The sequence below is a fragment of the Xanthobacter albus genome, from assembly GCF_043194895.2.
In the GTDB taxonomy this organism is placed as follows: domain Bacteria; phylum Pseudomonadota; class Alphaproteobacteria; order Rhizobiales; family Xanthobacteraceae; genus Xanthobacter.
In genome coordinates this window covers 2,100,659-2,329,361 of the sequence record NZ_CM195532.1, presented here as the reverse complement: position 1 = coordinate 2,329,361, position 228,703 = coordinate 2,100,659, and the positions used below count along the sequence as shown (strand labels likewise).

Below are 228,703 nucleotides of genomic sequence, written 5' to 3'. Positions count from 1 at the left end.
CATGCAGCGCCATGAGGGCGGCTACTACATCCGCCTTTCGGTGGTGAACAAGCCCGGCACCGCGGCCACCATCGCCCGCCGCATGGCGGACGAGGGCATCTCGCTGGAATCCATCGTGCAGCGCCGCCCCGACGGCGCGCAGGGCGAGCGCGCCCAGGGCACGGCGCGGGTGATCCTCATCACCTACGCCACTTCGGAGGCGGCCGTGCGGCGCGCCATCGCCGCCATCGAGGCGGATGGCGTGGTGAGCTCGCTCCCGCAGGTGATCCGCATCGAGAAGGACTGAGGCGAGAGGTTTCGAATCATGTGCGCCGCTCCCCTGGCCCAGAGAATGCCCCAGACACTGGACCGCCGCCTCGCCCTCGATCTGGCCCAGATCACCGAGCGCAGCGCCGTGGCCGCCGCCCGGCTGCGCGGCCGTGGCGACGAGCAGGCCGCCGACCTCGCGGCCATGGCCGCCTGCCACCGCGAGATGAAGGGCCTGCCGGTGAACGGCACCCTCGTCATCGGCGAAGGCGTGAAGGATGAGGTCGAGCTGCTGTTCGTTGGCGAGACGTTCGGCACCGGCGGCGAGAAGGTGGACCTGGCGGTGGATGCGCTCGAAGGCACCACCCTGTGCGCCAAGAACATGGAGGGCTCCATCTCGGTGCTCGCCATCGCCGAGGCGGATTCGCTGCTGAAGGTGCCGCCGGTCTACATGGAGAAGCTCGCCATCGGGCCCGGCTATCCGGAGGGCATCGTCTCGCTCTCGCAGGCGCCGGAGGAGAACGTGCGCGCGCTGGCGGAGGCCAAGGGCGTGCCGCCCTCGGAGATCACCGCCCTCATCCTGGACCGCCCCCGCCACGCCCCGCTCATCGAGGCGGTGCGCAGGACCGGCGCGGCCATCAAGCTCATCACCGACGGCGACGTGGCCGGCATCATCCACACCACCAATCCGGAAGAGAGCGGGGTGGACATCTACCTCGGCCTCGGCGGCGCGGCGGAAGGAGTGCTGGCGGCGGCGGCGCTGCGCTGCATCGGCGGGCAGATGCAGGGCCGCCTCGTCATCGACAGCGAGAGGAAGCGCGAGCAGGCCAAGGCGCTCGGCATCCGCGACGGCTCCAAGATCTACCAGCTTGAGGAGATGGTGCGGGGCGACTGCATCGTCTCCGCCACCGGCATCACCGACGGCGCGCTGCTGAAGGGCGTGCGCTTCGGCCGCGAGGTGATCGAGACCGACACCGTGGTGCTGCGCGCCGCCACCGGCACCGTGCGCCGCATCACCACCCAGCACCGCGATTTCCGCAAGTTCCGCATCGAGGCGTAGGCCCCCCGCGCGGCTGTCTTTTCCCTGATACGGGAAGGGTGTAGAGAGCTTCGCCCCAGGGTGCCCGCACCGGTCGCGGGCGATGAGGCGAGGAGAGCAAGATGGCGGAAGCAAAGGCAAGGATCGCGGTTCTCGGCGCCTCCGGCTACACCGGTTCCGAGCTGGTGCGCCTGCTGCTGCGCCACCCGCGGGTCGAAATCGTCGCCCTCACAGCCGACCGCAAGGCCGGCATGTCCATGGCCGACGTCTTCCCCCAGTTCGCGCCCTTCCCCCTGCCCACGCTCGTGACCATCGACGCGGTGGACTTCACCGCCGTGGACCTCGTGTTCTGCGCCCTGCCCCACGGCACCACGCAGGAGGTCATCCGCAAGGTGCTGGCGGCCTCGCCGACGGTGAAGGTGGTGGACCTCTCCGCCGACTTCCGGCTGACGGATCCCGGCGCCTACGAGCAGTGGTACGGCCACCCCCACGCCGCCCTGGAGCTGCAGCAGGAGGCGGTGTTCGGCCTCGTCGAGATCTATCGCGAGGAGATCCGCAAGGCGCGGCTGGTGGCCAATCCCGGCTGCCACACCACCACTTCCATCCTGCCGGTGGTGCCGCTGCTGGAAGCCGGCGCCATCGACCCCGAGACCATCGTGATCGATTCCAAGACCGGCATGTCCGGCGCCGGGCGCTCCGCCAAGGAGGCGATGCTGTTCTCCGAGGTTTCGGAGGGCATCCACGCCTATTCGGTGGGCTCGCACCGCCACATGGCCGAGCTGGACCAGGAATATACCAAGGCCGCCGGCCGCCCGGTGGCACCCATGTTCGTGCCGGTGCTGGCGCCCATGAACCGGGGCATCTACGCCACCATCTACGTGCGCACCACCGGCGCCACCGCGCAGGACCTGCACAATCTCATCGCCACCTATTACAAGGGCGAGGGCTTCGTGCACGTGCTCCCGTTCGGGGCGGTGCCGCAGTCGCGCCACGTGCGCGGCTCCAACATGGTGTTCATCGGCGTGGTGGCGGATCGCGTGCCCGGCCGCGCCGTCATCCTGTCCACGCTGGACAACCTGGTGAAGGGCGCCTCCGGCCAGGCGGTGCAGAACATGAATCTGGTGCTCGGCTTCCCGGAAGCCATGGGCCTGGAGCAGATCGCCCTGATGCCCTGACCCGGCGGCCCCGCCGGCTTCGGCCTTCGACGACCGCCTCGGCCCCGCCGTGGCGGTCGTTTTCGTAAGGGAAGCTCGTCTGCGGAGATATCGTTCCGTTACGGCATGGTTACCAAATCGTAAATATCGTGGTGGATATCAACCTGGAACGAGTCGCCGCCTCGATTATGGCAGGATAGCTTCCCCATGCCTGTGCATGCACAGGCATTTCGACTCGACGTTCCCTCCATTCGTGCCTTTTGGATTCAACGCCGATGAGCTTCATCATCTGCCTAGCGGCGCTCTTCTTCCTGATGTTCGTGGCCTACCGCGGCTTCAGCGTCATCCTGTTCGCGCCGGTCGCCGCCCTCGGCGCGGTGCTTTTGACCGATCCCGGCGCGGTTCCCGTCGTCTTTTCCGGCCTGTTCATGGAAAAGATGGTGGGCTTCATCAAGCTCTACTTCCCCGTGTTCCTGCTGGGCGCGGTGTTCGGCAAGCTCATCGAGCTGTCGGGCTTCTCGCGCTCCATCGTCTCGGCCATCGTGAAGCTGCTGGGGCCCTCGCGCGCCATCCTGTCCATCGTGCTGGTGGGCGCGCTGCTCACCTATGGCGGCGTTTCGCTGTTCGTGGTGGTGTTCGCGGTCTATCCGTTCGGCGCGGAAATGTTCCGCCAGGTGGGCATTCCCAAGCGCCTGCTGCCGGCGGTGGTGGCGCTCGGCGCCTTCTCCTTCACCATGGACACCCTGCCGGGCACCCCGCAGATCCAGAACATCATCCCCACCACCTTCTTCAAGACCACCGCCTACGCCGCGCCGATCCTCGGCTTCGTGGGCACGGCCTTCATCCTGGTGGTCGGCCTCTCCTACCTGGAGTTCCGCCGCAAGCAGGCGCAGAAGAAGGGCGAGGGCTACGGCACCGGCCACCTCAACGAGGTGGTGGTGGACGAGAGCGTGCCGCTGGTCTCGCCCCTGCTCGCCCTCTCCCCGCTGGTGGTGGTGGGCATCGCCAACCTGATCTTCGCCCGCCTCATCCCCACCTGGTTCGAGCCCACGGCCAGCGCCACGCTGGTGCCCGGCGCGGCGGCGGTGAGCGTGCCCACGGCCACCTGGGCGGCCATCTGGGCGGTGCAGGCGGCGCTGCTCCTGGGCATCGTCACGGTGACCGTCCTCGGCTTCAAGGCCATCGCCGGCAAGTTCTCCGGCGGCTCCAAGGATGCCGTGGGCGGCGCCCTGCTCGCCAGCCTGAACACCGCCACCGAATACGGCTTCGGCGCGGTGATCGCGGCCCTGCCGGGCTTCCTGGTCATCAAGTCGGCCCTGTCGGCGATCCCCCATCCGCTCATCAACGAGGCGATCACCGTCACCACCCTGGCCGGCATCACCGGCTCGGCGTCGGGCGGCCTCTCGATCGCGCTCGCGGCCATGTCGGAGCAGTTCATCGCCCAGGCCCACGCCTACGGCATCCCGCTGGAGGTGATGAGCCGCGTGGCCTCCATGGCCTCCGGCGGCATGGACACCCTGCCCCACAACGGCGCGGTCATCACCCTGCTCGCGGTGACCGGGCTCACGCACCGCCAGTCCTATGGCGATATCTTCGCCATCACCCTCATCAAGACGGCGGCGGTGTTCTTCGTCATCGCCTTCTACTGGCTCACGGGCCTTTACTGAGACCATCGGCGCCGGTCCCCGGCCGGCGCCGAGCGCCTTTCGCGCACCCCGCCCGGGCCTTGCCAAGGCCCATGGCGAGACCCAGCAGAGACCCCCGCGCGCCAGCCGGTGCGCGGGGGTTTTTCATTTGGGAGCGCGGCTTCAGCGCCTCCCGCCGCCCTTCCCGGCCTCCGCTTCCGGAGGCAGGGAGAAGATTTCGGCGGCCGCCACCAGCGGCGGCACCATCAGCGCCCACATGCCCAGCAGCAGGTACAGGAAAGCCGCCATGCCGCAGCCGCCGACGAAGGCGGCGAAATTGGCGCTGAAGCGGACCAGGCGCTCGCGGGTGGCGGGGCGGTCGGTTTCCGGATGGGGGCGCCACAGGGCCATGGCATCCACCAGGATCTGGGTGATGGTGCCGGTGACCATGGTGGAGGGCGGCAGGTCCTTCAGATGGGTGCGGTGCAGGGCGTTCTGCAGCGCCATGGCGCTCACCAGGGTCATGGCGGTCATCAGCGCGCTCGGCGCATCGGGATCGAGGAACGGCCCGAGGGTGATCGCCACCAGGGCCGCATGGGCCAGCAGCACCAGCTTCATGGCCATGAGGATGCGGAAGTCGCTGTGGCCGCGCATCGCCATGGCCCTGCCCAGCAGGTGCGCCGCCGCCACCACCGCCGCGAACACCGGAATGGCGATGACCTTCCCGATGTCAGGCGCGCGGCCCTCGGCCACCGCGGCGGAGAAGGTGACGATGTTTCCCGTCACATGGGCGGTGAAGAGCCCGCCCAGGGCCACGAAGCCCGCCGTATCCACGAAGCCCGCATTGAAGCACAGCAATATCGGCAACACCCGGCGCACGCGAACCCCCGCAGAATCGACGCACCGGCGCGGATAATGCCCCGCCGGCGCCATGGCCGCACCGCCATATGCCGCCGCCCGCGTCCGCTGCCGAGCGCGGCCTCAGCCCCCCATCTCGGCCACATCCTTGATGCGCAGGGAGACCCGCGTCTCGCCCTGCCAGGTGTCGGGCTCCAGCGTGCCCGCCACGTGCAGCGGGCGCCCGCGCGCCGCCAGCAGGGCGCGGCCCAGCGGCTCCTCCGCCACGCGGAACGCCACCGCCCGCAGGCCCGATCCGTCGCCCGCCATGAGCCGCGCCCGCACGTGGCCGGCGCCGAAGCTCTCCACATAAGCGAGCTTGTGGTTGGGGAAGGCGAACACCGGCTCGGCATTGCCTGCGCCGAAGGGCCCGGCGCGGGCGATGGTCTCGGCCAGCGCCGGGGTGGCGGCGGCGGCAGTCAGGGCGCCATCCACCGTCAATGCGCCCTCGGCGCGGGCGCGCTCCACATCGGCGGAGAGCTTCGTCTCCAGATGGGCGCGCAGATCGCCGAGGCGGGCGCGCTCCACGGTGAGGCCGGCCGCCATGGCGTGGCCGCCGCCCTTCACCAGCAGCCCCTTCTCCACCGCCTCGCGCACAGCGCGGCCGAGGTCCACCCCCGGCACCGAGCGGCCGGAGCCGGTGCCCGTCGCCCCGTTGAGGGCGATGGCGAAGGCCGGGCGCTGGAAGCGCTCCTTGAGCCGCGAGGCGACGAGGCCCACCACGCCGGGGTGCCAGCCCTCGCCGCTCACCACCACCACCGGCCCCTCGTCGTTGAGGCCGAGGGCCGCCTGGGCCTCCGCCTCGGCGGCCGCGACGATGGCCCGCTCCACCTCCTGCCGCTCGGTGTTGAGGCGGTCCAGCTCGGCGGCGATGGTCTTCGCCTCCATGGGATCGGGGCTGAGCAGCAGGCGCGCGCCCAGGGCGGCATCGCCGATGCGCCCGCCGGCATTGATGCGCGGACCCAGGATGAAACCCAGGTGATAGGGTCGCGGCGGCCCGTCGAGCCGCGCCACGTCCATCAGCGCGGTGAGGCCCACCCGGCTGCGCCGCCTGAGGGTGATGAGCCCCTTGGTGACGAAGGCGCGGTTGAGCCCCTTCAGGGGCACCACGTCCGCCACCGTCGCCAGGGCCACGAGGTCCAGCGCCTCCAGCAGGTCCGGCGCCGGCCGCGCGGTGCCGAAATGGCCCTTCTGCCGCAGCGCCCGCACCAGCCCCACGGCAGTGATGAAGGTGAGCCCCGCCGCGCACACATGGCCGAGGCCGGAGAGGTCGTCCTCCCGGTTGGGATTGACGATGGCATGAGCGGGCGGCAGCGCCTCGCTCGCCTGGTGGTGGTCGATCACCACCACGTCCATGCCGAGGCGCCGGGCGGCGGCCAGCGGCTCGGCGGAGGTGGTGCCGCAATCCACCGTCACCAGCAGCGTCACGCCCTCGGCGGCCAGCGCCTCGATGGCCGGCACGTTGGGGCCGTAGCCTTCGTAGATGCGATCCGGGATGTGGAAGCGGGGGTCGAGCCCCGCCGCCCGCAGTACTCCCACCAGCAGCGCCGTGGAGCAGGCGCCGTCCACGTCATAGTCGCCGAACACGGCCACGCTCTCGCCGCGCATGGCGGCATGGGCGAGGCGCTCCACGGCGGGGGCCATGTCCGTCAGGGTATCGGGATCGGGCAGCAGGGTGCGGATGGCGGGGTCGAGATAGGTCTCCACCTCCTCCAGCGCCACGCCGCGCCCGGCGAGCACGCGGGCGAGCAACTCGCTCACGCCATAGCGCTGGGCCATGGCGAGCGCGGTCTGCGCGCCGCGCGCGTCGAGCCGCTCCCGCCAGGCGCGGCCGGTGGCGGAGTGCGACACATTGAGGAAGGGGCGATTCGTCAGGGCGATGCTCACGCCGGCATGAAGCCAGAGCGGAAAGGCCGCGTCGAGGCACCCGCGCGCAGGGCCTCCATGCGGCCGCGTCCAACCCCGCCCGCTCAGAGCGCGTGCGTCACCAGCAGCATCGCGAGCGCCGCCGCGGCGGCGACGCCGGTGGCGGCGGAAAAGCGCGCGGTGAAGGCGCGCGTGCCCCCGGCGGCGGCGAACGCGACCCGCCCCACCCCGTTCATGCCCAGCGCGATCAGGATGCACAGGGCCGCGCCCTCCATGGAAAGGCCGTTTCCGGCGAGACGCGTGGCGTTCAGCGAGGGCACGTCCACGTCCACGAGGCCGGCGACCGCGCTCACCGCATAGAGGCTGTCCGGCCCCACCGCCTTCAGCAGGAAGCCGCTGACGGCGGAGACGACACCGAACAGGGCGGCGAACGCCGCGAGGGGGGCGATGTCGATGGGGTTGCCGAGCCGGGCCTCCCCCCGCGCGCCCGCGCCCCGGCGCATCATGAGCAGGCCGCAGATGCCGAAGCCGGCGGCGGCGGCCAGGGCCGGCGGGCCGAGATGAAGCAGCAGCTCCGGCCGCACCAGCAGGCAGATGGCCAGCACGCGGAGCACCGAGACCATGGCCGCCAGCGCCGCGCCCCCCGCCAGCAGGCCCGCGGGCTCGCCGCCGCTGGCGCGCCGGGCAAAGGCGATGGTGACCGCCGTGGAGGACACCATGGCGCCCCCGAGCGCGGAGAAAAGGATGCCCTTCTCCGGCCCCGCCACCTTCACCGCCACATAGCCGGCGAACGAGATAGTGGCCGTAAGCACCATGAACAGCCAGATCTGGCGCGGATTGATGCTGTCGAAGGGGTCGATGGTCCGGTCCGGCAGCAGGGGCAGCACGATGACGGTCATCACCAGCAGCAGCAGGGCCGAGCGCAGCTCCGGCCAGGTGAGGTGCCGCACCATGCGGTGGAGCATCTCCCGCTCGGCGAGCAGGGCCGTGACGGCGATGGCGCCGGCGGCCGCCGCCTCCGTATCGCCCACCACCGCCAGCGCGCCGAGGGCGAACACCAGGATGGCGGCGACGATGCCGGTAATGGAATAGTCGTCGTCGCGCACCATCTCGCGATACTTGAAGGCGGCAAACAATGCGCTGGCGGCGAGCCCGGCCATGATCAGCAGCGCCGGGCTCGCCAGCGCCTGGGAAAGGGCGGCACTGACGCCGCCGAGGAGCCCGATCAAGGCGAAGGTGCGGATGCCGGCGGTGCGGCTGCCCTCCTCCTCCTTGCGCTCGCGCCACCCGCGCTCCACGCCCACCAGGAGGCCGATGGCGAGGGAGACCGCGAGGTGAAAGATCAGATGGTCCATGATGCTCCGGGCCGCTCGGGCGGGACTGCCGCTTCCGCTGATCCTAGCCGAACCGGCGGCCGAGGTCCGCCATGCGGTCGCGGCCTCCTGGCGCCATGGCTGCGCCGCTGCCCGCGCGCGGCGCGTTTCTATTTTGTTCCCGTCAGGCGCAAGCTCTGCCATCATCTGGCCAGCGATGGTCGCGCCGGAACACGATTCGCGTGCGCGGTCCCCTGCCCTCTGCTATCGACGGCCCATGTCCGATACCGACGATCTCTTCGGCTCCGCCTCCCGCTCCCGCGCTGCTGCCAAGGCGCCGGCGCGGGGCAAGGCTGCCGCCGTTCCCACCATGGCCTCCGACTACACCGCCGCCCACATCGAGGTGCTGGAAGGGCTGGAGCCGGTACGCCGGCGGCCGGGCATGTACATCGGCGGCACGGATGCCAAGGCGCTGCACCACCTGTTCGCCGAGGTGGTGGACAATTCCATGGACGAGGCGGTGGCGGGCCACGCCTCCTTCATCGAGGTGCACCTGGGCACCGACGGCTACCTCACCGTGACCGACAATGGGCGCGGCATCCCGGTGGAGGACCACCCCAAGTTTCCCGGCAAGTCCGCGCTGGAGGTCATCATGACCACCCTGCACGCGGGCGGAAAATTCGACAGCAAGGTCTATGAGACCTCCGGCGGCCTCCACGGCGTGGGCGTCTCGGTGGTGAACGCCCTCTCCGACCACCTGGAGGTGGAGGTGGCGCGCGAGCAGACCCTCTACCGCCAGCGCTTCTCCAAGGGCCTTCCCGAGGGGCCGGTGGAGAAGGTGGGCCGCATCACCAACCGGCGCGGCACGCGGGTGCGCTTCCACCCCGACCCCGAGATCTTCGGCCCCGCGCTGCGCTTCGAGCCGGCGCGCGTGTTCCGCATGGCGCGCTCGAAGGCCTACCTGTTCGGCGGAGTCGAGATCCGCTGGTCGTGCGACCCGGAGCTTCTCAAGGGCGTCGAGGGCGTGCCGGAGAAGATGGTGTTCCGCTTCCCCGGCGGCCTGCGCGACTATCTCGCCGCCGATCTCGAAGGCCACACCCTGGTGCATCCGGACCTCTTCTCTGGCCGCATCCAGAAGCCGGGCGGCCATGGCTCGGTGGAGTGGGCGGTGGCCTGGGTGGCCGATGGCGACGGGGGCATCGCCTCCTACTGCAACACCATTCCCACGCCCGATGGCGGCACCCACGAGAACGGGCTCCGGGCGGCCCTGCTGAAGGGCCTGAAGGACCATGCCGAGCGCTCCGGCCAGGGCAAGCGCGGCGCCGTCATCACCGGCGATGACGTGACCACCGGCTGCGCCGCCATGCTCTCCGTGTTCGTGCGCGAGCCGGAATTCCAGGGCCAGACCAAGGACCGGCTGGCCACCACGGAAGCCGCGCGTATCGTGGAAAGCGCCCTGCGCGACCCCTTCGACCACTGGCTCGCAGCCAACCCCAACCAGGCGAGCCGGCTGCTCGAGCATGTCATCGACCGGGCGGAGGAGCGCCTGCGCCGCAAGCAGGAGCGCGAGATCTCCCGCAAGACGGCGGTGCGCAAGCTGCGCCTGCCGGGCAAGCTCGCCGACTGCTCCAACACCGAGGCGGCCGGCTCCGAGCTGTTCATCGTGGAGGGCGATTCGGCCGGCGGCTCCGCCAAGCAGGCGCGCGACCGCAAGACCCAGGCCGTGCTGCCCCTGCGCGGCAAGATCCTCAACGTGGCGAGCGCGGGGCGCGACAAGCTGGCCCAGAACCAGCAGATCTCGGACCTCACCCAGGCGCTGGGCTGCGGCACCGGATCGACCTACCGCGACGCGGACCTGCGCTACGAGAAGGTCATCATCATGACCGACGCGGACGTGGACGGCGCCCACATCGCGTCCCTGCTCGTCACGTATTTCTTCCGGCAGATGCCGCACCTCATCGAGGAAGGGCACCTCTATCTCGCGGTGCCGCCGCTCTACCGCATCACGCAGGGGGCGAAGACCCTCTATGCGCGTGACGACGCCCACAAGGAAAAGCTGCTGAAGAAGGAGTTCACCGCCAAGGGCAAGGTGGAGGTGGGCCGCTTCAAGGGCCTCGGCGAGATGATGCCGGCCCAGCTCAAGGAAACCACCATGGACCCGAGGACGCGCACCCTCCAGCGCGTCAGCATCCAGGATGCCGAGCGCGCCGCCACCGCCGACATCGTGGAGCGGCTGATGGGCAACAAGCCGGAGGCGCGCTTCATCTTCATCTCCGAGCACGCCGCCTTCGCGGACGAGGATCTGCTCGACATCTGATACCGGCAGTCCCGGACCCTGGCCCGGCGCCGGGCGGGGCTCCAGCGCCGCGCAGGCTTGGCGCAGGGGTCCGCGGGAGACCCGCGCCCGCCCCAGGCATGACGGGCGGGGCAGCCGCCCGCCGCCTCAGCCCGGCTTGCCGCTCCCCCGCGGCGCCAGGCGCGAGGCGGGATAGGCGAGCGCGATCAGCACCGCGCCGGCCATGAGGAACACCGGCTCCACTCCGGCGCGCGCGGCGGCCTGCGCCATCACCAAGGCGCCCAGCGCCTGGCCGATGAAGAAGGACGAGGCGAACAGCGCCACCGCCGAGCCGCGCGCCTCCGGCGCCAGCTCCGTGGCGAGGATTTGCAACACGTTGTGCAGCATGTAGAAGGTGAAGCCGCCGAGGGCGAACAGGCCCGCCACCACCATGAGCTGCGGCACCAGGGCGGAGGCGATGAACAACAGGCCGAGGCTCACCCCGCCCACGCCCATCATGCCGCCGAGGCCGAGGGTGCGCACCAGCAGCGGCACCGCGAGGCTGTAGAAGGCGCCGCCGATGGCGAAGGCCGCCAGCACCAGCCCTGCCTCCACCGCATCGCCCAGGCCATGGGCCACCATCAGCGGCGCCACCATGGGGAACACCCCGAAGGAGAAGGCGCCCTCGATGGCCACCACCGCGTAGACCTTGATGGAGAGGGGGTTGCGCAGCACCGTGCCGTAGCGGGCGAGGGAGGCGCCGAAGGAGAGCGGCTCGCGCGCCTTCAGCTCCTTGATGCCGAGGAAAGTCGCGAGGGCCGCCGCGCCGGCGATGACGCTCGCCGTGGCGAACACCTCCCGCCACCCCACCCATGCGGCGATGAAGCCCGAGGCGGCGGAGCCCAGGAGTTGCCCCAGCACCAGCGCCAGCAGGATGCGGCTGAGCGCCACGGGGCGCCTGTCGAAGCTCACCCGGTCCCCGACCATGGCCAGCACCACCGGGATGATGCCGCCGGCGAAGGCGCCCGAGAACACCCGCGCGGCCAGCAGCATCTGGTGGCCGGTTGCCAGCGCCGAGGCGGCGAGCCCGAGCGTCAGCAGCACCAGATTGAACCGCACGAGCCGCACCTTGCCCACCGCATCGCCGATGGGGCCGAACACGAGCTGCATGGTGGCATAGGGCAAAGTGAAGGCGCTCGCCAGCATGGCCACCTGCTGCAGCGTCACGTTCAGATCGGCCGCGAGGATGTTGAGCATGGGGTCCACGGCACGCATGGAAAACGTGCTCGCGAAGGTGGCGAGGCCGAGAACGAGCAGGAAGGGCATGAACAGAACCAGGGCGGGACAGGAGCGGAATACAGCCCTCCTCCAACATGGCGAGCAGGTCAATACGCCGCATGCGGGCAATGCCCCGCCCCCGCGCTGCCCTGACGAAGCGGTAAGGCTGACGTACGCATTGACACGGCGCTTGTTTTTCATATGGTGCTAACCGTCGTCCGAGTTATGTCGAATCCAAGCGCGCCGACCGACGACCACTCGTCTGAGCCCGTACGGCACGGGACGTTCGATCAGCGGCGCGCCGCCGCATCCAAAAGATGCAATGTCATTTTCCGAACTCGGCCTGAGCGAGAAGGTTCTCGCGGCTGTCGCCGACACGGGCTATACGCAGCCCACACCCATTCAGGCCCAGGCCATTCCGCATGTGCTGGCGCACCGAGATGTGCTCGGTATCGCGCAGACCGGAACCGGCAAGACCGCGGCCTTCACCCTCCCCATGCTGACGCTGCTGGAGCAGGGGCGCGCCCGGGCACGCATGCCCCGCACCCTGATTCTGGAGCCGACGCGCGAGCTTGCCGCCCAGGTCGAAGAGAACTTCGTCCGCTACGGCAAGAACCACAAGCTGAACGTGGCGCTGCTCATCGGCGGCGTCTCGTTCGGCGACCAGGACTCAAAGCTCCTGCGCGGCGTTGACGTGCTCATCGCCACCCCCGGCCGCCTGCTCGACCACGTGGAGCGTGGCCGGCTGCTGCTGTCCGGCATCGAGGTACTCGTCATCGACGAGGCCGACCGCATGCTGGACATGGGCTTCATCCCGGACATCGAGCGCATCTGCAAGCTCGTGCCCTTCACCCGGCAGACGCTGTTCTTCTCGGCCACCATGCCGCCGGAGATCCAGCGCCTGGTGGACCAGTTCCTGTCGAACCCGGCTCGGATCGAGGTGGCCAAGCCCTCCTCCACCGCCGCCACGGTGGCGCAGCTTCTGGTGGCCTCCGGGCGGGAGGACTGGGAGAAGCGCGACGTGCTGCGGGGCCTGATCCGCGACAGCGAAAACCTGCAGAACGGCATCATCTTCTGTAATCGCAAGCGGGATGTGGCGGTGCTGCACCGCTCGCTGCAGAAGCATGGCTTCAATGCCGTGTGCCTGCATGGCGACATGGACCAGCACGCCCGCATCAAGGCCCTGGACCAGTTCCGCAACGGCGAGGCCACCCTGCTGGTGGCCTCCGACGTCGCGGCGCGAGGCCTCGACATCCCCGCGGTGAGTCACGTCTTCAACTATGACGTGCCCCACCATGCGGAGGACTATGTGCACCGCATCGGCCGCACCGGCCGCGCCGGGCGCTCCGGCACCGCCTACACGCTGGTGACCCACGCCGACGTCAAGTCCCTCGCCGCCATCGAGAAGCTCATCGGCAATGCCATTCCCTGGCACGGCGCCCCCCTGGGCGAGGCCCCGCCGCGGGAGAAGGAGCGGAAGGACGGCCGCGAGCGCGAGGGTGGCCGCCTGCGCGGCAAGCGCAAGGTGGAGAGGGAGGGCAGCGGCGAAGGCCGCCGCGAGCGCGAGAAGGAGCCCCGCAAGGAGCAGCCGCGCGCCGAGGCCCCGGCCCGTGCCGAGGAGCAGCCCCGTGCCGAGCGTCCCCGTCGCCCGCAGCGCGAGGAGGCTGCCGAGGCCCGCCCCGTCCGCCGCGAGCGTGCGCCGGTGAACGAGCCGGCCGACATGTCCCACCTGCCCGCCTTCCTGCTCCGCCCCGTGCGGGTGAAGGCGAGCTGAGAACTGCCGCGCCCCCGGTGCCTCCTCTCCCATGGGGCAGGCGGCGCCGTTTCGGGGCGCGTCGGCATTTGCCGTGGTTTGCATGTCCCCTGGCCCTCTGCGTGGCGCATGCCCGCGCCTCGGCGGACGAGGCGGCCATGCCGGCCACGGCCATCCTGCAAACCGCCGCGCCACCGCTGTCCGTCCTTTCCATGGAAACCTTCGGCGAGCATGAGGTCGCCAACGGGCCCTTGCGCGGCACGCTGGCCCTGCCCCGCGGCCGGACACAAGCCCCTCTCGCCCTCATCCTCGCCGGCTCCGGGCCAATGGACCGGGATGGCAACCTGCCCCAAGCCCGCAATGACAGCCTGAAGCTCCTCGCCCACGGGCTCGCCGCCCGCGGCATCGCCACCTTGCGCATCGACAAGCGCGGCGTCGCCGCGAGCGCCGCCGGCGCCCCGCGCGAGGCGGAGCTACGCTTCGACACCTATGTGGACGATGCCCTGTCCTGGCTCAAATTGCTCACGGCGCAGGCGCGCGCCGCCGGCCTCTCCCCTGCGCCGGTGTTCCTGATCGGCCACAGCGAGGGCGCGCTGGTCGCGACCCTCGCGGCGCAGCGCCGGACGGTGGATGGGCTGATCCTCATCGCCGGCGCGGGACAGCCCGCCTGCGCGATCATCGCCCGCCAGCTCGCGGATGCCGGCGTGTCCGAGACGCTGCGGACGCGATCGGGCGGCATCTGTGCCGCTCTCGAGCAAGGACAGCCGGCCGCCGACGTGCCACCGGAACTTCTCGCCCTCTACCGTTCGGGCATCCAGCCCTATCTGATGTCCTGGCTGCCGCTCGACCCTGCCAGCGCGCTCGCCAAAGTCCCCGCCCCTACGCTCGTGGTGCAGGGCACGAGCGATCTCCAGGTCTCCTTGGCGGATGCCGAGCGCCTCGCCGCCGCCCGTCCCGGCACGCGCCTCGTCTCCATTTCCGGCATGAACCATGTGCTGAAAACCGCCCCGACGGAGCGCGACAAGAACCTCGCCACCTACATGAATCCCGCCCTGCCCCTGGCCCCGGCGCTCATCCCCGCCCTTGCGGACTTCATTTCCACACGGTGACGGGTTCGGATCGCTCACTCTTTTGGATGGCCGAAGACGGATAATAGCCGTGTCACCCGCGCCGGAGGCGTCCTCTGGGGAGAGAGCTGGCAAGCCCCGATGTCTCGCGCGCCGGGCGTCCAGCGGGCCACGGTGCAGGACTGGCGGCAGGACCACACTTCCCCGCGGCCCGGCGTCTACATGGACCTCCTGCGCCTCGCGGAGGAGCGGAGGGCGGAGCTTGACGATCTCATGGACCGCCCTCACACACCATATCGCCGCGCGGTGACGGCCCGCGCCCTCACGCGGTTGGAGCAACCCGGCGGCGGGGCGCGCCCCCGGCAGCGCGTGCGATGCTCCGCGCGGCCTTCTGCGATGCGGCCGCGCGCGCCACATCCAGCGCCCTGTGCGCGAGGGCGGCGAGGTCATCGGCGTCGTCCAGCGCCGTGTCGGGCGCGCGCCAGAAGCTCGCGATGGTGCGCGGACCGGTCTTTGCCACATAGCCGAACGGGGCCGAGCCGCGCTCCGCGAGATCGGCGGCGAAGGCGGCATCGGCCTTCAGGTAGAGAAGGCCGCCCGCCTCCAGGGCGAACATCACCCCATCGGCATAGATGCCCGCGCCGCCGAACATGCGCCGCAGGCGCACCGGCCCGAAGGCGCTGAACAGGTCGCAGATGGTTTCCGGGTCCATGCCGATGTGTCCGTGCCGCGCGGCCCGAGGGCCGCACCGAAGCGTATCCGGCGCATGCCAGTCACCGGATGCGCTTCAACTCAATGCCCTCTGGCAATTCCGAATGCAAAACGGCTGCGCGCCGTTGCTCGAATGGCCTCAGCCGCCGAGATTGCGCAGCTCGTTGAGCAGGAAGTTGCCCACGCGCTTGCCGCGGTTGCGGAACGCCAGCATGGGCGTGTTGTCCACGAAATAGGTATGGAGAATGGTGTCGCGCGTGCGCACCTCGGGCCCCAGCTTGTCCACCGAGTGCCAGGTGTCCGGGCCCACGGCGAAGGCGTAGCCGGTGTTGGGCGCGAAGCGCATGCGCTGGGCAAGTTCGAAGCCGCCGTCGGCCCGCCGCCGGTCGAAGCGCGTGCCCACATGGGCGATGCTCTCGTCTTCCGGCAGGTAGAACTGGATGGTGATGCCCTTCCACTTGGTGTCCGTGTGGGGCGGGATCTCATAGCCAGCGACATCGCGCGTGAGCATGGGCACCGGGAACAGGCCGGTCTCCATGTATTGCGGGCCGAAGCGGCGGCTGAGGCCGGGCTCAAGCCGCCGCTTGAACGCCTCCTTCACCTCATCCGCGCACAGCGCCTCGCCCACCAGGGCCCACACGCTGCGCTTCTCGGACGGAAGGTGGCGGATGTATTCGGGGTAGAGGTCGATCTTCACCCGCGTGGCCGAGCCGTCGGCCATGATGTTCACATTGTTGCGGCCCTTGAGCGCGCGATAATCGCTTCCCTCGGGCATGGCGGCGCGCATGGCGCCGTAAAGCTCCTGCGGAAAGATGCCCGAAAGCTCGAGGTGCCAGAAGGGCTCCTCCACCAGCGGCGCGCGCTCTACGGCATCGACGATGTGGGCCACCACGGCGGTGATGGGCGGCAGGGCGGATGTCATAAGCGGATCTCCAGCGATGGCGGGGCGGCCGGGCACGGGGCGTCGCCACCCATCCGGCGGCGGAAGCCCGACCTCCCTCTTGAGTTCAATCATACCTCCAACACCCACCGCTGCGAAATGGGTGCGAAGCGACCATACAAGCGGAGGACGCATTGGCAATCCCGCCTCCCGCGAAAAGACGCCTGGCGCCGCCGCCGAGCGAGAGCACGGCCGGGTTGCCAAAGGAGGCGCACAGCCCGCACTCTCGCAGGCCGCGCCCGCGCGCCACGGTGATTCCTTGATGTCGTCCCGCTCGTTCCAGTTCCTCCATGCCGCCGACCTGCACCTCGACAGCCCCCTGCGCGGCCTCGCCCGCCGCGGGCCGGAGGCCGCGGCCTTCACCGGCGCCTCCCGGCGCGCGCTGGACAACCTCGTCTCGGCGGCGCTGGCGCGGCAGGTGGACTTCGTGGTCATCGCCGGAGACATCTACGACGGCGACTGGAAGGACTTCTCCACCGGCCACGCCTTCGTGCGGCAGATGGGCCGGCTGGCGCGGGAGAACATCCCGGTGTTCATCCTGCGCGGCAACCACGATGCCGCCTCGGTCATCAGCCGCGAGCTGCCGCTGCCGCAGAACGTGCGCGGCTTCTCGGTGGAGGCGGCCGAGACCGTGACGCTGCCGGAGCTGAAGGTCGCCCTGCACGGGCGCGGCTTCGCCCAGCGCCATGTGGCGCAGAACCTCGCCCTCGGCTACCCGGCGGCCGTGCCGGGGCATTTCAACATCGGCGTGCTGCATACCTCCCTCACGGGACGGGAGGGACACGAAGTGTATGCCCCCTGCACGGTGGCGGACCTGGAACGGGCGGGATACGATTATTGGGCGCTCGGCCACATCCACCAGCGCGAGGTGGTGAGCGAGCGCCCCGCCATCGTCTTTCCCGGCAACCTGCAGGGTCGCCACGCGCGCGAAACCGGGCCCAAGGGCGCCACCCTGGTGCGGGTGGCGGACGGGCGCATCGCCGCGCTCGACGCCCTGACCCTCGACGCCGCCCGCTTCGACGCCGTTGACATCGACCTTTCCGGCGCGGCCACGCGGGAGGACATGCTGGACCGCGCGCGGGCCGCCCTCACCGAAGCGGTGGAACGCGCCGACGGCCGCCCGCTGGCCGTGCGCCTCGCCTTCACCGGCAGCACCCCGCTGGCGGCCGCCCTGCGCGCTGAACCGGCGCAACTGCACGAGGATATGGCTGCGGTGGCCGCCGAGGCCGGAGACCGGCTGCTCATCGAGAAGGTCTCGGTGCGGCTGGAAGGTCCCCCACCCCGGCCCGCGCCCCTGCTTGGGGACTTCAGCGACATCCTGGCCGAAGTGGCGGCCGATGCCGGCCTGCGCGACGACATCGGCGAGGCCCTGCGCAAGCTGCGCGATCGCGCGCCCAAGGCGGGGCTGAAGGCCCTCGGCCATGACGGCGCGGACCTCGATCTGCTGATCGAAGAGGCGGTTGCGGAGGCGCGGGAGATGATCCTGGCGCGGCTTTCCGATGGCGAAGGGGACGCGTCATGAGATTCCTCAGCCTCGGCCTCGACCGCTACGGCCACTTCACCGACCGCCGGCTCGATTTCGACCCCGCCGCCCGCGTGGTGGTGGTGCTGGGCGCCAACGAGGCGGGCAAGACCACCGCCCTTGCCGCCGCCTGCGACGTGCTGTTCGGCATCGAGGAACGCTCGCGCTTCAGCTTCCTGCACGATTACAAGTCCATGCGCCTCTCGGCCACCATCGCCGGCGCGGACGGGCGCCCCCTCTCCTTCGCCCGGTTGAAGCGCAGGCAGGCGACCCTGGTGGACCCGCAGACCGACGCCCCGCTGCCAGACGACATGCTCGTCCCCTTCCTCGGCGCCCACGACCGGGACGCCTTCCTCGCCATCTTCGGGCTCGACCAGGCGCGCCTGCGCGAGGGCGGCGCCAAGCTGCTCGCGGGTGGCGGCGACCTCGCCGACACGCTGGTGGCGGCAGCGCCCGGCCTCGGCCGGGTGGCGGCGCTGCGCGACGAGATGAAGGCGGAGGCGGCGGCCCTGTTCAACCCCGCCCGCGCGGTGGCCGCCCTCCCCTTCTATGCGGCGGTGACGCGCTACAAGGAGGCCGACAAGGTCCGCCAGGACAGCGAGCTGCGCGGCGAGGCCGTGGCCCGGCTGCGCGCCGATGCGGAAGAGGCCGCGCGGGCGTGCGCGGAAGCCAGAGACGCGGAGGAAGCCGCCCTGCGCGCGGCCAACCGCGCCCGCGCCCTGCTCGGCGCGGCGCGGGAGCTGCGCGCCATCGCGGCAGCGGAAGCCGCCCGCGCGGCCCTCGGGCCCCTGCCGGAGGTGGACGCCGCCTTCCCGGCCCAGGCGCGCGCGCGGCTCGATGCCCGCAACCGCGCCGCCGAGGCCGCCGCCCAGGCCGCCCAGGCCGCGGAGCAGGCCGGCGCCGCGCGCGCCGCCGTCACGGTGGACGACGCCGTTCTCGCCCGCGCCGACGACATCGCCCGGCGGGATGAGGAGCGCGCGCAGGTGGAGAACAAGCTGGCGAGCCTGCCGAACCGGCGGCGGGAGGCCGATGCCGCCCGCGTGGGCCTCGCGCGCATCGCCGCCGGGCTCGACCTGCCGGACGTGGAAGCCCTGCGCGCCCGCCTGCCCGGCCGGCCACTGCTGGCGCGCGCAGGGACCCTGGCCGACGGCCTGCGCGCCCATGCCGCCCGCCGCGAGGCGCTGGAAGCCGATGCGCTCTCCCTCGCCCGACGCCGCCGAGACACCGATTCCGAGGAACTTCCGCCCGTCGCGGACCCCGCCCCGCTCCGGCGCCGGCTCGAAGCCCTCGACGGCGCCGAGACCCGCGCCAGCGCCGCCGAAACCCAGGGCCGCCGCCTCGCGGCCGCCCGCGAGGCGCTCGCCGCCCGCGTGGCGCGGCTGCCGTTCGGGCCATGGCGCGCGGACGACCTGCTGCGCCGCCCCCTGCCTGACCATGAGGTGGCCGAAGCCGCCCTCGCACGCGTGGCGGATGCAGAGACCGCGCATGCGCGCGCAGATGAGCAGCGCGAGGACCTCGCCGCACAGAGGAACCAGATCCAGGCGCGGCGCCGGGTGCTCGACGGTGCCGGCACCGCCCCCACGGCGAGCGCCATCGCCGCCGCGCGCGAGGCCCGCGACGCGCGCTGGCGCGCCCTGCGCCCGGTGCTCCTCGCCCAGCGCGCCGTGCTTCCCGGCGATACCGCCGAGGCAGAGACATTCGAGCGCGCGCTGGCCGCCGCCGACCGGCTGTCCGACGAGCGCCAGACTGAGAGCCGGCGCCTCGCCGATCTCGCTCGCGCGGAGCTCGACCTCGCGGAGCTGGACGCGCGCCTCGCCACGGCCGAAGCCCGCGTGGCGGCCGCTCAAGCCAGCCTCGACGCCGCGCGGGAGGCGTGGCGCGCGCTGTGGAGCGCGAGCGGGCTGCCGGCGGAGGAAGCCTCCCTGCCCGTGCTGAGCGATGTGGAGAGCATCCGCAGGGATGCCGACGCCCTGCTGGCGCAGCAGGCCGAAACCACCCAGCAGGTGGAGGCGGCGCGGCGCGACCGGGCCGAGGCCGAGGCGCTGCGGGCCGACCTTCACCTGCCGCCCCTGGGCGAGGCGCCCCTGCGCATGGCGGAGCTGCGGGCCGCCGTGGCCGCGCTCGAGACGGCCTTCCAGCGCCAGCGCGAGCTGCGGCGCGACCGTGAGCGCCACGTGCGCGACGCCGCGGAGCTGGACGCACGCCGCTCCACCCTCGACACCGAGCGTGACGCGCTCGCGGCGGAGGCAGCGGAGGTGTTTCCCGCCCTCGCCATCCGCCCCGGCGCGACCGCGGACGAAGCCCGCGCCGCCCTCGGCCTCTGGCAGGAGGCGGCCACCCTGCACGGCGAGCTTGCGACGGCGGAACGGCGCATCGCCGGCATCGAGCAGGACGAGCGGGCCTTCACCCAGCGCATGGAGGAACTGCTCGGGCAGCTGGAGGAAGCGGCCTCCGGCGATCTCTTCGCCACCGTGCGTGCGCTGCGGCGCCGGGTCGAGGCCGCGCTCCAGGCCCGCACCCGCGCCGAGGCGGCGCAAGCCCTGCTGGCCGAGCGCGACGCCGCCGGCGATGCCGCGCGCGCGACCCTGGAGCGGGCCGACGCAGGGCTTGCCGAGGTGCTCGCCCGTGCCGGCGTGACGCAGCCGGCCGAGCTGCCGGCACAACTGGAGCGCCTGGAGCAGGCGGCCCGCTGCGACGGGGAGATCGCCGCCGCCCGGCAGCGCCTGGACAGCCTGCGCGGCGGGCGGGCAGTCGAGGAGATCCGCGACGAGATTGGCGGGCGGGACGACGAAGCCCTCGCGCGCCACGCGGAAGACGCCGCCGCGGCCCATGACGCCGCGCGGCAGGCCCGCGACGCCGCCATCGTGGCGGACACGCGGGCGCAGGAGGAGCAGAAGGCCCAGGCCGGGCAGGCCGGCGCCGCCGGCGCCGCCCAGGACATGCAGGACGCCATCGCCGACCTGGGCGACGCCATGGAGCGCTTCACCCGCGCCCATGTGGCCGCCCGGCTGCTGGCCTTCGCTGTCGAGCGCTATCGGGAGCGCCACCAGAACCCCATCGTGACGCGAGCGGCGGAAGCCTTCGCCACCCTCACCGATGGCCGCTGGAGCGGCATCGGTATCGACTACGACAAGGACCCGCCCCGCCTCGCCGCCATCCGCGACGGGCGTCTGCACGGGGTCGACGCCCTTTCCGAGGGCACGGCGGACCAGCTTTTCCTCGCGCTGCGGGTCGCCGCCATCGAGGAGCACGCCCGGCGGGCGACGCCCCTGCCGTTCCTGGCGGACGACCTGTTCGTGAGCTTCGACGAGGGCCGCACGGAAGCGGGCATGCGGCTGCTCGCCGGCCTCGGGGCGGTGACGCAGGTCATCGTCTTCACCCACCACGCCCATGTGGCGGAGTGCGCGACCCGTGCCCTGGGGCGGGAGGCGTCGGTCATCCCGCTCTGATGCCGAGAGACCGCGAGCCCGGCGCGCGGGGCCCTCCGACGGAGCGGTGGTCGGCTCGGGCGCCCTTTGCGCGAAGCCCCGCCGGCGGCGACCAAAGGCCGGGGCCAGGGCATGATGCGCCCGAGGAAGCGTTGCGACGCACCGGCGCGACGACAGCCCCGCCGATGCGTCGCTGGCCCCGGCATGGCGAAGGCCGGCGGCACCCGCCGCCGCGCGCCGACGACATCCTCAAGGGCGGGGGCCAGCCAGACCGGGAACCACCGGCGCGCCTCATCGGCCGTGGCCAGGGCGGCCTGGCCATTCCGCCCGCGCCCGGAGGCCATTCCCGCTCGGGCGCTGCCGGTGTCGGCGTGGCAGCGCGCACCATGCTGAGCGCGCGGCGCAACCGCGCGACCGATTCCCGCCAACCGACGCCTGGGAAAGACTGCCTGCGCCCCGCCACCGCGCGACAATGAAGTCCTCAATGGCGGGGACCAGCCCCGGCGCCGCTGGTGCGCGCCTCACCAGCCGCGAGCGGCGCGGCCGGCCCATCCCGCCTGCGCCCAGCGGCCGATGCGGCTCGGGCGCGGCTCCGGCTTCGGCATGGCGGCGCGCGCGGGACGCACCAGGCTGAGCGCCCGGCGCACCTCGGCGCGTCGCTCCTGCTGCACCGGGCGCAGCCGCGGCCCCAGCGCCTGACGGTCCAGCCGGTGCAGCAGCCGCTTGCGCTTCAGCCTGCGGCTCGCGATCCGCGCGGCGGGCCGGCGCAGCAGGCGGCGCAGCAGACGACGCCGCCGCAGCCGCTCTGCGGCGTTCTCCACGTCCGCGGAAAGGAAGATCTGCTCCAGCACCACCGCGTCCAGATTCACCGCATCGACTGTCGTCTCCTGCGCACCCGCAGCGCCGGCCCGCCCTTTCACCCTGCTCATTCGGACACACCCGGTTTCCGCTTCACCTGTCGGTTGATCTTTGCACCGGCGCGGCGCGGAACGGATGAGCGCTGCGTCCCGCCCCTGTCCCGCTCATCCCAAACGCGGCAACGGTGGCGAGAGCCGCGCCCTCGATTACCGTTGCGCTTGAAATGTCCTTTGGTGAGCTGGCAGGCGGCGGCTATAGAGCGCCCTCGGTCGCCCCTCCGGCGGCGCGACAAGGCGGGGAAGGAAAGCGGCATGATCCTCGGTTGGCTCTGGCGCTGGACGCGGCGGATCGGCATCGGCCTTCTCATCGTGCTCGCGACCATCCTCACCGTGCGCGCGGTGGATGCCTGGCGGGGCCCGCCGCTGGAGCCGTGGCACACCTTCGTGCCGCAGGAGATGAGCCGGGCCGCCCTCGCCACCGCCGACCTTTCCGCCTATCTCGCCGCCGAGGACAAGGTGTTCGAGGCCGTGCGCACGCAGGTGACGGACAAGTTGCCGCCGCGCGACCGCGAGCGCTTCAACCGCTACTTCGCGCAGAGCCCCGCCTATCCCGGCCACTTCGCGCAGGATTTCAACCGCACCTTCGTGCTGGAGCCGGAGGGCGACCCGGTGGGCGCCGCCGTGTTCCTGCACGGCCTCACGGATTCGCCCTACAGCCTGCGCCACCTCGCCCGGCGCTATGCGGCGCGCGGCTTCCTCTCCATCGCCATTCGCCTGCCGGGGCACGGCACCGTGCCGGGAGGACTGACGGCGGCGGACCACGAGGACTGGATCGCCGCCACCCGGCTCGCCATGCGCGAGGCGCGCCGGCGCGTGGGGCCGGGCAAGCCCATCCACATCATCGGCTATTCCAATGGCGGCGCGCTGGCGCTGATGCACGCCCTCGACGCGCTCGACGACCCGAAGCTGGTGGCACCGGAGAAGATCGTGCTGATCTCGCCCATGGTGGGGGTCACGCGCTTCGCCCGTTTCGCCGGCATCGCGGGCTGGCCGGCGGTGTTCCCCGCCTTCGCCAAGGCCGCGTGGCTGTCCATCATCCCGGAGTTCAACCCCTTCAAGTACAACTCGTTTCCGGTGCAGGCGGCGCGCCAGTCCTTCCTGCTCACACAGGCGCTTCAGGCCAATATCAACCGCCACCTGCGCGATGGGCGCCTCGCCGGGCTCGCCCCCGTGCTCACCTTCCAGTCGGTGCTGGACCATACGGTGAGCACCCGCGCGGTGATCGAGACGCTCCACGCCCGCCTGGAGGACAACGGCAGCGAGCTGGTGCTGTTCGACATCAACCGCGACACCCATTTCGAGCAGCTTCTGAACGCCCGCGCCGACACCGCGCTCTCGCGCCTGCTGCCGCCGGCGCCGCGCCGCTTCCGCACCGCCGTGGTCACCAACGTGAGCGCGGACTCAGGCCTGGCGGAGGTGCGCGTGACGCCCGCCGCCGCCACGGAGGAGGTGGTGACGCCCCTCGCCCTCTCCTACCCGCCCGATGTCTATTCGCTGTCCCACGTGGCGCTGCCGTTCCCGCTCACCGACGGGCTCTATGGCCTCAACCCGGACCCGGCTGATGATTTCGGCGTGCGGCTCGGCGACATCGCCGCGCGGGGAGAATACGGCGCGCTCATCGTGAACGTGGACATGCTGGTGCGCATGTCCTCCAACCCGTTCTTCCCCTACCTGCTGGAACGGGTGGACGCGGGCCTGCCGGCCCGCCCCTGAGCGGGCAGGGCCTGAACCTCAGGCCCCGTGCCCCTTCGCCGCGTGCTCCTCCTGGGCCGGCTGGCCGGAGAGCACGTCGGCCACCGCCCGCGTCGCCGGATGGTGGGCGAACAGCGTGACCGCGCTGATGAGGATGGGCACGCCGATGAACGCCCCCGGCACGCCCCACAGGAAGGCCCAGAAGAACACCGCGAACAGCACCAGGAAGGGCGAGACCGCCGTCGCCTTGCCGGCGAGGCGCGGCTCGATGTAGCTGCCCGACAGGAACTGGATGAGGTTCAGGCTCACGAACACGAACAGCGCCATTTCCCACGATTCGAACTGCGCCAGCGCGAACAGCGTGGGCAGCAGGGTGGCGATGAAGGGGCCGATGAAGGGGATGTAATTGAAGGCGAAGGCCATGGCGCCCCAGGCCAGCGCCAGCTCCAGCCCCGCCGTGAGGGTGAACACCCACACCACCGCGCCGGTGGCCACGCTCATGAGCGTGCGCACCGCCATGTACTTCTGGAGCTTGCGGGCGATGTCGGCGCCCGCCGCCAGCAGGAAGGCGCCGGAGAAATCGCCGCGGCTGCGCCGCTCCAGGGCCTTGAGCTGGCTCGCCAGCGCGTCCACCTCCAGCAGGCCCAGCAGGACATAGACAAAGGTGAAGACGAGGAAGCTCGCCAGCCCCTGCACCCGCCCCGACACATCCTGGAACAGGCGCAGCAGCCAGCGCACGTCGAAATGCTCGGCGACCACGGCCGCGAGCACGAAGCCGTGGCCCTCCAGCCAGACCCCGAGCTGGGCATAGAGCAGCTGGAAGCGGGCGGCGTTCAGGAACACCCACTGGCCCACGTGGCCGAAGCCCCACACCACAACGGAAGTGACCGCCCCCACCACCGCGAGGGTGACGACGAGCGTGACCAGCACCGCCACCAGCTTCGGCAGATGGGCCTGGAGCCGCCTCTGCAGCGGCCACACCACGGCGATGACGAACAGCGCGAACGCCACGGGCGCGAACAGCCCTTCCGCCACATAGAGGGCGCAGCCCACCGCCACCGCCGCCACCAGAGCGATCAACACCCGCATGGTTCACCCCTTCCCCCGGCCATAGGCCTCAGACCGCCTCGTGATCGAACGCGAAGTCGAGCCGCATGGACCTGATCTTCTCATAGAGCCGGATGTCCTGCGCATTGGGCCACCAGGCATAGAGCAGCACCTCCAGCGGGTGCCAAAGGCCCACCCATCCGGCGATGATGAAACCTTCCACCAGCACCTGCCCCACCAGCAGATCCGAGCCCACCAGCTTTTCCGTCGCAGCGGAAAGGGCGAGGCAGACGAAGAGGAACAGCAGTCCCACCCGCAGGGCATGGCGGCCCTCGAGCCTCAATTCAGCAATCTTGCGGCGATTGTACTGGATCTGCTTGTCGCAGTAGCGCTCAAGATACTTCGTCATGTTGCCGATGCGCGGATCCTCCGCATCGGCCGCGGGCAGATGAACGACCGCGCGCAGGCTTTTGCGCTTCCAGTCCCCCTGCGCCTTCAGCGCATCCATCAATTGATCGATGCCGGAAATGTCGAGATCATCGCCTTCGAAGGGGTCGATTTCGGGAACCTGGAAGAAATTCTTCACGTCACTGAGGTGAAGATGAATCTCGTTCGCCGTCCCGCTCATGGATAACCCGCCTCCCGCAACGCATCACAGCGCAATAGCAGAGCCGGAGAGCGGTGGCGAGGCTGCGCGAAATCTGGCCGCGTCGCCGTCACAAGCGGCACAACCCGGCGGAACGACATGAGGCATTTATTCACCTTTGGTCGCATCGGGCACGATCCCGGCCCGTTCTTCCCGAAAGATCATTCTCATCTTTCGCGGGATACTCTATGAGGGACGGCGAAGGCTCCTTCAGGATACGCTCCACGACCATGGCAACAGGCAACAGCAGCCTCTTCTTTCGCGCGGGACGGATGCTGGCGCTCGCGGCCGCGTGCGCCGTGCCGCTTTCCCTTTCCGGCTGCGCGCGGCCGGAGGGCGTGCTGGTTCCGGTGGCCGTGGGCGCGGAGGCTGGCGCCTCCAAGGTGGACATGCTGGTGGCCACCACCCGTGCCCCTTCGGAGGTGGAGGGCGTGCTCTTCACCGGCGAGCGCGGCGAAAGCCTCTCCTTCGCCAATATCGTGGTGAGCATCCCGCCCAATCGGGAGCCCGGCTCCATACAGTGGCCCACGCGCGTGCCGGGAGACCCCGCGCGCGAGTTCGTGGTGACGCAGGTCGATCCCCTCACGCGCAAGCAGGTGCTGCCCTGGTTCCAGGGGCTGCCGAACAACAAGCGGCGGGTGCTGGTGTTTGTGCACGGCTTCAACACGCCGTTCGACGCGGCGGTGTTCCGCTTCGCCCAGTTCGTGAACGACAGCCGCTCGAACCTCGCGCCGGTGCTGTTCACCTGGCCCTCGCGCGGGCAGGTCACCGGCTATGTCTACGACCGCGAGAGCGCCAATTTCTCGCGCTCCGATCTCGCCTACGTGCTCGGCGCGGCGGCCCGCAGCCCCCATGTGGACGAGGTGGTGGTGCTGGCCCACTCCATGGGCGCCTGGCTCGCGGTGGAGGCGCTGCGCCAGCTCGCTTTGCAGGACGGGCGCATTCCGGCCAAGATCAGCAACGTGATCCTCGCCTCCCCCGACCTCGACATCGACGTGTTCGAGCGGCAGGTGCAGGAGATGGGGCCGAAGCGGCCCAAGATGACCATCTTCGTCTCCCGCAACGACCATGCCCTCAGCCTTTCCCGCACCATCGCGGGGGATGTGCAGCGCGTCGGCGCCGTGGACCTTACGAACCCCGCCTATGCCGCGCGGCTGGAGCAGGGCAACGGCATCACCGTGCTCGACCTCACCGCCCTGCAGGGCGGCGACGGCCTCAACCACTCCAAGTTCGCCACCCAGGCGGACATGGTGCGCCTCATCGGCGACCAGCTCGTGGCCGGGCAGCAGATCTCGGAAGGCGTGAGCGGGCCGGTCGGCGCGGTGGATGCGGTGGGCGGCGCCGTGGGCGCCGTGGTCACCGCCCCCATCCAGGTGTTCCGCGCCGGGCTGTCGCGATAGGCGCACCCGCGCGGGTGCTCAAAGGTGCCCGTCGAGGCGCGTGGACGGAAGGACGGCGTCCGGCGCGCGGCGCCGCCCCTCGCCACTGAGGCCGGCGCGCGGCGCCGGCTCCCCTCAGCGCACCCAGCGGCCGGGAATGAACACCCACTCGCCGCGGCGGAGCACCCATTGCGGCCCCACGTAGCGATAGCCGGGCCGATCGCGCATCCAGGAGCCGTCATTCCACACATAGGTGCGGCGACGGCTGCTCCAGGACCAGTAGCCGGGCACCCAGGTGTAGCCCCGCCGGGGCGGCGGGCGGCTCTGGCTGCGCGGCGCCGGAGGCTGGTTGACGGGCGGACCCATGGAGCGCTGGTTCGGCGGGCGCCACTGCTGGGCTTCCGCCGGCACCGCCGCCGCGACGGCGGCCGCGCCTGCACCGATGAGAAAACTGAAAATACCGCGTCGGGACAGCATCTGCCGACCTCCTCGATGGGTGCGGGCGCGGCACGGGGCCAGGCCCGTGCCGCGCCTTTCCGTGACACGGCGGCCACTCCCATCCGGAGGGGGTGATGTCCGATGGGAGTCCCTCGGGGAGGCGGCAGGTGACGTTCTGGCCTCACCTCCCCGCCGCAACGCGGCCGGCCTGCGCGCATCACACCCGCGAATCTAGCGCCAAGGAACGCCCGTGCCATGAGCGCGACGTACCGCGCCTGTGCCGGGCGTCCCAATCACGCCCCGCGGAACACCCGCGTGATCGCGCGATTGCAGCCATGCTCGCACCACAATCGCAATGGAAAGCCTTATGAACGAACCGTCGGCGGGGCGCTTGGACGCCCGCGCGGCGCGCCGCCCTTCCCGCCCGCCCCCGGACATCGCCGCACGCCAGATGGCCTCCTTCGTTCCTTCGCCATCGCCGAGCCCGGCGCATGCGCAAGCCGAGCCCGCGGCGCCGCGGCGGTTCAGCACCCGCGCCTTCGCCCCGGCGGACCAGTTCGCCGCGTGGCGTGACTTCACGGCGCCGGTGGTGGACCTCTCGCTGGCGAGCGCGCCGGACGGCGCCTTCGTGGCCGAGCAGGAGGTGTGGGACCTCGGCAGCATGGCGCTGACGGTGGCCACCATGCCGGGCACCGGCTACGTGCGCTCGTGGCGCCACTGGCGGCAGCCGGCGCTGGACCACTGGTGCCTGGTGCTCTGCCCTCCGGCGGCGGGCGGCACCCCCGTGTTCGGCCTGCGCTCCCTCGCCTCGCCGTTCCACGGCATGGGGGCGGACGAGCAGGTGATCAGCCTGTTTCTCCCGCGCGACCTCTTCCCCCAGCTCGCCACGCGGCTCGACGATGCCCCGGCGGACCTGCCGCTGGAGGGCCTCGGCGGCATCCTGGCCGATCATCTGGCGAGCCTCGCGCGCCACCTGCCGCGCAGTTCCGCCCAGGACCTGCCGCAGATCGCGGCGGCAACCCGCGCCCTGGTCGCCGCCGCCGTGGCGCCCCGCGCCGACGATGCCTCCGGCGCTGGCGCGCTCGTGGCGCATACCTTGCGGGAGCGGGCCCGGCGCATCATCCGGCAGAACATCGCCTCCGCCACCCTCTCGCCGGAAAGCCTGTGCCGGGCGCTTGGCGTCTCCCGCTCGCGGCTCTACCGGCTGTTCGAGGAACTGGGCGGCGTCTCCCGCTACATCCAGCGCCAGCGGCTGCTCGCGGCCTTCGCCATGCTGGGCGATCCGCGGGAGCGGCGGACGGTGGCGCAGATCGCCGAGACGCTCGGCTTCATGGATCACTCGGGCTTCAGCCGGGCGTTCAGGGCCGAGTTTGGCCTTTCCCCCAGCGCCGCCCGCGCCTGCGGTACGCCCGCGCGCCCCGCTCCGCCTCCGGCCGAGCCCGCGCGGCACCACGGACTGTGCGACCTCGGCGATGTGCTGGGGCGCCTCCAGCCTTAGCCGGCAACCCATATGCCGCTGCGGAAGGCTCCGCTCAAGAAATCGTGAGCCCCTTTTCCGGCACGACGCGGCTCCCCAATTGATCCTGAGCAAGGACCCGCGCGCCGCCCGGGGCTCTCATCCCAATCGCGGATGCCGCTCTTGCACGGCCTCCGGCCAAGCTCCCAGGAGGGAGGCTGCCATGTGGTCCCTGGTCCCGTTCGCCTTCATCGCATCTCTCGGCATCCTGGCCCTGCGCTTCGGCGCCGCGCGTCCGGCCGAGATGAAGCGCGTGCCCGTGCGGGCGCGCCGCCGGCCGTGAAGGAGTTCGCCCTCGGCGAGGTCTATGGGCTGCTGGAACCGGGGCCGGTGGTGCTGCTCGCCACCAGCCGCCGCGGCCGGCACAATGTGATGACCATGTCGTGGCACATGATGGTGGAGTTCACCCCGCCGCTCGTCGCCTGCGTGGTTTCGGTCGCCGATTTCAGCCATGCCGCGCTGAAGGCCACGAAGGAATGCGTCATCGCCATTCCGGACGTGGAGCTGGCGCACAAGGTGGTGGGCATCGGCAATTGCTCCGGCGCGGATACCGACAAGTTCTCCGCCTTCGGGCTCACCCCCCTGCCCGCCACCGAGGTGGCCGCGCCGCTCATCGCGGAATGCTTCGCCAATCTCGAATGCAGGGTGGTGAACACGCGGCTGGTGAACAGCTACAACCTGTTCATCCTGGAAGTGGTGAAGGCGTGGCGCGACCCCGCCCGCAAGGCGCCGAAGACCATCCACCACCAGGGCTACGGCAGGTTCGCGGTGGACGGCGACATCATGACCATCCCCTCGCGGATGCCCTGAGGACCGCGCCCCGCGGAACCTCCGTCCGAACCCGAGGGGGACAGCGGTGAGCGAGTCGGAAGATGCCATCGAGATCCGCCTGGAGCGGGTCCTTCAGCTCTTCAACATGCTCGATCCCTTCCCCTTCCGCGAGCGGGACCTCGACGCGGACGCGGAGGAGTTCATCGTCGGCTGGGCACGGGAGCTGCCCGCGCGCGCGCCCATCCGCATCCTCATCCACCTGCCGGCCGAGGAAGCGGAGCGCCCGGAGGCGCGCGGCGTGGGCGAGGCGATCCGCAACTTCTTCGGCGAGCGCGCCGCCGCCGTCTCCCGCGAGCTGCGGGAGCTGTTCCGCATCGGCCGGCGCATGCTGGTCATCGGCGGCGCGGTGCTGGCCCTGTGCCTGTTCCTCGCCCGCGAGGCGGCGGGGATGCTGGGCGCGGGCACTTTCTCCAGCTTCGTGGTGGAAAGCCTCGTGATTCTCGGCTGGGTGGCGAACTCCCGCCCGCTGGAAATCTTCCTCTACGAGTGGTGGCCCCTGGTACGCCAGCGCAACCTGTTCCGCCGGCTGGCACGGGCGGAAGTGGTGGTGGTCCCTTCCGGCGGCGCGCGGGTTTGACGACGCTCAACGCCCCGGAACCCGCGCGGCGTGAAAATGCGTTACGTACATGCGGCGGCAAGCGTCGCCGCGAACCTTGCGAGGAGACACGCCATGGCCGAGACGCCAGACCTTTCCATCCCCGTCGAGAAGGTGTGCTTCCTCGTGCAGCTGGCGCGGGAGTTCGACGTGAAGGATGCGGTGACCGAGCCCGATCCCGGCTCGAACGCCACCGACGACGCCATGCTCTCGGTGCTGGAGGACCATCCCGACGATCCGGTGCGCAGCGAGATCGTCAGCTTCATCCGGGACCTGAACGAGGACGAGCAGGTGGACCTCGTCACCCTCGCCTGGCTCGGCCGCGGCGACGGCGAAAGCGCCACCTGGGACGAGCTGCGCGCCGAGGCCGCGCGGGCGCACAACAACCGCACCGCCAGCTACCTGCTGGGCATGCCCCTGCTCTCGGACTATCTGGAGGAGGCGCTCTCCCAGCTCGGCTATTCGTGCGAGGACATCGAATCCGAATCATGACCGGGCGGCGGAGGCCGCGGGGAGGCGATTCGCCATGCCCTACCAGAGCAATGCCGACCTGCCGCCAGCGGTGCGGCACCACCTGCCCGAGCATGCGTGCGACATCTACCGCGCAGCGTTCAACGCCGCCTTCGCCGGGCACCTCGACGACCCCCGCCGCGAGGAGGCGGCGCACCGCATTGCCTGGGCGGCGGTGAAGCGGAGGTATGTGAAGGACGGCACGCGCTGGGTTCCCATCCAAACGTGATGTTCCCGATTGCAGGAGAGCCGCGCGGCTGTCATGGAGATCGCCCACCGATCTCAGACCGCCGCCGGCAGCGCGGCGTTCCGTCGGATTTCCCCTGCCGCAGCGGCACCGAGGAACATTTCGATGCGCCTGTTCTCCCCGGCCTTCGCCAACGGCCAGCCCATGCCGCGCCGCCTCACCTGCGACGGCGAGAACCTCTCACCGCCCCTCCAGTGGAGCGCGGTGCCGGCCTCGACGCGCAGCTTCGCCCTGGTGTGCTACGATCTCGATGCCCCGCGCGGCACCTTCCACCATTGGGCCATCTTCGATCTGCCCGCCAATCTCTCGGGCCTCGACGAGGGGCAGGTGCTTTACGGCATCCGCGGCGGCATCAACGATTTCGGCAAGCTGGGCTATGGCGGCCCCTGCCCGCCCCGCGGCCACGGCACCCATCGCTACGTGTTCGAGCTGTTCGCCCTGAACGCCCAGCGGCTGGAATGCGGCCTGCAGCCCTCGGCCGCCGACGTGGCGCGGACCGCGCGCCTTCAGGCCGCCGACACCGCCCGCATCACCGGCCTCTACGCGCGCTGATCGGGCACCGGCACCGGGCATCGGGCGAGCGCGGCCTCCACCGCTGCGTCGTCCACCTGGGTGAAGTCATCGTAGAAATAGCCGATGGCGTCGAACGCCTCCGGCGTCAGCGGGCACACGATATCGTCCACCAGGGGCCGCAACGCGGCGAGGACCTGGGGCGGCGCCACCGGTACCGCGAGCACCAGCACCTGGGGCCCGCGCGCGCGGATCGCCTCCAGCGCCGCCTTCACGGTGGCGCCCGTGGCGATGCCGTCATCCACGACGATCACCACCCGCCCGGCGATGGGCGCGCGGCGCCGCGCGCCGATGTAGCGCGCCCGCCGCCGCTCGATCTCCGCGAGCTCGCGCCGGCAGACGGCCTCGAAGGCCTCCTCATCCACGCCCGAGAAAGCGATGATGTCGCGGTTGCGCACCACGATGGGCGCCGCCCCATCCACCACCGCGCCCATGGCCAGCTCCGGCTGTTCCGGCAGGCCGATCTTGCGCACGAGCAGGAGATCGAGCGGCGCATGGAGCGCCTGCGCCACCTCCAGCGCCACCGGAACCCCGCCGCGCGGCAAGGCGAGCACCACCGGATCGCGCCCGGCATAGCCGGAAAGGGCGGCGGCGAGCCGGCGCCCGGCATCGGTGCGATCGCGAAAACGATTCATGGGCCCCTCCTCCAGAGCCTTTTCCGCTCTGGATTCTTGAGATCACGCATTTTCTTCACGCGAGCCGAAATCCACTTCGCTTGAAAGCGCTCTAACTCATTGGTTTGACGCAATTTCGGACGCGGAACCGCTCCGCATTTTTGCAGGAATCGCTCTAGGCCCCCCCGCCGAGATGGCGCAGGAACCAGGCCGAGGCACGCAGCGCCACCTGATCGAGCGTGCCCGGCTCCGCGAAGAGATGCCCGGCGCCCGGCACCACCTCCAGCGCCACCGGCCCGCCGAAGCGGATCAGCGCGCGCCGGTTCAGCTCCAGCACCTCCTCGTCGGCGCCGCCCACCAGCAGCAGGGTCGGCGCCCGCACCAGGGCCAGGACCGGCAGCACCAGATCCGGCCGCCCGCCGCGCGCCACGACGGCGTCGATGCGCTCGGGGAAACGGGCCGCGACCGCCAGCGCCACCGCCGCCCCGGTGCTGGCGCCGAACAGGCCCACCGCCAGCCCTCGCGCCTCGCGCACACTGCCCGCCCAGTCGAGCGCCTGGAGCAGCCTGTCGGACAGGAACAGGGGATCGAACATCTTGCGGCTGTCGCCCTCCTCCTCGGGCAAAAGCAGGTCGAACAGCAGGGTGGCGAGGCCGTCACGGCGCAGATGATCCGCCACCGCGCGATTGCGGGGGCTGCCCACACCGGAGCCGCTGCCGTGGGCGAACACCACCAACCCCCGCGCGCCCCGTGGCACGCCGAGTTCACCGGGCAGGCCGAGCGGCGGGATGGCGCACGGGCGCGCCGTGGGCGTGGCTTGCGAGACGGCCTGTTGCACCATGCGATGCACTCCCTCGGTATCACCGGGGCCGATCCAGAGCTGCGGCGCCGAGAGGATACACCCCGAAGGCAAAGGCAGGAAGGATCGCCCACGGACGGGCCGGCGGCCGCCGGCCCCGGCTCCCCCCCCGTCGGCCGCATCCTGAAGTTTCGGTGCAACGGGGCTCGGCGATCATTGATCGAGCGCAAAGCCAGCACACGCGGGTGGCGTGCCATGCTGCGCGACATCACCCCGAGGTCGCACGGCTGCGCTAGGATGCTCCATCTCGTCCGCTGGCCGAACCGGGCATCCCGCCATGACTGATCCATGGTCCTCACCGCTCCCCGACGTCCTTGCCGCGCTGGAGGCGCGCCCCGAGGGGCTCACGCCCGAGGAAGCGGAGCGCCGGCGCGCGCAATTCGGCCCCAACCGCCTTTCCGCCAGCCGCCGCGCCAGCGCGCTGCGCCTGCTGCTGCGGCAATACCAGAGCCCGCTGGTGCTCATCCTCGTATTCGGCGCCATCGTGTCGGCGGCGGTGCGGGAATGGACGGACGCCGGCATCATCATGGCGATCGTGCTCGGCTCGACGCTGATGGGCTTCTTCCAGGAATACCGGGCCTCGCAGGCGGTGGCGGCGCTGCGCGCGAAGCTGGCGCTGCGCACCGTCGCGCGCCGCGCCGGCGAAGCCCGGACCATCGCCGCCGAGGACCTCGTGCCCGGCGACGTGGTGGAGCTTTCCGCCGGCAATCTGGTGCCCGCCGACGGGCGGGTGATGGCGGCGCGCGACTTCCTCGTCTCCCAGGCCGCGCTCACGGGCGAGACCTTCCCGGTGGAGAAATCCCCCGAGCCGGTGGAGGCCGGCGCCGCCCTCGCCGGGCGCACGAACATGGTGTTCCTGGGCACATCGGTGCAGAGCGGCACCGCCACCGTCCTCGTCACCCGCACCGGCAGCGCCACGGAGCTGGGGCAGATCGCCGGCCACGTCTCGCGCGAGGGGGCGGACACCGAGTTCCAGCGCGGCATTCGCGGCTTCGGCTACCTGCTCACGCAGGTGATGACGGGCATCGTCATCTTCGTGTTCACCGTGAACCTGCTGCTGCACCGGCCAGTGGTGGAATCGCTCCTGTTCTCGGTGGCGCTGGCGGTGGGCCTCTCGCCGGAGCTGCTGCCGGCCATCGTCTCCATCACGCTGGCGGCCGGCGCGCGGGGCATGGCGCGGCGCGGCGTCATCGTGCGGCGGCTGGAGGCCATCGAGAACCTCGGCAGCGTGGACGTGCTGTGCACGGACAAGACCGGCACCCTCACCAAGGGTGTGGTGGAGTTCAACGCCGCCCTCGATCCGGCGGGGGCCGAGAGCCTCGCGGTGTTCGGCCTCGCCGCCCTCAACGCGCGGCTCGAAAGCGGCATCGCCAATCCGCTCGACGCCGCCATCGTCGCCGCGGCGGACGCGAAAGGCTGCCCCTGCCCCGGCGGCGCCAAGGTGGATGAGATCCCCTACGATTTCGTGCGCAAGCGCCTCACCATCGTGGTGGAGGAGGACGGCCGCCACCTGATGGTGACCAAGGGCGCCTTCGACCCGGTGCTGGAATGCTGCGACGCGCTCGCCTCACCCTCTGGCCCGGTACCGCTGGACGAGGCCGGGCGGACACGCCTCCAGGAGCTTTTCCGCGCCCGCGGCGAGGCGGGCTTCCGCGTGCTCGGCCTCGCCAGCCGCCGGCTGGCGCCGCAGCCGGGCTACGCCCGCGCCGACGAAACCGGCATGGTGTTCGAAGGCTTCCTGCTCTTCTTCGATCCGCTGAAGGAGGGCATCACCGAGACGGTGCGCGAGATCGAGAAGCTCGGCATCGCCGTGAAGATCCTCACCGGGGACAACCGCCACGTGGCCGCCCACGTGGCCGCCGCCGTGGGGCTCGACACACGCCACCTCGTCACCGGCCGACAGATGAACGAGATGCGCGACGAGGCCCTGTGGCACCTCGCCGAGCAGGCCAGCCTGTTCGTGGAGCTGGACCCGCAGCAGAAGGAGCGCATCATCCGCGCGCTCCAGCACCGCGGCCACGCGGTGGCCTACCTGGGCGACGGGGTGAACGACGCCCCCGCCCTCCATGTGGCCGATGCCGGCGTCTCCGTGGACCATGCGGTGGACGTGGCGCGCGAGACCGCCGACATCGTGCTGCTGAAGCAGGATCTCGATGTGCTGCGGCAGGGAGTAGTGGACGGCCGGCGCACCTTCGCCAACACGCTGAAGTACATTTCCATCGCCACGTCAGGCAATTTCGGCAACATGATCTCCATGGCCTTCGCCTCGGTGGTGGTGCCGTTCCTGCCGCTGCTCGCCAAGCAGATCCTGCTCAACAACTTCCTCTCCGACATCCCGGCCATGGCCATCTCCACCGACAATGTGGACGAGGAGGCCCTGGCGGCCCCGCAGCGCTGGAACATCCGCGCCATCGCCGTCTTCATGCTGGTGTTCGGGCTGGTGAGCACGCTGTTCGATTTCCTCACCTTCGCGGTGCTGCTCGGCGTGTTCCAAGCCGGCGAGGCGCTGTTCCAGAGCACATGGTTCGTGCTCTCCGTGCTCACCGAGCTGTCGGTGATCCTGGTGCTGCGCACGCACATGCCCAGCTGGCGCAGCCGGCCCAGCCGCTTCCTCTTCATTGCCGCCGCGCTGGTGGCGGCGCTCACGGTGTCCCTGCCCTTCATCCCGCCGGTGGCGGAGGCGTTCGGCTTCGTCCCGGTTCCGGCCAGCCTTCTCGCCGCGAGCGCGGGCATCGTGGTGCTCTATGTGGCGGGCGTGGAGTGGACCAAGAAGCGCTTTTATTCCGGCGCCCATGTCTGGCATTTCCACCGCCGCGCGAAGTCTTCCCGTGAGCGCTGACATCCTCGCCCCCATGAGCCCCCTCCTTCGCATCTCGCGCCGGAGGCGCCAAGGGCGCCGCGCGCCCCGGAATGCATAGCCAACAACACACAACGATGTAATAATACTACATTATTGCAGTATATAGTAATTTAATTCACCGCAAGACAACGCGTATGACTTTATATATATTAATTTTATTTATAAGTAGAAATATTACACGCATTTTACGATGCAGCCATCATTCCGCCACCAAATAAACGAGCGGATATCCAGATCCATAACGGAGAGATTTGACACACACGCCATATTGCAAATATGATACATTCAATGATCCATTGAGGAATGGGCTTTTTCGAAGGCCTCTCCGGGCAATTCTTGCCCCGTCGCCACCCGCTTCACGCGGCGTGCGGCACGCCCTTGCAACACAGGGGGACCCCATGACCGACTTCAAGACCCTGTCGCGGCAGCCACGATGGCCTGCGAGCCACCCGCCGCCCATGGCACCGAGGCCCTACGGCACGCTCGCCGTGCTCGGCGGCGGAGCGTGGGGCACCGCCCTCGCCGTGGTCGCGGCCCGCGCGGGCTGCGCGGTGCGCCTGTGGCTGCGCGACGCCGCCCGCGCCGCCGAGATCGCCCGCACCCGGCGCAACGCCGCGCGCCTCGGCGACATCCCCCTGCCCGACGGCATCGCTCCCACGTCCGATCTCGCCGCCGCGCTCGATGGCGCCGGGGCGGTCCTGCTCGTCACGCCTTCTCCCACCATCCGCGAGATGGCCGGGCGCATGGGCGCCCTCGCCGCGCACGAAGTGCCCCTGTTCGTCAGCGCCAAGGGCATCGAGGCCGGCACCGGGCTCATGATGTCCGTCGTGGCGCAGGAAGCGGCGCCGGGCCGCGTCATCGGCGTGGTCTCCGGTCCCACCTTCGCGGACGAGACCGCCGCCGGCCACCCCACCGCCGCCACCGTAGCCTGCGCGGCGGGGCCGGGCGTGCCGCCCCACGCCCGCCCCGGCGCCCGCATGGCCGCCAGCCTCACCTGCCACAGCTTCCGCCCCTACGTCTCCGACGACATGGCCGGCGTGGAGGTGGGCGGGGCGGTGAAAAACGTGGTCGCCATCGCCTGCGGCATGCTCGCGGGCGCCGGCTTCGGGGAGAATACCCGCGCCGCGCTCATCACCCGCGGGCTCGACGAGATGAAGGAGCTGGCGGTGCGCCTCGGCGGCCGGCGCGAGACGGTGACGGGACTTTCCGGCCTCGGCGACCTCATGCTCACCTGTTCCAGCCCCAAGTCGCGCAACTTCCGCTACGGCTTCGCCCGCGGCGAGGGCCGGTCCGACGCCGAAGCGTTCGGCGGCGCGCCGGTGCTGGTGGAGGGCCGCCACAATGCGGTGACGGTGACGGACCTTTCCCGCCGCCTCGGCCTCCACATGCCCATCTGCGAGATGGTGCGCGCGGTGGTGGCGGGGGGGCGGCCCATCGGCGAAGCCTTCGCCGCCTTCTGGGCCGCGCCCATCCAGGCCGAGCCGCGCGCCCTCGACCTCGCCTTCCCCCACCCGGCCGAGGCCGAGGTGACGCGCCGCTTCGAAGCCCTGCTGCCGTGACGGCGATGACGGACACGCGCGCCGCCTCCCCCGGGACGGCGGCCGGCTGGCGCCTCTTGCTCGCCACCGATCTCGACGGCACCTTCCTGGGCGGCACGCCGGCCATGCGCGCGGCGCTCTACGGCTGGATCTCCCGCCACCGCGACAGCGTGGGCCTGGTCTTCGTCACCGGCCGCGATCCGGACTTCATCAGCGCCCTGTGCGCGGGCGAGGCGGGGGACGGCCCGCGCGTGCCCGTGCCCGATTATGTGGTCGCCGACGTGGGCACCACGGTGGCGCGCATGGAGCTGCGGGCGGGCCGCCCTGCTTTGTCCTTCATCGATGCCCTGGAAGCGCCCATCGCGGCCGCCTGGGGCGCACGCTCCGCTTTCGTGCGGGAGACCCTCAAGGGGGCGCCGGGGCTGCGGCCGCAGGACACGCCCTTCCGCCACCGCATGTCCTACCACTACGACCCCGGCGCCTACGATCCGGCGGCGGTCCGCCCGCTGGAGGACGCCGGGCTCGACATCCTCACCTCCGCCGGCTGCTTCCTCGACGTGTTGCCGGGCGGCGTGAACAAGGGCTCCACCCTGCTGTCGCTCATCGACCACCTCGCCCTGCCGCGCGAGAGCGTGCTGGTGGCGGGCGACACGCTGAACGACCTCGCCATGTTCCGCACCGGTCTTCACGGCGCGGTGGTGGGCGGCGCGGAAGCCGCTCTCCTGGAGGCGACGGCGTCCCTGCCCCGCGCCCTCCACTGCCGCGCGCCCGGCGCCGGCGGCATCGCGGAGGCCATCGCCGCCTTCGACCTTCACCCCACGCCTCCGGAGGGGAGCTCATGAAATCGGATCTCGTCATCGTCTATCACCGCGCCCCCTACGAGGAGGTGGTGGAGGATGGCGCGACCGTCCTGAAGGAGCATGGGAGCCCCAACGGCATCGTGCCCACGCTGAAGGCGCTCATCGGCCGCATCGACCGTGCCGCCTGGGTGGCCTGGAAGGAGGCGGAGGACCCCGCCGCGCCGGGCTTCGCGCGCGTGGTGGAGATTTCCGACAGCTTCGGCACCTATGCCGTCAGCCGCCTGCCGCTGACCGCGGAACAGGTGCGCAGCTTCTACCACGTCACCTCCAAGGAAGCCTTCTGGCCCATCCTTCACGGCTTCAAGGAGCGCTACAATTACGATCCGGTGGACTGGCCCACCTTCCGGGCCGTGAACTGGGCCTTCGCGGAGGCGGCGGCGCAGGAGGCGGCGGACGACGCCGTGGTGTGGGTGCACGACTACAACCTGTGGCTCGTGCCGGGCTACCTGCGCCAGCTCAAGCCCTCGGCGCGGATCGCCTTCTTCCACCACACCCCCTTCCCCGCGCCCGACATGTTCAATGTGCTGCCCTGGCGGCGGGAGATCGTGGACAGCCTCCTCGCCTGCGATGCGGTGGGCTTCCACGTGCCGCGCTATGCGCAGAACTTCATGGCGGTGGCCCATTCCATCGCCGGCGCCCGCCCCCTGCGCGACGCCGAGACCGACCCGAGCATGACCCACGAGGGCACCGCCCTGAACGAGATGTTCACCCCCCTCGCCCTCGCCGCGCGCGGGCGCACCGTGCGCATCGACACCACGCCGGTGGGGGTGAACTTCCGGCACATCGAGGCCCTCGCGGCGGCGCCGGCGGTGGCGGAGAAGGTGGAGGCCATCCGCGCCGGGCTGGACGGGGCGCAGCTGGTGCTCTCCGTCTCGCGCACCGACTACACCAAGGGCAACATCCAGCAGCTCGAAGCCTTCGAGCGCCTCCTGGCGCGCCGGCCGGAGCTGCACGGCCGGGTGCGCTTCATGCTGGCCTCGGTGGGCGCCAACCGGGGCATGAGCGCCTATGAGGACGTGCAGCAGCGCATCGAGGAGCTGACCGGGCGCATCAACGGCGCCTTCGGCAGCTTCGAGTGGCAGCCCGTCTCCCTGGTCTCCACCGCCATCCCGCTGCCGGAGCTGGTGGCCTACTACAGGGCCGCCGACGTCGCCGCCATCACGCCCCTGGCCGACGGGCTGAACCTGGTGGCGAGCGAGTTCTGCGCCGCCCAGGGGGAGGACGGGCGCGGCGTGCTCATATTGTCCGAATTCGCGGGCGCGGCGGTGCTGCTGGAGGGCGCCATTCCCGTGAACCCCTTCTCCAATGCCCACATGGACAAGGCTCTCGACCAGGCTCTGGCCATGCCCGAGGCCGAGGCCCGCGGCCGCATGGGGCTGCTGCGCGCCTCCGCCCGCCGCTTCACCCTGGAGGACTGGGCCGAGACCACCCTCGCCGGCTTCGAGGCATTGCGCGCCCAGCCCGCGCGTGACGCGGCGGCGCGCGATGTCGCCTGCGCGTGAGAGGGCGTGGATGGCGCCATATTCCGGCTGGCGCGGCGGCGGGCGCGCCGTTATATGAGGGGCAGGTCCCCGTAGCTCAGCAGGATAGAGCACAGGTTTCCTAAAATTGGGCACCCGTGGCGGAAACGCCCGGTGTGAATCCGCTCAAATTCGGGGAAAGCTTCGGCCATCCGGCCATGCCGATCCCGAGCCAAGCCGCCCGGCCCGCGATGCCTCCATCCGGCCGGCGGAAGGTGTAGAGACTAGACGGGCGGCGCCTAAAGCCTCGCGGACCTTCCGCGGGCCATGGCGAAGGGATAGTCCAGACCACGAACGCCGGCGGCCCGAGGGCCCGAGGCGGCGGCGAAAGCCGAGGTGGGATGAAACCTGGTGTCGCGTGTTCGAGTCACGCCGGGGACACCACTCTGCTTTTTCGGCTTCCGCCGACGGCGCCACGAAGGCCGGCGCGGGCGCGGCGATGTCGCGCAATCGAACGATCCCGGCTGTGCCCGTCATGGCGCCAGCGGCCTTCGCGGCTCACGCCACCGCACCCTTCGGCTCAAGCATGACCGGCCGCGGCGGCCGCGCCGCTCCCCCCGGCGGGGGCGGCAGACGCCCTCCGGCAGCCTGCGGCCTGCGAGATCGCCCGATGCCCCTCCGCAGGGATCTCGGGAAACGGGAAGGGCGGCAAAGGCTCGCGAGCGTCACGCATGGGCTTTTGGTCAGCCCGTGCGACGGCTGACGACACCCACTTGGCGCCGGTCAAACACCGGACCAATGGCATGAAGCGCCGTCAAGGACCGGCCTCGGATGCGCGCGGCCACCCCGGTCGGCCGCCCAGGGCCGGCGGCATGCGCCGGCACGACCAGCGCCCGGCACGACCTGAGAAGCCGGGGCGCCACGGAGAGGCCGCGAGGCGGACGCGCGGGTGCCCCGCCGCCGCGTCGCCACTTTCCCCGGCTACGGGAGCCCCCTGCCGCGCGCACGACCGGAGCACCATGCCTGCCCTGCCCCTCAGCCGACGCCACGTCCTGGCCGCAGCCGCCCTCGCCGGCGCATCCGGCCTTTGGGACGTTCCGCGCGCGCGGGCCGAGACCCTCGCGCCGCGCCTCGCGGAGATCGAGGCGCGCACCGGCGGGCGCCTCGGGGTCGCCATCCACGACACCGGCAGCGGCCGCCGCTGGAACCACCGCGCGGACGAGCGATTCCCGCTCATGAGCACCTTCAAGGCGTTCGCCTGTGCCGCCGTGCTGGCGAAGGTGGATCGCGGCGAGGCGCGGCTCGATGATCCCGTGCCGGTGGCGCCCGCCGACATCCTTCCCCACTCCCCGGTCACCGGCGCGCATGCGGGCGGCGAGATGTCCCTCGGCGACCTGTGCGCGGCGGCGACCGCCGTGAGCGACAATACCGCCGCCAACCTCATCCTGCCGCGGATCGGAGGCCCGGAGGGACTGACACGCTTCATGCGCGCCATGGGCGACGCGACCACCCGGCTCGACCGCTGGGAAACCGCCCTCAATGCGGGCACGCCCGGCGACATGCGCGACACCACCACACCGGCGGCGGCGGCCCGCAGCCTTGAGGCGCTGCTGCTCGCGGACGTGCTTTCGCCCGCCTCGCGCGGGCAGCTCACCGCGTGGCTGGAGGCAGATGCCGTGGCCGGGGCGCTTCTGCGCGCCGGGCTTCCCGCCGGCTGGCGCGTCGCCGACCGCACCGGCGCGGGCGGCCACGGCTCGCGCGGCATCATCGCGCTGATCTGGCCTCCGGGCCGGCCGCCGGTGGTGGCCGCCGTCTATCTCACGCAGACCGGCCTTTCGCTGGAGGCGCGCGACGCCGTCATGGCCGAGATCGGCCGCGCCCTCGGCGAAGCGCTGCGGTAAGGGCCGGCGACCCGCGACTCAGGCGCGCCGCCGGAACACCAGGGAGAGATTGTTGGCCGGCATCTCGACGACCTCATCAAGGTCGAGCCCCCGCCCGGCGGCGCAGGCCGCCACATCCTCCAGCATCCTGAGGCCCCAGCGCGCGTCGCGCCGGCGCAGGTCCGCGTCGAAGGCCGCGTTGCTCTCCACGGTGGGCAGGCCGGCGCGGTGGAAGGCACCGTAGACATAGAGCAGGCCGCCCGGCGGCAGGAGACGGGCGGCGCCGCGTATCAGCCCCTCGGTGGCCGCCCAGGGGCTGATGTGGAGCATGTTGATGCACACCACCGCCTCCACCCCCTCCACCGGCCATTCGGCCGCGCTGGCATCGAGGGCGAGGGGGGCGCGCACGTTGGCGAGGCCCTCCGCCGTGATCCAGGCGGCGATGGAGGCCCGCGCTTCCGGCGAGGGATCGGAGGGCTGCCACGTCAGGTCCGGCCGCGCCCGCGCCATGTGCACCGCGTGCTCGCCGGAACCCGAAGCCACCTCCAGCACCCGCGCGCCGGGCGAAAGCAGCGGGCTCAGCACGGCGCGGATGGGCTCTCGGTTGCGCGCCGCCGAAGGCGCGGACAGGCGGGCCTGAGTTTCGATGCCGGACACGCAATGCCTCCCTCGCGCTGCGGCTCGCGACGAGGCGAACCGCCGGGGCATGGTGCCCGAGGCGGCCGCCCGCCTCAACCGCGCGGAAGCGGCAACGCTGCGTAAGAAAGGGTGAACGGCCGGCAGCGGCACGTGCCTTCAATGGCGCACCGGATTGCGGTAGCCTTTGGCTATGCCACAGGCTCTTTCGAATGCGACGTCGGGCGGCGCGCACGCGGGAAGGACACGGCCGGAGCGCGCCGCGCCGCGCGCGCGAGGGGCCGCCAAGGCCGCGCGCATCGCCGCGAGCGTGCTCGGCGCGCTGGCGGCAGGGCCTTTGCTTGCCCCCGGCGCGAATGCGGCCGCGGCGAAGCGGCCCGTCTGCGCCGCCGGGGAATCGAGCTCCGGGCCTTCCGCCCGCATCGTCGGCATGGCGCCGGACGGCAGCCTGCTGCTCCAGGACGGCCGGCGCTTCGTTCCGGACGGCATCGTCCTGCCCACGCGCCTGGAGCCGGTCAACGGGCTCGCCGAAGCCGCGGCCCGCGCTACGACGGACGCCGTGGGCGGACGGGAGATCACGTTTTCGCGCGTCGGCACGGACCGGCATGGCCGCCTGACGGGTGCGGCGCGGATGACCGGCGCCGATGGCGCGGGGGCCGACATCGCCGCCCGCCTGGTAGCGGCCGGCGCTGCTTATGCCAGCGCTGACGGCGCGTGCGCGCCGTCTCTGGTCGCGGACGAGCACGCGGCGCGCGCGGCGCGGCGCGGCCTGTGGGCGCGGCCGGGTGCCATCGCCCCGGCGGGAAACGAGGAGGAGATGGGGCGCCGCCTCGGGCTTCATGCCGTAGCGGAAGGACGCATCAAGGCGGTTGGCGGACGGCGTGAAACGACCTATCTGAATTTTGGTGAGATCTGGCGACGGGATTTCACCGTGCTCGTGCCGACCGGGGATTTCGCCATAATCTTCGGGCATGGCGCAGGCTCCGGCCACGATCCCGACACCTTGCGGGGCGAGCGGGTACGCGTGCGCGGCGTGGTGCGGGAACAGGGCGGCCCGGCGATCATGGTCCGGTCTCCAGCCGGCATCGAGCGGCTCGGCGAGCGAGCGGGAAGCGAGGAGTGAAGTTGAGCGCTGAGGCCCGAAACGCGAGCGTGCTCCGGCGTGATGCGCCGCGGCGTGGGCTGCGGGCGGGCGTCGTTTTTCTTGCGCTGCTGCTGGCCGGCTGCTCCACGGCCGAGCTCGACCAGGCGAGCATGCCCCTTTCCGGCGCGCAGGCCTCCGAGTTCGCCGACATGTCCCCCACCCAGCGGCGCGAGCACGAGCGGCTCGTGGCCAGCTATGGCGGCGCCTACAACGATCCCGAGCTGAAGGCCCTCATCCAGCAGGTGGTGGAGCGGCTGGTGGCGGCCTCCGAGCGGCCGGACCTGAAATACCGCGTCACGGTGCTGAACTCGCCGGCCGTGAATGCCTTCGCCCTGCCCGACGGCTCCCTTTATGTCACACGCGGGCTGCTGGCGCTCGCCAACGACACCTCCGAGATGTCCTCGGTGCTGGCGCACGAGATGGCGCACGTCATCGCCCGCCACGCCAATATCCGCGAGGACCAGGTGAAGCAGGCGGTGCTGGTGAGCCGCGTCATCTCCGACGTGGTGAACGACCCAGACCTCGGGGCGCTCGCCATGCAGAAGAGCCAGCGCACCCTCGCCTCCTTCTCCCGCGGGCAGGAGCTTGAAGCGGACGCCATCGGCGTCGGCATCGCCTCGCGCGCGGGGTTCGACCCCTACGGCGCCTCGCGCTTCCTCACCGACATGGGCCGATCCTCCGAGATGCGCTCCACCGCGCTCGGCGGCTCCGCCACGCCGCCGGAGATGGATTTCCTCTCCTCCCATCCGGCCACGCCCGAGCGCATCTCCATCGCCATCGCCAACGCGCGCCAGTATGCCGTTCCCGGCAACGGCGAGCGCGACCGCAGCGCCTATCTCTCGGCCATCGACGGCATGGTCTATGGCGACGACCCCAAGGAAGGCTTCGTGCGCGGGCGCAAGTTCTTCCACCCCAAGCTCGGCTTCACCTTCACCGCGCCCGAGGGCTTCTCGCTGGAGAACACCTCCCAGGCGGTGCTGGGCGCCACCGGCTCCGGGCGCGAGGCGCTGCGGCTCGACGCCGTGCGCGTGAGCCCCGACCAGTCGCTGGCGCAATATCTCTCCTCGGGCTGGATCGACGGGGTGGAGATCAACACGGTCGAGACCCTGAGCGTGAACGGCTTTTCCGCCGCCACCGCCATCGCGCGCGGCGACCAGTGGTCGTTCCGCATGTTCGCCATCCGCTTCGGCTCGGATGTCTATCGCCTCATCTTCGCCGCCCGCGAGCTGACGCCCGAGCTGGACCAGCGCTTCCGCGCCGCCGCCAGCACCTTCCGGCGCGTCTCCTCCGGCGAGGCGGAGACGGTGAAGCCGCTGCGCCTGCGGCTGGTCACGGTGGGCTTCGGCGACACGCCCGACAAGATCGCCACCCGCATGCAGGTGCCCGACCGCCACCTGGAGCGCTTCCTGACGCTCAACGGCCTCGATGCCAACGCCAAGCTGAAATACGGCGACAAGGTCAAGATCATCGCCGAGTGAGCCCGCGGGTGCATGTTGCACCGCAGCGAAATGGGCGTAATCTGATAGCCGGCAAATCATAATGACGGAGATTCCGGCGTTTCGTCGCGCCGGCCTCCGCCGTCCGCCGGCACCGAAAGAGCGCCTTCGAGCCGCGTCGGGATGAACTTGAGGAAGGGGTGGCCATGACCTTTTCCGTCACGCTGATCGATCTCGCCGGCTACGCGGCCTTGCTGCTGTGGGGCACGCACATGGTGCGCAGCGCCGTGGAGCAGGCCCTGGGGCCGCGGCTGAAGGCGGTGCTGGCGCGGGCATTGCGCAACCGCTGGCAGGGGTTCGCGGCCGGGCTCGCCATCACCGCCCTGCTCCAGAGCAGCACCGCCACCGCCTTCATGGTCTCCGGCTTCGCCGCCGCGGGGTTCGTCGATCTGGTTCCCGCGCTCGCCGCCATGCTGGGGGCCAATGTGGGCACCACGCTGATCGTGCAGGTGCTCTCCTTCGATGTCGCCGCCGCCGCGCCGGGGCTGGTGCTGGCGGGCCTCATCATGTTCCGCACGCAGCGCGGCTCCGCCGCCCACGACCTCGGGCAGGCCGTCATCGGTCTCGGCCTCATCCTCATCGCCCTGCACCAGCTCGTGGAGCTGATGCGGCCGCTGGAGGATGCACCATCCCTGCGCATGCTGCTGGGGCAGGTGGCGACCGTGCCCATGCTGGACGTGATCCTGGCGGCCGCCCTCACCTGGGCGGTGCACTCCTCGGTGGCCGTGGTGCTCATCGTCATGTCGCTGGCGAGCCAGGGCGTCGTGCCGCCCAATGCCGCCTTCGCGCTCATCCTCGGCGCCAATCTCGGCAGCGCCCTGGCACCGGCGCTGGAAGCGGCGGGCGGAAGCGACCCCGCCGCCCGCCGCCTGCCCTGGGGCAATCTCATCAACCGGGCACTGGGGGTGGCGCTCGCCCTCGCCTTCATCGAGCCCATCGGCCGCTTCATGGTGACCATGCAGAGCGATCCGGGCCGGGCGGCCGCGGACTTCCACACCCTGTTCAACCTGGTGACGGCGGCGGCCTTCCTGCCGCTGCTCTCGCCCTTCTCGAAGCTGCTCCGCCGCCTTTATCCCGACCGCGAGGACCCGGCCGACCCGAGCCGACCCATCTATCTGGAGCCCGCCGCGCGCGAGACGCCCATCGTGGCCGTGGGCGCGGCGGCGCGGGAGGCCATGCGGCTCGCCGACACGGTGGGCGACATGCTGGCGAGCGCGCGCGAGGCCCTCATCTCCGGCGACCGCAGGCGGCTGGCCGAGACCCAGGGCATGGACGACATCCTCGACCGGCTCAACCGCGAGATCAAAACCTATCTCACCGCCATCGACCCGGCCGAGCTCACCGAAACCGACCGGGCGCGGGTGGACGAAATCCTCACCTTCGCCACCAACATGGAGCAGGCGGGCGACGTGGTGCACCACAACCTTCTGCTGCATGCCGCGAAGAGGCTGAAGCGGGGCCTCTCCTTTTCACCCGAGGGCCGGCGTGAGCTGGAAATGCTGCTGAACCGGCTCGCCGACAACGTGCGGCTCGCCGCCTCCCTGTTCCTCACCGCCGACCCGCGCGCGGCGCGGCTGCTGGCGGGTGAGAAGGCGGCCTTCCGCGCCAGCGAGAGCCTCGCCACCCGCACCCACTTCGACCATCTGCGCTCGGGGCTCGTGCACCTCGCGGAGGCGAGCACGCTGCACCTGGACCTCATCCGCGACCTGAAGCTCATCAACGCCCATATCGTCGCGGCGGCGGCCTATCCGGTACTGGAGCGCTCCGGCGAGCTGCTGGCCAGCCGGCTTGCGGACGAGGCCGTCGCCCATCCGGGCTGAGGGGCGCCCCATCGAAAACTCCTGAGCCACCTTGCGATATGGGCCCGGCCGTGGATAATGCGCCTCGGCCTGGGGTGCCGCGCGTGCACGCGGCTGAGATCATACCCATCGAACCTGTCTGGATCATGCCAGCGTAGGGAGGTGCCGATGAGCGAGAGCTTGTCGCCTGTTTCATCGTCTTCCGCCACATCCCCCGCGCGCCCGCGGGTCGCCATCGTGGGCGCCGGCGTCATGGGCCTTTCGCTGGGCTGGCGCCTCGCGCGCGCCGGCTGCGCGGTGGATATCTACGAGGCCGGCGTTGCCGGGCGCGGCGCCAGCCATGCGGCCGCCGGCATGCTGGCCGCGTGCGCCGAGGCAGAGCCCGGCGAGGATGAGCTGCTCGCCCTCAACCGCCTGAGCCAGGCCCTGTGGCCGCAGTTCGAGGCCGAGCTCGAGGCCGAATCGGGCACCAGCGTGGACCTGCGCACCGAGGGCACCCTCACCATCGGCCTCACCGCCGACGACGCCGCCCGCCTGCGCCACCTGTTCGCGCTCCAGACCTCCCTCGGCCTGCCGGTGGAGTGGCTCGGCGCCGCCGCCGTGCGCCGCCTGGAACCGCACCTCGCCGGCCAGCTTTCCGGCGCCATCCTGAGCGCCGAGGACCATCAGGTGGACAACCGCAAGGTGGTTTCCGCCCTGCTCACGGCCGTCGCCCGCGCCGGCGCGCGGCTGCACGAGAACAGCCCCGTCAGCCGGGTCGCCACCCAAAGCGGCAAGGCCATGGGCGTGGTGGTGGGCGACGAGCTGAAGGCCGCCGACATGGTCATCCTGGCCGCCGGCGCCTGGAGCCGGGGGGTGGACATCACCCCCGCCGCGCCGCTGCCGGTGCGCCCGGTGAAGGGCCAGATGATGGCCCTGCGCATGGACCCTGCGGCTCCGCTCGTGAACCACGTCATCTGGGCCCCCCATTCCTACATCGTCCCCCGCCGCGACGGCCGCCTCATCCTGGGCGCCACCACGGAGGAGAAGGGCTTCGACACCGACCTCACGGCCGGCGGGCAGCTCGCCCTGCTCACCTATGCATGGCGCGCGCTGCCGGCCATCGAGGAATTGTCCATCCACGAGCAATGGGTGGGCTTCCGCCCCGGCAGCCGCGACGACGCGCCCATTCTCGGCCCGGCCGAGGAGGTGGACGGGCTGGTCTATGCCACCGGGCACCACCGCAACGGCATCCTGCTGCTGGCCGTGACCGCCAAGGTGGTGGCCGACTTCGTGCTCGAAGGCCGCCTCAATTCGGTGGCCGCCCCCTTCCGCGCCGGCCGCTTCGCGCCGCGCGCGGCGGCGGAGTGAGAGCCATGACGGCCCCCCTGGAGCTGACCGTGAACGGCGCCGCCGAAGCCCTGCCGGCCGCCACCATCGCCGACCTCATCGGCGCCAAGGGGCTCGACCCGGCGCAGAAGGGCATCGCCGTGGCGCTCAACGGCGCCGTGGTGCCGCGCCGCGCATGGGGCGACACCCGCCTTTCCGCCGGCGACACGGTGGAGATCATCACCGCCAAGCAGGGCGGCTGAGCCGGCGCGACAGGACACGAGAACGACCATGAGCACGAATGCCGATCCCCTCGTCATCGCCGGGCGCACCTTCCAGTCGCGCCTATTCCTCGGCACGGCGGGGTATCCCAACCAGAAGGTGTTCCTCGACGCGCTCGCCGCCTCGGGCGCGGAGATGGCGACCGCCTCCATCCGCCGCATCAGCCTCAGCGGCTATGAGGAGAGCCTGACGGACCTCCTCACCGGCCGCGTCCACATCCTGCCCAACACCGCCGGCTGCCAGACCGCCAAGGACGCCGTGCTCACCGCCGAACTGGCGCGCGAGGCGCTGGAGACCGACTGGGTGAAGCTGGAGGTGATCGGCGACCGCGAGCTGCTCTACCCCAATGTGGAGGAGCTGCTCAAAGCCACCGAGGATCTCGTGAATCGCGGCTTCGTGGTGCTGCCCTATTGCAATGACGATCCCGTCACCTGCCAGAAGCTGGCGGACCTGGGAGCCGCCACCGTGATGCCCCTCGGCTCCATGATCGGCTCAGGCCTCGGCATCGCCAATCCGCACATGATCGAACTGATCTGCACGCGCTCACCGGTGCCGGTGGTGCTGGACGCCGGCATCGGCACCGCCTCCGACGCCGCGCTCGCCATGGAGCTGGGCTGCTCGGCGGTGCTGCTCAACACGGCGGTGTCCAAAGCGCTCGATCCGGTGCGCATGGCGCGCGCCTTCCGCCACGCGGTGGAGGGCGGGCGTCTGGCGCGCCTCTCCGGGCGCATCCCCAGGAAGCTGCATGCGGAGGCGTCCAGCCCCGAGTTCGGCCTCGTGGGAAGCTGAACGGCCGTGCTGCCGGCGCCGCCGCTGCTTCTCATCACCGACCGCCGGCAGGCGCGCGGCGACCTCGCCGGGCTCGTGGCCGCCGCCTGCGCGGGCGGCTGCCGCTGGATCTCCCTGCGCGAGAAGGACCTGCCGGAGGCCGAACAGCTCGCCCTCTTTGCCCGCCTGCGGGCCGCCGCCGCCCCATTCGCCGCCCGGCTGACGCTCCACGGCACGCCGGAGCTGGCGCGGACGGCGGGCGCGGACGGGGTGCACCTGCCGGATGGCGGCGACGTGGCGGCCGCGCGGGCGCTGCTCGGCCCCCGTGCCCTCATCGGCCTTTCCGTCCACACGCTCGCGGATGCCGGCGGGAGCAACGCCGCGCGCGCGGACTACATCACCGCGAGCCCCGTGTTCCAGACGATCTCCAAGCCCGGATACGGCCCGGCGCTGGGCGGGGCCGGCCTTGCCGCCTTCGCCGCCACGGCGGCGGTGCCGGTGGTCGCCCTCGGCGGGATCGAGGCGCACACCGCGCGCTCCTGCCTGGATGCGGGGGCGCGGGGCGTTGCCGTCATGGGCGCGGTGATGCGCGCGGATGACCCGGCCGAGAGCATTCGCCGCCTGATCGCGGCGCTGGATCACCTGCCCGCGCCGGGCGGCAAGCCCGCTTGAGCGCCCGGCGCGACGATCCGCTGGGTTACTCCGCCCATTCCATGTCGCCAGTGAAGATGATGGTGAGCCACCGGTCCGGGCTGTCCGGCCCGATGGCGCTGCCGATGGCGTCGCGCATGGCGTCCCACTCCGTGATGGCGCGCGCCGGCGCGTCGGCGGGGACGATGAAGTACAGCTCGATCTGCTGTGCCCGCCCCACCTTCGCGACATAGGCCCTGAAGGACCTGAAGCCGTAGGTCGCCATCGCCTTGCGGGCGACCTCGTCCACGTGCGCCTTCAGGTCGCTCGGGGTCACCAGCAGGATGTCGGCCAGCGCCTGCTTCACCGTGCCCACCGGCAGCGGGATGAGGACGAGGCAGACCACCGCCAGCACCGCCGGGTCCACATAAGGCGCGAGCCAGCCGTAGGTCGTGCCCTCGATGGCCGCGCCGATGGTGAAGGCCACCAGCAGCGCCAGGGTGATGCCCCCCGACATGACCCAGGCCCGCGCGTCGAGGGCAATGAAGTCGGAGCGGATGCTGCGGTTTGCCCGCATCTCCAGCACCGCCGCCAGCGCGCAGGCGAGCACCGTCACCACCGCATAGACGATGGCGAAGCCGAACTCGAGCGGACGCCCGCCGTCCAGGAGCAGGCTCACCGCATTGAAGAAGGCATAGGCGGAAACGCCCATCAGCAGGATGCCGTTGAGCCCGAGCACCATGGGCTCCAGATGCCAGAAACCCACCGTGAACCGATCCCGCAGCCGCTTCGAGGCGGCGGCGGCATCGGTATAGGAGCGGATCAGGTTCACCACGGTGAGGGCGAGCAGGCTCATGCTCGCGTCGATCAGCGAATAGACGCCGTCGAACAGGATCGAGAAGGAGCCGGACAGGAGCCCGAACCCGACGCCGAAGGTCGAAATGACGATGGTGACGGCGATGGACATGCGCAGCACGCCGCATTCGTCGCCGAGATCGAAGATCGTCTTCAGGGACCGCATGATCGCTCCGTCCGGCTGGCACCGTGCCTGCCGGACTTTCAGCATCCGGCGCGCCGGGGAGCAAGGCCGGGCCGCCCGCCCTGCCGCGCGCAAAAGAAAAGGGCCGGCATTTGCCGGCCCCTTCCGTGTTCGACGGACGATCGCGGGAAGCGATCAGTCCTCCTTGGTCTCTTCGGCGCGCTGCTTGAGAGCGGCGCCCAGGATGTCGCCGAGCGAAGCGCCCGAATCCTGCGAGCCGAACTGCGCCACGGCCTCACGCTCCTCGGCGATCTCCATCGCCTTGATGGAGACCTGCACCTTGCGCGCCTTGCGGTCGAACAGGGTGACGCGGGCATCCAGCTTGTCGCCCACCGAGAAGCGCTCGGGGCGCTGGTCGTTGCGGTCGCGGGCGAGCTCGGAGCGCTTGATGAAGGCCGACAGGTCGGTGCCGGTGAGCTTCACCTCGATGCCGCCGTCCTTCACGTCGGAGACTTCGCAGGTCACGACGGCGCCCTTGCGGACATCGCCAGCCTCGGCGAAGGGATCGCCGGCGAGCTGCTTGATGCCGAGCGAGATGCGCTCCTTCTCGACGTCCACGTCGAGCACCACGGCCTTCACCATGTCGCCCTTGCGGTACTCGTCGATGACCTGCTCGCCGGGACGGTTCCAGTCGAGGTCGGAGAGATGGACCATGCCGTCCACGTCGCCGTCGAGGCCCAGGAACAGACCGAACTCGGTCTTGTTCTTGACCTCGCCCTCGACCACCGCGCCGGGGGCATACTTCTCGGCGAAGGCCTCCCAGGGGTTCTGGAGGGTCTGCTTGAGGCCGAGGGAGATGCGGCGCTTGGCCGAATCCACTTCCAGCACCTGCACTTCCACTTCCTGGGAGGTGGAAACGATCTTGCCGGGGTGGACGTTCTTCTTGGTCCACGACATCTCGGAGACGTGGATGAGGCCCTCGATGCCGGGCTCCAGCTCCACGAACGCGCCGTAGTCGGTGATGTTGGTGACGCGACCCTTGAAGCGGGCCTCCACCGGATACTTGGCCTCGATGCCCTCCCAGGGATCGCCCAGGAGCTGCTTCATGCCGAGCGAGATGCGGTGGGTCTCGTGGTTGATCTTGATGATCTTGACCTTGACGGTCTGGCCAATGGACAGAACCTCGGTCGGGTGGTTCACGCGGCGCCACGCGATGTCGGTGACGTGCAGCAGGCCGTCGATGCCGCCCAGGTCAACGAACGCACCGTAATCGGTGATGTTCTTGACCACGCCCTCGATGGCCTGACCCTCTTCGAGGTTCTGCACCAGCTCGTGGCGCTGCTCGGCGCGGGTCTCTTCCAGCACGGTGCGGCGGGAGACCACGATGTTGCCGCGGCGGCGGTCCATCTTGAGGATCTGGAAGGGCTGCTGATTGTGCATCAGCGGGGCCACGTCGCGGATCGGGCGGATGTCGACCTGGGAGCGCGGCAGGAACGCCACGGCGCCGTCGAGATCCACGGTGAAGCCACCCTTCACCTGGTTGAAGATCACGCCGAAGACCTTCTCGTTGGCGGTGAACGCCTTCTCGAGCTTGACCCAGCTCTCCTCGCGGCGCGCCTTGTCGCGCGAGAGAACGGCCTCGCCCATCGCGTTCTCGACGCGCTCGAGATAGACCTCGACCTCGTCACCGACCTTGATGGGGGTGTCGCGGCCGGGGCCGGCGAACTCGCGCAGGGCCACGCGGCCTTCGGTCTTCAGGCCGATATCGATGATCGCCAGATCCTTCTCGATGGCGACCACGATGCCCTTGACGACCGAGCCTTCGGCGGGCTCGGCGCGGCCAAAGCTCTCGTCCAGCAGGGCGGCGAAATCTTCACGGGTGGTTTCTACGGCGGACATTCACACTCCAGATCTTTTGCGCCAGCGGCTCGCGTTGCGAGGCCCGTACCGAACGGGTGTCCCGTCGTTCTCCTTGCGGATGAACGCCAGGACGGCCGCCGACGTTCCATCGGCGGGCCGGCGCTGAAGCCGAGCGGTACAGGCAATGATTGAATGACGGCCCATCCGGGCCAGGGACCGAAGCGCGCTCAGCGAAAGCCTGGGCGGGGAGCCTCCGACCATCAGGGCGCGTATCCCGCGGACCCTGCCCCACCCGGGCGGCTCCCCGCCTTGGGGAGCGCAGCCTCGAATGCCGGTCACTTAATGGAAAGCGCGCCCCATTGCAAGGGTGCCCCGGCCCGGACGGCTCCGGGCAAAGAAAAACCGCCGCGCCCGGGAGCGCGGCGGCATCGCGAAACGGAAATCCGACGGAAGATCAGCCGGCGCAGGCTTCCAGCACGTCGTCGAAGGTGCGCAGGCCGGCGCGGGGCGAGTTCACGAGAACCGCCATGTTGCCGGGGGCGTGCTTGTTCTGCCACATCTTGGTGTGCGCCTCGGGGATGCGATCCCAGGGGAACACTTCCGACATGCAGGGGTCCACGCGCCGGTCGACAATGAACTCATTGGCGGCGGAGGCCTGCTTCAGATGGGCGAAGTGCGAGCCCTGGATACGCTTCTGGCGCATCCACACGTAGCGGGCGTCGAAAGTGATGTTGAAGCCGGTGGTGCCGGCGCAGAACACGATCATGCCGCCGCGCTTGCCCACCAGGGTGGAAACCGGGAAGGTGGTCTCGCCCGGATGCTCGAACACGATGTCCACGTCGCGCTTGCCGGTGATGTCCCAGATGGCCTTGCCGAACTTGCGCGCTTCCTTCAGCCAATCGGCATATTCGGGCGAGTTCACCTTGGGGAGCTGGCCCCAGCACTTGAACTCCTTGCGGTTGATGACGCCCTTCGCGCCGAGGCCGAGCACGTAGTCGCGCTTCGACTCGTCCGAGATGACGCCGATCACATGCGCGCCGGAGGCCGCCGCAAGCTGCACGCCGAACACGCCGAGGCCGCCCGAGGCGCCCCACACCAGCACGTAGTCGCCCGGCTTCACGGTGTGCGGCGGGTGGCCGAACAGCATGCGGTAGGCGGTGGCGAGGGTGAGCGTGTAGCAGGCGCTCTCCTCCCAGGTGAGGTGCTTGGGCCGGCGCATGAGCTGGCGCGCCTGCACCCGGCAGAACTGGGCGAAGGAGCCGTCCGGCGTCTCATAGCCCCAGATGCGCTGGGTGGGGGAGAACATCGGGTCGCCGCCGTTGCACTCCTCGTCGTCGCCGTCGTCCTGGTTGCAGTGCACCACGACCTCGTCGCCGACCTTCCAGCGCTTCACCTTGGAGCCCACCGCCCAGACGATGCCCGAGGCGTCGGAGCCGGCGATGTGGTAGGGCACCTTGTGCACGTCGAACACGGAGATGGGCTCGCCGAGGCCGGCCCAGATGCCGTTGTAGTTCACGCCGGCGGCCATGACGAACACGAGCACATCGTTCTCGCCCAGCTCCCAGGTGGGCACCACCTCGAGCTGGAACGACTGCTCCGGAGGGCCGTGCCGATCACGGCGGATGGCCCAGGCATACATCTTCGAGGGCACATGCCCGAGCGGGGGAATCTCGCCCAGCTCGTAGAGATCCTTCACCGCCGCATCACCCGCAGCTGCCGTCTGGCCCATAGCGTCCCGTCCTCTCATCTCGACCGGCAGCGGACTCTTCGGTCACGTCCGCCGGCACCCCTATCGCGATGCAAACTAGCAGAGAAGGATTTCAAGTCGATAGTCCCCGCCTGTTGAACCTTGTATCTATCCGTTGTCACAATATGGCGTGCCGGCGCGCCGCCCTTGAACGAGAACCCCCTGGACAAGGCCAACGCGAGGCCCCATGCCGTTGAGGCTGGCGCCTTCGCGCCTGCGAAGGCACGAGGAGAGGGTGAGGGATATGGGCATCTTGTGGATGATCATCGTCGGCGCCGTCGCCGGCTTCCTCGCGGGGCAGGTCTTCCGCGGCTACGGCTTCGGCTTCGTGGGCAACGTGGCCGTGGGCATCGTGGGCGCGCTCATCGGCGGCTTCCTGTTCGGCAATGTGTTCCTGGTGGGCGGGCTCGTGGGCCAGATCATCTCGGCCACCATCGGCGCGGTGATTCTGCTGTTCGTCATCTCGCTGGTGAAGCGCTAGCGCAGCCCTGCCCGGCAGGGCCCCACGCCGACGGCGTCGATGGGAAAAATTCCCGTCGACGCAACCTTCATCGCGACGCACAATCGCGCGTCTCACAAAGATACGAACAACGGGGATTGAAGGATGGTGGTCCGCGACAAGCCTTGGCTCTTCCGCACCTATGCGGGGCATTCGACCGCGTCGGAGTCGAACAAGCTCTACCGCTCGAATCTCGCCAAGGGCCAGACGGGCCTGTCCGTCGCCTTCGACCTGCCGACCCAGACCGGCTACGACAGCGACCATCCCCTCGCCCGCGGCGAGGTGGGCAAGGTGGGCGTGCCCATCTCCCACCTCGGCGACATGCGCACCCTGTTCGCGGACATCCCGCTCGCGAACATGAACACCTCCATGACCATCAACGCCTGTGCGGCGTGGCTCCTGTCGCTCTACATCGCGACCGCCGACGAGCAGGGCGCGGACCGCACCAAGCTCCAGGGCACCACGCAGAACGACATCATCAAGGAATACCTCTCGCGCGGCACCTATGTGTTCCCGCCCGCGCCCTCCATGCGCCTCACCAAGGACACCATCATCTTCACCACCGGCAATTTGCCCAAGTGGAACCCGATGAACGTGTGCTCCTACCACCTGCAGGAAGCCGGCGCGACGCCGGTGCAGGAGCTGGCCTTCGCGCTCGCCAACGCCATCGCCATCCTCGACACCGTGAAGAAGTCCGGCGAGGCGGAAGGCCCCGTGTTCGGCGATGTGGTGGGCCGCATCTCCTTCTTCGTGAACGCCGGCATGCGGTTCATCACCGAGATGTGCAAGATGCGCGCGTTCGTGGATCTTTGGGACGAGATCTGCGTCAACCGCTACGGCATCACCGACGCCAAGCAGAAGCTGTTCCGCTACGGCGTGCAGGTGAACTCCCTCGGCCTCACCGAGCAGCAGCCGGAGAACAACGTCTACCGCATCCTGCTGGAGATGCTGGCCGTCACCCTCTCCAAGAGGGCCCGCGCCCGCGCCGTGCAGCTTCCCGCCTGGAACGAGGCGCTGGGCCTGCCGCGCTCGTTCGACCAGCAATGGTCGCTGCGCATGCAGCAGGTGGTGGCCTATGAGACCGACCTGCTCGAATATGGCGACATCTTCGACGGCTCCGTGGAGATCGACCGCAAGGTGGAGGAGCTGAAGGAGGAGGCGCGCGCCGAACTGGCCCGCATCGAGGCCATGGGCGGCGCGGTCGCGGCCATCGAGAATTCCTACATGAAGCAGGCGCTGGTGGAATCCAACACCCGCCGCCTCGAGAATATCGAGCGCGGCGACCAGGTGGTGGTGGGCGTCAACCGCTGGACCGAGAGCGAGCCCTCGCCCCTCACGACCGGCGAAGGCGCCATCCTCACCGTGCCTGAAGGCGTGGAGGCCGAGCAGATCGCCCGCCTTCAGGCCTGGCGCGAGGCCCGCGACGGCAAGGCGGTGGCCGCCGCGCTGGCGGACCTCAAGAGCGCGGCCCAGGAAGGCCGCAACATCATGGAGCCCTCCATCGTCTGCGCCAAGGCCGGCGTCACCACCGGCGAGTGGGGCACCTGCCTGCGCGAGGTGTTCGGCGAATATCGCGCGCCCACCGGCGTCGGCCGCGCCGCGCGCGTGGACACCCAGGGCCTGGACGAAGTGCGCAACGCGGTGGACGCCGTCTCCGAGAAGCTCGGCCGCCGGCTCAAGTTCCTGGTGGGCAAGCCGGGCCTCGACGGCCACTCCAACGGCGCCGAGCAGATCGCCGTGCGCGCCCGCGACTGCGGCATGGAAGTGGTCTATGAGGGCATCCGCCTGACCCCCGCCGAGATCGTGAACGCCGCCCTCGAGGAGAGCGTGCACGTGGTGGGCCTCTCCATCCTCTCCGGCTCCCACGTGCCGCTGGTGCGCGACGTGATGGACCGCATGCGGGCCGAGGGCCTCACCGACATTCCGGTGGTGGTGGGCGGCATCATCCCGCCGGAGGACGAGGCCCAGCTCAAGGGCTTCGGCGTGGCGGCGGTCTATACGCCGAAGAACTTCGAGCTGAACCGCATCATGGCCGACATCGTCACCATCGTGGACGGCGGCACCAAGAAAGCGGCCTGAGCCCGCGACGCGGTGGAGGCGTCCGGCCTTCCACCGCGTCCAACGCACCTCGGCGGCCGTGCCGCGAGAGGTCGCAAAGACGGCACATGCTCCACCGGGGCGGAACCCGTCCCCCAAACGCGCAACTCCCCAAGGCCGTGGCCCAAGGCCGTGGCCCAAGAGCATGGCCCCCAAGGGCATGCGCGCGAAAACGCGCGAGCGCGGCTCCACCTACCCGTCTCACATCTCCTGTCCTCGGCCCGCGAACGCGCGGGGGCTCGGCACGCTCTGCATGGGCCAAAAATCGGGGCGGAGATACGCAATCTGATAAGCGGGACGGTTTGGTTCGCTGCTACCGGCACCGCAGCATTCCCTTCCGCCTCCCGAGATCGCCATGGACCTTCTGATCCAGCTTGCCACCTCCAGCGTCATCGCCGTCATCGTCCTGCTGTTCGCGATCCAGGTGGCGGCGCGGGAGGCGGGGCTGTGGCTCGGCAGCCGCCGGCACCTGCTGGGCACCGCCGAGCGGGACAACGTCGGCGTGCTGGTGGGGAGCATGCTGGCCCTGCTGGCCTTCGTCCTCGCCCTCACCCTGTCCTTCGCCAACGGCCGCTTTCAGGAGCGCCGCGCCGAGATCGAACGGGAAGCCAGCGCCATCAGCTCGTCCTGGACGCGGGCGCAGGCCATCGGCGCCCCCCAAAGCCTGGAGATCGCAAGGCTGCTGGCGGAATATGCGGAGCTGCGCAAGTCGTTTGTCGAGGCCCCGCCCGATGCCGCCGCCCTGGCGCCGATCAATGCGCGGAGCGACGCCATCCAGGCGCGGATCCTGGAACACCTCACCGCGCTGCTGCGCGAGCGGACCGACCCGGCCGTGGTGTCCCTGATGAACAGCCTGGACGACGCCTTCGGCGCCACCACCCGGACACGCTTCGCCTTCACCTCGCACATGCCGGCACAGCTGTTCTGGCTGCTGATCGGCATGTCGGTGTCCACCATGGCGGCGCTGGGCTACCAGATCGGCCTGCGCGGCCAGAAAATGCGCGTGCTGTCGCTGCTGCTGACGGCCATGTGGACCATGGTCATCACCGACATCCTCGATCTCAGCTCGGCGCGTGTCGGCAACCTGCGCAACGACACCACCGTATTCGACTGGACCCTGGAGTCGTTTCGCACGGAGAACCCCGGCCCCGCCCAGCCGCCCGCGCATTGACCGGAACGCGCGCCGCTCACGGCCCCGGCGCGCGCCCGCTCACCACCGTGCGGATGGCGAAGGACGACTGGATGCGCGCCACCCCCGGCAGGCGCGAGAGCACCTCCTTGTGCAGGCGCTCGTAATCCGCCGCGTTCTTCACCTCGATCTTCAGGATGTAGTCGGCGAGCCCGGTCATGAGGTAGCAGTCTGCCACCTCCGGGCAGCGGCGCACCGCTGCCTCGAAGCGGTTCAGGAACTCCTCCGTCTGCCGGTCGAGGGTGATCTGGGTGATGACCACCAGCCTGTCGTCCGCCCCCGCGCGGGCGACGAGGGCGGCATAGCCCCGGATGACGCCGCTGCGTTCCAGCTGCCGCGTGCGCCGCAGGCAGGCGGAGGGCGAAAGGCCCACCTGCGCCGCGAGGTCCGCATTGGAGATGCGGCCGTCGCCCCGCAGAACCCGAATGATGCGCTCGTCCGCGTCGTCGAGGGTCGGCATAGGCAGGATCTTCCGCAAAACGGCAGAAAATTGCAATGCCGCCGCCTGCCCGCGCAACTCCTGCCGCCGATTCGTGTGAAATGCCGCGTCGCCAAGCGTACACTTTCCATTAATCAGTCAGCTTTGCACCGGTGAGCCATCATGCGGATTCTCATTCTCGGCAGCGGTGTGGTGGGCGTCACGTCCGCGTACTATCTCGCGCAGAAGGGCCATGAGGTGACCGTGCTCGACCGCCAGCCGGCGGCGGGCATGGAAACCTCCTTCGCCAACGCCGGCCAGGTGTCACCCGGCTATTCGGCGCCCTGGGCCGGCCCCGGCATTCCGCTCAAGGCCATGAAGTGGCTCATGATGCGCCACTCCCCGCTGGTGATCCGCCCCGGCCTCGACCCCAGGCTCTATTTCTGGCTGGCGAAGATGCTCGCCAACTGCACGGAGGCCGCCTATCGCCGCAACAAGGCGCGCATGGTGCGCCTCGCCGAGTTCAGCCGCGACGCCCTGCGGGAGCTGCGCGCCGAAACCGGCATCGCCTATGACGAGCGCGCCAAGGGCACGCTGCAGCTGTTCCGCACGCACAAGCAGCTCGACCACGTGGGCGACGACACCGTGGTGCTCGACGCCCACAACGTGCCCTACGAGGTTCTGGACGTGGCTGGCTGCATCGCCGTCGAGCCGGCGCTGGCGCGGGTGCGGGAGAAGTTCGTGGGCGGCCTGCGCCTGCCCGGAGACGAGACCGGCGACGCCCACCTGTTCACCCAGCGCCTCGCCGCCATCGCGCAGAAGCGCGGCGTCTCCTTCCGCTACGGCGTGAGCGTGGAGCATCTGCGCACGGAGGGCGGGCGCATCACCGGCGCGGCGCTGGAGGGCGGGGAGCTGTTGACGGCCGATCTCTACGTGGCGGCCATGGGCAGCTACACGCCGGCGCTGCTGAAGCCGCTCGGCATCGACCTGCCCATCTACCCGGTGAAGGGCTATTCCCTCACCCTGCCCATCACCGATCCGGCGGCGGCGCCCGAATCCACGGTGATGGACGAAACCTACAAGATCGCCATCACCCGCCTCGGCGATCGCATCCGCGTGGGCGGCACGGCGGAGCTGGCGGGCTTCAGCCTGGACCTGCCGGAATCCCGGCGGCGGACCCTCGCCTTCTCCGTGGGCGATCTCTTCCCCGACGGCGGCGATCTCTCCAAGGCCACCTTCTGGACCGGCCTGCGCCCCATGACGCCGGACGGCACGCCCATCGTCGGCCCCACCGCCTATGGGAACCTCTACACCAACACCGGCCACGGCACCCTGGGCTGGACCATGGCCTGCGGTTCCGGCCGCGTGCTGGCGGACCTTATCGGCGGCCAAGCGCCGGACATCGCCTCCGACGACTTCGCCGTCTCGCGTTACGCGGCGGCGGCCTGAGGGTAAACTCAGCCGGGGCTCCGGCGGCCGGAGCCCCATTCGGCGCCCCAGGCCTCGGCCGGGGCGCCCGCCTGCTCCAGCTCGATGGCGAAATCCACGGCGCGCGCGATGATCTGGTCCACGCGCTCGATGCCGCTCACCTGCGCCGCGGGGTCCGGCGCCACTTCCGCCAGCATGTCGCCCGCGCGCAGCTCCCATGGCGACCGCAGCAGGCCGCGCAGCCGCCCGTCGCACGGCGCCACCACCAGCGCCGTGCCCATGAGGCCGATCATCTCCCCCGCCCGCACCCGCTCGCCGATGCTCCGCTCGCTCCGGAAGATGCCGGCGGCCGGCGCGCGCACCGCCGCATCATAGCGCCCGAAGGCGCGCGGGCCGCCCCGCGCCGCCCCCTCCCGCAGCACCGCGCCCGGGTCCGCGCCGCCGATCTCGATCACGAGGTCGCAATCCACCCCCGCCGTGGCGCCCGGCCCGAGCACGATGGTGAGCTCCACATCGCAGCCTTCCGCGCCGCCCTCCCCCGCGCCCCGCGCATCCACCACCACATCCCACGGCCAGCGGCCGATGGCGGCGAGGTCCGGATGGGTGAGGAGCGGCACGAACATGCCGCCCGAAAGGCCGGCGAGCAGGTCGGCATCGCACGTCGCGCGCCGCGCCTCGACACCGCCGAGGGCCGCGACACCGTCCCACCACGCATCCGCGAAGGCCATCTTCCGGCGCAGCACCGGCACCGGCGCCGGCTGGTGGAGCGCCACCGCATGGCCCGAGAGCAGCAGCGTGCGGGCCACCGCCGAGGCCAGCTCGTTCACGCCGCGCACCAGCACGCAGCTCTTGTCGGGCATATCCTCCCCCTGCCGCGGGATGATGCGGGCGCCGATGCGATCCGCCACACCTCCAGCCGTATCGTCCGCAAGCAAAGGTGGTGCCGCTTCAGTCGGCGGCATCGCTCTGCGCGCAGGACGGCACGGCCACGGATCGGAGGACCAGCGCGCGGCTTACGGGCGAGAGGCGATGGCGCGACACCAGCCGCCGCCTTCAAGGCCCGCGCGGTGTCAGGGACGAGCCCGCAGCCCGCCTCCTGCCCTGCCATCGCCGCGCGGAAGAGAAACGCGATGTAAATCGGGCGCCGGCCCACGCAAAAACGGAAGTGGCCGGCCGCTGCGACCCGGCCGGCCACCCCACGGGGCTTACCGCGCGATCAGGCGCTGAGCTCGGCGGCGGTCTTGCCGACCTGGCTCTCGTCCACGGCGTTCAGGATGCCGTGCTCCATGAGCAGGTCTTCGAGCTCGTCCATGGTGATCGGGGTCGGGATGATGCCGTTGCCCTTGTTCTCATGCACCTTTGCGGCGAGGTTGCGGTAGTGCTGGGCCTGCTCGCTTTCGGGCGCATACTCGATGACGGTCATGCGGCGCAGCTCGGCATGCTGCACGATGTTGGCGCGCGGCACGAAGTAGATCAGCTGGGTGCCGAGCTTCTTGGCGAGAGAGTCCGCCAGCTCGTATTCCTTGTCGGTCTGGCGCTCGTTGCACACCAGGCCGCCCAGGCGCACGCCGCCGGAATTGGCGTACTTCAGGATGCCCTTGGAGATGTTGTTGGCCGCGTACATGGCCATCATCTCACCGGACATGACGATGTAGATCTCCTGCGCCTTGTTCTCACGAATGGGCATGGCGAAGCCGCCGCACACCACGTCGCCCAGCACGTCGTAGGAGACGTAGTCGATGTCCTCATAGGCGCCGTTCTCCTCAAGGAAGTTGATGGAGGTGATGACGCCGCGGCCAGCGCAGCCCACACCCGGCTCCGGACCGCCGGACTCCACGCAGCGGATGTCCATGAAGCCCACCTTCATCACGTCCTCGAGTTCCAGGTCCTCCACCGAGCCGGCGTTGGCGGCCAGCGAGAGGATGGTGTCCTGCGCCTTGGCGTGCAGGATCAGGCGGGTGGAGTCGGCCTTGGGGTCGCAGCCGACAATGAGGATCCTCTGGCCCATCTGCGCCAGGGCGCCGAGGGTGTTCTGGGAGGTGGTGGACTTGCCGATGCCGCCCTTCCCGTAGAAAGCGATCTGCCTCAGGGCCATTCTCGTCTCCTGCTTCAAGAGCACCCGCCGCAGCCGGCCACGCTGGCCAGAACAGGGCATCACACGACGAAATGCTGTGATGTTCTTGAGCAAGAGCAATGCCAGGCCGCACCTCTTCTTGTCCCTCGGCATGAGGAACGAGGCCGCTCAATGACATTGTGCATACAAACCAAATGGTTATGCCAACGGGACGGCACGACGATGCGTCATAGCCAGACGCTATGATCTCTTTTTATATGACGATCAGAATGAGCCGCAGCGTCCCCACAGATCGTCCGGCGCCCCTCTTCCCATTGAGATCGTGGAGATTTCCAAGCCAGATCCCGCCCTCGCGGAGCAGCTCGGCCCCATGTCGGCAAGGCACCACATCGCTGGCGATGATTTTCCTCTACGCACCCAGCCATGTCCGAAACCACACACCGCTGTCATAAAGCACACAGCAGAGAATTACGGGACGCAGAGCCTTCCTATACGTCCAGTCCCCGCAAATATGTAATACGACTATATCACGCCACGCGCGCCATGCGCCCATGCCGCCCCCGCGCGCGATATGCTAGGCTCAAGCGGAAGCCAGGGAGCCGGCCGCGCCGCGGAAATGAGGATGGGTTCTGCCACCAAGATCGATGCCATGCTCGCGCTCCGCTCGGAGGGGCGCTTCCTGGTCGGGCGGGACCGTATCGCCATCCTGGAGGCGGTGGCCCGGCACGGCAGCATCACCGAGGCGGCGAAAGCCCTCGGCTTCAGCTACAAGACCGCCTGGGACGCGGTCGCGGCCATCAACAACCTGATGCCGCGCCCCGTGCTCATCGCCAAGGCAGGCGGCAAGCGCGGCGGCGGCGCCACCCTGACCGAGGAAGGCCATCGCCTCATCGCCGCCTTCCGCCGGCTGGAGGAAAAGCTCGCCCGCATCTCCACCCTCATCGCCGAGGAGGGGCTGGACGGCCCCACCGATCTGCTGTTCTGGAGCGTGGCCATGAAGACCAGCGCCCGAAACGTGTTTCACTGCACCGTCACCGACGTGCGCCGCGCACCGGTGAACGTGGAAGTGGTGCTGAAGGTATCGGACGCGCATTCCATCGTCGCCGTCATCACCAATGACAGCGCGGACGACCTGGGCATCACCGTGGGGCGCGAGGTGATGGCGCTGGTGAAGGCCTCGTTCGTGATGCTCGCGCGGCCGGAGCCGAAGCCCCGCCTTTCCACCACCAACCTCATCTGCGGCACGGTGCTCGAGCGCATCGACGGCGGCGTGAACACCGAGATCGTGGTGGACCTCGGCAGCGGCAAGACGCTGACGTCCATTATCACCCGCTCCGGGGCCGACGAACTGGAACTCTCGGCCGGTGCGCAGGTGTGCGCCTTCTTCAATACCTCGCAGGTCATCCTGGCGGTGGACTGAAAGGCCTGCGCGCGGCCTCCGCGCGGTGCCCGGAAACGTGTGCGGCGGACGACGCTACCGCCGCCCGCCGCACATCCGAGGCCGGTTCGAAACAGGCCCGCACCCCACGCCGCGCTTGCGAATTCCCGGAGCCGGAGAGCAAGGATCGCCCCGGGTCCTCGGACAGCACGGCATGATCGGCACGATGCCCGGCCCGGTGGGCCGACCCGGTTTCCACCCCGCCCGCAAACCGAAGAAGCCTCGCCCGTGACGGAACGCCGAGGCCCTGCGCCAACGCGGAGGTCAGGCCGCGAGGTCGCCCATCAGCGTGTCGAACACGGGACGGGGAAGCCGGAAGAAGCCGCGGCCGTTGGCGCGCGCCTGATAGTATTGCGTATAGCCCATATAAAGCTTGTTGTACCACTCACGCGGCGACAAGCTCTCCGGCTTCGCATCGATCGTGAAAATTTCCGCGCTCGGAAGGAAGCGCACATGGATCATCACTTCATCAGCCTTGTCACCAATGGCGACTGTCGGCTCCGTGATCGTCGCGAGAGCGGTCATCATTTAACTCCGGAAGGATTGTAACTTTTTATACGCTATATGAATCGTAATATATTTTACTTATATAACGCGTCAAGCGAGAAATCGCCCCACCTCCACACGGATTTCCGCGCACCAGAAATAAGTCGATCATGAAGGATGCGGCGGCGAGACCACCCTCGCCTTGAACGAGATCAATTTTCGCGAAAGAGGCGCCAGGCTCGCTCCGCCGCGCGCATATCCACCCGCAGCCCGAGCGACATCGCCATGCGCCGGTTCAGGCTTCCCTCGGCACGCCTTCGATGGCCCCGGGACGCCGCGCCCCTCGCACCGCTGCGCTACCGCGAAAGCGCGGGCACGCGCGGGCCGCCGCCCGGCAGCGCCGGCTTGCCGGCGGCGCCAACGGCATCGACGATGGCCCCGCCCAGCTCCTCGGCGAGGCACGCATAGCCCTTGTCGTTCATGTGAAAACGATCCCAGGAGAACAGGCCCTTGAAGCCGGCGGGGTCGTCCGCCGCCCATTGCTTCATCATGCCGTAGCGGCGCAGCAGCGGCGTGCCGTGCTCGGCCGCCGCCTCGTCCACCGCGCTCACGAAATGCTCGTAGCGGCCCACGTCCAGGATCAGAGGGAAATACTGCTGGTCGATCACCACGATCGGGACGCCCGCTGTCGCGGCCGCCTCCAGCCCGCGCCGCACAAGGGCCCCAAGCTTCTCCGGCGTGCCGCCGAAGATCACGTCGTTCGTGCCCACCTGCCAAAGCACCAGATCAGGCTTCTCGCCATGGGCCAGGAATGCCTCCAGCCGCTTCACGGTGGCCGGCGCGCTCTCGCCGGAGACGCCGGCGTTGATGATCTCCACCCGCCCCTCCCCCAGCGCCCCCACCAGAAGGTGAGCGAGCTGGGCGGGATAAGTCGTCTCCGGACGCGATGCACCGACGCCGGCGGTGCTCGACGAGCCGATCGCGAGGATGCGCAGAGGCACTCCTGCCCGCAACCGCTCCGCCGCCTGGCTGCCCAGCACCAGCGCCGGGGTCGGACGCACGCCCGCAGGGCATGCCAGCACCGGCGCAGCGAGCAGAACCACGCCGAACAGGACGAAACCCCGCGCGAAGACCTGCAACACTCCACCTAAGTGGCGCCCTCTGCGCGCTTGCGACGCAGGGTGACACCGATCAGATTCACTGCGATCTGAGTTTGAAGGGAATATTTGAGATGTGGGCACTTGAGGGATCTGCCCCGATCCGAAGAAAGCCCACAAAAGTGGCGGGAGTGACGGGGCTCGAACCCGCGACCTCCGGCGTGACAGGCCGGCGCTCTAACCAACTGAGCTACACCCCCAACCGGCGCCGCGCAATCCGTAGCGCCGTGGAGGAGCTTCTGATAGGGCAGGACCCGCCGCGCCGTCAAGCGAGGTTCCGCGTTTTTGCGACAAGGGTGTGGAGAACTTTGCCGGCATCGCGCGCGGAGCGGTACCAGCACGTGATTTCCAAAAAACACATACCAAGCGCCGCCAGGCCCGGTCGACGGCCACAACACCCCAGCGCGTTTCTCGAGCGCTATCGGATTTACGGCAAAAGATTCGGCGCACCGGGCATTCGCGCGGAAAGGAATGCACATTCGGCCCCGCGCCGCGCCGGCGCCGAGCCCACCCCGATATGCATGGGCCCGCGACCTGGATACGCGGCCGACGCGCGGGCAGGCCTGCGCCACGTGGATGACGCAGCACGGCGCAGAGCGATGAGAGGGCGCGCGCTTTCTCGGGATGACGGCGCAGCGGTTGGAAGCCACATACGGCCACCACCACCCGGGTTCTCAATCTGCTGCCGCAGCGGCTACGGGCAAGCCACGGACTAGCACTACTTTGGCAGATTAACGGATTGATAACGTTAGGGTGGTGAGGTTTGCGCCCGGATTGGAGCGCAGGCCATGGCGAGCTGGGATGAGGCGCTGGGGGAGTTCCTAAAGCCGTTCGTGGCCCTGTTGGGGCACAAGAAGCGGCGGCAGATGTGTCCGCTCTACGTGGCGGGGCTGATTGGTCCGGGCGAGCGCAAGAGCATGCAGCCCATGGCCGAGCGGCTCGAGCCGACACGGTATGACCGCTTCCACCACTTCATCTCGGATGGTCTATGGGACGAGGCCCCCCTTGAAGCGGAACTCGCTCGCGCCGCCGACCGCCTGGTGGGTAGACCCGATGCCATCCTCGTCATCGACGACACCAGCCTGCCCAAGAAGGGCAGCCATTCGGTAGGCGTGGCGCCGCAATACGCCTCCATGCTGGGAAAGCGCGCCAACTGCCAGACTTTGGTCTCCGTGACGCTCGCACGTAACGAGGTCCCTGTCGCTCTGGGCCTGCGGCTGTTCCTGCCTCAGAGCTGGACCGACGATGTCGAACGCATGGTCACCGCCGGTGTACCAGAGCCGTTCCAGGCGCCGCGCTCCAAGCCCGAGATTGCCCTTCAGGAGATCGATCGCGCCAGGGCACAAGGTGTGCGTTTCGGACTGGTCCTGGCCGATGCCGGCTACGGCCTGTCCGCCTCCTTCCGCCAAGGCCTGAGCACGCGCGGTCTCACCTGGGCCGTGGGCATCCCCAAGCACCAGAAAGTCTATGGCGCCGATGTCGCGCTCATCTTCCCCGTTGCCGGGCGCGGTCGGCCCCGCAAGAACCAGATCCCCGATCAGCTCTCCGTGTCCGCCGAGACGGTTCTGGCCGAGGCCCGATGGCGCAAGGTCTCCTGGCGGCGCAGCACCAAGGGTCCATTGAGCGCGCGCTTTGCTGCCTGCCGCATCCGGATCGCCGATGGACCACCCCAGCCCATCCACGACAAAGGCCAGCAGCACATGCCGGGAGAAGAAGCCTGGCTGGTGGGCGAATGGCGCAGCTCGGGCGAGCGCAAATGCTATCTTTCCAATCTGCCGGCCGGAGCCTCCCTGAAAAAGCTCGCCGCCGCCATCAAGGCGCGCTGGGTATGTGAGCAGGCCCACCAGCAGATGAAGGAGGAACTGGGCCTCGACCATTTCGAGGGCCGCTCCTGGCGCGGCCTCCACCGCCACGCCCTGATGATCATGATCGCCTACGCTTTCCTCCAGCATCGGCGCCTGGGCCAGGCCGCAGGAGAAAAAAAGCCTGCGGCAGGGACCGCCCAGACCAACCCTGCCTCAGGTCCGCCGGGCCGTCCTCAAGGCACTCTCCTCAGCATCAACACCGCCAACTTGCCCCCACTGCCGAAGGCCTATCTGGAGGCCACCAATCTGATTCTGCCAAAGTAGTGCTAGGCTCAGGACTCATTGATCAGAGCCAGAAAGCGACGGTTGCGGCGATGCAGATGGCGGAGAAGAAGGTGTGGGCGCATCGGTCGTAGCGGGTGGCGATGCGCCGCCAGTCTTTCAGTTTGGCGAACAGGTTCTCCACCTTATGACGTTGGCGATAAAGGGCCCGATCATAAGGGTAAGGTCGCCTACGGCTTTTCGACGAGGGAATGCAGGTCGCGATGCCCCTGGCTGCGAGGGCTTTGCGGAACCAGCTGCTGTCATAGCCTTTGTCGGCAATGAGGACCTTGGCCGGCGGCAGGACTTCGAGCAGGATGCGCGCCCCCTTGTGGTCGCTCATCTGGCCCTCGGTCAAAAGCATCACGACGGGCCGGCCCCTCTCGTCGCAGACCGTGTGCAGCTTGGAGTTCAGCCCGCCCATGGTGCGCCCGATATGGCGGGGAACAGCCCTTTTTTTATGAGGCTCGCCGCCGTGCGGTGAGCCTTGAGGTGGGTGGCATCGATCATGATGCGTTCCGGTTTGGGACCTTCACCCGTCAGGGCGGCGAAGATCCTGTCAAAGACGCCGAGCCGGCTCCAGCGGATGAAGCGGTTGTAGAGCGTCTTGTGGGGGCCATAGCCCGTGGGCGCATCCTTCCACTGCAGGGCGTGCTTGATCACGTACACGATGCCACTGACCACCCGACGGTCATCGACCCGAGGCACCCCGTGGGACAAAGGAAAGAATGGCGAGATCCGCGCCATCTGCCGCGCGCTCAACAGAAAAAAATCACCCATGCCAGCCTCCTCAGCGGAGGCGTTGAATCACAACTCAATCGAAATTAACAGGTCCTGAGCCTAGGCGGTGTGGACGGATTTGATGAGGATGAATGAGAAGGCGAGCGCGACGATTGCGGCGAAGCCGCGCTCTGTCTTCTCGCAGCGCAGGGCGACGCGCTTGAAACGCTTGAGCTTTCCGAAGCACTGCTCGATGCGGGCCCGGCCCTTGTAGAGCGCCTTCGGGAAGAAGGCGGGACGATCCTTCGCGTTGGATTTGAACGGGATGGCGGGCGCGATGCCGCGCGCTCGGGCCAGCGCCCGGTTGGCCTTGGCGTCATAGCCCTTGTCGGCGAGCGCCGCGCGGGGCTTCACATCGGGACCAAGATCCAGCAGCAGCTTGAACAGCGGGCTGTCGCCGGCCTCGCCGCCGGTCAGGTGGAAGGCGATCGGGTGGCCCTCGAAGTCACTCTTGAGGTGGATCTTAGTGGAGAAGCCGCCGCGTGAGCGCCCGAGGGCGTGGCCTTGCTGCCCCCTTTTGCCCCGGCGGCGGAGACGTGGGCACGCACCACGGTGGAATCGAACATCTGAACCAGATGCGCGGTGCGGCTGAGCGAAGCCAGCGTTTCGAAGAACAGCTCGAACACGCCGGCCTGGCGCAGCCGCCAGAACCGTTTCCAGACGCTGTTCCAGGACCCGAACTCCGCCGGCAGCGCCCGCCAGGAGATGTTGTGCACGGTGAAATAGTGCATGGCTTCGAGGAACTTGCGGTCGTCTCGCCCCTTGTCGCCCCGCCGCGAGCGGCAGGCGTGGAACACATCCAGCGCCACCGCCCAATCCTCGTCCGTCATCCGCGTCAGCATGGTCGACCTCGCCAAAAGCCGACCCTCTATGAATCACCGAAACAGCCGGAAGGGAATCCCCCCGCTTCGACCCCGCCAAATCCGTCCACACCGCCTAGGAGACAGCGGACGAACGCGGCCGGGCTCGAAGCTGTCGCCGCGGCTGTCCCCGTTGATGGGACAGAAATACGTAAGCCACTGAAATTATGGTGGGCAGTGACGGGCGGACACTACGCCACGAACACAAGTGCTTGACACTCAAATAAAAACTGACCTCGCCGAGCGAGACGCTCGGGCTGAATACTACAATAACGTGTAAAAAACTGGAGGTCCCTGTCAACAATTTGCACTTTACGACGTGCCGCGGCGGTCTACATCCGGAACTATAAGGGGGACTGGATGATGCGGGCGGTTACGGCAGTCGCGATCCTCTTTCTAGGCGCAACGGCCGTTGAAGCCCGGGACCGATGGACCGGCGAGTGGGGTGGAGATTGCGGGCAGGACGTCCAGTGTTGGGTGACCATCACGTCTGCTTCGGCCGGCTATGCGATTTCATGGATCGTCGCCGACAGGATGGATGCCAGGAAAATCCTGTGTCGCATTGATGCGAGGACACCAAAGGCATCATGGCGCTTGACGGGAGTAACCGCGGACGGCGCTGCGATGATCGTGACCGGCGGCGGCGCGGCGATCGAAGTGGGCGGCACGGGTGCCGTCGATTGTGCCGGCAAGCGGCGGCAGGTTCCGGGCACCTATTCGGCGTTTGGCGGCCGACCTTTGATGTGCCCCCGCACAACGCCGCGAATCCGAGCCCCGCGCCAAGCGCCGAAAGAGACGACCCGTGCTCTCGCAATTATCGCTCGGCCTGGATCTCGCGCTCGATATCCTCTCCCTTGAAGCCAACCGCCTCGGCTTGCGTGATACCCGGCAAGGCGGCCACGTCGTAGAGTTCCTCGATCGTGTGACGAAAACGCAGCCAGGCGACGATCGAGCCGGAGGCGAGATCCACCGCGATCACGCCGCAGCGGCTCTCCGCACCTTTTTCTTTCAGCCGCTCATCAAGCAAAAGACCTTCGAAGGTCGAGCCATGCCTCGGCCTTGATAGGCCGATCAGCGCATGGCCATCGATGAATGCGAGGCCGCGGGCATAGCCCGGACAGAAGACGGCGGGCTCGAACCGGCCATTTGCCGGATCAAGGAAGCCGAACTCGCCTGTGCCGGAATTGAGCAGCCAGAGCTTGCCGCCGTAAAGACGAGGCGAATGCGGCATGGACAGCCCCGTCGCGGCGATTTCGCCCGAAGCAACGTCGATGACGATGCCACCGGCGCGGCGGTGGTCCCGCCAGCCATCGGCGACGTCCGACTTCGCAACCGCCGTCACGAAAGCCGGCCGGCCACCGGCCTGCATGGCTAGTCCGTTGAGATGGCAGCGATCTTCTGGCAGCAGCGCCGAGATGAAGCGTGGCCGCCAGAGCGGCTGGAACGCGGCACTCTCGCTGATCGTTGCGAGGCAGGAATAGGCGGTATTGACGAAGATCGGCCGCCGGGCCTCATCGACGCCGATATCGTGGATGTCGAGCCGCCCCGTCACCCGGCCCTCGCGCGGCACGAATTTCCGAACGGCACCCGCTACCGTCGTTTCGCCGGGACGTAACGCATTGACGAAGCGCCAGAGCATCGATCTCGCGCTGATCCACACCTCAATACCGTCTGTCCATAGCCCCTGGCAGTGCTCGAGATAGCGCTCGTGCGCGCGGATCGTCCCCTCGGCCTTGCGGCCGATGAAGATCAGCCGGCCTGCCTGATAGGTGGTGAGTGCGAGACTGCCGCCCACGCGAGCCAACCATTCGATGAAGTTCGGCGAGTACATCAGAATTGGACTTCCGCCGTCGGGCGGTAGCGGCTGATCCTCGGGCATGCGCCAATCCTCTTCTCGCGCTCCGCGCGACGCCATCGCATGTCCGGAAGGGATCGAGCAAGAGGGGCGCCAAGACGGGCATGACGGCGCTCGACACAGTCGGTGGAAAAGCCGCGAATCCCCTCCTGAAAGCCTCTCGCTTGATCGCCAGACGAGAGCTGGCCGGCGGGGTCGGGCCTGCCGGGGAAATGTTCTTGAGATTATTATACCGCTATCGTAGAGCTCGCTAAGTCGCAATGCCGCATCGGCCGCCACAAGCGTGTGACCGAGGCATTTGCACGCTTGGGTTTCGCGTCGTTCTTTGGCAGGAAATTGAAATGGCAGCGCAGACATTGAGCGATCTCGATTCGACGGTGACGTTCCTCGAGAACACGGTCAATGCCACGCCACAGCTTTTGGATTCAGCCGTCACCTTCAGCGACCCGAACGGCAGCTTAAACGGCGGCGCGCTCACGGTCTTCGGCGCCCTGGCGGAGGACCGCATCTCCATCCGCGACCAGGGTGCCGGCGCGGGTTTGATCCAGTTCGACAGCTCAACAGGCGCGGTGTCGTACGGAGGCGTACAGATCGGGACGGCGACTGGCGGCAGCGGCACCACATTCAAGGTGACCTTCAACGCCTCGGCCACGGCGACCGCGGCCGAGGCGCTCGTCGAGAACCTGACTTACGCCAATACGTCGGACACGCCCACGGCGAGCCACACACTGAGCGTCCAGGTGGTATCCCAACTGACGGGCACGTCCAATCCCTTAAATAGCGCCAGCTTGGGCGGGACCTATCCGGGCATTGCGCTCGGCGACATCGACCATGACGGTGATATCGACCTCATCGCAGCGCTTTCGAACGGCACCCTTCGCACCCTCACCAATACCGGCACAGCGTCCGCACCAAGCTTCGGCACATCCACGCAAATCGGCACCATCGACGTCGGGTCGTTCGCATCAGCCACCCTCGGCGATCTCGATGGCGACGGTGACCTCGACATCGCCGTGGGGGATCTGGCAGGCGTTCTTTACACGGTCACCAATACCGGCACGGCGACGGCCCCGAGTTTCGCCACGGCCGTATCGCTCGGTATCAGCGGCCTCGGCGGGTATGCGAAGCCGGTCCTCGGCGATCTCGACGGTGACGGCGACCTCGACCTGGTCGTCACAAACAAAACAGGTCAGCTCTTCGCGGTGATGAATGTCGGCTCGGCGACAGCCGCGAGCTTCGGCACCGCCGTGCAAATCGGCACCCCGAATATCGGCCTATTCCTGTCTACCGCCCTCGGCGATCTCGACGGCGACGGCGATCTCGACATCGTTGCGAGCAGCCAGGCGGGCCAAATCTTCGCCATCATGAATGAGGGCTCCGCGACGGCTGCAAGCTTCGGCGCGCCCGTGCAGATCGGCTCCTTTGACGTCGGATCCTTCGGAACGCTCGCGCTCGGCGATCTCGACGGCGACGGCGATCTCGACATCGTCGTGGCCAACCAGTCGGGGCAGCTCTCCACCTTCCTCCGTTCGTCCGCCGAAATCGTGGTCAACGTCACGGCGGAGAATGACACCCCCACTGGCGCGCCGACGGCCACCCTGGCCGCAGGCACCGAGGACACGCCCTACGTCATCCATGCCTCGGATCTGCTTGCCGGGTTCTCCGATGCAGATGGCGACACGCTATCCGTCTCCGGCCTCTCCACCTCCTCGGGCACACTCGTCGATAATGGCGACGGCACCTGGACCCTCACCCCGGCTGCCAACTTCAATGGCGCGGTCACCCTGACCTATGCCGTCACCGATGGTCATGGCGGGACGCTCTCGGGCCAGACCCGAGGCATCACGCTTGCCGCCGTGAACGACGCCCCCACCGGCACACCGACCGCGACGCTCGCTGCCGGCAGCGCAGGTTCTGCCTACGTCATCCACGCCTCCGACCTGCTTGTGGGTTTCTCGGATACCGAAGGCGATACACTCTCCGTCTCCAGCCTCTCCACCTCCGCCGGGACCCTGGTCGACAATGGCGACGGCACCTGGACCCTGACGCCCGCCGCAGGCTTCTCCGGCGCGGTCACGCTGACCTACGCCGTCACCGATGGTCACGGCGGTTCCCTGTCCGGCCAGACCCAATCGCTGACCTTCGCCGCGGTCAACCACGCCCCCACCGGCGCCCCCACCGCGACCCTGGCCGCAGGCGCCGAGGACACGCCCTACGTCATCCATGCGTCCGACCTGCTTGCGGGGTTCTCGGATGCCGATAGCGACACCCTCTCGGTCTCCGGCCTCTCCGCCTCAGCCGGGACGCTGGTCGACAATGGCGACGGCACCTGGACCCTGACCCCGGCGGCCAACTTCAACGGCGCGGTCACCTTGACCTATGCCGTCACAGATGGCCATGGCGGGACGCTCTCGGACCAGACCCGAGGCATCACGCTTGCCGCCGTGAACGACGCCCCCACCGGCGCCCCCACCGCGACCCTGGCCGCAGGCGCCGAGGACACGCCCTACATCATCCATGCGTCCGACCTGCTTGTGGGGTTCTCGGATGCCGATAGCGACACCCTCTCGGTCTCCGGCCTCTCCGCCTCAGCCGGGACGCTGGTCGACAATGGCGACGGCACCTGGACCCTGACCCCGGCGGCCAACTTCAACGGCGCGGTCACCCTGACCTATGCCGTCACAGATGGCCATGGCGGGACGCTCTCGGACCAGACCCGAGGCATCACGCTTGCCGCCGTGAACGACGCCCCCACCGGCGCCCCCACCGCGACCCTGGCCGCAGGCGCCGAGGACACGCCCTACATCATCCATGCGTCCGACCTGCTTGTGGGGTTCTCGGATGCCGATAGCGACACCCTCTCGGTCTCCGGCCTCTCCGCCTCCGCCGGGACGCTGGTCGACAATGGCGACGGCACCTGGATCCTGACCCCGGCGGCCAACTTCAATGGCGCGGTCACCCTGACCTATGCCGTCACAGATGGCCATGGCGGGACGCTCTCGGGCCAGACCCGAGGCATCACGCTTGCCGCCGTGAACGACGCTCCCGCCGGCACACCGACCGCGACCCTGGCCGCAGGCACCGAGGACACGCCCTACGTCATCCATGCGTCCGACCTGCTTGCGGGGTTCTCGGATGCCGATAGCGACACCCTCTCGGTCTCCGGCCTCTCCGCCTCAGCCGGGACGCTGGTCGACAATGGCGACGGCACCTGGACCCTAACCCCCGCGGCCAACTTCACTGGCGCGGTGACCCTGACCTACGCCGTCACAGATGGCCATGGCGGGACGCTCTCGGGCCAGACCCGAGGCATCACGCTTGCCGCCGTGAACGACGCTCCCGCCGGCGCCCCCACTGCGACCCTGGCTGCAGGCACCGAGGACACGCCCTACGTCATCCATGCGTCCGACCTGCTTGCGGGGTTCTCGGATGCCGAAGGCGATACGCTCTCCGTCTCCGGCCTCTCCGCCTCCGCCGGGACCCTGGTCGACAATGGCGACGGCACCTGGACCCTGACGCCCGCCGCAGGCTTCTCCGGCGCGGTGGCGCTCTCTTATGCCGTCACCGATGGTCATGGCGGCACCCTCGCAGGCCAGACCCGCGGCGTCACTTTCGCCTCCACCGTCATACCACCCACCGGCGTGTCCGACACCTTCACCCTGCTCCAGAACGCCAGTGGAGTCGCGCTCGACGTCCTCGCCAATGACGAAGGCGGCGATCCAACCACCCGGCGCATCACCCAGGTCAACGACACCGCCCTCGCCGTCGGTCAGATGATGGCGGTGGCCGGCGGCACGGTCCTGCTCTCCGTCGCCGGCCAGCTCGTCTTCACCCCCGGCACCGATTTCCACGGCTCCACCGCCTTCACTTACGGCTTTACGGATTCCACCGGCGCCACCGGCACCGGCACTGTCACCGGCGCGGTGGTCCGGGCGGACGAGCTCCCTCTCGCCACAGCCGACCACTTCACCCTTGGTTCCAGCGGCAGCTCCGTCGCCATCGACGTGGTGGCCAATGACAGCCATCCCGGCGGCGCCGCTCTCACCATCACCCAAGTCAACGGCCACAATATCGCCGCCGGCCGGAGCGTCGACGTGCGCGGCGGCCAGGTATTGCTCAACGAGCACAACACCCTCGTCTTCACCGCCGATCCCGCTTTCTCCGGGTCGGTCAGCTTCTCCTATACGGCGGTGGACACAAACGGCTTCGGGGCCGAGGCCACCGTCACCTCCTCGGCGGCGCTGGCAACCCTGGCGCCCCAGATCGATGCCGCCCTTGACGCCCATGGCCTGCCCCGCGTGGCCGATCTCGGCGACCTCCTCGCCATCGCCTCAGTTGTGGCGCCCGGCGCGTTCGGCACGGCCGAAACCACCCAGGGCTACCACGCCGGCCCCGGCTACGCCCTCGACCTCGACACCGCAAACGCCAATCCCGATTTGCTCATGCAGGCTTTGCTTGCCATCGTCGGCGCACAGACCTCGGGCACCGGGCATGAGGTGCTCACCGCCGATGCCAGCGGCAGCTGGACAAGCTCCATCGACCAGAGCCTCGTTTTCCAGGCGGCGCTCGCCGACAGCAGCGATCTGGAGCTCGACTTGGGCGCCGACGGCACCAGCGCCCTCAGCCTGCAACCGACCATGAGCGCCTGGTCCAGGGCGTTCGCCCAGCAGATGCTGAGCGCCGATGTGTCGGCCGACTTCGTCACCCAGTCCGACGGCCACGCCCAAGCCTATTCCTATCAGTCAACCGTGGCGGCGGGTTCGCAGCTCTCCGTGGACATCAACGGCCAGACGGCCGGCACCCCCCAGGCCGCCCTTTCGAACCTCTACGGCTTCGTCGATTTCGTCTCCGCCGACGGCCAATCCTCCGTGGAGGTGGCCCGCACCGTCATGGTGGCTCAGACCGCCGGTGGCGCCGATGACCAACACGCCACCGTGACCATGCGCCAGAACGGCGTGCTGCATGTGCAGGTCGAGTTCTACCGGGTAGACGACTATTCCGGCACCATCGACGGCCTGCATCCCGGCGATGCCGGCTATGATGCGGCGAGCCAGGCCCGCGCCTACCAGACGACGGCCGGGGGCACGTGGATCAGCGGTGCCGGCTATGGCGAGCTCAGCACGGCCGAACTCATCGGGATCAATTCCGGTGACCTCGTGGTGATGCGCCTGGAAACCCCCGACCACGACTTCTACGCCTTCGCCGAAGCCAACGAGGTCAGCAACGGCACGCACGTCAACCACATCTGGAACTACGGCCTCAACACCTGGGGGTGGGAAGACCTCTATGGCGGCGGTGACCAGGACTTCAATGACCTCGTCGTCAGGCTCGACTTCAATCAGCAGAACGCATTGAGCGGCGAACTCGTATAACGACCCAGTGTTGAGTCCCAGCATGTCATTGAGGTGGCCCCATTCCGCGGACAGTTTGGCGGCTTCGCTAAGCGTGGTTCTGGTGTTTGTTACGCCGCCATGTTGATGCCGTCGCAGGCCATGTGGACCTCGTCCGGCGTTTTGCCGCCGAGGGCCGAGTGGGGCCTCGCGCGATTGTAGGAGGTGACCCAGCGGCCAATCCCGGCCGGGGCCTCGGAGCCGGGCTCGAAGGCGTTGAGGTAGATGCACTCGTATTTCAGCGACCGCCGGAGGCATTCGATGAACACGTTGTCCATCCACCGGCCGCGGCCATCCATGGAGATCCGCACGCCGGCCTCCAGCAGCACCTGGGTGAAGCGCGGGCTGGTGACGTTGCCCCCCTGGCTAATCCAGCTTGAAGTTTGTTCTGGCCCGACATGAGGACCAGGACATGAAGCGCAGTCGCTTTTCGGAAGAGCAGATTATCTCGATCCTGAAGGAGCATTAGGCCGGGATTCCGGTCGCGGAGCTTTGCCGCAGCACGGGGTCAGCGACGCCAGCATCTACAAGTGGAAGGCTCGTTTCGGCGGCATGGAGGTGTCGGAGGCCAAGCGGCTGCGGGCTCTGGAGGATGAGAACGCCAAGCTGAAACGCATGCTGGCCGACGCGATGCTGGACAATGTCGCGCTGAAGGATCTCCTGGGAAAGAAGCGGTGACGCCCGCTGCCGAGCGCAAAGCCGTCGCCCATGTCATGAGCCCCACCACGGGATGAGCGAATGGCAGGCGTGTAAAGCCACCAGCTTCTGCCGCATGACCATGAGATACCAAGCGAAGCGGGCCAACGACGGCGCCCGGCACGAGCGCATGAAGGCCCTCGCCCATGAGCGGCGACGCTTCGGCTATCCATTGGCCGGCAGGCAATTGATTGCAATTGCCGTAAGGCGGCGCCTGCACGTGCGGCGGCGGCGGGAGGGCGGTCAACCACAAGCGCCTGTTCCGGCTCCATCGCGAGGAGCGCCTCAAGGTGCAGCGGCAAGGTGGCCGCAAGCGGGCCATCGGGACGCGGGCGCCCATGATGATCCCCATGCGGCCGAACGCGCGCTGGTCGCTCGACTTCGTGTCGGACCAGTTCACCGATGGCCGCCGCTTCCGCATCCTCACCGTCGTGGATGACTGCACCCGGGAATGCCTCACCCTGCTGGCGGACACATCGCTGTCCGGCCTGCGGGTGGCCCGGGAGCTGGATCGCCTTGTGTCCGAGCGCGGCAGGCCGGGGATGATCGTCAGCGACAATGGCAGCGCGTTCACCTCCAATGCCATCCTTGCCTGGGCGGATGCGGCAAAGGTCGACTGGCGTTACATCGCTCCGGGCAAGCCCATGCAGAACACCTTCATCGAGAGCTTCAACGGCCGCCTGCGCGATGAGCTTCTCAACGAGACGCTGTTCTCGGGGCTGAGCCAGGCCAGAACGGCCCTGAGCAGGTGGCGGTCCGACTACAACGGATCACGCCCGTACTCCGCCCTCCGCTGGCAGACCCCTTCCGCCTTCCACCCGCGACGGGATCTGCCGCTGCGCCAAGCCAAAAGCTCCGCGCCAGATCCCGCCGCTCACCGGCCGACAAGCCCAAACCCAACCACCAGAACGAACTCAACGCCAGATAAAGGCGGGGGAAACGTCAATGCCGCGTCTCGCCCCCAGGCTCAGCGCCCGGAGGCCTGACGGAAAATTCCCATTCCACCACCAATTGGCCGATCTTCGCGTGGAGTTGGTCGATCTCGTTCTCGCGGGCGGCATCGGCGGCTTCCGCCTTGCCGGAGAACACCGAGGCCATCCCCTCGACCGCCTGCTTCTTCCAGGCTTTGATCATGGTCTGGTGGAAGCCGTGCTCCGCTGCCAGCAGGGCCAACGTCTGCTCCCCGCGGAGCGCCCCACAGGGCCACCTTCGCCTTGGAATCCGCGGAACGCCGCTTCCCTTTCCCGGTTATCAGGCTCGTCCTTCCGTCAGGCCGAACCAAGCTTAACGCCCTGTCCAACTTTCGGGGACCACCTCACTGCAATGTGGCGACGGGGTACCCGGAGGGAGAACCAGTATGTCAAGCCTCTTAACCACAAATGCATCCGAAACGCCCCGATGTGAACATTGGGGTGCACGCCTCGATCAGTTCAATCAATTTTCTTATTGAATATCAATAGACTGGAGCGATGGTGGGCAGTGACGGGCTCGAACCGCCGACCCTCTCGGTGTAAACGAGATGCTCTACCAACTGAGCTAACCGCCCCACCGGCGGCATGCGCCGTTAAATCATCCCCCGCCCACAGCGGCAAGGCCGCTTGGGGATAAGGCATACGTGACACGGGGGATCACGTCACGCCCCAACGCCCAGCCAACCGCTGGCGACGCATCGGCTAAAGAACGCGCGCCCGCATCATCTCATGAGGGCATGATGCCGTCGCGCACCAGCGCTGCCTTGCGACAGCCTCACACGGCACCCTCTCGCATGGCAAACGAAAGTGAGCCGGCCGCCTCGCCGAAGGGCTGACAGGCGGCCGTCCAAAAGCGAAACGGAAGATCCTTCGTCGTTTCGGACGCCGCGCCACCGCTGCGGCGCCCGAAACACGGGATCACTCGTTGACGGCTTCCTTCAGGCCCTTGCCGGGCGTGAACTTCGGCGCCTTGGAGGCGCTGATCTTCACCGGCTTGCCGGTGCGGGGATTGCGACCCTCGCGGGCGGCGCGGGTCACCACCGAGAAGCTGCCGAAACCGATCAGCTTGACTTCCTCGCCCTGCTTGAGCGCCTTGGCGATGATGTCGAAGGTGGCGTCAACGGCAGCGGCAGCAGCCGTCTTCGTCAGCTTGGCCTCCTCAGCCACCGCGGCGATCAGTTCGTTCTTGGTGGTCATCTGACCATTCCCTTCCGTTGTCAAAACGCGAATCGTGAGGGGCAGGGCCCCGACGATCGGCGCGAGCATCACGGAAAATACGGCTTTTGCAAGCACCATCCGCTTCAAACCCGCGCCAATGCACGATTTCTCGCATTGCAACCGCGAAAAAAAGACGGGCGACCCGAGAACCGGACCGCCCGCCGATATCTTCTAACCCATTGAAATCAAACACATCGACTTCCGCTTTTGCGGAGCCCTCCGCCGCGACCGCCCGCACGGGCCCCGCGGCGGGGAAAATGAGCCGGCAAGGATATGCCCCGCCGGCTCAAACCCTCAGTGCGCAACGACTCCGGAGGAGTCCTCGCCGCCCACCGGGGCGTTCACCGGCTTCTCTTCCCAGGTGATGGGCTCGGGCGAGCGCACCAGCGCGTTGCTGAGCACCTCGTCCATCCGCGACACCGGCACGATCTCGAGCGCGTTCTTCACGTTGGCCGGAAGCTCCGCCAGGTCCTTGGCGTTCTCCTCCGGGATCAGCACCTTCTTGATGCCGCCACGCAGGGCAGCCAGGAGCTTTTCCTTGAGGCCGCCGATGGGCAGCACCCGGCCACGCAGGGTGATCTCACCCGTCATGGCCACGTCGCGGCGCACCGGAATGCCGGTCATCACCGAGACGATGGCAGTCGCCATGGCGACACCCGCCGAGGGCCCGTCCTTCGGGGTCGCCCCCTCGGGAACGTGGACGTGGATGTCCCGGCGCTCGAACAGCGGCGGCTCGATGCCGAAGTCCACCGCCCGCGAGCGCACGTAGGACGCCGCGGCCGAGATGCTCTCCTTCATCACGTCGCGCAGGTTGCCGGTGACCGTCATCTTGCCCTTGCCGGGCATCATCAGGCCCTCGATGGTGAGCAGCTCGCCGCCCACCTCGGTCCAGGCGAGGCCGGTGACGACACCCACCTGGTCCTCGGTCTCCATCTCGCCGTAGCGGTAGCGCGGCGCCCCGAGGAAATCCTCCAGGTTCTTGGCGGTCACCTTCACCGACTTCTTCTTGGAGAGCATGAGCTCCTTCACCGCCTTGCGGGCGAGGGTGGAGATCTCGCGCTCCAGGTTGCGCACGCCCGCCTCGCGGGTGTAGCGCCGGATCACGGTGGTGAGCGCCGCGTCGTCGATGGACCATTCCTTCGTCGACAGGCCGTGCTTCTGCAGGGCGTTGGGGATCAGGTGCTTGCGCGCGATCTCCGCCTTCTCATCCTCGGTGTAGCCGGCGATGCGGATCACTTCCATGCGGTCCAGGAGGGCCGGCGGAATGTTCAGCGTGTTCGCCGTAGTCACGAACATCACGTTCGAGAGGTCGTAGTCCACCTCAAGATAGTGGTCCGCGAAGGTCTTGTTCTGCTCGGGGTCGAGCACCTCAAGCAGGGCCGAGGACGGGTCGCCACGGAAATCGGCGCCCATCTTGTCGATCTCGTCCAGCAGGAACAGCGGGTTGGCCTTCTTGGCCTTGCGCATGGACTGGATGATCTTGCCGGGCATGGAGCCGATGTAGGTGCGCCGGTGGCCGCGGATCTCGGCCTCGTCGCGCACGCCGCCGAGGGCCACGCGCACGAACTCACGGCCCGTCGCCTTGGCGAGGGACTTGCCGAGCGAGGTCTTGCCCACGCCGGGCGGGCCGACGAGGCACAGGATGGGCCCCGTGAGCTTGTTGGCGCGGCTCTGCACGGCCAGATACTCGACGATGCGCTCCTTGACCTTGTCGAGGCCGTAGTGCTCGGCGTCCAGCACCTCCTGGGCGTAGTTGAGATCCTTCTTGATCTTGCTCTTCACGCCCCACGGGATGGAGAGCAGCCAGTCGAGGTAGTTGCGCACCACGGTGGCTTCCGCCGACATGGGCGACATCTGCCGGAGCTTCTTCAGCTCGTGCGTGGCCTTCTCGCGCGCCTCCTTGGTGAGCTTGGTCCGCTTGATACGGTCCTCCAGCTCCTGGAGGTCGTCCTTGCCGTCCTCGTCGCCCAGCTCCTTCTGGATCGCCTTCATCTGCTCGTTGAGGTAGTATTCGCGCTGGGTCTTCTCCATCTGCCGCTTGACGCGGGAGCGGATGCGCTTTTCCACCTGCAGCACGGAGATCTCGCTCTCCATGAGGCCGAGCACCTTCTCCAGCCGGTCGGAAACCTTCACGGTCTCCAGCACCGCCTGCTTCTCGGGAATCTTGACCGCGAGGTGCGAGGCAATGGTGTCGGCGAGCTTGGAGTGGTCGTCGATCTGGCCGACAACCCCCACCACCTCGGGCGACACCTTCTTGTTGAGCTTCACATAGTTCTCGAACTCGTTCACCACCGAGCGGGCAAGCGCTTCCGCCTCCACCTGATCGCCGGGATCGTCCTCGATCATGATGGCTTCCGCCTCATAGAGGTCGGTGCGGTCGGTGTAGCGGGAGACGTGCGCGCGCGAGACGCCCTCCACCAGCACCTTCACGGTGCCGTCGGGCAGCTTCAGCAGTTGCAGCACGGTCGCGAGCGTGCCCACACCGAAGATGGCATCGGGCGCGGGATCATCGTCGGACGCATTCTCCTGCGTGGCGAGGAGGATGTAGGTATCGCCGCGCATGACCTCCTCGAGGGCGCGGATCGACTTCTCGCGGCCCACGAACAGGGGAACGATCATATGAGGGAAAACCACGATGTCCCGCAGCGGGAGCACCGGGTAGGCTTGCGACACACCGGCAACGAGCGGGGGGCGCGGCTTCTGGCTCGTCATGACCCAATCCTTTCTTTGGTGCACACGCGAAGGCGCTGCCGCGCGTGCACGCAGCCGGGTTACCGGAACGGCTTTTCGATGCTGAAGCGGTGGACACCGCGGGAGGCATGAGGTCCGAGCACGGAGACCGGATCTTTCCCCAACAACATGGATACGCCAGCAGCCCGTTTCAAGGGCTGCTGCAGGCGCCCCGGAAGAACGGCGCGGGGCGGGAGACGAACGTCAAATCGATCAAAAAGCGTTGCTTCCCCCGCGCTTGCGGCGCGGGGGAGAAATGTCGGAGCCGCGCCCTCAGGCACTGGCGCCCGCGTCGCCGACGCGGTCCGCGTAGATGTAGAGGGGGCGTGCGTTCTGCTCCACCACCTCGCGGGAGATGACGACTTCCTCCACGCCCTCCAGGCCCGGCAGGTCGAACATGGTGTCGAGCAGGATGCCTTCCATGATCGAGCGCAGGCCGCGCGCGCCGGTCTTGCGCTCGATGGCCTTGCGGGCGATGGCGCCGAGCGCCTCCTCGTGGATGGTGAGGTCCACGTTCTCCATCTCGAACAGCCGCTGGTACTGCTTCACCAGGGCGTTCTTGGGCTCGGAGAGGATCTTCTTCAGCGCTTCCTCGTCCAGGTCACCCAGCGTCGCCAGCACGGGCAGGCGGCCGATGAACTCGGGGATGAGGCCGTACTTCAGCAGATCTTCCGGCTCCACTTCGCGGAACAGCTCGCCGGGGCGGCGATCCTCCGGCGGGGCCACCTTGGCGGAGAAGCCGATGGAGGTCGAGCCCTTGGAGCGCGACGAGATGATCTTGTCGAGCCCGGCGAAGGCGCCGCCGCAGATGAAGAGGATGTTGGTGGTGTCCACCTGCAGGAACTCCTGCTGGGGATGCTTCCGGCCGCCCTGGGGCGGAACGGAGGCCACCGTGCCTTCCATGATCTTCAGCAGCGCCTGCTGCACGCCCTCGCCCGAGACGTCGCGGGTGATGGACGGATTGTCGGATTTGCGACTGATCTTGTCGATCTCGTCGATGTAGACGATGCCGCGCTGCGCCCGCTCGACATTGTAGTCGGCCGCCTGGAGCAGCTTGAGGATGATGTTCTCGACGTCCTCGCCCACATAGCCGGCCTCGGTGAGGGTCGTGGCGTCGGCCATGGTGAAGGGCACGTCGAGGATGCGCGCCAGCGTCTGCGCCAGGAGCGTCTTGCCCGAGCCGGTGGGGCCGATGAGCAGGATGTTCGACTTGGCGAGCTCCACGTCCCCGTGCTTGGAGGCGTGATTGAGGCGCTTGTAGTGATTGTGCACGGCCACCGAGAGGACCTTCTTCGCATGGTCCTGGCCGATGACATAATCATCGAGAACCTTGCGGATCTCCTTCGGGGTCGGGATCCCATCCCGCGACTTCACCAGAGAGGACTTGGACTCTTCCCGGATGATGTCCATGCACAGCTCGACGCACTCGTCGCAGATGAACACGGTCGGTCCGGCGATGAGCTTCCTGACCTCATGCTGGCTTTTGCCGCAGAACGAGCAATAAAGCGTGTTCTTGCTGTCGCTGCCGCCGGTCTTGCTCATCTTCGTCTCCTACGATCTATCGATACGGACACAAAGCGCGCCTGTGTCGTACAGATCACCAGTGGGGGATTAGGCCAAGCAAGAAGCTCGCCAATCCCGTTTCGGTCCCATTCGGGCTATGGCCGAAAGCCAGCCAATCACCCTCCAACGGCGCGATCAAGGCAGCGGCGGGGGTTTCCCTGCGGCATCATGGGCGCTGGTTAAAGCGGACCACGGCCGCCCGCCGGGGCACCTGCCCCATCGCGTCGTCGCCCGGCCCTCTTCAGCGCTGGCCACGCCCTTCGGCATGGCCTTGAAACGCGACGACCCCCGCCATTAAAGGGCGAGGGCCGACACGCGGCATCCGATGCCGGCTTAGGGACATGCAAGCGCGATCTCGCACCGCACGCAAGGGGGACAAACAGGGACCATCCTCCGCGCGGGCCATTTATCGCGCCGGAGCCCTGCCGCGGGCACCGGCCGAGCCGTCGTCACACGCTCTTGGGCGCCTCGTCCGTCGGCCGCTTCTCGATCACCGAATCGATCAGGCCAAACTCCTTGGCGGCTTCCGCGGTCAGGAAGTTGTCGCGCTCGAGGGCATCCTCGATCGCCTTCAGCTCCTGGCCGGTGTGCTTCACGTAGATTTCATTCAGCCGCTTCTTCAGGTTCAGGATTTCCTGCGCGTGCAGCATGATGTCCGTCACCTGGCCCTGGAAGCCGCCGGAAGGCTGGTGGACCATGATTCGCGCGTTCGGCAGGGCGAAGCGCATGTCCTTCTCGCCGGCCGTGAGCAGCAGCGAGCCCATGGAGGCCGCCTGGCCGATGCACAGGGTCGACACCGCCGGCTTGATGAACTGCATGGTGTCGTAGATGGCGAGGCCCGACGTCACCACTCCCCCCGGGGAGTTGATGTACATCGAGATTTCCTTCTTCGGATTGTCCGCTTCCAGGAACAGCAGCTGCGCCACCGCGAGGGTGGACATGCCATCTTCCACCGGGCCGGTCAGGAAGATGATGCGCTCCTTCAGGAGGCGCGAGTAAATGTCGTAGGCCCGCTCGCCACGGTTGGTCTGCTCGACCACCATGGGAACGAGGTAATTCATATAAGTATCGATAGGATCACGCATCTGATGCCCTCAGGCGCTGTCGGTCCAGATCAGCTGAAATCTGCTGTCCCGTCGCGCTGTCGTTTCTACGGCGCAAGCGGTGGCACGCCGAAGCGCGCCACCCGGGTTCATCCTGGACGATAGCGACCCGATTCGTCAGGCCGCCGCGTCCTCGTCTTCCACCTTGTAGAGCTCTTCCTTGGTCACCGGCTTCTCGGTGACGTTGGCGAGCTCCAGCAGGAAGTCGACGACCTTTTCCTCGAACAGGGGGGCACGCACGGAAGCCAGCGCCTGCGGATTGCTGCGGTAGAACTCCCAAACCTGCTGTTCCTGGCCGGGGAACTGACGCGCCCGCTCCACGACCGCGCGCGTCACTTCGTCGTCAGAGACCTGGATATTGTTGCGCTCGCCGATTTCCGCAAGGACCAGGCCGAGACGCACGCGCCGCTCGGCGATCTTGCGATAGTCCACGCGGGCTTCCTCCTCGGTGGTGCCCTCGTCGGCGAAGCTGCGCTTCTGGGCGGCGAGGTCCTGCTGCACCTGGTTCCAAACGCCCTCGAACTCCTGGCTCAGGAGACCTTCCGGCACGTCGAACTTGTGCAGGCCGTCGAGAGCGTCGAGCAGGGCGCGCTTCACCTTCTGGCGGGCGACGCCGGCGTGCTCGGCGCCGATGCGCTCGCGCACCATGCCCTTGAGCTTCTCCAGGCTTTCCATGCCCAGGGTCTTGGCGAACTCGTCATCCAGGGCGACCTCGCCCGGGGCGGCCACGGCCTTGGCGGTCACCTCGAAGGTGGCGGCCTTGCCGGCCAGCTCGGCCGCGCCGTAATCCTCCGGGAAGGTCACGGAGATGGTGCGGCTCTCGCCGGTGGAAATGCCCACCAGCTGGTCCTCGAAGCCGGGGATGAAGCTCTTGGAGCCGAGCAGCAGGTCGATGTCCTGCCCCTCGCCGCCGGGGAACTTCACGCCATCCACATAGCCGGCGAAGTCGATGGTGACGCGGTCGCCGTCAGCCGCGGCGCCCTCCTTGGGGGCGAACGGACGGTTGCCCTCGGCGATGCGCTGGACGGTCTCGTCCACCTCGGCGTCCGTCACCTCCAGCACCGGCTTCTCGATGGCGATGGACTTGAAGTCGCCCAGCTCGATCTTGGGCAGAACCTCGATCTCGACGTCGTAGGCGAGATCCTTGCCGCCATCGAGCAGGCCCTGGCCCTGCGGGTCCTCCGCCGGCAGGCTCACCTTCGGCTGGAGCGCCAGGCGGAAGCCGCGCTCCTCGACGATCTTGCCGTTGGTGTCGTTGACGGTCTGCTCGATCACTTCGCTCATGATCTGCTTGCCGTACACGCGCTTCAGGTGCGCGGCCGGAACCTTGCCGGGGCGGAAGCCGTTGAGCTTCACTTGGCCCTTGAGTTCGTTGAGGCGCGCGTCGGCCTTGGCGTCCAGGTCCGCGGCGGGAACCACCACGCGGAACGCGTGCTTGAGGCCTTCGGCTTTGGTCTCGGTCACCTGCATCGTCTTGCCTTCACATCCTTGCCGCCGCGCCGGGCGGGAACTTGAGAATCCGGTGGCTCCCACGACGGACGCCGCGGCCACGCGATGGAGCGCGCCCTTCGGGGGAGCGCCAACACCAGCCGCGCAAGCCGCGCAAGCCCTCGCGACACGGCGAGCTGCGGCGGAACGACCGGCTGCGACCTGGATGAAACCGGCACCGTGGTGCGGGCGGAGGGTTTCGAACCCCCACGACTTGCGTCACGGGAACCTAAATCCCGCGCGTCTACCAGTTCCGCCACGCCCGCGTGCGCAGCCGACACCCTCCGGCCTCGGCCACAGGCTGCCTGCCCCGCGCCGCCGCCACGAACCATCGCCGCGTTCCCGCAAGGGCACGCGCCATGGGAGGCTCGACCCGGCGCGCGAACGCCGGTCGGGTCGCGGCTTATATCATGCTCTTCGCGGGGTGCAGCAAGAAAATGGTGCGGTTTCCCCGGCCGCGCAAGGCGCCCGGCGGCCACCTCGCCACGCCGGTGACAAGCGGCGCGAATGGCGCTTGCCCTTTTCCGCGCGAGGTCAGTAAGGTCCCGCCAGCGACCCGGCGCAACGGCCCCAGGGGCACTGCCGGGTGCGCGGCCGTGCCCCTTTGGAGAGCCTCGCGTGAGCACGCACACCTTCTCCCGGCGTACCGTACTGAAGGGGGCGGCCGCCCTCTCCTGCTCCTCCCTCATCCTGCCCGCGCTTGCGCCGCCGGCGGCTGCGCAGGGCCAGGGCGGCCCCATCGCCCTGCGGGCGGCGGAAGGCAGCCTTCCGGAGCTTGCCGGCCAGGGGCGGCTCGCCCTGTTCAACCAGGCCCTGCCCGGCCCCGTGCTGCGGGTGAAGAAGGGCAGCGCGCTCGCCGTCTCCCTCGACAATGCGATGAAGGAGAGCCTCTCGCTGGTGTGGCAGGGCGTGCGCACGGCCGCGGGCACCGATCCTTCCGCGCCGGTGGTGGCGGCCGGGGCCAAGGCCGACATCGGCTTCACCCCGCGCGATGCCGGCACCTTCTGGTACCATGCGGCGGACCCCGCCCTCGCCCGGCGCGCCCTCGCCGGCGCCCTGGTGGTGGAGGAAGACGGCACGCCGGCCTACGAATCGGATCACGTCCTGTTCATCCAGAGCTTCCCGCCGGAAACGGGGCTGCCGCTGTTCCCGGTGAACGGCGCCATCTCGCCCACTTTCCAGGGCCCCGCGAGCGGGCGCACCCGGCTGCGGCTCATCAATGCCACGCCGCTGTTCCTGCGCATCCGCGTGAACGCGCCGGAGAGCTATGTGATCGCGGTGGACGGCCAGCCGGCCGAGCCGTTCGCGCCGAAGGATTCGCGGGTGCAGATCGCGCCCGGCGGCCGGGTGGACCTCGCCGTCACCCTCGGCGGCGCCGACCCCGCCATCCTCTCCATCGAGAGCAGCCAGGATCCGGTGCAGCTCGCCATCGTCACGCCGGTGGGCGCCGGCGGCACCGCGCCGAGCGGCCCGCCGGCGCCCCTGCCCGGCAACGGCCTGCCGGCCGAGCTGCCCTTCTCCGACGCCGCCCGCTTCACCTTCAAGCTGGAGGGCGGAGCGACGGAAGCCACGCCGCCCTTCCTCGGCAGCGTGAAGACGGGGCGCGTGGTGGTGCTGACCCTGGACAACCCGCTCGACGCGCCGGTGACGGTGCGCATCGACGGCCATCCGGTGCGCCTGCTCGACGCCAATTACGACGGCTGGAGCCCCTGGTGGCACGATACCGTGCCGATACGGGCGAAAGGCACCGCCCGCGTCGCCTTCAAGGCCGAAAGCGCCGGCACATGGTCCATCGTCGCCCAGCGCTCGGGCGACAGCGCCCGCGTGGCGGCCCGCACCTATCAGGTCACGGCCTGACATCTCCCGCGAAACCGGCGCCCCGCTGCGGCGCGGCGCCGGTCCACTCGCCTATTCGACGCCCAGGGTTTCGTAGAGAGAGGTGTAGACGATGCGCAGCGCCTCCGGCAGGTCGTCGGCCACGAGGCCGGGGCCGGCCGCACGCGCCGCCTCGCCGTGCACCCAGACCGCAGCCGCCGCGGCCTCGAATGCCGGCATGCCCTGCGCCAGCAGGCCGAGGGTGATGCCCGCCAGCACATCCCCCGCACCGGCGGTGGCGAGATAGGGCGGCGCATTTTCCGCAATGGCGGCGCGGCCATCGGGCGCCGCCACCACCGTGTCGGGCCCCTTCAGCACCACCACCGCGCCGAGCCGGGCCGCGGCAGCGCGCGTGCGCGCCAGCTTGCCGGGCGCGCCGCGCACCTCCGCCTCGTCCTGGAACAGGCGCGCGAACTCCCCGTCGTGGGGCGTCACCACCAGCGCCTGCGCCAGCCGCGCGAGTTCCGCCACGGCACCAGCCGCCCCCGCGTGGGCGGTGAGCGCATCGGCATCGAGCACCAGCCGCCGGCCCGGCGCCGCCAGCGCGGCCAGCCGCCGCGTCGCTTCGCCCACGCCGAGGCCGGGACCGAGCAGCACCGTGTGCAGCCGCGCATCGGCGAGCAAGGCGGAAAGGTCGTCCGGCCCCTCCATGGGCCGCGCCATGATGGCGGCATAGGAGGCCGCCTGGAGCGGCAGCGCCGCTGCCGGGCACGCCACGGTGACGAGGCCCGCCCCGGCCCGCAGCGCGCCGCGCGCGGCCAACCGCGCCGCGCCCGAGGTCCAGGCGCCGCCGCTCACCACCACCGCATGGCCGCGATCATATTTATGGCCGCTCCGGCGCGGCACCGGAAAGGCGCCCTCCCAAAGCTGCGGCCCGTTCGCCCATGCGCGCGGGCTCACCACGTCCAGCGCCGCCTCCGGAATGCCGATGTCCGCCACGCGCACCTTGCCGCACAGACCCCGGCCCGGCTCCAGCAGGTGCCCCGGCTTGCGGCGGAAGAAGGTGACCGTCTCCACCGCAGGCGCCGCCGCGCCCCGCACCAGCCCGGTGGCGCCGTCGAGGCCCGAGGGCAGGTCCACCGCCACGATGGGCCGCCCGCAGGCCGCCATGCGCTCCACCAGCGCACGCGCGTCACCATCGAGATCGCGCGAAAGGCCGGCGCCGAACAGCGCGTCCACGATAAGATCCGCGGCCGAGAGGTCGGCCGTGCGGGCATCCCCCACCGGACCGGCCCAGAGCGCCGCCATCGCGGCCGCATCCCCCGCGAGATGCTCGCGGCTGCCGAGCAGGGCGAGATGAACCCGAAAGCCGCGCCCGGCGAGGATGCGCGCCGCCACGAAGCCGTCGCCGCCGTTGTTGCCGGGGCCGCACAGCACCAGCACGCGAGCGGAGGGCGACCGGCGCGCGACCACGTCGGCTACGGCCCGCCCCGCATTTTCCATCAGCTTGAGGGAGGGCACGCCCATCTCGACGGCGCAGCGGTCGGCCCGGTTCATTTCCTGGGGATCGAGAAGCGCGTACACTCAGGTCTCCTTCCGGCGATGCCTAGTTCATGCACAGCTTCGGCTGAGCGGACGGGCAGCCTTGGCACATTTATTGGGCAAGCTGACCATTTTTCGTGCAATCATGAGCTTGTCCCTGGCCTCGCGGCGGCATCCCCCCGTGGACAGCCTTGTGGCACGCATCCTGCTTAATCCTCGCCGGCCCGACCCAGCGGCGGCGGGTTGGGCCACCGGGAGACGGAGCGCATGAAGAAGATCGAGGCAATCATAAAGCCCTTCAAGCTTGATGAGGTGAAAGAAGCGCTGCAGGACGTGGGCCTGCAGGGTATCACCGTCACCGAGGCGAAGGGCTTTGGGCGCCAGAAGGGTCACACGGAGCTTTATCGCGGTGCCGAGTACGTGGTGGACTTCCTCCCGAAGGTGAAGATCGAGATCGTGATCGCCGACGAGATGGTGGAGAAGGCGGTCGATGCGATTCGTCGCGCAGCTCAGACGGGACGGATCGGCGACGGCAAGATATTCGTCTCCCCGGTAGAGGAAGCGATCCGAATCCGCACCGGCGAATCCGGCCTCGACGCCATCTGACGCCTCCCAAGGTTTCACCTGCAGTTTTTCCCAGAAAGGCAGACATCCACATGACGACCAAGACGGCCAAGGACGTCCTTGAGCAGATCAAGGCTGAGGACGTGAAGTACGTCGACCTGCGCTTCACCGATCCGCGCGGCAAGTGGCAGCACGTCACCTTCGACATCTCCATGGTCGACGAGGAATTCCTGACCGAGGGCACCGCCTTCGACGGTTCCTCCATCGCCGGCTGGAAGGCCATCAACGAGTCCGACATGCTCCTGATGCCGGACCCGGCCACCACCTCCATCGACCCCTTCTTCTCGGAGACCACGCTCTCCATCGTCTGCGACGTGCTGGAGCCGACCACCGGCCAGCCCTACGGCCGCGACCCGCGCTCCATCGCGAAGAAGGCCGAGGCTTATCTGAAGTCCACCGGCGTGGGCGACAGCGTCGCCTTCGGCCCCGAGGCCGAATTCTTCATCTTCGACGACGTCCGCTTCAAGGCCGACCCGTACAACACGGGCTTCAAGCTCGACTCCGTCGAGCTGCCCACCAATGCCGACACCGAGTATGAGGGCGGCAACCTCGGCCACCGCGTGCGCACCAAGGGCGGCTACTTCCCCGTGCCCCCGATCGACAGCGCCCAGGATATGCGCTCCGAGATGCTCGCCTCCATGGCCAAGATGGGCGCCGTGGTCGAGAAGCACCACCACGAGGTGGCTTCCGCCCAGCACGAGCTCGGCCTGAAGTTCGGCTCGCTGGTCACGATGGCCGACCACCTGCAGGTCTACAAGTACTGCATCCACCAGGTGGCCAACATCTACGGCAAGACCGCGACCTTCATGCCGAAGCCCGTCTTCGGCGACAACGGCTCGGGCATGCACGTCCACCAGTCCATCTGGAAGGACGGCAAGCCCCTCTTCGCCGGCGACAAGTATGCCGACCTGTCCGACTACTGCCTGTGGTACATCGGCGGCGTCATCAAGCACGCCAAGTCGCTGAACGCCTTCACCAACCCGCTGACCAACTCCTACAAGCGTCTGGTCCCCGGCTACGAGGCGCCGGTGCTGCTGGCCTACTCCGCGCGTAACCGCTCGGCGTCCTGCCGCATCCCCTACACCAACAACCCGAAGGCCAAGCGCGTCGAGGTCCGCTTCCCCGATCCCGGCGCGAACCCCTACCTCGCCTTCGCCGCCCTGTTCATGGCCGGCATGGACGGCATCCTGAACCGCATCGACCCCGGCCAGGCCATGGACAAGGACCTGTACGACCTGCCCCCGGCCGAGCTGAAGCAGATCCCGACCGTGTGCGGCTCGCTGCGCGAAGCGCTTGATTCGCTCGCCGCCGACCACGACTACCTGCTGAAGGGCGACGTGTTCCAGAAGGACTTCATCGAGTCCTACATCGAGCTGAAGATGGCCGAGGTGATGCGCTTCGAAATGACGCCGCACCCGGTCGAGTTCGAGATGTACTACTCGGTCTGATATGGCGTGCGGCCCGTTCTGAGGGCCGCACCTGCCCATCGGCACGTTTCTGCGACTGGGGCGCCTCCTGCGGGGCGCCCCTTTTCTTTTTCGGAGCCGGCGGCATGCCTTTGGAAAACTCGGCGCCGGGTGCTTGCCGAACGAAAATGCCCCGCCTATAAGGACCAGCGCTTAGCGCCCTTCGTCTATCGGTTAGGACGCCACCCTTTCACGGTGGAGAGAGGGGTTCGACTCCCCTAGGGCGCGCCACAGCACTGCTTCGGAAATTTCTACTGTTTCCCAAGCGGCTGGTGGCGCGGACAGCGACCTCCAAATCCTAAGCGCGCCAGCCTGAAGCAAAGCGGGCCATCACGCTGGCACGATCAGCCCCCAAAACAGATGGGCGCCCGGCCACGCGCCCTCCCTCGCAGGAAGACCGTGGGATCCGGCTCGCAGCGGGCGCGGCAATCCCGCGGCCGATGCCGCCCTCATCACACGATGACGTCCCCGCCCCCCGCGGCGATACTCCAGCGGCGAGCATCCCATGCGACGAGCAAAGGCGCGCGTGAAGGCCGCGTGCGTTTCGTAGCCGAGAGACAGCGCGATCGACAGCACGGACATCCGCGTCTCCAGAAGCAGCCGCATGGCGCGCGCGGCCCGCGCCGCGCCCACGATTTCCCGGTAGGTGTAGCCCTTCTCGCGCAGGCGGCGCTGGAGCCCCTGAACGCTCAGGCCGACGAAGGCGGCCGCGCCCTCGATGTCGCTTCGGCCATCCAGCAGGCGCAGCGCCACCACGGCCGAGATCGCGCGCGCGGGCTCCGGCGCGTTGGCGAGGATAACGTCCGCGAGGACATCTCTCAGGGTGATGACCCTGTCCAGCCGCGGGATAGGATGGCTCTGGCCACGGCGGCGGCCCAGCTCGTCCCCCCTCACGGCGACGCCTGCGCCAGGCCGCTCGCATCGAAGCGCCGCCTGAAGCCGGTCCTCGACCGCGCCGGCTCCGGCATCGCGCGTGTAATCCACCTCCGCCCATGCGGGGTTCCAACGCGGCCCCAGATACAGCCTCATGAAGGCCCGCATGGGCGCGAGCATATGGTCTGAGTGCTGAACCCTGCTCAGGGCCGTCGCCGGCGAGCAGAACCGCAGCACCTTGTGATCGCCCTCTTCGACCAGCTCCATGCGCCCGCCGCTCTGATGCGCCCAGCTCGTGGCCACGAGGCGATGGAGCGCCCCACCGAGGGTCTCGGCACCCGTGCTGTAATCGATCCACAGGCCGTATCCCCTGTGGGTCATCTGCTCGCCCACCTCCAGCCCGAAGGCCCGATTGTCCAGAGCACACGCCGCACGCTCGAACAGGTTCATCATGGAAGGCAGCGGCAGGGGCATCATCGGATCATCGCGGAGCGCCAGCGGCAGGCCCACCTTCTCGAAGATGTCGACGAGGGTCCGCTCGCCGGCCTGCCTTTCCACGAATTCAGGCAGGTTGCCGAAGCCGCGCGCGCGCACCAGCGCAACCGATCCCGAGTAGCCCGTCATACATTCCCCGGCGACGCAAAATGAGAAGAACCGGCAGCGACAATGTGGCCTGAATTCGCCACCCGCTCAAGATGCCTGATCAACATACCTGCACTGTCGCTAAAATGTATCATAATAACATAAATTATATGCAATTTGGCACATGAACAATACATTATAATCTTGTAAAATAAATATACGATCATTTATGCCATTCAATAATTATATGTTCCATATAATTATATAAAATATTCTTTTGCAAGTGCGGAATGAGGCGCAGATATGGGCTGGAAGCGTGTATTCGCACACATCGCCTGCATTGCAGGACTACTCTCCATTCTCGGCACACCAGCGTTCTGCGATCCGCTGGCCTCCTGGAACGACGGGCCCGCCAAGCAGGCGATCGAGGCCTTCGTGAACAGGGTCACCGACCGGCAGGGCAAGGACTTCGTGCCGCCCGAACAGCGCATAGCGGTGTTCGACAATGACGGCACGCTTTGGGTGGAGCAGCCCATGTACACCCAGCTTGCCTTCGCGCTGGACCGGCTCCGCGAACTCGCCCCAAGCCACCCCGAATGGCGCGACGACCCGACCCTCAAGGCGGCGATCGACGGCGACCTGAAAACGCTGGCCGCATCCGGCGAGAAGGGGCTGATGCAGCTCGTCATGGTCACCCATGCCGGGATGACCCCGGAGGAGTTCCAGCAGACCGTGACCGAATGGCTGGCCGAAGCCCGGCATCCGCGCTTCAAGAAAGCGTATACCGACCTCGTCTACCAGCCGATGCTGGAGCTGCTCGCCTATCTGCGCGAGAACGGCTTCACCAGCTACATCGTCTCCGGCGGCGGCATCGAGTTCATGCGGCCGTGGTCGGAGAAGGTCTACGACATACCGCCCGCGCAAGTCGTCGGCTCCAGCATCAAGACCCGGTTCGAGGTGGTCGACGGCAAGCCGATGCTGATCCGCCTGCCGGACATCAACTTCATCGACGACGGCGCCGGCAAGCCGGTGGGCATCAACCAGCATATCGGCCAGCGGCCGATCGCGGCGTTCGGCAATTCGGACGGCGACCTCCAGATGCTGCAATGGACGACCGCGGGCGATGGCGCGCGCCTCGGCATGATCGTGCATCACACCGATGCCGTGCGCGAATACGCCTATGACCGGGTCTCGTCGTTTGGCCGCCTCGACAAGGCCATGGACATGGCTCCCGCGGAAGGCTGGGTCCTCATCGACATGAAAAACGACTGGAAGCGGATCTTTCCGGACGTGAAGTGAGTTGGCCTCGGTCAGCTCGGGTCATCCAAGAAAATGGGAGCGGTCCATTGAGCCTGCCTAAGCACACATCATTGTGCGCGATTGCCGTGACGACGCTTTTTGCGTTCGCTGGCAGCGCGCATGCGCAAGGAGCGGCGCCGGCCAAGAAGCCCAACATCCTGCTCATCGTCTCCGATGATACCGGGTGGGGCGATCTCGGCGCCTATCTCGGCGGCAAGCGACGTGGCATGCCCACCCCCAACCTCGACGGACTGGCCGCCGAGGGCATGACCTTCACCAGCTTCTACGGCCAGCCGAGCTGCACGCCCGGCCGCGCGGCCATCCAGACCGGCCGCATCCCCAACCGCTCCGGCATGACCACCGTGGCGTTCCAGGGGCAGGGCGGCGGGCTGCCGGCGGCGGAATGGACCCTGGCCTCCGTGCTCAAGCAGGGCGGGTACAAAACCTACTTCACGGGCAAGTGGCACCTCGGCGAGGCGGACTACGCCCTGCCGAACGCCCAGGGCTACGACGTGATGAAGTACGCCTTCCTCTACCACCTCAACGCCTACACCTATGGCGATCCGAAGTGGTTCCCGGACATGAACCCCAAGCTTCGGGAGATGTTCGAGAAGATCACGAAGGGCGCGCTTTCCGGCAATGCCGGCGGGCCGGTGAAGCAGGACTTCAAGGTGAACGGCGAGTATGTCAACACGCCGGAGAAGGGCGTCGTGGGCATTCCGTTCCTCGATGAGTATGTCGAGAAGGCGGCGGTCGAGTTCCTCGACGATGCCTCCAAGAACAAGAACACCCCGTTCTTCATCAACATCAACTTCATGAAGAACCACCAGCCCAACCTGCCGGCGCCGGATTTCATCGGCAAGTCGATCTCGAAGTCCAAATATGCGGATTCCGTGGTCGAGCTCGATACCCGCATCGGCAACGTGCTGAAGAAGCTGGATGAGCTCGGCCTCGCCGACGACACGCTGGTCTTCTACACGGTGGACAACGGCGCCTGGCAGGACGTGTATCCCGATGCCGGCTACACGCCCTTCCGCGGCACCAAGGGCACCGTGCGCGAGGGCGGAAACCTCGTCCCGTCCATGGTCCGCTTCCCCGGCAAGGTGAAGGCCGGCGTGAAGAACGACGACATCATCGGCGGCCTGGACCTGATGGCCTCCTTCGCCGCGCTCGCGGGGGTTCCCCTGCCGACCAAGGACCGCGCCGGCGAGCCGATCATCTTCGACAGCTACGACATGACCCCCGTGTGGTTCGGCAAGGGCGAGACGCCGCGCCACGAGTGGTTCTATTTCACGGAGAACGAGCTCTCGCCGGGCGCCGCGCGCGTGGACAACTTCAAATATGTCTTCAACCTGCGTGGCGATGACGGCGCGCACACCGGCGGCCTCGCGGTCGACACCAATCTGGGCTGGAAGGGCGCCGAGAAGTATGTCGCCACGGTTCCGCAGGTCTTCGACCTGCAGCAGGATCCGCAGGAGCGCTACGACATCTTCATGACGACCTTCACCGAGAGCACCTGGGCACTCGTTCCGGCCAACGAGGCCATGCAGAAGCTGATGAAGACCTACGTCCAGTACCCGCCGCGCAAGCCGCAGAGCGAAGCCTATGCCGGCCCCATCACCCTGTCGGGTTATGAGCGCTTTAAGAACGTTCAGGAAAGCCTGAAGGAGCAGGGCTTCTCGCTGCCTCTGCCGACCGGCAACTGAGCCACAGGTTCCTGATGACCTGACGAAACGAGGGCAGCGGTGCGCGATCGCACCGCTGCCCTCTCTCGCAAAGGGACAATGGTTCGGAGGCTCATCTCCCCAGGACCGGACATCGCGAACGCGCCTTCGTGCGCGCGCCACCCGCCTTGCCTGAAAACGCCCCGGCCCCCGTGGCGCTCAGAAGCACTCCTCCTCCAGCTTCCGCAGGTCCGCCAACGCCTCCTCGTCGTCGTGGTCCTCGAACAGGTCGACCATGTAGTAGGTGTGGGAGTGGAGCAGCAGCAGCTTGTCGCAGATGGCCGACCCGCCTTCCCCCGTCGCCGCGAGCCGCGCCTTGAACCGCGCCCAGAACGCGTTGCCATGGGCGGGATCGTCGATGTAGCGGAAGAGGTGCGCGAGCACGCGGGCCATGTTGCCCTCGAAATCGATACCGCGGAACGTGACGTAACGATCGGGGCTGTCGAGATCGCTCGGCAAATGGGAGAAATCGGCGGGAACGGACGAGTCCATGGGAACACCCCTCTGCGGAGGCGCCGGATCAGCGCATGGCAGAAGGGTGGCGGCCGGCGGCCGGACGCTCAACGCGGCAGGAACGGCTCACGAGCTGTGTGCACGAACGGCATCCAGGCTGCACGAACGGCACCTCACACCGCCAGCATCCGGCGCATCGCCTCCACCTTGGCCCGGCTCACGGGCACCCGCGTCGCGGCCTTGTCGGCGAGGATGAGGTGCCAGCCGCCATCGGCCCGCTCGGCCCCGCGCACGTGGCGGATGTTCACCACATAACGTCGGTGCACCCTGAGGAAGACCGAGGGATCGAGCCGCCGCTCCAGGTCCGCCAGGGAGCGCGGGCAGAAAGCGGAGAAGGAGAGCGTGCGCGCCTCCGCATAGTGCCCCTGGGCGACGAGGCACACCACCTCGCCCACATCGATCAGGGAGATCACTGCCCCCCTGCCGCGCATGAGCGGCAGCTTCATGAGGGGGCACAGGGGCTGGCCGGCCTCGGCCGCCACCGGCACCGCTTCCACCCGCAGCTCCGCCGGGTCCGAATCGGCCCGCCCCATCACGGGCGCGTCGGCAAGGGCGTGGATCATCATGCAGTAGCCGGCGGCCACGCCGCCCGCCCCGTCGAGGCGGCTCACCTTGGCGACGAGGCTGCCCATGGCCGTCGTCACCACCAGCGAGGCGGTTCCGTCCGCGCCCGTGGCCGCGCGCGAGATGAGCCAGCCCACCTTGTCGCGCGCCTCATCGGGGTGCAGGTCGAGAAGGTTGACGCCGAACAGGCTCGCCCCCGCCGGCGCCAGCAGCCGCAGGGCCACGGGGTTCACAGCGCGAATGACGAGATCGGCGTCGAGCATCACGACGCCGACCGGGGTGCGGTTGAGCTGGTATTCAAAGGACGGGGCGGCCGCGCGCGGCGCCTGCTCGTCCGTCGGCATCGACATGCGGTCGTCCCCGTCTCCCCCGCGCCCCAGGGCCGGCGGCGGGCCCAGGTCCATCCTAAGGGCGGGACGCGGCACGGCAAGCGCATGTCGCCCACAGGCACGGCCACGCCGGGTTTGCCACGATGAAGCCGCATGGATAGGTTAGCCGCCCTGAGCCGGCGCGACTGCGCCCTGCATCTGCGGACCTTTGATGACCGACATTTTCCACGAGATCCAGGAAGACCTCCGGCGCGAGCGGATGCGCAAGCTGTGGGACCGCTACGGCATCGTCCTCATCGCCGCCGTGGTGCTCGCCATCGCCGGCGCGGCGGCCTGGAGCGGCTACAGCTACTGGCGCCAGCAGCAGGCCATTGCCACCTCCGTCGCCCTCGATGAGGCCGGGGCCCTGAGCGCCGCTGGCAAATATGCGGAGGCCGAGGCCGCCTTCCAGGAGATCGCCAAGACCGGTCCCGCCGGCTACCGCGCCATCGCCCTGTTCCGCGCCGCCGAGGCCGCGGCGAAGCGCGACCCCGCCGCCGGCGTCTCCGCCTTCGACGCCATCGCTGGCGACAGCCGGCTGCCGCCCCTCGCGCGCGATATGGCGCGCCTGCGCGCCGGGCTCATGGTGCTCGACACCTCCGATCTTTCTGCGGTGAAGCAGCGCGTGGGCGACCTCGCGGCCGGCACCGGCCCGCTGCGCAACCCCGCCCGCGAGGTGCTGGCCCTGGCGCAGATGAAGGCCGGGGACCTCCCCGCCGCCAACAAGACCGCCACCGAGATCACCGAGGATGCGGAAGCCACCGGCGGCATCCGCTCCCGCGCCGAGCTCATCCGCCGCCTCACGGCGACGCCCGCCGCCCCAGCCGAAGCCCCCGCGGCGCCCGCCGCCCCGGCCGCCGCTCAATAAGGATGCTCCCCATGGGACAGTCCCGCCTTGTTTCGAGGTCGCTGCGCGTCGCCATCGGGCTCGCGCTCGCGCTCGCCGCCGCCGGCTGCGAGACCTTGGAGAAGTTCAACCCGTTCGACGAAAACAAGAAGCCCCTGCCCGGCGCGCGCCAGCAGGTGTTTCCCCAGGGCGTGCCGGGCGTCGACTACTCCACCGGCCCCGGCCAACCCTCCAACGCCAACGCCGTCATCGACCTGCCGAACCCGCCGCCCGCGGGCTCCGGCCAGTCCCGCTGAGGCGCGCTTCAGGCGTTCCCACTCCATTCTCTCCGGGCGACGAGCCGCAATCCATGACCTTCACCCTGGCCATCGTCGGCCGGCCCAATGTGGGCAAGTCCACCCTGTTCAACCGGCTCGTGGGCAAGAAGCTCGCGCTGGTGGACGACCGCCCCGGCGTCACCCGCGATCGCCGCGAGGGGGATGCCCGGCTGGGTGACCTCTCGTTCCGCATCGTGGACACCGCCGGCCTGGAGGAGGCGGACGCCGCCAGCCTCGAAGGCCGCATGCGCGCCCAGACCGAGGCCGCCATCGGCGATGCCGACGCCATCCTCTTCCTGATCGACGCGCGGGTGGGACTCACCCCCACCGACCAGGCATTCGCGGCCCTGGTGCGGCGTGCCGGCAAGCCCACCATCCTCGTCGCCAACAAGAGCGAGGGGCGCGGCGGCGAGGCGGGCGCCATCGAGGCGTTCGCCCTCGGCCTCGGCACGCCCGTGCCCTTCTCCGCCGAGCATGGCGAGGGCCTCTCCGACCTCTACGACGCCATCTGCGATGCCCTGCCCGAGCAGACCCGCCCGGAGGCGGAGAACGAGGACGGCGAGGACGCGGAGCCCGAAGAGCCCGCCGAAGCGCCGAAGCGGCCCATCAAGGTGGCCGTGCTGGGCCGCCCCAACGCGGGCAAGAGCACCCTCATCAACCGCCTGTTGGGCGAAGACCGCCTGCTCACCGGCCCCGAGGCGGGCATCACCCGCGATTCCATCGCGGTGGAAGTGGATTTCCGCGGCACGAAGCTCGAAGTGTTCGACACGGCGGGGCTGCGCAAGCGCGCCCGCATCGAGGACAAGCTGGAGAAGCTCTCCGCGGCGGACGCGCTGCGCGCCATGAAGTTCGCGGAGGTGGTGGTGGTGCTCATTGACGCCACCCACCCCTTCGAGGAGCAGGACCTGCGCATCGCCGACCTCGTCGCCCGCGAGGGTCGGGCCGTGGTGATCGGCTACAACAAGTCCGATCTCATCCCCCGCGGTGGCCTCGCCACCCGCCTGCGCGAGGAGGCGGACCACCTGCTGCCTCAGATCAAGGGCGTGCCCATCGTCGCGCTCTCCGGCCTCACCGGCCACGGGCTCGACAAGCTGGTCGAAGCCATCGCCAAGGCCCACAAGGTGTGGAACAAGCGCGTGGCCACCAACCCGCTCAACCGCCTGCTGCAGCAGGTGGTGGACAAGCACCCCCCGCCGGCGGTCTCGGGACGGCGGGTGAAGCTGCGCTACATGACGCAGCCCAAGGCGCGCCCGCCCTCCTTCGTCCTCTTCTGCTCGCGCGCCGATGCGCTGCCGGAGAGCTACCTGCGCTACATCACCAATGCTTTGCGCGAGACCTTCGACCTGCCGGGCGTGCCGATCCGACTGACGCTGAGGCAGAAGGACAATCCCTACGCCGATTGAACGCTTCGGGCGTCGGTGCAGACGCCGGACGCCCCTTGCCGATCACGGGCGCGGGTAACCCTGGGGATGGACCTTCACGCTCCCGCTTCGGAGGAAATGCCTTCGCGCGAAGCGGGGGACGGTTCGCGTGAAGATAGCATGATGGCCCCATGAGCGCGGGCCCTTCCCGATCGCCGATGCGAACGGAAAATGCTCCAAGCTGCGGTCCTTCACGCGCGCGGGGAGGCCCAGACAGGGCCGCGCACGCAGAGGCGCTCGCCGTCGGGAGCCCGACAGGGCAAAGTCCATTCCGCGACGTGCAGCGTCCGGTCTCGATCGTTTCAGCGTTTCATGGAAACACCGAAACGATCTATCCTCTTCCGATGACGCGCTTCTTTCACGCAAACCAGTAGCCGCTTCGCTCGGAAACGCTTGGGGGCCGCCGGCGCTGCCTTGCCGTTTCCCCGCTGCGGAGAAGCTCAGCGCCCACGCCGAAACCGCCTCTCCGGGGGCCGGGGCCACCGGCCGAAGCCTTTCGCCGGGCCTTGCAACCCCGTCCGAGGCGTTAGCGGGCGTTACTGGAGAGTTGCGGACGAGGCATCACGCGGCACCGCCGGCATCGACGTTGCGTGGCCCGGCGTGTGCAGCGGCCGGGCGTGTGCACATGTCAGATGAGAGGCGGAGAGCGATACGCCCCCGGCTCCGCGTTCGAGCCTGCCACCGTGGCGGGCAGGCGAACGCGGGGATGGGCATCGCTCTCGCGGCGGCCGGAATTCACGCCCGAGCCGCGCTTCTCCGCTGCGCGAGGATCACCCGTTGAGGGCGGCCGTCATGGCATCGCCCAGGCCCTTGAAGGACACGGGCAGGATGATGGGGCTGCGCGAGCCGTTCTCGAAGGTCAGGTCGCCGTTGCCGGAGCTGGCCTTCAGGGCCGCGAGGCTCTCCCGCGTCAGGGCGACGCTGGCCACGCAATACTGGCCGCAGCGCTTGTAGGTGAGCACCACGTCCGGCACGCCGCCCACCTTGAGGGTCACGTTGGAGGGCAGCCACACCCCCGGCGGGGTGAGAACGATGAGCAGCACTTCCCCGCCCTTCTGCGCGCGCACCGCCACGTGGGCGAGCACGCCCTTGAGGTCGGGGGTCTGCAGGGTCTGCACGGCCTCGCACTCCTTGGGGGAGGCGTCCTTCTTGCAGCGCACGGTCCAGTCGTCGTGGGTGGAGCGGGTCACGGTCTCCGCGGGGGTCTCGGCCCGCGCGGCCGGCGCCTGCAGCAGGAGGCCGCTGCCGAGCAGCGCCGCCGCGGCGCAGGCCAGCACCTTGCGGGCGCCCATGGCTTGCGCCCCGGCATCCACCATGGCCCCAGCGGACCGGAAAACCTTGCGCGACATGCTGATCATAGCGTTCCCCGAGGTTCGACGGAGCCATGCCCGCCGCTGCTTGCGCCGGGATATCCGAATTGCGGCCGGTTCGGCAACTCCTATCCCGGCGGCAGGCGGGCGCGGGGGCCGGCGGAAATCACCGGTCCCCGTAGCCTCAGCCGCCGTGGGCCTTGGCGGTGTCGGCCAGGAAGTGCTCCAGCCAGTGGATGTCGTATCGGCCTTCCGCGATGTCGCGGGTGCGCACCAGCGTGCGGAACAGGGGCAAGGTGGTGTCGATTCCGTCCACCACGAACTCGTCGAGGGCGCGGCGCAGGCGGCGCAGGCACTCGTCGCGGGTCTGGCCGTGCACGATCAGCTTGCCCACCAGGCTGTCATAGGTGGGGGGGATCACATAGCCCTGGTAGGCGTTGGAATCCACCCGCACACCGAGGCCGCCCGGCACGTGATAATGGGTGATCCGCCCCGGCGAGGGCCGGAAGGTTGTGGGGTGCTCGGCATTCACCCGGCACTCGATGGCATGGCCGTTGATGACCACGTCGTCCTGGGTGACGCTCATGGGCTCGCCGGCCGCCACGCGGATCTGCTCGTTGATAAGGTCGATGCCGGTGACCGCCTCCGTCACGGGATGCTCCACCTGGATGCGGGTGTTCATCTCGATGAAGTAGAAGCGGCCGTCCTCGTACAGGAACTCGATGGTGCCGACGCCGAGATACTTCAGCTTGCGCATGGCGCTGGCGCAGGTCTCGCCGATCTCGGCGCGCTGGGCGGCGGTGATGACGGGTGAGGGCGCCTCCTCCCACACCTTCTGGTGGCGGCGCTGGAGCGAGCAGTCGCGCTCGCCAAGGTGGATGGCGTTGCCCCTGCCATCGCCCAGCACCTGCACCTCGATGTGGCGCGGGGTGGAGAGGTACTTCTCCAGGTAGACCGCATCGTCGCCGAAGGCGGCCTTGGCCTCGATACGCGCGGTGGAAAGGGCCTGGGAGAGGTCCTCCTGCGTGTGCGCCACCTTCATGCCGCGTCCGCCGCCGCCGGCGGCGGCCTTCACCAGCACCGGATAGCCGATGCCGGCCGCGACGCGATGGGCCTCCTCGTCGTCGCGGATGCCGCCTTCCGAGCCCGGCACCACCGGAATACCCAGGGACTGGGCGGTGCGCTTGGCCTCGATCTTGTCGCCCATGATGCGGATGTGCTCCGCCTTGGGGCCGATGAAGCCGATGTTATGGTCGGCCAGGATCTCGGCGAAGCGGGCGTTCTCAGCCAGGAAGCCGTATCCCGGATGCACTGCGTCCGCCCCCGTGATCTCGCAGGCGGCGAGGATGGAGGGGATGTTGAGATAGCTCTCGCGGGCCGGCGGCGGGCCGATGCACACGCTTTCGTCGGCGAGCCGCACATGCATGGCGTCGGCGTCCGCCGTGGAGTGAACCGCCACGGTGGCGATGTCGAGCTCCTTGCAGGCGCGCAGGATGCGCAGCGCGATCTCGCCGCGGTTGGCGATGAGGATTTTCTTGAACATCTGGCCTGCCCCTAGAGCAATTCCAGCAAAAGTGCGCAGCGGTTTTGCGTCCGGAATTGTGATAAACTAATAATCTGGAGCGTGTTTGGTGAACATGCTCTAGAGCGTTTTCGAGCGAAGTGGATGCCGCTTCGCGCGCGGAAGGCGCATCGGACGCCGGGACGGAACGCGCCGCCGCCGGATGGCGGCGGGGGCGCCCGCCGGGCACCGGTGTCACTCGATGATGAGAAGCGGCTCGCCGTATTCCACCGGCTGCGCATTGCCCACCAGCACGCGCGTCACCGTGCCGGAGCGGGGCGCGGGGATGGCGTTCATGGTCTTCATGGCCTCGACGATGAGCACCGTCTGGCCTTCCTTCACCGTGGCGCCGACCTCGACGAAGGCCGCGGCGCCGGGCTCGGGCGAGAGATAGGCCGTGCCCACCATCGGCGAGGTGACGGCGCCGGGATGCTTGGCGGGGTCGGCGGGAGCCTCCGCGGCCGGGGCGGCGGCATGCGCGACGACGGGCGCGGGCGCGGCGGCCAGCGCGGCCGGAGCGGCGGCGATCACCGGCGCCGGGGCACGCACCACGCGCACGCGCAGGCCCTCGTGCTCCACCTCGATCTCGGTCAGGTCGCTGTCCGACAGGAGCTTCGCGATGTCCTTGACGAGGTCGGTATCGATCTGGGGTTTGGTCGGCTTCATCATCATCCTGCTCTTGCCGGCTGCGTCCGCGCCCGCGATCCTAGGGCACGGCGCGCCACCAGCTTCTTAAGAAAGGCCCGCCAGCGCCTGGATTCCGAGCACGTAGCTCTGCGGTCCGAAGCCGCAGATGACCCCGCGCGCCACGGGCGAAAGATAGGAATGGTGGCGGAACGGCTCGCGCGCGAACACGTTCGACAGATGCACCTCGATGGTGGGAACCCCCACCGCCGCCACCGCGTCACGGATCGCGACCGAGGTGTGCGTATAGGCGGCCGCATTGAGCACAATGCCCCGCGCGCCGCGCGCGGCCTGGATGAGGTCCACCAGCGCGCCTTCGGAATTGGTCTGCCGGAACACGAGGCCGAAGCCGTGCCGTTCCGCCTCGGAGCGGCACAGCGCCTCCACGTCGGCCAGCGTCGCGGCACCGTAGATGCCGGGCTCGCGCGTGCCGAGGAGGTTGAGGTTGGGCCCGTTCAGAACGTGGATGGTATCGGACATCCCAGAAACATCTGTCGCCGGCACACCATGTCCGGGTCGGCGGCACTTATAGGGGTGCCCGCCGCGCAAGGAAAGGGCCCGCCGCGCGGCCCGGGGCCGGCGGCGGGCGGAAGCTCGGCGGTGCTCAGTTCGCCTTCTTCGGCGCCCGGCTCTCGGCGATGGCGGCCTTGAGCTTGTCGAAGCCCACGGCGCCCACCACCACCTGGTCGCCCACCACATAGGAGGGCGTGCCGTTGAGCGAGAGCGCCTCGGCGAGCTTCATGTTCTCGTCCAGCGTCGCGTTCAGCTCGGGCGAGGAGGCCTGCTTCTGGATCAGCGCTGGGTCGATGCCCGCCTCCTTGGCGGCGGCGAGGGCCTTGGCGCGGTCCGCCTGGCCGCGGCCGTTCAGCAGCGCCTGGTGGAAGGCCATGTACTTCTCCGGCGCCACCATGCGCACCGCCACCGCCACCTGCGCGGCCTCCACCGAGCCCGGTCCGAGCACCGGGAACTCGCGCAGCACCACGCGCAGGTTCGGGTCTTCCTTGATGAGCTCCTGCAGGTCGGAGAGCGCCTTCTTGCAGTAGCCGCAGTTGTAGTCGAAGAACTCCACCAGGGTCACGTCGCCCTTGGGATTGCCGACGACCACGCCGCGCGGGCTCTCCATGAGCAGCGGTTTCACCTGGGAGAGGGCCTTGCCGCGCTCCTGCGCCTCGGCGGCGTTGTGGCGCGTCTCCAGCACGGCGATGGCCTCCTGGAGCACCTCCGGATTCTGGAGCAGGTACTCGCGGATGACCGGGCCGAGCTCCTTCTTTTCCTCGTCGGTGAAGGCGGAGGCGGGGCTGGAGGCCAGGGCGGCCGCCAGCGCCAGCGGAATGAGGCCGGCGCTGAGGCCGAGGCGCGAAAACATGCGTATCTCCATCGCGTGAGAAAGGTCTGTTCCAGGGCATCCCACGCGCACCGATGCGCGGGCGAGGCCCTCGGCTTCCGGCGTCCGCGCACTCCCCAGCGCGAACAGGTGCCCGGCTTGGGCAAAACGCAGGCTATCCGCCGCCACGGCCGCCCCGGTCGGCGCCCTTGGGCGGCTTGAAGTTCACGAGGTCGTCCGCCTTCAGCCACCCCGGCGAGCCCTGGGGAAAGCGCTGGCGGGCGCGGGCGGCGAGCTCCCGGCCGGTCTTGAAGTCGCCGGAGGCGAAATATCCGCTGGCCGCCGCGAGATCGGCATTGGCGAGGTCGCCCTTGCGCCCGTAGGCGATGGAGAGTGAGCGCCACGCGCCCGCCGAATTGGGGTCGCGCTGGGTGGCCTGGATCAGCTCGCGGATGGCGTCCTCGGGATTGACGTTGCTGCCCGACTGCACCATCGCCTGGCCGAGCATGGCGCGGATGAGCGGCGCGCCGTCGGTCATGGAAACCGCCTTGCGCAGCGGCGCCACGGCCTCCGCGGCGCGGCCGCTTTCCAGCAGCGCCTGGCCCTTCAGCTCGTAGAAATAGGGATTGCCCGGCTGCTTGGCGATGAGGGAATCGATCTGCGCCAGGGCGCCGTTCACGTTGCCGAAGCGATAGGCCGAGATGGCGCGCGCATATTGTGCCGCCAGCGAGTTGTCGGAGATGGGATACTGGCGGTTCACCGCATCGGGCCGCTCGATGAAGGCGATGAGCTTCGCCCGCATGAGATCATGCCGGGCCTGGAGGTCGGCCGGGTCCTTGGTGTTGTAGTAGGGGCTCGACTTGGCGAGCTGCTCCAGCGCTGCGATGCGCTCGCGCGCCATGGGGTGGCTCAGGAGATAGGGATCCACCCTCTGGCTCAGGAAGAGCTGGTCGTTCTGGAAGCGCTCGAACGTCTCCAGCATGCCCTTGGACGACTGGTGGGTGGCGTCGAGATATTTCACCGCCGAGCGGTCGGCCGCCTGCTCCTCCCCGCGCTGGTAGGAGAGCAGGGAGCGGCGAATCATCTCCTGGGGGGCGCTCATGCCGGCGGCGGCGGCGCTGCCCAGGTTGCTGCCGCCCATGCCGCCGGCCGCGCCCGCCGCCACGCCCGCGCCGGCCAGCAGCATGGCGACGATGGCCATGGTCTGCGCCCCCGCGAGCTGCTCGCGCATGCGGGCGAGATGGCCGCCGGCGATATGCCCGGTTTCATGCGCGAGCACGCCGATGATCTGGTTCGGCGTCTTGGAATCGATGAGCGCGCCGGTGTTCACGAAGATGCGCCGCCCGTCCGCCACGAAGGCGTTGAAGGAGCGCTGGTTGATGAGCACCACCTCGACATTCTGCTGGGCGAGGCCCGCGGACTTCAGGATCGGGCGTGTATAGTCGCGCAGCAGGGCTTCGATCTCGGTGTCGCGGATGGTGGTGACACCACCCTGCGGCTGCTCCTGCGCGCGCGCCGCGTGGAGCGGGAGCGCCGCCACCGCCAGCACGGCCGCCACGCGCCCGGCGCGCGACGCCATCCGGCGCAGAAGGGAGCAAGAAGGTGATCGGTCCATGAGCCCTGACGCTTGTCCTCGCCTCGCCGCGCGCACACCGCCCGTTCCGTCTCCCCTTGGCGCGCCGGTGCGCGCGCGCTAGGAAGCCGCCGGACAGTGGAGCCCCGCGCCGGCCGGGTCAACGGGCCCGGCCTCACATTGGGGCGACCTTATCTCAAGGACCGCGAGAATGCGGCGGCAGCGCGGCAGGCGCCGCCACCCGGCCGCCTTCCCCCCGCGCCGCAGCCCCTGGCCGAAGGACCTTCGCCCGTGACCGCTTCTTCCACCTCCCTCCCCCGCGCCGGCGTCAGCCTTCAGCCCTCGCGCCGCAGCGCCGTCGCCCCCTTCATCGTCATGGACGTGATGGAGCATGCCGCGCGCATCGAGGCCGCCGGCGGCCGGGTGATGCACCTGGAGGTGGGCCAGCCGGCCGCGCCCGCGCCGCGCGTGGCCCGGCAGGCGGCGGCCGATGCCATCGCCGCCGGCCAGGTGGCCTACACGGCGGCGCTCGGCATTCCCGGCCTGCGCGCCCGCATCGCCCGCCACTATGAGGAGACGCACAAGATCGCGCTCGATCCGGAGCGGGTGGTGGTGACCAACGGCTCTTCGGGCGGCTTCATCCTCGCCTTCCTGGCCCTGTTCGAGGCCGGCGACCGGGTGGCCATCGCGGCGCCGGGCTATCCGCCCTACCGCCACGTGCTCTCCGCCCTGGGCTGCGAGCCGGTGCTCATCGAGACCCGCGCCGAGGACCGCCACGCCCTCACCCCGGAGCGGCTGATGGAGGCCCACCGCGCGGCGCCGCTGAAGGGCGTTCTGGTGGCGAGCCCCGGCAACCCCACCGGCACCATGATGGACCGCCCCGCCCTCGCCGCGCTCTACGACTGCGCGCGCGAGCTCGGCCTCGCCTTCGTCTCCGACGAGATCTACCATGGACTCGATTATGCCTTCCCGGCGGTGAGCGCGGTGGAGATCGCGGAGGATGTCACCGTCATCAACTCCTTCTCCAAATACTTCTGCATGACCGGCTGGCGCGTGGGCTGGATGGTGGTGCCGCCCGGCCTCTCGCGCACCATGGAGCGGCTGCAGCAGAACCTCTCCATCTCCGTACCCACCCTCTCGCAGATCGCGGCGGCCGCCGCCTTCGAGGGCCGCGAGGAGATGGACAGGGTGAAGGCCGGCTATGTGGAGAACCGGCGCATCCTCACCGAGGGGCTGCCGAAGGTCGGCCTCAGCCATTTCCTGCCGGCGGACGGCGCCTTCTACCTTTATGCGGACGTCTCCGCCTTCACCGGCGATTCGGCTGCCTTCGCCACCCGCATGCTGGACGCCGTGCATGTGGCCACCACGCCGGGCGTGGACTTCGACCCCTTCCGGGGCAAGCAGTTCCTGCGCCTCTCCTATGCCGGCTCGGCCACCGACATGCGCGAGGCGGTGGAGCGCATCGGCGCCTTCCTGAAGAAGGAATAGGCCGGAGCAGGGGCGGCCCGCCGCCATACAGTCGCACGATTTCCTGCTATCCTGGCGCCATGAGCCGGATGAGCGACCAGATCGTCGAGATCACCCCGGAGGTGCTGCTGAAGGCCTATGCCTGCGGCATCTTCCCCATGGCCGAGAGCGCCGAGGACCCGGGGCTCTACTGGATCGAGCCGGAACGGCGCGGCATCATCCCGCTCGACGACTTCCGCATCTCCTCCCGCCTCGCCCGCACCGTGCGCTCGGACAAGTTCGAGGTGCGGGTGGATACCGATTTCGAAGGCGTCATCGACGGCTGCGCCGAGCCCCAGGAGGGCCGGGAGAAGACCTGGATCAACCCCCGCATCCGCCATCTCTACGGCGAATTGTTCGCGCGCGGGCGCTGCCACACGGTGGAAGCCTGGCGCGACGGAAAGCTGGTGGGCGGGCTCTATGGCGTGCGGCTCGGCGCCGCCTTCTTCGGCGAAAGCATGTTCCACCGCGAGCGCGACGCCTCCAAGGTGGCGCTGGTGCATCTGGTGGGGCGCCTCATCGCCGGCGGCTTCCGCCTGCTCGACACCCAGTTCGTCACCAGCCACCTGAAGAGTTTCGGCGCGGTCGAGGTCTCGCGGCGGCAATACCACCGCCTGCTCGATCACGCCCTGGCCGCGGAGGGCGACTTCTACTGCTGGCCGGCGGGTGCCGCGGTGACGGGTGCCGGCGCCTTGCAGCCGATCAGCCACACGTCATAGACCGGGTGCTCCACGCCGTGGAGGCCGGGGCTGGAGGCGAACATCCACCCGGTGAAGATGCGCTTGGCCTCACCCTTCAGGGTCACCTCGTTCACCTCGGTGAAGGAGGTGGTGTTCTGCGTCTCGTTGGCGGGGCGGGTGTAGCACACCCGCGGGGTCACCTGCAGGGCGCCGAACTGCACGGTCTCGCCGATGGCGACATCGAAGGAGGTGATGCGGCCGGTGATCTTGTCGAGCCCGGCATAAACCGCATAGCCGTTGGAGATCTTCACTGCCGGTGGCTGCACCACCATGCCGTCCGGTTCCGCCTGGGCAGGGGCAGCGCCGCCGGGCGGGGCGGGCGCGGTGGCGGCCCGGGCGGGCGCGGCGCCCGCATTGCTGCCGGGCGGATAGGGCAAGGGCTCGTAGGGGGTCGGGGAATAGGGCGTGGGCGCGGCCTGGTCCGGGCGGCGCGGCTGCGGCGCGGTGGGCGCGCCATAGCCCGTGGGAGGCGGCACGTTCGACTGCTCGATTCCCGAGCGCTGGAGCTGGGCCGCCGCGGGCGAGAGGCTTGCCGCCTGCGCGACCGCCACCATGGCGAGCGCCGTGAGGCCCTGGGACATCCGCATCATGCTACAGGCGCACCGGTCTAGAGCGTTTTCGAGCGAAGTGGAAACCGGCTCGCGTGAAGAAAACGCGTCAACGCAAGGGTCTGGAGAGCTTCCCCGTTTCCATGAAATGGGGACCCTCTCCAGTATCGTGAACCTGGGCGCTTCCTGCTGCCGGCCGCGGCCGGCCGCCGGCGAAAGGCGCCCTTGGCGAGGCGGACGCGCCGAGCGGCACCTCCGAACCGAATGGATCTTCGTCTGGAGCCGATTAGCACTCACAATGCGGCCTGAACAGGGCATGCGGGGCGGCGCGCACCCCGCACCGCCACAGCGGAGCCAAGCGCGGCGCGCTTGGCCTCACTCGCCGGGAACCCAGGCCTTGTAATCGCCGGTCACGGCCGGGCGATGGCCGGTGGCCAGCACCGAGCCCTTGGGGTGGTAGGCGGCAGCGGTGCCGGTGGGATTCGGCCGATGCTCCTTCTGCCACTCGCGGGGCGTGTAGGTTTCCTTGGACGGCGGCGTGTCGACGCGGTGGTGGATCCAGCCCCACCAGCCCGGAGGAATGCTCGAGGCTTCGGCATAGCCCGGATAGATCACCCAGCGCCGCTCGAAGCCGAGAAGGGGGTCGATGGCGCCGCCCTTGGTGCGGTAGTAGCGGTTGCCGAGCTCGTCCTTCCCGACGAACTCGCCATAGCGCTTGGTCCACCACCAGGTGCCCACGGTCTGCTTTTGCCACCAGGTGAAGATGTAGAGCAGGAGAGTCTTCACGGCCGACGCCTCGTTCCAAAATCGGGCGGAACATGCCACCGGACCCTGCCTGTGTCCACCGTCGAGAGCGACGTGCGTCACGGCACGAAGGTGAGCATCACGTAGACACCGAACAGGATGAGGTGGACCACGCCGTTGAGCGCGTTGGTGCGCCCCGTTCCGAAGGAGAGGATGGCGAGCACGAAGGTCAGCAGCATCATGGTGCGGTCCTCCGGGTCCAGCCCCAGCGACATGGGCAGGCCGAGCATCATGCTGATGGCGGCCATGGCCGGAATCGTGAGGGCGATGGAGGCCAGCGCCGAGCCAAGCGCGATGTTCAGGCTGTGCTGGAGATGGTTGGCGCTGGCCGCCCGCACCGCGCTGATGCCTTCCGGCAGCAGCAGCAGCGTGGCCACCAGCGCCCCGGTGACCGCATCGGGATCGGCCAGCGGGAACATGTCGAGGAAGTCCTCGAAGGCCGCCGCCACATGGCCGGACAGGCTGACCACGCCGGCAAGGCTGACCAGAAGCATCGCCACCGCCTGCGCGAACCGCCGCGGCGAGGGCCGGCGATCCGCATGGCCGCCGTCGTCGTCGACGAAGTGCTCCTTGTAGCGCACTGTCTGCATGTAGAGGAACGCGGCGTACAGCGCGACCGCGATGAAGGCCATGAAGCCGAGCTGGACGGGCGTGAACTGCCCGCTCCTCATGCCGTCCCGCGTCTCCATCGGCAGGATCAGCAGCATGACGCCAAGGGCGATCAGCACCGACAGGAAGCCGGTGACGCCCTGCTGCTGGATCACCTGCTCGCGATGCTTCAGGCTGCCGAGCAGCAGGCACAGGCCGACGATGCCGGTGGTCACGATCATGATGACCGAGAACACCGATTCGCGGACCAGCGTGGGATTGCTGCCGGCATGCAGCATGAAGGAGGCGAGCACCGACACCTCGATCAGCGTCACCGAAAACGTCAGCAGCAGCGTGCCGTAGGGCTGGCCGAGCCGGGCGGCCGCCACATCCGCGTGCGCCACCGCCGAGAAGGAGGAGCCGCACAGGAGCAGCATGGCGAGCGCCCCGACCAGCGCCTCCTTCAGGCCGCTGCCGCCCGCGGCGGCGGTGGCGGGCGCGAGGGCCGGCAAGGCGGCGAGGACGACGGCCAGCGCGACGGCCAGGAACGGAAAGACATAGGCATAGGCGCCGAACCGCGTTTTCGTCACGCTGCACCTCGCAGAGCCCGAAGCGGCGCCGCTCTCCCATATCCTCGTGACAGGCGCAAGGCTCCTCCCCGCCCGCCCCTCAGAGCGCGATCGGCCGCCCCTCCGCCTTCCGCTGCGCCAGCAGGCACAGGTAGATGGAGGCGAGCGTGGCACCGGCCAGCGCAGTGACCTCGGCGTGATCGTAGGGCGGCGACACCTCGACCACGTCGAAGCCCCGGAAATCGAGCCCGCCCAGCCGCTTGAGGGTGGAGATGACCTCCCGGGTCGTGAGCCCCCCGCACACCGGCGTGCCGGTGCCCGGCGCGAAGGCGGGATCGATGGCGTCGATGTCGAACGAGAGATAGACCGGCGCATCCCCCACCCGCTCGGCGATGCGCGCGGCCAGGGCCGCCGGCCCGAGCTCCCCGGCGGTGAGGGCATCGACGATCTCGATGCCGAAGGTGTTGGGCGCCTGGGTGCGAATGCCGACCTGGATCGAGCGGTCGGTGCGAATGAGGCCGTCCCGCACCGCGCGGGTGATCATGGTGCCGTGGTCCACGCGCTCGCCATGGTCATCCCAGGTGTCCTGGTGCGCATCGAACTGCACCAGCGCCACGGGCTGGCCGGTGCGGGCCACCAGCGCCTTCAGCACCGGATAGGTGAGAAAGTGGTCGCCCCCGAGGGTGACGAGATGGCTGCCCCGCGCGTAATGGGCCGCCGCCTGCTCCCGAATCGCCTGGGGAATGCCGGCCGCGATGCCGTAGTCGAACACGCAATCGCCGGCATCGGCCACATCGAGGGTCTCGAACGGATCGATGCCGAAGGGATAGAAGGGATCGCCATCGAGGATGCTCGACGCCGCGCGGATGGCGCGCGGCCCGAACCGCGTGCCGGGGCGGTTGGACACAGCCACGTCCAGCGGCACGCCCCACACCACCACCTCGGCCCCGCCGCCGGCGCGCGCGTAGCGCCGGCGCAGGAAGGAGACGACGCCCGAATAGTTCGGCTCCGTGGACTGGCCATGGCGGAACGACGGGTCCAGGGCCCGGTCGACGGGACGCGGCAGAACGGGATCGGTCATGAGGCACCTCTCGGCTCGACGGGCCGGCGGACGCATGATATCGAGCATGAACGTTCATGCCAGCTCCTTCGGCGCGTCGTTTCGGATCGGGAGAGCAGCCTTCGCCAGATCGCGAAGCTCCGCATGGTCCGGATGCCGCGCGCGAGGACGGCGCGGGCGCCGTGGCCGCGGCGGCGGATGTCGCCCGGAAAACGCCTCGCGCATCGCGCCCACCGCGCCGGACGACCACACAAGCGCCTGTTCACACGCCCCTCGACCGTTTCGACCGACTATCTCGACCGACCGCTGGCGACCCGCATGACGCTCCACGTTCCGACCATCCTTCTCGCGTCGGCCGCCATGAGCGGGCTCATTGCCATGCTGCAGTTCGTCGTCAGCCCGCGGCTGCAGAACCACGCCCTTCGCTACTGGGCGGTGAGCAACCTCGCCGCCGCCACCGGCACCGTGCTGCTCGGCCTCAGGCCGGTGCTGCCCCTGGCGCTCAGCGTCATCGTCGGCAACGGGCTGGTGTTCGCGGCGCTCGGCCTCGTGCTGGCGGGCGTGCGGGTATTCGACGGCAGGCGCCCCATGCTCGGCACGGTCTTCGCCGGCACGCTGGCGGGGGCGGGGCTGCTGTTCCTGTCGATGCTCTCCGGCGACGATCTGGGCCAGCGCATCGTCATCACCTCCCTGGTCATCACCGCGTGGTGCGCGCTGGCGGCGGCCCTGCTGTTCCGCCAGCCCGAGCGCGACGACTGGTCGCTTGCCCGCGGCATCTGCGCCGGCCTCCTGTGCGTCATGGCGACACTCCACGCCGCGCGGGCGGCGGCGGTGGCCGGCGGCTGGACCAACCCGGAGGTCGCCTATTCGGGCATAATCCAGGCGGTGCTCGTGCTCGCGGCGGTGGGCCTGTCCATCAGCTGGAACTTCTGCTCCCTCTACATGGTGCTCGACCGGCTCGCCTCCATCGACGACCTGACCGGCCTGCCCAACCGCCGCACCACGCTGCGCCGCGGCCGAAACCTGTTCAACGAGGCGATCATCCGCCAGCGCGCGCTCTCCATCCTGATGGTGGATCTCGACCACTTCAAATCCATCAACGACCGCTTCGGCCACCACGTGGGCGACGCGGTGCTGCGGCGCTTCGCGGAAGCGGCGGCGCGCGGGCTGCGCAGCGGCGACGTGATCGGCCGCCTGGGCGGAGAGGAATTCTGCGTCATCCTGCCGGGCGCCGATGCCATCGCCGGCCGCGAGGTGGGCGAGCGCCTGCGCCGCATCGCCGAGGGCGAGCTCTCCTGCGTCGCCGACCTGCCGGTGAACGCCACCGTGACCGTGGGCGTCGCCACCCTGCATCCCGACGGGCAGGCGGTGCCCGCCCTCTCCAGCCTGATCCGCGCGGCGGACGAAGCCCTCTACGTGGCCAAGGGCGAGGGGCGAAACCGGGTGCTCGCGGCGGCCTGGCCATCCTCATACCAGCATGAGGCCCAGCGCGCCGACATCACCAGCGCTTCGGCCTGAGGCGGAAGGCGGCCCCGGCGGCCTGTCCGTCGCGGTGATCCGCGCTTCGGCCGGAAGGCCCCCCGTCGGCGAGGGCGCCTCAATCGACGATGCGGCTGTCGTAGACCTCCTCGCCGGGGACGGAGGGGGCATCGAGAGAATCGAGGGTGACGGAGAGCCGCGCGCTGCCCGGCGTGTTGCCGCCCAGGAGCAGCCCCAGGTCCGCCACCGCATCGAAGCTGCTCGCGAAGATTCCCAGGAGGTGGCTGCCGGTCTTCTCCGTCCTCAGGCGCAGGCTGTAGATGCGCCCCGGCGGGGCCGGCGGCGCATCCACCCGCACCTCCGCGCGGCCGGTGCGCGGATCGAACCGCAGCCGCACGGCGGGCGGCGGATTGGCCACGAACACGGGCGCCAAGGTCACCGTCCGCGGCTGCGGCACGCCGTCGCCGCGCCAACGGGCAAGCAGGTCCGAGCCGACACCGAGGGCGATGGCGGCCACCAGCGCGAGCGCGCCCCACAGCAGCCGCCGGTAACGTGGAACGGAGGGTTCCGGCTCCAGCCTCCGCACCGGCGGAACATCGTTGTCCGCAGCGCCGTCTGGCGCAGGGCGGGCGGGCTCTCCCGCCTCATCAGGGCGCTCCTGCGCTTCGGCGGGTGGCGTCTCCGCCGGCGCCGGCACCTTCCGGCGCGACCCGTCATCGGCACGTGGAGCGGCGGCCTTCTCCAGCCCCCGCACGGGTGAAATGCCGCCATCCGGCGCGGGGCGGGCGGGCTCTCCCGCCTCATCAGGGCGCTCCCGCGCTTCGGCGGGCGGCGTCTCCGCCGGTGCCGGCACCTTCCGGCGCGGTCCGTCATCGGCGGGAGGGGCGACAGCATCCTTCTCCGCCGGAGGGGTGGAAGGCGCGAGCGGCGCTTCGGCCGCCGGCACACCGAGATCCGCCGACGCATCCCGCGACGGCCGCTCGGGCACCGGCGTCGCCTCGGACGCCGCATCCTCCCCCTCCCGAAGGGCGACGGCCACGCGCTGGGCCCGCGCCACACCCTTCGGCCCGACCATGGCGGGAATCACCTGCTTCACCGGCCCCCGGCTCAGCAGCGGCCACGCCGGCACCCAGCGAGGCTCCTCCGATGGCTGGTCCGTGGACGCAGAAGCTTCGGCGCCGCCTTCCGCCGCCGCATCGGGAGATGCGACGGGGGCGGGCTCCGGCCCCTCGACAAGCGGCGCGCCCGCTTCCGCACTCGGCGCGGCGTCCACATCCGACCTGCCCGGCTCCACCGGCGTTTTGGAACCGATGGGCTCCGGAGCCGTCTCATCAGGGCTCGGGCCAGATTCTGCCGGCGATGCAGCGGTTTCGAAGAGGGGCACGGCGGCCTCGGCCGCATCCACGGTGCGCAACGGCTCCAGGGCCGAGGCCCCCGGCGGCGGCGTGCCCTCCCCTGCCCCAGGGACGGTTAACGGTTGCTCCTCCGGCGGCGCGGGTTCGGGCGCGGAAACGCCCTCCTGCGAATGCCCATCCAGCGCCGCGCTGGGCGGGGCGAGCTGCGCCTCATCGCTCGCGCTGGCATCCGCAGAAGCCGCCGGTTCGGGCGCAGGTGCACCTGCCTGCGATTGCCCGTCCAGCTCCACGCCAAGCGGGGCGACCGGCGCCTCGTCACTCGCGCCGGCATCCGTCGAAGTCGCTGGTTCGGGCGCGGGAGCGCCCTCCTGCAATTGCCCGTCCAGCGCCTCACCAAGCGGGACGACCGGCGCCTCGTCGCTCGCGTCGGCATCGGCAGAAGCCGCCGGTTCAGGCGCAGAAGCATCGTCCTGCCCCTGCGCGCCCCGCTCCGCGCCGAGCGGAGCAACCGGCATCCCGTTACTCGTGCCGACATCCGCCGAAATCGCGGGTTCGGACGTGGGAGCCCCTTCTTGCAATAGCCCGTCCAGCGCCGCACCGAGCGGGGCAACCGGAGCCTCATCGCTTGTGCCGGCATCCGCCGAAATCGCGGATTCGGGCGCGGGTGCACGATCCTGCAATTGCCCGCCCCGCTCCGCGCCGAGCGGGGCAACCGGCGCCTCGGCGCTCGTGCCGGCATCCGCAAAAGTCGCAGGTTCGGGTGCGGGAGCCCCTTCCTGCGACTGCGCGCCCAGCTCCACGCCAAGCGGGGCGACCGGAGCCTCGTCACTCTCGCCGGCATCGGCAGAAGCCGCCGGTTCAGGCGCAAAAGCATCCTCCTGCGCCTGCGCGCCCCGCTCCGCGCCGCGCGGAGCAGCCAGAGGCTCATCACTCGCGCTGACATCCGGTGACGTGGCGGGGGCAGGGATGCCCTCCACCCTCAACGCTTCCGCGGCGTCCGCCGGCACGGGGCCCGGGGGCTGCGCGCCGTCGCTTTCCCCGGCATCCGCCGCCGGCTCGCGCGCAGGAGAACCCTCTTGCTCCAGGGCGTCCGCAACCGGAGCAGCAGGAGTCGGCACGTCATCCCCGGCGCCGGAATGGGGCGACGCCCCGTCCGTTTCAAGACCAGCAACTGACTGCGGCTCGATGATCTCTTCCAGGGACAGGAGAAGCGGCAGCTCCCCCACGCCGGTGCTGGCATCGGCCGGCAGGTCGTCATGTACGGAAGCTGCGGGGACCTCGGGCGCCGCGGGCGCGGCGGCATCGGCCGGCGGAACCTCAGGCGTGAGGGCGTCCGGCGCGACGGCTTCCACGGGCGCGGGCGGGTGCTGCGCGACCTCGCGCGACGCGAGCATGGGCGGCGCCTCACCCCCGGCGCGGTCCCCGGGCCCGAGCGCCGCTTCCGTCGCCGCCGCGGCAGGTGGAAGATATGCGGCAGCCGGCGCGACGACGCGTTCCGGCAAGACCGCGGCACCGGGCCGCGCGGCAGGCACCGGCGGCGCGGCCATGGATTGTTCCGGCCTCCCGGCGCGCGCGGCCGGCGACACGACCTCCGGCGCAGGCGCCCTGGAGCGCGCGGCCTGGGGCGCCGGCCGGGAACGCGGGCGAGGCTCCTGTTCCGGAGGCAGGGAGGGCTCCGGCGGCGCGGAGGGCGGCACCTCGGTGGCGGGCGCCTTCCGGCGCAGGCCCCGCACCAGCCCCTTCACCGCATGGAACGGCGCCTGCAGCGCCCCGCGCTTGCCGCTCCCGCGCCGCTTCGTCCGGCCTTCTGCGGAAGCGGGTGCGGCGGCCGGCGCGGCATCGGCCGGCGGCTCGTGCGATTTCCGCCCCCGTCCGCGCAGGGCGGCGAGCATCCCGCCGCGCGTGTCGTCCAGATCTTCGGAAATGCTGTGCCAGAGGCCGGGCGGCGGCGCCACCGGCGTCACCAGCTCGTAAAGCGGGGCAAGCGCCCGCTCCCAGGCGCGCACGCGTGCCGCGAAGGAAATATCCACCGCGATGCGGGTGCGGATCTCCGCGCGCTCAGCGGCATCCAGCGTGCCGATCACGAACTCGGCGGCGAGAAGCTCGTCGCGCGTCATGCCCGCATCCCGAGCGCGGTGGCGAGCTGCTGGATGCTGCGCCCGAGCCACGCGCGCACCCCGGCGGCGGGCACGTCGAAATAGACGCCCAGCGCCTCCTTGGTCCAGCCGTCGTAATAGGCGAGGAGCATCATCCGCCGGCGCTCCTCCGAAAGGGTGCCGAGGCCGGCCAGCAGGCGCATCAGCCCCTTGCTCCGCTCCGGCATGGCCAAGGGGTCCTCGGCGGCGCGGGCGACCCGGAAGGGTTCGAAGGCATCGATGCCGCCATGCTCGCGCGCCACGTCCAGCGCCGCCCCGCGGGCGATGACGACCATGGCGGCCAGGGGGTCGTGCTCGGCGCCGATGGCCTCGGCCCGCGCGAAGATCTGGCGATAGGTCCGCCGCATCGCCTCGGCCGCCAGCTCCGGCCGGCGCACCAGGCGCAGCACGAGCCCGTAGAGCTTGGGCGAGGTCAGGGCATAGACGCGCTCGCGCGCGGCGCCGTCGGTGGCGCCCGCCAGCAGGGCTCGAAGCTCTCGTTGGGGCGTCACGGCCGGCTCACCTCCCATTCCCCTCGCCCGCCGCGGCACCTCGCGCGCCGGGAGGCGCGCCATGGGGCGGCACCCGCGGCGCCCCATTGAAACCCGGGCGGCGGGGGAAAAACCAGGGGAACATCTCAGCAGGGCGAAGGCTTCGCCCGGAAGGCCCCTCAGGCCCGCGACGAATCGGCGTGGCGCCACGTGCCCCGGCGGCCGCCCATCTCGGGCTTCACCGTGCGGTCGAGGTCGCCGGCGGCTTCCGCCAGGGCCAGTTCGGCCTCGGCTTCCGCCAGGACGGCGCTGGCGGCCTCGCGCTGGGCGGCGAGGTCCTCCACCGAGCGGCGCAGGTTGTCGCGGCGGCCACGGGCGGCGGTGGCCAGCGGCGGGTAGGCGAAGTGATTGGGATCGGCGATGCCGGAGCGCCCCTCCTCCGTGGCGATGTCGCGGTCGAGATCCACCGCCATGCGCTCGAAATCGGCGATCATGGCGTCGATCTGGGCGAGGCGCCGGCGGGCGTCGTCGATCTGAAACTTCTTGGCGCGGATCAAGGGCTCTCGCGACTTCATCGCCGTCAACTCCGGTACGCAATGACGCAACCCGGCCCGAGCACCCTCGGACCCCTCAACGCCCGTCACAATGCCGCCCCGCGGTTGCCCTTTTCTTACCGCCGGGCGATCCGTTGCGGAAAATCGCACCGGATCGCTCGGCGGAAACCAATCGTTTACCGCCTTCGTTAATCATGGCTCCACGGTTCGAGCGAGGGGCGCCAGCTGCCCGCTCGAAAGCTGCCGGTAGGTGATCGGCGACGGGTGGAACGGGGACGGTAAGGCCCACGAAAAACAGTTAAGTGCTTGGCGGCGATTCGCTCTTCGAAGCCGTGCACAATTGTTTTCTCACAAGGCCTTGTCCGCGAGAATCGAGGTCTGTTATCGATTCCCCACACGTAACGCGAATCACCCCGTCGGCCGAGCAACGGAAGTCGGCATTGCCGCCTTCCGGTCAGTTGCGAGGAAAGGGATTGCCATGCGCGTCTTGCTCATCGAAGACGACAGTGCGACGGCCAAGGGCATCGAGCTGATGCTCAAGACCGAGAACTTCAACGTCTATACGACGAACTTCGGTGAGGAGGGCGTCGATCTCGGCAAAGTATATGAGTATGACATCATCCTGCTCGACCTGAACCTGCCGGACATGTCCGGGTTCGAAGTCTTGCGCAACCTCCGCGTTGCCAAGGTGAAGACCCCCATACTCATCCTCTCCGGTCTCGCCAATACGGAAGACAAGGTGAAGGGCTTCGGCTTCGGTGCCGACGACTACCTCACCAAGCCCTTCCACAAGGACGAGATGGTGGCCCGTATCCATGCCATCGTCCGCCGCTCCAAGGGCCATGCCCAGTCGGTGATCCAGACCGGCGACCTCATCGTCAACCTCGACACCAAGACGGTCGAGGTGGAGGGCGCCCGCGTGCACCTCACCGGCAAGGAATACCAGATGCTGGAGCTGCTCTCGCTCCGCAAGGGTACCACCCTCACCAAGGAGATGTTCCTGAACCATCTCTACGGCGGCATGGACGAGCCCGAGCTCAAGATCATCGACGTGTTCATCTGCAAGCTGCGCAAGAAGCTCGCGAATGCCTCCGCCGGCAAGAACTACATCGAGACGGTGTGGGGCCGCGGCTACGTGCTGCGCGAGCCGGCGCTGGGCGCCGAGCGCATGGCGGTCTGAAGCCGCCTCCCTTTTTCAGAAATTTCCTCGCATCTTCCGATGCCCCACCCGCCGGTGGGGCATTTTGCGTTGGCGAGGCATTTTATGTTGGTCGCCTGCGTCGCGCGCCGCCGGCGGCATCACGCCCCAAATTACCGCGCGAGCGCGGTGAAGGTCACCACGTCGTCGTCCTGGGCGAGGCTCACGATCATGCCGCAGGAGCGGGCGAGAAGACCCGTATAATAAGGCTGGATGACCTGCGCCGCGAGGCCGCCCGCGGGCACATCGCCGGCCACCAGCGCCTCCGCGCCCGAGGGAATGCGCGCCCTGGGACCGCTCGCGGCGAGCACGAAGCCCATGGCCTCGCCCTCCCCTTCCGCGGTCACCCGCACCACGCCGCCGCGCGCCACCGAGGCGGCGGCCAGCAGCATCAGGTTGAGCAGCAGCTTCACCTTGTTCTTGGCCTGGAACTCGCGCGGCAGCAGCCATTCGATGCGCGTGCGGTCATCCTCGATCATGCCGCGGGAGACCTGCTCGGCGTCGCCGAGGTCGAGCTGCGCCCCGGCCGAGCCGGCGGCGCCGAAGGCAAGCCGCGTGAACTGAAGCCGCGCCGAGGCCTGCCGCGCGCTCTTGGCGATCAGCTCCAGCGCCGCCTCGCGCATGTCGGCGGCGTTCTCGTCCTCCAGCACCTCGATGCCGTTGACGATCGAGCCCACCGGGCTGATGACGTCGTGGCACACCCGCGAGCACAGCAGCGCGGCCAGCTCCATGGCGGAGATCGGCAGCAGCGCATCGGGGGAGGTCACGGCGGTCGGCGTCACGTCGGACATGGTCGGGCTTCCGGGCGTGGTGCGATCCCGCCGCCGGCCGTCCGCGGAGCGCGGCCCGGCGGGGAAGGAAACCGCAGGAATGCAAGGCCGGCTCTGATACACCCGACGGCACCCCGCTCACAAGCCGCCGTCGACAGCCGAACGCCCGCCGATTATGAGAAGGCCATGACCGCACCCGATCCGGCCCCCGCCGCCGCGCCCCGCGCGCCCGCCCCCACCGATGCCTCGCTGCTCGCCGGCCTCGCGGAGGCGGCGCTCGCCGCCGGCGTCGCCATCCGCCGCATCGAGGCCGAAGGCATCGACGCCCACCTGAAGGCGGACATGAGCCCGGTGACCGCCGCCGACGGCGCGGCCGAGGAGATCATCTGCGCCGCGCTGGCGAGGCTCGCGCCCGGCGTGCCTGTGGTGGCGGAGGAGGCGGTCTCGGCCGGCGCGCAGGTGGCCTGTGGCGGCCGCTTCTTCCTGGTGGACCCGCTCGACGGCACCCGCGAGTTCATCTCCGGCAATGGCGAGTACACCGTGAACATCGCCCTGGTGGAGGACGGCGCGCCGGTGCTGGGCGTGGTCTATGCCCCGGCGCGGGCGACCCTGTTCGCCGGCCGCCCCGGCGGCGCCTTCCGGGCGCTGCGCGCGCCCGGCGCCCCCGTCGACGCCCAGGACTGGACCCCCATCTCCTGCCGCCCCATCCCGGATGGCCCGCTGGTGGTGGCCGCCAGCCGCTCCCATGGCGACCCGGCCACCGACGCCCTGGTGGCGCGCTATCCCGTCGCCGAATACATCCCGGCCGGCTCGGCGCTGAAGTTCGGTCTGCTGGCGGAGGGGCGGGTGGACCTCTACCCGCGCCTGGGAACGGTGATGGAGTGGGATTGCGCCGCCGGCCATGCCCTGGTGGCGGCGGCCGGCGGGCGCGTGACCCGGCCGGACGGCAGCCCCCTCACCTACGGGCATGGCGCGGACGGCTTCAAGGTGCGCGGCTTCCTCGCATGGGGCGCGGGCGCCCTGCCCCGGCCCGCCGGTGCGTAAGAAGGGCTATAGCGTGGCGGCACTGCGCCACCACGCCTTCCGCCGGTCACAGTATTGAGAATAATCGAGGTTCGAATCGCGGCCACCGCGGTCCCGAAGCCCATCGCGAGATCCCATCATGCGCTTCTCATCGAGCTTCCTTCCGAACGCCCTGCGCCGCGCCCTTCTCGCTCCCGTGCTGGCCGCGGGCCTCGCCGCCGCCGGCGGGGCGATCACCGCCGCGACGCCGGCCGCCGCCCAGCAGCAGGCGCCGGCCACCTATTCCACCGGCGAGCTGGTGAGCAAGGGCCACTCCTTCTTCGGCAGCGTCTCGCGCGGGCTGGCCCTCTCCATCGAGAAGGCGGTGTCGCAATGGGGCCAGCCCAACGGCTACATCCTCGGGCAGGAAGGCTCCGGCGCCTTCGTGGGCGGGCTGCGTTACGGCGAGGGCGTGCTCTATACCCGCAACGCCGGTGACCTGAAGGTCTACTGGCAGGGGCCCTCCGTGGGCTGGGATTTCGGCGGCGACGGCGCCCGCACCATGATCCTGGTGTACAACCTGCGCAGCGTGGACGATGTCTTCCGCCGCTTCGCCGGCCTTTCCGGCTCGGCCTATGTGGTGGCGGGCTTCGGCATGACGGCCCTGGGGGCGGACGGTATCGTGGTGGTCCCCATCCGTTCCGGCGTGGGGGTGCGGCTGGGCGCGAACCTGGGCTACCTCAAGTTCACCTCCAACCCCACGTGGAATCCGTTCTGATCCCCGCTTGACGGCGGTGGCCGGCGCTGCGTCCGCACTGGTGCGCCGCGCGCACTTCTGGCATGAATGGTTGAGAGGTCCGGCGTGACGGACCCAAGCTGAAGGACAAGGGCCGACGTGATCGAGCAGATCATGTATTTCGCACTGGGCGTTCTCATTGCAACGCTCGTGGCCCTGCTCGTCCTGCCGGCGGTGTGGCACCGGGCGGTGCGTCTCACCACGCGCCGCGTGGAGGCGGCGGTGCCCGTCTCCCTGTTCGAGGTGCAGGCGGACAAGGACCAGCAGCGCGCCTTCTTCGCGCTCAACCAGCGGCGGCTGGAGCTGAAGGCCGACGCCATGCGCGAGACCATCACCGGGCACGCCTCGGCCATCGAGCACCAGCGCCAGAGAATCGTGGATCTGGAGCGCGCCAACGGCGAGCTGGAGGATCGCGCCCGCCGGCTGGAGGGCCTCAACGCGGAGCAGGCGGTCCTGGTGGGCGAGCTTCAGGACCAGGTAGCCGACCATGCCTCCGCCGGTGGCCAGCTCGATGCCGAGCGTGTCGCCCACCTCACCGACCTGACCGAGGCCAACGAGATCGTGGCGCGCCTTCAGGCCGACATCGAGCGGCTGAATGGCGCCGTCGCCGCCCGCGACAGCCGGCTCGCGGCCGAGCGCACCCGCATCGCCGCCCTGGAGATGGAACGTACCCGGCCGGGCGCGTACGGCCAGGGCGCCGCCGCCGATGCGTCGGACACCGCCCTCAGGGCCGCGCTGGCCGAGCTCGCGGCGAAGGTGGTGGTGCTCACTGCCCAGGTCGAAGGGGCCGTCTCCCCCATTCCGGCGCTGGTGGCCGATGCGCCAGCCGGCGACGCCACCCTCGCGGGCCGCATCCGCGCCCTGCTCCACGAGCCCCGGCAGGCGGCCGAATAGGAGGCCGGGCCGCATGGCCTGCGCCCCATGATGCCAGCCAGGCGGCACGCGGCGCGGCGGGCCGCGTTCCTGCTCCGCTGAGCACGGGCGCGCTTCGGGCGCGACGCGACATCAGCACGGCCAAGGCCGGTGACGCTTATTCGCCGCCCCCATGTCACGAGGCATGCCGCTGCCTCACGCCGCACAGGAGCGCGGCGCGCGGACGGCCCCGCACGAAGGGCGAGCATCTCATGCTCAGGCGAATTGTGAGACGGTGAGGCCCGTATGCGGTGCCGGTGTCGCCGGCGTGTCCGACGGCGCCGTCAGCAGAGCGAGGGGCGGCGTGGCGATGAGCACCGCGGCGAACAGCACCCCCACCAGCGAGACGAGCAGGGAGGCGCGGCGCGCGACGCCATCATCCTCCCACCGCCGGGAGGACGCGGGGAACGGGACAGGACGGGACACCGAAGAAGCCATGGCGGGAATCCTTCATCCAGCCTCCGCGCGCAGGGCGCGACGAAGGGCGAGACTTGTGTTTCCAAGACTTGTGCTTTCCATGAACAAGCTGCAGCCGATCCGCCGCACCGGCACGCAGTTGTTAAGAGAAGATTGACGCCGCCCGCGAAGTTCCCGCCTTTCTCATTCACGAATCCGAGAGAAGCGGCGCGCTGCGGTGCCCGCGCGCTTTCGCTGCGGCGCAATGCAGAAGAAGAGTTGCGCGACCTCCCCCGCACCCCTGATATGGCGGGGATGATAGACAAGCTCGAATACCTCATCGCCCTTGCGCGTGAACGCCACTTCGGCCGCGCGGCCGAAGCCTGCGGGGTGACGCAGCCCACGCTCTCGGCCGGCATCAAGCAGCTCGAGGACATGCTGGGCGTGCTGCTGGTGCAGCGCGGATCGCGCTTCATGGGCTTCACGCCCGAGGGCGAGCGGGCCCTGGAGTGGGCACGGCGCATCGTCTCCGACGCGCGGGCCATGCGGCAGGACATCGACGCCCTGAAGCGCGGCCTCTCCGGCCCGCTGCGTATCGCCGCCATTCCCACCGCCCTGCCCATGGTGGCGGCGCTCACCACCCCCTTCCGCGCCCGCCACCCGGACGTGCGCTTCACGGTGATCTCCCGCACCTCCCTGGAGATATTGAGCGACCTTGAGAACCTGGAGATCGACGCCGGCCTCACCTATCTCGACAACGAGCCCCTGGGCCGGGTGAACACGGTGCCGCTCTATCGGGAGCGCTACCGGCTGGTGACCGCCGCCGACGCCCGCTTCGGCGACCGTTCCAGCGTGAGCTGGGCGGAGGTGGCGGAGCTGCCGCTGGCCCTGCTCACGCCCGACATGCAGAACCGGCGAATCGTGGACGGCCTCCTCGCCGCGGCCGGGCCGCAGCCGAAACCCACCCTGGAATCCAATTCCATGACCGTGCTGTTCACCCATGTGCGCACCGGCCTGTGGGCGAGCGTGATGCCGGCCATGCTGGCGGATTCCCTGGGCCTCACCTCGGTGGTGCGCTCCATTCCCATCCGCGATCCCGATATTTCCCATTCCATCGGCCTCGTGGTGCCCCATCGCGAGCCAACGACACCGGTCATCTCCGCTTTGGTGGCGGAGGCGCGGCGCATCGCCCCCAAGCTCGACCAGCAGGTGCTGGCCGATCCCGCCCTTGCTGCGATGCGATAGGGTCTCCGCGCGCGCACGCGGGTACACATAGAAAAGTCCGATCAAGACTGGGCTTCCGGGGCGGCGATGTCTCTTTTGCCGCAGCCTGGAGGCTGATGATTCCGCGACCGCGCACCTGCGCCCCGACCTCTTTCATAGAAATGTTCTATTGCACCATCCCACGGCTGCATTGATCGGCGCCGCTTTTGTGACAGTCTGTTTGAAATCATCACAAGGAAGGGCCGTCGCCCGAGCGGCCCCGATGAACAGTCTGACGCGGGAAGGCGGACGCCCATGGCGGTCTTTGAGGATTGGAGCACCGAGCGCGCGGCTCAGGTGATCGCGGAGCATCGGCACCTGGAGGGTGCCGCCATGCCCATCCTGCACGCGCTGCAGGAGACGTTCGGCTTCGTGCCCGATCCGGCCGTGCCCATGATCGCGGAAAGCCTCAACCTGTCGCGCGCCGAGGTCTACGGCGTCCTCACCTTCTATCACGACTTCCGCCGCGAGCCGCCGGGCCGCCACGTGGTGAAGCTGTGCGCGGCCGAGGCCTGCCAGTCCATGGGCGGCAAGGCGCTCGCCGCCTATGCGGAGGACAGGCTGGGCGTGGGCATGGGCGAGACCTCGCCCGACGGCAAGATCACGCTGGAGCCCATCTACTGCCTCGGCCTGTGCGCCTGCGCGCCCTCCGCCTTGGTGGACGGCCAGCTCGTGGGCCGGCTCGACCATGGCGCCATCGACGAGATGGCCGATGCCTTCGCCCACGGCAAAAGCTTCGGAGACGCGTGATGAAATCCCCCCGCATCTTCGTGCCCAACGACGCGACGGCGATGGCCTGCGGCGCCGACAGGGTCGCCCGCAAGCTGGAGCACGAGCTGCTCGCCCGCGGCGTCACCGCCGACATCACCCGCAACGGCTCGCGCGGCCTGTTCTGGCTGGAGCCGCTGATCGAGGTGGAAACCGAGAAGGGCCGCGTGGGCTACGGCCCGGTGAAGCCCTCCGACATCGAGGACCTGCTGCACGCCGGCATGCTCCACGGTGCCGACCATCCGCTCTGCGTGGGACTGGTGGATGAGATCCCCTACCTCAAGAAGCAGACGCGCCTCACCTTCGCCCGCATCGGCATCATCGATCCCCTCTCGCTCACCGACTACGAGGCCCATGGCGGCTATCGCGGCCTGAAGCGGGCGATCGAGATCGGCCCCTCCGCCACGGTGGAGGAGGTGGTGGAGAGCGGCCTGCGCGGACGCGGCGGCGCGGGCTTCCCCACCGGCATCAAGTGGCGCACGGTGGCGAGCGCCCCCGCCGACCAGCGCTACATCGTCTGCAATGCGGACGAGGGCGATTCGGGCACCTTCGCCGACCGGCTCATCATGGAGGCGGACCCCTTCTGCCTCATCGAGGGCATGACCATCGCCGGCCTCGCGGTGGGCGCGACCCGCGGCTACGTCTATTCCCGCTCCGAATATCCCCTGGCCTTCGTGGTGATGGAGAAGGCCATCGAGAAGGCCCGCGCCGCCGGGCTGCTGGGCCGGAACATCCTGGGCTCGGGCCTCGATTTCGACCTGGAGATGCGCATGGGCGCGGGCGCCTATGTGTGCGGCGAGGAGACGGCGCTGCTCGAAAGCCTGGAGGGCAAGCGCGGCCTGGTGCGCGCCAAGCCGCCGCTGCCGGCCCACAAGGGCCTGTTCCAGAAGCCCACCGTCATCAACAATCTCGTGTCCCTCGCCACCATCCCGGTGATCCTCGACAAGGGCGGCGCCTTCTATCGCGACTTCGGCATGGGTCGCTCCCGCGGCACCATGCCCATCCAGATCGCCGGCAACGTCAAATTTGGCGGCCTGTTCGAGACCGCCTTCGGCATCACCCTGGGCGAATTGGTCAACGACATCGGCGGGGGCACCCAGTCCGGCCGCCCGGTGAAGGCGGTGCAGGCGGGCGGGCCGCTCGGCGCCTATCTGCCGGTATCCCAGTTCGACACGCCGTTCGACTACGAGGCGTTCGCGGCGAAGGATGCGCTCATCGGCCATGGCGGCCTCGTGGTGTTCGACGACACCGTGGACCTTGCCGGCATGGCGCGCTTCGCCATGGAATTCTGCGCCCACGAGAGCTGCGGCAAGTGCACGCCCTGCCGCATCGGCTCCACCCGCGGGGTCGAGACCCTCGACAAGGTGATGGCCGGCGAGAAGCGCGAGGCCAATCTCGTGCTGCTGCGCGACCTCTGCAACACCATGAAGCTCGGCTCGCTGTGCGCGCTGGGCGGCTTCACGCCCTATCCGGTGCTGAGCGCCCTCAACCATTTCCCGGAAGACTTCGGCGACACGCCGAGCCTGCCGGCCGCCGCAGAATAATCCGGAGGAACGCCAAGTGTCCCTCATCAATGAAATCGACTACGGCACGCCGGCCTCGACCGCGGAGAAGCTGGTCACCCTCACCATCGACGGCATGCGCGTGAGCGTGCCCGAGGGCACCTCCATCATGCGCGCGGCCATGGAGGTCGGGAACCAGATCCCCAAGCTCTGCGCCACCGACATGCTGGACGCCTTCGGCTCCTGCCGCCTGTGCCTCGTGGAGATCGAGGGCCGCAACGGCACGCCCGCCTCCTGCACCACGCCGGTGGCGGAAGGCATCGTGGTGAAGACCCAGACCGAGCGGCTGAAGCAGATCCGCAAGGGGGTGATGGAGCTTTACATCTCCGACCACCCGCTGGACTGCCTCACCTGCTCCGCCAACGGCGACTGCGAGCTGCAGGAGATGGCCGGCGTCGTGGGCCTGCGCGACGTGCGCTACGGCTACGAGGGCGAGAGCCACACCAAGCTGGGCAAGGACGAATCCAACCCCTACTTCACCTATGAGCAGTCGAAGTGCATCGTCTGCAATCGCTGCGTGCGGGCATGCGAGGAGGTGCAGGGCACCTTCGCGCTCACCATTTCCGGCCGCGGCTTCGACAGCCGGGTTTCGCCGGGCATGAGCGAGCCGTTCCTCACCTCGGAATGCGTCTCGTGCGGGGCCTGCGTGCAGTCCTGCCCCACCGCGACCCTCAATGAGAAGTCCATGGTGGAGATCGGCACCCCCGAGCATGCGGTGGTGACCACCTGCGCCTATTGCGGCGTCGGCTGCGCCTTCCGGGCGGAGATGCGCGGCGACGAGCTGGTGCGCATGGTTCCCCACAAGGACGGCAAGGCGAACCGGGGCCACAGCTGCGTGAAGGGCCGCTTCGCCTATGGCTACGCCACCCACCAGGACCGCATCCTGAAGCCCATGATCCGAGCCTCCATCCACGAGCCGTGGAAGGAAGTGACCTATGAGGAGGCCATCCAATACGCCGCCTCCGAGTTCAAGCGCATCCAGGAGAAGTATGGCCGGCGCGCGGTGGGCGGCATCACCTCGTCCCGCTGCACCAATGAGGAGACCTATCTGGTCCAGAAGCTGATCCGCGGCGGCTTCGGCAACAACAACGTGGACACCTGCGCCCGCGTCTGCCACTCGCCCACCGGCTACGGCCTCTCCCAGACCTACGGCACCTCCGCCGGCACCCAGGATTTCGACAGCGTCGAGAAGTCGGACGTGGTGCTCATCATCGGCGCCAACCCCACCGACGGCCACCCTGTGTTCGGCTCGCGCCTCAAGAAGCGGCTGCGCGAGGGCGCCAAGCTGATCGTGGTGGACCCCCGCCGTACCGACATCGTGCGCTCGCCCCATGTGGAGGCGGCCTTCCACCTGCCGCTGAAGCCGGGCACCAATGTCGCCATCGTCACCGCCCTGGCCCATGTGATCGTCACCGAGGGCCTGGTGAACGAAGCCTTCGTGCGCGAGCGCTGCGACTGGGAGGATTTCCAGGAATGGGCGGCCTTCGTGGCCGATGAGCGCCACTCGCCCGAGGCGGTGGAGAAGTACACCCAGGTGCCCGCCGATCTGGTGCGCGGCGCGGCGCGCCTCTACGCCACCGGCGGCAACGGCGCCATCTATTACGGCCTCGGCGTCACCGAGCATTCCCAGGGCTCCACCACGGTGATGGCCATCGCCAACCTCGCCATGGCCACCGGCAACATCGGCCGCGAGGGCGTGGGCGTGAACCCGCTGCGCGGCCAGAACAACGTGCAGGGCTCGTGCGACATGGGCTCGTTCCCCCATGAGCTGCCGGGCTATCGCCACATCTCGGACGACGCCACCCGCGCCTCGTTCGAGGCCCTGTGGGGCGTGCACCTGGACGACGAGCCGGGCCTGCGCATTCCCAACATGTTCGATGCGGCGGTGGAGGGCACCTACAAGGGCATGTACGTGCAGGGCGAGGACATTCTTCAGTCCGACCCCGACACCAGGCATGTCTCGGCCGGCCTCGCGGCGCTGGAATGCCTCGTGGTGCAGGACCTGTTCCTGAACGAGACCGCCAATTACGCCCACGTCTTCCTGCCGGGCTGCACCTTCCTGGAGAAGGACGGCACCTTCACCAATGCCGAACGTCGCATCCAGCGCGTGCGCAAGGTGATGGCGCCGAAGAACGGCTATGCGGACTGGGAGGTGACCCAGATGCTGGCCAACGCGCTCGGCTTCAAGATGGACTATGCCCATCCCTCTGAGATCATGGACGAGATCGCGGCCCTCACGCCCTCCTTCGCCGGTGTGAGCTACCAGAAGCTGGATGAGTTGGGCTCGGTGCAGTGGCCCTGCAACGAGAAGGCCCCCGCCGGCACGCCGGTGATGCACATCGGCGGCTTCGTGCGCGGCAAGGGCAAGTTCATGCTCACCGAATACGTGCCCACCGACGAGAAGACCGGCCCGCGCTTCCCGCTGCTGCTCACCACCGGGCGCATCCTCAGCCAGTACAATGTGGGCGCCCAGACCCGGCGCACCGCGAACGTGGCCTGGCACCCGGAGGACGTGCTGGAAATCCACCCCTTCGATGCGGAGAACCGCGGCATCCGCGACGGCGACCATGTGAAGCTGGAAAGCCGCTCCGGCGCCACCTCGCTGAAGGCGGTGATTTCGGAACGGGTGGCGCCGGGGGTGGTCTACACCACCTTCCACCACCCGGTGACCCAGGCCAACGTGGTGACCACCGACTATTCCGACTGGGCCACCAACTGCCCGGAATACAAGGTGACGGCGGTGCAGGTCTCGCCCTCCAACGGGCCGACCCCGTGGCAGGAGGAATACGAGGACCTCTCCCGCGAGAGCCGCCGCATCGCCGCCGAGGCGGCGGAATAGGCCGCGCGAACGCGGCGCCCCCCACCTTCCCGTCCGCGGTTCCCTCACGCGGGCGGGGAGAGGCGGCGTCCGGGATCGCCGGCGGCCCCGTGTCCGCTTTCCCCTATGGGGAAGGGATCGCCACCGGAACTGCGTGAGGATCGAGCCAGGCGCCGCCATGACCGACACCCCGGAAACGCCCCTCTCCTGCGCCGCGCCGCAGGACCTGCTCCCGCCGCCGCCCTCCCGGCGCGTGGCGCGCGTGCAGGTGCGCGAGGGCGTGGCCGGCGGCGGCACCCGCGCGGTGCCGGAGGAGACGCCCGTCGCCCTCACCTTCAACGGCACCACCCATGCGGTGATGATGGCGACCCCCGCCGACATCCCCGCCTTCGCCCTCGGCTTCGCCCTCACGGAGGGCATCGTGGCCTCGCCTGCCGACATCCTCTCCGTCGAAGAGGTCGTGGTGGAAGAAGGCATCGAGGCGCGCATGTGGATCGCCGAGGAGAAGATGCGCACCCTCTCCGCCCGGCGCCGGGCCCTGGCTGGGCCCACCGGCTGCGGCCTGTGCGGGGTGGAGAGCCTCGCCGAGGCGGTGAAGCCGGCCGCGCGCGTCACCTGCGACCTGCGCCTCGCGCCGGAGGAGATCCTGGCCGCCATGGCGGCGCTCGGCCCGCTGCAGGCGCTCAACCACGAGACCCGCGCGGTCCATGCCGCCGCCTATGCCGAGCCGGGCGCCGGCATCCTGGCCCTGGCGGAGGACGTGGGCCGGCACAACGCCCTCGACAAGCTCGTGGGCCTTGCCACCCTGCGCGGGCTCGACACATCGCGGGGGCTGCTGCTGCTCACCAGCCGCGTGTCCATCGAGATGGTGCAGAAGGCATCGGTGCTCGGCACCGGCATCATCGCCGCGGTGTCCGCCCCCACGTCCCTCGCCATCCGCACGGCGGAGGCGGCGGGTATCACGCTCACCGCCGTGGTGCGCGCGGACGGTTTCGAGATTTTCACCCACCCCGAGCGCATCGCGCTCGCCAGCGCTGACGAACGGCACACCCATGTCGCATAGCACCTCGGAAAAGCTCGTCTACATGGCGAACCAGATCGCCACCGCCTTCGCCCAGCAGCCCCACGACGCCGCCGTGGAGGCGACGCGCACCCATATCCGCAAGTTCTGGGACCCGCGCATGCGCGCCAAGATCGCCGAGCATGTGGCCGCGGGCGGCGAAGGGCTCCTGCCCGTCGCCAGGGAGGCGCTGGAAGGCCTGCCCCCGGTCAAGGCCGCCTGAGCCGGCGGCTCAGACCACGTTCGCCGGAGCGAGGGCGCAGGCCATCCGCCCCTCCTCCACCTGAAGCACGGGATGGGAAATGCCGAAGCGCGCCTTCAGGCCGCGCACGGCGTCTTCCAGGAAGGCATCGTCCAGGCCGGCGCCGGGCCGCACCAGATGGGCGGAGAGCGCCGCCTCGGTGGTGGAAAGGCCCCAGATGTGCAGGTCGTGCACCTCGCTCACCCCCGGCAGGGCGGCGAGATAGGCTTCCACCGCGTCGCGGTCGATGTGGGCGGGAACGGTATCGAGGGCAAGGTTCACGCTGTCGCGCGCGAGGCCCCAGGTGGACACCACGATGACCACCGCGATCACCAGCGACACCGCCGAATCGAGCCACAGCCAGCCGGTGACGGCGATGAGCGCCGCCGCCGCCACAACCCCGAGCGACACCGCCGCATCCGCCGCCATGTGGAGGAAGGCGCCGCGCACGTTGAGGTCGCTCTTGCGCCCCGCCATGAACAGCATGGCCGTGCCGAGATTGACGCCGACGCCCACCAGCGCCGTGATCATGACCACGCCGGTCTTCACCGGCTCCGGATCATCCAGGCGCGAGAGGGCCTCGATGATGATGGCGCCGGTGCCCACCAGCAGCAGGATGGCATTGGCGAGGGCGGCGAGAATGGAGGAGCGGCCGTAGCCGAAGGTGCGCCGCGCGGTGGGCGCGCGACGCGAGAGCCACGCGGCGCCCCAGGCCAAAAGCAGGCCGAGCACGTCGGAAAGGTTGTGGCCGGCATCGGCCACCAGAGCGAGCGAGCCCGCCCACAGGCCCAGCAGCACTTCCACGATCACGAAGGCGAAGTTCAGGCCGGCGCCGATGGCGAACGCCCGCAGCGACTGCGGCATGGCATGGACATGCCCGGCGTGGCCTCCGTGGGAATGGCCATCATGGGAATGGCCATCGTGGGAGTGGCCGAGGGTATCGTGCCCCGCGTGGCCGCCCGCGCCATCCTGGTGATCGCCGTCCTGGTGATCGCCGTCCTGGTGATCGCCGTCCTGGTGATCGCCGTCCTGGTGATCGCCGTCATGCTCATCGCCGTCATGGGCATGGTGGGCATGATCGCGCGGCGCGCCGGCGGGAGCATCGTGGGTCTGGTGGCCCGCGCCCTGTGCAGGGCCGGAAGCGCCGACTTCCGCCCCCTGCGCCGTGGGCGCGGCGGAACCCTGCTCGTGCGAACCCCCGCGCGCCTTGTCCGGCCCGGCCATCTGCCCCTCCCTCACCCGATACGCCCCGCAGGGCCTACCTCAACAACATGAGGACTGCGTGTCACCGGGGCGCGGTGCCGCGCGCCGGTCAGCTCCGGGAGGGAGAGAGGAAGGCTCAATCCTCGAGATCGGTGTCGAGGATGGCCATCTGGAAGTTGTAGGAAAGCTCGCCGTCTTCCTTGTCCTCGAACAGCACGCCGATGAATTCGTCGCCGATGTAGACCTCGGCCGAATCCTTCTTCTTCGGGCGGGCCATCACCTTGATCTGCGGGTTGCCGAACAGGTTGCGCATGTAACGCTGAATGCTTTCGAAATCTTTCTTTTCCAAGGAGGCCTCCTGAGGTCCGCGAGGCCGCGTTATGGCCGCCGAGAGGGGCGCATTCAAGGCATGATCGCACGCAAATCCCAGATATCGCAGCGGTGGCGGGCCACCGCCGCGCTCTCCCGTCAGATATCGGCGCCCGCGAAGATGGCGATGTCCTCGAACACCTGGTCCATGGAGCGGGAGGGTTCGGCGCAGCCGGCCTCGCCCACCACCTTGGCGGGGATGCCCGCCACGGTGGTGTTGCGCGGCACCGGCTTCAGCACCACGGAGCCGGCGGCGACGCGGGCGCAGCGGCCCACCTCGATGTTGCCCAGCACCTTCGCCCCGGCGCCGATGAGCACGCCCCGGCGGATCTTGGGGTGCCGGTCCCCGGTCTCCTTGCCGGTGCCCCCCAGGGTGACGCCCTGCAGGATGGAGACGTCGTCCTCGATCACCGCCGTCATGCCGATCACGACACCCGTGGCATGGTCGAGGAAGATGCCCCGGCCCATGGGCACCTGGGGGTGGATATCCACCGTGAACACGCTGGACACGCGGCTCTGCAGGTAGAGCGCGAAATCAAACTGCCCATGCTGCCACAGCCAGTGGGCGAGGCGATGGGCCTGGATGGCGTGGAAGCCCTTGAAATAGAGCAGCGGCTCCAGGGCGCGGGTGGCCGCCGGGTCGCGGTCCACCACCGCCACGATATCGGCGCGCAGGGCCTGGGAGATGGACTTGTCGTCTGCGGTGGCCTCAAGATAGGCGGCCTGGATGACGACCGCCGGCATGTCGGGATGGTCGAGCCGCTGGGCGATGCGCTGGCCCACCGCGGCCTCCAGGCTCGGCTGGCCGAGCACGGCGCCGGTGAGGAAGGCCGCCATCAGCGGCTCTCGGACGACCGCCTCCTCGGCCTCGTTGCGCACCCGCGCCCACACCGGGTCCACCACGTCGTGCCAGCGGTCCACCGGGGCCTTGGTGAGCCGGATCGCGGGCGCATCGGCCTGCATCACCCCTGCGGGCAGAACCGGCACCGAAGTCTGTCCCATGCGTGCCTCCTTGAAGACGTCGGGAAACTTGATCCCCTTCTTAGCACATGCGGCAGGGCCCGCGCAGGGCGCCGTTCACGGCCGCCGCTTCAGGAAATCGAGAACGCCCTGCTTGAACACCTTGTCGCCCACCGCCGGGTTGTGGTCGCGGTTGGGAATGTCGAGCACCTCGCCGTCGGGCAGCAGCTCCGCGAGGGGGCGGGGGTCGCCGGCCACGGTGTCGCGGGTGCCCACCGCCACCAGCACCGGCTGGAAGATGCGGGCCACCTCCTCGCGCGTCAGCACCTGCCGGGAGCCGCGGATACAGGCGGCGAGCGCCCTCAGGTCCTGCTTGTTGGCGTCGGCGAAGGCGCGGAACATGCGGCCCATGGGGTCATCGACCGCATCGAGGCCCGGCGCCTCCATGGCATCGGCGATGGACTGGGGCAGGCCCACCCCGTCCACCAGATGGATGCCGAGCCCGCCCATCACCAGCGAGCGCACCATCTCCGGGAACAGGAGGGCGCTGAAGGCGCCAACGCGCGCGCCCATGGAATAGCCGATGACATCGGCCCGCTCGATCCCGAGATGGGAGAGCAGGCGCCGCGCATCCTCGGCCATGCGGGCGGTGTGGTAGAGCGCGGGATCATAGACCTTGCCGGAGGCGCCGTGGCCGCGATGATCGAACGCGATCACCCGGTAGCCGGCCTCGGTGAGGGTCTTCAACCAGGAGGGGCCGACCCAGTTGATCTCCTTGTTGGAGGCGAAGCCGTGGATGAGGAGCACGGGATCGCCCGCCCCCTCGTCGAGATAGGCGATGTCGATGCCGGCGGAATCGAAATGGGGCATTGGGGGTCCCTGGGGCTCCCGCGCGCGATGCGCGGCGGTGCGGGAAAGGCGCGCGACCCTAGTGCCGCGCCCCGCCCCTGCCAACCCCGTGACGCGGGCACGGGATCACGGGAACCGAAGCGGCGAGCCGCTGGTGCCCGCCAGCGCACCCCGTCGCCGGCGCGGCCGGCGCCACAGCCGGCGGGCGCAGGCGACGCAGAAGGCATTGGCGGACGAGACCAGGAGCCAGGCGTAGGCCACGAGCGCCAGCGCCCACCACACCAGCTTCAGCAGCGCCCCGGTGACGACGAGCGCGCCCCGGCCCAGGGTCTTCAATATGGCGAGGGTCTGCCCGCCCTTGGCCTCCGCGAGGCGGGCCAGGCGGGAGAGGTCGCGCCCGCCGTCGGCCACCTTCAGCCCCTCCAGGGCCGCGCGGGTTCCGGCCTTGGCCTCGACCACCGCCACGTCGTCCAGCATGCGGGCAAGGCCGGCGAGGCGGTCCGCCCGCACCACGCCCTTCAGCGCCGCCGCGTCCACCGCGCCCGGATGGGCCGCGAGCCGGCGCAGGGCGGCAAGATCAATGCTCTCGCGCACGGCCCGGCCGAGGCTGCGCGCCAGCGCGGCGGAAAGCCGGCCCGTGCGCCCCGCCACCTTCACCAGCGTGATGCCGGCCCGCGCCGGCAGGCCCGCCCCGCCGGTGGCGTAGGTGCCTGCCGTCAGCGCGAGGCCCACGGCCGAGAGGCCGAGGATCACTTCATCCGCATCCTCCCCGCGCGCCAGCTTCCAGCCCTCGCGGGAGGCATCGCGGATGTCGCCCCACACCATGAGGTCGCCCGCCAGCGCGCCGGCGAGCCCGGCCATGTCCTCCGGCTGGCCGCTCACGAAGCCGGCGCCGAAATCGCGCGCGGTGCGCAGGGCCTGCGCCGCCGGCGCATTGGCGGCGGCGACGCGGGCACGCAGCTCCGGCGCCAGCGCGAGGCCCCGCGCATCGGCCAATTCCACATAGGAGGCGGCGAGCACCGCGTCGTCCGCCTTCAGGGCGGCCTCGACGGCGGCGGACGCATCGGCGGCGGAGAAATCCCGGAGGCCGAGGTCCGCGAGCGCGGCGGGATCATCCCGCGCGGCCACGAGGCGTGCGCTCTCCTTCGCCACCGGCACCAGCCAGGGCGCCGCCCCGGCAAGGGCGGCGAGCAGAACGAAGAGGGAGAGGATGCGCGTCATGTCCCCCCTCATATGGCCCTGCTCCCGCCGGGGCGGGAGGGGCCTCCCGCCATCGGCTCCGGAGCCCGCCCGGCGCCGGGCGGGCTCCGCTCAAGCGCCGCGCGGGCCCGACCCCAGGTTCATGCGGCGAGGTCCAGCGCCTGCCGCTCGAACAGGGCGCGGTAGAGCCCGCCCTCGCGGCGCACCAGCTCCTCGTGGCTGCCTTCCTCGGCGATGCGGCCGCGGTCGAACACCAGCAGGCGGTCGAGGGCGCGCACCGTGGAGAGGCGGTGGGCGATGACGAGGGTGGTGCGCCCCTCCATCAGCCGCTCCATGGCCTCCTGGATCAGTGCCTCCGATTCCGAATCGAGGCTGGAGGTGGCCTCGTCCAGGATCAGGATGGGCGCATCCGCCAGGAAGGCGCGGGCGATGGCCACCCGTTGGCGCTCGCCGCCGGAGAGCTTCACCCCGCGCTCGCCCACCAGCGTGCCGTAGCCGCGCGGCAGGCGCTCGATGAAATCCGCCGCATGGGCGAGCTTCGCCGCCCGCTCGATCTCGGCGAAGGACGCGTCCGGCCGGGCATAGGCGATATTCTCCATGAGCGAGCGATGGAACAGGACGGGTTCCTGCTGCACCACCGCGATCGCCCGCCGCAGCGAGGCCTGCGAGACCTCCCGCACATCCTGCCCGTCCACGGCGACACGTCCGCCGCTGACATCGTAGAGGCGCTGGATGAGCTTCACGAAGGTGGTCTTGCCGGAGCCGGAATGCCCCACCAGCCCCACCCGCTCGCCGCCGGTGATGGAGACCGAGAGATCGCGATAGAGCGGCGTGGCATGGGCACCGTAGTGGAAGGTCACGTGCTCGAAGGCGATCCGCCCCTCCTCCACCCGCGCGGCCGGCGCGCCCGGCCGGTCGGCGATGGCGGCCTGCTGCCGGTCGAGCGCCACCAGCTCCTCCAGGTCGTTCAGCGAGCGCTGGAGGTTGTGCACGTGCATGCCGATGTCGCGCAGGTAGGAATGCACCACGAAATAGGTGGTGAGCACGTAGGCGACATCGCCGGGGCTCGCCTCGCCCCGCCACCACAGCACCAGCACCGCGCCGATGATGGCCGCCCGGAGCGCCAGCAGCATCACCAGCTGGAAGGTGCCGGCCCAGGTGCCGCGCATCCAGGTGCGCTGGGTGCGCGTCCGCCACTTGCCGAGCGCGTGGGTGAGGCGCCCCTCTTCCCGCGCCTCGGCGCCGAAGCCCTTCACCACCGGGTTGCAGCCCACCGCATCCGCCAGCACGCCGCCCACCCGCGTGTCCCAGGCGTTGGAAAGCCGGGCGGAGGGCGCCACCATCCTGACCGACAGCACCAGCGTGAGCGCCACGAACGCCGCCGCGCCCACGGCCACGATGAGCCCCATCACCGGCCAGTAGACCCCGAGCAGCACCGCCGAGCCGGCGAGCGCCACCAGCGAGGGCAGCAGCGCGATGAGGATGGTGTCGTCCAGAAGATCAAGCGACCACATCCCCCGCGAGATCTTGCGCACGGTGGAGCCGACGAAGGTGTTGGCGTGCCAGTCGGACGAGAAGCGCTGCACCCGCGCGAACGATTCGGCGGCGATGTCGGACATGCTGCCGAGGGTGAGGCGCACCAGGGTCTCGAACGAGAGGTGCCGCGCCACCAGCATGCCCGCGCCCAGCGCCAGCATGGCGAGGAAGGCCTCGACCGCGGCGGCGCGGGCCGCCTCCCGCTCGGCGGCCGGGGCGGCCACCGCCTCCACCAGCCGGCCGGCGAACACCGGCACGAACACCTCGCACAGAACGGAGACGAGCACCGCCCCCGCCGTCCCCGCGATCAGCCACGGCCGGCGCCGCCAGTGGCGCCACAGGAAGGAGAGCACGGCGCCGGTGCCGGCGGCCTGGGAAGAAGAGGAAAGCGACATGTCGTGATCCGGCGGCGCGCCGCGCCCGGCCGGTCCCTGGGAATGCAAGGAGGAAATGGCGCCCGGGCGCCATGGCGTGAAGCAGGGGTGCGCGGAGCCGGCCCGAGGCCCGGCTTCGACAAGCCGGGGCGCACCCGAACGGGACCTCCGCGAATCGCGCGCTGCCGGTCTCGCCGGCTCAGCCGGCCGAGCCTCTCAGCAGGCGGTGCGACGGCGCGGCAATGGCGCGGGCAGCAATGGCGCGGGCACCGGGAAGGCGCAGTCGCGCATGACAAATCGCATGGATGGCGCCCCCCTCTCTCACGTTGGGTGATGCCGCACCATAGCCGCCCCCGCCCGCTCCGGCAACCGCCCGGCCCGCGCCTCCGGCGCTTGTGACGCGCCCCGCCCCCTTTCATCCGGACGCGAGCGGGGATAAGGTCGCCGCGCTTTTTTGGAGCCTCTACAGGCAGAGCGACGACAGGCAGATCCATGGCGGACACCGGCATTCCTCACTTCTGCAACGACCTCGGGCTCACGACGATCGAGGTCGGCAGCAAGGAGTTCATGTGCATCGGCGCGAAGCCGCCGTTCGACCACCCGCACATCTTCCTCGATCTGGGCGAGGATGCGGAGAAGGTCTGCCCCTACTGCTCCACGCTCTACCGCTACAATCCCGATCTCGCCCACGGCACGGCAAAGCCCGAGGCCTGCGTCTGGCACGACGCGGACGAGACGTCCGCCGCCGCCTGATCTCTTTCTGCCGGCCGCCGCGGCGGCCGGGACCGACATGCCCGACCCCATCCCCTTCCGCCCGAAGCCGCAGCTTGCCGCACGCAGCGCCGTCATCGTCGGCGGCGGCATCGGCGGCCTTGCCTGCGCGATCGCCCTGCGCCGCGCCGGGGTCACCGTGCAGGTGGTGGAGCGGGCGAAGCGCCTGCGCGAGGTGGGTGCCGGCCTGCAGCTCACCCCCAACGCCACCCGCATCCTTCGTGATTTCGGCCTGCTCGACCGCCTGAAGGCGGCCGTCGTGGCGCCCAACGCGCTCGACGTGCGGGACGGGCGCACCGGCGCCACTCTCACCCGCACCGAATACGCCCCCGCCGCGACCCGCTACGGCGCGCCCTTCCTGGTGGTGCACCGGGCCGACCTGCAGGGCCTGCTGGCGGAGGCCGCCGCGGAAGCTGGCGCCGCCATCGCGCTCGGCGCCGACCTCACCGCTGTGGAGCCGGCCTTCGGCGGGGTGCGGGCGGTGGTGAACCAGGGCGGCGACCTCATCGCCCACGGCGCCGACATCCTGGTGGGGGCGGACGGCGTGCGCTCGGCGGTGCGCGCCCATCTCGGCACATCGGCGCCGCCCGTGTTCGCGCGCCGCGTCGCCTACCGCACCACGGTGAATCTGCCCGACGACTACCCCAACGAGGTGCGCCTCTATCTGGGCCGCGATGCCCATCTGGTGGTCTATCCGGTGAAGGGCGGGGCCACCTTGAACCTCGTCGCCATCGTCAAGGAGACGACGCCCGTCGCGCGCTGGAATGCGCCGGGCGAGGGGGCGGCCGTGCATCTCGCCTTCGCCGGCTGGAACGCGGAGGTGCGCCGGCTGCTGGAGAGCGCGCCCCACTTCCTGTGCTGGGGCCTCTACGACATCGACCCCCTGCCGCGCTGGAGCGCCGGCCGGGTGACCCTGCTGGGCGATGCCGCCCATGCCATGCTGCCCTTCCTCGCCCAGGGCGCGGCGCAGGCCATCGAGGATGCGGCCGCCCTCGCCGGCGCGATCACCCGCCACCGCGACGCCGCCGGCGCCCTCAAGGCCTACGAGGGCGAGCGCATGGCTCGCACCGCGCGCATCCAGCGGGAGGCGCGCCGCAACGGCATCATCTACCACCTCTCCGGCCCGCCGCGCTTCGCCCGAGACCTGGTGCTGCGCCGGCAGGGCGCGGCCCTGCTCGACCGCTACGGCTGGATCTACGGCGTCTGAGGCGGGGCCGGCCGCGCAGCGAAGCCTGGGAGGCGATTGCCCAGCCCCTGAGACCCGTGACGGCCCGCGCCCCCGCGCGCGAGCCGCCGTCATGGCGCGGCGAAGAAGGCGCCGCCCTCCCGCCCGGCCACGGGCTGCGTCAGACGGCGCCGCCCACCAGATGGCCGACGCCGGCCGTGACGGCGAGCGCGAGCGCGCCCCAGAAGGCGACGCGCAGGGTCGGCTTCAGCACCGGCGCGCCGCCGGCCTTCGCGCCCAGGGCCCCCAGCACCGCCAGCAGCAGCAGCGAAACGGCCGAGATGGTGACCACCTGCGCCCCCGCGGGCGTGAGCGCCGCGACGATGATGGGCACGATGGCGCCGGCCGTGAAGGTGCCGGCCGAGGTGAGCGCCGCCTCGATGGGCCGCGCCACCACCACCTCGGAAATGCCCAGCTCGTCGCGGGCGTGCGCGCCCAGGGCGTCCTTGGCCATGAGCTGCTCGGCCACCTTGGCGGCGAGCTTCGGCTCCACGCCGCGCGCCTCGTAGATGGCGGCGAGCTCGCGCTGCTCGTGATCGGGCATGGTGGCCAGCTCGCGCTTCTCCTGCGCCAGCTCCGCCGCCTCGGTGTCGGCCTGGGAGCTGACCGAGACATATTCGCCCGCCGCCATGGAGAGCGCGCCGGCCACGATGCCGGCAGTGCCGGCCACCAGCACGTCCTCCGAGGAGGTCGCCGCGGCGGCGACACCCACCATGAGGGACGAGATGGAGATGATGCCGTCATTGGCGCCGAGCACGGCGGCCCGGAGCCAGCCGATGCGATCGACGAGATGGCGCTCTGTATGCCTGGGTGGGTTCAAGATCAGTCCTCACTGAGGGATGCACGCCACGCGCCACGGCGCGCCGGCACCCCAGCGGCACGCCCGGACGGCGCGCCGAAGCGCCGGCGCCTCGCCCGAAGGCCCCTCCGCGCCGGTGCCGGACCAGCCCCGCGCGACCTTCCTGCGCGGGACGCATGACGGCTTCACGACGCCCGCGCCTCAGCTTTGCGCGAACCGTTCGCGATCATGCGGCGCATCGAGATCCTGGAGCGGGCCCAGGGGCACGATGCCGGTGGGGTTGATGGCCTTGTGGCTCTCGTAATAGTGCCGCTTGATGTGGGTAAAATCCACCGTCGGCCGGATCTTCGGGTGCTGGTAGAGCGCCTTCAGGGTGTTGAAGAGGCTCGGGTAATCCGCGATGCGGCGGATGTTGCACTTGAAATGGCCCACATAGACCGCATCGAACCGCACCAGCGTGGTGAAGAGGCGGATGTCGGCCTCCGTCATCACATCGCCCACCAGATAGGGATGGCGCGAGAGATGGGCGTCGAGCGCATCGAGCCGGCGGAACAGCACGCTCACCGCCTCCGCATAGGCAGCCTGGGTGGTGGCGAAGCCGGCCTTGTACACGCCGTTGTTCACCTCGTCGTAGACCACCTGGTTCACGGCATCGATCTCGCCGCGCAGCGGCGCGGGGCAGTAGTCCGTGGTCACCTCCGTGAACGCGGCGAAGGCCGTGTTGAACATGCGGATGATCTCCGCCGATTCGTTGCTCACGATGGTGCCGCGTGCCTTGTCCCACAGCACCGGCACCGTGACACGCCCGGTATAGGCGGGGTCGGCGGCGGTGTAGACCTCATGGAGGCGGGTCTTGCCGAGCACGGGATCGGGGGCGGGGAAGGTCCAGCCCTCCGCGCCCATGTAGGGGTCCACCACGCTCACGGAAACGATGTCCTCGAGGCCTTTCAGGGCACGCATGATGAGGGTGCGGTGCGCCCACGGGCAGGCGAGCGACACATAAAGGTGATAGCGCCCGGCGGCGGCGGGAAAGCCCCCTTCCCCGCTCGGCCCCGGCGCGCCGTCGGCGGTGACGAAATTGCGGAAGCGCGAGGCCTGCCGCTCGAAGCGGCCGCCGGTGTGCGCCGTGTCGTACCACTGGTCGTGCCAGACGCCGTCGATGAGAAGGCCCATGGGTGTCTCCTGTGCGTGGCCGTGCCCCTCCCTCGCGGCCGCCGCCCCGAAGGTCCTCCTCACATGGCGTCTCGCGTGCGCGGTGGCCATAAGCGGGGCGGCAAACGCCGTTTGCGCGGCGGCATCGCTTTGCCGGCTCACCCCACTGGACCGCGGCCAGGGGGCATGCTATCGCCCGCCGCATACGAGGAAGGAACCCGTCGAGATGACCGCCCTGGTCCAAGGCCCGGCCCGCTGCCAGCAGCGACGACGAATGAACGCGGCGCGCCCCCGCGTCCGCTTCGCCCTGCCCGCCTGACGCACCTTCGGCGACGCCCCGCGCGCCGGGGTCCGGGCGGGATGACCTCCCCTGCCCGAAAGTGCCGAAGACCATCATGACCGAGCTTCCCCTCACCATCGCCCTTGAGACCTCCCATGACGACGCGGCCGTGGACCGGCTGCACGAGCGCACCTTCGGTCCCGGCCGGTTCTCGCGCACGGCTTTCCGCATCCGCGAGCAGAAGGGGCACGAGCGCGCCCTCTCGTTCACCGCGCGGGTGGGCACCATGCTGGTGGGCTCCGTGCGGCTCACGCAGGTGCGCATCGGCGCCACCCCGGCGCTGCTGCTGGGCCCGCTCTCGGTGGAGCCGCCGTTCCAGTCGGTCGGCATCGGCGGACGGCTGATGGAGGACGCCCTGGAGGCGGCCCGCGCCGCCGGCCACCGGCTCGTGGTGCTGGTGGGTGACGAGCCCTATTACGCCAAGTTCGGCTTCAAGCGCGTGCCGCCCGGCACCGTGACCCTGCCCGGCCCCGTGGACCCGGCGCGGCTGCTGGTGGCGGAGCTGGACGAAGGCGCCTTCGTCGGCGTCTCCGGCATGGTGAACGCCTGAGGCGGGGCCAGGCGCGGCCCCTCAGGCGAAATGCCCCATAAGGCAGGCCAGCAGCACGGCGGCAAGGCCGAGATCGGAGACCATGGCGATGGTCTCCTTGCCGCCGCGCTCCTTCTGCATGGCATGCTGGATGCCCGCGAGGCCCAGGAACACCGCCCCCGCCAGCATCGCCGGCACCAGAAACAGCGGCCACGGCAGCGAGAGCAGCGCCAGCAGCGCGATGGCGCCATTGGCGAAGCCCAGCTCCCGCACCACGATATGGGCGCGCGGGTCGCTGATGCCGAGGATGCGTGCGGTGAACTCCGGCTGCGTCACCTGCCTCGCCGCCGCGAGCATGATGCGCACGCCGACGCCCCAGAAGGTGAACCACTTGGCCGCGAGTGCCGCCGGCGCGCCGCCGTGCAGCGCCAGCTCGGCGCCGATGGAGAGGAGCGGCAGCACCGCCATGGTGGCCAGAATGACGCGAAGATACATGCCGCTTCCCCGCATTCGCCCACCGCGCCCACACGCCGGCAGGGGAGGCTACAAGGCTTCCTGCCGCGCATAATACCCAAGGCCCATGAGCTTGGCTCATGGGCCTTGGGTTAAGCCCGCGCGGCGCTTGAGCGGACCCACCTGGCTCCGGTCAAAGACCGGGGCCGATGGTATAAGCCCTGGCGCCGTGCGCTCAGGCGCCGTGCTCCAGAAGATCGGGCAGGCGCCGGGCGAGGCTGCGCAGCACGCTCTCGGCGCCCTTGGACATGACATCGAACACCTGGTCCGCCGCCGCATCGGCCGGAAAGCCCTCGTGCACGAAGGTGAGGCGAGTACCGTCCGCGACAGGAGAGAGGGTCCAGGTCACGGTCGTGTCGATGTGGCGGCCGAAGCCCTTCAGCTCCTCATGGCCGCCGCGCCAGGAGAAGCGCAGCAGCTTTTCCGGCACCACCTCCAGCACCTGGCACTGGAACTCCCCGTCCCACCGCTCCACCGGCCGGCTCCATATGGTGAACTTGTGCCCCGGCGTGGGCTGGATGTCGTTCGGGAAGAACCAGACGGCGAGCCATTCGGAATCGGTCATGGCCCGCCATACGACGTCCAGGGGAAAGGCGAGGTCGGCGTCCTTGCGAATGGCGCGGGTTTCGGCGGAAACGGTCACGGGGCAGCTCCGGTCTGGAGGGGAACGGGTGCGGCGCCGGCATCCTCCTGCGCCTCGGAAAGGGCGCCGTAGAGCCAGCGCCGCAGGTCGGACGCGGCGAGCACCCCCGTGACGCGCGCCACCTCCCTCCGGCCATGCACGAGGCTCAGGGTCGGCACGGTGCGGATGCGGAAGTGCGCGGCGAGGTCGCTCTCGGCGTCGGTGTCCACGGTGGCGAACCGCACATGGGGCTCGAACTCGGCGGCGAGCGCCTCGAACACCGGCGCCAGGGCACGGCACGGCCCGCACCAGTCGGCCCAAAAATCGATGAGCAGGGGCAGGCCGCGCGCGGCGGTGTGGGCATCGAACCGCGCCGCCGTCAGCTCCAGCGGCCGGCCGCTGAAAAGCGCCCCGCCGCACGCGCCGCAGCGGGCGGTCCGCAACTCCACGCCGGCCGCGGGGGGAATGCGCGCGTCGCAATGGGGGCAGGCGATGCTCAGGGCGCGCATGGAAGCTCTCCTTCGGGGGCGGGTGCGGCCGGCGCCGCGCCGTCGAGGCGGCCGGCGAAGCGCGCGCGGAACGCGGCCCAGGCAGCGGCATCGGGAAAATCCACCTGCGCCCACCATTCCACGGTGTCGGTGCCATCAGCCCAGCGGCGCGGCTCCGCGTGCCAGCGCAGATGGGGCCAGCGCGGGTTGCGCCCCGCCCGCCCGGCTTCGTCGCGCACGGCGGAGCGGCCGATGGCCTCGGAGAGGCCGGCCATCACCTCCGGCCGGAAGGTGAGCGCGAAGGCGATGCCGTGCCGGTTCAGCCGGTGCGGCGCGCGCAGCAGATATTGTTCCATCAGGGCGAAGCCGGGCGGGCCATCCGGCGCGCGAAACTCGCGCATCACCAGCAGCCGGAAGCCCGAGGGGCCCGCCGCCGCCGGCACCGCGTGCACGGCGGTGGGCGTCTCGTGGAGCCGGGCGGCGGCCATCAGGCGGCCCTCCGGAAGAGGCGCGCCGCGCCGGCGCCGGCATGCGCAAGGCGTCCGGCCGGATGCCGGAAAGGCAGGTGGCGGCAGGCGCCGATGTCGGTCGCGGGCTCCATGGCACCGAACGTGCAAGAATGTTGCCGCACCGCACGAGCGAGGCCCCGTGACCCGAGCCGACTACATTCCCGAGCTGAGCGAGGTGCGCATGGTGCGCCGCGCGCCGGAGCACCCCCTCCCCTTCGCGGACGACGACCGCGCCTATGTGCGCGGCTGCCTGTCCGCGCTGGAGGCGGCGTTCGGCTTCACGGCCTTTCCGGGGCTCTCCTTCGATCAGATCCCGGCCCGGACACTGATTTCCCACTTCATCGCGTGGTGGCGCACGCTGGAGCCGCGCACCCCCGCCCAGGCGGAGGCCCACGCCCGGCTCCCGGCCGCCATCCGCCTCATCGACACCGTCTCCATCTGGCTGGAGGAGCAGGCGCGGCGCCGCCCGCCCGCCGGGCGCTGAGCCGGCCCTCAGCCGGCCGAAGGCTCCGGCGGCACGCGGTCGGCCGCCTTCAGGGCGTCGAGACAGGCGAAGAGGGCTTCCCGCCCGTCGGCGATCGCCTCCCCTGGCGTATCCCCGACACCGATGCAGCCGGGAATGTCGGGAAAGCGCGCGATGAAGCCGCCGCCGTCCTCCGGGGCGAGGGGCTCCAGCGTATGGGGATAGGCCGCGAGATCGGTCATTGGTCGAGCCCGTCCATACGGTCGATCATGGCGACGAAGGCGCGCACGTGCGCCGGCCGGATCTTCCGCCGCAGGGGCACGGCCACGCAATCGGGCACGGAGGGATGGGTGAACACCACGTGGGTGCCCGTGACCTTGCGAAACTTCAGCGCATATTGGGAGGCGGTGATCTCGAAATCGGCCGGGCGCCAGTCGCCGCCCGGATTGCTGCGCAATGCTTCGAGGCGCTTGTTGTACATGGCAAAAAATCCGTCGCAAGAAAATGGAGGCGGAACCTGAAAGCCTTCAGCTTACGCCCCTTCCCGCCCGCGGCAAGCCGCGCATGCGCGTCCCCTTGGGCCGTCCATGCAAGCTGTTGGAATGAGACACAATTCGTGAGGTCTTCAGCGTTAATCAAAGCCTAAGGTCGGTGGCCACCTACCCTTGACGGTCAAGCTGTGATTAAGGAGAAGTTGAGACCAAAGCTCGGTCGCCTCGACGATTGGGCTGGCGGGAATGCGCAGAATGACTCGTTGGACCCACGGCCTCATCAATCGCCTCGTCATCCTCTGCGATATCTTCATGTCGCTGCTGGCAGCGGTGGTCGCGCATCTGCACTGGAACTTCTTGTCCTGGAGCCAGATCGCCATCCTCTGGACCATCGGCATCCTCGTCTTCGTGCAGATATTACAATTCGGGCGAGGCTACAGGGTCGAGCATTACTCTCGCGTGCGGCGGCAGTTGGGACACATCATCGTGGGTTGTGTCCCCGCCGGAACGGTGGTGGCCGTCTGCTACTATGCGATGATCCCCGCCGACGCGACCAACCTGAAGGCCCTCGTGGGCTGGTGCGTGGTCACGGTGATCGCCCTGCTGTTCGGACGGCTGGTGCCGGTGCGCCTCGGCATGATCCTGGTGAAGCGCAACGCGGTGCTGCGGCGGAACGTGGCGGTGCTCGGCGAGCGCGCCCGCGCCCGCGAGCTGGTGGACCGGTATGACGGGCAGGAAGGCCAGAGCGGCCTGGTCTCCTTCGTCGGCATCTTCACCGACGACGCCGAGGCCGCCGCCGACGGGAACACCGCCCTCTCGCCCGTGACCGGCAAGCGCTATCCGCAGGAGCGGAGCGGCATCGCCGCGCTCCTCGACTATGCCCGCGACGCGCGGGTGGACATGGTGGTCATCGCCAAGCCGTGGTCCGACCCCGCCGCCATCTCCGCCATGGTGAGCGAGCTGCACCAGATCGCCACCGACGTGGTGGTGGAGCTCGACCCCCACTCCTTCTCGCTCAACTACGCCCACCTCACCATGCTGGCCGGCGAGCCGGCGCTGCAGGTGCAGCAGCAGCCCTTCAAGGGCTCCCTCGGCCTGCTGAAGGCGGTGGAGGATTACGTGGTCGCCACCATCGGCCTTATCCTCACCTCGCCGATCCTGTTGGCCGCGGCCATCGCCATCAAGCTGGAATCGCCGGGCCCGGTGCTGTTCAGGCAGCCCCGCGTGGGACGCAACAACAAGGTGTTCGAGGTCTTCAAGCTGCGCACCATGACCGTCGATCTCAGCGACGACGGCTCCGCCGGCACGCGGCGCGACAGCCCGCGCATCACCCGCGTCGGCCGCTTCCTGCGCTCCACCTCCATCGACGAGCTGCCGCAGCTCCTGAACGTGCTGAAGGGCGACATGTCGGTGGTGGGCCCGCGCCCCCACGTGCCCAACATGCTGATCTCGCCCAACGTGGTGTACGAGGCGATCCAGCATTACGTGGCGCGCTACCGGGTGAAGCCCGGCATCACCGGCTGGGCGCAGATCAACGGCTCGCGCGGGCCGGTTCTCTCGGTGGAGAAGGCCGAGCGCCGCCTCGCCCTCGATCTCTACTACATCGAGAACTGGTCCATCTGGCTCGACTTCCGCATCATGGTGCTCACCGTCACCAAGGGCATGGCCGGTCCCTCCGTGTTCTGAAAACAAAGGCCCGCGAGCTTGGCTCGCGGGCCTTTCTCATGGACCTTTGGTTCTCATGGACCTTTGGTCAAGCCCGCCCGTCGTTCGAGCGAACCTCGCCTCGCGCCGGTCAAAGATGGGGCCGATGGCTCAGCCCGCCCTCAGCGCCGGCCCTCGACGGTGTCGATGAGCTCCGCCAGGGCGCAGGTGATGTGGTAGAGAGAGGAGCCGGGCGCCGGCATCTCCACCCAGGTGCCGTCGGGGTTCGAGACATCCTGCCACGTACCGGGCACCGGCATGTCGAGATAGAGCTTCAGCCCCGCATAGGCGCGCCTCGCCTCCTCCGCCTCCTCCGCGGTGCCGAGCCGCCGCAGACGGGCCAGCGCCACCTTCAGGCGCTCGGTCTGCGGCCACAGGCGCGCGGTGGCCTTGTGCACCGCGCCGGCGGTGGTCACCTCATTGATGGTCACCCCCCGCACCGGGTCGATGCCGTAGGCGCGGCCGAAGGCGGTGAGCCGGTCGGAGACGGCATCGCCCGGCCAGCCCCACGGCACCAGCCCCTCGAACAGCCATGCCCATTCGAAGCAATGGCCCGGCTCCACGATGGTGCCCTCCAGGCCGGGGGCCGGCTTCAGGTCCTCGGTGAAATATTCGATCAGCGCGCCGGTGGCGGCATCGATGAAGTGGTCGCGGCACAGCCGCGCCATGCCTTCCGCGCGGGCCTTCCACTCCTTCCGGCCGCTCACCGCGTAAAGCGCGGAGAAGGACTCGAAGAAGTGCATGTGCGGGTTCTGGTGGCGGAACGGGCGGGGAATGTCCCGCTCCACGAAGCCGCCGGCCGGGTGGGCGTGGTCCTTCTCCAGCACCGAAACCAGCGCCTCGGCCGCCTCCAGCAGCTCCGGACGACGCAGCGCCCGCGAGGTGTGGCCCAGGCAGAACAGCATGAAGGCCTGGTCGTAGAGGTCCGCGCGCGCGTCATGCACGGCGCCGTCGGTGGTGAAGGAGTGGATGAAGAGGCCGTCCGCCCGCCGCCCGTGGGCGAGCAGGTAGTCCACCGTGGCGCCGGAGAGGGCGCGCCAGTCCCCGGCCCAGCCGAGCCGCCCCATCTCGCAGAAGGAATAGGCGTGGCGGGCCTGCACGAAGAGGCGGCGCGGCGCATCGTCCGCCGCGCCGGCGCGCGTCAGCCGCTCCGCGAACAGCCCCTTCGCCAGCCGTCCCCGGCTGGACCAGAGGGGCGCGGCGATGTCGAGCAGCCAGTGGCGGGCGTCGTCGGAAATGTCCTTCAGGCCCTGGACGGCGGGCGAAACGGCGAGGCCGGTCATCACGGGCTCCTCAGCGGGCGGCGGCAAGGCGGGAAGCCGCGGGGTGAAGCCCCTCCACGAAGGCCAGCAGGTCGCCTCCGGTGAAGAGGTGGCCCGCGATACCGGCGCCCGTGGCGGCCTGGAGATCGGACTCCTTGTCGCCGATGAGCAGGCTCGCCTTCGCGTCCACCGGCCAGTGGGCCATGAGGTCGAGGAGCATGCCGGGCTCGGGCTTGCGCCAGGCGTGGGCGTCGGCATAGCGCGCCACGGTGCCGTCCGGGTGGTAGGGGCAATAGCGCCAGTCGTCGATGGAGGCCCCGGTGGCGCGCAGCTCGTCGGTCATCCAGGCGTGGAGCGCGGCGACGTCCTCCTCCGGATAGAAGCCGCGGGCGACACCGGCCTGGTTGGTGACCACGAAGGTGTAGAAGCCGAGGTCGTTGAAGCGCTTCACCGCCGCCTTGGCGCCGGGCACCCAGGTGATGTCGGCGGCCTTGTGGGCATAGCCCGTGTCCACGTTCAGCACGCCGTCGCGGTCGAAGAACACGGCCGGGCGCCGCCGCCGCGCCGGCACCGTGACCTGCGCCTCGGCATAGGTCTCGGGAATGCCGATGTCGATGAAGAAGCCGTCATAGGCGATGCCGGTCACCTTGCCCTCGGCCACAAGGCGCGGCAGCAGGTCCGCCTCCATCGAGGAGGGGCAGGCCAGCGCCTCCAGCGCCCGCCGGCGCACCACGTAGACGCCGCCGTTGATGAGCGCCTTGTCCAACCCGGCCCCGCGCGGGCGGAAGGCGGCGATGCGCGCGCCTTCGAGCACGATGGTCTCGTAGCGGTCCGGCCGCTCCACGAGGCGCAGCGCCATGCCCACCTCGCTATCGTGGGCCAGCGTCCCGGCGGCGAGGTCGAGCCAGTTGAAGTCGAACCAGGTGTCGCCGTTCAGGAGCAGGAAGGTCTCGTCCAGCAGCGGCAAAGCGTTCACCAGAGCTCCGCCGGTGCCGAGCGGCGTCGTCTCCACCGAGATCTCGACCGTGACATCGAAGCGGCCGCGCACGTCGGTGCGCTCGATATAGTCGCCGACCACCCCCGCGCGATGCCCCGCGAGCAGCAGGAACCTGGTGAAGCCGCGCCGCCGCGCCTCGGCGATGAGCACCTCCACGAACGGGATGTCGCCCACCGGCAGCAGCGGCTTCGGCGTGTCGGCGGTGAGCGCCCCCAGGCGCGTGCCGAGCCCGCCGAGCAGAATGACGCATTGCTTCACGACCACCAGCCGATCCCCCTCTGGTGCGCCCCCGCGCGGCGGGGAGCCTCTTCCCCCGGCGAAGGCGCGTCAATCTTCTCACTCCGGCGGCGCCAGCGCGCCGGCCTGCCCGCTCGGTCTTGCCTCAGGTGCAGATCGGCCAGCCCTCGGCGCCGTCGAAGGTGAACTTCACGGAGCCCGCCCGGCCACCGGCCGCGTTCAGCACCGACTTGAGATGGTAGGCGTTCTCCGGGTCGGTGAGGAACATCATGAAGCCGCCGCCGCCGGCCCCGGAGACCTTGCCCGCCCAGGCGCCGGCGCCCATGGCGGCGTCATAGAGGCGGTCCACCGCCTCGGTGGCCACGCCGGCCGCGGTGGCCTTCTTGGCGGCCCAGGAGCGGCCGAGGATCTCGGCCGCGCCGCGGATGTCGCCCTGGAGCAGGGCGAGCTTCATGTCGATGGCGTCGTGCTTCAGCTTGTGCATGTTCTCGATGGTCTTGCCGTCGAGCTGCTTCAGCCCCGCCACCTGCTGCTTGATGATGTTCTCGGACTGCCGCGACTGGCCGGTGAAGCTGATGACGAGGGAGGCCTCGAACTCGTTCAGATACTCGCGACGGATGCGCAGCGGATTGACGATGGCCCGGTCGTCGGGGAGGAACTCGATGAAGTTGAGCCCGCCGAACGCGGCCGAATACTGGTCCTGCCGGCCGCCCGCGAGGCCGATGTGCACGCGCTCGATCTCGAAGGCGAGGCGCGCCACCTCATAGGGGCCGAGCGGCAGCCGCAGCGCCGAGCGGAACGCCTCGATGAGCGCCACCACCAGCGCCGAGGACGCCCCGAGGCCCGAGCCCGCCGGCACGTCGATGGTGGTGGAGATGGTGAGCGGCACCGCCACGCCGTCGCAATAGGTCTTCATCATGTGGGCATAGACGGCGCGATGCAGCACCAGCCCCTCGTGGAGGGAATGGTCGAGGCGCGGCTCGAGCACCTCCTCCGTCTCCATGTCGCGGGCGCGCAGCACCACGGCGCCGATGCGATTGGTGCGGATGTGGGCATAGGCGAAGCGGTCGATGGTGGCATTCAGCACGTTGCCGCCGAACTCATCGCAATAGGGCGAGAGATCGGTGCCGCCGCCGGCGAGGCCGAGACGAAGGGGAGCACGGGCGCGGACGTTCAGCGCATCGCCGATGGCCATAGGTGGGGGTCCTTCTTGGAACTTCTGGAAGGTGGGATGCGGTGTTCGCAGCAAGGCGTCAATAGAACGAAAATACCGTTCCGTAAGATTGCAACGGGCACGGGCCTCCGCATTGAGCGCGAGCAAGTTCGCGCCCTTGTCCTCCAGTCTCGTCGTCACGCATCCCCGAGCAGGAACGGCAGCACGGCGTCGAGCGTGGGCCCTGGGGCCTCCTCGCACACGAAATGGCCGCCCGGCACGGCCGCGCCCGCGATGTCGGGAGCGAGCGCGCGCCACGCGTCGAGCGGGCTCGCCCCCCGGCTCGGGATGCCGGCCTCGCCCCACACCAGGAAGGTGGGGCACGAGAGCGTGCGCCCGGCGGCGAGGTCCGCCTCGTCATGGGCGAGATCGAAGGTGGCGCCGGCCCTGTAGTCCGCGCACATGGCGGCAATGCGATCGGGAGAGGAGAAGGCTGCGCGATAATAGGCCAGCGCCCGCGCGTCGAAGGCGGAGAGGTCCTTCGCGACGGTCCAGCTCGCCATGGTCCATTCCAAGTAAAAGGCGGGGTGGGCGGCGATGAGCCTTTCCGGCAGCGGGCTGGGCTGGGCCAGGAACGCCCAGTGGTACACCTGCAGCGCCCGCGCCCGGTCCATCCGGTGCCACATGAGGTAGGTGGGGATGATGTCGAGCAGCACCAGCCGGTCGAGCCGCCCGGGATTGTCGAGCCCCAGCCGGTAGCCCACCCGCGCGCCCCGGTCGTGGCCCATCAGGCTGAAGTGGGAGAAGCCCTGGCGCTCCATCAGCTCCACCATGGCGGCGGCCATGGCGCGCTTGGTGTAGGGAAGCTGGTCTCCGTCCGCCTCGAGGGCCGCGCTCCAGCCGTAGCCCGGCAGGTCGGGGGTGACGAGGGTGAAGCTCTCCGCCAGCTTGGGCGCCACCTGGTGCCACATCACGTGGCTCTCGGGAAAGCCGTGGAGCAGCAGCAGCGGCGGGCCGCCGCCCCCCCGCCGCAGGAAGATGCGCCCCGCCTTCGTGTCCACGTGATGGGATTCGAAGCCCGGGAAGAGATCGGCAAGATCCGTCATGGGTATCCTCCGCTTCGCCTACTTTCCGCCCAGCACCGTAGCGCAGGCGGGGGGCAGGTCCGCAAGGGTCATGGGCGGCTTGGGCTTCGCGGGCTCCTTGTCGGGCTTGGGGTGCAGCACCTCGTCGGAGAACCACCAGTCGAGCTCGGCGCCGCAGCCGTCGCCGGAGGGCGGCGGCTCCTGCCCCCTGCACTCGGCGCTGCCCTTCGGACAGCCCAGGCGCACGTGCATGTGGTAGTCGTGGCCCCAGTAGGGCCGCACCTTGGCCAGCCAGGAGCGATCGCCGGCGGCATCGCGGCACAGGGCCTTCTTGATGGCGGCGTTCACGAACACGCGCTCCACTCCGGGGTCCGAGGCCGCCGCGCGGACCACCTTCCAGTGGTCCGGCCGCCAGCTCGCCGGGTCGATGTCGCGCCGATCCCTGCGCACCATCATGGTGGCGGAGAGGCTCTCGCGCTCCTCGCGGGAGAGGATGCGGCCGGGGCTCGGCGTCAGCCAGATGTCGGCATCGAGCCCCACCTGGTGGGAGGCATGGCCCGTCAGCATGGGTCCACCCCGTGGCTGCGACATGTCGCCCACCAGGATGCCCCGCCATGACGACGCCTCCGTCACCTTCCGGGCGAAACGCTCCAGGAAGGCGACGAGCTCGGGATGTCCATAGTTCCTGTTGCGCGACAGGCGCATGACCTGCCACAGCGGGCCGTTCGCCTCCGGCCCGGTGATCGGCAGCGCCTCGGCCCCGGCAAGGCAGCCCTTGGAGTAGAAGCCGATGGCCTCCGGCTGGAATTCCGAGGCCGGCATACGCGCGCGGCCGAACAGCTCCTTCGCCGGCACGCCGGGCGCGGGCGCCGGCTGCGCTTCCGCCGCGCCACAGGCCAGCACCGCCGCGAGCACCGTGAGCGCGGCCGCCATATGTGCCCGCCGCATCAGCTCACACCCTTGTGCGTCATGACGACGAAGCCGCCTTCGCTGCGCGTGCCGGGATGGGCCGGCAGATCGGTGACGAACAGCGTGGCGCCGGGCTTCACCCGCGTCGCCACCTGCCGCCTGATGGAGGCGTCCACCGTGATGCGCGCCAGCGCCTGCCGCGCCTCTCCGGCCGGCACCGTGCCGCCCTCGTAGGAAATGGCGTTCCAGCGCGGCGTGCCCTGCGTGCCCGCGAGCACATACACCACGTTCCCAAGCGGGGCCTTGGGGTCCTTGATGGAGATGGGCCCCTGCAGCACCGCCTGCGCGCCCTCAAGCACCGTCAGCGTGCGGTCCGCCGCGCTCGCCACCATGGAAACGGCGGTGTTCCCCGCCGCCATGTCCTCCGGCGCGCCGCCGCCGGTGGCGTCCACCGCCAGCTCCTGCTCCAGCCCCTCGCTCATGACGAGGCCGGGATGGAGCACCTCCTGCGGCGCGGTGTGGTTGTCGGCGATGATGACCGGCGTGCCCATGTGCGTGGTGGCGAACAGGAGCTTCGCGAAGGCCAGGGGCAGATGCACGCAGCCGTGGGACGAGGGATAGCCCGGCAGCCCGCCCGCATGCAGCGCCACTCCGGACCATGTGAGCCGCTCCATGTAGGGCATGGCGGCATCATTGTAGAGGGTCGAATGGTGATCCACGTCCTTGCCCAGGATGGTGAAGACGCCGGTGGGCGTGTCATGCCCCTCCCGCCCGGTGGAGACGGTGGACACGCCGATGCGCACGCCGTTGCGATACACGTACGCCCTCTGGTCCGAAAGGTTCACCACGATCGCCACGAACCCGTCCGGCGCGCGCTCCGGATACCAGACGAACTCACCCGGCCGCAGGGCGGCGATGGCCGCGAGGTCTGGATCGCCGGCCGCGACCGCCGGCCCGAGAAGGCCGAGGGCAGCGCCGCAGGCGACGGCGGCACCGATCTTCAGGATGCCGCGGCGGGCGAGAAGGCGCGGCGGGCGGGGAGAGGTGTCTGTGGTGGCGGCGGTCATGGCCGGCTCCGCGAGCGAATCATGCTGCGGATTATGGGCTTGGGAGCTTAATCGCTGATATCCGCGCACCCTGCGGGCAGCGGCTTCCCGCCCCGCATAGCAAAAGGGCCGCCCGAAGGCGGCCCTTTCGTCTGTCACGATCGGCGAACCGGTCACTCCGCCGGAGGCACCGCCTCGGCGGGGCCTTCCACCAAAGCGGCGGGCGCCTCGGTCTGCTCGTCGCGGGTGGCGACGATGAGATCGTCGCGGGAGTTCGCCACGGCCCGCAGCTTGTTCATCTGCGCGCCGGTACCGGCCGGGATCAGGCGGCCGACGATGACGTTCTCCTTCAGGCCCTCCAGCGGGTCCACCTTGCCGTTGACCGCCGCCTCGGTGAGGACGCGGGTGGTTTCCTGGAAGGAGGCCGCCGAGAAGAAGGAGCGGGTCTGCAGGCTGGCCTTGGTGATGCCGAGCAGCACCGGATGGCCGGTCGCCTGCTTCTTGCCCTCCTCGGCCGCCTTTTCGTTGGCCTCGATGAACTCGATGCGGTCGACCTGCTCGCCGTCCAGGAAGTCGGTCTCCCCGGCGTCGTCGATCTCCACCTTCTGCAGCATGTTCCGGACGATCACCTCAATGTGCTTGTCATTGATGGTCACGCCCTGGAGCCGGTAGACCTCCTGGATCTCGTTGACGAGGAAGGCCGCGAGCTCTTCCACGCCCTTGATCGCCAGGATGTCGTGCGGCGCCGGGTTGCCGTCGACGATGAAGTCGCCCTTTTCCACCACGTCGCCATCCTGGAGATGGATGTGCTTGCCCTTGGGGATCAGGTATTCCACCGCATCGCCGCCGTCCGACGGCTCGATCGAGAGGCGACGCTTGTTCTTGTAGTCGCGGCCGAACCGGATGGTGCCCGAGATCTCGGCGATGATCGCCGCATCCTTCGGACGCCGCGCCTCGAACAGCTCCGCCACGCGCGGCAGGCCGCCCGTGATGTCGCGCGTCTTGGCGCTTTCCATGGGCACGCGGGCCACGGCGTCGCCGGCCTTGATGTGCTGGTTCGGGTCCACCGAGATGATGGCCTCCACCGGCAGGGCGTAACGGGCGTCACCGCCGCGCGCCAGCTTCGACACCTTGCCGTCCGGCCCCTTGATGAGGATGGCCGGGCGCAGCTCCGGCCCGCGGCCGGCGCGGCTGTCGGTCACCACGCGCTTGGCGATACCGGTCGATTCGTCGACCGTCTCGTTCATGGACGAGCCTTCCACCAGATCCTCGAAGGCCACCGAGCCGTCCACCTCGGTGAGGATCGGACGGGTGTAGGGGTCCCACTCGGCGATGCGCTGACCGCGCTTGATGGTGTCGCCCTCGTCCACCTTGAGGCGGGCGCCGTACTGGACGCGGTTGACCGCGCGCTCGGTGCCGTCGTGGTCTGCGATCACCACGGCGAGGTTGCGGCCCATGACCACGAGGTCGCCGTCCGAGTTCCGCGCCACGTTGCGGTTGCGGATGCGGACCTGACCCTCGAAGTTCGATTCCACGAAGGAGGAGTCCGCGAGGGTCGCGGCGCCGCCGATGTGGAACGTGCGCATGGTGAGCTGGGTGCCCGGCTCGCCGATCGACTGGGCGGCGATGACGCCCACCGCCTCACCCATGTTCACGGGCGTGCCGCGGGCGAGGTCGCGTCCGTAGCAGGTGCCGCACACGCCATTGCGCGTCTCGCAGGTGAGCACCGAGCGGATCTTGATCTCCTGGATGCCCGCCTTGTTGATGCGCTCGATGTGCGGCTCCTCGATCATCGCGCCCCTGGGCACGATGATCTCGCCGGTCGCCGGCTCCACCAGGTCCTCCGCCGTGGTGCGGCCGAGCACGCGCGAGGCGAGCGAAGCCACCACCTGGCCCGCATCGAGGATGGCGCGCATGTGGATTCCCTTGTCCGAGCCGCAATCGCGCTCGGTGATGATGGAATCCTGCGCCACGTCCACGAGACGGCGGGTGAGGTAACCCGAGTTCGCGGTCTTCAAGGCGGTGTCGGCCAAGCCCTTACGGGCGCCGTGGGTGGAGTTGAAGTACTCCATCACGGTCAGGCCTTCCTTGAAGTTCGAGATGATCGGAGTCTCGATGATCTCGCCGGAGGGCTTGGCCATCAGACCGCGCATGGCGGCGAGCTGGCGCATCTGCGTGGGCGAACCGCGCGCGCCGGAGTGGCTCATCATATAAATGGAGTTGATGGGCTTCTCGCGGCCGGTCTCCGGGTCCTTCTTCACCGCGGAGATTTCCTTCATCATCTCCTCGGCGATGCGGTCCGTGCACTTGCCCCAGCAATCGACGACCTTGTTGTACTTCTCACCCTGGGTGATGAGGCCGTCGTTATACTGCTGCTCGTATTCCTTAGTGAGGGCGCGGGCGTCTTCCACCAGCTCCCACTTCTTCTTCGGCACCACCATGTCGTCCTTGCCGAACGAGATGCCGGCGCGGAAGGCGTTGTAGAAGCCGAGCGACATGATCTTGTCGCAGAAGATCACGCTCTCCTTCTGACCGCAGTGGCGATACACCGCGTCGATCATGTTGGAGATTTCCTTCTTGGTCATCAGCTTGTTGACGACGTCGAAGGGCACCTTCGCGTGCTTCGGCAGCAGCTCGCCGATCTTCATGCGACCGGGGGTGGTCTCATAGATCTTGGAATACCGCTTTCCATCGGCGTCGACGCCGATGTAGCGACCCTTGATCTTGGTCGCGAGCGTGATCGCCTTGGCGTTCAGCGCATGGTCGATCTCGTTCATGTTCGCGAACAGCATGCCCTCGCCGGGCTCGTTCTCGCGCATGATCGAGAGATAATAGAGCCCGAGCACGATGTCCTGCGAGGGCACGATGATGGGCGCGCCGTTCGCCGGGTGCAGGATGTTGTTCGTCGACATCATGAGCACGCGCGCTTCCAGCTGGGCTTCCAGCGAGAGCGGCACGTGCACGGCCATCTGGTCGCCGTCGAAGTCAGCGTTGAACGCCGAGCAGACGAGCGGATGGAGCTGGATGGCCTTGCCTTCGATCAGCACCGGCTCGAACGCCTGGATGCCCAGGCGGTGGAGCGTCGGCGCGCGGTTCAGCATCACCGGGTGCTCGCGGATGACCTCGTCGAGGATATCCCAGACCTCGGGACGCTCCTTCTCCACCAGCTTCTTCGCCTGCTTCACCGTGGCGGAATGGCCCTTGGCGTCGAGGCGCGAGTAGATGAAGGGCTTGAACAGCTCCAGCGCCATCTTCTTGGGCAGGCCGCACTGGTGGAGCTTGAGCTCCGGGCCCACCACGATCACCGAGCGTCCGGAATAGTCCACGCGCTTGCCGAGCAGGTTCTGGCGGAACCGGCCCTGCTTGCCCTTCAGCATGTCGGCGAGCGACTTCAGCGGCCGCTTGTTGGCGCCCGTGATGACGCGGCCGCGCCGGCCGTTGTCGAACAGCGCGTCCACCGCCTCCTGAAGCATGCGCTTCTCGTTGCGGATGATGATGTCGGGCGCGCGCAGCTCGATCAGCCGCTTCAGGCGGTTGTTGCGGTTGATGACGCGGCGGTAGAGATCGTTCAGGTCGGAGGTCGCGAAGCGGCCGCCGTCCAGGGGCACCAGCGGGCGCAGGTCCGGCGGGATGACCGGGACGTGCGTCAGGATCATCCATTCCGGCTTGTTGCCGGACAGCTGGAAGGCCTCGACGATCTTCAGGCGCTTGGCGAGCTTCTTGGGCTTCAGCTCGGTGGTCGCCTGCGAGATCTCGACGCGCAGGTCCGCGGCGATCTTTTCCAGGTCCATGGAGCGCAGAAGCTCACGAATGGCCTCGGCGCCGATCATGGCGGTGAAGTTGGTCTCGCCGAATTCGTCCTGCGCGCGCAGGTACTCTTCTTCGGAGAGGAGCTGGCGATACTTGAGCTTGGTCGTGCCGGGCTCGATCACGACGAAATACTCGAAGTACAGGATGCGCTCCAGGTCCTTGAGCGTCATGTCGAGCAGCAGGCCGATGCGGCTCGGGAGCGACTTCAGGAACCAGATGTGCGCCACGGGAGCTGCAAGCTCGATGTGGCCCATGCGCTCGCGCCGCACCCGCGAGAGCGTGACTTCCACGCCGCACTTCTCGCAGATGATGCCCTTGTACTTCATGCGCTTGTACTTGCCGCACAGGCACTCATAGTCCTTGATGGGACCGAAGATGCGCGCGCAGAACAAGCCGTCACGCTCGGGCTTGAACGTGCGGTAGTTGATGGTCTCCGGCTTCTTGATCTCGCCGTAGGACCAGGACTTGATCTTCTCCGGGCTCGCGATCGAAATGCGGATCTGATTGAAGCTCGGGGCCGGAACGGTCGGGTTGAAGACGTTCAGGACTTCCTGGTTCATATGCTGCTCCCATACGGGGTGGGCGGCTATTCCGTTACGCCGCCCCGGCGCATCGGCTGGGGCGGCAGTCCGCTCTGGGCGGAAAGGGTCGCGAGCCCCTTAGCTGTTCTCTAGGTCCACATTGAGGCCGAGCGAGCGCATTTCCTTCACGAGCACGTTGAAGCTCTCGGGAATGCCACTCTCGAACGTGTCCTCGCCACGCACGATGGCCTCGTAGACCTTGGTGCGGCCGGCCACGTCGTCCGACTTCACGGTCAGCATCTCCTGCAGCGTGTAGGCGGCGCCATAGGCTTCGAGCGCCCACACCTCCATCTCGCCGAAGCGCTGGCCGCCGAACTGCGCTTTGCCGCCCAGGGGCTGCTGGGTGACCAGCGAGTAGGGGCCGATGGAGCGCGCGTGGATCTTGTCGTCCACGAGGTGGTGCAGCTTCAGCATGTAGATGTAGCCCACCGTCACCTTGCGGTCGAAGGGCTCGCCGGTGCGGCCGTCAAAGAGCGTCGACTGGCCCGACGGGTCGAGCCCCGCCATCTCCAGCTGCCGCTCGATGTCATCCTCGTGGGCGCCGTCGAACACCGGGGTCGCGATCGGCACGCCCTTGCGGAGGTTCTCGCCCAGCTCGGGGAGCTCCTCGTCCTTGAGCTGGTCGATCTCGCCCTTGCCGTAGATGGTCTCCAGACGCCCACGCAGGGGCTTCAGGTCGCTCTGGGCATAGTAGGCGTCCACCGCGGCCGCCACCTGCTTGCCGAGACCCGCGCAGGCCCACCCGAGGTGGGTCTCCAAGATCTGCCCGACATTCATGCGCGAGGGCACGCCCAGCGGGTTCAGCACGATGTCCACGTTGGTGCCGTCCTCAAGGAACGGCATGTCCTCGATGGGCACGATGCGCGAGACGACGCCCTTGTTGCCGTGACGGCCGGCCATCTTGTCGCCGGGCTGGATCTTGCGCTTCACCGCGACGAAGACCTTCACCATCTTCATCACGCCGGGCGGCAGCTCGTCGCCGCGCTGCAGCTTCTCGACCTTGTCGAGGAAGCGCTGCTCAAGGCGCTTCTTCGACTCGTCATACTGGGCGCGGATGGCCTCCAGCTCGCTCATGATGGCGTCGTCCGCCACCGCGAACAGCCACCACTGCGAGCGCGGGAACTCCTGCAGGATCTCGCGCGTCACCACGCTGTCCTTCTTGAAGCCCTTGGGGCCGGCGATGGCGGTCTTGCCGTCGAGGATCTCGGTCAGGCGGCCGTAGACGTTGCGGTCCAGGATCGCCTGCTCGTCGTCGCGGTCCTTGGCGAGACGCTCGATCTCCTCGCGCTCGATCGCCAGGGCGCGCTCGTCCTTGTCGACGCCGTGCCGGTTGAACACGCGCACCTCGACGATGGTGCCCTTGGTGCCGGGCGGCAGCCGCAGGGAGGTGTCGCGCACGTCCGCCGCCTTCTCGCCGAAGATGGCGCGCAGCAGCTTCTCTTCCGGCGTCATCGGGCTCTCGCCCTTGGGCGTGATCTTGCCCACCAGGATGTCGCCCGCGTTCACCTCGGCGCCGATGTAGACGATGCCGGCCTCGTCGAGATTCTTCAGCGCCTCTTCCGAGACGTTGGGAATGTCGCGGGTGATTTCCTCCGGCCCGAGCTTGGTGTCGCGGGCCATGCACTCGAATTCCTCGAGATGGATCGAGGTGAACACGTCGTCCTTGACGATGTTCTCCGAGAGCAGGATCGAGTCCTCGTAATTGTAGCCGTTCCACGGCATGAACGCGACCAGCACGTTGCGGCCGAGGGCGAGATCGCCCAGCTCCGTGGACGGGCCGTCGGCGATGATGTCGCCCTTGCGCACCGCGTCACCCACGCGCACCAGCGGACGCTGGTTGATGCAGGTGGACTGGTTGGAACGCTGGAACTTCATCAGCCGGTAGATATCCACGCCTGATTTGGAGGGATCGGGCTCCTCCGTGGCGCGGATCACGATACGGGTGGCGTCCACCTGGTCCACCACGCCCGTGCGGCGGGCGGCGATGGCGGCACCGGAATCGCGGGCCACCACGGCCTCCATGCCGGTGCCCACCAGCGGCGCCTGCGAGCGCACCAGCGGCACCGCCTGGCGCTGCATGTTGGAACCCATGAGCGCGCGGTTCGCGTCGTCATTCTCAAGGAACGGGATGAGCGCCGCGGCCACCGAAACGAGCTGCTTCGGCGACACGTCCATGAAGTCCACGCGGTCAGGCGAGACCATCAGCACGTCACCCGCATGGCGGCAGATGACGAGGTCTTCCGTGAACCGCCCGTCCTTGTCGAGGGGCACGTTCGCCTGCGCGACGTAATACTTCCCCTCCTCCATGGCGGACAGGTAGACCACCTCGTCGGCGACCTTCGCATCCACCACGCGACGGTACGGCGCCTCGATGAAGCCGTACTTGTTCACGCGGGCGAAGGTGGCCAGCGAGTTGATGAGGCCGATGTTCGGGCCTTCCGGCGTCTCGATGGGGCAGATGCGGCCGTAGTGAGTCGGGTGCACGTCGCGCACCTCGAAGCCCGCACGCTCACGGGTCAGACCGCCCGGGCCCAGGGCCGAGAGGCGCCGCTTGTGCGTGATCTCGGAGAGCGGGTTGGTCTGGTCCATGAACTGCGAGAGCTGGGACGAGCCGAAGAACTCGCGCACCGCCGCGGCCACCGGCTTGGCGTTGATGAGGTCCTGCGGCATCACGGTGTCGATGTCGACGGACGACATGCGCTCCTTGATGGCGCGCTCCATGCGCAGCAGGCCAACGCGGTACTGGTTCTCCATGAGCTCGCCCACCGAGCGCACGCGGCGGTTGCCCAGGTGGTCGATGTCGTCGATCTCGCCCTTGCCGTCGCGCAGCTCCACCAGGGTCTTGATGACCGCGAGAATGTCCTCGCGGCGCAGCACGCGCACGGTGTCGGGGCAGTCGAGGTCGAGGCGCATGTTCATCTTCACGCGGCCCACGGCGGAGAGGTCGTAACGCTCCGCATCGAAGAACAGCGAGTGGAACATGGCCTGTGCCGAATCAAGGGTCGGCGGCTCGCCCGGGCGCATCACGCGGTAGATGTCGAAGAGCGCGTCCTCGCGGGTCACGTTCTTGTCGGCGCTGAGCGTATTGCGAATGTAAGCGCCGGTGTTGACATGGTCGATGTCCAGCACCGGGATCTCGTTGTAGCCGAGCTCCTCAAGCTGCTTAAGGCTCTTCTCGGTCAGCTCGTCGCCGGCCTCGGCGTGGATCTCGCCAGTATGCGGGTCCACCAGGTCCTCGGCCACATACTGGCCCACCATCTCCTCGTCGGAGATCTTGAGGGCCTTGAGGCCCTTCTCGGCGAGCTGGCGGGCGGCGCGCACGGTCAGCTTCTTGCCGGCCTCCAGCACCACTTCACCGGTATCGGCGTCCACGAGGTCGGAAACCGCCTTGTAGCCCTTCATGCGCTTGGGATCGAACGGCATGCGCCAGCCGTCCTTGTCCCGCGAGAACATGATCTTCTCGTAGAAGGTGTCCAGGATCTCCTCGGCGTCGAGACCGAGGGCATAGAGCAGGCTCGTCACCGGGATCTTGCGGCGCCGGTCGATGCGCGCATAGACGATGTCCTTGGCATCGAACTCGATGTCGAGCCAGGACCCGCGATAGGGAATGATGCGCGCCGCGAACAGGAGCTTGCCCGAGGAATGGGTCTTGCCCTTGTCGTGGTCGAAGAACACGCCCGGCGAGCGGTGCATCTGCGAGACAATGACGCGCTCGGTGCCGTTCACGATGAACGTGCCGTTCATGGTCATGAGCGGGATGTCGCCGGTGTAGACGTCCTGCTCCTTGATGTCCTTCACCGACTTGGCGCCGGTGTCCGGGTCCACATCGAACACGATGAGGCGCAGCGTGACCTTCAGCGGCGCGGCAAAGGTCATGCCCCGCTGGCGGCACTCGTCCACATCATACTTCGGCGGCTCGAACTCGTAGCGCACGAACTCCAGCATGGCCGCGCCGGCGAAGTCGGAGATGGGGAACACCGACTTGAACACCGCCTGCAGGCCGTCGTCGTCGCGCCCGCCCTTGGGTTCTTCGATCTGAAGGAACTGGTCGTAGGATGCCTTCTGAACCTCGATGAGGTTCGGCATCTCGGCCACTTCCTTGATTTTCCCGAAGAACTTGCGGATCCGCTTACGACCGGTGAACGTTTGCGCCATCTCGATCCTCGTCCGTCCAGGTCCCCTTCGGGCCGGCTCCTCCCTCTTCAGAAGGCTCGCCATGCCGGCACCGGAACCACTTCGCCATCAGACTGAAAGGCCGTGGGGCTTTAGCGCCACCCTCTTTCAGCACCATGACGGCTCTCCCGGCCGCAACGCCTCGCTGCGGCCGGGAGAACCGTCGCTCCCCATCCCGGCGGACCGGGACCATTCGGGAGAAAGCGCCCCGGGCCGAAGCCCGGAGCGCCGATTTCAAAGGCTCACTTGAGCTCGACCTTGGCGCCAGCCTTCTCGAGCTGGGCCTTGAGCTTCTCGGCCTCGTCCTTGGCCACGCCTTCCTTGACGGGCTTCGGAGCGCCTTCCACCAGGTCCTTGGCCTCCTTCAGGCCCAGGCCGGTGATGGCGCGCACTTCCTTGATGACCTCGATCTTCTTGTCGCCGGCCGAAGCCAGGACAACGGTGAACTCGGTCTGCTCCTCGACGGCGGGAGCGGCACCGCCAGCAGCGCCGGGGACGGCGGCCACGGCCACCGCGGCGGCGGCGGACACGCCCCACTTCTCTTCGAGGAGCTTGGCCAGCTCGGCGGCCTCGAGCACGGTGAGGGCGGAGAGCTCGTCGACGAGCTTGGTCAGATCAGCCATTTGAGTCTTCCTTGAGATAGGTTCGATTTCGAGATTTGCGAGATCAGGCCGCCACAGGTGGCGACCTCGTCCTCACGCAGCTTCGTCCTGCTTGGCATAGGCCCCGAACACGCGGGCGAGCTTCGCCGCCGGCGCGTTGGTGAGCTGGGCCAGCTTGGTCGCCGGGGCCTGAATGAGGCCGACGAGCTTGGCACGCAGTTCGTCCAGGGACGGCATGGTGGCAAGCGCCTTCACACCGTCAGCATTGAGGGCCGTCGTGCCCATCGCGCCGCCCAGGATCACGAACTTGTCGTTGGCCTTGGCAAACTCGACGGCAACCTTCGGCGCCGCCACCGGATCGCTCGAATAAGCGATCAGCGTGGGCCCCTTCAAAAGGGGCGCCACATGGGCGACGTCGGAGCCTTCCAGAGCGATCTTGGCGAGGCGGTTCTTGGCCACCTTCACGGTCGCACCCTCGGCCTTCATCTGTCGACGCAGCTTCGACATCTGGGCCACGGTGAGACCGGAATAGTGGGCGACCACGACGACGGAAGTGGTCTTGAACACTTCCGTGAGCGTCGTGACGAGCTGTTGTTTTTCCGCTCGATCCACGTCTGGCTCTCTTTAAGCCTGTGGCGGAACATCACCTTTCGGAAACGCTCCACCGGTTGCGCCTTGCCGCACTCCGCGGCCGGACCCGTTGAAAAACGGCATGCCAGCCACGACGCGCGGCGCTCATGCCCTGTCCCCTCGGACCCGCCGAACCAAAGTCCGGGACGGAACACAAGGCGCTGGTTCGAACCGATCTCCACAACCATCGACAAACCGATGGCCGATCTGAAATTCCGGTCTTCCCCGTCTATGCGGGCTCCGCCCATCACGCACAGCGCGACGGCATCTGGAATTAAGCCTCACGACGCCAAGGCGGCGAGGCACCAGCAGTCTCGGACAGGACTTGCCGCCACCCCTCGCCATACCCTGTTAAGATTTGGCATCGAGATAGACGACGAGGCCGGGCGGGCGAACCCTCCCAGCCCTTCCACCCGGTCAAGGGCGAAAGCTTTTAATCCTCACTCCCGCGCGGCAAGCCACCCGGGAAACAGCCCATATAATGCGTAAACGGCCGCTTGTCACGCCCCCTTCACGCACTTCGCATCCGAAGAAACGTGAGGCCGCGGCGACGCGCGCCACGGCCTCATATTCATGTCGAAAGATCGACAGATCAGGCGCTGACGACGCTCGCCGGTTCCACCTTGATGCCCGGACCCATGGTCGAGGACACGGCGATGCGCTGCACATACGTGCCCTTGGCACCAGCCGGCTTCGCCTTCACAACCGCGTCAGCGAAGGCGCGGATGTTCTCGGCGAGCTTCTCGGGGGAGAAGGAGGCCTTGCCCACGCCAGCGTGGATGATGCCGGCCTTCTCGACGCGGAACTCCACGGCGCCGCCCTTGGCGGCGCCCACGGCGCCCTTCACGTCCATGGTCACGGTGCCGACCTTCGGATTCGGCATCAGGCCGCGCGGGCCCAGCACCTTACCAAGGCGGCCGACCAGCGGCATGAGGTCCGGGGTGGCGATGCAGCGATCGAACTCGATCTTGCCGCCCTGGATGATCTCCAGCAGGTCCTCGGCGCCCACGATGTCGGCACCGGCGGCCTTGGCCTCGTCAGCCTTGGCGCCGCGGGCGAACACCGCGACACGCACCGTGCGGCCGGAGCCGTTCGGCAGGTTGCACACGCCGCGCACCATCTGGTCCGCATGGCGGGGATCGACGCCAAGGTTCATCGCGACCTCAATGGTCTCGTCGAACTTGGCGGTGGCCCGCTCCTTCAGGAGCGCGATCGCCTCGTCGAGGCCATAGAGCTTGATGCGGTCGATGCCCTCGTGGGCGGCGCGGATGCGCTTGCCTTCCTTCGCCATGGCGCTCACTCCTGAACCTGGAGGCCCATGGAGCGGGCCGAGCCTTCGATCATCTGAACGGCCGCCTCAACGGAATCACAGTTCAGATCCTTCATCTTCTTCTCGGCGATCTCGGCCATCTGGGCGCGGGTGATCTTGCCGATGAAGCCGCCCTTGCCGGGCGTCTTGGAGCCGGAGCCCGGCTTCTTCTTGGTGTCGAGCCCGGCGGCCTTCTTCAGGAAGTAGGAAACCGGCGGGGTCTTCAGCTCGAAGGTGAAGGAACGATCCTGGTAGGCGGTGATGACCACCGGAATCGGCATGCCCTTTTCCATCTGGCCGGTCTGCGCGTTGAACGCCTTGCAGAACTCCATGATGTTCAGGCCGCGCTGACCGAGCGCGGGGCCGATGGGCGGGGCCGGATTGGCGCTGCCGGCAGGCACCTGCAGCTTGACGTAACCTGCGATTTTCTTCGCCATTTAAAAACTCCCCGGCACTCCCGGCAGCCGGCCGGAAACGCCAATGCACCCCCGAGCGATGAAACCATCGCGGGTGGTGCGGGCTGAGGATCGCGGTATCGGCACGCGTGCTCCGGCTGGCGAACCGGACGCGCCTCCCGCGCATGAACGCGCCCCCTTCGGAACGCGGCGTGTCACTTACATGAAATAACCCGGCGGGGGAAGCCCCCAGCTTGGGGCCCCCGCCCGCCTTTCAGGCGAAGGCGCGCGGACCGGAGCTGGTCCGCGCGCCGCCGTCCGGTCAGCCCTTGAGCGCCTTCAGCGCCTTGGCACAACCCACCGAGATCTGGTCGCCATGGGCCTTCAGGCATTTCAGAAGGCGCCCCTCGCCCGGAGGAACGGTGGGGCACAGGCGCTCGATGTCAGGCTTGCAATACTTGATGAGCTGCTCCTGCGCGTTGCTGGACGAGGCGAACAGCACGCTGCCGGCGACCGCCAGAGCCAAACCAACCATCTTCATACCGGACCCTCCTCGCGGCGGCCGGGCGATGGACGAAAGGCCGCCTGCTTCGCCACTACGTCGCGGAAGCCGGATCCACCATGGCGATAATTGGACGAAAAGCGTGGAGGCCAACACTCCACCGCCCCGCTGGAAAGAAAAAGGGCGCGGCCAAGCCGCGCCCCAAACGCATTTCGACAGCTGCGGAAGAACGCGCCGTCAGACCTTCTCCACCTGGTTGAACTCCAGCTCGACCGGCGTGGCGCGACCGAAGATGGAAACCGCCACCTTGAGGCGCGAGCGGGTGTCGTCCACCTCCTCAACGATGCCGTTGAAGCTGGCGAAGGGCCCGTCGGACACCTTCACCGTCTCGCCCACCTCGAACGTGATGGAGGGCTTCGGCCGCTCGATGCCCTCCTGCACCTGCTGCAGGATGCGCATGGCCTCGCCCTCGGAGATGGGCATGGGCTTGTTGTCGGCGCCCAGGAAGCCGGTCACCTTCGGCGTGTTCTTGATGAGATGGAAGGCCTCGTCGGTGAGGTCCATCTTCACCAGCACGTAGCCGGGGAAGAACTTGCGCTCGGCATCGACCTTCCGGCCACGGCGCACTTCCACCACCTTCTCGGTGGGCACCAGGATCTGCTCGAACAGATCGGTGAGGCCGCGCTGCTCCGCCTGTTCGCGAATCGAATCGGCGACCTTCTTCTCGAAATTGGAATAAGCGTGGACGATGTACCAGCGTTTCGCCATGGAAGCCTCCCCGCCGCCTCAGTGCCCGATGGTGAGCAGGGTGGACACGCCGAACCGGATGATCTGGTCGGCGACGAAGAAGAAGATGGCCGCAAGGAACACCATCACGAACACCATGGCGGTGGTGATCAGCGTCTCGCGCCGGGTCGGCCAGGTCACCTTCGCCGTTTCGGCGCGGACCTGCTGAAAGAACTCGACAGGACTGTTCTTCGCCATGCGTGACACGGCAGCTCCTTGGGGAAGCCCCGGTGGCTGCCACCTCTCCTTGTTCGAAGGCGCCCCGCGCCCGATTGCGCCCGGCTCCGTCGGAAACTCAAATAGCCCGCTTCCCCCCGTTCCGGAAGGGCGCGGGCGCTGAACCAAGCCGGATGGACATGGGATATTCCCGGCGCGGGCGAAAGCGCCCCTGCGCGCCAACCCCATCCCGAACCGCCGTCTTTGACCCCGCCGGCCCGCCGGTCGCAGATCAGCTGCGCGCCGAAGGGTGGCAGGAGTGGAGGGACTCGAACCCCCAACCCCCGGTTTTGGAGACCGGTGCTCTAACCAGTTGAGCTACACTCCTAGGCCCTGCCTCGAACGGCGCTGCCGCTTCGACGAGCGCCTGAGGGCGCGCGGCATTCGAGGGTAAAGCCCGCCGCGCCGGGAAGCGACCCAGCGCATCGGTGGCGGTGTGTTTAGAGACATGCGGCGCGCCTGTAAAGGGGGGCTTGCGGCACGGGGCGCGCTGTCCCCAGCTCCGCCGAAGCCCTGCTCGGGATCAAGGCGCCTTCCCGGCCGGCGCCGCCCCCGCATCCGGCGCAGCGGAACCGCGCGCGCAGTCGCGATTCGCGCCGGTGCCGGGAGCGTTTTCGAACACGCAGCGTGTTTCAGGCGGATTGCCGCACACGCGATCGAGAGCCTTGAAGCCCACGCAGCGACCATCCGGCCCGCGGTAACCCGGCCCGCCCTTGCAGCCGCACCCGGTGCAGGGCGGACGCTCGGGACACGGCTCCCCGCCGAGGACCGGCGCCCCCGCCGCCGCGCCCGCGAACACGAGGATCAACGAAAAGCGCGCCCAAAAGAAAAGGGCGGCGCCACGGCGCCGCCCTTCCCGATTCCGTGCGGAGAACACGAGGCTCACCGCGCGTGGATCACTCGATGATGGAGGCGACCACGCCGGCGCCGACGGTGCGGCCACCCTCGCGGATCGCGAAGCGCAGCTTCTCTTCCATGGCGATCGGCACGATCAGGTGCACGTCCATGGAAACGTTGTCGCCGGGCATCACCATCTCGGTGCCTTCCGGCAGCGTGCACACGCCGGTCACGTCCGTGGTGCGGAAGTAGAACTGCGGGCGGTAGTTGGTGAAGAACGGCGTGTGACGACCGCCCTCTTCCTTGGTCAGGATGTAGGCTTCGGCCTTGAACTTGGTGTGCGGCTTCACCGAGCCGGGCTTGCACACCACCTGACCGCGCTCCACGTCCTCGCGCTTGGTGCCGCGCAGCAGGATGCCGACGTTGTCGCCAGCCTGGCCCTGGTCGAGCAGCTTGCGGAACATCTCGACGCCCGTCACCGTGGTCTTCACGGTCGGACGGATGCCGACGATCTCCACTTCCTCGCCCACCTTGATGATGCCGCGCTCGACGCGGCCGGTCACCACCGTGCCGCGGCCGGAGATCGAGAACACGTCCTCGATCGGCATCAGGAACGGCAGGTCAACCGGGCGCTCCGGCTGCGGGATGTAGGCGTCGACCTGGGTCATCAGCTCCAGGATGGCGTCCTTGCCGAGCACGGGGTCACCGTTCTCGAGCGCCACCAGCGCCGAGCCGCGCACGATCGGAATGTCGTCGCCGGGGAAGTCGTACTTGGAGAGCAGCTCGCGCACCTCCATCTCGACCAGCTCGAGGAGCTCCGGATCGTCGACCATGTCGCACTTGTTCAGGAACACCACCAGCGCCGGCACGCCGACCTGACGGGCCAGCAGGATGTGCTCGCGGGTCTGCGGCATCGGGCCGTCGGCCGCCGACACCACCAGGATCGCGCCGTCCATCTGCGCCGCACCGGTGATCATGTTCTTCACGTAGTCGGCGTGCCCGGGGCAGTCGACGTGCGCGTAGTGGCGGTTCTGGGTCTCGTACTCGACGTGCGCGGTCGAGATCGTGATGCCGCGCGCCTTCTCTTCCGGCGCCTTGTCGATCTGGTCGTAGGCCGTGAAGGTCGCGCCGCCGGTCTCCGCCAGGATCTTCGTGATCGCAGCCGTCAGCGACGTCTTGCCATGGTCAACGTGACCAATGGTCCCGATGTTGCAGTGCGGCTTCGAACGGTTAAACTTCTCTTTGGCCATCGTTCTCTCTCAGTCGGTCGGGCGCCCGCGCGGGCCGCAAAAAAAGCCGCCGTGGGATAGGGGGTTTCGCGCTCCGATGCAAGACCCGTGCTTCAGCGCACAGAAGGCTTGCCGGCGAATCATATGAAGAGTGGAGCGGGTGAAGGGAATCGAACCCTCGTATTCAGCTTGGAAGGCTGCTGCTCTACCATTGAGCTACACCCGCATCCCGCCGATGCCATAACATGCGCCCGGCGGCTGCGAAAGACCTGCATGTGCGAGCCTGAGACCAGCCCCCGCGCACGCGAGGGCACGCACGATGCCTACCCTCAAGGCAGGCCGGCGCACGCTTCGCTCGGATCTTCCCGCCGAAGCCCGGCGCGCCTGCTGAATGAGGCCGCGCCGGCTTCCGGCGATGACGACGACGGGTGGTGGAGGGGGTTGGATTCGAACCAACGTAGGCAGAGCCAACGGATTTACAGTCCGTCCCCTTTAACCACTCGGGCACCCCTCCATACGACGGCCCGTCGTCGCTTCCGCCCCGGATGGGACGGCTCGGTACCGGCTCCAGCTCTGGCTCAAGACGCAGGCTATGCCTGGGTTTCGAACGCCCTGCAGGTTTCCGGTTGGTGGCGCGATCAGATCGGGCCACCGGCCGAGGACCGGGGTTATGTAAGCCGCCTTCGTTCAAGTCAACCCCGGCGGCCCGCAAAAACGCATCACCCCCGGCGGGCTGTGGACGACGCCCATCGGGACAGCTGCGGCTTCCTGCGGCGCCCCATGCGCGCCCTCCATGCGCGCCCCTTGCGCGCGAGCCCCTTGCGCGGCGGCGCGGGCTCTGACAAAGCCTCCCCCATGTCAGAGCGCCCACCCCACAAGCCCGCCCGCCCCTCCGGCCCCCGGCGTCCCTTCGCCGGCAAGGGAGGAGGACCGCAAGGCGGACCGCCGGGCTTCCGCCCGCGCCGCACAGGCGGAAGCCCGCCCGCCTGGGCGGGGGAGGAGGACGTGGCCCTCCTCTATGGCTGGCACACGGTGGCCGAGGCGCTCGCCAATCCCCAGCGGCATTTCCGCAAGATCCTGGCCACGGAGAACGCCGCCCACCGCCTCGTGGAGGCCGGGTTCACGCTGCCGGTGGAACCGCAGATCGTGCGCCCCTCCGAGATCGACAAGCTGGTGGGCGCCGATGCCGTGCACCAGGGGCTGCTGGCGGAGGTGGACCACCTGCCCTCCCCCCGCCTGAAGGATATCGCCAAGACCGACCTCGTGCTGGTGCTCGACCAGATCACCGATCCGCACAATGTGGGCGCCATCGTGCGCTCGGCGGCGGCATTCGCGGTCAGCGCCATCGTCACCACCGCGCGCCATAGCCCGGTGGCCACGGGCGTGCTCGCCAAGAGCGCCTCCGGCGGGCTGGAGCACGTGCCCATCTGCCTGGTGCAGAACCTCGCCCGCGCGCTCAACGAGCTGAAGGACAACGGCATGCTGGTGGTGGGCCTCGACAGCGAGGGCGCGGCCGACCTGGAGGACACGCAGCTCCACGCGCCGCTGGCCCTGGTGCTCGGCGCCGAGGGCAAGGGCCTGCGCCAGCTCACGCGCGAGACCTGCCACGTGCTGGCGCGAATCGACCTGCCGGGCGCCATCAAGAGCCTCAACGTCTCCAATGCCGCCGCGCTCTCGCTCGGCATGGCGCGGCGGGCGCTGAAGCGGGGCTGAGGCCCCGTTTTCTCCGGTTTCGCCACGGCGCTACCGCCCGCCATCACCTTGCGGCATTGCACCTAAGACTAATAGACTATCGTCGAATACCATCTTCCCCGTCACAATGCGGCGGGCGCATGTGCGCCCAGCCCTGCCGAACCGCCCGCTCAAAGAGGCGGCCCGCCGGGCCGAGGGAGGAACGCCCCGTCACCGCCGCCGGCCGGCGCGCATCGTCGCGCGCGGCGTCCGCGGCGTGGCCTTCCCCTCCCCTCGACCCGTGCCGCGGCAGCGCGACAGCCTGAGCTCAGCCCCGCCGGGGAACACGGCCGGGGCATCGACGTGGGAGGACATGTCCATGAGCGTAACCACCGCGCGGGCGGCGGCAGCCCCTCGCCCCATGACGCGGGAAGAGAAGCGGGTCATCTTCGCTTCGTCCCTCGGCACCGTCTTCGAATGGTATGATTTCTATCTCTACGGCTCGCTGGCCGCGATCATCGGCGCGCAGTTCTTCTCCGCCTACCCGCCGGCGACACGCGACATCTTCGCATTGCTCGCCTTCGCCGCCGGCTTCCTGGTGCGTCCCTTCGGCGCGCTGGTGTTCGGCCGGCTCGGCGACCTGGTGGGCCGCAAGTACACCTTCCTCATCACCATTCTCATCATGGGCCTGTCGACCTTCATCGTCGGCATCCTGCCCAATGCCGCCAGCATCGGCATTCTCGCGCCCATCATCCTGATCGCGCTGCGCCTGCTGCAGGGCCTCGCCCTCGGCGGCGAATACGGCGGCGCCGCCACCTACGTGGCCGAGCACGCGCCCCACGGCCGGCGCGGCTTCTACACCTCCTGGATCCAGACCACGGCCACGCTGGGCCTGTTCCTCTCGCTCATCATCATCCTCGTCACCCGCACGGTGACCGGCGAGGAGGCGTTCCGCGACTGGGGCTGGCGCGTGCCGTTCCTGGTTTCCATCGCCCTGCTCGGCATTTCCGTGTGGATTCGGCTGCAGCTTTCCGAATCGCCCACGTTCAAGAAGATGAAGGAGGAAGGCACCACCTCCAAGGCGCCACTCGCCGAAGCATTCGGCCATTGGGGCAACATGAAGGTCGTGCTGCTGGCCCTGTTCGGCTTGGTCGCGGGCCAGGGCGTGGTCTGGTACACGGGCCAGTTCTATGCCCTGTTCTTCCTGCAATCGATCCTGAAGGTGGACGGCTACACCTCCAACCTGCTGATCGCGTGGTCGCTGGTGTTCGGCACCATGTTCTTCGTGTTCTTCGGCTGGCTGTCCGACAAGATCGGGCGCAAGCCCATCATTCTGGCGGGCTGCCTCATCGCGGCGGCGAGCTACTTCCCGCTGTTCAACCTCATCACCACCTACGCCAACCCGCCGCTGGAGAGGGCGGTGCAGAACGTGCGGGTGAGCGTGGTGGCGGACCCGGCGAACTGCGGCTCGCTGTTCAACCCCGTCGGCACCCGCATCTACTCCCAGCCGTGCGACGTGGCGCGCGACTTCCTCGCCAAATCCGGCGTGAAATATTCCACCACGCCCGGCGCCGCCGGAAGCCCGGTGGAGCTGAAGGTGAACGAGCAGACGGTGCCCTTCGGCCCCGACTTCTCCAAGGCCGCCGCCGCGGCGTTGCAGGCCGCCGGCTATCCCACCGCCGCCAGCAATTCCGAGGTGGTGAAGATGGCGCATCCGTTCGACATCTTCCGCCCGCAGGTGGCGGCGGTGATCGGGCTTCTGTTCATCCTGGTGCTGTTCGTCACCATGGTTTACGGGCCCATCGCGGCGGCGCTGGTGGAATTGTTCCCCGCGCGCATCCGCTACACCTCCATGTCGCTGCCGTACCACATCGGCAACGGCTGGTTCGGCGGCCTCCTGCCTGCGACGTCTTTCGCCATGGTCGCGGCCACCGGAGACATCTATTTTGGCCTCTGGTATCCGATCGTGATTGCGTTGATGACCTTCGTCATCGGCCTCCTGTTCGTGCCCGAGACCAAGGACCGCAACATCGATCACTGGCACTGAACGCTCCTGCACCGAGCGTTCCTCACGAACCTCTGGCGCGGCGCCTGCCGCCGCGCCCCTCCCGGGACGGCCCCGCACGACGCGGGGCCGCTTTTTTTGGGCGACGGGCAAGTTGCTCCCATGGCTCCGGCGTCCCGCCGGCTTGACGGGCGCGCGCCGCCGGGAGATGAAGGCTTCGTCGGCATCCGGTACAATTTGTGCCCGGCGCCGGCGGCCCGGCCTCTGGCGGCGGGCCTTGCGAACTGGGCCGGCTTAGCACAGCGGTAGTGCAGCGGTTTTGTAATTGGAGGGCCTGGAGGCGAAAAGGCGGCGCGCGGTCTGCGTGAGTACCGAATAGGCACCGGATTTCGGTGTCGGAGGGCCGGTTTAGCTCAGCGGTAGAGCAGCGGTTTTGTAAACCGAAGGTCGGGGGTTCAATCCCCTCAACCGGCACCATTTCCCCTATTAAGCTGGAGCAGAAGCTGGACTTTTGATGCAGTTTGTTCTTATTTTGTTCTAGTTTTTCGCGCGGGGGCGTAGGATGTCTGATGCGCATTACAGGGTCCGGCTCGAAGGCGACCACATAAAGAAGCTCGCCAGCGCGAAGCCGATTCAGGCCGTGGCGGAGCTCATATGGAATGCCGTGGACGCCGAAGCCACGCGGGTCGACTTGGAGATCGACTCCGACGACCTGGCGATGCGCTCGGTGACCATCCGCGACAACGGACACGGCATCCCCCACTCGGAGGTCGAGGCCGTCTTCGGAAAGCTGGGCGGCTCCTGGAAGGCCCACGGCGCGCGGTCCAAGACAGAGCGACGCATCCTTCACGGCAAAGAAGGCAAGGGGCGCTTCAAAGCGCTGGCCCTTGGCCGCGTCGCCGACTGGAGTGTCAGGTATCGTGATGGGGATAAGCTATACGGCTACAAGATCACGATCATGAGGGACGATCTCGTTGACGTGCGGGTGAACGAGCCCAAGCAGGTCGATCCGGCGCTCAAGACCGGCGTCGAGGTACGCGTCACCGAGCTCGACAGGACCTACCGCTCCCTTGAGCCGCAGTACGCTGTCCAGTCGCTGTCAGAGATTTTTGCCCTCTATCTAACCGACTACGCCGACGTGGGCATATTCATCGAGAACGAGCGCCTCGACCCCTCCAAGGCCATAGCCAGCCGTCAGAAGTTCTCACTGTCACCCATTTCGGACAATGGTAAGGAGTATCCGGCGGAAGTCGAGGTCATACAGTGGACCTCGGCCTCAGAGAGGTGGTTTTTTCTATGTGGCCCCGAAGGCTTCCCCTTTCACCGGGTCACACCGAAGTTCCACACGCCGGGATTCCAGTTCTCGGCGTATCTCAAGTCCACATTTATTGGGGCGCTTCAGGAGCAGGGTCTTCTCGACCTCGCCGAGATGAACGCCCCTTTGCAGGCGGCCTATGACGAGGCGTCCGAATTCATAAAGGCGTTCTTCCGCGCCAAGGAGGTCGAGGCAGCGCAGTCTGAGATCGATCAATGGAAGGCCGAGGAGATATATCCATATCCTTCCGAACCCCTGACTACTGTGGAAAAGGCCGAGCGGCAGGTGTTCGACATAGTCGCTCTCAACGTGAACAAGCACCTGCATGACTTCAGCGAGCAGAGCAAGCGCACAAAAGCCTTCCAGTTGCGGATGCTGAGGCAGGCTATCGAGCGGGGCCCCGACGAGCTCCAGCACATCCTGACCGAGGTGCTCGACCTGCCGGAGAGGACGCAGAAGGAACTGGCGAAGCTGCTGGAGGACGCCGACCTCGCGAATGTCATTAGCGCGTCAAGACTGGTGGCCGACCGCCTCAAGTTCGTACATGGCCTTGAGTCTGTCCTCTTCGATGCAGAGAGCAAGAGCCTCCTTAAGGAGCGTAGCCAGCTTCACCGGATGATCGCCGAGAACAACACTTGGATTTTCGGGGAGGAGTTCGGACTCACGGTGGACGACCAGTCGCTCACCGAAGTCCTGCGCAAGCACCGTAAGCTCATCGGCAATGATACCGTGATCGACCAACCCGTGAGGCGGATCGACGGCAAGGTCGGGATCGTCGATCTCATGCTTTCTAGGTCGGTGCCGCAGAACCATGCCGACGAGCGCGAGCATCTGGTGGTCGAGCTTAAGAGGCCCTCGGTCAAGATCGGTGCCGACGAGATCACGCAGGTCCAAAAGTATGCATTCACGGTCGCGGATGACGAGAGGTTTCGTCACCTAAAAACTCGCTGGAGCTTTTGGGTGCTCTCCAACGACCTGGATTCATATGCTCGCATCCAGACGAGGCAAAAGGGTAAGGCCAGGGGGCAGGTCTTCCAGTCCGAGGACGGGAGCATTGAGGTATGGGTGAAAACGTGGGCGGAGGTGATCGGCGAGTGCAAGTCCCGGCTGAAGTTCGTTCAGGACCACTTGCAGGCGAACGTCGATAAGGAGAGTTCGCTCAAGTACCTGAAGAAGACCTATGAGAAGTATCTAACGGGAATCGCCGAAGACAGCGAAGGAGATACGGAAGCGGCGGATCAAGAGGCCCTGCGGGAGGCTGTAGAGGAATGAACGGTCGGGCAATAGAATGGACAGCCTGACGCCGGAGCAACGCAGCGAACGCATGGGCCGCATCAAGGGTCGGGATACCGGACCCGAGATGGCGGTTAGACGGCTTCTTCATCGTCTAGGCTACAGATACCGGCTACATGCCCGCGAGTTGCCGGGGCGTCCGGACATAGTATTTCGCCGCCGCCGACTCGCGATATTCGTGCATGGTTGCTTCTGGCATCGTCATCCAGATCCCACCTGCAAGTTGGCTCGCCTCCCAAAGTCGCGCCTGGACTTCTGGATTCCCAAGCTTGAGGGCAACGCGGCCAGAGATTTGGATAAACGGGTCCAGCTAGAGGCCCTTGGGTGGAAAGTCTTGGTTATTTGGGAGTGCCAAACTGGCAAGATGGACGAACTCGAATCAATTTTACGCGAGGCCTTGGCGTCATCATGAAATCTATAGAGCTATTCGCTGGCGCGGGCGGGCTGGGGATGGGAGTATCCCTCGCAGGCTTTCATCCGATCGAGGTCGTCGAGTGGGATGCATATTGCTGCGACACCCTCAGGGAAAACCGTGAGCGCGGCATCGAGCCAGTTCGCACATGGCCACTGACTCAAGGGGATGTTCGCAAGGTCGACTTCTCGCGTCATGAGGGGGCCGTTCAGCTCGTCACTGGTGGACCGCCATGCCAACCCTTCTCGATCGGTGGCAAACATCGTGCCTATGACGATGCGCGTGATATGTTTCCCCAAGCTGTTCGGGCTCTTCGAGAGGCCAAGCCCAAGGCATTCATATTCGAGAATGTAAAGGGCCTAACCCGCCAAACATTCCGCAATTATGTCGAGTACATTCGCCTTCAGATGATGCACCCGGAAGTCGTGATACGGCAGGGTGAGACGTGGGGCGATCACCTCGCTCGACTTGAACAACATGAAACAAGCGGTAGCCGCGAAGGCTTGACGTATAACGTCATCATCCACCTTGCGAACGCCGCCGACTATGGTGTTCCCCAGCGGCGCGAGCGTGTATTCTTCGTGGGATTTCGCAGCGATCTTGAAATTGCGTGGAGCTTCCCTCGGGAAACCCATTCAGCGGAGGCACTCGCATGGGAGCAGTACCGAGACAACTCTTATTGGGAGCGGCATGAGGTACATTGGAAGGATCGGGCCTTTTCCGAAAGGACCCGGGCGCGAGCGTGGCGCTTTGCCGAGCGGCCCGAGACAAAACCCTGGGTCACTGTTCGAGACGCCTTGGTAGGATTGCCAGACCCCGAGCATAACCCTGCCTCGGCAAAACGCTACCTCAATCATCGGTTCCAGGCCGGAGCACGTTCATATACCGGGCATATTGGCAGTCCTCTTGACGAACCAGCCAAGACTCTCAAGGCAGGCGTGCATGGAGTTCCTGGCGGTGAGAATATGCTCTTGAAACCAGACGGTTCAGTCCGCTATTTTTCCGTGAGGGAGAGCGCTAGGCTTCAAACATTCCCAGACAACTTCTTGTTTCACGGATCGTGGACCGAGGCGATGCGTCAGCTTGGCAATGCTGTCCCTGTAAATCTAGCGCGGATCGTCGCTCAAGACGTGATGCGTCACTTGGAGAATAGGATTGACCAAGGGGCCATACAACCCACTCGACAAGATAAATCTCGCCAGAAGCATTGAGATTGAAGTTCTCTCGCGTGAAGTCGTCCCCCTCGGCACGGCGGAACTGGTTTCTGGTGCGGGTGTGTACGTGCTCTACTATAAGGGTGACTTTCCGGCTTACATGCCAATCGTGTCGGCGAACGCGGAAAGCTGGGAGAGGCCAATCTATGTCGGCAAAGCGATTCCCAAGGGCGGACGAAAGGGTGGCATCACCCGCGACACCGCAGCCGTGGGTACGGCGCTTGGATCGCGACTGAGGAAGCACGCGGAATCGATCCGCGCGACCGAAAACCTAAAGGTCGAAGACTTCGTCTTCCGCTACATCGTCCTTGACGACATTTGGATACCGCTCGGCGAGAACATTTTGATCGAAACGTTCAAGCCCCTGTGGAATGTCGCCGTCGAAGGATTTGGGATCAACGATCCGGGCAAGGGGCGGTTGAACCAAAAACGTTCTCCATGGGACGTATTACATCCTGGCAGAGGTTATGCGGCACGGTTGACCGGCGGCGGGCCGGATTCCGCCGTTGTGCTGGGCAGGATCGAAGATCACTTTGCCGGCAAGCCTCTTCGTTCCCTTCCCAAGGTTCTTGCCGAGGCAGCGGATGAGGCAATTGAGGAGGACAGGGGCGAGGTTTAGCCAAGCTCCACTTCGATCGGAATTAACTGCCCCAATTTTCTACCGAAGCAACCGCCTCGGCCTGCACGACGGTTATTTCCAGTGACCGCTCGTCCATGCGGCTTGCCGCGATCCTCAACCGATCTTGCAGAAGTTCTTTGGCGGATAGACTCTCATCCGTTGCTGGGACGACAAGCAGTGAGTTCGGCGACGTGCCAAGAACTTCGGCAATTCTAACAAGCGTCGCCAAGTCTGGCTCACGCTTGCCGCTGACATAGTTCGCATAGCGACGCTCGCTAAGACCGACGCGGCGTGCGACTTCGGCGTTAGATATCCCAAGTTCTTCGGCCCTACGGCGCAGATTCGATCCAAAAGGCAACATAGGAACAAAATGTTCCGACAGTAGGCTCCGCGTCCACGAACGATATGTTATCTATGATAAGAACGATTTGTTCTTTCATGGATGAACTGCTTGGATTGGCTCCTGCTTGCGCTGAAATGGCTGACGATCGCGGCGGCGCTCTCGCCCATCGTGATCGGCGTCGGCTGGTCGGTGGTCGAGGGCTCGGTCCTGCCGCGCCTCGTTCCCCGCGCGGAGATCGAGGCCATGGCCGACGCGGTGATGCGGGACCACCCCGACGACCCCGAGGAGTGGGCGTTCATGGAGGAGCACGCGGCCTGGCACCGGAGCCTGAGCTTCGAGCAGGGCAAGTGGCGCCGCGTCCGCAGGGAGATCAGGAGGCGGCTTTCTTGCTCTGCCTGAGCGGCACGTCGTCGCCGCGCCAGCGCATCCGGCTCGCGTACCACCGGACCGACTTCTCGCTCGCCTTGGCCCCTTCGATTTGCCTGTTCACTTCGGCGGCGACCGCCGCGTAGGTCCAGTCCGAGTGCTCGACGATCAGCCGCTCCGCGAGCCTGCCGCTGCCCTTACCACGGCCAGCAACGGAGGCCCGTGGCGCCTTCGGAGCCTCCGGGCCCGATGAGGCCGAGCCGAAGATCGTCGAGGGCCTCGGCGGCCACCGGAAATGGCCCGGATCGATGCCGTACTTGGCGACGAGCTCCTCCGCCTTCTCGAACGCGGCGGCGGCCTCGCTCGGCGTGCAGCCGTTCGCCACCGTCTTCTTCAGGAGCGCCTCGACGCGCCGCCTCACCAGCGGCAGTTCCTTGCTCTGCGACATGCGGAAATCCTCCAGCGGCGGGATGCCGATGGAGGCCAGCATGTCGTGAATGGAGGGCGTCGCGAGTCGGGGCCCCAGCCTAATCCTTGAGAATCCTTGCTCCCCTGACAGTTGCCAGCCCTTCCATCACCGCGATCCGCACGAAGCCGGCCGGCGCCTGCGTCGAGTGGCCGTCGTTGAGCGCGCCGATGTATGGCAGGCTGTTCGAGATATGCACCGACCGGTTGGCATCGATGTCGAACCGGTCAATCGCCTCGATTGCTTGATTGATTGCGATCTCGGCGTTCGCGTCGGCGGTGCTGCCCTTCTCACCTGGGATGTGCGCCGGAAGCACCTTTGCAAGCGCCTGATCCATATCGGCCGTCCAGTTCGATCTGGCCCTGCCGGTATCGGCCGGCTTGTTCGAGATGACACTGCGGGCGACCGCTCCGGCGCAGTCCTTCACCGCCCGCTCGACGTTTCCCTCGACCCGCACGGCGACGCGGTCGATCCGCTTGGCGAAGTCGTCAAGGCTCATCGGCGTATTTTCCCACTCGGCGCAGTTCGGCCTCGGCGACACGGCGCACGACCGCTTCGAGGATCGGATCGCACTCGGCGTCCGGCTGCATGAACGGCATGTCCTCCGGCCAGAGGTCTCGCTCCGCCTGCGACCGGCGCCAGTGGGTCCGCTGCGGCAGCCCGCCGCTCGGATAGACGGTGCATTCCCGATAACCGAGCGTGCGCAGGTGCCACTCCATCATGAAGCGGGCGTGGGCGCCGAAGCTCTCCGGCGTGCCGCCGAGGTAGATGTGCAGCGTCAGCGGCGTGGTGGAGAACACGCCGGCCAACGCATCGCGGATGGGCTGCTCGCGGTTCGCCATGGTCACGCCCCCTTCAGATAGCTGCCGCCCCGGTCGAGGTTCGGCCAGATCGATTGCGCCCGCGCGCCGACCGGCAGGCCTCCCACGAACGCGGCAGGCGCGGCGGTGAGGTCAACGGACGACCAGCCGACGAGCGCGTTCGGCTCGCCGAGAAGGGTCTCGGCGGCGGCGCGGGCGGCGGATGCGCTCGCCCCGACCGCGACGGCGAAATTCAACTGGTCGGCGCGGCGCTGTTCTTCCTCGGAAGCGAAAAAGGCATAGGTGGGCATGATCAATCCTCCTCGGCGGGTTCGGTGATGTCGATTAGGTCGCCCGCTTCGAGCGCGGCGCGGTCGCGCGCCCTGAGCGCGAGGCCGACCGCCCGCTCCGGCGAGGCGCGGCCCGTCTCGAAGGCGCGGTCCTCGGCCATGGCCCGATCAGCGATCTCCTCGACCTCCATGATCGCGGCGAGCACGGCACGGTGCTCCTCACCGACCAAAAGGTCGGCGAGCTCGTGCGGCGAGAAGGGACGCTCGGCATGGGGAATGCGCTGCACCCGGCCGAAGAGAACGGCCGCGAGCTCCCGATCCTTCGCGGATACGGCGAGCGCGGCGAGGCTGGCGAGCTCGGCGTCGCCGGAATGCTCGATCTGCTGGATGAGGCGCGAGCGGCGCTCCGAGCCGATGCTGTCGCGGGCAAGCATCTGCACCGCGCTCTGGTAGTGGAAGCGGGCGTCGGCGGCGTCGCGACGCAGGGCGTCGAGGTCGCGCAGTCGCGCGGTGCGCGAGTCGAGGCTGTTGCGCTTCAGATCGGCCCGCATGCTGCCGAGGGCCCGGCCGACGACAAGCATGCGCTGCGCGGCGGTGAGGTCGGACAGCGTGGAGTCCAGCTCTTTGCGGCGGGTTTCCACGCGGCCGTTCATGTCGGCGATCAGCCGCGTGTGCTGCTCGCCGAGCTCCCGGGCCCGCGAGAGCGACGCCCGCAGATCGGTCACCGATCGCCAAGGCTTCGTCAGGGTGGGCTTGGGCTTCAACTTTGCCATGGTCATTCTCCTTCGTCGTGGCGCGTCACGCCCCACGAGGTCGGATGACCACGGCGCGGGACACAGCCCGCCTGAGCGTCCACCGCCATTGCGGTGACCGGGCCGGCCCAGCAGCCGGTCCGAAGACAGCATCACGATGCGGCGTTCGCGGAGGTCGCGGAGCCAGCAGATGAAATGTTGGTCCCCTCGAAATCGGGGAAATGCGAGGTGGGAGGCCGGCCACGCAGCCCGCGCAAATGATGATGCCGTCAGATGCGAGGGAGGTGTTGGCTGAAACCGTCATCCAACCAAAGGAGAATGACAATGTTCGACATCGCAACCACCGACCTGGCGCCCCGCTGGACGCCGACCCGTATCGCCCGCATCGGCACGAAGCGCGAGAACATCGACCTGATCTAGTTCGGCCAGACCATGCTTAACATCGAGCTCAGCGACATAAGCGCTTCACCGCTGGTGACGGAGACCGGCATGTGGATTAGGTCGTCGTTCGCGCGCGACCGCAATGTCATGACGTTCAGCGAGGACATGCTCGGGCGCTACCGGCACCTCGGCGACACGCTGATCGGCCCTGACATGCCGGCTCTGCGGGTCTTCGGCGGAGAGTTCGCGGCCGGCTTCCCCGGGATCGACATGCACATCCGTTTCAAGCGGCGCGACGGCAGCTTCGGGGCGCTCGGCGGACTGCTGGCGTTCCTGCCGCTCGACACGGATGACGCCGAGGAGTGCTTCCAGCTCTTCAGCTACAACCCGGTGGAGCCGAAGACGCTGGTGCACATCGCGCTCCACGACTTTGAGACGCGCGTGATCGAGGCCTTCGCTCGCGAGACCGCGTCTTAGGTACTTCGAAACGAGAAATGGGTTCGCGGTCGGCACGCGGCCGACCGCGAGCACTTCAATCCTCGCCGACGTTCGCCCTGCTCCGCGATTGATGCTCGTCAGCCATGTGCTCCCACATTTTGTCGGGAAGCGGCGTGACGGACCAGAACCACGCTCCGGTCGGGTGGCCGCGGGCAGCGACAAGCGCCTGCGCACCACCCAGCTCGGCCACGGCCATCGGCGCCGTGGCTTCAAGCGATGACGCCAGGGCGTCGGCGGCCACTAGGTCGCGCAGCATCCGCCTGGCGCTCTCAGTTGACGGAGACGAGCGCGGCATCGCCCTGTGCCTCCACCTCCGCAGCCAAGTACCGGCCGAGCAACTCAATCAACATGGCGCGGTCGCCCGGCTCCATCCTGGCGATGACGCGCGGATCGAGACCGGCCGGCGCTGTGGCGGCCGACCCGCCCTCCGCCGTGAAGGCAAGGAAGCCGTTGAGGCGCTCGGGCCACCGGAACTTGAGCAGGACCTCGATGAGGCGATCCGAAGGCTCGACATCGTCCATGGACCGCTCGAACGCCTTGCTCAGGACCTGATGGAAAGCGGTGTCCATGGCAGCACCGTACTTCGCGCCGAACTCCGCGTCGCGCCGCCTGTGATCATGGATCGTGGCGACCGAGATGCCGATCTGCTCTGCTGCCATCTTTGGCGAGCCGGTCCTTGCGACGATGTCCAGGACCTTGGCCTCGATGGCAGGCGACCACCGTCGATCCTTCTCGGGACGGCGGACCTCGCGCTTCTCCAATGACCTGTCCGACATGGCACTACCCCTTGATTGCTTGATTGCAATCCTGCGGTGTGCGGAGCTTGCGGGGAGCCATTGAAACCGCCTCGCAAATTTTTGGGAAACCGCCCACCTGCGCCGTCTTCCACCGAAGGCGCCCGCGAGGCGCACGGACATCCCAGGACGCCGCCCGTCCGGCCAATGGAAGTGGGTTGTTTTGCCCGAGAGGCGTTGCCGGTGCCTGGCCCGGTGCTTTCGGTGGCGCCGTCAACCAAGCCCTTGTACTGGCTTGCCTTTCTGGCCCAGAGCGCCTAATCCTCTGTTCAATGCTCCGGCGCTGTGCTCCCACCGTGGCGCCCAGGCGTGCCGCCGATGCTTTCGGTGCCTCGACGCCTTGTTCGCCACCGCCACGCCGCTGTCGAGAGCCGCCACCGTAGCCCTATACGCCATTTGGCCGTGCCTCTCGTGGCGTCTTTCAACCACCTGACTGCCTCGCACGCGCGAGGACTGCGTGGTCTGCGAGGCACGCGCCGCCTTCGGCCACGTCGTCGCCCCAGCCTCCATGCCTGATGGTAGACAAGGCAGACAGCGATTTCGGCGTTTTCGAAGTCTTATAGCGCTGCCGGCCCGGCGCCTGCTCCATCTTCCAGTCAACTGCCTTATGTGCTGTCGGTAGAAATCGATATTTATATTGTCTACTCTGTATACCTAAGCTTAAGCGGCTGATTTTCTTACGACAATCGGTGGACGACATTGCCGCCCACCGGATGTCCATCCCCGTCTACCGCGACCGGCGCTCTGGCCGCGGCATCAGGTCGATGCTGTAGTGAGCCATGTAGGCGTCGATCCTTCCCGAAGCGCCAATATTCTCCCATACGTCGTGATTGCGCAGAGACCAGAGCTGCCAGGGCGGCCGGTTGGGATGCTGCTTGGTATGGCGGGTGTGAGCCACGCCGCCGAACTCCTCCTTAAGCAGCTTCGCGAGGCGCGCTCGAAGGCTCGACCTGCCGGCGAGCTTTGCCGGCACCGCGTTGACGAGGTCGTCGACCCGCACGAGGTCGAACTCGAACGGCTCCTCGCCGGCTTCGTAGAGGTCCAGCAGGTACGCCTCGGCATCCCCCATCGAGAGCCGCCGCATCGTCTCCTTGCCCGACGTCGCCGGCGCAACGCCGTGACCGTTGAGAGCGACGTCCCGCTGAAGCAGCCAGTGCTTCACGAAGGCAGCGCCGCCTCCATCCAGATAGCCGAACAGCCGCTCGTAATAGGCGGCATCCTTCTTGGCCGCAGGCGAGAAGACGACCAGCCAGCGCCTGTCGCCGTGCTCGATCGGCAATGCGTCCTCATGGTTCGTGAAGCACAGGAAGTTCAAGCAGTTCGGGATCGAGTAGATGCGGCAGTTCTTCTCCTCGATCCTGAGCGTCGGGTCCGTGATCGCGGGCTTGAGCCGATTGGCCACCTCCCGACGCCCGAGCGTCATCAACTCCTCGATGATGGCGAGCTGCGCGCCCTCCATCCACGCCGTCCAGCGCGACGTGACCTCATCGTTCGACGGCCGCACGGTGTTGCGCGCGCCGATTACCCGCTCCATCAGGTTGCCGAGCCAGCTCTTGCCTGTTCCCTGCATGCCGCGGATCATCAGCGCGAAGTGGATCTTCTCCGCCGGACGCTGGACCAGCAGCGCCAGGTAGTCGAGCACATGCCCGCGCTCGCGCTCATCCGGAAACAGGTGCGCCATGTGATCCAGGAACACCGACACGTCGCCCTCGACTGCCAGAACGCCGGACTTGCGCCAAAGGTTGTAGCGCCCGCCGCTCTCGCCGTCGGGGAACTCGCTCATCTCGGGCAGATAGACCAGCGACTCGAACTTGCGCATCGGAAGGTTGCCCTTCCAGATCGCGTTCAGCACGTCGCCGTCCAGCTTCAGCCCGGCAAACAGGGACTTCCACTGCTCCTTGGCGAACTTCTTGGTGTCCGAGCGCCGCAGGAAGCGCTCGGCATCGGCAGCCCAGACCCAATCGTCCCCGACCGCGAACGACCGCTTCGACTTTGCCAGCTCCCCTTCATCATCGGGGAAGTCGTCCTCGGCATCGGCTCGGTTCAACAGCTCGGTCGCCTCGCGCCGCATCTCCTTCGGCAGGGCCGCGACGAGCGTCCTCGCCGTGATCGCGCCGCGCTTCATGTCGAGGGAGTTCCAGCGACGGCGGATGATCTCGCCGTGGTGAGTAAAGTCAGGGTCGGCCGTGCTCCAGTCGACGAATGCGTCGATGCCGGCGCCGCCCGTCGCATGGTGGCAGGCCATCATCAGCTCCCGCCACCGCAGCTCCTCGCGAAACGCCGAGACGTCGACTCGCGACAGCCACTCGGCCAGCTTCTCCTCGTCGATCGCACCGACATCAGCAGACGCAACCGCAGAGTGCTTCCCGAGCGCGTCCAGGAGCGCCGTAGGTGCCTCGGGCGCTTCGGACAGCAACATGGCAAGCGCATCGTCGTCGAGACGATACGGCTTGCCGGTGTCGGGATGGATCGAGCCGGCCGCGACGACCTGACCGCCCTTCGACTTGAAGTCGATGCCGTCATAGCCCACGAGCTTACCCGCCAATTCGACGCTCGCCGGCTTCGTGAAATAGACGTGTCGTCCGCCGCCGCCGGTCAGGACGAAGGGCGCATCTGGCAGGCCGAAGTCGATCGAGAGCCGCACGAGAGGATCGTCGTTCGGCACGAAGTGGCGAGGGTCGACATCGACGACCAGGTCGATGTCGCGCAGGCGGACGCCGACGTTCATTCCCGCCGCCATCCTTGCCTTGGCCTTGCCGAGCGGCACGGCCGGCGACTAGGGTCCAGACTCGTTCAGAGCCAGAAGGCCAGAGCAGTGGCGAGGGCAACGCCGGACAGGAAGTTGATGGCGAGCTTGTCGTAGCGGGTAGCGACGCGACGGAAGTCCTTTAGTCGGCCAAAGGCGTTCTCGATCAGGTGGCGTTCCCGATAGCGCTCGTGGTCGTAGCGGATACGGGGCTTTCGGCTCGCCCGGCCGGGGATGACGGGCACGGTGCCGACCTGACGCAGCGAGCGGCGCAATGCATCGGCGTCGTACCCTTTGTCAGCCAGCAGGTAGCGAGCGCCTCGGGCACGGGCGAGCAGTTCAGGCGCTGCGGTCACATCGGCGACGTTACCCGGCGTGAGGATCAGCGCGTAGGGGCGGCCGATGACATCGGTGAGCGCGTGGACCTTGGTGGTCTGGCCGCCGCGCGACCGACCGATCGCTTGCGCTTGCGCCCCCCTTTTCCTCCGAAGGCTGATCGCTGCGCCTTCACGTAAGTACTATCGATCGCGGTGCTTTTGGTCACCGCACCAGCCTCCACCAGTGCGTCAAGCAACCTGAGCCAGAACCCTCGGCGCGACCACCGGTTGAAGCGATTGTAGATCGTTGTGGCGGGACCATAGGCAGCCGGGCAATCAACCCACCGACAGCCACTCTTCAGCACGTGGAAAATCCCCGAGATCACCCGGCGATCGTCCACCCGCCTGGCTCCGGGCTGGTTATGCGGTAGATGCGGCTCGATCGAGGCCCATGCCTCGTCAGTCAACCAGAACAGCGACGCCATCATCACCTCAGTCGCCCCCGCAATGGAATGAATCACCAAACTCCAACCGTATCAATCCGGTGATTGGGTTCTGAGCCTAAGTCCAGCGGTTTTCGACAGGGCGCTTGCCGTTGATCGCAATCAGCTCGTGACCGGCAGATGCATGGGCATCGAGAGCATCGGGGTCGTGCTTCGACGGCGTCTCGGACGCCACGAGGGCGGCATCCTCAACCTTGTCGATGTCGAACTCGACGGTCTTCTCCAAAGCTCCTGCGGGCGCGCCGATCCCCTCGGCGCGCCCTTCTTCATTGGCGATATCGTCGCTCATCGACCATCCTCCCCGCGAATGAAAGCGTCGAGGTCGGCGACGTGGTAGCGGACCGACTTGCCGTGAATGGTGTGGTAGCGAGGACCGACGCCGTTACCGCGCCACGAGCGCAGGGTTCCGGGCGTCGACGAGAGATAGACCGCCGCCGCCTCGGTGTCGTACCAAGGGCTGCGTGCGTGGGTATCGAGGATGCGGCGTACGGCGTCCTCGATGTCGTTCTTGGTGAGAGTTGCCTGCATGGCAATGACCTCCAGAGGGCCAGGGGCATGACCGCCGGCCGGTTTCAGACATGGGTTTCTGTCTGAGGAGGACCGGGCTCGCCCCGGTCACGCGCTTCGCCGAAATCGGCTCCTCGCAGCGCGCGTCATCTAATAATCACCGATCCGGATCGGCGGACATCAACGTTTGCTCTGCCTAAATCATTGATTTGCCTTGAGGTGGTTTCGACCACCTCAAGAATTTTCAGCCTCGCGACGCCTGAAGGCTTCGAGATCGTCGACGTGATAGCGGACGAACCGCCCGCTCACGAGGCGAAAGGCCGGCCCCTTACCGAGCGAGCGCCAGCCGCGAAGCGTGCCCGGCTCCCGACCGAGAAATCGGGCTGCCGCATCGGTGTCCAACCAAGGACCGGCCTGTCCAGCGACGGCGGGATCATGCGGCATCGGCGATCTCCGCCGCACTGACCACCTTCAGGACCGGACGACGACCGGCGAGGACCTTGTCTTCCAGTGCCTGCGCGTGCGGCCGCAGGTGCTCGACGAGGTGCTCGGCATGGACGTATCCGCCGGAAGCGCCGGGAAGCCGCTGACCGAGGAGAAGCGCGCTCTCGGCATAGGGAACGCCGGCCGCGATGAACAGCGTGCGGGCGTGGTGGCGGCACTCGTGCGGGCTCGGCAGGTCGTCGCTGTCCTCCCTCGGCTCGGTGACATGGCCGCAACTGCTCATGGGCGACGGCCAGAGCCAAGGGTTGTTCAGAGGCGCATCCTCGGCAAGCCGGTCCCTGATCATGGCGGCGAGCCACGTTCCCATCGGAAACAGCATCCGGCCGCCGGTCTTCATGTGGTTGAAGGTGAGGATGTTCCGATCGAGGTCGACGTCCTCGCGGCGGACCTGAAGGATCGACGACCTCCGGGCACCGGTCAGAAGCATGGCGCGGTGAAGATCGCGCCGAATGGGCGACAGAGCCTCGGTCGCCTTCCACCATGCGGCGAGGTCCAGGCCGTCGACCTCGCGTCGCTTCGGGTTCGGGATGCGCAGGGCCGACACCGGATATGAGGAAATCGTCTCGTCCATCCGCATGGCGGTGTTGATCACCGCACGCAGGGTGCGCATGACGCAGGTCGCCGTCGTCTGCCCGCTCTTTTCCCGAAGGCGGTCGTAGATGTCGCGCACCTCGTTGCGGCCGAGATCGGCCACGGCCCGGTTCTTGATGCGGGCAAGGTAGTGGTCGACATTGTAGCGGTAGCTCTCCTCGGTCGCCGTCCTGAACGGCTTCTCCCCGAGGTGGGCGTCGAGCGCCTGCGAGATCGTGATGCCGGTCTCCGCCGTCTTTGTGGTGGGGTCCACGCCGGACTGGATCTGCGACATGATCGCCTTGGCCCGGTTGCGGGCCTCGCGCAGGCCGATGCGGTCCACGCGGTCGATCTTGACCCGGACGGTTCGGACGTGGCGGCCGTTCCTGCGAACGTCGCCTTGCACCGAGTAGGTTTTCGTGGTGGCATGGCAGATGACCATCAGGCCCTTGACCTGCTGGTCTCGCCAGATACCGGAGCCGAGGGGGAGTTCCCGGATGCGGGACTCCGTTAGATTGAGGGAAGCCATTCGATTATTTCCTTCGCGAACACCGGTCGGAGCACCGGATACGGATCATCGACGATCAGCATCCGTCGCTCATGATGTCGTGTAAGTGTCTGTTCGCGAACCAATAATCAGCGCAGATCGATTTCAACGTACGGTTGAAAATCACGATTTGTAAACCGAAGGTCGGGGGTTCGATCCCCTCAGCCGGCACCATTCTCCCGCGGACGCCACAGCTTCCTGGGCGCGCGGCAAGCCTGCGAAGCGGCCCCGTTCGGGGATAGCCACCGTCTCCGGTGCCGGGGAAGACCTGATCCGACGACACGAACTGAAGGCTGCCCGCCGGGCCGGGTCAGGGGTGCACGCGGATCGGCGGAGGGGCCGCGCCACGGGCCGCCCCCTGTGCTTCTGCCGGGCCGCGCGGTACAGAAGGTCCCGCCCTCGAAGGCATGCTGCGATACATCATGCACCGGCCTGGAGGCGGCTCCCGGTCCGGCGAAGATGTCCGCCCGCCGATCGCCGCCACGCGATGAATTGAGGAAATCGTGGACGAGACCACCCTGCGGGCTTCAGACCTTTTCAACGCGGCCATCCGCTGCCGGAACCAGGGCAGGCACGCCGACGCAGAGCGCCTGTTCCAGACCGGCATGGAGCGGTTCCCCGAGGATCTCGACAGCTATGGGCATCCCAGGTTCCGCAAGGAGCTGGTCCGCATGCTCCTGGGGCTTCGGCAATGGGAGCGCGCGGCCGGGCTCTATCCCCCTGCCGGGGGACCCGGCGGGGATCACTGGCCCGACATCCTGTTCGCTCGCGCCTATGGCGCCGCCGGCGAGCGCGATCCGGAAGCCAGCTGGTGGCTCCGGATCGGCGAGAGGGAGCCCGGCAATCGGGAGTTCCAGGCGTTCCTCACGGTCCTGGCGGGGCGTGATCCGGACCAGGCCCTGAGCTGGCTGCACGGCCGGTCGTGGACCGGCGGCCAACACAGGGCGGCCCATCTGGTGATCGCCCACCGGCTCTTCCTGGCGGGGCGCGCCGACGGGGCGAGGCTGCTGGACGAAATCGCCTGGCAGCGCGCGGAGCGGCACGGGGACGGCGGCGGGTTTCCGACGCTGTCCGCGCCGGCGCCCGAGACCGCCGCTTCCCCGGCTCTGGACGGGCTGCGCGGCGCCCTGCGGGAGCTGGGCGTGAAGAGCGTGCTTCTGACCAACACGAACTTTTCCTGCTGGGCCGGCAGCCAGGTGGTCACGCGCGACCTCGCCCTCATGTTCCTGCAGGCCGGGGTGTGCGAGGTCTGCCTGCTGACGGATGCGGCGGCCGGGGACATCGCGGCCGCCGCGCAGGAAAGGGGGGTCCGGATCGTCAGCATGCGCGATGACGGCTGGATGGCCGCCCTTCCCCGGCAGGCGGATCTGATCTGGTCGCACCATTGGCCACTGCTGGGAGCGGCGCTCCATGCGGGAAAGGTGGACTTCCGCCATCTGGTGGTGTCCAGCCTGTCCCACTTCGAACCCCTGGAAGCGCTGGTGACGGGGACCGGGATCGCGGATGCGGTGCTCGCCCATTCCGAGGAGAACCGGCAGGCGCAGCTTCAATCGCTGCCGCCGCGCGCCCAGGGCCGGCTTGCCGTGATGCCGAACAGCCTGCCGGCCCATTGGTTCGACGACGCGGCGCCCCCGACCGCGCTCGAACGGCTGCTCGTGGTGTCGAACCACCCGCCGCCCGAGCTGCGGCAAGCCGCCGCCCTTCTCTCGGACCGGGGGATTTCCGTCGAGGTGATCGGGCTGGCGACGCGCCAGCAGGAGGTCGATGCCGCGCTCATCGATTCTGCCGATGCCCTCGTCACCATCGGGCACTCGGTCCAGAAAGGGCTGGCCCGCCGCCGTCCCGTCTATGTCTACGATCGGTTCGGCGGCATCGGATGGCTGTCGCCCGAGCGCCTGGACGCCTCGGAGCGCACGAACCACAGCGGGCGGCAACTGGGCGCGCGGCGGCCCGGACACAGGATCGCGGAAGAGATCCTGGCTGGATACGCCGCGGCCCTGGCGCAGGTGGACGCGCTGCATGCGGAAGCCATGCGCCGGTACACGCTCGAGGCGAATGTCGCGCGTGTTCTCGGCCGCATGGAGAAGGGAAAACCCGCCACGCGCGCGGCGGCGATGGAGCACCGCGCCGACCGCATGGTGACCCAGGCCTATTGGGCGGGACGCCAGCGCACGCTGTGCGATCCGGTGCGGAACGCCGGGGAGGCTCACCTCCTTCGGCGGACCATCGCCTGTGAAGCGACCCATGGCGAGGACGTCCGCCATCTCGGTGTCTGGATCGACGGGCAGCGGTGCCCTCTCCCGGTGCAGGCCCTGGACGACGTCGACAGCCTGCAGCTCGCGGGCACACTGGTGCTGGCGGACGGCGCGGCCGCCGAAATCACCATCGAGCGCGACGACGGGCTGGCCTGGACGGCAGGCTGGGCCCTGCCACAGGCGATGGCCGCCGTCGCCGCCAACGCGGGCATCGACCGCAGCGGGCCGGTCAACTTCTTCCGGGCGACGATCGCCCTGAGCCGTGGAACGCGCACCCTGGACCTGTGGGCGAGCCACCTGGAGCGGGGGCGCATCCCGCTCTGCCGCTTGGCCGTCGGCGCCGCCCCACCGGAAGCCTGCTGACGCCCGGCAGACATGGTGACGCGGCCAAGGGCAGAGAAAGGGCGGAGGACCCCGGTGCCAGCCCGGCGCTTCACGCGGCGGCGGTTGAACCTGCGGCGAGACGGCATACATGGGTTTCATGCGCGGGGGGCGGCGCAGCCTGTTGCAGCCAATCCGGGGCCTTCATGACGGCTTTCTCCATCCTCGATCTCGTCCGCGTCACCGTGGACGCCGACGCCCGCGCCGCGCTCGACAACGCCCGCGACCTCGCCGCCCATGCCGAGCGCTGGGGCTACCGACGCTTCTGGGTGGCCGAGCACCACAACATGCCGGGCATCGCCTCCGCCGCCACGGCGGTGGTCATCGGCCACATCGCGGCGGGCACCTCCACCATTCGCGTGGGAGCAGGCGGCATCATGCTGCCGAACCACTCCCCCATGGTGGTGGCCGAGCAGTTCGGCACCCTCGCCCGCCTCTTCCCCGGCCGCATCGACCTCGGGCTCGGCCGCGCGCCGGGCACGGACCAGCTCACCTTCCGCGCCCTGCGCCGCACCCACGCGGACGCCGAGCGCTTCCCACAGGACGTGCTGGAGCTACAGGCCTATTTCCGCCCCGTGGAGCCGGGGCAGAAGCTGCAGGCGGTGCCAGCCGCGGGGGTCGATGTGCCCTTGTGGATCCTCGGCTCCTCCACCTTCGGCGCGCACCTGGCGGCGGAGCTGGGCCTTCCCTACGCCTTCGCCTCCCACTTCGCGCCCGACCAGCTCATGGACGCGCTCCATGTCTACCGCAGCCGGTTCAAGCCCGTGGCGGCGCTCCGCAAGCCCCATGTCATGGCCGGCATCAACGTGATCGCGGCAGAGACGGACGCCGAAGCGAAGCGGCTCGCCACCACGCAGCAGATGTCGTTCACCAACATCTTCCGTGGCGCGCGGGGCCTGTCGCTGCCGCCCATCGACGACATCGAGACCTATTGGAGCCCGTCCGAGAAAGCCCAGGCGCAGCGCATGCTCGGCTGCTCGGTGGTAGGCGGGCCGCAGACGGTGCGGGCCGGCCTCGACGCCTTCATCGCCGAGACGGGGGTGGACGAGGTGATGGTGGTGTCCGACATCTTCGACCCCGTGCTGCGCCTGCGCTCCTTCGAGCTCATCGCCGGGCTCGGCCTGGACGACGGGGCACCGCCGCCGGTGTGAGGCGCCGCACGAGCCTCGCCGCATCCGGCCCCGCAGCACGAATCTTGCTTGCAGGCCGCGGCGGGAGCTCGCGGCATGAAAACCTTCCTCGACTGGTCGGCTTACGACACCTACGGCATCGGCGACGCCTATTCAGGAATCCCCGCCAACGGCGGGAATTACGCGAAGGCCGTGGCCGTGTGCATGCACAGCCGGGATTGTCGCAATACCGGCAAAGGGGTGATGTGCCCCTCCTACCGCATCACCGGCGACGCGGCCCATTCCACGGAAGCGCGCGTCGCCGCCTTCAAGGCCGCGCTCAACGACGGCACCGGCGCGGCGGCCTTCGCCGACCCCCGGCTCGACGCGGCCATGGACCTGTGCGTCTCGTGCAAGGCCTGCAAGAAGGAATGCCCGAGCGCCGTGGACATGACGCTCATCAAGACCGAATACCTCGCCCAGCGCCACCGGATCAAAGGCGTGCCGCTCCGCACCCGCCTGTTCGGCGGCGTGCCGGAATGGACCGGGCGCCATCGCCGCCTGCTGCGGGCCGCCATCCGGCTGCGCAACCGCTGGCGGCTCGTCGCGCGGGTGGCAGAGAGGTGGCTCGGCATCACCGCCCGCCGGCCCATTCCCGAGCCCGCGGCAAAGCCCTTCACCCCCGCGCCCGCCGTGGTGCCGGAGAAGGCCCCGCGCGGGGAGGTGATCCTGTTCGTGGACACCTTCTGCCACCATTTCGACCCGGAGGTCGCGGAGGCCGCCCAGACGGTGCTGGAAGCCGCCGGCTACCGTGTGCGCATGGCCCGCCCCGCCGCCGACGACGCCGAGCCCGGACGGCCGCTCTGCTGCGGGCGCACCTATCTCACCACCGGCATGGTGGAGAAGGCGCGCGGGGAGGCGAAGCGCGTGCTCGCCGCCTTCCGCGAGGAGATCGCGGCCAAGACGCCCATCATCGGCCTGGAGCCTTCCTGCCTGCTCTCGCTGCGCGACGAGCTCTACAGCCTGGGGCTGGGCCCGGAGGTGGGAAACCTCGGCAAGCAGCTCTACCTGCTGGAGGAGTTCCTCTCGCGCGAGCACCAGAACCGGGGCTTGAGGCTGGAGCTGAAGCCGCTCGGCCTGCCGAAGGCGCTGCTGCACGGCCACTGCCACCAGAAAGCGTTCGGCGTGATGAAGGCGACCCGCAAGGTGCTCTCCTGGATCCCCGGCTTCTCCTACGACATGGTGGAGACGAGCTGCTGCGGCATGGCCGGCTCGTTCGGCCTGGAGGCGGAGCACTACGAGGCCTCCATGGAGATGGCGGAGCTGAAGCTGCTGCCCTCCGTGCGCGCGGCCCCGCCCGAGGCCCCGCTCATCGCCAACGGCTTCTCCTGCCGCCACCAGATCGAGCACGGCACCGGCCGCAGGGCCCGCCACATCGCCCTGCTGCTGCGCGACGCACTCGCCGCCCCGGGGCGCTGAGGCCATCGTCCCCCGTCCGCGGCCGGTGACGCGCGGGTTTCGCGCCGACACAGCGCCGCTCAGAGAGGCAGCGCCTCCGCCGCCTCCGAAAGACCCGGCGCGACGAGAAGATCGAGAAAGGCGCGCGGCGCCCCGTCGAGGGCCGCGCGCCGATCGCGCGCCGCCTTGGCGCCGGTGGCGGGGCCGGGGCTCGCATGGGCCACCACCAGCTCCCAGCACAGCTCCGGCTCCGCCAGCTCCACCACCGCGAGCGCCGAGGCGCGTGTCCGCGCGATCGCCTCCGGCACCAGCGCCACCCCCAGCCCCCGCGCCACCAGGGCCAGCAGGGTGTCGAGATCACTCACCTCGAAGGCGAGGCGGCGCTCGGCCCCCGCCTGGGCAAAGCCGCGATCCACCACGCCGCGCGTGCCCCAGCCGGGCTCGAAGTCCACGAACGGCTCCTCCGCCAGATCGCAGAGGCCCACGCGGGCGCGGCGGGTCAGCCGGTGGCCCTTGGGGCACACCAGCACCAGCGCCTCGCAGGCGATGAGGGTGGTGGCGATATCCGCCGGCGCATGGCACAGGGGCAGCACGGCAAGATCGAGCGTGCCGGCCCGCACCTTCTCCAGAAGCTCCCCGGTGCCGCCCTGGCACAGCCGCACCTCGATGGCAGGAAAGGCCGCATGGAAGCGCGCCAGCAGCGCCGGCAGGTCGAGGAAGGCCGGCAGGCTCTGCACCGTGCCGATGGAAAGCGCCCCCCGTTCCAGCCCGGCCACGGCGGCCACCGCCTCCCGCGCCTCCCGCGCGGCGGCGAGCACATGGCGCGCCTTGTCCAGGAACACCCGCCCGGCGGCGGTGAGGCGCACCTGCCGGGTGGTGCGCACGAAGAGCTGGGCGCCCAGCTCCTCCTCCAGCGCCCGCACGGAGCTGGACAGCGCCGACTGGACGATGTTCGCGCGCCGCGCGGCGCGGGTGAAATGCCCCTCCTCCGCCACCGCGACGAAATGCTGAAGCTGCCGCAGTTCCATGGCCGCCCCCTCGCTCCAACTGATCTTCAAATGAGATCAATCTGATCTCGATATTCCATTTGAAAGATTAATTGTGCGCGCCCATGGTGCGCAAGCTTTCGGACGGGCCAGGCGCCCGAGGAGGACGAAAACCATGCAGATCGGCTTCATCGGTTTGGGCCAAATGGGTTCCGGCATGGCCGGAAACCTCGTGAAGGCCGGACATGCCGTCACCGTCTACAACCGCACCCAGGCCAAGGCCGATGCCCTGGTGGCGGCAGGCGCCGCCCGCGCCGCCGAGGTGGCCGACGCCTGCCGGGGCGAAGCGGTGGTGACCATGCTCGCCAATGACGCCGCGGTGGAAGAAGTGGTGTTCGCGCCCCGAGGGCTCATCGCCACCCTGCCGAAGGGCGCCCTACACGTTTCCGCCAGCACCATCAGCGTCGCGCTGTCGGAGCGGCTCGCCGCCGCGCATGCGGAAGCGGGGCAGCTCTATGTGTCGGCGCCGGTGTTCGGGCGGCCCGAGGTGGCGGCAGCCGGCAACCTGTTCGTGGTGGCGGCCGGCGCGCCCGCGGCGATCGCCGCCGCCCGGCCGCTGTTCGAGGCGGTGGGCCAGCGCACCTTCGAAGTGTCGGACATCCCCTCCCGCGCCAATCTCGTGAAGCTTTCCGGCAACTTCCTCATCGCCTGCGTCATCGAATCCCTGGGCGAGGCCATGGCGCTGGTGGGCAAGGGCGGCATCGACAAGGGCGAGTATCTGGAGCTGCTCACCTCCACCCTGTTCGGCGCCCCCGTCTACAAGACCTATGGCCGCCTGCTGGCGGAACCCGGCGACCACCCGGTGGGCTTCGCCGCCCCCCTGGGCCTGAAGGACATCAAGCTCGCGCTCGCGGCCGGCGAGGCGCTGGAGGTGCCGCTGCCGCTCGCGAGCCTGTTGCGAGACCGCTTCCTTACCCTCCTCGCCAATGGCGGTGCGGACCAGGACTGGTCCGCCATCGGCCACCTCGCGGCCCGCGATTCCGGGCAATCCTGAGCACTGGCAGCAAAGGGGACGTTCCCATGGAACAGATCGAAATCGGCTCTTCGGGCATCAAGACCTCGCGCATCGGCCTCGGCACCTGGGCCATCGGCGGCTGGATGTGGGGCGGCTCCGACGAAAAGGACGCCATCGCCACCATCCGCGCCGGCGTGGAGCGCGGCATCACGCTCATCGACACCGCCCCCGTCTACGGCTTCGGCCATTCGGAGGAGATCGTGGGCAAGGCGCTGGCGGGGGGCCTGCGCGAGAAGGTGCAGATCGCCACCAAGGTCGGCCTCGCCTGGAAGGACGGCAGGGTGTTCCGCGACAGCCGCCCGGCCCGTCTCCGGCAGGAGATCGAGGAGTCGCTGCGGCGCCTGAAGACCGATGCCGTCGACCTCTACCAGGTGCACTGGCCCGATCTTGAAACCCCGTTCGAGGAAACCGCGCGCACCCTGGAGGCGCTGAAGCGGGAGGGGAAGATCCGCGCCATCGGCGTCTCCAACTATTCCCCCGCGCAGATGGACGCCTTCCGCGCCGCCGCCCCGCTCGATGCGGTGCAGCCGCCCTACAACCTGTTCGAGCGGGAGATCGAGGCCGACGTGCTGCCCTATGCGGCGCGCACCGGCCTTACCGTGCTGAGCTACGGCGCCCTGTGCCGGGGCCTGCTCTCGGGCCGCATGACCGCCGCCACCACCTTCGAGGGCGACGACCTGCGCAAGGTGGACCCGAAGTTCACCGCCCCGCGCTTCCCGCAATATCTGAAGGCGGTGGAGGAGCTGAAGGCCCTCGCCCAGGCACGCTACGGCAAGCCGGTGCTGGCGCTGGCCGTGCGCTGGGTGCTGGACCAGGGGCCGACCATCGCGCTGTGGGGCGCGCGCCATCCCGGCCAGCTCGACCCGGTCTCGCAGGTGGACGGTTTCCACATCGACGCCGGAACGAATGCGGAGATCGACGCCATCCTGGCGCGGACGGTGAGCGATCCCGTCTCCCCCGCCTTCATGGCCCCGCCCGCCAAGCGGCCCGCCGACGCCGCCTGACCCGGCCGGCGGCCACGACGCCGACAGCGTGCCACCCGCCCCGTGGCAGGTGGCGCGCGGCACGCATCGCCGACGTTTCGTGAAAGGTCACGTCCCGTCCGGGCGGGAAAAATGGCTCCGACGGGGGGCGGGCGGGCCCCAGGGCGACGGCATCCCATGCCCCATGGGCTGCGCGCATGGGTTGCGCGGCTGCCAATGGACAGGCGCCGCCACGACACGGGTGGCGGCCTCCCATCCGCTGCTCGCGGCTCAGTGCGTCCCGTCTTCTGAAAACGGCGGCGTGCCTTCGCTGGAGCTGCATGACTTCAGCGCGAGCAGCGGAGTGCCGCCGGGGGCATGCGGGAAGCCATCGGGCTGTTGCAGGCGCGCCATGTGGGCGAGTTCGTCCATGATGCCGCGCGCGAGGGCGGAAAGCTCGGGCGCGACCGGCATCGACGGCGGGGCCATGGCGTCCCGCTCGTCCGGCGTCGCGGCGATGTAGAGCGCGAGCGCACGCAATGCCGCCGCGTCCTCTGGCGCGACCTTCCGGCCGGGCCGCGCGGAATGGGTGGTGATGCGGTCGCACACCCGCTCCGCCCCGGCGACGAGGGGAAACCAGGCGCCGGCCTCGGTGCAGGCGGGCGGCGGCTCCATCATGGCGATGCGCAGGGTCGCGCGCATGTCCGCGAGGCGGCCGTAGGCGCGGCGGCGATGCTCGGAGAGGTCCCTCCCCGAGCCGGGCCCCACGCCGCAGGCGGCCAGGAGATATTCGCCCAGCATGCCCTTCGCCTCATGGAAGCGCGTGGCAAGGTGGCCCTGGCGCGAGCGCGGCCACAGGAAATAGCCGAACACCAGCACGATGGCGCCGCCGATGAAGGTGTCGACGATGCGCTGGACCGCATAGTCCATGTTGCGCGGACCGGGCTCGATGATGTCCACCAGCAGCAACACCAGCGGCGCCAGCACCACCGCCTGTAGCACGTAGGAGCGGCGCATGGCCCAGGGCAGCACCGCCGACAGCGCGGCGATGACGAGAACAACCGACTCCCCCTTGGGCAGAAGAACGAGCGCCGCCGCGCCAAGCCCCGCGCCGCCGATGGTGCCCACGCAGCGCAGCACCGCCCGCGCGAACACCGAGCCGAGATCGGGCTTCATGACGAGACTGACGGTGAGCGGAATCCAGAACCAGTGGTTCTGCCGGTCCAGCCAGTGGGCCGCATAGGCAAGGCCCATGCACAGGCCGAGCGCGAGCGCGGCGCGCACATTCTCCCCTCCGGGCGCGAGGCGATCGAGGAAGAGGCGCAACCCTCCGCTAGCCGGCGGCTCCGCGCGCTCCGGCGCCTGCGCTTGCGGCCCCGCGCGCAGGGCGGCGGCGGTGCCGCGCACGGCCGCGGTGAGCGGATCGCGCAGGCCGTCCGACGAAGGTCCCTCCGGCAAGTCGCCGTGAGCTTCCGCCCTGGCGAGCGCGTCGAGCCGCGCTGCCGCCGCCTGCAGCGCCTCGGCATCTTCCGACGACAGCAGCGCCGCGAACAGACCGTCGCAGGCCTGCACGAGGGCCGCGAGGTCGTCCGCCTCACCGTGGTGGCCGCCGCTGGAGGCGCGCGCCTCCAGCATCAGGCCGGCGAGGGTGGAGAGCGCATCCGTCACCTTCCGGCGGGCGGCCTCAAAGGGGGTGCCGGGCTCTTGCACGCGCGCCCGCGCGAGGCCCGCCAGCGCCGAGATGAGGACCGTCTTCGCCTGCCGCTGGGGCCGGCGGGGAAACAGCAGCGCCTCCACCGCCAGCACCGCCATGTAGAAGGCCATGCCGGCGATGTAGAGCACGCTCAACCACCAATAGGGCCCGATGCCGGGCACGCCGATGGCGATGGAGGCGAGCAGCAGCGCCTGCATGGTGCCGATGGACCAGATGGCGCCATAGCCGCTGAGCAGCCCGCCCGCGAAGCCCGCCACCGCCATGGCCGCCACCGTGACGCCCCAGGGCAGGCCTGCGAGGTAGCCGGCCAGATAGCCGAGGCAACCGATGAGGCCCGAGAGGGCAAGGCGGCGGAACACGGAGCGGTAGGTGCCTTCCGGCTCCCCGGCCGCCATCATCAGCGTGCCCATGGAAATCCACATGCCGGTGATGATGTCGCCGCAGGCATAGCCCACGGAAAAGGGCACGCCGATGCAGAAGGCGGCGCGGATGGCCCGGCCCCAGGGCCAGGGCGCGGGCTTCAGCCGCGCCAGCTCCCGCAGCCAGGCATTGGGATGGGAAAAGCCGCCCTCCGGCGCGGACGCCCGCGCCGCCGCTTGATCCACGCTCATTCCAGCTCCCCGCATGGCGGCGGGCACGCGCCTCGGCCCATGCCCGCCGGAGTGCGGCCGAGGTTATATGAAACCGCGGGCTCTGTCGTGGCGCTGCGGAAGGTGCGGCTCCGTGAAAAAGGGCCCCGGCCGGAACGCGCCGGCCGTGGCCCTCATGCTTCGGCGCGGAGGGATTACTCCGCCGCGCTCACATAGAGCTTGCCGCCCTCGGCCAGGAACTCCTGCGACTTCTGGCGCATGCCCTCGGCCGCCGCCTCAGCGGTGAGGCCGCCGTCCGCCCCCTCCATCAGCTTGGCCTCGGCGCGCAGCTCCTGGGTGATCTTCATGGAGCAGAACTTCGGCCCGCACATGGAGCAGAAGTGCGCCACCTTGTGGGCGTCCTTGGGCAGGGTCTCGTCGTGGAACTTCTGCGCCGTGTCGGGGTCGAGACCCAGATGGAACTGGTCCTGCCAGCGGAAGTCGAAGCGCGCCCGGCTCACGGCATCGTCGCGGATCTGCGCGGCGGGGTGGCCCTTGGCGAGGTCGGCGGCGTGGGCGGCGATCTTGTAGGTGATGACGCCGGTCTTCACGTCGTCGCGGCCGGGCAGGCCCAGGTGCTCCTTGGGCGTCACGTAGCAGAGCATGGCGCAGCCGAACCAGCCGATCATGGCCGCGCCGATGCCGGAGGTGATGTGGTCGTAGCCGGGCGCGATGTCGGTGGTGAGCGGGCCGAGCGTGTAGAACGGCGCCTCGCCGCAGGCCTTGAGCTGCTTGTCCATGTTGGCCTTGATCTTGTGCATGGGCACGTGGCCCGGCCCCTCGATCATGACCTGGCAACCCTTCTGCCACGCGATGTTGGCGAGCTCGCCCAGGGTTTCCAGCTCGGCGAACTGGGCGGCGTCGTTGGCATCGGCGATGGAGCCGGGGCGCAGGCCGTCGCCCAGCGAGAAGGAAACGTCATAGGCCCGCATGATGTCGCAGATCTCGTCGAACCGCTCGTAGAGGAACGATTCGCGATGCCCCGCGAGGCACCAGCGCGCCATGATGGAGCCGCCGCGGCTGACGATGCCGGTGGTGCGCCGCGCGGTGAGCGGCACATAGGCCAGCCGCACGCCGGCATGGATGGTGAAATAGTCGATGCCCTGCTCGGCCTGCTCGATGAGCGTATCCTTGAACACCTCCCAGTCGAGCTTGAGCGGGTCGCCGCCCACCTTCTCCAGCGCCTGGTAGATCGGGACGGTGCCGATCGGCACCGGCGAGTTGCGCACGATCCAGGAACGGATGTTGTGGATGTTGCGCCCGGTGGAGAGGTCCATCACCGTATCGGCGCCCCAGCGGATGGCCCACACCATCTTCTCCACCTCGTCGGCGGCGGACGAGGTGACGGCCGAATTGCCGATGTTGGCGTTGATCTTCACCAGGAAGTTGCGGCCGATGACCATCGGCTCCAGCTCGGTGTGGTTGATGTTCGCCGGGATGATGGCACGCCCCCGCGCGATCTCGGACCGCACGAACTCGGGCGTGATGAAGGGCGGGATCTCCGCGCCGAAGCTCTCGCCGTCGGCGAGCGCCTCCGCGGCGCCCTCCACCGCCTCGGCGCGGCCGAGGTTCTCGCGGGCGGCCGCGAACACCATCTCCTGCGTGATGATGCCGGCGCGGGCGAACTCGTACTGGGTCGCCATCTGGCCGGGGGCGGCGCGGCGGATGGTGCGCTCGGCGGGGCAGGCCGCCACCAGCCGGTCGCCGGCAAAGCCGTTGTCCTCCGGCTTCACCTCGCGCGGGACGACGGCCTCGAAGCCGCGCCCGGCCACCCACGCCTCGCGCTGGCCCCGGATACCGGCGTCGAGGTCCACGGTGGGGGCGCATTCGGTGTAGAGGCCTGAGGAATCATAGACATGCACCGGCGGCTCGGCCGGGTCGGACAGCACGATCTCCCGCACCGGCACGCTCATGCCGGCCTGGCCGGGGACATCGATATAGACCTTGCGGGAGCCCACGATGGGGCCGGTGGTGACGGTCTTGGGACCGCCCGTGCTCATCTTGCTGGGATCGACGGCTGTGTTCATGGCGCATCCTCTCTGGCACACGAGCGATCCGAACTCGCCTGGGGCAGATTGGGTGCGGCTTCCGCCTGACCGCGACCGCGCATGCGCGTGCCGCAGGTTCCCGTCCCTCCGCCGGTATGAGCCGGATCAGGTTCAAGGGTCAGGGCGGCGCGCCCACTCTCAGCCCCCGCTCTCGGGGCCCCCCTCGGAACGATGCGACTGTCCGCGTCCGGCGCGCCTTTGTCAATCCGCGCCCTGCGGCAGGCGGGCGCAGAGCCCCGCCGACACGCGCCGGCCGTTGGGCTATACAGGCGCCACGAGTCGGTCGACCCGTCCCGCGCTCATCTTCAGGACCCTCCCATGGACGTGCAGACTTTCGATGTGCCCGACGTGAAGCTGGTGACGCCGAAGCGCTTCGGCGACAGCCGCGGCTTCTTCACCGAGACCTGGAGCGACCGGGTGTTCCGCGCCGAGGTGGCCGACATGGGCTTCGTGCAGGACAACCACTCCCTCTCGGCGCCTCGGGGCACCCTGCGCGGCCTGCACTACCAGAAGCCGCCCACCGCCCAGGGCAAGCTGGTGCGCGTGGTGCGCGGCGCCATCTTCGACGTGGCCGTGGACATCCGCCACGGCTCGCCCACCTTCGGCCGCCACGTGGCGGTGACGCTGGATGCCGCCACCGGCGCCCAGCTCTGGGTGCCGCCGGGCTTCCTCCACGGCTTCTGCACGCTGGAGGACGATTGCGAGGTGGTCTACAAGGTCACCGAATATTACAGCCCCGCCGATGACGGCGGCGTGGCCTTCGACGACCCCGACATCGGCATCGCCTGGCCGGTGCCCGCGGCGGAGCTGGTGCTCTCCGACAAGGACCGCAAGCACCCGCGCCTCAAGGACCTGCCGGCCTTTTTCAGCTACCGCTGAGCCCCTCCGGGGCGCGGATGCTTCAGCCATCCGCGCCCCGCAGCGCAGGGGGTCAGCTGGCGAACAGGAGAATGCCGGCACCGAGCAGCAGCTCGCCCACCAGCACCCCGGCGAATACCGAGCGCCGCAGCAGCGCGAAGCCCGCGACGCCGCCCGCCACCGCCCCGAGCCGCACCAGCAGCGGCACCGCCAGCAGCGGCCCGGCGGGCACGAACAGCAGCCGCGCGATCACCGCCGCCAGCAGCGCCGTCGCCACCGCCTTCACCCAGTGGAACACCTCGCTGCCCGCCTCCACCCGCCGGCCGGCGAGCACCGCGAGCGAGCGCCACACCTCCGTGGGCAGGAAGCCCACCAGCACGACGATGAGCACCGCCGCGCCTTCCGTCAGCGCCGCGCTCATGCCCGCCTCCGATGCCGGCGCCCGGCCATGTAGGCGAGCGTGCCGCCGCCCACCCCCGCGATCAGCAGGTCCAGCCCGCCGTCGAGCCCGGTGACAAAGGGCATGATGATGAAGCCGGCGCCGAGCGCCAGCCACTCCGTGAGCGAAGAGGCATTGCGCACCATGAGCACGGAGAAGGACAGCGGCGTGAGGAACAGGAGCATGCCCGCGAGCGGGCCCGAGAGGCTGCCGGCCATGAGATAGCCCACCACCGTGCCGGCCATGCTCACGCTCACCAGCGTGTTGGCGAGGCCGAGGGTGAAGGGCACCCGCGCCTCTCCCGGCAGGTGCGGCAGCAGGCGCAGCCCCTCCACCCACAGCGTCATCGCCACATAGTGGGCGCACAGCAGCTCGATCAGCATGCTGCGGCGCGGGCCGCGCATGTAGGGGGCCACCGAGACCACCATGGGCAGAAGCCGCATGGAGGAGAGCGTGACGGCGAAGGCGAGGGCCGGCAGCGCCGAGCCGGCGGCGAGGCCACCCACCAGGATCACCTGCGCCGGCAGCGCCCACACCAGCAGCGTGGAAAGCACCCCCGCCCCGAGCGGAAAGGCGAGCCCCTGCAGCAGCGCGCCGAAGCCGGTGTAGCTGGCGAACAGCACCAGGGCCGGCACGGAGATGCCGTGGCGCGCGCCCTGGAGCGCCCAGCCCAGGGTGGAGCGGAGGGGCGGCGGTGCGGGGTCGGGAGGGGGCCGGTGGGACATGGAAAGGCCGTGCAGGAGTCTTCACTGGTGTTGGTAAGGTCGCCATACCATTTGCGCGGGGGATGCGACAGGCCCGCGCGTCACGGCGCCCGCGCGGGCGCCTTTCCCGCACGGGCGGTGTAATGTAGGCAGGACCGGCGGCGCGCGAAACGATTGCAGCGCCGCCGCCGCGACGTCATCCTCCCTGCGCCTGCTCCGAATCGGTCGCCTGCCCGTGCTTCGCATCGACATTCCGTATCGCGACCCGTTCGCCGTCTTCCACGCCTTCGCCGACGCGCCCTTCTGCGCCTTCCTGGATAGCGCCGCCGCCGGTGATCCCCGCGCGCGCTTCTCCTACGTCTGCGCCGATCCGTTCCGCGTCGTCACCGCCGACGGGGCGGGCACGAAGGTGGACGGGCGGGAGGTGGCGGGCGCCCCGTTCCAGGTGCTCGCCCGCGCGCTCGCCGACCATGCGGATGCGCCGGCCCCGCGCACGGAAAATAGCGCCATGCCCTTCACCGGCGGCGCTGTGGGCTTCCTGGGCTACGATCTCGGCCGCCATCTGGAACGCCTGCCCGCCCCCCGCGCGGGGCGGCCCCCGGTGCCGGAAATGGCCATGGGCCTTTACGATGTCGTGCTCGCCTTCGACCATGCCGAAAGGCGCGCCTGCCTCTTCTCCTCCGGCCTGCCGGAGACCGATCCCGCCGCGCGCCGGCGACGCGCCGAGGCGCGGGCGGCCGAAGTGCTCGACCGTCTCGCTTCCGCCCCCGCCGCGGCGCCGGCACCGGACTGGACCGTGACCGGCCGCTTCGCGCCCGACCAGCCGCGCGCCGCGGTGGAAGCCTCGGTGGCGCGGGTGATCGAGTACATCCGCGCCGGAGACATCTTCCAGGCCAACCTGACCCAGCAGATGCGCGCGCCCCTGCCGGCGGGGCTCACGGACCTTCAGCTCTATGCCCGGCTGCGGGCGGTGAGCCCCACGCCGTTCGCGGCCTTCCTGCGCTGCGGGCCGGAGCTTGCGGTGCTCAGTGCCTCGCCCGAGCGCTTCCTCAGCCTCGATGCGGACGGGCGCGTGGAGACCCGCCCCATCAAGGGCACCCGCCGCCGCGCCGCCGACCCGGCCGCCGACGCCGCACTGGCCGCCGCGCTTCTCGCCTCGGTGAAAGACCGGGCGGAAAACCTCATGATCGTGGACCTCATGCGCAACGACCTCAGCCGCGTGAGCCGGGTGGGCAGCGTGAAGGTGCCGGTGCTGTGCGGGCTCGAAACCTTCGCCAACGTCCACCATCTCGTCTCGGTGGTGGAGAGCCGGCTGCGGGAGGGCCTGGGCCCGATGGACCTGCTCACCGCCTGCTTCCCCGGCGGCTCCATCACCGGCGCGCCCAAGATCCGCGCCATGGAGATCATCCACGAGCTGGAGCCCTTCCCGCGCGGCGTCTATTGCGGCTCGGTGGCCTGGATCGGCTTCGACGGCGCCATGGATTCCTCCATCGTCATCCGCACCATCACCCGCGCCGGCGAGACGCTGCTCACCCATGCCGGCGGCGGCATCGTGGCGGATTCGGACCCGGCGGACGAATACGAGGAGAGCCTCGTGAAGCTCGCGCCCATGCTGCGCGCCCTTTCCGGAGAAGGCCGGTGAAGCTCTATCTCAACGGCGCCCTGATGGAGGCCGGGGAAGCCCATATCGCCCCCGGCGATCGCGGCTTCACCCTGGGCGACGGCCTGTTCGAGACCCTGCGGGTGCGCGGCGGCTTCCTGCGGCGCCTGCCGGCCCATCTCGCCCGCCTCACCCGAGGTGCCGCGGTGCTGGGCCTGCCCCTGCCGGCGCTGGATTTCGGCGCGGCGCTGGAACAGGTGCGGGCCGCCAATGCCCTCGACGACGGGGTGCTGCGCCTCACGGTGACCCGGGGCAGCGGCCCGCGCGGCGTGCTGCCGCCGGCGGAGCCCCACCCCACGGTGCTCATCACCGCCGCGCCCATGGCGCCGCCCCCGCCGCCGGCGCGGCTCATCATCGCCAGCGTCACAAGGCGCAACGAGCGCTCGCCACTGTCCCAGGTGAAGTCCCTCAACTATCTCGACAACATCCTCGCCCGCCAGGAGGCGGCGCGGGCCGGCGCCGACGACGCGCTGCTGCTCAATACCAGGGAGCGCCTCGCGGAGAGCACCATCGCCAACCTGTTCGCGGTGATCGACGGGCGGCTCGTCACCCCGCCGGTGTCGGAAGGCGCCCTGCCCGGCGTGATGCGGGCGGCGGTGAAGGCCCAGGGGGCGGAGGAACGGCCTCTGACACCGGACGACCTCGCCCAGGCGGAAGAGATCTTCCTCACCTCCAGCCTCGGCATCCGCCCGGTGGCGCGCCTGACCGAGCGGGCGTTCAGCGTCTTTCCGGTGGCGGAGCGCCTCGCGGCCCATCTCGGCGAGGCGTGATGGCCGCTCCCACCCTGCGCACGCCACGGCTGCTGCTGCGCCCCTGGCGGACCGAGGACCGCGACGCCCTGTGGGCCATGCAGTCCGACCCGGCGGTGATGGAATTCCTGATGCCGGTGCCCGACCGCGCCGCCTCGGACGCGGTGGCCGACCGCATCGCCCTCCATTTCGCGAACCACGGCTTCGGCCTGTGGGTGGCGGAGGTGCCGGGGGTGACGCCGTTCGCCGGCTATTGCGGCCTCGTGCATGTGCCATATGCCGCCCATTTCACCCCTGCGGTGGAAATCGGCTGGCGCTTCCTGCGTGCGTCCTGGGGCCATGGCTATGCCACCGAGGCCGCCCGCGCCTGCCTGCGCCACGGCTTCGATGTGCTCGGGCTCGGTGAGATCATCGCCCTCACCGTGCCCGCGAACCGCCGCTCGCGCGCGGTGATGGAGCGGCTCGGCATGACCCATGATCCGCGCGACGATTTCGACATGCCGACCGTGCCTGAAGGCCATCGGCTGCGGCATCACGTGCTCTATCGCCTGCCGCGGAGCGCCCCGCGGCCGGGCGCCGGCACCTGAGCGGCCGCGCCGGCCCCGCCGTCAGGGCAATAGCCCGGTGCCCGCGCCATAGGGAATGCGCACCGCCTTGCGCTGATGCTGCTCCTTGATGTCGGCGATGTCGTCCAGCATCGTCCGCAGGCGGTCGAGTGCCCGCACCTCGTCCGGCGTGAGAGGCACGGTAGGGTGGAAATGGGTGACAAGCACCGCCAGCGCATCATTGATGCGGCCGATCTGGGTGCCGTAGCTGCCCACATTGTCCAGCACCTGCTCCTCCACCTCCGGCGCCTTCGAGGCGCCGAGGTTGATGTTGACGAAGCCGAGCTGGCTGCCCACCGCCGTCAGGTTGGAGGTGAGCAGGCGGAAGAATTGGGTCACGTCGCCGGACAAGGGCAGCTTGAACGTCGCCATCTGCGCCACTCCCAGAACTGGGTTTCCGAGTGTGTCAGATGCCTCGGCGAATTCAACCTGGGCGCGATGCGCCACGATCCGCGCGCGGCGGCACCAACGAAAAGGGGCGGCCGAAGCCGCCCCCATCCCTCATCGATACCGGCTCGCCGGGCCGCTCAGGCCTTCACCAGCGGCGGCTTGGAGGCCGAGCCTCCCTTGCTGCCGCCCCTGGGAGCCGGCTTGCCGGACTTCGCGGCCTTTGCGGCAGCCGCCGGCTTGCGGCGCGCAGCCCGCTTCGGCTCCTCGGCGATCTTCTCGGGCTTGGGCGTGACCGGACCTTCCGGGAACTCGAAGCCGAGCTTGGAATCCCGGCCCTCGCCTTCCACCACCACGCGCACATGGCCGCCATGCTTGAGCGCGCCGAACAAGACCATGTCGGCGAGCGGGGTCTTGATGTGCTCCTGGATGACGCGCGCCATGGGACGGGCGCCCATCTGCTCGTCATAGCCGCGCTCCACCAGCCAGCGGCTCGCCGCATCGGAGAGCTCGATGGTGACGTTGCGGTCCGCGAGCTGGGCCTCCAGCTGCAGCACGAACTTCTCCACCACCTGGGAGATGACCTCCGTCGTGAGGTGGGCGAAGGGGATCACCGCGTCGAGCCGGTTGCGGAACTCCGGCGCGAAGGTGCGGTTGATGGCCTCGGTGTCGTCCCCCTCCCGCTTGCTGCGGGTGAAGCCGTAGGCGGGCTTGGAGAGATCAGCCGCGCCCGCGTTCGTGGTCATGATGAGGATCACGTTGCGGAAGTCGATCTGCTTGCCGTTGTGATCGGTCAGCTTCCCGTGGTCCATCACCTGCAGGAGGATGTTGAAGAGGTCCGGGTGGGCCTTCTCGATCTCGTCCAGCAGCAGCACGCAGTGCGGGCTCTGGTCCACGCCGTCGGTCAGCAGGCCGCCCTGGTCGAAGCCCACGTAGCCGGGAGGCGCGCCGATGAGGCGGCTGACCGTGTGGCGCTCCATGTACTCCGACATGTCGAAGCGCAGCAGCGGCACGCCCAGCGTGGAGGCGAGCTGCTTGGCCACTTCCGTCTTGCCGACGCCGGTGGGGCCGGAGAACAGATAGTTGCCGATGGGCTTCTCCGGCTCGCGCAGGCCGGCGCGGGCAAGCTTGATGGAGGCCGCCAGCGCCTCGATGGCCTTGTCCTGCCCGTACACCACCCGCTTGAGGGTCGCTTCCAGATTGGCCAGCACCTCGGCATCGTCCTTGGAGACGGACTTGGGCGGGATGCGCGCCATGGTCGCGATGGTGGCCTCGATCTCCTTGATGCCGATGGTCTTCTTGCGCTTGGCCTCGGGCACCAGCATCTGCGCCGCGCCGCTCTCGTCGATCACGTCGATGGCCTTGTCGGGCAGCTTGCGATCATGGATGTAGCGGGCGCTCAGCTCCACCGCGGCCTTGATGGCCTCGCTGGTGTAGCGCAGCTTGTGGTAGTCCTCGAAGCAGGGCTTCAGCCCCTTCAGGATCTCGATGGCGTCGGCCACGGAGGGCTCGGCCACGTCGATCTTCTGGAAGCGGCGCACCAGCGCGCGGTCCTTCTCGAAATACTGGCGGTATTCCTTGTAGGTGGTCGAGCCCATGCAGCGCAGGCTGCCCGAGGCGAGCGCCGGCTTCAGCAGGTTGGAGGCGTCCATGGCCCCGCCCGAGGTCGCGCCGGCGCCGATGACCGTGTGGATCTCGTCGATGAACATGATCGCGTTGGGATAGGCCTCGATCTCCTTGACCACCTGCTTGAGGCGCTCCTCGAAATCGCCGCGATAGCGGGTGCCGGCCAGCAGCGCGCCCATGTCGAGCGCGAACACGGTGGCGGTGGCGAGCACCTCGGGAACGGAGCCCTCATTGATGCGCTTGGCCAGGCCCTCGGCGATGGCGGTCTTGCCCACGCCGGGCTCACCCACGAACAGCGGGTTGTTCTTCTGCCGGCGGCAGAGCACCTGGATGGTGCGTTGAATTTCGCTGTCGCGGCCGATCAGCGGGTCGATCTTGCCCTCGTGCGCCTTCTTGTTGAGGTTCACGCAATAGGCTTCGAGCGCGTCGGTCTTCTTCTGCTTGTCGTCGCCGGACTTGGTCTCGGTCTCCTCCTCGGCGCCGCGCACGGGCCGGCTCTCGGACATGCCCGAGCGCTTGGCGATGCCGTGGGAGATGTAGTTGACCGCGTCATACCGCGTCATGTCCTGCTCCTGCAGGAAATAGGCGGCATGGCTCTCACGCTCGGCGAAGATGGCGACCAGCACGTTGGCGCCCGTCACCTCCTCGCGGCCGGAGGACTGCACATGGATCACCGCGCGCTGGATGACGCGCTGGAAGCCGGCGGTGGGCTTGGAATCGTCGGAGCCCGACTGGACCAGATTCTCGAGTTCGGAATCGACATATTCGACGAGGTTGCGCCGCAGCTTGTCCATGTCGACGTTGCACGCCCGCATGACGGCTGCGGCGTCCTGGTCATCGACGAGGGAGAGCAGCAGATGCTCCAGCGTGGCGTATTCGTGATGACGTTCGTTGGCGAGGGCCAGAGCGCGATGAAGCGACTGCTCGAGGCTGCGTGAAAATGTAGGCATCGACACCTCTTCCGCGCATCACCCGTCGATCCGCGGAAGGGCCGCAGACCTCGAAGGCATGTGCACCATTCACACAAACTTCGTACTGGATCCCCCGGTGCGCAAGTCCCCCCATGCGCCGCGGCCATCACCGATTTGAAATCCGCCCCGTTAACCTCCCGCCCCAGCTTGAATTTCCCCGCGCCGCCGCGTTCGCCGGGCGCTATTTTTTTTCCATCACGCACTGGAGGGGATGCTGGTGCTTGCGGGCGAAATCCATCACCTGCGTCACCTTGGTTTCGGCTACCTCGTAGGTGAACACCCCGCACTCGCCCACCCCGTGGTGGTGGACGTGCAGCATGATGCGGTTGGCCTCGTCGGTGTTCTTGTTGAAGAACCGCTGCAGCACGTGCACCACGAATTCCATGGGCGTGTAGTCGTCGTTCAGCAGCAGCACCCGGTAGAGGCTCGGCCTTTTGGTCTGCGGCCGCGTGCGGCTGATGACGGCGGTGCCGCTGCCATCGCGTCGGGTGGGGTCCGGATCCGTCATGAATGCCGGCGGTGGAGAAGCAAATCGTTCCTGCATCATGTCCGTCGCGATCATGTCCATCGCGCCTTGTTTCACCGCGCCCGGGTGTTACTGCGCCTGACGTTGCCGCGCCCCGTCGCGCCCCGAAAAGGGGCTGTCCGCCGGCGCGGGCTCGTCCGCTGCGCCAGCCCAGGCGGGCCGGCCTCGGCGCAAATCCGCGCGATCATAGAAAACCGGCCGGTTCAGCGCCAGTCCGCCGGCGCCCTCGGATGCATGAACGCGCGCATGCGCGCCGCCGCCCCGCCCGGACGCCGACGTCCTGGCGGGTATGTCGTCACGAAAAAGGCCCGACGCAAGGTCGGGCCTTTCGGACTTTCGTCCCTCAACGTCATGGGCAGATGGAACGTCGGGGCTGGAGGCCCGGAAAGCCTCAGCGAGCGACCTTGCCGAAGGCGCTCTCGAACGGCTTGTAGGTCTCCTTGGCCAGCTCGGTATACAGCTCGCCGAGCTTGGTGGCCTGGGCCACGGCGCCTTCGTAGGCGGACTTCAGGTAGGACTGCTGAATCTCGATGGCCTGATCGAGGCTCTTGGCGCCGAGCAGCTTCTCAAGCGCAGCGGTGCCCTGCTCGAAAGAGGTCTTGGTGTAGTCCGCCACTTCGACAGCGATCGCCTGGGCGCTCTTGGAGAGCAGGCTGAAGCTCTTGAGGGCGTTCTCGATGTTGTCCTTGCTGAGCTGCTGAAGCTCTTCCGTGCTCTGCACCATGGGAGTCCTCATTCCTCTAGCCGGCGAAGCCGCCGGATCTGCCATTTCCGGATGAGCGGGCTATTGATCCCGCCCGATGAAATAATATGCAGCGCAACATGGGTGTCAAGGATTTTTGTGCACTGCACAACAACCCCGACGGCCATTCCATCGCCGGATTCACGCCTTGGTAACCCCGACTTCTTAGGCTTCCTGCACGGTCGCATTTCCCCGCCGCCTTCGCCGCGAAACAGCCTTGCGGAAGGCCGAGACGCATGGCGTCGGCACGGGGGTCCTGGCCAGCGCGACGACCGTTCAGACGGGGCACATGTCCATGCGTACAGCTTCCGCGAGCCTTTCGCTCCTGACCAAAGCCCTTGCCGTGGCAGTTCTTGCGGGGTTCGCCTTTTCGTCCACCGCAGCCGATGCGAGGCCGCGCAAGCACTCGCAGGCGGAAAGCACGAAGAATTCCGGCAAGTCGAAGAAGTCCTCCGCCCAGCGCCGCAACGCCAGCGCCACACGCGTGACGCAGGACGAGTCCGGCCGCTGGCACTATGGCTCCTCCGCCATCGTGCTGGACGCCAATACCGGCCGCGTGCTCTACGAGGACGACGCAGACGCCCTGCGGCATCCTGCCTCGGTCACCAAGGTGATGACCCTCTACCTGCTGTTCGAGCAGCTCGAGGCGGGCCGCCTGAAGCTCAGCAGTGATCTTCCCGTCTCCGCGAAGGCGGCCTCGCAGTCACCCTCCAAGCTCGGCGTGCGCGCGGGCTCCACCATCGAGGTGGAGGATGCCATCAAGGCCATCGTCACCCGCTCGGCCAACGACGTGGCGGTGGTGATCGCCGAGGCCCTCGGCGGCACCGAGAGCGACTTCGCGGAACTGATGACCCAGAAGGCCCGTGCGCTCGGCATGACGCGCACCACCTTCCGCAACGCCTCCGGCCTGCCCAATCCGGGGCAGGTGACCACCGCCCGCGACCTCTCCACCCTCGGCCGCGCCATCCAGGATCGCTTCCCCAAGGAATACCGCTACTTCGCCACCCGCACCTTCTATTATCGCGGCGAATCCATCGGCAATCACAACCGCCTCGTGGGCGCGGTCGAGGGCGTGGACGGCATCAAGACCGGCTACACCCAGGCCTCCGGCTTCAACCTCCTCACCTCCATGAAGCGCGACGACCGCTACATGGTGGCGGTGGTGCTCGGCGGGCGCTCCGCCGGCTCGCGCGATGCGCGCATGCGCTCGCTGCTGGCGGAGAATTATCCGCGCGCCTATGCTGGCGCGCGCACGGCCCCCAAGGTCACCGAGAACGGCGGCCTGTTCGCCTCCGCCGCGCCCGCTCCCCAGCCGGCCGAGCGCGAGCCCGCCCATGACGTCGCGCCGCTGCCGAAGCCGCAATATGCGATGATAGCGCCGGAGCCGGCCACCACGGCCTCCATTCCCTCACCGTCCGTGAAGAGCGGATCGGTGGAGCCCATCCGCCCGGTGGCGGTGAAGACGGTCGCCATCCAGCGGCCGGTGGCCGCCTCCGCCGCGGCGCCCGCGGCCTCCGCGGCGGCCTCGGCCACCGCGGCCGCGCGCGGCTTCAGCAATCCGGCCGGCGTGCTCGGCTACATGGAGCCCACCACCAGCGCGGCGGCCGCCGCCATTCCGGCCAACCCCGGCCGTTCGCGCCAGCAGGCCGCGCCGAAGGCCGAGGCCGTCGCCGCCGCCCCGGCCGAGAAGGACAACAGCCGCTACGTGCCGCCCGCCCGCCCGACGACCCTGGCCGAACGCGCCGCCGCCGTCGCCGCCCAGGACACGCCAGCACGCCAGGAGGCTCCGGCGCGCCAGGACGCGCCCGCCCGGCGCGTCGCCGCCGAGCAGCCGGTGCGCACCGCTTCCATCGCTCCGGTCGCCCTGCCCGAGCGCGCCGAGAAGCAACCCAGCTCCTCCCGCAGCGGCTGGGGCATCCAGATCGGCGCCTTCGGTGCGGAGAGCGAGGCCCGCGCCAAGCTCGACAGCGCCCAGAACAAGGCCCGCTCCGTGCTCGGCAATGCCGACCCGTACACCGAGAAGACCGTGAAGGGCTCGACCGCCCTCTACCGCGCCCGTTTCGCCGGCCTCGACGAGAAGGGCGCGAAGGAAGCCTGCCGTTTACTTCAGCGTAACGCGTTCGCCTGCATGACTATCAAGAACTGAGCACATGCAGGAGAGTAGTTCAGCCATGTTTGCGCAGAATCAGATCCTTGGCTTGATTGATCTGCGCCGCCAGGTAGCCGGAACCACCGGCGTCGGGGTGGAGCTTCTTCATCAAGGTCCGGTGAGCCGCGCGCACCTGCGCGGCGTCCGCGCCCGGCTGAAGCCCAAGGATCTGGTAGGCCTCCTCTTCGGTCATCGCCCGGCCGCCCGCAGCCGGGCCGCCGGGGGTCCCCCCTGCCGCATCGCCCTCAGCGTGTTCACGCCAGGCGGGCGCCCGGCGGTCGAGATAAGCTTCGAGTAGGCTCAGGGACTGCGGGTCGCACACCGCCCGCAGCGCCAGGAGCGCCGGCACGTCGAGATCGTCGAGGGCCGTGCCCGCGTGGGCCCCCGCGATCACCTGCCCGGAAAGGGCGCCGCTGGCGTGGTCCAGCTCCATCTCGAACAGGGCGGAGCGCACCTTCGAGGCACGCGGCGCCCCACGCTTCCTGAACAGCCCGCCGAGCCAGCCGCCGACCCCGCCGGGGTCCAGCCGCCCGAGCAAAGCGAAGCCCACCGCCGCCAGCGGCACGGCGGCGCCGATCCGCCCCAGCAGCAGCGCTCCCACGGCCCCGAGCATCGCCGCATAGGCAAGCGCGCGCATCAGCGCTTCGGCCAGAACCTTGGGATCGGACCTGGTCCACACCTTGAGGCCGTAAAGGCCGATGGCCAGCAGCAGCGCGCCGGCGATGAGAGTGATCACACCTCGCTCCTCGTCACATCCCCGCCGCCGGACGCGGCGGGGCACGGCCCCGCGCCGGCCCCCACCACGAAGGGCGAGGCTGGCGAGAGGCCCAGGCGACGCCTTCCGGCGCGCCGAACCGTCTCCGGAGCATTAGCAGGCCCCGCCCGCGTCCGCGACGGGCGGGGCGCTCGCGGCGAACGCCTCAGCGCCCGCCCAGGGCCAGCAGCAGCCGGCGGGCGCCCGCGTCGCCGCGGGCCTCCAGCGCCAGCCGCCCGCCGGCCGCATAGGCCGCCACCGCCGACAGCAGGGCGCGCAGCTCGCCGGCCGCGCGGCTGTCGAAGCGGCAATAGGCGCCGCCGGTGATCCGCGCCAGGGCGCGGAAGGTGCGCTCCACCTCCGGATTCGCGCCCTCCTGGAACATGAACAGCCGCACCCCGCGCAGGGCGAGCTGCCCCGCCGCCGCATGCAGCGCGTCCACATCCTCCTCCAGCGCATCGCCCACGAACACGGCGGCGCGCAGGCCGCTGCGCTCGGCCTCCCGCTCCAGGTGGCCGAGCACGCGGTGGATCTGCGTGAGCCCGCCCTCGCAGGAGATGCGCCCCATGAGCCGGCGCAGGGTCTGCGCATCACCCACGAACGGCGAGGCGCGGCACTCCCCCATGCCGCGGTAATAGACGATCTGCATCTCCAGCCCGCCGTGGGCCGTCGCGGCTGCGAACATGTCGGCCTGGATCTCGCAGGCCAGCGACCATGTGGGCTGGCGCGAGGCGGTGGCATCGAGCGCGAAGGCAAGCCGCCCGCGCCCCTCCCCAGCCCGCGGCGGCGGCATCGCCCGCGCCGCCTGGAGGAAGCGGGCGATATCGGCATCGCTGGAGGGCTGCGCGGGAGGAGCCGCGCCGCCCGCAGCCGCGAGGTCGCCTTTTATTTTGTCTTCGGAACGCGCCATGGGCCGCTTCAGTTCAGGAGCATCATCCGCCGTCACCCGCGTGCGGCGCTGTCTCCTAAACATAGGGTCGCCGGAAGGCGGGCCAAGGGGGAGGAAAGACCAAGGGGGAGCCGAGGGAGAGCGGCGAAGGGAAAACGCGTCCCTTCCCCCTCCCGCCCGCGCTTCCCTCCCGCGCCCGCAAGTTCTAGGGTCCGCCCCGCGCGAAACCTGGGAGTCGCGGAAAGATGGCCAGCAAGCCCGTGGTGGTGGAAACGGTTCAGGAGCTGAGGGCGCTCACCGGCGCCTTCCGGGTACAGGGCGCGCGCATCGCCCTGGTGCCCACCATGGGGGCGCTGCACGCGGGGCACATGGCCCTGGTGCGCCGCGCCCGCGAGGTGGCGCAGAAGGTGGTGGTCTCCATTTTCGTGAACCCCACCCAATTCGGCCCCACCGAGGATTTCTCGCGCTATCCGCGCACCTTCGAGGCCGACCTGGAGAAGCTCGCCGCCGAGGGCGCCGACGCGGTTTACGCCCCCACGGCGGCGGAGATGTATCCGGAAGGCTTCTCAACCCGCATCACCATGGCCGGTCCCGCCCAGGGGCTGGAAAGCGACTTCCGCCCGCAATTCTTCGCCGGCGTGGCCACGGTGGTGGGCAAGCTCTTCATCCGCTGCGCGCCGGATTTCGCCGTCTTCGGCGAGAAGGACTACCAGCAGCTCAAGGTGGTGACGCGCCTCTCGCGGGACCTCGACCTCGGGGTCGAGATCGTGCCGGTGGCCACCACGCGGGAGGCGGACGGCCTCGCCCTGTCCTCGCGCAACGCCTATCTCTCCGCCGAGGAGAGGTCCATCGCCCCGGTGATCCACGCCGCGCTGAAGCACGCCGGACTGAACATCCGCGGCGGTGCTGCCCCCGACACGGCGGCCGCCAAGGCGGCGGAAACCATCGCCGCCAAGGGGCTGAAGGTGGATTATGTGGTGGCGCGCCACGCCGAGACCCTGGCGCCGCTGACGGGCGCGCAAGGCGAGCCCGTCCGCCTGCTGGCCGCGGCATGGCTCGGCAAGACGCGCCTCATCGACAACCTCCCCGCCTGATCCGGCGCCGAAGGAACACCGGCCTCGCGACGCGGGGCGGGTGCCATCACGGCCCGGCGGCGGCCGCCTCGCCTTCGCGTGCGGCCGGCAGGTTCCGGGTTCCGGGCCTAAAATCGCGTGGCTCATACCGTCGGCCCCGGTCCTTGACCGGCGCCGAGCGGGTCCGCGGCAGCACCGCGCGGGCTTGACCAAAGGCCCATGAGTCAAACCCATGGGCCTTTGGCATCAGTGCAGGATCTGGCTGAGGAACAGCTTCGTCCGCTCATGCTGCGGGTTGGCGAAGAAGGCGTTGGGCTCGTTCATCTCGATGATCTGGCCAGCGTCCATGAAGATGACCCGGTTGGCCACCTGCCGGGCGAAGCCCATCTCATGGGTCACGCACAGCATGGTCATGCCGTCCTGGGCGAGCTGCACCATGGTGTCGAGCACCTCCTTCACCATCTCCGGATCGAGCGCCGAGGTGGGCTCGTCGAACAGCATGATGCGCGGGCGCATGCACAGGGCGCGGGCGATGGCCACGCGCTGCTGCTGGCCGCCGGAGAGCTGGCCCGGATACTTGTGCGCCTGGTGGGGGATCTTCACCTTCTCCAGGAAGTGCATGGCCACTTCCTCCGCCTCCTTCTTCGGCATCTTGCGCACCCACATGGGGGCGAGCGTGCAGTTCTCCAGAATGGTGAGGTGGGGGAAGAGGTTGAAGTGCTGGAAGCACATGCCCACCTCGCGCCGCACTTCGTCGATGCGCTTCAGGTCGTCGGTCAGCTCGATGCCGTCGACGACGATGCGCCCCTTCTGGTGCTCCTCCAGCCGGTTGATGCAGCGGATGAGGGTGGACTTGCCGGAGCCGGACGGGCCGCAGATGACGAGCCGCTCGCCCCGCTCCACGGTGAGGTTCACGTCCCTGAGCACGTGGAACTCGCCGTACCATTTGTTCACGCCGGCCATCTCGACGGCGAGCTTGGGGGCGCCGGCCTCGGTCGCGGCGATCATGGGATCGGTGGTCATGACCTTCAATCCTTTCAGTGGCGATGCGCGCGGTCGAGGCGCTTCTCCAGCGCCATCGAGTACCGGGACATGCCGAAGCAGAAGACGAAATAGACGATGCCGGCGAAGCCGAAGCCCGTGAACAGGGTGGTCGGCGTCGCCCAGTTGGGATCGGTGAAGGCCGCCCGCATGGCGCCGAGCAGATCGAAGATGGAGACGATCAGCACCAGCGTCGTGTCCTTGAACAGGCCGATGAAGTTGTTGACGATGCCGGGGATCACCAGCTTCAGCGCCTGCGGCAGCACCACGAGCCGCATCATGAGGCTACCCGGCAGGCCGAGCGCCATGGCGCCCTCGTACTGCCCCTTGGGAATGGCCTGCAGGCCGCCGCGCACCACCTCCGCCATGTAGGCCGAGGCGAACAGGGCGACGCCCACCAGCGCCCGCAGCAGGCCGTCGATGGTGAGCTGGCCGGGCAGGAACAGGGGCAGCATGTAGGTGGCGAAGAACAGCACGGTGATGACCGGCACGCCGCGCCAGAACTCGATGAAGAGGATGGAGCAGATCTTCACCAGCGGCAGCTTGGAGCGCCGGCCCAGCGCCAGGACGATGCCGAACGGCAGCGACACCGTGATGCCCGACACCGCGATGACCAGCGTCACCAGCAGGCCGCCCCACAGGCGCGTCTCCACCTCGACGAGGCCGACGTTGACGTCCACCGCCAGCAGCACCACCCCGAGCAGGGCAAGCATCCAGAGCGTCGTCCGCGCGGCGCCGCGCCCCATCCCCGGCCCGGCCACGAACCGCGCCACCCCCGCCGCGAGGGCCGCCAGCAGCAGGCTCGACAGGATGAAGTCGCTCCAGAAGGCGAGCGACAGGCCGGCGACCATGGCATCGGCGGGAAACAGGCTGCCGAAGCCGAGATAGCCGAGCAGGAAATGGCGCAGCGCGAAGTTGCCGCCGGTGAGCAGCACGAACGCCACCACCGGATAGATGCCGAAGAACAGGATGGCGTTGAGCCGCTTGTAGGGCACCTTCTGGAAGAGGAGCGGCAGCAGCAGCACCGCGCCGAGGGCGTAGACGACATTCACCCGCCAGCGCTCGTCCGCCGGGTAGAAGCCGTAGACGAGCTGGTTGATCTTGGCCCAGATGAAGGGCCAGCACGCGCCCACGGAATGGCCCACGTCCGCCGGCAGGCAGGCGTTGCGATTCGTGCCCTCCCACACGGCATCGACAAGGAAGAACTGCACCAGCGGCGGGATCACCGCATAGACGAGCCAGAGGCCGAACAAGGTGAGCAGCACCTGCGGCAGCGAGCCGAACAGGTGCGCGCGCGCCCAGCGCACGATGCCGCGGTCGGAGGCCGGCGGCGGCTCCGGCTCACGGAAGGCGGTGGAGACGAAGGCGTGTGGGGAGAGGGCCTGACCGGCCGAGGTTTGAGTGGTCATGGCCTCACCGCTCCACCAGCGCCACGCGCTTGTTGTACCAGCCCATGACGAGCGAGGTGACGATCGAGATGACGAGGTAGACCGCCATGGTCATGGCGATGATCTCGATGGCCTGCCCGGTCTGGTTCAGCGTGGTTCCGGCGAACACCGCGAACAGGTCCGGGTAGCCCACCGCCACGCCCAGCGACGAGTTCTTGGTGAGGTTGAGGTATTGGCTCGTGAGCGGCGGCACGATCACACGCATGGCCTGCGGGATCACCACGAGGCGCAGGGTCGGCCCCTGCCGCAGCCCCAGCGAATGGGCCGCCTCGCTCTGCCCCTTGGACACCGCGAGGATGCCCGAGCGCACGATCTCGGCGATGAAGCCCGCGGTGTAGGTGGACAAGGCCAGCAGCAGCGCCACGAACTCGGGGATGACGCTGAGCCCGCCCACGAAGTTGAAGCCGCGCAGCTGCGGCTCCTCCAGGTGCAGGGGAAAGCCCATGGCCGCCGCCGCCAGCGCCGGCAGCACGACGATGAGGCCGAGCGAGGTCCAGAACACCGGGAACTGCCGCCCGCTGGCCTCGCGTCGCTTGCGCGCCCAGCGCGCGATGAGGAAGCTCACCGCCAGCGCCACCACGAAGGCGGCGAGGATGAGGCCCGATCCCTCGCCGAAGATGGGCCGCGGCAGGATGAGGCCGCGGTTGTTGACATACACATCCGGCGTCCCGATGGCCTCGGCGAGGCTCGAGAGCGGCGCCGCCAGGGCGCCGAGCCCGATGGCGGAGAGGCCCGAGGCAAGCGCCGAAAGGAGCGGCTGCAGGCCGAGGCCCCAGCTCTGCCGGGGGCTGGGCAGCGCCGCCAGCACCGCGAGATACCAGAACATGATCTGGAACAGGGGCGGCAGGTTGCGCGTGATCTCCACGTAAGCGGAGGCAAGCGCCTTGATGACCACATTGCTGGACAGGCGGGCGATGCCCACCAGGAAGCCGATGACGGTGGCGAGGATGATGCCGAGGAAGGCCACCAGCAGCGTGTTGAGCAGGCCCACCAGGAAGGCCCGCCCATAGGTCATGTTCTCATTGTAGGGAATGAGGGCCTGGCTGATGGCGAAGCCCGCGCGGTCATCAAGGAAGCCGAAGCCGGAGGCGATGCCGAGCCGGGACAGGTTGGACTCGGCATTGGCGTAGAAGGACCAGGCCAGCCAGACGAGGACGAGCCCGAGCGCAATCTGGATCACCGAGCTTCTGAGCTTCGGGTCCGTCCACGACCAGCGGCGCCCGCGCACGGCACCGGGGTCGGAAAGGCGAGCATCCGACATGAAACCCCTCGAAGGTGTGGAAGCCTCGTGGGCCTCCTTGTATTTTTGGTTTGGGCGGAACGGGCCGTGGCCCGCTCCGCGCGTCGTCAGGCTGGCGACCCGCCGCCGCGCCCCGCAACGGGCGCCGCGGGGTCAGCGCACCGGCATGCCGTATTGGATGCCGCCCTTGTTCCACAGGTTGTTGAGCCCGCGCTCCAGGCCGAGCGGGGTCGCGGGGCCGAGGTTGCGGTCGTAGATCTCACCGTAATTGCCGGTGGCCTTCACGATCCGCACAGCCCAGTCGGGGGTGAGGCCGATGCCCTCGCCATACTTGCCGTCGGTGCCGAGCAGGCGCTTCACCTCGGGATTGGGCGAGTTCAGCATCTCGTCCACGTTCTTCTGGTTCACGCCCAGCTCTTCCGCGTCGAGCAGCGCGAAATAGGTCCACTTCACGAGGTCGAACCACTGGTCGTCGCCGTGGCGCACCAGCGGGCCGAGGGGCTCCTTCGAGATGGTCTCGGGCAGCACCACGTGGTCGGCAGGGTTGGTGAGCTTGAGGCGCACCGCGGCGAGCTGCGAGCGGTCGGAGGTGAACACGTCGCAGCGGCCGGACTCATAGGCCTTCACGGTCTCGTCGAGGGTGCCGAAGGCGATGACCTCGCGATACTTCAGGCTGTTAGCGCGGAACCAGTCGGAGACGTTGAGCTCGTTGGAGGTGCCGGTCTGCACGCAGATGGAGGCGCCATCGAGCTCCTTGGCGGCCTTCAGGCCCAGCGACTTGCGCACCAGGAAGCCCTGGCCGTCGTAATAGGTGACGCCGGCGAAGTTGAAGCCCAGCGTGGTGTCGCGCGACATGGTCCAGGTGGTGTTGCGCGACAGCACGTCGATGGCGCCGGACGTGAGCGCCGTGAAGCGATCCTTGGCCGAGAGGGGCGTGAACCTCACCTTGGTCGGATCATTGAAGATGGCGGCCGCGACGGCGCGGCAGAAATCCACGTCGAAGCCGCTCCACTCGTTCTTGTCGTTGGGCGTGGAGAAGCCCGGCAGGCCCTGGGACACGCCGCAGTTGAGCGCGCCCCGCGTCTTCACGTCGTCGAGGGTGCCGGCGTGGACGGCGCCGACCAGGGACAGAAATCCGGCGGCTGCGATGAGGAAGCGTTTCACGGAAGGTTCCTTCTTTCGGATGACGTCCTCGCGGGCCCCGTGAAGTCTCGACGCAGCGCCCCGGGCCGTCTATCCCGCACATCTCAGACCGATGTTGCGGTACGGTCAATAGAGACTCAGAGGTTATGCGGCAGCGGAAATGGAGGCCGGCATGGCAACGACCAAAGACGACATCGAAAACATGAGCATGGCCCCCGCGACCCAGGTGGTGCACCTCGGGCGCGACCCGCAGCGGTTCGACGGGTTCGTGAACACCCCGGTGGTACGCGGCTCCACCGTCCTCTCGCCCACCTACGATGATCTCGTCCACCACCGCGGCCGCTACAGCTACGGCCGGCGCGGCAACCCCACCACCGAAGGGCTGGAGGCGGCGCTGAAGGCGCTCGAAGGGGGCGACGGCGTGGTGCTGACGCCCTCGGGCCTGTCCGCCGTGTCCATCTCGCTCCTCTCGGTGCTGGGTGCCGGCGACCACCTGCTCATGGTGGACACCGCCTATCGCCCCACCCGCACCGTCTGCGACAGCGTGCTGACCCGCATGGGGGTGGAGACCACCTATTACGATCCGCTGGCGGGCGCCGACATCGAGGGGCTCATCCGGGAGAACACCCGCGCCATATTCCTCGAATCGCCCGGCTCCCAGAGCTTCGAGATGCAGGATGTGCCGGCCATCGCCGCCGTGGCGCGGGCGCGGGGCATCACCACCCTCATCGACAATACCTGGGCGACGCCCCTCTTCTTCCGGCCCCATGCGGTGGGGGTGGACATCTCCATCCAGGCCGGCACCAAATATATCGGCGGCCACGCGGACCTGAACCTCGGCACCATCTCAGCCGTGGGCCCGGCCTGGAAGAAGGTTCTCGCCACCCACGGCAACATGGGCATCACCATCTCCCCGGACGACGCCGCCCTCGGCGCGCGCGGCCTGCGCACCCTGGCGGTGCGCCTCGCCCACCACCAGCGCTCCGGCATCGAGATGGCGCAATGGCTCCAGGGGCGCCCAGAGGTGTCGCGCGTGCTGCATCCGGCGCTGCCGTCCGATCCCGGCCACGCCATCTGGAAGCGCGACTTCTCCGGCGCCACCGGCCTGTTCAGCCTGATCCTGAAGGACGTGCCCGAACGGGCCGTCGCGGCCTTCTTCGATGCCCTGAAGCTGTTCGGCATGGGCTATTCCTGGGGCGGCTTCGAGAGCCTCGCCATCCCCTTCGACTGCCGGGACTACCGCACCGCCACCGACTGGGACGTGGAGGGGCCGGCGGTGCGCCTGCATATCGGCCTCGAGGACACGGTCGACCTGAAGGCGGACCTCGAGCAGGCCTTCGCCGCCCTCGCCGCGGCCGCCGGCTGAGCACCCCCGCGGCGCCCGAAAGCGCGATGCTCCGGAGCCGGCAGGAGATAATGCTCCTGCCGGCGACGGCCTTCGGCGCCGTCGGCCCCCGCCGCATGCGGTCCGTCTTCGCACGGGCGCTTGTCAGACCACGCCGGCACGCCATCCGTCGCCCCGCCCGGCGTCAGGCTGGGACGGCATGAAAGAGCACGGAAACCTCCCATGATCGTCCGCGAGCGTCCGGGCCTGATCCGCCTGTTCCTGATCCTGAAGGGCTCGGTGCTCCAGCGCATCTTTCCGCAGGTGATGGTGGTGATGGCCCTCTCCGCGCTGGTGGTGCTCCTGCACGGGCGCCAGCCGGGCATGGTGCCCTCCTTCTCGGGGGCGCCGTTCGCGCTGCTGGGCATCGCGCTGTCGGTGTTCCTCGGCTTCTCCAACAACGCCTGCTACGACCGCTGGTGGGAGGCCCGCAAGGCGTGGGGCGTCCTGATCGCCGCGACCCGCGACCTCGCCCGGCGCACCCTTCTTCTGGAACGGCGCGGCACCGAGGCGCGTGCGGCGCGGCGGCGGCTGGTGGCGCTCGCCATCGCCTTCGCCCACACGCTGGTGGCCCACCTGCGCCCCGGCGCGGCGGGCGACGAGGTCATCCGCACCCTGCCGGCCGACCTTGCGGCCGCGCACGCCGCCTGCCGCAACCCGCCCGCCCTGCTGCTGGGCACCATGGGCGAGACGCTCGCGGACCTGCGCGAGGCCGGCCGCCTCAGCGACATCGAGTACCGCGCGCTCGACGACACCCTCACCCGGATGACGGACACCCTCACCGCCTGCGAGCGCATCAAGGGCACGCCGGTGCCGTTCGGCTACCTGCTGCTGCTGCACCGCACGGCCTATCTGTTCTGCTTCCTGCTGCCGTTCGGCTTCGCCGACGTGCTGGGCTGGGCGACGCCTTTGGCCACCGCCCTCGTGGCCTACACCTTCTTCGGCCTGGACGCGCTGGGCAACGAGCTGGAGGAGCCCTTCGGCACCCTGCCCAACGACCTGCCCATCGCCGCCCTGGCCGCCTCGATCGAGATCGGCCTGCGGGAAGCCATGGGCGAAACCGACCTGCCCCCGGCGCCGGAGCCGGTGGACCACCTCCTGCTTTGAACGGCATCGCGCGCTGCGCGGGGCCGGATGGGAAAGGCCCATGCGCCCAACTCGCGGGGCCCTCGGCGCAAGAAGAGGCCGCACTGCCGGCATCATCCCGCCGCCGGGAATGAAAACGGCCGGAGAGCATCGCCCGCCGGCCTCATCCACGGGGTGCCCGCCTTCAGGTCACCGCGCGGTTGGCGCGGCGCTCGCGCAGGGCGAACTGAAGGTTCCGGATGTAGATGAAGGTGGACAGCGCCTGCCCCGCGATGAACACCGGGTCGCGCCGGTAAAGCGCATACACCAGCAGCAGCGTGCCGCCGCCGAGGGAGAAGGTCCAGAAGGCGAACGGGATGACCGAGCGCTGCGCCTTCTCCGAGGCGATCCACTGCACCACGAAGCGCATGGTGAACATGATCTGCGCCACGAGGCCGAGCACGGTCCACCAGTCGAACTGGTCGATGAAGACCTCATGGAGATATTGGCCAACCGAGCCGAGATAATAGAGCATCTCAGCCGCGCTCCACCACCTGCGGCACCCGGCGGCGCTTGACCAGCCACCACACGCCGAGAAGATCCCCGATGCCCACCCACAGGCGGTTCCAGAAGCCGTACTTGGAGACGCCGTGCCAGCGCTCGCGGTCCACCACCTTCACGGTGAGGATCTCGTAGCCCTCGCGCTTCACCAAGGCGGACATGAAGCGGTGCAGGCCGTCGAACACCGGCAGGCGCAGGTGCACGTCGCGCCGCACCACCTTGAGGCCGCAGCCGGTGTCGCGGTTGCCGTCGTTGAGCATGCCGCGCCGCACCGCATTGGCGAGACGGGACTGGAAGCGCTTGAAGCGGGTGTCCTTGCGGCCCTGCCGCTCGCCCTGCACCATGCCCACCTTCTCGCCGCCGGCATCCAGCACGCGCACCATCTCGGGCAGGTAGGCGGGGTTGTTCTGGCCGTCGCCGTCGAGCAGCAGCAGCAGCGCGCCGCGGGCGGCGCGGGCGCCGGTGTCCACCCCGGCGGTCTTCCCGCACGACGTCGCGTGCACCAGGATGCGCAGGTAGGGCCGGGTGGCCGCCGCCTTGCGCAGCTCGGCGAGGGTGGCGTCGGTGGAGCCGTCGTCCACGAAGATCAGCTCGAACGGCTCGAAGGAGAGGGCCGCGTCGATCTCGTCGATGAGGGGGGCGATGTTCTCCGCCTCGTCCCGGACGGCGATGACCACCGAGAGGCGGGGAACGATGGCGGCGGGGGCATCAGCGGAGGTCACGATCTCGCCTCTTCAAGGGGAACGGGGGAACGGCCGCTCCACGGCAGCAGCCGCCCGAGCCTGCGCGCGGACGGCCCTGCCATGGGCGCGATGGCGCCGCGCGCGTCAACCCGGAACACCAGGCGGCGCGCGGCGAACACCTTCGCCATCCACAGGACGAACGCGGTCGCCACGCAGGCCCCCGCGATCACATCGCTCGGATAATGGGCGCCGAGCACGACGCGTGTCGCCGCCACAAGAACGGCCAGCGCCAGCAGCGGCCGACGCGCACGGGGGAACAGCAACGCGAAGGCCACCGCCGTCGCGAACACCGTGGTGGAATGGCCGGAGGGGAAGGAGGCGTAGCTCGCCTTCCAGGAGAGCCAGTCGAAGGTGAGCTGAGGCTCCGCGCCCGGCAGGCGCAGCGCCACATGGGGCCGGGCCCGGCCGATGAGGCGCTTCACCACCGTCACCAGCAGGCCCGCGCCCGCCACCGAGAGGAACAGGAAGCCGAGCCGCGCCAGCAGCGCGCTCGCCACCCGCCGGCCCATGTCGTCGAACACCGCCGCGAGGTGCCGGCGCAGCACCAGCGCCGCCACCAGCGTGAGGCCGAGCGGCCACAGCACCACGCTGCCGAGGCCGAGGTCCGTCAGCCGCTCGGTGAGGATCACCACGCCCGCCGGCAGGCGCGGCCGGATGCCGGGCGTCAGCGGATCGACCAGCAGCATGGCCGCCGCGACCACGCCGAAGGCAAGCGCCGCGAAAGCCGCGATCTCGAACCAGCCGGCCCGCACCACCTTCGGCAGCGGCCGCCGCACCGGGCGGCGGCGAAGGTCCGCGAGCGCCTGGAAGCCGTCGGCAAGCGCATCCCGCACGCCCTCCGCGAGGCGGCGCCACAGCTCGCGGGCGCGCTCGGCGGGCGTCGCGCCGGGGGACGCGTCAAGGCTCACCGCGCCGGCTCCTGCGCGCGGAAGACGGTGATGCTCACCGGCCGCCCGCCGTTGTAGGCGAAGCCGTCCACGGTGGCGATGGCGCCATACTTCAGGTCGAGCTCCGCCGCCCGTTTCTCGAACAGGGGGCGCATCTTGCTGTCGATGAAGGCGAGCGCGCAGCCTCCCTTCTTCAGCAGCTCGGCCGCTTCCGTGGGAGGAATGTAATTGATCTTGGTGCCCACCAGGAACACGAGGCTCGGCTCCTGGTAAGGCACGGAAGCGATGTTCTCCGCCGGGCAGCCGGTCTCGGCGGCGATGGCGGCGAGGCGCTCGGAGATCCACACCGCGCGCATCTGCGGCAACAGCACCTGATAGACCGCGAAATAAAGCACCAGGGCGGCCGCCACCATGGTGAGGAAGGCGCCTTCCGCCCCCACGCGCCCCAGGGCGCGCGCCGCCACCACGGCCAGGACCACCGCCACCAGCAGCAGCGGCCACGCCAGCAGGCCGAGCCCGCTGCCGAGCCATACATAGGCCCCGCCCAGCCCCACCGCGAGCAGCCCCGCCATGACCGGCCACAGCCACACGAGCCCGCCGAGGCGGCTGCCCGCCTTGGCGAGGGTTCCACGCTCCATGGCCATCGCGGCCAGGATGGCGAGGGCCGGATAGAGCGGCAGCACATAATGGGGCAGCTTGGTCGCCGCGATCTCGAACGCGACCCAGGCAGGCACCACCCACGCAAGCAGGAAGCCCACCGCCGGCTCGCGCCGCGCGCGCCACGCGAAGGGCACCGCCATGGCCGCCAGCACCACGCTGGGCCAGAAGGTGCCCCACACCGCGAGCAGGTAGGTGCCCGGCGGCCCCCAATGCCCCTCCTGCCCTTCCGTCACCTTGCCGAGCATGTCGACGCCGACGGCGAGCTGATAGAAGGCGCCGTTAGTGACGTAATAGATGGCCACGAACCAGGGCAGCACCAGCAGCAGGCACCACAAGAGCCCCGGCAGCGGCTTCAGCGCCTTCAGGAAGCGCCCCGACCGCCCGGCGATGACGAGCGCCACCACGGCGAGGCCCACGAACAGGGGCGCCATGGGCCCCTTCACCAGGATGCCACCGGCCATGGCGGTCCAGAAGATGGCGGCGAGCTTGAAGTCGCTCATGCGCTCGCCCGCCGGCTTCAGCCACGCCCGCGCCAGGGCGCCGAAGCACGCGACGATGGTGAGCAGCAGCACCGCGTCCGTCTTGGCGAGGCGCGCCTCCACCCCCAGCAGCACGCAGCTCGCCATCAGCAGGCCGGCGACGAGCGCGCCGCGCCGCGAAAGGAACACCAGCGCGGTCCAGTAGGTGAGCAGCACCGCGCCCACGGCGGCGATGAGCGAGGGCAGGCGATAAAAGGCGATGGAGGTGCGCGCGGAGGGGCCCACCACCGCCTCGCCCAGCTTCACGGAGGCGGCCTGGAGCCAGTGGATGCCCACCGGCTTCTTGTAGCGCACCTGCACGTGGAAGCGGATGTCCACGTAATTGCCGCTCTCCAGCATCTGCTTGGTGGCCTGCGCGAAGCGGGCCTCGTCGCGGTCGATGGGGGAGAGGGAGAAGAAGCCCGGCAGGAAGGCGGCCAGCGCCACGATCACCAGCAGGAGGGACGCCCGCGCGTGGCTCCGCGCCGCGTGGTCGAGCACGCGCGTCAGGCGGCGCGGGAGGTCGAGGTCGAATGCCCGGCCCTTGAGGGGGGCGGGCTCTGAGATGGCCATGCTCTGGTCGGTTCCGCTCGAATTCGGCGCGGACAATAGCAGAACCGCCCCCACCGGAAAGGCCCGGCGGAAAGAAGCCGAAGCCCCCTCCCCCGCGCGGGCGGACCTCTGGCAAAGGAAAAGGGCGAAGGAAAGGCGCGAATTGCCACGCCGCCGCTGCCGTATCGGCATGCGGCTCCGTCGCACCCCGGCCGCCGCCATCTCTCGGGAGACGACGCCGCAGACCCGGCTACTTGGTGAGGATCAGCTTGTTCTGGGCCGTGAGGCGGAGCTGATAGGTCTGGTCGCCGTGGGCGATGGTGATGAGGCGCCCGGCGGCGAACAGGTCGCGGCTGTCGAGCTGCGCATCCACCATGGGGATGGCCCGCGCGCCGCCGCCGGACCGCCCCATCCAGCCCTCCGCCGCCGAATGATCCCCTGCCCAGGCGGCCTGCAGATAATCTTGCTTGGTCATTTTGAACCGCTCCAAATTGCGCACCGGGACATGCAAGTATTCAGTTCAGTGCGGCCTCTTTAGAAAGATTCAATATTTATCTCTCCGGCCGTCATCTTTGAATAATACATGCCGTTGTTCGGATCAACTCGCAATATGGCAATCGCGTGTCGCCGCCCCGCCGCCCCGATGGCCAAGGGCGGCAACGCTCAGAATGCGGGCCGAAAGGAGAATGCTCCTGGCAGAACGGGCGCGCGGTCGCCCGCGATTCGCGGCCGGACAAAAAAACGGCTCCCGCCCCGCCCGAAAGGGCGATGGCGGGAGCCGACCAAGCCGGGCATGACAGGCCGACGGGCCTCAGAGCTTGCAGCCGCTCTCCGCGGTGAGGCCATTGGGCTGCCCCCATTCGTTCTGCGGCACGCCCGAATAGGGCGCGGGATAGACCTGCCTGATGGACTTGAAGGACGACGCCTGCCGCGTCGTCGGGTCGAAATCGATGATCCAGAAATAGTCGTAGGTCTCGCCCGGCCAGTCGGCCAGGGCCTCGGCGAAGCGCGAGAGGCCGAACAGGTCGTAGAGGGTCGAAGGCGCCTCGGGACGGCCATCGTCCTTGGCGACCGTTGCCTGGAGGGCGGCTGGGCTCTCGCCCGCCTCCTTCGTCGCGGCCTTGTCCTTCTGCGCGCCGGACTTCCGGGCGTGGCCGGAAACCGTCTTGGCGATGTGGTCGTGCTCCCAGGTCACCACCACGGTCGCGCCGTCCCAGCGCGGATCGGTGAGCAGGTCGCGCGCGAGCTGCTGGGTCTGGGCGTTGAGCAGGTTGTCACCCAGCACGCCCGAAGCGCCGGGAATGGCCGGGTAGATGATGACCGGCTGCCCCCAGGAGCGCGCGGAGGGGGCGATGGTCTCCAGTGTATGAAGGGTGATCGCGAAGAAGGCCTTCGGCACCTCGCCGGGGCGGAACAGGCTCGTCTCCGCCGCCTGGCCGAGATATTGCGCGGCCAGCGCCTGGGCCCGCTCCTGCCCCACGGAACACAGGCGATAGGCATCATGCTTCTCGCCATGGCGCAGCAGGATGATGCGGCCGGGCAGCGCCATCGCCTGCGTCGCCCCCAGCGCCACCGCCGCGGCGCATGCGCCCGCCGCGCCCCACCTCTTCCAGCCCGCCATTCCAGCCTCCCGCTTCCGTGTCCCGTGCCCGCGAGCCAACCATATTCCCCGCCACATCGCCATACCGTGCAAGCCCGGCATGTCCCACTGTCAGCCCGCCTTTTGGAAGGCGCTCCGCTCGCGATGCCGACGCGGAAAACCTGGCGGCGGGCCGCAGGGCCTTCACACCCTCGCGCGAACATGCTTCAAGGCGGGGACGAAAGCTCGGGTTCGGGAGGTGAGCCATGCTCACAATCAGGTTGGGGGCCGGCGCGCAGGCCATGATGCTGCTGGCGGGTCTCGGCACCCTCGCCACGGCGGCGCTGGCGCAGAACGCGTCCCGCCCGCACGTGGTCATCACGCCCAACGTGATCCAGCTGCCGGTGATCCCCCAGGGCAACTATCTCGACCCCGGTCCCGGCCCCGCCATCCGCCCCGACGTGAAGATCGGCCGCGGCGAGAACAACGATTATGTGTTCCCGCCCGACCTTTCCGGCGGCTACGGCTCCGGCCCGCCCGGCGACCCCACCAACAACGGCTCCTGGAGCCCGCTGGCCGGCGACACGCCGAGCTTCTGATTCCCGCCCGCCGGGACGATTGAAAAAGGGCCGCACGCAGCGCGTGACGGCCCTTTTTGCTGCCCGCAGGCGCGCCGCGTAACGCGCGGCGCAAAAAGAAAGGCGGCGGGAAACCCCGCCGCCTTCCAAAAAAGCCAGATCGAAGCGCGGATCAGCGCTTGGAGAACTGGAACGAACGACGCGCCTTGGCCCGGCCGTACTTCTTGCGCTCGACCACGCGGCTGTCGCGGGTGAGGAAGCCGCCCTTCTTGAGGGGGCTGCGCAGTTCCGGCTCGTAATAGGTGAGCGCCTTGGACAGGCCGTGACGCACCGCGCCGGCCTGGCCGGAGAGGCCGCCGCCGGTGACCGTGCACACCACGTCATACTGGCCTTCACGCGCCGCAGCCTGGAACGGCTGGTTGATCATGAGGCGCAGCACCGGGCGGGCGAAGTACACCTCGATGTCGCGGTCATTGACGGTGATCTTGCCGGTGCCGGGGCGGATCCAGACGCGGGCGACCGCGTCCTTGCGCTTGCCGGTGGCATAGGCGCGGCCGAACTTGTCCAGCTTCTGGACATGGACCGGGGCAGACGCTTCCTCGGTGGTGATGTTGGCGCCGCCAAGATCTTCGAGGGACTGGAGAACCTCGGCCATGTCAGTTCCTCACGTTCTTGCGGTTGAGGGCAGCCACGTCGAGGGCGACGGGCTGCTGGGCCTCGTGGGGGTGAGCCGGGCCCTTGTAGACACGGAGGTTGCCGAGGATCTTGCGGCCGAGCGGGCCGCGGGCGAGCATGCGCTCCACCGCCTTCTCGATGACGCGCTCCGGGAAGCGGCCCTCGAGGATGAACTTGGCGGTGCGCTCCTTGATGCCACCCGGGAAGCCGGTGTGGTGGTAGTAGACCTTCTGGTCCTTCTTGCGCCCGGTGAACACCGCCTTCTCCGCGTTCACGACGATGACGTTGTCACCGCAGTCCA

Annotated in this window: 200 protein-coding genes, 8 tRNA genes, 4 pseudogenes and 2 riboswitches (2 of these 214 cut by a window edge); of the genes and pseudogenes, 88 read left to right on the top strand and 124 right to left on the bottom strand. The window is 69.0% G+C overall.

Translation table 11 applies throughout. From position 1 onward, the window contains the following. From V5F75_RS10375 to V5F75_RS10360, 4 genes are all read left to right on the top strand, one after another. Positions 1-286: the 3' end of a homoserine dehydrogenase gene (locus V5F75_RS10375; RefSeq protein ID WP_394036546.1), read on the top strand. Its footprint begins 1,019 nt before the window's first position; only the last 286 of its 1,305 coding nucleotides appear in the window; its start codon lies off the left edge, out of view; the stop codon is at positions 284-286. 45 nt (positions 287-331) lie between these two features. Further along, positions 332-1,306, top strand: a complete 975-nt coding sequence (glpX, locus tag V5F75_RS10370; RefSeq protein ID WP_394036544.1) for a class II fructose-bisphosphatase — start codon at positions 332-334, stop codon at positions 1,304-1,306. Positions 1,307-1,407: 101 nt separating this feature from the next. Continuing rightward, the gene (gene argC / locus V5F75_RS10365) at positions 1,408-2,460 is read left to right on the top strand and encodes an N-acetyl-gamma-glutamyl-phosphate reductase (protein ID WP_394036542.1); all 1,053 of its coding nucleotides are present in this window, start codon (positions 1,408-1,410) and stop codon (positions 2,458-2,460) included. A gap of 254 nt (positions 2,461-2,714) precedes the next feature. Further along, a complete protein-coding gene (locus V5F75_RS10360) occupies positions 2,715-4,106 on the top strand; it encodes a GntP family permease (RefSeq protein WP_394036540.1) in 1,392 nt (463 codons plus the stop codon). Positions 4,107-4,247: 141 nt separating this feature from the next. Here the strand turns inward: V5F75_RS10360 and V5F75_RS10355 are convergent, their stop codons facing one another. From V5F75_RS10355 to V5F75_RS10345, 3 genes are all read right to left on the bottom strand, one after another. Continuing rightward, complete coding sequence (locus V5F75_RS10355; RefSeq protein WP_394036538.1) at positions 4,248-4,934, bottom strand: YoaK family protein; 687 nt, start codon at positions 4,932-4,934, stop codon at positions 4,248-4,250. 111 nt (positions 4,935-5,045) lie between these two features. Then, positions 5,046-6,848, bottom strand: coding sequence for a single-stranded-DNA-specific exonuclease RecJ (recJ, locus tag V5F75_RS10350; RefSeq protein WP_394036536.1), 1,803 nt, complete (start codon positions 6,846-6,848; stop codon positions 5,046-5,048). A gap of 83 nt (positions 6,849-6,931) precedes the next feature. Further along, positions 6,932-8,182, bottom strand: a complete 1,251-nt coding sequence (locus tag V5F75_RS10345; protein WP_394036534.1) for an MgtC/SapB family protein — start codon at positions 8,180-8,182, stop codon at positions 6,932-6,934. A gap of 235 nt (positions 8,183-8,417) precedes the next feature. Here V5F75_RS10345 and parE point away from each other — a divergent pair, with 235 nt between their 5' ends. After that, the gene (gene parE, locus V5F75_RS10340; RefSeq protein WP_394036532.1) at positions 8,418-10,457 is read left to right on the top strand and encodes a DNA topoisomerase IV subunit B; all 2,040 of its coding nucleotides are present in this window, start codon (positions 8,418-8,420) and stop codon (positions 10,455-10,457) included. Between the two features lie 126 nt (positions 10,458-10,583). Here the strand turns inward: parE and V5F75_RS10335 are convergent, their stop codons facing one another. Then, positions 10,584-11,741, bottom strand: a complete 1,158-nt coding sequence (locus V5F75_RS10335; RefSeq protein WP_394036530.1) for an MFS transporter — start codon at positions 11,739-11,741, stop codon at positions 10,584-10,586. Positions 11,742-12,015: 274 nt separating this feature from the next. Here V5F75_RS10335 and V5F75_RS10330 point away from each other — a divergent pair, with 274 nt between their 5' ends. Next, a complete protein-coding gene (locus V5F75_RS10330) occupies positions 12,016-13,467 on the top strand; it encodes a DEAD/DEAH box helicase (protein ID WP_394036528.1) in 1,452 nt (483 codons plus the stop codon). A gap of 137 nt (positions 13,468-13,604) precedes the next feature. After that, a complete protein-coding gene (locus V5F75_RS10325) occupies positions 13,605-14,555 on the top strand; it encodes an alpha/beta hydrolase (protein WP_394036526.1) in 951 nt (316 codons plus the stop codon). 280 nt (positions 14,556-14,835) lie between these two features. Here the strand turns inward: V5F75_RS10325 and V5F75_RS10320 are convergent, their stop codons facing one another. Both V5F75_RS10320 and V5F75_RS10315 read right to left on the bottom strand, forming a co-directional pair. Beyond that, on the bottom strand, positions 14,836-15,225 hold the full coding sequence (locus V5F75_RS10320; RefSeq protein WP_394036524.1) for a TfoX/Sxy family protein: 390 nt from the start codon (positions 15,223-15,225) through the stop codon (positions 14,836-14,838). Positions 15,226-15,363: 138 nt separating this feature from the next. Then, entirely contained in the window at positions 15,364-16,146 is a 783-nt protein-coding gene (locus V5F75_RS10315) for a hypothetical protein (RefSeq protein WP_394036522.1), read from the bottom strand. Positions 16,147-16,426: 280 nt separating this feature from the next. Between V5F75_RS10315 and V5F75_RS10310 the strand changes: the two genes are divergently transcribed. Further along, the gene (locus tag V5F75_RS10310) at positions 16,427-17,686 is read left to right on the top strand and encodes a metallophosphoesterase family protein (protein ID WP_394036520.1); all 1,260 of its coding nucleotides are present in this window, start codon (positions 16,427-16,429) and stop codon (positions 17,684-17,686) included. Further along, positions 17,683-21,135, top strand: a complete 3,453-nt coding sequence (locus tag V5F75_RS10305) for an AAA family ATPase (RefSeq protein ID WP_394036518.1) — start codon at positions 17,683-17,685, stop codon at positions 21,133-21,135. Before V5F75_RS10310 ends, V5F75_RS10305 begins: the two co-directional genes overlap by 4 nt. Before the next feature lie 500 nt (positions 21,136-21,635). Here the strand turns inward: V5F75_RS10305 and V5F75_RS10300 are convergent, their stop codons facing one another. Then, positions 21,636-22,043, bottom strand: a complete 408-nt coding sequence (locus V5F75_RS10300; RefSeq protein WP_394036516.1) for a hypothetical protein — start codon at positions 22,041-22,043, stop codon at positions 21,636-21,638. Between the two features lie 240 nt (positions 22,044-22,283). Between V5F75_RS10300 and V5F75_RS10295 the strand changes: the two genes are divergently transcribed. Further along, on the top strand, positions 22,284-23,744 hold the full coding sequence (locus V5F75_RS10295; RefSeq protein WP_394036514.1) for an alpha/beta hydrolase: 1,461 nt from the start codon (positions 22,284-22,286) through the stop codon (positions 23,742-23,744). Between the two features lie 18 nt (positions 23,745-23,762). Here V5F75_RS10295 and V5F75_RS10290 read toward each other — a convergent pair whose 3' ends face one another. Further along, positions 23,763-24,812 carry an AI-2E family transporter gene (locus tag V5F75_RS10290; RefSeq protein ID WP_394036512.1) on the bottom strand — a complete coding sequence of 350 codons (1,050 nt, stop codon included), beginning with the start codon at positions 24,810-24,812 and terminating at the stop codon, positions 23,763-23,765. Positions 24,813-24,840: 28 nt separating this feature from the next. After that, on the bottom strand, positions 24,841-25,398 hold the full coding sequence (locus V5F75_RS10285; RefSeq protein ID WP_394036510.1) for a hypothetical protein: 558 nt from the start codon (positions 25,396-25,398) through the stop codon (positions 24,841-24,843). A gap of 248 nt (positions 25,399-25,646) precedes the next feature. Here V5F75_RS10285 and V5F75_RS10280 point away from each other — a divergent pair, with 248 nt between their 5' ends. Beyond that, the gene (locus V5F75_RS10280) at positions 25,647-26,816 is read left to right on the top strand and encodes an alpha/beta hydrolase (RefSeq protein WP_394036508.1); all 1,170 of its coding nucleotides are present in this window, start codon (positions 25,647-25,649) and stop codon (positions 26,814-26,816) included. Positions 26,817-26,930: 114 nt separating this feature from the next. On the opposite strand, the gene V5F75_RS10275 is transcribed toward V5F75_RS10280, so the two are convergent. Further along, positions 26,931-27,272, bottom strand: coding sequence for a hypothetical protein (locus V5F75_RS10275; protein WP_394036506.1), 342 nt, complete (start codon positions 27,270-27,272; stop codon positions 26,931-26,933). Positions 27,273-27,600: 328 nt separating this feature from the next. Between V5F75_RS10275 and V5F75_RS10270 the strand changes: the two genes are divergently transcribed. The 6 genes from V5F75_RS10270 to V5F75_RS10245 all read left to right on the top strand — a co-directional run bounded on the left by V5F75_RS10270 (position 27,601) and on the right by V5F75_RS10245 (position 31,484). Then, positions 27,601-28,731 (top strand): helix-turn-helix domain-containing protein, encoded by a 1,131-nt coding sequence (locus V5F75_RS10270; RefSeq protein WP_394036504.1) that lies wholly within the window; start codon positions 27,601-27,603, stop codon positions 28,729-28,731. 297 nt (positions 28,732-29,028) lie between these two features. After that, entirely contained in the window at positions 29,029-29,559 is a 531-nt protein-coding gene (locus V5F75_RS10265; RefSeq protein ID WP_394036502.1) for a flavin reductase family protein, read from the top strand. Between the two features lie 46 nt (positions 29,560-29,605). After that, positions 29,606-30,157: a hypothetical protein gene (locus tag V5F75_RS10260; protein ID WP_394036500.1), complete on the top strand. Its 552-nt coding sequence runs from the start codon at positions 29,606-29,608 to the stop codon at positions 30,155-30,157. Positions 30,158-30,250: 93 nt separating this feature from the next. Continuing rightward, complete coding sequence (locus tag V5F75_RS10255) at positions 30,251-30,667, top strand: DUF3775 domain-containing protein (protein ID WP_394075379.1); 417 nt, start codon at positions 30,251-30,253, stop codon at positions 30,665-30,667. Positions 30,668-30,701: 34 nt separating this feature from the next. Beyond that, positions 30,702-30,914: a ChaB family protein gene (locus tag V5F75_RS10250; protein ID WP_394036498.1), complete on the top strand. Its 213-nt coding sequence runs from the start codon at positions 30,702-30,704 to the stop codon at positions 30,912-30,914. Positions 30,915-31,037: 123 nt separating this feature from the next. Next, on the top strand, positions 31,038-31,484 hold the full coding sequence (locus V5F75_RS10245) for a YbhB/YbcL family Raf kinase inhibitor-like protein (RefSeq protein ID WP_394036496.1): 447 nt from the start codon (positions 31,038-31,040) through the stop codon (positions 31,482-31,484). Here V5F75_RS10245 and V5F75_RS10240 read toward each other — a convergent pair. After that, a complete protein-coding gene (locus tag V5F75_RS10240) occupies positions 31,472-32,137 on the bottom strand; it encodes a phosphoribosyltransferase (RefSeq protein WP_394036494.1) in 666 nt (221 codons plus the stop codon). The genes V5F75_RS10245 and V5F75_RS10240 overlap by 13 nt on opposite strands. A 154-nt stretch (positions 32,138-32,291) precedes the next feature. After that, positions 32,292-32,957 (bottom strand): dienelactone hydrolase family protein, encoded by a 666-nt coding sequence (locus tag V5F75_RS10235; protein ID WP_394036492.1) that lies wholly within the window; start codon positions 32,955-32,957, stop codon positions 32,292-32,294. Positions 32,958-33,252: 295 nt separating this feature from the next. On the opposite strand from V5F75_RS10235, the gene mgtA reads away from it, so the two are divergent. From mgtA to bla, 5 genes are all read left to right on the top strand, one after another. After that, positions 33,253-35,814: a magnesium-translocating P-type ATPase gene (mgtA, locus tag V5F75_RS10230; protein WP_394036490.1), complete on the top strand. Its 2,562-nt coding sequence runs from the start codon at positions 33,253-33,255 to the stop codon at positions 35,812-35,814. A 419-nt stretch (positions 35,815-36,233) separates the two neighbouring features. Next, complete coding sequence (locus V5F75_RS10225) at positions 36,234-37,394, top strand: NAD(P)H-dependent glycerol-3-phosphate dehydrogenase (RefSeq protein WP_394036488.1); 1,161 nt, start codon at positions 36,234-36,236, stop codon at positions 37,392-37,394. Between the two features lie 5 nt (positions 37,395-37,399). Then, positions 37,400-38,215: an HAD family hydrolase gene (locus tag V5F75_RS10220; protein ID WP_394036486.1), complete on the top strand. Its 816-nt coding sequence runs from the start codon at positions 37,400-37,402 to the stop codon at positions 38,213-38,215. Further along, on the top strand, positions 38,212-39,735 hold the full coding sequence (gene ggpS, locus V5F75_RS10215) for a glucosylglycerol-phosphate synthase (protein WP_394036484.1): 1,524 nt from the start codon (positions 38,212-38,214) through the stop codon (positions 39,733-39,735). Before V5F75_RS10220 ends, ggpS begins: the two co-directional genes overlap by 4 nt. 977 nt (positions 39,736-40,712) lie before the next feature. Continuing rightward, entirely contained in the window at positions 40,713-41,594 is an 882-nt protein-coding gene (gene bla, locus V5F75_RS10210; RefSeq protein ID WP_394036482.1) for a class A beta-lactamase, read from the top strand. Between the two features lie 18 nt (positions 41,595-41,612). Here the strand turns inward: bla and V5F75_RS10205 are convergent, their stop codons facing one another. Then, entirely contained in the window at positions 41,613-42,221 is a 609-nt protein-coding gene (locus V5F75_RS10205) for a DUF938 domain-containing protein (RefSeq protein ID WP_394036590.1), read from the bottom strand. Between the two features lie 181 nt (positions 42,222-42,402). Between V5F75_RS10205 and V5F75_RS10200 the strand changes: the two genes are divergently transcribed. From V5F75_RS10200 to V5F75_RS10170, 7 genes are all read left to right on the top strand, one after another. Further along, on the top strand, positions 42,403-43,332 hold the full coding sequence (locus V5F75_RS10200) for a thermonuclease family protein (protein WP_394036480.1): 930 nt from the start codon (positions 42,403-42,405) through the stop codon (positions 43,330-43,332). Continuing rightward, positions 43,329-44,831, top strand: a complete 1,503-nt coding sequence (locus V5F75_RS10195; RefSeq protein ID WP_394036478.1) for a M48 family metalloprotease — start codon at positions 43,329-43,331, stop codon at positions 44,829-44,831. Before V5F75_RS10200 ends, V5F75_RS10195 begins: the two co-directional genes overlap by 4 nt. Positions 44,832-44,995: 164 nt before the next feature. Next, the gene (locus V5F75_RS10190) at positions 44,996-46,669 is read left to right on the top strand and encodes a Na/Pi cotransporter family protein (protein WP_394036476.1); all 1,674 of its coding nucleotides are present in this window, start codon (positions 44,996-44,998) and stop codon (positions 46,667-46,669) included. 60 nt (positions 46,670-46,729) lie between these two features. Continuing rightward, a riboswitch (TPP riboswitch) is annotated at positions 46,730-46,826 on the top strand. Beyond that, positions 46,817-47,998 (top strand): glycine oxidase ThiO, encoded by a 1,182-nt coding sequence (gene thiO, locus V5F75_RS10185; protein WP_394036474.1) that lies wholly within the window; start codon positions 46,817-46,819, stop codon positions 47,996-47,998. Its footprint overlaps the riboswitch before it by 10 nt. A 5-nt stretch (positions 47,999-48,003) precedes the next feature. Beyond that, on the top strand, positions 48,004-48,219 hold the full coding sequence (thiS, locus tag V5F75_RS10180; protein ID WP_394036472.1) for a sulfur carrier protein ThiS: 216 nt from the start codon (positions 48,004-48,006) through the stop codon (positions 48,217-48,219). A 28-nt stretch (positions 48,220-48,247) separates the two neighbouring features. Further along, on the top strand, positions 48,248-49,027 hold the full coding sequence (locus V5F75_RS10175) for a thiazole synthase (RefSeq protein ID WP_394036470.1): 780 nt from the start codon (positions 48,248-48,250) through the stop codon (positions 49,025-49,027). A 6-nt stretch (positions 49,028-49,033) separates the two neighbouring features. Beyond that, entirely contained in the window at positions 49,034-49,678 is a 645-nt protein-coding gene (locus V5F75_RS10170) for a thiamine phosphate synthase (protein WP_394036468.1), read from the top strand. 25 nt (positions 49,679-49,703) lie between these two features. On the opposite strand, the gene V5F75_RS10165 is transcribed toward V5F75_RS10170, so the two are convergent. The 3 genes from V5F75_RS10165 to ccrA all read right to left on the bottom strand — a co-directional run bounded on the left by V5F75_RS10165 (position 49,704) and on the right by ccrA (position 54,204). Continuing rightward, positions 49,704-50,657 (bottom strand): cation diffusion facilitator family transporter, encoded by a 954-nt coding sequence (locus V5F75_RS10165; RefSeq protein ID WP_394036466.1) that lies wholly within the window; start codon positions 50,655-50,657, stop codon positions 49,704-49,706. A 153-nt stretch (positions 50,658-50,810) separates the two neighbouring features. Further along, positions 50,811-52,514: a 30S ribosomal protein S1 gene (rpsA, locus tag V5F75_RS10160; protein ID WP_394036464.1), complete on the bottom strand. Its 1,704-nt coding sequence runs from the start codon at positions 52,512-52,514 to the stop codon at positions 50,811-50,813. Positions 52,515-52,929: 415 nt separating this feature from the next. After that, positions 52,930-54,204 carry a crotonyl-CoA carboxylase/reductase gene (gene ccrA / locus V5F75_RS10155; protein WP_394036462.1) on the bottom strand — a complete coding sequence of 425 codons (1,275 nt, stop codon included), beginning with the start codon at positions 54,202-54,204 and terminating at the stop codon, positions 52,930-52,932. A gap of 262 nt (positions 54,205-54,466) precedes the next feature. Between ccrA and V5F75_RS10150 the strand changes: the two genes are divergently transcribed. The 3 genes from V5F75_RS10150 (at position 54,467) to V5F75_RS10140 (ending at position 57,989) form a co-directional block, all read left to right on the top strand. Continuing rightward, positions 54,467-54,703: a GlsB/YeaQ/YmgE family stress response membrane protein gene (locus tag V5F75_RS10150; RefSeq protein WP_394036460.1), complete on the top strand. Its 237-nt coding sequence runs from the start codon at positions 54,467-54,469 to the stop codon at positions 54,701-54,703. A gap of 123 nt (positions 54,704-54,826) precedes the next feature. Next, complete coding sequence (locus tag V5F75_RS10145) at positions 54,827-56,800, top strand: methylmalonyl-CoA mutase family protein (RefSeq protein ID WP_394036458.1); 1,974 nt, start codon at positions 54,827-54,829, stop codon at positions 56,798-56,800. 373 nt (positions 56,801-57,173) lie between these two features. Next, positions 57,174-57,989 (top strand): hypothetical protein, encoded by an 816-nt coding sequence (locus V5F75_RS10140; RefSeq protein ID WP_394036456.1) that lies wholly within the window; start codon positions 57,174-57,176, stop codon positions 57,987-57,989. 16 nt (positions 57,990-58,005) lie between these two features. Here the strand turns inward: V5F75_RS10140 and V5F75_RS10135 are convergent, their stop codons facing one another. After that, entirely contained in the window at positions 58,006-58,467 is a 462-nt protein-coding gene (locus V5F75_RS10135; protein WP_394036454.1) for an Lrp/AsnC family transcriptional regulator, read from the bottom strand. Positions 58,468-58,608: 141 nt separating this feature from the next. Between V5F75_RS10135 and V5F75_RS10130 the strand changes: the two genes are divergently transcribed. Then, a complete protein-coding gene (locus V5F75_RS10130; protein ID WP_394036452.1) occupies positions 58,609-59,874 on the top strand; it encodes a D-amino acid dehydrogenase in 1,266 nt (421 codons plus the stop codon). Positions 59,875-59,882: 8 nt separating this feature from the next. Here V5F75_RS10130 and V5F75_RS10125 read toward each other — a convergent pair whose 3' ends face one another. Beyond that, entirely contained in the window at positions 59,883-60,713 is an 831-nt protein-coding gene (locus V5F75_RS10125; protein ID WP_394036450.1) for a hypothetical protein, read from the bottom strand. 356 nt (positions 60,714-61,069) lie between these two features. Beyond that, entirely contained in the window at positions 61,070-61,948 is an 879-nt protein-coding gene (gene nifH / locus V5F75_RS10120) for a nitrogenase iron protein (protein ID WP_394036448.1), read from the bottom strand. 601 nt (positions 61,949-62,549) lie between these two features. Between nifH and V5F75_RS10115 the strand changes: the two genes are divergently transcribed. After that, on the top strand, positions 62,550-63,347 hold the full coding sequence (locus V5F75_RS10115; RefSeq protein WP_394036446.1) for a TOBE domain-containing protein: 798 nt from the start codon (positions 62,550-62,552) through the stop codon (positions 63,345-63,347). A gap of 282 nt (positions 63,348-63,629) precedes the next feature. Here V5F75_RS10115 and V5F75_RS10110 read toward each other — a convergent pair whose 3' ends face one another. The 3 genes from V5F75_RS10110 to V5F75_RS10100 all read right to left on the bottom strand — a co-directional run bounded on the left by V5F75_RS10110 (position 63,630) and on the right by V5F75_RS10100 (position 65,208). Beyond that, positions 63,630-63,893, bottom strand: coding sequence for a hypothetical protein (locus V5F75_RS10110; protein WP_394036444.1), 264 nt, complete (start codon positions 63,891-63,893; stop codon positions 63,630-63,632). Between the two features lie 314 nt (positions 63,894-64,207). Further along, entirely contained in the window at positions 64,208-64,990 is a 783-nt protein-coding gene (locus tag V5F75_RS10105) for an SGNH/GDSL hydrolase family protein (protein ID WP_394036442.1), read from the bottom strand. 141 nt (positions 64,991-65,131) lie between these two features. Beyond that, positions 65,132-65,208 (bottom strand) — tRNA-Asp (locus tag V5F75_RS10100). A 588-nt stretch (positions 65,209-65,796) separates the two neighbouring features. Here V5F75_RS10100 and V5F75_RS10095 point away from each other — a divergent pair. Continuing rightward, entirely contained in the window at positions 65,797-67,137 is a 1,341-nt protein-coding gene (locus tag V5F75_RS10095; RefSeq protein ID WP_394036440.1) for an IS701 family transposase, read from the top strand. A 22-nt stretch (positions 67,138-67,159) separates the two neighbouring features. On the opposite strand, the gene V5F75_RS10090 is transcribed toward V5F75_RS10095, so the two are convergent. The 4 genes and pseudogenes from V5F75_RS10090 to V5F75_RS10075 all read right to left on the bottom strand — a co-directional run bounded on the left by V5F75_RS10090 (position 67,160) and on the right by V5F75_RS10075 (position 70,653). Beyond that, positions 67,160-67,914, bottom strand: a protein-coding gene (locus tag V5F75_RS10090; protein ID WP_394036438.1) for an IS5 family transposase whose coding sequence is annotated in 2 segments (ribosomal slippage) — positions 67,160-67,581 and positions 67,581-67,914 — 756 coding nt in all. Because the reading frame shifts where the segments join, the coding sequence is not laid out codon by codon here. 60 nt (positions 67,915-67,974) lie between these two features. Then, positions 67,975-68,562: an IS5 family transposase gene (locus tag V5F75_RS10085; protein ID WP_509212174.1), complete on the bottom strand. Its 588-nt coding sequence runs from the start codon at positions 68,560-68,562 to the stop codon at positions 67,975-67,977. Further along, a pseudogene (locus tag V5F75_RS10080) lies at positions 68,541-68,744 on the bottom strand (transposase); the annotation flags it as partial. The gene V5F75_RS10085 and the pseudogene V5F75_RS10080, both read right to left, overlap by 22 nt. 844 nt (positions 68,745-69,588) lie before the next feature. Next, positions 69,589-70,653, bottom strand: coding sequence for a TIGR03032 family protein (locus V5F75_RS10075; protein ID WP_394038123.1), 1,065 nt, complete (start codon positions 70,651-70,653; stop codon positions 69,589-69,591). Between the two features lie 317 nt (positions 70,654-70,970). On the opposite strand from V5F75_RS10075, the gene V5F75_RS10070 reads away from it, so the two are divergent. Further along, on the top strand, positions 70,971-76,001 hold the full coding sequence (locus V5F75_RS10070; protein ID WP_509212168.1) for a cadherin-like domain-containing protein: 5,031 nt from the start codon (positions 70,971-70,973) through the stop codon (positions 75,999-76,001). An 89-nt stretch (positions 76,002-76,090) separates the two neighbouring features. Here V5F75_RS10070 and V5F75_RS10065 read toward each other — a convergent pair. Continuing rightward, positions 76,091-76,384 (bottom strand): annotated as a pseudogene (locus V5F75_RS10065) (integrase core domain-containing protein); the annotation flags it as partial. 47 nt (positions 76,385-76,431) lie between these two features. Here V5F75_RS10065 and V5F75_RS10060 point away from each other — a divergent pair. Continuing rightward, positions 76,432-77,701, top strand: a pseudogene (locus V5F75_RS10060) (IS3 family transposase). Here V5F75_RS10060 and V5F75_RS10055 read toward each other — a convergent pair. The 8 genes and pseudogenes from V5F75_RS10055 to V5F75_RS10020 form a co-directional block, all read right to left on the bottom strand. Further along, a pseudogene (locus V5F75_RS10055) lies at positions 77,666-77,967 on the bottom strand (transposase); the annotation flags it as partial. The pseudogenes V5F75_RS10060 and V5F75_RS10055 sit on opposite strands and share 36 nt — an antisense overlap. A 218-nt stretch (positions 77,968-78,185) precedes the next feature. Continuing rightward, positions 78,186-78,261, bottom strand: a tRNA-Val gene (locus V5F75_RS10050). 343 nt (positions 78,262-78,604) lie between these two features. Next, positions 78,605-78,883 (bottom strand): HU family DNA-binding protein, encoded by a 279-nt coding sequence (locus tag V5F75_RS10045; protein WP_234052210.1) that lies wholly within the window; start codon positions 78,881-78,883, stop codon positions 78,605-78,607. 315 nt (positions 78,884-79,198) lie between these two features. Then, entirely contained in the window at positions 79,199-81,616 is a 2,418-nt protein-coding gene (gene lon, locus V5F75_RS10040) for an endopeptidase La (RefSeq protein ID WP_394037896.1), read from the bottom strand. A 291-nt stretch (positions 81,617-81,907) separates the two neighbouring features. After that, a complete protein-coding gene (clpX, locus tag V5F75_RS10035) occupies positions 81,908-83,176 on the bottom strand; it encodes an ATP-dependent Clp protease ATP-binding subunit ClpX (RefSeq protein ID WP_237347743.1) in 1,269 nt (422 codons plus the stop codon). Between the two features lie 470 nt (positions 83,177-83,646). Then, positions 83,647-84,282 carry an ATP-dependent Clp protease proteolytic subunit gene (locus V5F75_RS10030; RefSeq protein ID WP_394037899.1) on the bottom strand — a complete coding sequence of 212 codons (636 nt, stop codon included), beginning with the start codon at positions 84,280-84,282 and terminating at the stop codon, positions 83,647-83,649. 135 nt (positions 84,283-84,417) lie between these two features. After that, positions 84,418-85,770: a trigger factor gene (gene tig, locus V5F75_RS10025; RefSeq protein WP_394037901.1), complete on the bottom strand. Its 1,353-nt coding sequence runs from the start codon at positions 85,768-85,770 to the stop codon at positions 84,418-84,420. Positions 85,771-85,969: 199 nt separating this feature from the next. Further along, positions 85,970-86,054, bottom strand: a tRNA-Leu gene (locus tag V5F75_RS10020). Positions 86,055-86,406: 352 nt separating this feature from the next. Here V5F75_RS10020 and V5F75_RS10015 point away from each other — a divergent pair. Further along, positions 86,407-87,645 (top strand): multicopper oxidase family protein, encoded by a 1,239-nt coding sequence (locus tag V5F75_RS10015; protein ID WP_394037903.1) that lies wholly within the window; start codon positions 86,407-86,409, stop codon positions 87,643-87,645. 51 nt (positions 87,646-87,696) lie between these two features. On the opposite strand, the gene V5F75_RS10010 is transcribed toward V5F75_RS10015, so the two are convergent. Further along, positions 87,697-89,160, bottom strand: coding sequence for an NAD(P)H-hydrate dehydratase (locus tag V5F75_RS10010; RefSeq protein WP_394037911.1), 1,464 nt, complete (start codon positions 89,158-89,160; stop codon positions 87,697-87,699). A 252-nt stretch (positions 89,161-89,412) separates the two neighbouring features. Between V5F75_RS10010 and V5F75_RS10005 the strand changes: the two genes are divergently transcribed. From V5F75_RS10005 to V5F75_RS09995, 3 genes are all read left to right on the top strand, one after another. Beyond that, positions 89,413-89,751, top strand: coding sequence for a P-II family nitrogen regulator (locus V5F75_RS10005; RefSeq protein ID WP_393990342.1), 339 nt, complete (start codon positions 89,413-89,415; stop codon positions 89,749-89,751). A gap of 50 nt (positions 89,752-89,801) precedes the next feature. Next, positions 89,802-91,217, top strand: coding sequence for a type I glutamate--ammonia ligase (gene glnA / locus V5F75_RS10000; protein WP_394037905.1), 1,416 nt, complete (start codon positions 89,802-89,804; stop codon positions 91,215-91,217). A gap of 174 nt (positions 91,218-91,391) precedes the next feature. Further along, positions 91,392-91,466, top strand: a tRNA-Glu gene (locus V5F75_RS09995). 99 nt (positions 91,467-91,565) lie between these two features. Here V5F75_RS09995 and V5F75_RS09990 read toward each other — a convergent pair. Beyond that, on the bottom strand, positions 91,566-92,732 hold the full coding sequence (locus V5F75_RS09990) for an AraC family transcriptional regulator (RefSeq protein ID WP_394037907.1): 1,167 nt from the start codon (positions 92,730-92,732) through the stop codon (positions 91,566-91,568). Between the two features lie 261 nt (positions 92,733-92,993). On the opposite strand from V5F75_RS09990, the gene V5F75_RS09985 reads away from it, so the two are divergent. Next, positions 92,994-93,989 carry an HAD family hydrolase gene (locus tag V5F75_RS09985; protein WP_394037909.1) on the top strand — a complete coding sequence of 332 codons (996 nt, stop codon included), beginning with the start codon at positions 92,994-92,996 and terminating at the stop codon, positions 93,987-93,989. A gap of 80 nt (positions 93,990-94,069) precedes the next feature. Then, a complete protein-coding gene (locus V5F75_RS09980; RefSeq protein WP_394037913.1) occupies positions 94,070-95,695 on the top strand; it encodes an arylsulfatase in 1,626 nt (541 codons plus the stop codon). Positions 95,696-95,872: 177 nt separating this feature from the next. On the opposite strand, the gene cowN is transcribed toward V5F75_RS09980, so the two are convergent. Both cowN and V5F75_RS09970 read right to left on the bottom strand, forming a co-directional pair. Next, on the bottom strand, positions 95,873-96,205 hold the full coding sequence (gene cowN, locus V5F75_RS09975; protein WP_394037605.1) for a N(2)-fixation sustaining protein CowN: 333 nt from the start codon (positions 96,203-96,205) through the stop codon (positions 95,873-95,875). A 134-nt stretch (positions 96,206-96,339) separates the two neighbouring features. Continuing rightward, positions 96,340-97,140, bottom strand: a complete 801-nt coding sequence (locus V5F75_RS09970; protein WP_394037603.1) for a PAS domain-containing transcriptional regulator — start codon at positions 97,138-97,140, stop codon at positions 96,340-96,342. 190 nt (positions 97,141-97,330) lie between these two features. Here V5F75_RS09970 and V5F75_RS09965 point away from each other — a divergent pair, with 190 nt between their 5' ends. Genes V5F75_RS09965 through der form a run of 3 tightly spaced genes read left to right on the top strand, consistent with a single transcriptional unit; the run spans position 97,331 to position 99,725 of the window. Continuing rightward, the gene (locus V5F75_RS09965) at positions 97,331-98,026 is read left to right on the top strand and encodes a tetratricopeptide repeat protein (RefSeq protein WP_394037601.1); all 696 of its coding nucleotides are present in this window, start codon (positions 97,331-97,333) and stop codon (positions 98,024-98,026) included. Between the two features lie 11 nt (positions 98,027-98,037). Continuing rightward, positions 98,038-98,301 (top strand): hypothetical protein, encoded by a 264-nt coding sequence (locus V5F75_RS09960; RefSeq protein ID WP_394037599.1) that lies wholly within the window; start codon positions 98,038-98,040, stop codon positions 98,299-98,301. A 53-nt stretch (positions 98,302-98,354) separates the two neighbouring features. Continuing rightward, positions 98,355-99,725: a ribosome biogenesis GTPase Der gene (der, locus tag V5F75_RS09955; protein WP_394037597.1), complete on the top strand. Its 1,371-nt coding sequence runs from the start codon at positions 98,355-98,357 to the stop codon at positions 99,723-99,725. Positions 99,726-100,513: 788 nt separating this feature from the next. Here der and V5F75_RS09950 read toward each other — a convergent pair. From V5F75_RS09950 to V5F75_RS09925, 6 genes are all read right to left on the bottom strand, one after another. After that, the gene (locus V5F75_RS09950) at positions 100,514-101,092 is read right to left on the bottom strand and encodes an invasion associated locus B family protein (RefSeq protein WP_394037595.1); all 579 of its coding nucleotides are present in this window, start codon (positions 101,090-101,092) and stop codon (positions 100,514-100,516) included. 145 nt (positions 101,093-101,237) lie between these two features. Then, a complete protein-coding gene (gene accC, locus V5F75_RS09945) occupies positions 101,238-102,596 on the bottom strand; it encodes an acetyl-CoA carboxylase biotin carboxylase subunit (RefSeq protein ID WP_394037593.1) in 1,359 nt (452 codons plus the stop codon). Between the two features lie 213 nt (positions 102,597-102,809). After that, on the bottom strand, positions 102,810-103,280 hold the full coding sequence (accB, locus tag V5F75_RS09940) for an acetyl-CoA carboxylase biotin carboxyl carrier protein (protein WP_394037609.1): 471 nt from the start codon (positions 103,278-103,280) through the stop codon (positions 102,810-102,812). Between the two features lie 66 nt (positions 103,281-103,346). Next, positions 103,347-103,778, bottom strand: coding sequence for a type II 3-dehydroquinate dehydratase (gene aroQ / locus V5F75_RS09935; RefSeq protein WP_394037591.1), 432 nt, complete (start codon positions 103,776-103,778; stop codon positions 103,347-103,349). A gap of 124 nt (positions 103,779-103,902) precedes the next feature. Then, positions 103,903-104,664, bottom strand: a complete 762-nt coding sequence (locus tag V5F75_RS09930) for a DsbA family protein (protein WP_394037589.1) — start codon at positions 104,662-104,664, stop codon at positions 103,903-103,905. 133 nt (positions 104,665-104,797) lie between these two features. Then, positions 104,798-106,201: a M48 family metalloprotease gene (locus V5F75_RS09925; RefSeq protein WP_394037587.1), complete on the bottom strand. Its 1,404-nt coding sequence runs from the start codon at positions 106,199-106,201 to the stop codon at positions 104,798-104,800. A gap of 285 nt (positions 106,202-106,486) precedes the next feature. Between V5F75_RS09925 and V5F75_RS09920 the strand changes: the two genes are divergently transcribed. Together V5F75_RS09920 and aat are read left to right on the top strand one after the other, a co-directional pair. Next, a complete protein-coding gene (locus tag V5F75_RS09920) occupies positions 106,487-107,683 on the top strand; it encodes a pyridoxal phosphate-dependent aminotransferase (RefSeq protein WP_394037585.1) in 1,197 nt (398 codons plus the stop codon). A 59-nt stretch (positions 107,684-107,742) separates the two neighbouring features. After that, complete coding sequence (gene aat / locus V5F75_RS09915; RefSeq protein ID WP_394037583.1) at positions 107,743-108,420, top strand: leucyl/phenylalanyl-tRNA--protein transferase; 678 nt, start codon at positions 107,743-107,745, stop codon at positions 108,418-108,420. On the opposite strand, the gene V5F75_RS09910 is transcribed toward aat, so the two are convergent. The 4 genes from V5F75_RS09910 to speB all read right to left on the bottom strand — a co-directional run bounded on the left by V5F75_RS09910 (position 108,351) and on the right by speB (position 112,031). Next, positions 108,351-109,031 carry a DUF2155 domain-containing protein gene (locus tag V5F75_RS09910; protein WP_394037581.1) on the bottom strand — a complete coding sequence of 227 codons (681 nt, stop codon included), beginning with the start codon at positions 109,029-109,031 and terminating at the stop codon, positions 108,351-108,353. The genes aat and V5F75_RS09910 overlap by 70 nt on opposite strands. A gap of 333 nt (positions 109,032-109,364) precedes the next feature. Beyond that, positions 109,365-109,775, bottom strand: a complete 411-nt coding sequence (locus V5F75_RS09905; protein ID WP_394037579.1) for an NADH:ubiquinone oxidoreductase subunit NDUFA12 — start codon at positions 109,773-109,775, stop codon at positions 109,365-109,367. Between the two features lie 77 nt (positions 109,776-109,852). Continuing rightward, positions 109,853-110,971, bottom strand: coding sequence for a calcium:cation antiporter (locus V5F75_RS09900; protein WP_394037577.1), 1,119 nt, complete (start codon positions 110,969-110,971; stop codon positions 109,853-109,855). Between the two features lie 79 nt (positions 110,972-111,050). Further along, complete coding sequence (speB, locus tag V5F75_RS09895) at positions 111,051-112,031, bottom strand: agmatinase (protein WP_394037575.1); 981 nt, start codon at positions 112,029-112,031, stop codon at positions 111,051-111,053. Positions 112,032-112,328: 297 nt separating this feature from the next. Between speB and V5F75_RS09890 the strand changes: the two genes are divergently transcribed. Beyond that, a complete protein-coding gene (locus tag V5F75_RS09890) occupies positions 112,329-113,528 on the top strand; it encodes a GGDEF domain-containing protein (protein ID WP_394037573.1) in 1,200 nt (399 codons plus the stop codon). A 79-nt stretch (positions 113,529-113,607) separates the two neighbouring features. Here the strand turns inward: V5F75_RS09890 and V5F75_RS09885 are convergent, their stop codons facing one another. The 3 genes from V5F75_RS09885 to V5F75_RS09875 all read right to left on the bottom strand — a co-directional run bounded on the left by V5F75_RS09885 (position 113,608) and on the right by V5F75_RS09875 (position 118,045). Next, positions 113,608-116,808, bottom strand: coding sequence for a hypothetical protein (locus V5F75_RS09885; RefSeq protein WP_394041017.1), 3,201 nt, complete (start codon positions 116,806-116,808; stop codon positions 113,608-113,610). Between the two features lie 149 nt (positions 116,809-116,957). Then, the gene (locus V5F75_RS09880) at positions 116,958-117,491 is read right to left on the bottom strand and encodes an RNA polymerase subunit sigma-70 (RefSeq protein ID WP_394037570.1); all 534 of its coding nucleotides are present in this window, start codon (positions 117,489-117,491) and stop codon (positions 116,958-116,960) included. Positions 117,492-117,649: 158 nt separating this feature from the next. Then, positions 117,650-118,045, bottom strand: a complete 396-nt coding sequence (locus V5F75_RS09875; protein ID WP_393989972.1) for a flagellar export protein FliJ — start codon at positions 118,043-118,045, stop codon at positions 117,650-117,652. A gap of 457 nt (positions 118,046-118,502) precedes the next feature. Between V5F75_RS09875 and ctrA the strand changes: the two genes are divergently transcribed. Continuing rightward, positions 118,503-119,204, top strand: coding sequence for a response regulator transcription factor CtrA (gene ctrA / locus V5F75_RS09870; RefSeq protein ID WP_394037568.1), 702 nt, complete (start codon positions 118,503-118,505; stop codon positions 119,202-119,204). A 131-nt stretch (positions 119,205-119,335) separates the two neighbouring features. Here the strand turns inward: ctrA and chpT are convergent, their stop codons facing one another. After that, entirely contained in the window at positions 119,336-120,013 is a 678-nt protein-coding gene (gene chpT, locus V5F75_RS09865; protein WP_394037566.1) for a histidine phosphotransferase ChpT, read from the bottom strand. A 165-nt stretch (positions 120,014-120,178) separates the two neighbouring features. Between chpT and cysQ the strand changes: the two genes are divergently transcribed. The 3 genes from cysQ (at position 120,179) to V5F75_RS09850 (ending at position 122,684) form a co-directional block, all read left to right on the top strand. Beyond that, on the top strand, positions 120,179-121,036 hold the full coding sequence (gene cysQ / locus V5F75_RS09860) for a 3'(2'),5'-bisphosphate nucleotidase CysQ (RefSeq protein WP_394037564.1): 858 nt from the start codon (positions 120,179-120,181) through the stop codon (positions 121,034-121,036). A 118-nt stretch (positions 121,037-121,154) separates the two neighbouring features. After that, entirely contained in the window at positions 121,155-121,772 is a 618-nt protein-coding gene (locus V5F75_RS09855) for a DUF1134 domain-containing protein (protein WP_394037562.1), read from the top strand. Between the two features lie 117 nt (positions 121,773-121,889). Next, on the top strand, positions 121,890-122,684 hold the full coding sequence (locus tag V5F75_RS09850; RefSeq protein ID WP_394037560.1) for a hypothetical protein: 795 nt from the start codon (positions 121,890-121,892) through the stop codon (positions 122,682-122,684). Between the two features lie 234 nt (positions 122,685-122,918). Here V5F75_RS09850 and V5F75_RS09845 read toward each other — a convergent pair whose 3' ends face one another. Next, entirely contained in the window at positions 122,919-123,140 is a 222-nt protein-coding gene (locus V5F75_RS09845; RefSeq protein WP_394037558.1) for a hypothetical protein, read from the bottom strand. Between the two features lie 273 nt (positions 123,141-123,413). On the opposite strand from V5F75_RS09845, the gene V5F75_RS09840 reads away from it, so the two are divergent. The 6 genes from V5F75_RS09840 (at position 123,414) to V5F75_RS09815 (ending at position 130,792) form a co-directional block, all read left to right on the top strand. Further along, a complete protein-coding gene (locus tag V5F75_RS09840; RefSeq protein WP_394037556.1) occupies positions 123,414-124,343 on the top strand; it encodes a LysR family transcriptional regulator in 930 nt (309 codons plus the stop codon). A 273-nt stretch (positions 124,344-124,616) separates the two neighbouring features. Continuing rightward, entirely contained in the window at positions 124,617-125,111 is a 495-nt protein-coding gene (locus tag V5F75_RS09835; protein WP_394037554.1) for a formate dehydrogenase subunit gamma, read from the top strand. After that, entirely contained in the window at positions 125,111-126,673 is a 1,563-nt protein-coding gene (locus V5F75_RS09830) for a formate dehydrogenase beta subunit (RefSeq protein ID WP_394037552.1), read from the top strand. Before V5F75_RS09835 ends, V5F75_RS09830 begins: the two co-directional genes overlap by 1 nt. 16 nt (positions 126,674-126,689) lie before the next feature. Further along, positions 126,690-129,530 carry a formate dehydrogenase subunit alpha gene (fdhF, locus tag V5F75_RS09825; RefSeq protein WP_394037550.1) on the top strand — a complete coding sequence of 947 codons (2,841 nt, stop codon included), beginning with the start codon at positions 126,690-126,692 and terminating at the stop codon, positions 129,528-129,530. Between the two features lie 157 nt (positions 129,531-129,687). Next, entirely contained in the window at positions 129,688-130,572 is an 885-nt protein-coding gene (fdhD, locus tag V5F75_RS09820; protein ID WP_394037548.1) for a formate dehydrogenase accessory sulfurtransferase FdhD, read from the top strand. Further along, positions 130,562-130,792: a formate dehydrogenase subunit delta gene (locus tag V5F75_RS09815; RefSeq protein ID WP_394037546.1), complete on the top strand. Its 231-nt coding sequence runs from the start codon at positions 130,562-130,564 to the stop codon at positions 130,790-130,792. The genes fdhD and V5F75_RS09815 overlap by 11 nt, the downstream gene beginning before the upstream one ends. Positions 130,793-130,801: 9 nt before the next feature. Here the strand turns inward: V5F75_RS09815 and V5F75_RS09810 are convergent, their stop codons facing one another. Next, complete coding sequence (locus V5F75_RS09810) at positions 130,802-131,674, bottom strand: cation diffusion facilitator family transporter (protein ID WP_394037544.1); 873 nt, start codon at positions 131,672-131,674, stop codon at positions 130,802-130,804. 42 nt (positions 131,675-131,716) lie between these two features. Between V5F75_RS09810 and V5F75_RS09805 the strand changes: the two genes are divergently transcribed. Then, positions 131,717-132,085 (top strand): hypothetical protein, encoded by a 369-nt coding sequence (locus tag V5F75_RS09805; protein ID WP_394037542.1) that lies wholly within the window; start codon positions 131,717-131,719, stop codon positions 132,083-132,085. Positions 132,086-132,149: 64 nt separating this feature from the next. Here V5F75_RS09805 and V5F75_RS09800 read toward each other — a convergent pair whose 3' ends face one another. The 5 genes from V5F75_RS09800 to V5F75_RS09780 form a co-directional block, all read right to left on the bottom strand. Then, entirely contained in the window at positions 132,150-132,362 is a 213-nt protein-coding gene (locus V5F75_RS09800; RefSeq protein WP_394037541.1) for a DUF3126 family protein, read from the bottom strand. 119 nt (positions 132,363-132,481) lie between these two features. Beyond that, positions 132,482-133,345 carry a serine O-acetyltransferase gene (gene cysE / locus V5F75_RS09795; RefSeq protein WP_394037607.1) on the bottom strand — a complete coding sequence of 288 codons (864 nt, stop codon included), beginning with the start codon at positions 133,343-133,345 and terminating at the stop codon, positions 132,482-132,484. A gap of 114 nt (positions 133,346-133,459) precedes the next feature. Continuing rightward, on the bottom strand, positions 133,460-134,212 hold the full coding sequence (locus tag V5F75_RS09790; protein ID WP_394037539.1) for an alpha/beta fold hydrolase: 753 nt from the start codon (positions 134,210-134,212) through the stop codon (positions 133,460-133,462). Positions 134,213-134,317: 105 nt separating this feature from the next. Next, positions 134,318-135,412 (bottom strand): hypothetical protein, encoded by a 1,095-nt coding sequence (locus tag V5F75_RS09785; RefSeq protein ID WP_394037537.1) that lies wholly within the window; start codon positions 135,410-135,412, stop codon positions 134,318-134,320. 119 nt (positions 135,413-135,531) lie between these two features. Further along, positions 135,532-137,322: an ABC transporter ATP-binding protein gene (locus V5F75_RS09780; protein ID WP_394037710.1), complete on the bottom strand. Its 1,791-nt coding sequence runs from the start codon at positions 137,320-137,322 to the stop codon at positions 135,532-135,534. A 471-nt stretch (positions 137,323-137,793) separates the two neighbouring features. Between V5F75_RS09780 and V5F75_RS09775 the strand changes: the two genes are divergently transcribed. Further along, the gene (locus V5F75_RS09775; protein WP_394037708.1) at positions 137,794-138,054 is read left to right on the top strand and encodes a zinc-finger domain-containing protein; all 261 of its coding nucleotides are present in this window, start codon (positions 137,794-137,796) and stop codon (positions 138,052-138,054) included. A 37-nt stretch (positions 138,055-138,091) separates the two neighbouring features. Further along, positions 138,092-139,279: an FAD-dependent monooxygenase gene (locus tag V5F75_RS09770; RefSeq protein WP_394037706.1), complete on the top strand. Its 1,188-nt coding sequence runs from the start codon at positions 138,092-138,094 to the stop codon at positions 139,277-139,279. 139 nt (positions 139,280-139,418) lie between these two features. On the opposite strand, the gene V5F75_RS09765 is transcribed toward V5F75_RS09770, so the two are convergent. Both V5F75_RS09765 and V5F75_RS09760 read right to left on the bottom strand, forming a co-directional pair. Then, the gene (locus tag V5F75_RS09765) at positions 139,419-140,117 is read right to left on the bottom strand and encodes a VIT1/CCC1 transporter family protein (protein ID WP_394037704.1); all 699 of its coding nucleotides are present in this window, start codon (positions 140,115-140,117) and stop codon (positions 139,419-139,421) included. A gap of 180 nt (positions 140,118-140,297) precedes the next feature. Continuing rightward, the gene (locus V5F75_RS09760; RefSeq protein ID WP_394037702.1) at positions 140,298-141,269 is read right to left on the bottom strand and encodes a glutathione S-transferase family protein; all 972 of its coding nucleotides are present in this window, start codon (positions 141,267-141,269) and stop codon (positions 140,298-140,300) included. 374 nt (positions 141,270-141,643) lie between these two features. Here V5F75_RS09760 and V5F75_RS09755 point away from each other — a divergent pair, with 374 nt between their 5' ends. Then, positions 141,644-142,138, top strand: coding sequence for a GNAT family N-acetyltransferase (locus V5F75_RS09755; RefSeq protein ID WP_394037700.1), 495 nt, complete (start codon positions 141,644-141,646; stop codon positions 142,136-142,138). 21 nt (positions 142,139-142,159) lie between these two features. Here V5F75_RS09755 and V5F75_RS09750 read toward each other — a convergent pair whose 3' ends face one another. From V5F75_RS09750 to V5F75_RS09735, 4 genes are all read right to left on the bottom strand, one after another. Then, on the bottom strand, positions 142,160-142,612 hold the full coding sequence (locus V5F75_RS09750) for a hypothetical protein (RefSeq protein WP_394037698.1): 453 nt from the start codon (positions 142,610-142,612) through the stop codon (positions 142,160-142,162). Positions 142,613-142,805: 193 nt separating this feature from the next. Beyond that, positions 142,806-143,273 carry an SRPBCC family protein gene (locus tag V5F75_RS09745; protein ID WP_394037696.1) on the bottom strand — a complete coding sequence of 156 codons (468 nt, stop codon included), beginning with the start codon at positions 143,271-143,273 and terminating at the stop codon, positions 142,806-142,808. Further along, complete coding sequence (locus V5F75_RS09740; RefSeq protein WP_394037694.1) at positions 143,270-143,761, bottom strand: thioredoxin family protein; 492 nt, start codon at positions 143,759-143,761, stop codon at positions 143,270-143,272. The genes V5F75_RS09745 and V5F75_RS09740 overlap by 4 nt, the downstream gene beginning before the upstream one ends. Further along, the gene (locus tag V5F75_RS09735; RefSeq protein ID WP_394037692.1) at positions 143,749-144,228 is read right to left on the bottom strand and encodes a hypothetical protein; all 480 of its coding nucleotides are present in this window, start codon (positions 144,226-144,228) and stop codon (positions 143,749-143,751) included. The genes V5F75_RS09740 and V5F75_RS09735 overlap by 13 nt, the downstream gene beginning before the upstream one ends. A 160-nt stretch (positions 144,229-144,388) precedes the next feature. Between V5F75_RS09735 and V5F75_RS09730 the strand changes: the two genes are divergently transcribed. Further along, a complete protein-coding gene (locus V5F75_RS09730) occupies positions 144,389-144,733 on the top strand; it encodes a hypothetical protein (RefSeq protein WP_394037690.1) in 345 nt (114 codons plus the stop codon). 8 nt (positions 144,734-144,741) lie between these two features. Here V5F75_RS09730 and V5F75_RS09725 read toward each other — a convergent pair whose 3' ends face one another. Both V5F75_RS09725 and V5F75_RS09720 read right to left on the bottom strand, forming a co-directional pair. Next, on the bottom strand, positions 144,742-144,954 hold the full coding sequence (locus tag V5F75_RS09725) for a type II toxin-antitoxin system HicB family antitoxin (protein ID WP_394037688.1): 213 nt from the start codon (positions 144,952-144,954) through the stop codon (positions 144,742-144,744). Next, entirely contained in the window at positions 144,951-145,193 is a 243-nt protein-coding gene (locus tag V5F75_RS09720; RefSeq protein ID WP_394037686.1) for a hypothetical protein, read from the bottom strand. Before V5F75_RS09720 ends, V5F75_RS09725 begins: the two co-directional genes overlap by 4 nt. 265 nt (positions 145,194-145,458) lie before the next feature. Here V5F75_RS09720 and V5F75_RS09715 point away from each other — a divergent pair, with 265 nt between their 5' ends. Next, positions 145,459-146,889: an exopolysaccharide biosynthesis polyprenyl glycosylphosphotransferase gene (locus V5F75_RS09715; RefSeq protein ID WP_394037684.1), complete on the top strand. Its 1,431-nt coding sequence runs from the start codon at positions 145,459-145,461 to the stop codon at positions 146,887-146,889. Positions 146,890-147,029: 140 nt separating this feature from the next. Here the strand turns inward: V5F75_RS09715 and V5F75_RS09710 are convergent, their stop codons facing one another. From V5F75_RS09710 to V5F75_RS09620, 19 genes are all read right to left on the bottom strand, one after another. Further along, positions 147,030-148,190 carry an AGE family epimerase/isomerase gene (locus V5F75_RS09710; protein WP_394037682.1) on the bottom strand — a complete coding sequence of 387 codons (1,161 nt, stop codon included), beginning with the start codon at positions 148,188-148,190 and terminating at the stop codon, positions 147,030-147,032. Positions 148,191-148,200: 10 nt separating this feature from the next. Further along, on the bottom strand, positions 148,201-149,430 hold the full coding sequence (locus tag V5F75_RS09705; protein ID WP_394037680.1) for an HAD-IIIA family hydrolase: 1,230 nt from the start codon (positions 149,428-149,430) through the stop codon (positions 148,201-148,203). 118 nt (positions 149,431-149,548) lie between these two features. Further along, a complete protein-coding gene (locus V5F75_RS09700; protein ID WP_394037678.1) occupies positions 149,549-150,598 on the bottom strand; it encodes a GHMP family kinase ATP-binding protein in 1,050 nt (349 codons plus the stop codon). Positions 150,599-150,753: 155 nt separating this feature from the next. Beyond that, positions 150,754-151,662, bottom strand: a complete 909-nt coding sequence (locus V5F75_RS09695; protein ID WP_394037676.1) for an alpha/beta fold hydrolase — start codon at positions 151,660-151,662, stop codon at positions 150,754-150,756. A gap of 18 nt (positions 151,663-151,680) precedes the next feature. Continuing rightward, entirely contained in the window at positions 151,681-152,589 is a 909-nt protein-coding gene (mepA, locus tag V5F75_RS09690) for a penicillin-insensitive murein endopeptidase (protein WP_394037674.1), read from the bottom strand. Next, the gene (locus tag V5F75_RS09685) at positions 152,589-153,617 is read right to left on the bottom strand and encodes a L,D-transpeptidase (RefSeq protein WP_394037672.1); all 1,029 of its coding nucleotides are present in this window, start codon (positions 153,615-153,617) and stop codon (positions 152,589-152,591) included. The genes mepA and V5F75_RS09685 overlap by 1 nt, the downstream gene beginning before the upstream one ends. Positions 153,618-153,769: 152 nt before the next feature. Beyond that, positions 153,770-157,966, bottom strand: coding sequence for a DNA-directed RNA polymerase subunit beta' (gene rpoC, locus V5F75_RS09680; protein WP_394037670.1), 4,197 nt, complete (start codon positions 157,964-157,966; stop codon positions 153,770-153,772). Positions 157,967-158,065: 99 nt separating this feature from the next. After that, on the bottom strand, positions 158,066-162,142 hold the full coding sequence (gene rpoB, locus V5F75_RS09675; RefSeq protein WP_394037668.1) for a DNA-directed RNA polymerase subunit beta: 4,077 nt from the start codon (positions 162,140-162,142) through the stop codon (positions 158,066-158,068). A gap of 260 nt (positions 162,143-162,402) precedes the next feature. Next, positions 162,403-162,783 carry a 50S ribosomal protein L7/L12 gene (rplL, locus tag V5F75_RS09670; RefSeq protein WP_394037666.1) on the bottom strand — a complete coding sequence of 127 codons (381 nt, stop codon included), beginning with the start codon at positions 162,781-162,783 and terminating at the stop codon, positions 162,403-162,405. 72 nt (positions 162,784-162,855) lie between these two features. Further along, positions 162,856-163,374, bottom strand: coding sequence for a 50S ribosomal protein L10 (rplJ, locus tag V5F75_RS09665; RefSeq protein ID WP_394037664.1), 519 nt, complete (start codon positions 163,372-163,374; stop codon positions 162,856-162,858). Between the two features lie 610 nt (positions 163,375-163,984). Continuing rightward, the gene (gene rplA / locus V5F75_RS09660) at positions 163,985-164,683 is read right to left on the bottom strand and encodes a 50S ribosomal protein L1 (RefSeq protein WP_394037662.1); all 699 of its coding nucleotides are present in this window, start codon (positions 164,681-164,683) and stop codon (positions 163,985-163,987) included. Between the two features lie 5 nt (positions 164,684-164,688). Continuing rightward, on the bottom strand, positions 164,689-165,138 hold the full coding sequence (gene rplK, locus V5F75_RS09655; protein WP_394037660.1) for a 50S ribosomal protein L11: 450 nt from the start codon (positions 165,136-165,138) through the stop codon (positions 164,689-164,691). Between the two features lie 280 nt (positions 165,139-165,418). Next, on the bottom strand, positions 165,419-165,637 hold the full coding sequence (locus V5F75_RS09650) for a cysteine rich repeat-containing protein (RefSeq protein WP_394037658.1): 219 nt from the start codon (positions 165,635-165,637) through the stop codon (positions 165,419-165,421). 198 nt (positions 165,638-165,835) lie between these two features. Beyond that, positions 165,836-166,366, bottom strand: coding sequence for a transcription termination/antitermination protein NusG (nusG, locus tag V5F75_RS09645; protein ID WP_394037656.1), 531 nt, complete (start codon positions 166,364-166,366; stop codon positions 165,836-165,838). Between the two features lie 18 nt (positions 166,367-166,384). Beyond that, positions 166,385-166,582: a preprotein translocase subunit SecE gene (gene secE / locus V5F75_RS09640; protein WP_237346505.1), complete on the bottom strand. Its 198-nt coding sequence runs from the start codon at positions 166,580-166,582 to the stop codon at positions 166,385-166,387. Between the two features lie 269 nt (positions 166,583-166,851). Beyond that, positions 166,852-166,928: transfer RNA gene (locus tag V5F75_RS09635), tRNA-Trp, on the bottom strand. 568 nt (positions 166,929-167,496) lie between these two features. Continuing rightward, the gene (tuf, locus tag V5F75_RS09630) at positions 167,497-168,687 is read right to left on the bottom strand and encodes an elongation factor Tu (protein ID WP_394077724.1); all 1,191 of its coding nucleotides are present in this window, start codon (positions 168,685-168,687) and stop codon (positions 167,497-167,499) included. A gap of 131 nt (positions 168,688-168,818) precedes the next feature. Next, positions 168,819-168,892, bottom strand: a tRNA-Gly gene (locus V5F75_RS09625). A 203-nt stretch (positions 168,893-169,095) separates the two neighbouring features. Then, positions 169,096-169,180, bottom strand: a tRNA-Tyr gene (locus V5F75_RS09620). 341 nt (positions 169,181-169,521) lie between these two features. On the opposite strand from V5F75_RS09620, the gene rlmB reads away from it, so the two are divergent. From rlmB to V5F75_RS09585, 7 genes are all read left to right on the top strand, one after another. After that, positions 169,522-170,379 carry a 23S rRNA (guanosine(2251)-2'-O)-methyltransferase RlmB gene (gene rlmB / locus V5F75_RS09615; protein WP_394037973.1) on the top strand — a complete coding sequence of 286 codons (858 nt, stop codon included), beginning with the start codon at positions 169,522-169,524 and terminating at the stop codon, positions 170,377-170,379. A 337-nt stretch (positions 170,380-170,716) separates the two neighbouring features. Next, on the top strand, positions 170,717-172,384 hold the full coding sequence (locus V5F75_RS09610) for an MFS transporter (RefSeq protein ID WP_394037975.1): 1,668 nt from the start codon (positions 170,717-170,719) through the stop codon (positions 172,382-172,384). A gap of 360 nt (positions 172,385-172,744) precedes the next feature. Next, a tRNA-Thr gene (locus V5F75_RS09605) sits at positions 172,745-172,819 on the top strand. A gap of 85 nt (positions 172,820-172,904) precedes the next feature. Next, positions 172,905-174,929: an ATP-binding protein gene (locus V5F75_RS09600; RefSeq protein WP_394037977.1), complete on the top strand. Its 2,025-nt coding sequence runs from the start codon at positions 172,905-172,907 to the stop codon at positions 174,927-174,929. A 16-nt stretch (positions 174,930-174,945) separates the two neighbouring features. Continuing rightward, entirely contained in the window at positions 174,946-175,362 is a 417-nt protein-coding gene (locus tag V5F75_RS09595) for a very short patch repair endonuclease (protein ID WP_394037979.1), read from the top strand. Next, positions 175,275-176,573, top strand: coding sequence for a DNA cytosine methyltransferase (locus V5F75_RS09590; protein WP_509212167.1), 1,299 nt, complete (start codon positions 175,275-175,277; stop codon positions 176,571-176,573). The genes V5F75_RS09595 and V5F75_RS09590 overlap by 88 nt, the downstream gene beginning before the upstream one ends. Beyond that, positions 176,518-177,195 (top strand): Eco29kI family restriction endonuclease, encoded by a 678-nt coding sequence (locus V5F75_RS09585; RefSeq protein ID WP_394037983.1) that lies wholly within the window; start codon positions 176,518-176,520, stop codon positions 177,193-177,195. The genes V5F75_RS09590 and V5F75_RS09585 overlap by 56 nt, the downstream gene beginning before the upstream one ends. Before the next feature lie 22 nt (positions 177,196-177,217). Here the strand turns inward: V5F75_RS09585 and V5F75_RS09580 are convergent, their stop codons facing one another. Beyond that, positions 177,218-177,556 carry a helix-turn-helix domain-containing protein gene (locus V5F75_RS09580; RefSeq protein ID WP_394037985.1) on the bottom strand — a complete coding sequence of 113 codons (339 nt, stop codon included), beginning with the start codon at positions 177,554-177,556 and terminating at the stop codon, positions 177,218-177,220. A 90-nt stretch (positions 177,557-177,646) separates the two neighbouring features. Between V5F75_RS09580 and V5F75_RS09575 the strand changes: the two genes are divergently transcribed. Beyond that, a complete protein-coding gene (locus V5F75_RS09575; RefSeq protein WP_394037987.1) occupies positions 177,647-177,937 on the top strand; it encodes a hypothetical protein in 291 nt (96 codons plus the stop codon). Here V5F75_RS09575 and V5F75_RS09570 read toward each other — a convergent pair. Genes V5F75_RS09570 through V5F75_RS09550 form a run of 5 tightly spaced genes read right to left on the bottom strand, consistent with a single transcriptional unit; the run spans position 177,909 to position 180,233 of the window. After that, positions 177,909-178,394 (bottom strand): DUF2786 domain-containing protein, encoded by a 486-nt coding sequence (locus tag V5F75_RS09570; protein WP_394037989.1) that lies wholly within the window; start codon positions 178,392-178,394, stop codon positions 177,909-177,911. The genes V5F75_RS09575 and V5F75_RS09570 overlap by 29 nt on opposite strands. 37 nt (positions 178,395-178,431) lie before the next feature. After that, entirely contained in the window at positions 178,432-178,869 is a 438-nt protein-coding gene (locus tag V5F75_RS09565; protein ID WP_394037991.1) for an HK97 gp10 family phage protein, read from the bottom strand. Continuing rightward, positions 178,859-179,212 (bottom strand): hypothetical protein, encoded by a 354-nt coding sequence (locus V5F75_RS09560; RefSeq protein ID WP_394037993.1) that lies wholly within the window; start codon positions 179,210-179,212, stop codon positions 178,859-178,861. The genes V5F75_RS09565 and V5F75_RS09560 overlap by 11 nt, the downstream gene beginning before the upstream one ends. Before the next feature lie 2 nt (positions 179,213-179,214). Continuing rightward, positions 179,215-179,481 carry a hypothetical protein gene (locus V5F75_RS09555; RefSeq protein ID WP_394037995.1) on the bottom strand — a complete coding sequence of 89 codons (267 nt, stop codon included), beginning with the start codon at positions 179,479-179,481 and terminating at the stop codon, positions 179,215-179,217. A gap of 2 nt (positions 179,482-179,483) precedes the next feature. Further along, entirely contained in the window at positions 179,484-180,233 is a 750-nt protein-coding gene (locus tag V5F75_RS09550; protein WP_394037997.1) for a hypothetical protein, read from the bottom strand. Positions 180,234-180,644: 411 nt separating this feature from the next. Between V5F75_RS09550 and V5F75_RS09545 the strand changes: the two genes are divergently transcribed. After that, the gene (locus V5F75_RS09545) at positions 180,645-181,070 is read left to right on the top strand and encodes a hypothetical protein (protein WP_394037999.1); all 426 of its coding nucleotides are present in this window, start codon (positions 180,645-180,647) and stop codon (positions 181,068-181,070) included. A gap of 55 nt (positions 181,071-181,125) precedes the next feature. Here V5F75_RS09545 and V5F75_RS09540 read toward each other — a convergent pair whose 3' ends face one another. From V5F75_RS09540 to V5F75_RS09505, 8 genes are all read right to left on the bottom strand, one after another. Next, complete coding sequence (locus V5F75_RS09540) at positions 181,126-181,347, bottom strand: hypothetical protein (protein WP_394038001.1); 222 nt, start codon at positions 181,345-181,347, stop codon at positions 181,126-181,128. A 13-nt stretch (positions 181,348-181,360) separates the two neighbouring features. Continuing rightward, entirely contained in the window at positions 181,361-181,867 is a 507-nt protein-coding gene (locus tag V5F75_RS09535) for a hypothetical protein (protein ID WP_394038003.1), read from the bottom strand. 745 nt (positions 181,868-182,612) lie between these two features. After that, positions 182,613-184,613, bottom strand: coding sequence for a DUF5906 domain-containing protein (locus V5F75_RS09530; RefSeq protein ID WP_509212166.1), 2,001 nt, complete (start codon positions 184,611-184,613; stop codon positions 182,613-182,615). Positions 184,614-184,678: 65 nt separating this feature from the next. Next, positions 184,679-185,433 (bottom strand): IS5 family transposase gene (locus V5F75_RS09525; RefSeq protein WP_509212173.1). Its coding sequence is split into 2 segments (ribosomal slippage): positions 184,679-185,121 and positions 185,121-185,433, totalling 756 coding nucleotides; the frame shifts between segments, so codons are not numbered across the junction. Positions 185,434-185,509: 76 nt separating this feature from the next. Continuing rightward, a complete protein-coding gene (locus V5F75_RS09520) occupies positions 185,510-185,740 on the bottom strand; it encodes a hypothetical protein (protein ID WP_394037451.1) in 231 nt (76 codons plus the stop codon). Continuing rightward, the gene (locus V5F75_RS09515) at positions 185,737-185,979 is read right to left on the bottom strand and encodes a helix-turn-helix domain-containing protein (protein ID WP_394037453.1); all 243 of its coding nucleotides are present in this window, start codon (positions 185,977-185,979) and stop codon (positions 185,737-185,739) included. Before V5F75_RS09515 ends, V5F75_RS09520 begins: the two co-directional genes overlap by 4 nt. A 213-nt stretch (positions 185,980-186,192) precedes the next feature. Beyond that, positions 186,193-186,402, bottom strand: coding sequence for a helix-turn-helix domain-containing protein (locus V5F75_RS09510; RefSeq protein ID WP_394037455.1), 210 nt, complete (start codon positions 186,400-186,402; stop codon positions 186,193-186,195). Further along, positions 186,392-187,561 (bottom strand): tyrosine-type recombinase/integrase, encoded by a 1,170-nt coding sequence (locus tag V5F75_RS09505; protein ID WP_394037457.1) that lies wholly within the window; start codon positions 187,559-187,561, stop codon positions 186,392-186,394. The genes V5F75_RS09510 and V5F75_RS09505 overlap by 11 nt, the downstream gene beginning before the upstream one ends. Positions 187,562-188,082: 521 nt before the next feature. Here V5F75_RS09505 and V5F75_RS09500 point away from each other — a divergent pair. The 3 genes from V5F75_RS09500 (at position 188,083) to V5F75_RS09490 (ending at position 192,803) form a co-directional block, all read left to right on the top strand. After that, positions 188,083-190,197 carry a hypothetical protein gene (locus tag V5F75_RS09500; protein ID WP_394037459.1) on the top strand — a complete coding sequence of 705 codons (2,115 nt, stop codon included), beginning with the start codon at positions 188,083-188,085 and terminating at the stop codon, positions 190,195-190,197. A 164-nt stretch (positions 190,198-190,361) separates the two neighbouring features. Continuing rightward, complete coding sequence (locus tag V5F75_RS09495; protein WP_394037461.1) at positions 190,362-191,366, top strand: LLM class flavin-dependent oxidoreductase; 1,005 nt, start codon at positions 190,362-190,364, stop codon at positions 191,364-191,366. A 75-nt stretch (positions 191,367-191,441) separates the two neighbouring features. Next, entirely contained in the window at positions 191,442-192,803 is a 1,362-nt protein-coding gene (locus V5F75_RS09490; RefSeq protein WP_394037463.1) for a (Fe-S)-binding protein, read from the top strand. A gap of 59 nt (positions 192,804-192,862) precedes the next feature. Here V5F75_RS09490 and V5F75_RS09485 read toward each other — a convergent pair whose 3' ends face one another. Then, positions 192,863-193,810, bottom strand: a complete 948-nt coding sequence (locus tag V5F75_RS09485; protein WP_394037465.1) for a LysR family transcriptional regulator — start codon at positions 193,808-193,810, stop codon at positions 192,863-192,865. Between the two features lie 133 nt (positions 193,811-193,943). Here V5F75_RS09485 and V5F75_RS09480 point away from each other — a divergent pair, with 133 nt between their 5' ends. Next, entirely contained in the window at positions 193,944-194,822 is an 879-nt protein-coding gene (locus V5F75_RS09480; protein WP_394037467.1) for an NAD(P)-dependent oxidoreductase, read from the top strand. Positions 194,823-194,848: 26 nt separating this feature from the next. Then, entirely contained in the window at positions 194,849-195,847 is a 999-nt protein-coding gene (locus V5F75_RS09475; protein WP_394037469.1) for an aldo/keto reductase, read from the top strand. 249 nt (positions 195,848-196,096) lie between these two features. Here V5F75_RS09475 and V5F75_RS09470 read toward each other — a convergent pair whose 3' ends face one another. Further along, positions 196,097-198,130 (bottom strand): FUSC family protein, encoded by a 2,034-nt coding sequence (locus V5F75_RS09470; RefSeq protein WP_394037471.1) that lies wholly within the window; start codon positions 198,128-198,130, stop codon positions 196,097-196,099. Positions 198,131-198,303: 173 nt separating this feature from the next. After that, a complete protein-coding gene (gene thiC / locus V5F75_RS09465) occupies positions 198,304-200,175 on the bottom strand; it encodes a phosphomethylpyrimidine synthase ThiC (RefSeq protein WP_394037473.1) in 1,872 nt (623 codons plus the stop codon). A gap of 86 nt (positions 200,176-200,261) precedes the next feature. Continuing rightward, positions 200,262-200,370, bottom strand: a riboswitch (TPP riboswitch). 144 nt (positions 200,371-200,514) lie between these two features. Here thiC and rfbC point away from each other — a divergent pair. Then, positions 200,515-201,075, top strand: a complete 561-nt coding sequence (gene rfbC / locus V5F75_RS09460; RefSeq protein ID WP_394037475.1) for a dTDP-4-dehydrorhamnose 3,5-epimerase — start codon at positions 200,515-200,517, stop codon at positions 201,073-201,075. Positions 201,076-201,127: 52 nt separating this feature from the next. Here the strand turns inward: rfbC and V5F75_RS09455 are convergent, their stop codons facing one another. Then, positions 201,128-201,475: an AzlD domain-containing protein gene (locus V5F75_RS09455; RefSeq protein ID WP_394037477.1), complete on the bottom strand. Its 348-nt coding sequence runs from the start codon at positions 201,473-201,475 to the stop codon at positions 201,128-201,130. Beyond that, positions 201,472-202,218, bottom strand: coding sequence for an AzlC family ABC transporter permease (locus tag V5F75_RS09450; protein ID WP_394037479.1), 747 nt, complete (start codon positions 202,216-202,218; stop codon positions 201,472-201,474). Before V5F75_RS09450 ends, V5F75_RS09455 begins: the two co-directional genes overlap by 4 nt. A 214-nt stretch (positions 202,219-202,432) precedes the next feature. Here V5F75_RS09450 and pabB point away from each other — a divergent pair, with 214 nt between their 5' ends. The 3 genes from pabB to V5F75_RS09435 are packed head-to-tail and all read left to right on the top strand — an operon-like array spanning position 202,433 to position 205,193. Continuing rightward, a complete protein-coding gene (gene pabB / locus V5F75_RS09445; RefSeq protein WP_394037481.1) occupies positions 202,433-203,839 on the top strand; it encodes an aminodeoxychorismate synthase component I in 1,407 nt (468 codons plus the stop codon). Further along, positions 203,836-204,627, top strand: coding sequence for an aminotransferase class IV (locus V5F75_RS09440; protein WP_394037483.1), 792 nt, complete (start codon positions 203,836-203,838; stop codon positions 204,625-204,627). The genes pabB and V5F75_RS09440 overlap by 4 nt, the downstream gene beginning before the upstream one ends. Further along, positions 204,627-205,193 (top strand): GNAT family N-acetyltransferase, encoded by a 567-nt coding sequence (locus V5F75_RS09435; protein WP_394037485.1) that lies wholly within the window; start codon positions 204,627-204,629, stop codon positions 205,191-205,193. Before V5F75_RS09440 ends, V5F75_RS09435 begins: the two co-directional genes overlap by 1 nt. Before the next feature lie 21 nt (positions 205,194-205,214). Here the strand turns inward: V5F75_RS09435 and V5F75_RS09430 are convergent, their stop codons facing one another. From V5F75_RS09430 to V5F75_RS09415, 4 genes are all read right to left on the bottom strand, one after another. Next, the gene (locus V5F75_RS09430) at positions 205,215-205,583 is read right to left on the bottom strand and encodes a hypothetical protein (RefSeq protein WP_394037487.1); all 369 of its coding nucleotides are present in this window, start codon (positions 205,581-205,583) and stop codon (positions 205,215-205,217) included. Between the two features lie 155 nt (positions 205,584-205,738). After that, positions 205,739-208,174, bottom strand: a complete 2,436-nt coding sequence (clpA, locus tag V5F75_RS09425) for an ATP-dependent Clp protease ATP-binding subunit ClpA (protein WP_394037489.1) — start codon at positions 208,172-208,174, stop codon at positions 205,739-205,741. Positions 208,175-208,376: 202 nt separating this feature from the next. Continuing rightward, entirely contained in the window at positions 208,377-208,703 is a 327-nt protein-coding gene (clpS, locus tag V5F75_RS09420) for an ATP-dependent Clp protease adapter ClpS (protein WP_393990117.1), read from the bottom strand. Positions 208,704-209,112: 409 nt separating this feature from the next. Beyond that, the gene (locus tag V5F75_RS09415) at positions 209,113-209,445 is read right to left on the bottom strand and encodes a phasin family protein (protein WP_393990118.1); all 333 of its coding nucleotides are present in this window, start codon (positions 209,443-209,445) and stop codon (positions 209,113-209,115) included. A 313-nt stretch (positions 209,446-209,758) separates the two neighbouring features. Between V5F75_RS09415 and V5F75_RS09410 the strand changes: the two genes are divergently transcribed. Continuing rightward, positions 209,759-211,609 carry a serine hydrolase gene (locus V5F75_RS09410; protein ID WP_394037491.1) on the top strand — a complete coding sequence of 617 codons (1,851 nt, stop codon included), beginning with the start codon at positions 209,759-209,761 and terminating at the stop codon, positions 211,607-211,609. A gap of 19 nt (positions 211,610-211,628) precedes the next feature. Here V5F75_RS09410 and V5F75_RS09405 read toward each other — a convergent pair whose 3' ends face one another. After that, on the bottom strand, positions 211,629-212,348 hold the full coding sequence (locus V5F75_RS09405; RefSeq protein ID WP_394037493.1) for a DnaJ domain-containing protein: 720 nt from the start codon (positions 212,346-212,348) through the stop codon (positions 211,629-211,631). A 184-nt stretch (positions 212,349-212,532) separates the two neighbouring features. After that, positions 212,533-213,276 carry a VWA domain-containing protein gene (locus tag V5F75_RS09400; protein ID WP_394037495.1) on the bottom strand — a complete coding sequence of 248 codons (744 nt, stop codon included), beginning with the start codon at positions 213,274-213,276 and terminating at the stop codon, positions 212,533-212,535. Between the two features lie 224 nt (positions 213,277-213,500). Here V5F75_RS09400 and panC point away from each other — a divergent pair, with 224 nt between their 5' ends. Next, positions 213,501-214,349 carry a pantoate--beta-alanine ligase gene (gene panC, locus V5F75_RS09395; RefSeq protein WP_394037497.1) on the top strand — a complete coding sequence of 283 codons (849 nt, stop codon included), beginning with the start codon at positions 213,501-213,503 and terminating at the stop codon, positions 214,347-214,349. A 225-nt stretch (positions 214,350-214,574) separates the two neighbouring features. On the opposite strand, the gene V5F75_RS09390 is transcribed toward panC, so the two are convergent. From V5F75_RS09390 to V5F75_RS09375, 4 genes are all read right to left on the bottom strand, one after another. After that, entirely contained in the window at positions 214,575-215,336 is a 762-nt protein-coding gene (locus V5F75_RS09390; protein ID WP_394037531.1) for an amino acid ABC transporter ATP-binding protein, read from the bottom strand. 29 nt (positions 215,337-215,365) lie between these two features. After that, positions 215,366-216,778 carry an amino acid ABC transporter permease gene (locus V5F75_RS09385; RefSeq protein ID WP_394037499.1) on the bottom strand — a complete coding sequence of 471 codons (1,413 nt, stop codon included), beginning with the start codon at positions 216,776-216,778 and terminating at the stop codon, positions 215,366-215,368. Between the two features lie 4 nt (positions 216,779-216,782). Beyond that, complete coding sequence (locus V5F75_RS09380; RefSeq protein WP_394037501.1) at positions 216,783-218,078, bottom strand: amino acid ABC transporter permease; 1,296 nt, start codon at positions 218,076-218,078, stop codon at positions 216,783-216,785. Between the two features lie 132 nt (positions 218,079-218,210). Next, on the bottom strand, positions 218,211-219,221 hold the full coding sequence (locus V5F75_RS09375; protein WP_394037503.1) for an amino acid ABC transporter substrate-binding protein: 1,011 nt from the start codon (positions 219,219-219,221) through the stop codon (positions 218,211-218,213). Between the two features lie 151 nt (positions 219,222-219,372). Between V5F75_RS09375 and metC the strand changes: the two genes are divergently transcribed. Then, positions 219,373-220,566 (top strand): cystathionine beta-lyase, encoded by a 1,194-nt coding sequence (metC, locus tag V5F75_RS09370; protein ID WP_394037505.1) that lies wholly within the window; start codon positions 219,373-219,375, stop codon positions 220,564-220,566. Positions 220,567-220,767: 201 nt separating this feature from the next. Continuing rightward, positions 220,768-221,691 carry a bestrophin family protein gene (locus V5F75_RS09365; protein ID WP_394037507.1) on the top strand — a complete coding sequence of 308 codons (924 nt, stop codon included), beginning with the start codon at positions 220,768-220,770 and terminating at the stop codon, positions 221,689-221,691. A gap of 163 nt (positions 221,692-221,854) precedes the next feature. Here V5F75_RS09365 and V5F75_RS09360 read toward each other — a convergent pair whose 3' ends face one another. From V5F75_RS09360 to V5F75_RS09335, 6 genes are all read right to left on the bottom strand, one after another. Then, positions 221,855-222,184 (bottom strand): lipid-A-disaccharide synthase N-terminal domain-containing protein, encoded by a 330-nt coding sequence (locus V5F75_RS09360; RefSeq protein ID WP_393990128.1) that lies wholly within the window; start codon positions 222,182-222,184, stop codon positions 221,855-221,857. Between the two features lies 1 nt (position 222,185). Further along, positions 222,186-222,935, bottom strand: coding sequence for a glycosyltransferase (locus V5F75_RS09355; RefSeq protein WP_394037533.1), 750 nt, complete (start codon positions 222,933-222,935; stop codon positions 222,186-222,188). Then, positions 222,929-223,861 carry a phosphatase PAP2 family protein gene (locus V5F75_RS09350; protein ID WP_394037509.1) on the bottom strand — a complete coding sequence of 311 codons (933 nt, stop codon included), beginning with the start codon at positions 223,859-223,861 and terminating at the stop codon, positions 222,929-222,931. Before V5F75_RS09350 ends, V5F75_RS09355 begins: the two co-directional genes overlap by 7 nt. Continuing rightward, on the bottom strand, positions 223,858-225,591 hold the full coding sequence (locus V5F75_RS09345) for an ArnT family glycosyltransferase (RefSeq protein ID WP_394037511.1): 1,734 nt from the start codon (positions 225,589-225,591) through the stop codon (positions 223,858-223,860). Before V5F75_RS09345 ends, V5F75_RS09350 begins: the two co-directional genes overlap by 4 nt. A gap of 229 nt (positions 225,592-225,820) precedes the next feature. After that, on the bottom strand, positions 225,821-225,982 hold the full coding sequence (locus V5F75_RS09340) for a hemin uptake protein HemP (protein ID WP_394037535.1): 162 nt from the start codon (positions 225,980-225,982) through the stop codon (positions 225,821-225,823). 399 nt (positions 225,983-226,381) lie between these two features. Continuing rightward, positions 226,382-227,191 carry a histidine phosphatase family protein gene (locus V5F75_RS09335; RefSeq protein ID WP_394037513.1) on the bottom strand — a complete coding sequence of 270 codons (810 nt, stop codon included), beginning with the start codon at positions 227,189-227,191 and terminating at the stop codon, positions 226,382-226,384. A 224-nt stretch (positions 227,192-227,415) separates the two neighbouring features. Here V5F75_RS09335 and V5F75_RS09330 point away from each other — a divergent pair, with 224 nt between their 5' ends. Beyond that, on the top strand, positions 227,416-227,748 hold the full coding sequence (locus tag V5F75_RS09330; RefSeq protein ID WP_393990132.1) for a hypothetical protein: 333 nt from the start codon (positions 227,416-227,418) through the stop codon (positions 227,746-227,748). 151 nt (positions 227,749-227,899) lie between these two features. On the opposite strand, the gene rpsI is transcribed toward V5F75_RS09330, so the two are convergent. Next, positions 227,900-228,382 carry a 30S ribosomal protein S9 gene (rpsI, locus tag V5F75_RS09325; protein ID WP_394037515.1) on the bottom strand — a complete coding sequence of 161 codons (483 nt, stop codon included), beginning with the start codon at positions 228,380-228,382 and terminating at the stop codon, positions 227,900-227,902. A gap of 1 nt (position 228,383) precedes the next feature. Continuing rightward, positions 228,384-228,703, bottom strand: partial view of a 50S ribosomal protein L13 gene (gene rplM / locus V5F75_RS09320; protein WP_394037517.1) — the 3' portion only. 142 nt of this gene lie beyond the right edge of the window; the window shows 320 of its 462 coding nt (coding positions 143-462); its start codon lies beyond the right edge, outside the window; the stop codon is at positions 228,384-228,386.

Bases quoted from the DNA above. Each gene is read 5' to 3' on its own strand.
- glpX (WP_394036544.1), top strand. From the start codon at position 332: ATGCCCCAGACACTGGACCGCCGCCTCGCCCTCGATCTGGCCCAGATC.
- argC (WP_394036542.1), top strand. From the start codon at position 1,408: ATGGCGGAAGCAAAGGCAAGGATCGCGGTTCTCGGCGCCTCCGGCTAC.
- V5F75_RS10360 (WP_394036540.1), top strand. From the start codon at position 2,715: ATGAGCTTCATCATCTGCCTAGCGGCGCTCTTCTTCCTGATGTTCGTG.
- V5F75_RS10345 (WP_394036534.1), bottom strand. From the start codon at position 8,182: ATGGACCATCTGATCTTTCACCTCGCGGTCTCCCTCGCCATCGGCCTC.
- parE (WP_394036532.1), top strand. From the start codon at position 8,418: ATGTCCGATACCGACGATCTCTTCGGCTCCGCCTCCCGCTCCCGCGCT.
- V5F75_RS10335 (WP_394036530.1), bottom strand. From the start codon at position 11,741: ATGCCCTTCCTGCTCGTTCTCGGCCTCGCCACCTTCGCGAGCACGTTT.
- V5F75_RS10330 (WP_394036528.1), top strand. From the start codon at position 12,016: ATGTCATTTTCCGAACTCGGCCTGAGCGAGAAGGTTCTCGCGGCTGTC.
- V5F75_RS10325 (WP_394036526.1), top strand. From the start codon at position 13,605: ATGCCGGCCACGGCCATCCTGCAAACCGCCGCGCCACCGCTGTCCGTC.
- V5F75_RS10320 (WP_394036524.1), bottom strand. From the start codon at position 15,225: ATGGACCCGGAAACCATCTGCGACCTGTTCAGCGCCTTCGGGCCGGTG.
- V5F75_RS10315 (WP_394036522.1), bottom strand. From the start codon at position 16,146: ATGACATCCGCCCTGCCGCCCATCACCGCCGTGGTGGCCCACATCGTC.
- V5F75_RS10310 (WP_394036520.1), top strand. From the start codon at position 16,427: ATGTCGTCCCGCTCGTTCCAGTTCCTCCATGCCGCCGACCTGCACCTC.
- V5F75_RS10305 (WP_394036518.1), top strand. From the start codon at position 17,683: ATGAGATTCCTCAGCCTCGGCCTCGACCGCTACGGCCACTTCACCGAC.
- V5F75_RS10300 (WP_394036516.1), bottom strand. From the start codon at position 22,043: ATGAGCAGGGTGAAAGGGCGGGCCGGCGCTGCGGGTGCGCAGGAGACG.
- V5F75_RS10295 (WP_394036514.1), top strand. From the start codon at position 22,284: ATGATCCTCGGTTGGCTCTGGCGCTGGACGCGGCGGATCGGCATCGGC.
- V5F75_RS10290 (WP_394036512.1), bottom strand. From the start codon at position 24,812: ATGCGGGTGTTGATCGCTCTGGTGGCGGCGGTGGCGGTGGGCTGCGCC.
- V5F75_RS10285 (WP_394036510.1), bottom strand. From the start codon at position 25,398: ATGAGCGGGACGGCGAACGAGATTCATCTTCACCTCAGTGACGTGAAG.
- V5F75_RS10280 (WP_394036508.1), top strand. From the start codon at position 25,647: ATGGCAACAGGCAACAGCAGCCTCTTCTTTCGCGCGGGACGGATGCTG.
- V5F75_RS10275 (WP_394036506.1), bottom strand. From the start codon at position 27,272: ATGCTGTCCCGACGCGGTATTTTCAGTTTTCTCATCGGTGCAGGCGCG.
- V5F75_RS10270 (WP_394036504.1), top strand. From the start codon at position 27,601: ATGAACGAACCGTCGGCGGGGCGCTTGGACGCCCGCGCGGCGCGCCGC.
- V5F75_RS10255 (WP_394075379.1), top strand. From the start codon at position 30,251: ATGGCCGAGACGCCAGACCTTTCCATCCCCGTCGAGAAGGTGTGCTTC.
- V5F75_RS10250 (WP_394036498.1), top strand. From the start codon at position 30,702: ATGCCCTACCAGAGCAATGCCGACCTGCCGCCAGCGGTGCGGCACCAC.
- V5F75_RS10245 (WP_394036496.1), top strand. From the start codon at position 31,038: ATGCGCCTGTTCTCCCCGGCCTTCGCCAACGGCCAGCCCATGCCGCGC.
- V5F75_RS10240 (WP_394036494.1), bottom strand. From the start codon at position 32,137: ATGAATCGTTTTCGCGATCGCACCGATGCCGGGCGCCGGCTCGCCGCC.
- V5F75_RS10235 (WP_394036492.1), bottom strand. From the start codon at position 32,957: ATGGTGCAACAGGCCGTCTCGCAAGCCACGCCCACGGCGCGCCCGTGC.
- mgtA (WP_394036490.1), top strand. From the start codon at position 33,253: ATGACTGATCCATGGTCCTCACCGCTCCCCGACGTCCTTGCCGCGCTG.
- V5F75_RS10225 (WP_394036488.1), top strand. From the start codon at position 36,234: ATGACCGACTTCAAGACCCTGTCGCGGCAGCCACGATGGCCTGCGAGC.
- V5F75_RS10220 (WP_394036486.1), top strand. From the start codon at position 37,400: ATGACGGACACGCGCGCCGCCTCCCCCGGGACGGCGGCCGGCTGGCGC.
- ggpS (WP_394036484.1), top strand. From the start codon at position 38,212: ATGAAATCGGATCTCGTCATCGTCTATCACCGCGCCCCCTACGAGGAG.
- bla (WP_394036482.1), top strand. From the start codon at position 40,713: ATGCCTGCCCTGCCCCTCAGCCGACGCCACGTCCTGGCCGCAGCCGCC.
- V5F75_RS10200 (WP_394036480.1), top strand. From the start codon at position 42,403: ATGCCACAGGCTCTTTCGAATGCGACGTCGGGCGGCGCGCACGCGGGA.
- V5F75_RS10190 (WP_394036476.1), top strand. From the start codon at position 44,996: ATGACCTTTTCCGTCACGCTGATCGATCTCGCCGGCTACGCGGCCTTG.
- thiO (WP_394036474.1), top strand. From the start codon at position 46,817: ATGAGCGAGAGCTTGTCGCCTGTTTCATCGTCTTCCGCCACATCCCCC.
- thiS (WP_394036472.1), top strand. From the start codon at position 48,004: ATGACGGCCCCCCTGGAGCTGACCGTGAACGGCGCCGCCGAAGCCCTG.
- V5F75_RS10175 (WP_394036470.1), top strand. From the start codon at position 48,248: ATGAGCACGAATGCCGATCCCCTCGTCATCGCCGGGCGCACCTTCCAG.
- V5F75_RS10165 (WP_394036466.1), bottom strand. From the start codon at position 50,657: ATGCGGTCCCTGAAGACGATCTTCGATCTCGGCGACGAATGCGGCGTG.
- rpsA (WP_394036464.1), bottom strand. From the start codon at position 52,514: ATGTCCGCCGTAGAAACCACCCGTGAAGATTTCGCCGCCCTGCTGGAC.
- ccrA (WP_394036462.1), bottom strand. From the start codon at position 54,204: ATGGGCCAGACGGCAGCTGCGGGTGATGCGGCGGTGAAGGATCTCTAC.
- V5F75_RS10150 (WP_394036460.1), top strand. From the start codon at position 54,467: ATGGGCATCTTGTGGATGATCATCGTCGGCGCCGTCGCCGGCTTCCTC.
- V5F75_RS10145 (WP_394036458.1), top strand. From the start codon at position 54,827: ATGGTGGTCCGCGACAAGCCTTGGCTCTTCCGCACCTATGCGGGGCAT.
- V5F75_RS10140 (WP_394036456.1), top strand. From the start codon at position 57,174: ATGGACCTTCTGATCCAGCTTGCCACCTCCAGCGTCATCGCCGTCATC.
- V5F75_RS10135 (WP_394036454.1), bottom strand. From the start codon at position 58,467: ATGCCGACCCTCGACGACGCGGACGAGCGCATCATTCGGGTTCTGCGG.
- V5F75_RS10130 (WP_394036452.1), top strand. From the start codon at position 58,609: ATGCGGATTCTCATTCTCGGCAGCGGTGTGGTGGGCGTCACGTCCGCG.
- V5F75_RS10125 (WP_394036450.1), bottom strand. From the start codon at position 60,713: ATGCCCGACAAGAGCTGCGTGCTGGTGCGCGGCGTGAACGAGCTGGCC.
- nifH (WP_394036448.1), bottom strand. From the start codon at position 61,948: ATGGCCCTGAGGCAGATCGCTTTCTACGGGAAGGGCGGCATCGGCAAG.
- V5F75_RS10115 (WP_394036446.1), top strand. From the start codon at position 62,550: ATGGGTTCTGCCACCAAGATCGATGCCATGCTCGCGCTCCGCTCGGAG.
- V5F75_RS10110 (WP_394036444.1), bottom strand. From the start codon at position 63,893: ATGATGACCGCTCTCGCGACGATCACGGAGCCGACAGTCGCCATTGGT.
- V5F75_RS10095 (WP_394036440.1), top strand. From the start codon at position 65,797: ATGGCGAGCTGGGATGAGGCGCTGGGGGAGTTCCTAAAGCCGTTCGTG.
- V5F75_RS10075 (WP_394038123.1), bottom strand. From the start codon at position 70,653: ATGCCCGAGGATCAGCCGCTACCGCCCGACGGCGGAAGTCCAATTCTG.
- V5F75_RS10070 (WP_509212168.1), top strand. From the start codon at position 70,971: ATGGCAGCGCAGACATTGAGCGATCTCGATTCGACGGTGACGTTCCTC.
- V5F75_RS10045 (WP_234052210.1), bottom strand. From the start codon at position 78,883: ATGACCACCAAGAACGAACTGATCGCCGCGGTGGCTGAGGAGGCCAAG.
- lon (WP_394037896.1), bottom strand. From the start codon at position 81,616: ATGACGAGCCAGAAGCCGCGCCCCCCGCTCGTTGCCGGTGTGTCGCAA.
- clpX (WP_237347743.1), bottom strand. From the start codon at position 83,176: ATGAGCAAGACCGGCGGCAGCGACAGCAAGAACACGCTTTATTGCTCG.
- V5F75_RS10030 (WP_394037899.1), bottom strand. From the start codon at position 84,282: ATGCGTGATCCTATCGATACTTATATGAATTACCTCGTTCCCATGGTG.
- tig (WP_394037901.1), bottom strand. From the start codon at position 85,770: ATGCAGGTGACCGAGACCAAAGCCGAAGGCCTCAAGCACGCGTTCCGC.
- V5F75_RS10010 (WP_394037911.1), bottom strand. From the start codon at position 89,160: ATGAACCGGGCCGACCGCTGCGCCGTCGAGATGGGCGTGCCCTCCCTC.
- V5F75_RS10005 (WP_393990342.1), top strand. From the start codon at position 89,413: ATGAAGAAGATCGAGGCAATCATAAAGCCCTTCAAGCTTGATGAGGTG.
- glnA (WP_394037905.1), top strand. From the start codon at position 89,802: ATGACGACCAAGACGGCCAAGGACGTCCTTGAGCAGATCAAGGCTGAG.
- V5F75_RS09990 (WP_394037907.1), bottom strand. From the start codon at position 92,732: ATGACGGGCTACTCGGGATCGGTTGCGCTGGTGCGCGCGCGCGGCTTC.
- V5F75_RS09985 (WP_394037909.1), top strand. From the start codon at position 92,994: ATGGGCTGGAAGCGTGTATTCGCACACATCGCCTGCATTGCAGGACTA.
- cowN (WP_394037605.1), bottom strand. From the start codon at position 96,205: ATGGACTCGTCCGTTCCCGCCGATTTCTCCCATTTGCCGAGCGATCTC.
- V5F75_RS09970 (WP_394037603.1), bottom strand. From the start codon at position 97,140: ATGTCGATGCCGACGGACGAGCAGGCGCCGCGCGCGGCCGCCCCGTCC.
- V5F75_RS09965 (WP_394037601.1), top strand. From the start codon at position 97,331: ATGACCGACATTTTCCACGAGATCCAGGAAGACCTCCGGCGCGAGCGG.
- V5F75_RS09960 (WP_394037599.1), top strand. From the start codon at position 98,038: ATGGGACAGTCCCGCCTTGTTTCGAGGTCGCTGCGCGTCGCCATCGGG.
- der (WP_394037597.1), top strand. From the start codon at position 98,355: ATGACCTTCACCCTGGCCATCGTCGGCCGGCCCAATGTGGGCAAGTCC.
- V5F75_RS09950 (WP_394037595.1), bottom strand. From the start codon at position 101,092: ATGTCGCGCAAGGTTTTCCGGTCCGCTGGGGCCATGGTGGATGCCGGG.
- accC (WP_394037593.1), bottom strand. From the start codon at position 102,596: ATGTTCAAGAAAATCCTCATCGCCAACCGCGGCGAGATCGCGCTGCGC.
- accB (WP_394037609.1), bottom strand. From the start codon at position 103,280: ATGAAGCCGACCAAACCCCAGATCGATACCGACCTCGTCAAGGACATC.
- aroQ (WP_394037591.1), bottom strand. From the start codon at position 103,778: ATGTCCGATACCATCCACGTTCTGAACGGGCCCAACCTCAACCTCCTC.
- V5F75_RS09930 (WP_394037589.1), bottom strand. From the start codon at position 104,664: ATGTTTTCGCGCCTCGGCCTCAGCGCCGGCCTCATTCCGCTGGCGCTG.
- V5F75_RS09925 (WP_394037587.1), bottom strand. From the start codon at position 106,201: ATGGCGTCGCGCGCCGGGCGCGTGGCGGCCGTGCTGGCGGTGGCGGCG.
- aat (WP_394037583.1), top strand. From the start codon at position 107,743: ATGAGCCGGATGAGCGACCAGATCGTCGAGATCACCCCGGAGGTGCTG.
- V5F75_RS09910 (WP_394037581.1), bottom strand. From the start codon at position 109,031: ATGATGCGGATGTCCCAGGGCCTCACGGCGCTCGCCATGGTGGCGGTC.
- speB (WP_394037575.1), bottom strand. From the start codon at position 112,031: ATGACCGATCCCGTTCTGCCGCGTCCCGTCGACCGGGCCCTGGACCCG.
- V5F75_RS09890 (WP_394037573.1), top strand. From the start codon at position 112,329: ATGACGCTCCACGTTCCGACCATCCTTCTCGCGTCGGCCGCCATGAGC.
- V5F75_RS09875 (WP_393989972.1), bottom strand. From the start codon at position 118,045: ATGAAGTCGCGAGAGCCCTTGATCCGCGCCAAGAAGTTTCAGATCGAC.
- ctrA (WP_394037568.1), top strand. From the start codon at position 118,503: ATGCGCGTCTTGCTCATCGAAGACGACAGTGCGACGGCCAAGGGCATC.
- chpT (WP_394037566.1), bottom strand. From the start codon at position 120,013: ATGTCCGACGTGACGCCGACCGCCGTGACCTCCCCCGATGCGCTGCTG.
- cysQ (WP_394037564.1), top strand. From the start codon at position 120,179: ATGACCGCACCCGATCCGGCCCCCGCCGCCGCGCCCCGCGCGCCCGCC.
- V5F75_RS09855 (WP_394037562.1), top strand. From the start codon at position 121,155: ATGCGCTTCTCATCGAGCTTCCTTCCGAACGCCCTGCGCCGCGCCCTT.
- V5F75_RS09845 (WP_394037558.1), bottom strand. From the start codon at position 123,140: ATGGCTTCTTCGGTGTCCCGTCCTGTCCCGTTCCCCGCGTCCTCCCGG.
- V5F75_RS09840 (WP_394037556.1), top strand. From the start codon at position 123,414: ATGATAGACAAGCTCGAATACCTCATCGCCCTTGCGCGTGAACGCCAC.
- V5F75_RS09835 (WP_394037554.1), top strand. From the start codon at position 124,617: ATGGCGGTCTTTGAGGATTGGAGCACCGAGCGCGCGGCTCAGGTGATC.
- V5F75_RS09830 (WP_394037552.1), top strand. From the start codon at position 125,111: ATGAAATCCCCCCGCATCTTCGTGCCCAACGACGCGACGGCGATGGCC.
- fdhD (WP_394037548.1), top strand. From the start codon at position 129,688: ATGACCGACACCCCGGAAACGCCCCTCTCCTGCGCCGCGCCGCAGGAC.
- V5F75_RS09815 (WP_394037546.1), top strand. From the start codon at position 130,562: ATGTCGCATAGCACCTCGGAAAAGCTCGTCTACATGGCGAACCAGATC.
- V5F75_RS09810 (WP_394037544.1), bottom strand. From the start codon at position 131,674: ATGCCGCAGTCGCTGCGGGCGTTCGCCATCGGCGCCGGCCTGAACTTC.
- V5F75_RS09805 (WP_394037542.1), top strand. From the start codon at position 131,717: ATGGGAATGGCCATCGTGGGAGTGGCCGAGGGTATCGTGCCCCGCGTG.
- cysE (WP_394037607.1), bottom strand. From the start codon at position 133,345: ATGCAGGCCGATGCGCCCGCGATCCGGCTCACCAAGGCCCCGGTGGAC.
- V5F75_RS09790 (WP_394037539.1), bottom strand. From the start codon at position 134,212: ATGCCCCATTTCGATTCCGCCGGCATCGACATCGCCTATCTCGACGAG.
- V5F75_RS09785 (WP_394037537.1), bottom strand. From the start codon at position 135,412: ATGACGCGCATCCTCTCCCTCTTCGTTCTGCTCGCCGCCCTTGCCGGG.
- V5F75_RS09780 (WP_394037710.1), bottom strand. From the start codon at position 137,322: ATGTCGCTTTCCTCTTCTTCCCAGGCCGCCGGCACCGGCGCCGTGCTC.
- V5F75_RS09775 (WP_394037708.1), top strand. From the start codon at position 137,794: ATGGCGGACACCGGCATTCCTCACTTCTGCAACGACCTCGGGCTCACG.
- V5F75_RS09770 (WP_394037706.1), top strand. From the start codon at position 138,092: ATGCCCGACCCCATCCCCTTCCGCCCGAAGCCGCAGCTTGCCGCACGC.
- V5F75_RS09760 (WP_394037702.1), bottom strand. From the start codon at position 141,269: ATGGGCCTTCTCATCGACGGCGTCTGGCACGACCAGTGGTACGACACG.
- V5F75_RS09755 (WP_394037700.1), top strand. From the start codon at position 141,644: ATGACCGAGCTTCCCCTCACCATCGCCCTTGAGACCTCCCATGACGAC.
- V5F75_RS09750 (WP_394037698.1), bottom strand. From the start codon at position 142,612: ATGTATCTTCGCGTCATTCTGGCCACCATGGCGGTGCTGCCGCTCCTC.
- V5F75_RS09740 (WP_394037694.1), bottom strand. From the start codon at position 143,761: ATGCGCGCCCTGAGCATCGCCTGCCCCCATTGCGACGCGCGCATTCCC.
- V5F75_RS09735 (WP_394037692.1), bottom strand. From the start codon at position 144,228: ATGGCCGCCGCCCGGCTCCACGAGACGCCCACCGCCGTGCACGCGGTG.
- V5F75_RS09725 (WP_394037688.1), bottom strand. From the start codon at position 144,954: ATGACCGATCTCGCGGCCTATCCCCATACGCTGGAGCCCCTCGCCCCG.
- V5F75_RS09720 (WP_394037686.1), bottom strand. From the start codon at position 145,193: ATGTACAACAAGCGCCTCGAAGCATTGCGCAGCAATCCGGGCGGCGAC.
- V5F75_RS09715 (WP_394037684.1), top strand. From the start codon at position 145,459: ATGACTCGTTGGACCCACGGCCTCATCAATCGCCTCGTCATCCTCTGC.
- V5F75_RS09710 (WP_394037682.1), bottom strand. From the start codon at position 148,190: ATGACCGGCCTCGCCGTTTCGCCCGCCGTCCAGGGCCTGAAGGACATT.
- V5F75_RS09700 (WP_394037678.1), bottom strand. From the start codon at position 150,598: ATGGCCATCGGCGATGCGCTGAACGTCCGCGCCCGTGCTCCCCTTCGT.
- V5F75_RS09695 (WP_394037676.1), bottom strand. From the start codon at position 151,662: ATGACGGATCTTGCCGATCTCTTCCCGGGCTTCGAATCCCATCACGTG.
- mepA (WP_394037674.1), bottom strand. From the start codon at position 152,589: ATGCGGCGGGCACATATGGCGGCCGCGCTCACGGTGCTCGCGGCGGTG.
- V5F75_RS09685 (WP_394037672.1), bottom strand. From the start codon at position 153,617: ATGACCGCCGCCACCACAGACACCTCTCCCCGCCCGCCGCGCCTTCTC.
- rpoC (WP_394037670.1), bottom strand. From the start codon at position 157,966: ATGAACCAGGAAGTCCTGAACGTCTTCAACCCGACCGTTCCGGCCCCG.
- rpoB (WP_394037668.1), bottom strand. From the start codon at position 162,142: ATGGCGCAAACGTTCACCGGTCGTAAGCGGATCCGCAAGTTCTTCGGG.
- rplL (WP_394037666.1), bottom strand. From the start codon at position 162,783: ATGGCTGATCTGACCAAGCTCGTCGACGAGCTCTCCGCCCTCACCGTG.
- rplA (WP_394037662.1), bottom strand. From the start codon at position 164,683: ATGGCGAAGGAAGGCAAGCGCATCCGCGCCGCCCACGAGGGCATCGAC.
- rplK (WP_394037660.1), bottom strand. From the start codon at position 165,138: ATGGCGAAGAAAATCGCAGGTTACGTCAAGCTGCAGGTGCCTGCCGGC.
- V5F75_RS09650 (WP_394037658.1), bottom strand. From the start codon at position 165,637: ATGAAGATGGTTGGTTTGGCTCTGGCGGTCGCCGGCAGCGTGCTGTTC.
- nusG (WP_394037656.1), bottom strand. From the start codon at position 166,366: ATGGCGAAACGCTGGTACATCGTCCACGCTTATTCCAATTTCGAGAAG.
- secE (WP_237346505.1), bottom strand. From the start codon at position 166,582: ATGGCGAAGAACAGTCCTGTCGAGTTCTTTCAGCAGGTCCGCGCCGAA.
- tuf (WP_394077724.1), bottom strand. From the start codon at position 168,687: ATGGCCAAAGAGAAGTTTAACCGTTCGAAGCCGCACTGCAACATCGGG.
- rlmB (WP_394037973.1), top strand. From the start codon at position 169,522: ATGTCAGAGCGCCCACCCCACAAGCCCGCCCGCCCCTCCGGCCCCCGG.
- V5F75_RS09610 (WP_394037975.1), top strand. From the start codon at position 170,717: ATGAGCGTAACCACCGCGCGGGCGGCGGCAGCCCCTCGCCCCATGACG.
- V5F75_RS09600 (WP_394037977.1), top strand. From the start codon at position 172,905: ATGTCTGATGCGCATTACAGGGTCCGGCTCGAAGGCGACCACATAAAG.
- V5F75_RS09595 (WP_394037979.1), top strand. From the start codon at position 174,946: ATGGACAGCCTGACGCCGGAGCAACGCAGCGAACGCATGGGCCGCATC.
- V5F75_RS09580 (WP_394037985.1), bottom strand. From the start codon at position 177,556: ATGTTGCCTTTTGGATCGAATCTGCGCCGTAGGGCCGAAGAACTTGGG.
- V5F75_RS09570 (WP_394037989.1), bottom strand. From the start codon at position 178,394: ATGCTGGCCTCCATCGGCATCCCGCCGCTGGAGGATTTCCGCATGTCG.
- V5F75_RS09565 (WP_394037991.1), bottom strand. From the start codon at position 178,869: ATGAGCCTTGACGACTTCGCCAAGCGGATCGACCGCGTCGCCGTGCGG.
- V5F75_RS09560 (WP_394037993.1), bottom strand. From the start codon at position 179,212: ATGGCGAACCGCGAGCAGCCCATCCGCGATGCGTTGGCCGGCGTGTTC.
- V5F75_RS09555 (WP_394037995.1), bottom strand. From the start codon at position 179,481: ATGCCCACCTATGCCTTTTTCGCTTCCGAGGAAGAACAGCGCCGCGCC.
- V5F75_RS09550 (WP_394037997.1), bottom strand. From the start codon at position 180,233: ATGGCAAAGTTGAAGCCCAAGCCCACCCTGACGAAGCCTTGGCGATCG.
- V5F75_RS09545 (WP_394037999.1), top strand. From the start codon at position 180,645: ATGCTTAACATCGAGCTCAGCGACATAAGCGCTTCACCGCTGGTGACG.
- V5F75_RS09540 (WP_394038001.1), bottom strand. From the start codon at position 181,347: ATGCTGCGCGACCTAGTGGCCGCCGACGCCCTGGCGTCATCGCTTGAA.
- V5F75_RS09535 (WP_394038003.1), bottom strand. From the start codon at position 181,867: ATGTCGGACAGGTCATTGGAGAAGCGCGAGGTCCGCCGTCCCGAGAAG.
- V5F75_RS09530 (WP_509212166.1), bottom strand. From the start codon at position 184,613: ATGAACGTCGGCGTCCGCCTGCGCGACATCGACCTGGTCGTCGATGTC.
- V5F75_RS09520 (WP_394037451.1), bottom strand. From the start codon at position 185,740: ATGAGCGACGATATCGCCAATGAAGAAGGGCGCGCCGAGGGGATCGGC.
- V5F75_RS09515 (WP_394037453.1), bottom strand. From the start codon at position 185,979: ATGCAGGCAACTCTCACCAAGAACGACATCGAGGACGCCGTACGCCGC.
- V5F75_RS09510 (WP_394037455.1), bottom strand. From the start codon at position 186,402: ATGCCGCATGATCCCGCCGTCGCTGGACAGGCCGGTCCTTGGTTGGAC.
- V5F75_RS09505 (WP_394037457.1), bottom strand. From the start codon at position 187,561: ATGGCTTCCCTCAATCTAACGGAGTCCCGCATCCGGGAACTCCCCCTC.
- V5F75_RS09495 (WP_394037461.1), top strand. From the start codon at position 190,362: ATGACGGCTTTCTCCATCCTCGATCTCGTCCGCGTCACCGTGGACGCC.
- V5F75_RS09490 (WP_394037463.1), top strand. From the start codon at position 191,442: ATGAAAACCTTCCTCGACTGGTCGGCTTACGACACCTACGGCATCGGC.
- V5F75_RS09485 (WP_394037465.1), bottom strand. From the start codon at position 193,810: ATGGAACTGCGGCAGCTTCAGCATTTCGTCGCGGTGGCGGAGGAGGGG.
- V5F75_RS09480 (WP_394037467.1), top strand. From the start codon at position 193,944: ATGCAGATCGGCTTCATCGGTTTGGGCCAAATGGGTTCCGGCATGGCC.
- V5F75_RS09475 (WP_394037469.1), top strand. From the start codon at position 194,849: ATGGAACAGATCGAAATCGGCTCTTCGGGCATCAAGACCTCGCGCATC.
- V5F75_RS09470 (WP_394037471.1), bottom strand. From the start codon at position 198,130: ATGAGCGTGGATCAAGCGGCGGCGCGGGCGTCCGCGCCGGAGGGCGGC.
- thiC (WP_394037473.1), bottom strand. From the start codon at position 200,175: ATGAACACAGCCGTCGATCCCAGCAAGATGAGCACGGGCGGTCCCAAG.
- rfbC (WP_394037475.1), top strand. From the start codon at position 200,515: ATGGACGTGCAGACTTTCGATGTGCCCGACGTGAAGCTGGTGACGCCG.
- V5F75_RS09455 (WP_394037477.1), bottom strand. From the start codon at position 201,475: ATGAGCGCGGCGCTGACGGAAGGCGCGGCGGTGCTCATCGTCGTGCTG.
- V5F75_RS09450 (WP_394037479.1), bottom strand. From the start codon at position 202,218: ATGTCCCACCGGCCCCCTCCCGACCCCGCACCGCCGCCCCTCCGCTCC.
- V5F75_RS09435 (WP_394037485.1), top strand. From the start codon at position 204,627: ATGGCCGCTCCCACCCTGCGCACGCCACGGCTGCTGCTGCGCCCCTGG.
- V5F75_RS09430 (WP_394037487.1), bottom strand. From the start codon at position 205,583: ATGGCGACGTTCAAGCTGCCCTTGTCCGGCGACGTGACCCAATTCTTC.
- clpA (WP_394037489.1), bottom strand. From the start codon at position 208,174: ATGCCTACATTTTCACGCAGCCTCGAGCAGTCGCTTCATCGCGCTCTG.
- clpS (WP_393990117.1), bottom strand. From the start codon at position 208,703: ATGACGGATCCGGACCCCACCCGACGCGATGGCAGCGGCACCGCCGTC.
- V5F75_RS09415 (WP_393990118.1), bottom strand. From the start codon at position 209,445: ATGGTGCAGAGCACGGAAGAGCTTCAGCAGCTCAGCAAGGACAACATC.
- V5F75_RS09410 (WP_394037491.1), top strand. From the start codon at position 209,759: ATGCGTACAGCTTCCGCGAGCCTTTCGCTCCTGACCAAAGCCCTTGCC.
- V5F75_RS09400 (WP_394037495.1), bottom strand. From the start codon at position 213,276: ATGGCGCGTTCCGAAGACAAAATAAAAGGCGACCTCGCGGCTGCGGGC.
- panC (WP_394037497.1), top strand. From the start codon at position 213,501: ATGGCCAGCAAGCCCGTGGTGGTGGAAACGGTTCAGGAGCTGAGGGCG.
- V5F75_RS09390 (WP_394037531.1), bottom strand. From the start codon at position 215,336: ATGATCGCCGCGACCGAGGCCGGCGCCCCCAAGCTCGCCGTCGAGATG.
- V5F75_RS09385 (WP_394037499.1), bottom strand. From the start codon at position 216,778: ATGACCACTCAAACCTCGGCCGGTCAGGCCCTCTCCCCACACGCCTTC.
- V5F75_RS09380 (WP_394037501.1), bottom strand. From the start codon at position 218,078: ATGTCGGATGCTCGCCTTTCCGACCCCGGTGCCGTGCGCGGGCGCCGC.
- metC (WP_394037505.1), top strand. From the start codon at position 219,373: ATGGCAACGACCAAAGACGACATCGAAAACATGAGCATGGCCCCCGCG.
- V5F75_RS09365 (WP_394037507.1), top strand. From the start codon at position 220,768: ATGATCGTCCGCGAGCGTCCGGGCCTGATCCGCCTGTTCCTGATCCTG.
- V5F75_RS09360 (WP_393990128.1), bottom strand. From the start codon at position 222,184: ATGCTCTATTATCTCGGCTCGGTTGGCCAATATCTCCATGAGGTCTTC.
- V5F75_RS09345 (WP_394037511.1), bottom strand. From the start codon at position 225,591: ATGGCCATCTCAGAGCCCGCCCCCCTCAAGGGCCGGGCATTCGACCTC.
- V5F75_RS09340 (WP_394037535.1), bottom strand. From the start codon at position 225,982: ATGGGGCGGTCCGGCGGCGGCGCGCGGGCCATCCCCATGGTGGATGCG.
- V5F75_RS09335 (WP_394037513.1), bottom strand. From the start codon at position 227,191: ATGGCGGGCTGGAAGAGGTGGGGCGCGGCGGGCGCATGCGCCGCGGCG.
- V5F75_RS09330 (WP_393990132.1), top strand. From the start codon at position 227,416: ATGCTCACAATCAGGTTGGGGGCCGGCGCGCAGGCCATGATGCTGCTG.
- rpsI (WP_394037515.1), bottom strand. From the start codon at position 228,382: ATGGCCGAGGTTCTCCAGTCCCTCGAAGATCTTGGCGGCGCCAACATC.